Origin of the sequence: Paenirhizobium daejeonense, from assembly GCF_014280875.1 — a bacterium.
In the GTDB taxonomy this organism is placed as follows: Bacteria; Pseudomonadota; Alphaproteobacteria; order Rhizobiales; family Rhizobiaceae; genus Allorhizobium; species Allorhizobium daejeonense.
In genome coordinates, this window is sequence record NZ_JACLAL010000004.1 from 55792 (window position 1) to 278047 (window position 222256).

Here is a 222256-nt window from a genome sequence, read left to right on the forward strand (position 1 = left end):
GCCCGGATGGTCTCAGGCTCGATGGTCGGCAGGTCGCCCTGCACGTTGACCACGATCTCGATCTCCCTCCTCGGATCGACGGCGATGAGTGCCTCATGAATGCGGTCTGACCCCGACTGGTGGTCCTGGCGGGTCATCACGACTTCGAACCCGGCATCGGCGACCGCGTCGTAAACCCGCTGGTCGTCGACCGCCACCACGATACGGCCTACTTCGGCTTCCCGGGCGCGCTTTGCCACCTGTACGATCATCGGCAGGCCGCAAATGTCGGCCAGCGGCTTGCCGGGCAGTCGGGTGGAAGCCATGCGCGCAGGGATGAGGATTAGGACCTTCCCCAAATCTGAATTATTCATCGCCGGCCCCTTCAAAATCAGCCAAAACAGTGTCAAAAAGTCCCAGTCTGGGGATTCACAATCGTGTTGCAACTGTCAAGCAAAAGACATAGGTTCCGCGCGATTTCAAGATCATCCGGGCTGAACATCCGGCTGCATGGGGAGCGTTGCAGATGAACTCATATGTGAACATGGGCGTGGGGGCTCTTCTGGGAACCGTTTTCGTCCTTATGACGGTTTCGATCACATCGGAGGGCATTTTCCACTCCGAAAAGCCGGAAAAGGAAGGGTTCGCCATCGCAGCGGAAGGCGCAGGCGAAGCTGCGGGCGGTGCCGAGACTGCTACCGCTGCCGAAACCCCGATTGCCACGCTGCTTGCCAGCGCCGATGCGAAGGCCGGCGAGGCCGTCTTCAAGAAATGCACGAGCTGTCATGACGGGTCCAAGGGCGGACCCAACAAAGTTGGCCCCAATCTTTTCGGTGTGGTTGAGCGGCCGATCGCTTCGCATGAAGGTTTTGGTTACTCCGCTGCCATGAAGGACTTCTCGCAGGGCGGTTCGGTTACCTGGACCTTCGAGAACCTCAATCACTTCCTGACGGCGCCGAAGAAATTCATCGCTGGCACCGCCATGGGCTTTGCCGGGATCAAGAAGGAAGACGAGCGCGCAAACCTTCTCGCCTATCTTCGTTCGCTGTCCGATGCACCGGTTGCTCTTCCGGCCGCGACCAACTGATCGGCTGACTGATCCGATATTTTCAGAAATGCCCGGCTTTCCGCCGGGCATTTTGCATTTCTCGTTCCCGTTACTGCAGCATATAGGCCCAGAAGGTAACGCTCAGCACGCCAAGCGCCGTGGTCAGCGTGATCGAAGAGGCGGCGATCGCATGGCCAACCCCGAAACGATTGGCGATAAGCCAGGCGTTGATGCCCGTCGGAACCGAAGAGGTCAGCACCAGCGCGGCGGTCCAGGGAGGGCTAAGTCCCAGCAGATGACAGGTTGTCCACACCGTTGCCGGCATGACTAGAAGCTTGAGGGCGGAAATGATGCCGGCGATGCGCAGGTTTCCCGCAACGCCGTAACGATTGAGCGCCATGCCAAGCGAGATCAGGGCCGCGGGCGCCGCCATCGTCGAGATCTGGGCCGCGACGCCATCGAGGACCTCCGGAAGCTGCAGACCGCTCAGATGCAGCAGCAACCCCGCCATGAGGCCGATGACCAGCGGGTTGCGCACGAGGTTCATGCCGATCTGGCGAAATACGGCCAGCGCGCCGCGGGAAGCCTTACCGCTCGTCTTCTGCTCGGCGCGCTCCATCAACACCGTGCCGATCACCATCATCAGCGGCAGGTGTACGGCCAGCAGGATGGTCAGCGGCACGAGGCCTTCCGCACCGACCGTACGCTCCACCAGCGGCAGGCCGATGAAGATGTTGTTGGCAAACGCCGAGGAGACGCCCGCCAGCACGCCGACCCGCTGGTCGCGCTGAAAAACGCGGGTGGCCATGAGATGCCCGATCGTCCATGTGACGCCGACGCCGGTAAAGTAGGCGATCCAGAGCTTGAACGGCGAAGCGCCGTGGAAATCGGCTTGCGAGATCGTGCGGAACAAAAGCACCGGCACAGCGACCTTGAAGACGAATTCGCTGAGCCCCTCCCCAATCTCCGCGTTCAGGATCTTCGTCTTGACCAGACCCCACCCGATAAGAATCAGGATGAAGATCGGGAAGACGTCGTGGGCAATGGCATACATATGCTGGAAGCTTTCGGGGAGCTGCTACGGCGGGCAAGTTTATCACCTCTACCGCGCCATTTCCGCCCGGACCAGTATTTTTGATGAATGACAGGAATGCACCGGAGCATGGCCGTAGGGCGGCCGAAAAGAAAAAAGCGGGGAAATTCCCCGCTTCCGCCCGAAAAATCAGGCTCTGGACCGTGCCGCCAGTACATCCGTGGTCAGCAAGGAACTGTATGCCGGGCAGTCATGCCCGATGATGAACGGCCGACCTGAAACGCAGTCACATGCCGTCTTCACTTGAGGTTCCTTTTACAGGCTCCGCATGACATCAGGATGACGAAAGGCATATTTCTTCGGAAGCTGCTGTTTATGCTTCCATGCAGGAGAAAAACGGCTATGACCGGTTCAACCGTGCAATTGGAGATCCGCATTTTATGAGCAGGTTCGATGTTCTCACCGTCGGCAACGCCATCGTCGACATCATCTCGCGCTGTGAAGATCGGTTTCTGATCGACAACGAGATTACCAAGGGAGCGATGAACCTGATCGACGCCGAACGCGCCGAGAAGCTCTATTCGCTGATGGGGCCGGCGGTGGAAGCTTCCGGCGGCAGCGCCGGCAACACTGCGGCGGGCATCGCGAGCTTCGGTGGCAAGGCGGCCTATTTCGGCAAGGTTGCAGAAGACCAGCTCGGCCAGATCTTCAAGCACGACATCCGCGCCCAGGGCGTGCATTTCGAAACCGTGCCGGAAGGCACGAATCCGCCGACGGCGCGCAGCATGATCTTCGTCACGCCCGATGGCGAGCGATCGATGAATACTTATCTCGGCGCCTGCGTCGAACTCGGGCCGGAGCATATCGAACCCGAAGTCGTCGCCGACGCGAAGGTCACCTATTTCGAGGGCTATCTCTGGGACCCACCGCGCGCCAAGCAGGCTATCCTCGATTGCGCCCGTATCGCCCATGAAAACGGCCGCGAAGTATCGATGACGCTGTCCGACAGCTTCTGCGTTGGCCGTTACCGTGACGAATTCCTCGATCTCATGCGCTCCGGCACGGTCGACATCGTCTTCTCGAACCAGCAGGAAGCCCTGTCCCTCTACGAGACCGACGATTTCGAACTGGCGCTCGAAAAGATTGCCGCCGACTGCAAGCTTGCAGCCGTGACCATGAGCGAAGAAGGCGCCGTCATTCTCCGCGGCAAGGAGAGGGTGAAGGTCGATGCCAGCACAATCGGCGAACTCGTCGATACGACCGGTGCCGGCGATCTCTTCGCGGCCGGTTTCCTCTTCGGTTACACGCAGGGACGTTCGCTCGAGGATTGCGGCAAGCTCGGCTGCCTTGCAGCCGGCATCGTGATCCAGCAGATCGGTCCGCGTCCGCTCGTCTCGCTTGAAAAGGCGGCGCTCGAAGCCGGCCTTATTTGAAGGCTTCGCCGGGATAGGCACCCCAGATTTCACCCTGGTTAACCCATCCCTTCACGCCGCCCGCTTCTACCCGGCACCAGTTGCCGTTGCACTCATTGAGTCTAACGACGACGCCGGGCTCAAGCTTGGCGACGACCGAGGCATTGGGCAGCGAATCCTGACGCATGCTGACGAAGACACTGTCGCCATTGCCGCGCATCCACGGTGCGGCGACGGCAGTGCGCTCGCCGGAAAGCAGCGTCTGGCTGACCCAGCCCTCCGTTCCGTCGGCATCGCGGATGCGGCGCCAGTTTTCATACTCCTGGATGATTTCGACCGGAAGGCCGGACTTCAGATAGAGCCATGACACGGCATAGTCGGTGCTCGGCCCGATCCTGAGGTTGACGCGCTTGGCCTTGAGGCTGACGAAGCGCGGCAGCGGAAGGCCGCTCGATCCCTTGGCGACAGCCTGCGCTTCGGCGTGAGGGGTTACGAATGCCGAAAGGCCTATAGACAGGCAGGCAACAAGCAGGGCGCGGGACAGAATTTGAACCATGGCGTTTCCGATCAATCAACGAATCCAAGGGTTTCCGTGAAGATCAGGATGCAGTTGCACCGACCCCGGCACAAAACGGTCCCGGGCTTGAGAGTTTTGTTTGTCTTCGCCTGCGGGTTTGGTAGAAATTGCCCTGAACGGGGAAATTATGCCCCGGCTTGGTTAACGACCTCTAAACAAGGCATCGAACGTCCCCATGACCAACAGGAAAAGACCCAAGGTCTACATCACCCGGAAGCTGCCGGACGCCGTGGAAACGCGCATGCGCGAATTGTTCGATGCCGAACTCAACGTCGACGACAAGCCGCGCACCCAGCCGGAACTCGTCGCTGCGGTGAAAACTGCGGACGTTCTGGTGCCCACCGTGACCGACCGCATCGACGCAGCGCTGATCGAACAGGCCGGCCCGCAGCTGAAGCTGATCGCCAGCTTCTCCAACGGCTTCGACCATATCGACGTGGATGCCGCAGCCCGCAAGGGCATTACCGTGACCAACACGCCGAACGTTCTGACCGAAGATACCGCCGACATGACCATGGCGCTGATTCTCGCCGTGCCACGCCGGCTGGTCGAGGGCGCACGTATCCTGATCGAAAAGCCCGGTGAATGGCAGGGCTGGTCGCCCACCTGGATGCTTGGCCGGCGCATATGGGGCAAGCGCATCGGTATCATCGGCATGGGCCGCATCGGCACGGCGGTCGCGCGCCGCGCCAAGGCATTCGGCCTGTCGATCCATTACCACAACCGCAAGCGCGTCAATCCGGCGACCGAAGACGAACTGGAGGCGACCTATTGGGATAGCCTCGACCAGATGCTGGCCCGCGTCGATATCGTCTCGGTCAACTGCCCCTCGACGCCCGCGACCTTCCACCTTCTCTCGGCGCGACGGCTCGCGCTGATGCAGCCGACCAGCTACATCGTTAACACCGCGCGCGGTGACATCATCGATGAGGATGCGCTGGTCAACTGCCTGCGCCATGGCAAGATCGCCGGTGCCGGTCTCGACGTGTTCGAAAACGAACCGGCGGTCAATCCGAAGCTGGTCAAGCTCGCGAATGAAGGCAAGGTCGTGCTGCTTCCCCATACTGGTTCGGCGACGATCGAGGGCCGCATCGACATGGGCGACAAGGTCGTCATCAACATCCGGACCTATTTCGACGGCCACCGTCCGCCGAACCGCGTCCTGCCCAGCCGTACTTGATCAGGTCAAGCCGAGGAGTGCCTTGCGCATCTCGATCGACGTGATCCGCTGATAGTCGGCATGGCTGTTTTCCGCGGTCTTGCGGAAGCCCCATGTCGCGAAACGACGGTGGTTGCCGACAAGTTCGATACGGGTTTCCAGCCGGAGTTCTGGAAGCCGGAGGGTTGCGGCTATGGTTTCGGCTTCCATGAGTAACAGCCAGCCGATCCCCTTGCCCTGCGCCTCAGGCAACACCGCCAGCTTGCCGATATAGAGCGAGGCAGGTTCGGGGCGGAAAAAGGCGCAAGCCGATAGCTGGCCATTCTCAAATGCCGCAATGCCGATCTCTTCGCGTGCTTTCTCGCGCAGAAGGTGGGGCGTCAGACGATGGGCCGATGACGGCGGGTCGATTACGCCATCCATGTAGGCGAAGGCCCTGAGAATCAGGTCTAGAAGTTCGTCATATCGCCCGAAATCGTCGTCAAGGCGGCGGAGTTCGATTGTCATGTTCCTGAAGTCGCCTTGCGCCGGCGGTAGCGGATGGTGTCGAAACGGGCCGAGAGCCCGTCATAGAGCAGCAGACGACCCACAAGTGGTTCACCGGTGCCGGTGATGAGCTTGATCGCTTCCATGGCCATCAATGTGCCAATGACGCCGGTGAGCGCGCCGACGATACCCGCCTCCGCGCAGGACGGGACGAGACCGGCCGGCGGCGGCTCGGGAAAGAGATCGCGGTAGCCGGGATTGAGGCTGCCGTCCGCTGATGTCTCATAGGGTTTGAGCACAGTGACCGAACCATCGAAGCGCCCGACCGCTCCCGTGACGAGCGGGATCTTGCGGGCTTCTGCCGCGTCGGCCGCCGCATAGCGCGTCTCGAAATTGTCGGAACCATCAATCAGCAGGTTGAAGCGCCCGAGGTAGGAGCCGGCGAAATCGGGCCCGAAATGCTGCTCGAAACGTTCGACGCGGACATTCGGGTTGAGACGGAGGAGGGCGCGGGCAGCGCTCTCCGTTTTCTCGTCCCCGATCGTGCCGCTGTCATGGATCACCTGCCGCTGGAGGTTCGAGAGCGATACCCGGTCGTCATCGACGATACCGAGGGTGCCGACGCCGGCCGCGGCGAGATATTGCAGCACCGGTGCGCCGAGCCCGCCGGCGCCGATTACCATCACGCGCGCGGCTTTCAGCTTTTGCTGTCCCGCCCCGCCGATTTCCGGCAGCAGGATGTGGCGATGGTAGCGGGAGATTTCCTCGGGCGTCAGCTTTTCCATGCCCGCCTTATCGCATGGCGACAGGCTTGCGAAAAGGCATGTCCGTCAGGCCGACGCCGTTCCGTCGCGAATGGTGATGAACTGGGCGCGTTCTCCAAGCGCCGAGAACATGGACCGGTCGGTGCCGGTCATGAAGGCCTGGCCGCCGAGCGCGTCGATCCGGTCGAAAAGCGCGGCCCGCCGGTTTTCGTCCAGATGTGCGGCAATCTCGTCCAGAAGCAGAATGGGAGCGTGACCGGTCATCGTCGCGACAAGGCGTGCATGCGCGAGGATCAGACCGACCAGCAGAGCCTTCTGTTCGCCGGTGGAGCAACGCTCCGCATCCATGTTCTTCTCGATATGCCGAACCAGAAGGTCGGCTCGGTGGGGCCCGTCGAGTGTCCGCCCTGCGGCTGCATCACGGTATCGCCCGGCCGCCAGCATTTCGGCATAGCGGTCCTCCAGCTCGATGGCCGGGGATTGCATGTCCTCGCCGTCCATGAAGCCGCTGAGCGCAAGCTCCGCTGAAGGAAAGCTGCCGACACCGACGCCCGGATCGTGAAGGCCTCGCAGCAGCCCCATCATTTCGCGTCGGGCCATGGTCATGGCGACGCCGAGGCCCGCCATCTGCCGCTCGATACCGGAGAGCCAGCTTGGATCGAAACGCCCCTCGGCCAGAAGCTTGTTGCGGCTGCGCATGGCGCGTTCGAAATCGCTGGCGCGGCGGCCATGGGCTGGATCGAGCGAGAGCACCAGACGGTCGAGAAAGCGGCGACGGTCGGAGGAGGAACCGGTAAACAACCCGTCCATCGAAGGCGTAAGCCAGAGCACCCGCAGATGGTCGGTGAGTTCGTCGACCGATTTTACCGTGGTGCCGTTGATGCGCAGCCGGCGCACCATCGTTTCCTCGTCGCTTTCAGTGCCGGTGCCGATTTCGACATCGCCTTCCATGCCCTCTATCTCGGAGAAGATGGAAAAGCCTCCTGCAGCCTCCACGCGGGAGACATCCGCCAGCACGGCGCGTCTCAGCCCGCGCCCGGGAGACAGGAAGGACACGGCCTCCATCAGGTTCGTCTTGCCGGCTCCGTTCTCTCCGGTCAGCACGACATGACGCGCGTCGAGCGCCAGCGACAATCCCGCATAATTACGGAAGTCAGTGAGCTTCAGGCGGCGGATGAAAACTTTATGCGTCATGGGGTCCGTATCTGGTATTGCCCTGAGCTAGGATGAAAGGCGCGTGATGGCAAGGCGAGGAGATGGTTTTCGACAGATGGCGAGCCATCGGCTTCATCATTTTGATGCATGGACCGACACCTCGAGCGGATGTATCCTTGCCGCGCATGTTCCTGTGAAAGCAATGACCGATGACAACCGACCGAGATGAACTGACCCCGGAGGAAGCCCGGCGGGATCACTGGGAAATGCTGCGGTTCCTGGCGGTCAATGCGCTGTTCGGTGCAGGGCTCGGCATCATGGTGGCGATCGCATTGATATGGCTGGATATCGGCGGCCTCGGCACGCGTCTCGGCCATGCCAGCAACCCGGTCCTGCCGGTCTTCATGATAGCCATACCTCTCGGGCTGACCTTTGCCGCTGCTGTGACTGCGTCGGCCGTCATGCTGATGCCCTACAAGAAAAAGAAGCAGCGCTGATGTGGGCGGTGTCAAGCGTTCTGCATCCGGTCCATTGACCTCGCCTTCCCGCTCCGGCATGACCACTCTTCGCACCATGCCTTTCGAGCAAAGGATGCTCTGTCACGGTTTCATCGCAGGAGGGTTTCATTGACCGATCAGGAAGACCGTATCACGCGCCTTGAGGAAACAGTGGCGCACCAGTCCCGCGTAATCGAGGAACTGTCTGACCAACTGACGGAACAGTGGAAGGTCGTGGAACAGACCCGTGCCAAGCTCGATCGCCTGACGGAGCGCTTCCTTTCCTTGGAGGAACAGGCACTGGAAGCGCCCGCAATTACCAAACCGCCGCACTACTGAGTAACTTCAGCGGGCAGCGATCCCGCCGACCATGGCATCGACGGCGGCGTCGATCTCTGCATCGCTGCAATCGAGACGCCCGGTCAGCAGCCTGCTCCAGGCAAAGCCCGAGAGGATTTCGATCAGGAGTTCCGGATGAACGCCCGGCTTGATCTCGCCGCGTTCCTGTCCTCGCTTGATGATGTCGCCTGTCTGCTGCCAGCGATGCAACAGGTAGTTCCGTAGCGCTTCAAGTGTTGCCGGGTCGCTCTGGGCTTCGGCTATCACGGAGCGAAACACCGCGCCGCCGTTATCCTGCCAGAAGGACAGCAGCCCTTTGACGAAAAGCGCGAGATCCTTCCGCACATCGCCGCTATCGGCCACGCTCATGTCCTGCTTCTGCCGGTGGTAGACGTCGAGAAGCAGCGCGGCTTTCGAAGGCCACCAGCGATAGATCGTGGGCTTGCCGGCCTTGGCGCGCCGTGCAACCGCCTCGATCGAAAATGCCGAGAAGCCCTCTTCGATCAGGATGGACTCGGCCGCCGCAAGGATCGCCTCCTCGCTATCGGGGTTGCGCTGCGCGCCGATGGATGTGCGGCGAGCCGGAGCGGCCGAGATGGTTTCCATGAATGCCTCCCGAATTTTTTCCGACTGATATCATGAAAACATATTGAACGAAACGCATCGTTTCGATATTGAACGAAACGTGCCGTTCTTATGGAGAGCCCCAATGTCTGATCCAGTCATCATGCCGAAGCCCTCCAAGCTGAGGCTCGCCGTACTGATGCTTCTGGTAGTCTACCCGTTCGTGACCGGCATCCTCTACATCATCATGCCGCTGACGGAGGGCTGGGCGCTATGGAAGCGTACGGCATTGCTGGCGCCGATCATGGTCTTCTCGATCGTCTATGGCATCGCGCCGCTGATCCAGCGCCATTTTAGCTGGTTCATCATGCGGCTGCCACGCAGGAAAGCCGCCTAAAACGGGCGAAAGAAAAAGGCCGGCTCCATGGGGGCCGGCCTTTTCATAGGTAATGGAAGCTTCGCTTAATCGCTGAGCGTGTCGAAGAAATCCTTCATCCGCGCGAAGAAGCCCGTCGATTCCGGGTTATTCTCCTTGGACGACAACTGTTCGAATTCCTGCAGCAGCTCACGCTGGCGCTTCGAAAGCTTCTGCGGTGTCTCGATCTGGATCTGGATGTAGAGATCCCCGGTCTGCGACGAGCGCAGCACGGGCATGCCCTTGCCCTTCAGCCGGAACTGTTTGCCGGCTTGCGTGCCCTCCGGAACGCTGACGCGCGACTTGGAGCCGTCGAGCGTCACCACATCGAACGTGCCGCCGAGCGCTGCCGTCGTCATCGAGATCGGCACCGAACAGTAGAGGTCCGCACCGTCGCGCTGGAAGAACTCGTGCGGCTTCACCGACAGGAAGATATAGAGATCGCCCGCCGGACCGCCCCTGAGCCCAGCCTCGCCCTCGCCCTGCAGGCGAATGCGGGTGCCGTCCTCGATGCCGGCCGGAATGTTGACCGAAAGCGAGCGCTCCTCGGTCACGCGACCCTGGCCGTTGCATTTGGTGCAGGGATCCGAGATCGTCTGGCCGCGACCGTGACAGGTCGGGCAGGTACGTTCGATCGAGAAGAAGCCCTGTGCGGCGCGGATGCGGCCCGAGCCCTGACAGGTGGCGCAGGTGGTCGGCTTGGTGCCGGGCTTGGCGCCCGTTCCGGTGCATAGATCGCAGGTAATCGATGTCGGCACACGGATCTGGGCCGTCTTGCCGGTAAAGGATTCCTCGAGCGAGATCTCCATGTTGTAACGGAGGTCGGCGCCGCGCTCGCGTCCACCGCTGGAACGCGCGCGGCCACCGCCGCGCCCGCCGCCCATCATCTCGCCGAAAATATCTTCGAAGATATCGGAGAACCCGCCGCCGGAGAACCCGCCGCCCGGATTGAAGCCGCCGCCGCCCATGCCACCCTGCTCGAAGGCGGCGTGACCGAAGCGGTCATAGGCCGCACGCTTCTGCGGGTCCTTCAGGGTCTCGTAAGCCTCATTGATTTCCTTGAATTTCTTCTCGGATTCGCTGTCATCGGGATTCTTGTCCGGATGATATTTCATCGCCAGCTTGCGGAAGGCGCTCTTCAGCTCCTTCTCGTCCGCCGTCCGGCTAACCCCGAGGGTTTCGTAGAAATCTGCTTTTGCCATGGTCCTACAGAGCTCTCAAAGCCTTCTCCACACTCGTGTGGCTGCCAGTCTTCTTGCCCGCCTGCTTTTCGCAGGCTGCCATGTCCTTCTGGAAGTCGGACACGGCGGCTCGCGCATCCTCGATCAGCACCTTGCGGGCTTCGCCCTTGTTCGTCAGCCCATCGGCTGACGATACGGCGACATAGGCCAGCGAATGGGCGGCCATGTCACAAGCGGAAACAGCCTGGCCCTCTTCACGACGCTTCAGCGCCGCTTCGATAACCCGGCCAAGCTCGCTGCCGGTTCTGGATAGCTGTCGACTGTCGCCCGCACCGATCGCCTTTGCAATGGTTACCTCGGCGGCGCTCACCTTGCGATAGACCGCTTCGATCTGGCCGGCTTCCTGGGCGGAAGCGGATGCCACGCAAAGGGCCAATGTAAATGCGGCTGGCCCGAAGGCCAGCCCCATGACGGTGAAACGTCGCTTCGGCCGTTGCATCAGGCCGACTTCTTCGCGTCTTCGTCCTTGACTTCCTCGTAGTCGGCATCGACCACGTCGTCAGCCTTGCCGCCTTCCGCGTCGCCCGCGCCTTCCGCCTGCTGCGCTTCATAGATGGCCTGACCAAGCTTCATGGAAACTTCCATGAGGGTCTGGGTCTTGGCCTGGATGTCGTCGGCATCCGGCTCCGAAGCTTCGACCGCGGTCTTCAGCGATGCGATCGCGTCCTCAATGGCCTTGCGGTCGGTTTCCGAAACCTTGTCGCCATATTCCTTGAGCGACTTTTCCGTGGAATGGATCAGGCTCTCGGCATGGTTCTTGGCTTCGACGCCCGCACGGCGCTTCTTGTCCTCGGCAGCATGCGATTCAGCATCCTTGACCATCTTTTCGATATCGGCGTCGGAGAGACCGCCGGAAGCCTGGATGCGGATCTGCTGTTCCTTGCCGGTGCCCTTGTCCTTGGCCGAAACCTGCACAATGCCGTTGGCGTCGATGTCGAAGGTGACTTCGATCTGCGGCACGCCGCGCGGTGCCGGCGGCAGACCGACGAGGTCGAACTGGCCGAGCAGCTTGTTGTCTGCGGCCATTTCACGCTCGCCCTGCGAAACGCGGATGGTCACGGCATTCTGGTTGTCTTCGGCCGTCGAGAAGGTCTGGCTCTTCTTCGTCGGGATCGTCGTGTTGCGATCGATCAGACGGGTGAACACGCCACCCAGCGTTTCGATGCCGAGCGACAGCGGGGTCACGTCAAGCAGGAGAACGTCCTTGACGTCACCCTGCAGAACGCCGGCCTGGATGGCGGCGCCGAGAGCGACGACTTCATCCGGGTTCACGCCCTTGTGCGGTTCCTTGCCGAACAGCTGCTTTACGACTTCCTGGACCTTCGGCATGCGGCTCATACCGCCGACGAGGACCACTTCGTCGATTTCGGAAGCGGTGACGCCGGCATCCTTCAACGCAGCCTTGCAAGGCGCGATGGTGCGCTGAACGAGGTCGTCGACCAGGCTTTCCAGCTTGGCGCGGGTCAGCTTGAGCGTCAGGTGCTTCGGACCGGAAGCGTCGGCCGTGATGAACGGCAGGTTGATTTCGGTCTGCTGCGAGGACGACAGTTCGATCTTGGCCTTTTCGGCGGATTCCTTGAGGCGCTGCAGGGCAAGCTTGTCGTTCTTCAGGTCGATGCCGTTGTCCTTCTTGAACTCGGCGACGAGGTATTCGACGAGACGCATGTCGAAGTCTTCACCACCAAGGAAGGTATCGCCGTTGGTTGACTTCACTTCGAAGACGCCGTCGCCGATTTCCAGGATCGAGATATCAAAGGTACCGCCGCCGAGATCGTATACGGCGATCGTCTTGCCTTCCTTCTTGTCGAGACCGTAGGCGAGTGCGGCAGCCGTCGGTTCGTTGATGATGCGCAGCACTTCAAGACCTGCGATGCGGCCTGCATCCTTGGTGGCCTGACGCTGGGCGTCGTTGAAGTATGCCGGAACGGTGATGACGGCCTTCTCGACCTTTTCACCGAGATAGGATTCGGCGGTTTCCTTCATCTTCTGAAGGATCATCGCGGAGATCTGTGCCGGGGAATAACCCTTGCCCTGAGCTTCAACCCATGCGTCGCCATTGTCGCCCTTGACGATCTGGAACGGCACGAGGTGCTTGTCCTTCTCGACGGTCGGGTCTTCATAACGGCGACCGATGAGGCGCTTTACGGCGAACAGCGTGTTGGTGGGGTTGGTGACTGCCTGGCGCTTGGCCGGCTGGCCGACGAGGCGTTCGCCGTCGTCAGAAAATGCCACCATGGAAGGCGTGGTCCGTGCGCCTTCGGAATTTTCAATGACCTTTGCATCCTTGCCGTCCATGACGGCGACGCAGGAATTGGTCGTTCCAAGGTCGATACCGATTACTTTAGCCATGTCATTCTCTCCTTGAAGCAGACTGTCGGAACCCCGGAAAGGCATTCCATTGACAGTCCCTCGACGTGGATGGTCTGGGATATCGCAGTCCTCGCTGCGGTTATGTCGCGTATATAAGAAGCAGTTTTTCTGACTGCAAGGCTCGAAATCCGCTGTAATCCAGTAAAAAGAACAGATTGGCAGAACATGCAATCCGCCGTTTGCGGCCAACAGGAGGCCCGCCCCTTAAGGATTGCATAGCGTCCGAGCCTTGCGCCGGGCTGCTTTCCGGCAGATGGCGATGGCTGGCCGCGAATGCAAGATCCACTGCTGTCCCAGCGGTCCTCGCCTTACTGCCCCATGATGATGTCGAGAAGCGTGGTGTGTCGCCGGCCGGAGGGGACCGGTCCGCCAACCTCGCCGGGCGGCACTGGACCTTCCAGTACCCCACCATACGGTTCCTCGGGCTGCCCATTCATGGGGATATCCCCGGGCGGCATGGGCCCTGCCTGCGGGATGGCGCCCATGTCGCCTGTTGGCATTGGTTCAGCAAGGCCAGCATCGCCGCCCTGTTGCTGCGACTGCGCCGGATAACGCTCCTCGCCACCACCGGACAGGACGTCGGAAATGATCGTGCCGAGGGTCGATTGCGGCGGCTGATCGACCGAAGGTTCGACATAGGTGCCGCCGTTCAGCGGCGCGGGCGTGAGCCCGGTATGCGCGGTTGTCATGAAGTCGTGCCAGGCCTTGGCCGGCAGGCCACCGCCCGTTACCTTCTTCATGGAGCTGCCGTCGTCATTGCCGAACCAGACGCCGGTAGTGAGATTGCTGGTGTAGCCTACGAACAGCGCGTCACGGAAGGATTGAGTTGTGCCGCTCTTGCCCGCGGCTTCCCAGCCCTTGATCCTGGCCTTCTTGCCCGTGCCGTTCTCGATCACGCCCTTCATCATCATGTTCATTTCGGAGACGACGCCTTCGCTGAGCACGCGCGGAGGATCGGCGTAGTCGTTTTCGTAGACGGCTTTGCCGTCGGGCGTCGTGATGCGGCGAACGATATGCGGCGTGGCCTTGTAGCCGCCGTTCATGAACGGGGCATAGGCCGCAGTCAGCTCCAGTAGCGACACTTCCGACGTGCCGAGCGCGATGGAGGCATTCGACTGGAGATCCGATTCGATGCCGAGACGGTGAGCAAGCTTGATGACGTGGTCGGGCCCGACTTCCATGACCAGCTGGGCGGCGATGGTGTTGAGCGATTCCGCCATCGCACCGGCGAGCGTCACCGGCCCGCGGAATTTCTGGTCGTAGTTCTCCGGTGTCCAGTTGCCGATGCGGATCGGTGCGTCGTTACGCACCGAATCGGGCCTGAGGCCCATTTCCATCGCGGAGGCATAGACGAAGGGCTTGAAGGCCGAACCGGGCTGACGCTTGGCCTTGACCGCCCGGTTGAACTGGCTTTCCGCATAGTCCTTGCCGCCGACGAGCGCCCGGATCGCGCCGGTACCGTCGATCGAGACAAGTGCCGCCTGGGACACGTTCAGCTTCTTGCCTTCGGTGTCGATGCTCTCGGAAATCGCCGCTTCCGCTTTCTTTTCCAGCGTCATGTCGATTGTGGTCTCGACAACCAGGTCTTCCTTGACCTCACCGACCAGAGACTTGACCTCTTCGACCACCATGTCGGCGACATACTGGCCGGCGCCGCTCCAGTAGCGCTTCGCCTGGGTCGGCGATTGCGACATGGCGGTCTTCACCTCTTCGTCGGTGATGAAGCCCTCTTCGCGCATGGTGCCGAGCACCACCTGGGCGCGGGCTTCCGCAGCCTCCGGGTCGCGGGCGGGCGAAAGGCGGGAAGGGGCCTTGAGTAGGCCGGCGAGAAGGGCTGCCTCGCCAAGGTTCACGTCGCGCGCCGACTTGTTGAAATAACGCCGGGAGGCCGCTTCCACGCCATAGGCGTTGGAACCGAAATAGACCCGGTTCAGATACATCGTGAGGATCTGGTCCTTGGTGTATTCGTGCTCCAGCCAGAGGGACAGGAGAACTTCCTGAACCTTGCGTTCCAGCGTTCTTTCAGGCGAAAGGAACATGTTCTTGGCGAGCTGCTGGGTGAGCGTCGAGCCGCCCTGCACCATGCGTCCCGAAACGAGATTGGTGGCGATGGCACGTGCAAGCCCGAGCGGATCGATGCCGTAATGCGAATAGAAGCGCCGGTCCTCGATGGCGATGACCGCCTGCGGGATGAACGGCGACATGTCCTCGAGCGCCAGCGCCTCGCCGCCGGTCGCGCCGCGATTGGCGATCACCGTGCCTTCGACGGAGACGATCTTGATGTTGGGCGGGCGCTCGGGGATCGACCAGGAACTCGCGCTCGGCATGCGGGCGCCATAGTAGAACACGATGCCGGCGACCCCGATCGCGCCCCAGATGCCGAGCACGACGCACCAGTAGATCATCCGGCTGATGAACCCGGTCAGCCCGCCGCTGCTGGAGCGCTGTTTTTCCTTGCGCTTTTTGCCGTTGCCGCGTTCGCGTGGCGGTGCCGCGGCCTTGCCGGGGGAAGCCTTGCTGCGGGACTGGCCCCTTGCGCCGATCCTGTCACCTGCATCGATGCGAATCTCGCTGCCGTCCTCGTCGCTTCCTCCGAAGCTCGGTTCGACACGTTCGCGGGATTTGCCCTTGCTTGCCATTGCCGGCGATCTTGCTCCAGTAGTTTGCGTCTACGATGCCGGCCTTGCCGGAGCCCGTTGTGCGCGGTGGGTGATGGCCGCGTGACAAGCGGAAGAAGTGACCGAAGCACTGAACATTAATTGAGGCGATTTAAAGGGGGGTTAACATGCGGTAAACGCCTGTATCTACACCCGGAATGCAACTGCCGCGTCGTCTCTTTACTGGCAGAGGTCTGCCCACTCCGCATCCGTCAGTTCCGCAAGCCGTCCGGGCGCGATCCGTACCGCCGAATTGGTGGCGCCGGCAGCCGGAACCACCTCGTCGAAGGATTTCAGCGAGACGTCGCAATAGATCTTGAGATCGGAAGGCAGGCCGAACGGGCAGACGCCGCCGACGGGATGGCTGGTCGCCTCGACCACGTCCTCGGCGCCGAGCATGCGCGGCTTCACCCCGAAGCGATCCTTGAACTTGCGGTTGTCGAGACGTTTCGTGCCGGCAGCAACGACAAGCACGACCTCCTCGCCGATCCTCAGGCAGATCGTCTTGGCGATCTGGTCGGGCTCGACGCCATGGGCTTCCGCAGCAAGTGCGACCGTCGCGGAACTTGCGTCGGTTACGATGACGGAGATGTCGGGCGCTTTTTCGGAAAAGAAGGTTCGGACGGATTCTAGGCTCATGGCGTCATCTAAACGGATCGCCGGAAGCGGGGCAAGGGCGAATACTGTCGGGTATCGGCCGGCAGGGAGAATGCCTTTCCAAACCACGGTCAAAATTGTGAACCGATCACCGGGGGCTTGAAGCAGCGGAAGAGGCTACCCATATGGGGATCAACCAGTGCAGCGGCGCCTCACAAGGCTGTCGCAACATTTCAGGGCAAATGGATGTGCTGCGTTAATGTGTTGTTAAGCACTTCGCGCGATCCTGTTTGTCAGAGGGTGATGTGAATGGCCTCAACGCCGCGATCACACACCTGGAAATGAGCATTGCCCGTTTCCGCCCCTGACCACGGATGTACTGGCAGGGGCGTCGAAACGGGATACGAAAGGTCGGGCTTGCCCGGCCTTTTTGTTTTTCAGGGTAAGGACACGCGCCAATCCATGGGCGTGTCCTTTTCTCGTCCTTAGCGCGCGGCGAGAGCGTCGAGAATGCGGATCCACGAGCGGATGCCCTTGTGGAACGACTGCAGTTCGTACTTCTCGTTCGGCGAATGGATGCGGTCGTCGGTCAGTCCGAAGCCGACCAACAGGGAATCCATGCCGAGCATCTTCTGGAAATCGCCGACAATCGGGATCGAGCCGCCCATGCCGATGACGACGGCGGGCTTCGGCCATTCTTCGGAAAGCGCGTTCTTTGCCTTCGTCAGCACCGGCGAATCGTAGGAAAGCTGGATGGCCGGCGAGCCGCCATGCGGGTGGAACTCGACCGAGCAATCGGCCGGAAGCTTCGAGCGCACATAGGCGCGGAAACTCTCGCGGATCTTCGCCGGGTCCTGATCGCCGACGAGGCGGAAGGAAACCTTGGCGGAAGCCTGCGCCGCGATCACCGTCTTGAAGCCTTCGCCGGTATAGCCGCCGGTGATCCCGTTGACCTCGGCTGTCGGCCGCGCCCAGGTAAGTTCGAGGACCGAACGCCCCCTCTCGCCGGCGGGAACCGAAAGGCCGACCTCGCCGAGAAAGCTCTCCGCCGTCCGGCCGAGCGTTTCCCAGGAGGCCTTGATGTTGGCCGGGGTTTCTTCGACGCCTTCATAAAAGCCGGGAAGGGTGATGCGGCCCGTTTCGTCATGCAGGCCGGCGAGAATGTCGACCAGGATATGGATCGGGTTTGCGGCCGCGCCGCCGAAAAGGCCGGAATGCAGGTCGCGGTCGGCTGCGGTGATGACGATTTCCTCGCCGACCAGTCCGCGCAGGGCGGCGGCGATGGCCGGCGTTTCCCGGTCCCACATGCTCGTGTCGCAGACCAGCGCGAAATCGGCCTTCAGTTCCTTCTCGTTGGCGGTGAGGAAAGGCTTGAGCGACGGAGAGCCCGATTCTTCCTCGCCTTCGAACAGGATGGTGATGTTGATCGGCAGGCTGCCGTTCACCTCCTTGTAGGCGCGGCATGCCTCGACGAAGGTCATGAGCTGGCCCTTGTCGTCGGCGGTGCCGCGGCCGGTGATGATCTTGCGGCCGGGCTCGATCTCCTTGATCGCCGGTGCAAAGGGATCGTTTTCCCAGAGGTTCAGCGGGTCGACCGGCTGCACGTCGTAATGGCCGTAGAAAAGGGCATGCGGCGCGCCAGCGGATGCGGCGGCCTGATGGGCGACCACCATCGGATGGCCGGGCGTGTCGCGTACCGACGCCTCGAAACCGATCGAGACGAGATCCGCCACCAGCCATTCCGCAGCCTTGCGGCACTCGGCCTTGTAGGCTGGATCGGTGGAGATCGAACGGATTTTCACGAGGTCGAAGAGACGGTCCAGGCTCTGCGGAAGGGCCTTGTCGGCGCTGGCGAGAACGGCTGAAATATCGGTCATGGCAATTGTCCTGCACGGTTCAAATCGAGCGGGACGATAGATCAAAGGCGCGCCGGTTTCGACCCGCAGAACAGGATATTTTACGGATCGAGCCTGCGGGCGTTGTCGATGGCCCGGCGGATGTATTCCAGCATCAGTTCTTTTTCGAACCTGCGGAAGCCTTCAAACAGCGCCTCGTCCGCCTCGGTCGCAGCTTCCAGCGCCTCGCTTTTCAAGCCGCGCGCCTTGTCCGTCAGGAAGATCAGCTGCGCCCGCCTGTCCTGCGGATGTGGCCTGCGTTCGATCAAGCCGTCCCGCTCCATCCTCGCCAGCGTGTTCGCCATCGTCGCCTGTTCGACGTCGACTCGGTCGAGAAGCTGACGCTGGGTCAGGCCTTCCTCGTTCCAGAGTTCGATCAGGATGGGAAACTGTCCGGCGGAGAAGCCAAGCTTTGCCGCCCGGCTCTGGAGCGCGCGGGAGAAGCCGCGGGCAAGCTGGGCGGTGAGGTAGGTGGCGGAAGCCGAGCGATCAAAAGCCATGACAAATCGATAGGCGCGTTTTGCCGTCTCCTCAAGATAAATCGCAGGCGATGTATCGTTTCGATTGATGTTTTTTGGATGACGCGGTGGATGCTTCGATCGGGCGGAAACGACGAAGCCGCCGTGGCTGGAGGCGGATGCCACGGCGGCTTCTCGAAAAGAGGGACAAAGGCCCGGAGAGGGGGGATAAGGCCTTTGTCCAAGTCTGAAGCGGCGGGGGACGGGCCTCTTTCAGACTGCGGCGTGATCAGGCGCCGGTGACTATGAAATGATGGGCCGAATGTGGTTTTTCAAGGGAAGCCGGGATTACAAATTTGTAACGTTTCCGTGTTTAGGCTCCCGTTCGTTTTCGAACTTTATATGGACGCACTGGCCGCCCCGCGCTATCCATGCGCCATGAAAAAAGGCGATCATCTCTTCCTCATCGACGGCTCGGGTTTCATCTTCCGGGCGTTCCACGCTTTGCCGCCGCTGACCCGCAAGTCTGATGGTCTGCCGGTCGGTGCCGTCTCGGGTTTCTGCAACATGCTGTGGAAGCTCCTGACGGATGCGCGCGATACCAGCGTCGGTGTCACGCCGACCCATCTGGCGGTCATTTTCGACTATTCGTCGAAGACCTTCCGCAAGGAACTCTATCCGGAATACAAGGCGAACCGTTCGGCGCCGCCGGAAGAGCTGGTGCCTCAGTTCGGCCTCATCCGCCAGGCGACCCGCGCCTTCAACCTGCCCTGCATCGAGACCGAAGGTTTCGAGGCTGACGATATCATCGCCACTTACGCCCGCGCGGCGGAAGCGATCGGCGCCGACGTCACCATCGTTTCCTCCGACAAGGACCTGATGCAGCTGGTGACGACCAGCGTCCACATGTACGACAGCATGAAGGACAAGCAGATCGGCATTCCCGACGTCATCGAGAAATGGGGCGTGCCGCCGGAAAAGATGATCGACCTGCAGTCGCTGACCGGCGATTCGACCGACAACGTGCCCGGCATTCCGGGGATCGGGCCGAAGACGGCGGCGCAGTTGCTCGAAGAGTTCGGTGATCTCGACACGCTTCTTGCCCGCGCCGAGGAGATCAAGCAGGTAAAGCGTCGCGAAAACATCGTTGCCAATGCCGACCGCGCCCGCCTTTCACGTCAGTTGGTGACGTTGAAGACCGATGTGCCGCTAGACATGCCGCTCGACGCTCTGGTGCTGGAGAAGCAGGACGGGCCGAAGCTCATCGGCTTCCTCAAGGCGATGGAATTCACCACGCTCACCCGTCGTGTCGCCGAAGCCTGCGACTGCGATGCCGGCGCGATCGAAGCCGCCCCGGTGCAGGTCGAACGCGGCGATGCCGCCCACGGTCCCGACGTCGATACGCAGGAAACGCCGTTGTCGGGTGAAGCCGGTGCCGTCGCATCGTCTTCCGCCCCGAAGCCGACGACTGTTTCCGTCACCACGGGAGATCCGACCCCCGCCGATCTCGCTGCCGCCCGCGCCGCCGCCTTTGCCGGCCAGAAGATCGACCACTCCGCCTATGAGACGATCGGCGATCTCGCGGCGCTGGAGCGCTGGATTGCCGCCGCCCGCGAAACCGGCCTTGTCGCCTTCGATACGGAAACCACCTCGCTCGATCCGATGCAGGCGGAATTCGTCGGCTTCTCGCTGGCGATTGCCGACAACACGCGTGCTCCCGGTTCGACCGATATTCGCGCCGCCTATGTGCCGCTCGGTCACAGGACCGGTGGGGAAGACCTGTTTAGCGATGGGTTGAAGCTAGCCGAGGGCCAGATCCCGATGCAGGAGGCGCTGGCCGCCCTGAAGGAGCTGCTGGAAGATCCCTCCATTCTCAAGGTCGCGCAGAACCTCAAATACGATTACCTGCTGATGAGACGTTACGGCATCGTCATCCAGGGCTTCGACGACACCATGCTGATTTCCTACGTGCTCGATGCGGGCAAGTCGAACCACGGCATGGACGGCCTTTCCGAACGCTGGCTCGGCCATACACCGATTGCATACAAGGACGTGGCCGGCAGCGGCAAGTCGTCGGTGACCTTTGACCGTGTGGCCATCGACAAGGCGACGGCCTACGCGGCCGAGGACGCCGATGTCACGCTTCGGCTGTGGATGGTGCTGAAACCCCGTCTCGCCGCAGAACAGCTGACCCGTATCTATGAGCGGCTGGAACGGCCGCTGGTGCCGGTGCTTGCCGACATGGAAGAGCGCGGCATCACCATCGACCGGCAGATCCTGTCGCGGCTTTCGGGTGAGCTTGCCCAGAAGGCGGCTGCCTTCGAGGATGAGATCTACGAACTCGCCGGCGAACGTTTCAATATCGGCTCGCCAAAGCAACTCGGCGATATCCTGTTCGGCAGGATGGGTTTGTCCGGCGGCTCCAAGACCAAGACTGGCCAGTGGTCCACTTCGGCGCAGGTGCTGGAAGACCTGGCTGCCGAAGGCGCACCGCTGCCGCGCAAGATCGTCGATTGGCGCCAGCTCACCAAGCTTAAATCCACCTATACCGATGCGCTTCCGGGCTATGTGCATCCGGAAACGAAGCGTGTTCACACCAGTTATTCGCTGGCGGCGACGACAACGGGCCGTCTCTCCTCGTCCGAGCCCAACCTGCAGAACATTCCGGTTCGTACGGCAGAAGGTCGCAAGATCCGCACCGCCTTCATCGCCTCGCAGGGCCACAAGCTGCTTTCCGCCGACTACAGCCAGATCGAGCTTCGCGTGCTCGCCCATGTGGCGGATATCCCGCAACTGCGTCAGGCATTTGCGGATGGCATCGACATTCACGCGATGACGGCGTCCGAAATGTTCGGCGTTCCGGTCGAGGGCATGCCGTCGGAGGTCCGTCGCCGCGCCAAGGCGATCAACTTCGGTATCATCTACGGTATCTCCGCCTTCGGTCTCGCCAACCAGCTCGGCATCGAGCGTTCCGAGGCCGGGGATTACATCAAGAAGTATTTCGAGCGTTTCCCCGGCATCCGGGATTACATGGACAGCACCAAGGCGTTTGCCCGCGAGCATGGTTATGTCGAGACGATCTTTGGACGTCGCGCTCATTACCCCGAGATCAAGTCGTCCAACCCGTCCATGCGTGCCTTCAACGAACGCGCCGCGATCAACGCCCCGATCCAGGGCTCCGCCGCGGATATCATCCGCCGGGCGATGATCCAGATCGAACCGGTGCTGGCCAAGGCCGGATTGGGTGAAAAGGTTCGCATGCTGCTGCAGGTGCATGACGAACTGATCTTCGAGGTGGAGGATGAGGCGGTCGATGCCGCCATGCCGATCATCGTCGAAACCATGGAGCATGCCTCCATGCCGGCGGTTGCCATGCGCGTTCCGCTCAAGGTCGATGCCCGCGCCGCCTTGAACTGGGACGAGGCCCACTGATCGGCTCCCGCCTTCTGGCGGTTGCCGTCGTCAGAAGCGCCCGTTTCGCGCTTCCACGTGGTTGCGGATCGTCTGTTTCATCAGTGTGAGCGCGGCACTCGGCTCGACGCTTGCGGGCGTCGTGAGGCCGACGGCGCCGCGGGTTTCTCCCATGTCGATCTCAAGCTCCACCAGACGGCCGCTCGACAGGTCGTCGGCGACCACGCCGCGCGAGATGAACCACACCCCGTTATGCCGCGAGACGAAGGCGCGGCCGAAGGAGTCAGACACGGTTTCCACCGTGTTGGGCAGCTCGGGAATGCCGTTGGTCAGAAGTAGCCTGTCGACGAAGGGGCGGATGACCGATCCCGCCGTCGGCATCAGAACGGTATAGTTGGCGAGCGCGCCGAGCGTGAAATTGCGCCGGACCGCCAGCGGATGGTCGGGCGAAACGATGATGGCGACCTCCTCGCTGAAAAGCGGTTCGAAGATCAGCCCCGTCATTCGCTCGGGCGCCGCCAGTCGTCCGACCACGAGGTCGAGTTCTCCGAGCCTCAGCGAATCCAGCAGGAAGCGGTTTTCGCCCGAGACGATGGTGACGTGGGTCCCGGTGCCGATCGCCAGAAAATCCGCCAGCGCATCCGGCATGAAGGTGGCGGAGGTGGTTGGCAGCGTGCCGATCCTCAACGGCGGCCCGCCGGATGCGCGCGCCTGCGCAAGCGAGTCCATACCGCGCTGGACGGCGGCGAGGCTTTCGCCGGCGTGTTTCAGAAACACCTCGCCGAAATGCGAGATCCGGATGCCGCGGCCTTCCTTTTCGAAAAGCGCTACGCCGAGGACCTCTTCAAGCTCGCGTATGGTGCGCGTCACGGCGGGCTGCGTGATCGCCAATGCATCGGCGGCCTTGCCCACGCTTCGCTGGCGTGCCACCTCAAGAAAGGTTTGCAAATGCCGGAATTTGATCCGCTGGTCCATGAAACATGCCGAAATGGTTATGGTTTTTGCCTCAGATATCATTTTTCCTATCGAAAATCATCGTCTAATTTCCAGCCCAGGTGAGGAGAAACACCATGGCATTCGCCACTATCAACGGAATCACGGTCCACTACGAACTGCTCGGCGATGTCGATGCGAAGAACCTCGTCGTATTCTCGAATTCGCTTGGCACCGATTTCCGTATCTGGCTCCCCGTCTTCGACGAACTCGTCGATGATGTCTCGGTCCTGCTCTACGATTCCCGCGGTCATGGACTGACGGGCGGCGCCGACAAGCCGTTCGGCATGGATGATCTCGTCGATGATCTCATTGCCCTCGTCGACCATGTCGGTATCAAGCGCGCCGTCTTCTGTGGCCTTTCCGTGGGCGGCATCATTTGCCAGGGCCTCTGGAAGAAGCGCCCGGACCTCGTCAGGAAGCTTGTGCTGTGCGACACCGCGCCGAAGATCGGCACTGCGGAAGCCTGGAGCGCCCGCATCGAGGCCGTCAAGGCGAACGGGCTCGAAAGTATCGCCGACGCCGTCATGGAGCGCTGGTTCACGCCCGACTTCCATCAGGAACGGGTAGAGGATCTCGCAGGCTATCGGCTGATGATGATGCGCCAGCCGGCCGAAGGCTACAATTCCACCTGCGGTGCGATCCGCGATACCGATTTTTCCGACGTGCTGCCGACCATCACCGTCCCGACGCTCGTCGTCGTCGGCGATCAGGATGGCTCGACCCCGCCGGAACTCGTCAAGGCAGCGGCGGGCCGGATCCCCGGTGCACGTTTTGAAATCATCGAAGGCTGCGGCCACATCCCCTGCGTCGAGCAGCCGGAACAGCTGGCAGCCCTTTTGCAGCCCTTTGTCAGGAAGGCATGAAGCGAACATGAGTGAAGCCCCCGAAAAGTCGGCCCGTTATCATCAGGGTATGGCGACCCGCCGCAGCGTGCTCGGCAATGGCTATGTCGACCAGGCGCAGCAGTCGAAGACCGCCTTCGACGAGCCGTTCCAGGATCTGATCACGGAAGCCGCCTGGGGGCATGTCTGGTCACGGCCGCAATGGTCGAAGCGCGAGCGTTCCATGGTGACGATCGCGCTTCTGGCCGCGCTTGGACAGGATGATGAGGTTGCCATGCATGTCAGGGCAACCCGCAATACCGGCGCCTCAAGGGAGGATATTCTCGAGGCGCTGCTGCATGTGGCGATCTATGCCGGCGTGCCCGCCGCAAATCACGCAATCAAGATTGCCAAGGGCGTATTCAATGAAATGGATGCGGCAGAACATTCGGAGGAAGGGAAATGAGGAATACCATGCCAGAAACGGGGGCGTTTTTTCCCCGTGATCGTGAAATGCATCCCCCGGCCTATGCGCCGTGGTACAAGACCACCGTGCTGCGCTCGCCGCAGCGCGCGCTGATCTCGCTGGAAGGTACGAAAAGCGAAATCACCGGCCCCGTATTCGGCCACAACATCCTGAACGAGTTCGACAACGACCTGATCGTCAACTACGCCAAGCCCGGTGAGAGCCCGATCGGCCAGCGCATTCTCGTGCATGGTCGCGTGGTGGACGAGCGCGGCAAGGGTGTCGCCGGCGCGCTTGTCGAATTTTGGCAGGCCAATGCAGGGGGTCGCTATCGGCACAAGAAGGAAACCTATCTCGCGGCGCTCGACCCGAACTTCGGCGGTGTCGGCCGCACGATTGCCGACGAAGATGGCTACTACTGGTTCAAGACCATCAAGCCCGGCCCTTATCCCTGGCCGAACGGCGTCAACGACTGGCGTCCGGCCCATATTCATTTTTCCATTTTCGGCCACGGTTTTGCCCAGCGCCTGATTACGCAGATGTATTTCGAAGGCGACCCGCTCATCTGGATGTGCCCCATCGTCAAGACGATCCCGGACGAGGAAGCCATCAAACAACTGATCGCGCCGCTCGACATGAACGCCACCATTCCGATGGACATGCGCGCCTACAAGTTCGATATCGTGCTGCGTGGCCGCCGCTCGACGCTGTTCGAAAACCGCAAGGAGGGCAACTGACATGGTTCAGCCGCTCGGTTATCTCAGGGAATCCGCCTCCCAGACGGCAGGTCCTTACGTTCATATCGGCTGCACGCCGAACTTTACCGGCATCCACGGCGTCTTCGAGACGGATCTGGGTTCCGGTCCTCTCGTCAACGACAAGACCAAGGGCGAGCGCATCACTGTCCGTGGTCGCGTGATCGACGGTTCCGGCACGCCGCTCAGGGATGCGCTGATCGAGATCTGGCAGGCCGACGCCGATGGCTTCTACCAAAGCCCATCGGAAACCCGCGGCACGGCAGACCCGAACTTCCTCGGCTGGGCGCGTTGTCCTGGTGACATGGCGACCGGCGAATACGTCTTCGAGACCATCAAGCCGGGCCGCGTGCCCTTCCGCGATGGCCGCCTCATGGCGCCGCACATCACCTTCTGGATTGTCGCGCGTGGCATCAATATCGGTCTTCACACCCGCATGTATTTTGGTGACGAGGCCGAGGCGAATGCCGAGGATCCGGTTCTGGCGCGTATCGAGCACAAGGTCCGCGTGCCGACCCTGATCGCAGAGCGCGAAGGCAATACCTACACTTTCGACATCTACCTTCAGGGCGAGAACGAAACGGTGTTCTTCGACATGTAATGTCGAGGACATGTAATGTCGGGACGGAAAACGGAGCGGGATCGGGCAGGCAGCATTTGCTGCCCGGTTGGAACTCCGCTCCGGTCCTCAAATTCGGACGGCGCGCTTCCGGTGGGATCGCGCCGTCATCTGCATGTTTCGCCGGTCTTTCCTCCGGCCAGAGTATTCCCAGCAAAAGTGCGAAGCGGTTTTGCGTACGGAAATGCGTAAAAACAAGAAGGTAGAGGGTTTTCGCGATTCGGAGAAAAGCGGAAACTCTCTAAGAAATCGCCGAAACTATCATCAGCCATCGGAGCAAGCCTGATCATGCCGTTGACGAACCTGCCCTATCTGGATCGCCTGCTCGGTGACGAGGCCGTTTCCCGGCATCTGGGCCTTGAGGCCGATCTGGCGGCGATGCTGCGGTTCGAGGTGGCGCTGGCAAGGGCCGAAGCTTCAGCCGGCATGCTCGATGCCGGGACGGCAGAAGAGATTGCCCGCAAAGCCGAAGGCTTCATTCCTGATGCCGATCGCATGGCGGTGGCCACCCTGAAGGATGGCGTGCCGGCGCCGAATTACGTGCAGCAATTGCGTGAAAGGGTCGGAGGCGATGCCGCGGCCAAGGTGCATTTCGGTGCGACCACGCAGGATGTCGTCGATACGGCGCTCGCGCTGAAGCTCGAGCCGGTCTTCGCCCTTTTCGAGGAGCGCCTTGCCGCCATCGACAATGCCTTTGCAGATCTTCTCGCCCGCTTTGGCGATACGCCGCTGATGGCGCGTTCCCGCATGCAGGCGGCAATCGAGATCACCTCCGGCGCACGCATCACCGTCTGGCGCAAATCCGTCTCCCGCGTCGCCCTGGAGCTGGCGGAGCAGCGGCGTCAGATGATGATCCTGTCGCTCGCGGGTGCTGCCGGCACGGCCGAAAAATTCGGTGACCGGATCGACGCGGTGCGCGAAACCATGGCGGCAGAACTCGGCCTTGCCGTTCCGGACTACGTGCCCCATGCGGATCGCGGCCGGATCGCAGCTTTCGCCGGTTTCCTCTCGCGTCTCACCGGCGCGCTCGGCAAGTTCGGGCAGGACGTGGCGCTGATGGTGCAGAACGGTATCGACCAGATGGCGGTATCCGGTGGCGGCGGCTCCTCCGCCATGCCCCACAAGCACAATCCGGTTCGTGCCGAGATCCTCGTTACGCTTGCCCGCTACAACGCCACTCAGCTCTCGGCCATTCATCATGCGCTGGTGCACGAGCAGGAACGTTCAGGCACCGCCTGGACGCTGGAATGGCTAGTCCTGCCGCAGATGATCGAAGCGACTGGAACGGCCCTCAACCACGCGCTCTCGCTGCTGACGTCCGTCGAGCGCATAGGCGATCCGGCCTGATTTGCGTCGTGCCGTTCCGGATATTACTTAGCCGGATAATGGATAGAGCAATTCCAGCGAAAAGTGGGAACCGGTTTTGCGTCCGGAATTGCGGGAAAACAAGGAAATGGAGCATTGGAGGCGATCCTGTTATCGCCGGAAATGCTCTAGGACTTGGCGCAGCTTGCCAGGATACCTTCGAGAGTGCCCACGAGCGCCCTTCCGGAATCGGCCAGAAGGCCGCTATTGTCGATCGTCACGCAGTTGAACGTCTCGGGGATTTCGAGCGATCCACGGCTCAGTCGCGCGAGGATATCCTCGCGGGTCTCGCGACCGCGCTGTTCCAGCCTCTGCGCCAGCACTTCGGGCCTTGCCGTGATGTTGACGACGAGAAGCGGTGAAAAAGCCTCGGCGAACCGTCCGAGCACCGAGCGCGAGCCGTTGGCGACCACCAGATGCCCGAGTGCCAGCTTCTCGTGAACGGCTGCCGGAATGCCATAGCTCAGGCCATGCGCATCCCAGTCCACGGCGAAAGCGCCTTCTTCCCGCATGCTGCCGAATTCGGCGTCGGAAACATCCTTGTGCTCTTCGCCGCCGGCATCGGCCGGCCGGGTAATAACCCGCTGGACGAAATGCACGCTCGCCCGCCCGGCGAAATGATCCTTCGCGATCTGGATGAGGCTGTCCTTGCCGGCGCCGCTCGGGCCGACGACGACAACCATGGTGCCGGTAGCCGAATTCGGATGGAGCCTTGCCGCGTATCCGTTCATCAGGCGACCCTGTTGCCTTCGCGCCAGACCGAACGCACGACCGGGACGCCCTCCTGACGGCGAACCCGAACGAGATCGGCGCGCAGACCGGTCGCTATCCGGCCGCGGTCGTCAAGGCTGACGGTGCGCGCCGGCGTCGAGGTGACCATGGCGAGCGCCTGCGGCAGGGAGATGTCCTCGAAATCGTCGGCCAGCACGAAGGGCGCGTGCAGCAGGCTGAGCGGCACGTAATCGGAGGAAAGCACGTCGAGCACGCCGCGCGCGGCGAGGTCCCGTGCCGCGATGTTACCGGAATGCGATTTGCCGCGCACCACATTCGGAGCGCCCATCAGTACGCTCATGCCCGCCTTGTGGGAGGCTTCGGCGGCATCGAAGCTGGTCGGGAATTCTGCAAGCTTCACGCCGTGCCCCCTTGCTTCCTCGACATGCGCAAGCGTGGCATCGTCATGACTGGCAACCGTGATGCCGCGCTCGGCGCAAATCCGTGCCAGCGTGTCGCGATGCGGGCCGGAATACTGAGCCGAAAGCGCCAGCCGGCTATCGACGAAGCGGGCGAAGGCTTCATCGGAGAGCCCGCGCTTGGTCTTGTAGTACAGCGTGTACTGTTCCATCGTCTGGAACTGGCGCTGGCCCGGGGAATGGTCCATCAGCGAGACCAGCCGCACATGCGGATCGTTTTCGAAATCGGCGAAGTGGTCGAGTACGTTGCTGGATGCCACCTCGCAGCGCAGGTGGATGAGATGGGTGGCGCGCAGCCGGTCTTCCTTTTCGGCGGCCTGAATGGCATCCGCCATCTCGCGCATTTCGCCATGCTCGAAGCCGCCGTCCTCGTCCGAGCCCATGCGCAGGCAGTCGAAGACTGTCGTGATGCCGGAGGTAACGACCTGCGCATCATGCGCCTGAATTGCCGAGGTCTTGTTCCAGCGCACGCCTGGACGCGGCGAATAATGCGATTCCAGATGATCGGTATGAAGCTCTACGAGGCCGGCAATCAGATAGTCGCCGCCGAAATCCTCACCCACGCGGCTCGCACCATCCGAAATATCGGCGATACGTCCGTCGCGGATCTGGACGGAGCCGGAGACGATCTGGTCTTCCAGAACGATGAGGGCATTGCTGAAAACGGTTTCGGCAGACATCTTTTCAAGGCTTTCGAAAGGATCAGGCGGCTGCAAGGGGCTGCCAGTCGTGGACGATGAAGGGCGCGCCGCGTTCTGGTTCAATGAACAGGGCGAGCCCGGAAATGCGCAAGGGGCGACGGATGAAATCGGCAAAGCGCTGGTTCAGCACTTCGGCCATGGCGCTTGCCCGTTCTTCCGGAACGGGGCCGGTGAGCGTCATGTGAAAACGGAACTCTTCCATGACGTATGGATAGCCCCAGCGCATCAGGTGGGCGCGCTGGGCCTCGTTCAGCCGATCCGGCCGGCGGCGGGCGATATCGGCCTCGCCGAGCGGCGCGCGAAACGGCTCGAATGCTTCGACGATGGAAGCCGCAAATGCCTGCAGGGGCGGATGAAGCTCTGCGGGAACGAGTGCGAAGAAGGGGCCGATGCGGTTCACCACCGCCAATGGAATGTCGAAGGCGGCATTGGTCGCGCAGAAATCCCGGAAGCTCTCGATAAGCGCGGTCTCGCTGGAACCGTCCGCAAGCGTAAAGGGAGCCTTGAGCGTGGCGTGGAAACCGTAGCGGCGCGGGTCGGCGGTCAGTTCGGTGCGCTCTTCTTGGGAGAAGTCCGCGACAGGCTGAATGGCGCTGTCCATGCCGCTGAAGGCATCACGTCCCAGCCAGTCCGATGCCGCCAGAGTCAACGGATGATCGGCTTCCGGGGTGAAGTAGACGGCGTAGCGCAAGAGAGCATTCCTCGGATCGAAGGACGGGCCGCCACCATGGGCTGCTTCGTCGTCCAAAGGCAAGACCGGCTGGCTAGCCGATCTGCATGACAGATTGATGATACCGGTAGGTATCCGGCGAAATAAATCAGTGTTGCGCGCCGATTAGCCTGGAGCGCAGGGCATTCGAGATCGAGTCGAAGATGAAGACGACGAGCAGGATCAGCAGCACCATGTAGGCGACCTTGTCCCAGTCGGCATTCGTGCCCATGGCTTCGAGGAGCTTGAGACCGATGCCGCCCGCGCCGACAGCGCCGATAACGGTCGCCGAGCGCGTATTCGATTCCCAGAAATAGAGCGACTGGGAGATGAAAACCGGCAGGACCTGCGGCACCACGCCGAAGCGGTTGACGATCACAGGGTTCGCGCCGACGGATTTCACGCCCTCGCGCTGCTTGTCGTCGACATTCTCGACCGCTTCGGCATAGACCTTGCCGAGCGCGCCTGCGTCGGTGAAGAAGATCGCCGCAATACCGGGGATCGGTCCGGGACCGAAGGAGCGGGTGAAGAACAAAGCCCAGATCAGCATGTCGACGGAGCGGAGGAAATCGAAGAGCCGCTTCATGCCCCAGTTGGCGGCGCGGTTGCGGGTAATGTTACGCGCGGCGATGAAGGCGAGTGGGAACGCGAACAGCGTGCCGAGCAGCGTGCCGACAAAGGCCATCACCAGCGTCTGCAGAAGCTTCGACAGGATATCGCTGTGCTGCCAGACGCTGTTGCCGAGAAAATCGTCAATCATGTGCCCGATGTTGGAGCGGTTGGGATCGAGGCGTTCGCCGAAGGTGGCAAGTGCCGCAAGTTCGCCCCAACTCTTGCCCCAGAAGTCCGACTTTGGGTCGAACATGAAGTTTGCCCAGCCAAGGAAGCGACGCTGGACGTAGACCTGTCCCGAACGGATCTCGGCCTGCCCTTCGAAGCCGTAATTGACGACAACCTTGTTGCCATCCTGCACGATGGAAGAGGGAGCGTCAGCCACTACGGTTGCGGCATCGCCGCTGATGGTCACCGGATAGACGGTGCCGCCGACATAGACATCGACCCTGCCGGTCGTCACGTCGAGGCGGTCGCCCTCGCTGCCGTAAGTGACCGAATAGCCGCCGTTATCGATCGGCTGCAGCCAGAAGATATCGGCGCCCTGCGCATATTGGCCGCGGCTCGACCACTGGATCTTGACGGTGCCGTCGTCCTGGAAACGCAGGCGTGGCTGGGCGCGCCACGAATACCAGTCCTGGACATAGAGCGAGGCGCGGTCCCACTGGCCGTTCATGAAGGCAGGACCGACATTGAAGGCGAAGAAGCAGATGGCGAGATAGACGGCGACGATGCCGGAGCCGATCACGAGACCGTAGCGCTGCATGAACGAGCGATGGAAGACCTGCGGATACTGGCTGAGCAGGCGCTCGCGTTCGGATGCGTGGATGGTGGGTACCGAGGACATCAGGCTGCTCCCCTGCCGAATTCGAAGGACTGCTGGCCGATCAGCCGGCGGCGAAGCCAGGCGGAGAACTGGTCGATGATGATGATGCTCACGAGCAGCAGGATGATGATCGCATAGGTCTTGGCGGCATGATCGCGACCGATCGCCAGGCGGAAGACCTCGCCGATACCGCCGCCGCCGACCGCGCCGATGATGGTCGAGGCGCGAACGTTGATCTCGGCGCGCAGCAGCGTGTAGGAGACGAAATTCGGCAGCACCTGGGGAACGATGGCGAAGCGCACGCGCTCGACCCAGTTTGCGCCGGCGGCCCGCAGGCCTTCGTCCGGCTTCATGTCGGAATTCTCGACCACTTCGAAGAACAGCTTGCCGAGCGCGCCGACGGTATGGACCGTGATGGCGATGATTGCCGCAATCGGCCCAATCGAGAGAATCGCGGTCAGAAGGCCGGCGATGACGATCTCCGGAAAGGCGCGCATCACTTCCATGATGCGGCGGACCACGAAGCGGGTCGCGCCGGCGCCGACGAGATTGGTGGAAGCGAAGAAGCAGAGAAGGAAGGCGAGTGCAGCGCCGATGATCGTCGAGACCAGCGCGATATTGATCGTGATGACCAGCTGGTAGATGAAATTCGGAATATAGAGCGTGTCGGTGATGTAATGGCGGTCGGCGGTGTAATTGTACTTCAGCGAGCCGTCGGCATAGGGCGAGGGCAGGTCGAACATTGCCCTCACGATTTCCATCGGGCTGTCGGGTACGAAGCTGCGGATGAAGTCGAAGAAATAGGGCAGGCGTTCGAAGAATTTGCCGGCATTCGCGTCATTGGCGAATTTTAGCGAGGCGATGAGAACGGCGAGAAAGACGACGATCGCGATTGCGGTATAGACGCGGCGAGTCCTCAACTGCTGGCGGTAATGCTGCATCATCAGGGATGCGGCGGGGCCGAGCCCGCTTAGATGACCGCCCAACGGGCCGCCACTGTTGTGTTCGCTGATGGTCGCCATGATCCGCGCTCCCGGTTGCCGAACGGCGGCGTCTTTCAACGCCGCCGCCGGATGATGTTCTAGGAAAATCAGCCGCCGATAACCGACTTACGAGCGTCGATGATCGTCTGGTAGAAGGACGGATCGACCTTGATGTATTCCTTGTTGTCGCCCTGGGTGTAGGCCTTGAAGCAGTCGTGATCCTTCTTCGGCAGTTCCAGGAAGAAGGCTTCGACCTTCTCGCGCATGTCGGCAGGCAGCTTGTTGGAAACCATCAGCGGGCCGTTCGGGATCAGCGGCGACTTCCAGACTTCGACGATATCGTCCATGTCGAGGATGCCCTTGTTGACCATCTGGTGCAGGTTGCCACCGGTATAGCCTTCTTCCCACTTGCCAACGCCCGAACCGAAGGTCGTGCCGGCATCGAACTTCTTGTCGAGAACGGCGAGAACGAGGTTCTCATGGCCGCCGCCGAAGCCGGTTTCAGAGAAGTAGTCCTTGACCGAGGCGCCGATTTCCTTCGGCAGGGCGACGTTCGGGACGAGGTAGCCGGAGGTCGAGTCCGGGTCGGCAAAGCCGAGCTTCTTGCCCTTCAGGTCGGCGAGCGTCTTGATGCCGCTGTCCTTGCGGGCGACCATGATCGAGTAATAGCCGCTGGAGCCGTCCGACTGGGTGTAGGTCAGGATCGGGTCGACGGCGTTCGGGTCCTTGATCGCGATTGCCGCGTAGGAGGAGGCGCCCATCGAAGCGATGTCGATGGTGCCGCCGAGCAGGCCCTGGATGACGCCGTTATAGTCCGGCGACGGGAAGATCTGGACTTCCGGAACGCCGGTCGCAGCCTTCAGGCCATCGGCGACACACTGGGTGTTGCGGATCTGGTCGGCTTCGTTTTCCGAGCCGTCGAGGCCGATGCGCAGAACCTTGACGTCCTGAGCCATTGCGGAGCTTGCGATGACGCCGAGTGCGACGGCAGCAAGAAGAGCTTTCTTGAGCATGGTGATCTCCTGTTTCCGGACCATCCGGAGTTTCGTCATGAAAAGTGCCCTTTACGCGGGCAGACGATCGAAGGTGCGGGTCTCAGGCACTGGCGCTTGCCAGCGTGCCGATACCGCCCGATTGCTTTTCCCCGCTCGCCTCGGCGCCGGGGATGTTGATGCTGGTCGAGGTCATCGTCTCGTCGATGCCGGCGCCGTCCTTGTCGGAGCCGTAGATTTCCTGCACCGCATCGGCATTGAGCTCGGAAGGCGGGCCGTCGAAGACGACGCGGCCGCTCGCCATACCGATGATCCGCTCGCAATAGCTGCGCGCGGTATCCAGCGTATGCAGGTTGGTGATGACGGTGATACCCTCGCGCTCGTTGATATCGCGTAGCGCGTCCATCACGATCTTGGCGTTCAGCGGGTCGAGCGAGGCGATCGGCTCGTCGGCAAGCAGCATCTTCGGCGCCTGCATCAGGGCGCGGGCGATGGCGACGCGCTGCTGCTGGCCGCCGGAAAGCGTACCGGCGCGCTGCATGGCCGTCTGCTCGATGCCGAGGCGCTCCAGCGCCGAGATTGCGGCGAGGCGCTCGTCGTCGGAAAAGATACTGAGAAGGCTCATCATCGTCGAGCGGTGATTGAGCCGGCCGAGCATGACATTGGTCAGGACGTCGAGGCGCGGCACGAGGTTGAACTGCTGGAAGATCATCGCGCAATCACGCTGCCAGTTGCGCAGGCCCTTGCCGCGCAACGACGAAACTTCCGCGCCGCCGAAATGAATGGAGCCGGTGGAAGGATCGACCAGCCGGTTGATCATGCGCAGCAGCGTCGACTTGCCGGCACCCGAACGTCCGATGACGCCCACCATCTGGCCTGCCGGAATTTCCAGGCTGACATTGTCGACGGCAATATGCTGTCCGAATTGCCGGGTGACGTTTTTCAGCTGAAATCGCATGTCTTTTCTTTCGACGTCATGTCCACGTTGTGGGCAATGCTCTAGCGACCGTTGATGAAGCGCCAATGTCAGTTATGTGTAGGAAATATTATACCAATCAAGCATTTGTTTTTTATGGATTTTTAAGCGTATTTCGCGACGAAATCCTCGGCTGCGAGGTCGCGAAAATCGGAAAGTGCTGCAAATAGTCGGTCATGGGACCAGTCCCACCAGGCGAGCTTTTCCATGCCCTCGGCAGTCTGGGCATTGAAACGTTCACGGATGAGTTTGGCCGGCACACCGCCGACGATCGTGTAGGGAGCGATATCCTTGGAAACGACGGCACCGGCGCCGATCACCGCGCCGTTTCCAACCGTCACGCCGGTGAGGATGGTGGCCCCGTGTCCGATCCAGGTGTCATGCCCGATGGTTACGACCTTGCTGCGTCGGGCGGCAAAATACTCGGCCTCTTCCGGTTGCTGGTCGGCCCAATAGTCACCCGGCCTGTAGGTGAAGTGATGCAGCGTCGCGCGTTCGACGGGATGGTTGGTGGCATTGACGCGCACGAAAGCCGCGATGTTGGAGAACTTGCCGATCCTGGTGTTCCAGAGATGGCCATGCTCCATGATGTAGGAATAGTCGCCGATCTCGCATTCCCGGATGCGGCAGAATTCGGTCACCTTGGTGTAGCGGCCAAGCGTGGTCGTCTCCACCAGCGCCGTCTCGTGGATCATTGGCGTTTCGGACAAGAGACGGGTCATGCCGCGGCCTTTCGCGGCGAAAACTGGGAAACGTCGAGAATACGGTCGGCGACGAGTTCGCGCACTTCCTCGTCGTGGAAGATACCGAGAATGGCAATGCCCGCCTTCTTCTTGGCGCGGATCATCTCGACGACGACGGCGCGGTTGGTTGCATCGAGCGAGGCCGTCGGTTCGTCCAGCAGCAGCACGCGATGATCGGTGATGAAGCCGCGAGCGATGTTCACGCGCTGCTGTTCGCCGCCGGAAAAGGTGGCCGGCGGCAATTGCCAGTGTTCCCTCGGCAGGTTGAGCCTCGACAGCAGGTCCGCCGCCTTGTCGCGCGCTTCCTCCGCCGCGACGCCGCGGGCGACCAGCGGTTCGGCGACCACGTCTAGGGTGGAAACCCGCGGAACGGTCCTGAGGAACTGGCTGACATAGCCGAGCGTGGAACGGCGCACATCGAGCACTGCGCGCGGATCGGCGGTCGCGATGTCGATGATGCGGCCGAGATGATCGATGAGGATCTGCCCGGTATCGACGGCGTAATTGCCGTAGAGCATCTTCAGGATAGAACTCTTGCCGATACCCGACGGACCGCCGAGCACGACGCACTCGCCACCGGCAACCGAAAATGAAACATTGGAAACGACCGGCAGCGTGAGGCCGCTGCGCAGATGCATGATGAAGCTCTTCGAGACTTCGGAAACGACGAGAGGCGTGGCCATGGTTTTTCCTGTTCTCAGACCTGCAGGATCGAGGAGACGAGCAGTTGGGTATAGGGTTCGCGCGGGTCGTCCAGCACCCGGTCGGTGAGGCCGTGTTCGATGACATGGCCGTCCTTCATCACCATCATGCGATGGGAAAGGAGACGGGCGACGGCGAGATCATGGGTAACGACGATGGCCGCGAGACCGAGATCGTTGACGAGACCGCGCACGAGATCGAGCAGACGCGCCTGCACGGAAACGTCGAGGCCGCCGGTTGGCTCATCCATGAAAACCAACCTCGGGCCGGTGACGAGATTGCGGGCGATCTGCAGGCGTTGGCGCATGCCGCCGGAAAAGGCGCGCGGCTGATCGTCGATGCGGTCGGTGGAGATTTCGACGCGTTCCAGCCATTCCGATGCCGTCTGGCGGATGTGGCCGTAATGCCGGTCGCCGACCGCCATCAGGCGTTCGCCGACATTGGCGCCGGCCGAAACCGTCATGCGCAGGCCGTCGGCCGGGTTCTGGTGCACGAAGCCCCAGTCGGTGCGCATCAGGAAGCGGCGCTCCGCCTCGTTCATGTGGTAGAGGTCGCGATATTGGCCGTCGCGCATGTGGTATTCGACGCTGCCGGTCGTCGGCATCAGCCGGGTCGAGATGCAGTTGAGCAGGGTGGTCTTGCCCGAACCGGACTCGCCGACAATGGCGAGAACCTCTCCCGGCCAGAGCTCGAAGGCGACATTGCTGCAGCCGATGCGGCTGCCGTAGAATTTCGATAGGTCGCGAACCTTGAGAAGCGGTTGGTCGGTCATTCGGCAGCCTCCTTGTTCGGTGCGAGCAGGTGGCCGGCATGGCCGTGGTCCCGGCGTTCCTCGCAATGGTCGGTGTCGGAGCAGACGAACATGCGTCCGCCCTTGTCATCGAGGATGACCTCGTCGAGATAGACGTTCTCGGCACCGCAAAGCGCACAGGGCTTGTCGAAACGCTGGATCTCGAAGGGATGGTCCTCGAAATCGAGGCTGACGACTTCGGTGAAGGGCGGAATGGCGTAGATGCGCTTCTCGCGGCCGGCGCCGAAGAGCTGGAGCGCTTCCGACATGTGCATCTTCGGATTGTCAAACTTCGGCGTCGGCGAGGGGTCCATCACGTAGCGACCGGCGACCTTGACCGGATAGGCATAGGTCGTGGCGATCCGGCCGTTGCGGGCGATATCCTCGTAGAGCTTCACATGCATGAGGCCATATTCCTCGAGCGCATGCATCTTGCGGGTTTCCGTCTCGCGCGGTTCGAGGAAGCGCAGCGGTTCCGGGATCGGCACCTGATAGACGAGCACATGGTTCTCGTTCAGCGTCTCTTCCGGAATGCGGTGGCGGGTCTGGATGATCGTCGCCTCGCGGGTGTGGGTGGTGACCGCGACATTGGCGACCTTCTGGAAGAAGGCCCGGATAGAGACCGCATTGGTGGTGTCGTCCGCACCCTGGTCGATCACCTTCAGCACATCCTCGGGACCGAGGATCGAAGCTGTGACCTGCACGCCGCCCGTTCCCCAGCCATAGGGCATGGGCATTTCGCGGGAGGCGAAAGGCACCTGATAGCCGGGTATTGCGATGGCCTTGAGGATCGCGCGGCGGATCATTCGCTTGGTCTGTTCGTCCAGATAGGCGAAATTATAGCTCGCCAGGTCGCCATATTGCGAAACTTCTTGCGTCATCGGGCGTTGTCCTTGCTCAGAAGGAGGTGCTGGATATGGAAGTCAGTGTGATACTCACAATCATCATTGCGACAATGGTCGCCACGACCGTCATCAGTGCGTACTGGTTCCAGGAAGAAAGGGACTAGGTCGATGAAGGTCATTCCGCGGCCTCTGCGCGTGTGGCGTTGATATCGCCGCGCGCGGTTTCGAAGTCGCGGCGCATCCGGCGAACGAGATCGAGTTCGGCCTGAAAGTCGACATAGTGCGGCAGCTTCAGGTGTTCCACGAAGCCCGTTGCCTGCACGTTGTCGGAATGCGAGATGACGAATTCCTCGTCCTGCGCCGGTGCGACGATGTCCTCGCCGAGTTCGGTCGCGCGAAGCGCCCGGTCCACCAGTGACATCGCCATGGCCTTGCGCTCACTCTGACCGAATACGAGACCGTAACCGCGGGTAAACTGCGGCGGCGCCTTGGCCGAACCCTTGAACTGGTTCACCATCTGGCATTCGGTCACGCGGATCGGGCCGAGCGAAACGGCAAAGCCGAGTTCTGCCACCTCGATCTCTACCTCTACCTCGCCGATGCGGATTTCTCCGGCAAAGGGATGCGTGCGGCCATAGCCGCGCTGGGTGGAATAGGCGAGTGCCAGCAGAAAACCCTCGTCGCCGCGTGCCAGCGCCTGAAGACGCAGGTCCCGGGTCATGGGAAACTCGATCGGCTCGCGGGTGATGTCGCCTGCGACATGATCTTCCGGCATGTCGCCATCGGCCTCGACAAGGCCTTCCTGGGCGAGAATGTCCGAAACACGCATGACCATTTCATCGGTCGCTGGGCGAAGCGCGGGCTCCTCCACGTCAGCATCCTCAAGCATCGAGACATCGAGCAGGCGGTGGGTGTAGTCGAAGGTCGGTCCGAGCAGCTGGCCGCCCGGCAGATCCTTGTAGGTTGCAGAGATACGCCGCTCCACGCGCATGCGACCGGTATCGATCGGGACGGAATAGCCGAAGCGCGGCAGTGTCGTGCGATAGGCCCTGAGCAGGAAGATCGCTTCGATCATGTCACCCCGCGCCTGCTTGACGGAGAGGGCGGCAAGCGCCCGGTCATGCAGCGAAGCTTCGGCCATGACGCGGTCGACGGCGAGCCCGAGTTGTTCGACGATCTGCTCGATGGTTAGCGAAGGCAGCGAACGGTCGCCCCGGCGTCGGTCGGCAAGCAGGCGGTGGGCATTGGCGATGGCCGCCTCGCCACCTTTTACGGCAACATACATGGTCTCAAATCTCCCTTGCGGTGATCTTGCATGTCCGCGGCAAGCCGAGCATCTCGCCGCCTGCCGTCAGCACCACGTCGACGCCGCGCGGGAAAAGCGCCCGGTTGTCGGCCCACTGCCTGAGGAACATTTCCGGCAGACCCTTCGGCGCGATATGCGTCGTTTCCTTGATGCCTGGACCGGTGAGCGCGAGGCCCGGCCCGCCTTCCAGGCTTGCGACCTCGATGACAATGGTCGTCGAACGGTCCGGATATTCCTGGGTGCCGGAGGAGAAGAGGCCGAAGGAGGCGAGCGCGGTTCCGGCCTCTGCGAAAGCGAAGCGGGCCTCGACCTTTTCCCGGGTCAGCGGCGCGCTGGTATGGAAGGAGATCCAGTCTGCGACGGGCGACCTTGAAAGACCGGCGGAGAGCCAGACCGGCGTGTCGTGGTCGCAAAGCGTCAGCGCAATGGCGCCGGCAGCAGCACCCAGCGGCGCCGGCGGATCGACATGCGGCGTAACGGCGCGAATGCTGCCGGGGCGGGCCATGCAGTCCATCAGCGTGCGAAAGACGCTCTGGGCGTGAAAGACCGGCTCGGTGAAACCGCCGGTCAGGGCATCGGTCTTCGGATCCATCAGTCCTCTCCCCTTACCATGGTGAAGAAATCGACGCGGGTCGCTGCCGCCTCTTCAGCCTTGGCGCGTTCCTCGGCTGCGATGCGGGTGGCGACCGGCTTGAGCAATCGGGTTTCGACGAATGGCCGGTGTTCGGTCTCCTGCCACATCGCATCGAAGATCGCCGCAAGGCGGGCGCGGCTGCGGTCGGTGCCGAGCACATGGCCGTGGCCGACCGTGCCGGAGACAAGCCGGATGGTGGCGCGGCTGACGGTGGCCTCGCCGAGATTGAAGGCCGCGCCGCCGCCGCCAATGCGCCCGCGCACCATCACGAGGCCGGTTTCCGGTCCGCGCAGGGCCGCGAAATCGGGTTTTGGCTCAAGCGCCTCCCAGACGGATTTCAACTCGGTGGCGGTTGCCCTCGCAAGAAGGTCCGTCACCCGCTTTCTCTGCGGCGCGCTGGCCGCCTCGTGTTGTTCTGCCGTGTCCATTGCCAAATCCCGAAATGTCTATTAATATAGACAACCATACAAATTAGGTTATAGCTACCAATCGAGCGTGACAAGCGTGTGACATGGCGGACATGGGAACTGTTCAGAGACAGAAGGGCGTGGCGCTATGGCGCCAGATTTCAGACAAGATCAGGGCGAATATTTCGGCCGGAGAATACGATGCCACCGGCATGGTGCCGCCGGAAACGGTGCTGGCTGAGCAGTTCGGGGTAAACCGTCACACCATCCGCAGCGCGCTTGCCGCGCTTGGGCAGGAGGGTATCGTTCGCCCCGTGCAGGGCCGCGGAACGATGGTCGAGGTGAAGGACCGCTTCAATTTTCCGATCGGCCTGCGCACCCGCTTCACCCAGGGCATTGGCCGTCAGGCCCGCGATATCGAGGGATTTCTCCTGTCATCGGCGCGCGAACTTGCCACGGCGGAAGTTGCCCGCTGGCTGAAGCTTGGCGCAGGAACCGAGGTGATAAGGCTGGAAGCGGTGCGCAAGGCCGATGGCCGCGCCCTTTCGAGAGCAACGACATGGTTCCCCGCGGCCCGGTTCGAGGGCATTGCGGAAATTTTTGCTAAAACGGGGTCGGTGACGAAGGCGTTGTCGGAGTTCGGCGTTGGCGATTACCTGCGCGATACGACCGAAATCACCGCCCGTCATGCGGAACCGGATGACGTCGCCACGCTGGAACTGACGCCGGGCGCGATCGTTCTCGTTACCCGTGCGCTCAATAGCGATCTCGACGGTCAGCCGATCCAGTATTCGATCACGCGTTTTCCGGCAGATCGCGTTCAGTTCACCATCGGTGCCTGATCGGGGGAACTGAACGAGGAAAAAATCAGGGCGCACCGGTCTCCGGCGCGCCCTGATCCTGCTTAGTGGGCGCCGGACATGTCGCCGAGCACTTCCTTGGAAGCGACGGTGGAGTCGGCCTTGAGCTTGTAGACCATAGGCACGCCGGTCGCGAGGTTGAGCTTGAGGATCTCTTCCTTGGAGAGGCGGTCGAGCACCATTACGAGCGCGCGTAGTGAATTGCCGTGAGCGGCAACCAGCACGGTTTCGCCACGCAGAACGCGCGGCAGGATTTCCGTCATGTAATAGGGCCAGACGCGGGCGCCGGTGTCGCGCAGGCTCTCGCCGCCCGGAGGCGGAACGTCGTAGGAGCGGCGCCAGACATGTACCTGTTCCTCGCCCCACTTGGCGCGGGCGTCGTCCTTGTTGAGGCCGGAGAGATCGCCGTAGTCACGCTCGTTCAGCGCTTCGTCGCGAATGGTCTCGAGATCGGGCTGGCCGACATTGTCGAGCACGATCTGGCAGGTCCGCTGAGCGCGGCTCAGCGCGGACGTGTAGGCCACGTCGAACTTGATGCCGGTGTCGGCAAGTGCCTTGCCGCCGGCATTGGCTTCCTGCACGCCAAGTTCGGTCAGGCCCGGATCGCGCCAGCCGGTGAAAAGGTTCTTGAGGTTCCATTCGCTCTGGCCGTGACGAACGAGCACGAGAGTACCAGTCATTGCAAAAATCCTCCGAAGGAAAAATTATTGGGTGGGATTGAGCCCGAGCGCGTCGAGCATGGAATAGAGACCGGGCTTCTGGTCATAGGCCCAAAGGGCCGCCTTGACCGCGCCGCGCGCGAAGATCGTGCGGTCGCCGGCGCTGTGGGAGAGCGTCACCAGCTCGCCTTCGCCGGCGAGGATGACCGAATGTTCGCCGATGACGGAGCCGCCGCGCAGCGTGGCAAAGCCGATGGATCCGGCCTCGCGCGGACCTGTATGGCCGTCACGCACGCGCACCGAATGGCCGGCGAGGTCGATATCGCGGCCCTTCGCGGCGGCTTCGCCGAGCAGCAAAGCGGTTCCCGAGGGAGCGTCAACCTTGTGCTTGTGATGCATTTCAAGGACCTCGATGTCCCATCCGGCCGCGTCGAGCGCGCGGGCCGCCTGCTGCACGAGCACCGAGAGCAGGTTGACGCCGAGGCTCATATTGCCGGATTTGACGATCCGTGCATGACGGGCGGCGGCCTCGATCTTTGCCTCATGTTCGGGCTGGCAGCCGGTGGTGCCGATCACATGGACGATGCGGGCCTGCGCCGCCAGCGCGGCAAATTCCGTCGTGGTCTGGGGAGCGGTGAAGTCGATGACGCCATGGGCGTCGAGGAAAGCCGCAAGCGGATCGTCGGTCACCATAACGCCGATCGGGCCGAGGCCCGCGATATCGCCGGCGTCCTTGCCGACCAGCGGTGAACCGGGACGCACAACGGCCGCATGAAGGGTCGCGCCTTCGGTCGCGTGAATGATGCGGATGAGCGCCTGGCCCATGCGCCCACCGGCACCGACGACGACGAGCTTCATTGCATCCTTCATGATGGTACGCTGTCCCTAGCTGAGATCGTTTTGTGGGGCGGGCTGCAGGTTGTTGAGGCGAGCGTAGAGCCCGTCCGGACGCTGCGCAAGGCTCTCATGCGTGCCTTCCTCGGCGATCCGCCCCTCATGCATGACGATGATCTTGTTGGCCTTGATGACGGTCGAGAGACGGTGGGCAATCACGACCACGGTGCGGCCATGCATGGCCTGGTCGAGCGCCTTCTGCACGGCAGCCTCCGATTCGGTGTCAAGTGCAGACGTCGCCTCGTCGAGCAGCAGGATCGGTGCGTTGCGCACGAGGGCGCGGGCAATCGAAAGCCGCTGCCGCTGGCCGCCGGAAAGGGTCACGCCGTTTTCGCCGACCGGCGTATCGTAGCCGAGAGGCTGCGCGGTGATGAAGTCGTGGGCATAGGCAAGCCGGGCCGCATCCTCGATTTCCGCATCCGTCGCATCCGGGCGACCGTAGCGGATGTTGTCGCGGATCGTGCCTTCGAAGAGGTAGGGCTGCTGCGAAACATAGGCGATGTGCCTGCGTAGCGATGCCTTGGTCACGTCGGCGATGTTCTGACCATCGATCAGGATCTCTCCACTCGAGGGATCGTAGAAGCGCGGAATGAGCGTAACGACGGTCGATTTGCCGGCGCCGGAGGGGCCGACGAGAGCGGTTGTCTTGCCGCCTTCGGCAACGAAATCGATGCCCTTGAGCACCTTCTCGTTTTCGCCATAGGCGAACGTCACGCCGCGGAATTCGATCGATGCATCGGTGACGGCGAGATCGGCCGCACCCGGCTTTTCCCGCTGATGCGGCTGCATGTCGAGAATTTCGTAGATCATCCGCGCATTGACGACGGCGCGTTCCATCTGCACCTGCAGCTTGGCGAGCCGCTTGGCCGGCTCATAGGCCATCAGCAATGCGGTGACGAAGGAGAAGAAGGCGCCCGGCAGCATGCCACCATAAATCGAGCGGAAGGCCGCATAGGCAATAACGCTGGAAATCGCCACACCGGCAAAGGTTTCGGTGAGTGGCGACGTGCGCTCGCTAAGCCGCGCGATCCGGTTCGACCGCTTCTCGGCAGACTCGATTGTCACGCTGACCTTGCGTTCGAGCTGCTCTTCCATCGTGAAGGCCTTGACGATGGCGATGCCCTGCACCGTCTCCTGCATTGCCCCCAGCACATGGCTGTTGAAGATGATCGCCTCCTTCGTCGCCGCGCGCAGGCGCTTGGAAATGTAGCGCAGCGCATAGAGCAGCGGCGGCGCGACCACGAAGACGATCAGCGTCAGCATCGGGTCCTTGAAGATCATCACGCCGATCAGCGCGACGAGGCTCAGCAGGTCACGCGCCGTCGAGGTCACCGTCAGGTTGAGCACGTCGCGGATGCCGTTGATGTTCTGGCTGATCTGGGCGGCGAGATGGGCCGAGCGGGATTCGTTGAAGTAGCCGAGCGAAAGCGTCATCAGGTGGGCGAAGAGCCGGCGCTGGTAACGCGCCACGATGTTGTTGCCGATCTTCGAAAGAGTCACGGCCTGACCGTAGCTTGCAAACCCGCGCAGCACGAAGGCTGCGAGGATGGAGCCGCAGATCAGCCAGACGAGATCGGCGCGCTTGTTGGCGAAGGCCTCGTTGACCACGGATTCCATGATCCACGCGGTAAAGGCGGTCGTCAGGGCAACCGTCGCCAGACAGATGACGGCGAATATGTATCCGCGGATGTGGTCGCGGCCGTTTTCGGCGATGATGCGTTTGAGGACTGCCGTCACGCTGTTAGAGCTGATAGCGGTCGTCTGTGTTCTGGAGGCGTCCAAAATGAGGCCAATCCCCGTGAAACTGGGTCGTTGCGGGCGTCATGCCCTCTTTCTGCGCGCTCTATAGCCAGTGAAGGGCCATTTGGCCATAGCCAATTGCTGCGCGGGCGAAAGCGTGGCTCAGCCGCGCCAGCGCCGCCCGTCGGTCGCAAGCCCGAAACTGCCGGGTGTCCGCGCATAGGTCGCAAGTCCCGAAAGCGCCGCCTGCGGATGGGTGACGACGAAGGTCGGGATGGTCTTCATCAGGTGGCTGTGCGGTGCCTTATCCTCGAAGGCCTGACGGAATTCCGGCCGCTTCAGGGCCGGAATGATCTTCTGCGATATGCCGCCGGCAAGGAAGACGCCGCCGCGCGCCATGAAGATCAGCGCCATGTCGCCGGCAACACGACCGAGATAGGTAGAAAAGAGAGAGATCGTCTCGACGGCGACCGGATCGGCGCCGGAAAGCGCATTGGTCGTCACTTCGGCCGGATCCTTGTAGACCGGCTCGATACCGCTTGCGGCGCAAACAGCGCCGTAGATGTTGAGAATGCCACGACCGCACAGCAATTGCTCGGCCGAAATGCGTCCCTCGATCGGCGTCAGATGCGGGAAGATCTCATAGTCGCGCTCGCTGCGCGGGCCGACATCCACATGCCCGCCTTCGCCGGGAACCGGAAACCACATGTGCTGGGCATGCACGAGACCGGCGACGCCGAGCCCGGTGCCGGGACCCAGAACGACGCGCGAGGCAAGCGAGGTCTCGCCGTGTTCTCCGATCGGCTCACGATATTGTTCGGCAGGCGATGCAATTGCCAGCGCCTGCGCCTCGAAGTCGTTGACAACAAGCACGTCGGAAAATCCGAGGTCCGAGATCATCGCCTTGGGACGCACGACCCAGTCGCAATTGGTCAGCGGGATCTCGTCGTCGTTGATGGGGCCGGCAATCGCTAGGATTGCGGAGCGCGGCTGGATCGAGGTCTTGTCGAGAACCGTGACCTGTATCGCCTCGTCGATGGTGGTAAAATCCGCGGTATGCACGTTCGGAAACTGCTTCGGCTCGGCATAGGCGTCGACCAGAATGGAGAAGCGCGCGTTCGTGCCCCCGATGTCGCCGATCAGGATGGGAAACGTGAGCTGTTCGTTTTCGAGGGGCTTGGGCATGGCGGGTTCCGTATCGGGCCTTTGCGGGCTCAGGCGCCAAGGGCGCCGGGGGTCAGGAGTATCTCTGCGGTGGCGCGGTTCAGGGCCATTGGAATATCGTAGACCGTTGCGAGCCGCATCAGCGCTTTTACATCGACATCATGAGGCATGGATGTCAAAGGGTCGACGAAGAAGATCAACATGTCGACTTCACCGGTCGCGATCATGGCGCCGATCTGCTGGTCGCCGCCGAGCGGGCCGCTTTTCAGGCGCGTGACGTCAAGCGAGGGACAGGCTTCCTTGATGCGCCCTCCGGTCGTGCCGGTTGCAACGATGCGTCGCCTGGAAAGCTCCGCTTCGTGACGGCGGGCGAATTCCGCCATATCGTCCTTCTTCTGGTCATGGGCAATCAGGGCGATACATTTCAGAGCGGTCACGAAGCGCCTCGGTCCGGATTTTCAATCGATTTGAATGCCTTCTAGCGCAGCCGGAAGCGGTTGAAAAGCCCGGCCCCGAGGAAGGGTCGGGCAAGGCTGCAGCGTGAGCGCTCAGTTGCCCGTGGGGCGCGGGAGTGGAACCGGAACATCGGCGGGCGGAACATCCGGCATCTGGGCCGCGATGGCCGAGCCCGCTGCAGCCGGCTGCGGCGGCGAAGCAAGTGCTGAAACGGGAGCAGCGCCGTTGGGAGAATAGGTCGCCGCCCACTCGCTGTCCGCGGCAGGAGACTTGAGCACCACGGAGCAGGCCTTCGGCAGATCGGCAAGCTGCATCGGTTTCGGCTTCGGCGCGGGCTTTGCGTTCGGGTCCTTCTTCGGCTTTGCCCAGGGTTCGTCGGTAAACCACCAGGCCAGCGACTTGTCGCAACCGTCGCCGGGCGGAATATCCGCCTGATCCTTGCACCCGACGGCATCGGCCGGGCATTTGATACGGACATGGAAATGGTAGTCGTGGCCATAATAGGGCCGCACCTTGCCGAGGTTGGTGCGGTCGCCCTGCCATGTGTCACAAAGCTTCTTCTTGATCGCGGGATTGACGAAGATGCGCTCCACCTGCGGATAGCTGGCGGCGCGCATGATCACGCGCGCCTGCCCCGGTGTCCAAGCCTTCTCATTGATGGTGAGGAACTTCTTGGTGTCGAGCATCGAGGTGGCGGAGATGTTTTCCCGCTCCGCCGCCGACAGTGTGCGCGATGGCATCGGCGTCAGCCAGATGTCGGCGTCGAGGCCGATCTGGTGGGAGGCATGGCCGGTCAACATCGGTCCGCCGCGCGGCTGCGAGATGTCGCCGAGCAGGAGGCCCGGCCATCCGTCATATTTTGCGGCATCCTGAGACAACCGTTCCAGCAGCGAGATCATCTGCGGGTGACCCCAGCGTCGGTTGCGCGAAAGGCGCATCGCCTGCCAGGTCGGTCCATCGGTCGGGATCGCGACAGCGCCGGCGAGGCAGCCTTTCGAATAGAAGCCGTAGGAACTCGGCTCCGCCCGGGTCGGCAGTTTTACTCCGCCGAAGAGTTCCTTGGCGGGAGGGCCGTCGGCCGCCCATCCGTTGGCGATGGCGCCCGCCATGCTTGCCGCAAAAGCCAGCACCAGCGCCAGCCGCTTCGAAACAGTTCTCATCGTCATGCTCGTCCGCCGCATTTCGTTCACCCGTTTCGCCGGGTGATTTGCTTCAAGTTTAACCTGAATGCCGATTTTGTTGAATCCGTGATCTCAGGCGTGTCGCGATCTTTCAGATTCGCTCCTTCCGCCTTCGGTCCGTGTTCCACCTCATGTCGTTACCGCAAGACCGCTGCTTACTTTTGCGCGGCATGCTTTAATCGTGATCTCCCCCCGGTCTGTTTTTTGCCGAGGTTTGGCCTATGCTGATGCCAACGAAGACAGCTGGGGTGATTTGCATGAGATTGGCTTTCCTGAGGACGGGTATTCTCGCGCTGGCCGCGGCGACCTTTGTACCGCAGGCGCTGCAGGCGCAGGAGTCCGAATGGCGCCACGCACTCGCCGTCATCGAGGCGCCGAAATATCCGAAGGATTTCCCCCGGTTCAACTATGTCAATCCCGATGCACCCAAGGCCGGCGACCTGAGACTTTCCGCCGACGGCACCTTTGATACCTTCAATCCCGTGCTCGACAAGGGCGAGCTTGCGGCCGGCCTGACACCGCGTGCTTCTCTGGTCACCGAGACGCTGCTGAAGCCTTCCATGGACGAGGTCGATGCAGTCTACGGCTTGCTTGCCGAAGCTATTTCCTATCCGGATGATTATGCCTGGGCGAAGTTCCGCCTGCGGCCCGAAGCAAAATGGGCCGATGGTCAGCCGGTCACGCCCGAGGACGTCGTCTTCAGTTTCGACAGGTTCAAGGATCTCAATCCGAAATATGCCAGCTATTACCAGCATGTGCTGAAGGCGGAAAAGACCGGTGAACGCGAAGTTACCTTCACCTTCGACGAGAAGAATAATCGCGAACTGCCCGTCATCGTCGGTGAACTCGATATTGTCCCGATGCACTGGTGGACGGCCAACGGCCCGGACGGCAAGCCGCGCGACATATCGAAGACGACGCTGGAGCCGGTTCTCGGCTCGGGCCCCTATCGCATCGCGTCGTTTTCGCCAGGTTCAACGATCCGCTACGAGCTTCGCGACGACTATTGGGGCAAGGATCTCAACGTCAATATCGGCTACAACAACTTCCGCAGCCAGACCTATACCTATTTCGCCGACCTCGATGTCGAGTTCGAGGCCTTCCGGTCCGGCAATGTCGACTTCTGGTTGGAAAACTCTGCCATGCGCTGGGCGCGTTCCTATGATTTTCCGGCTGTTTCGGACGGTCGCGTCAAGCGCGAGGTGCTGGACAACGAATACAAGACCTCGGGTGTACTGGTCGGCTTCATTCCCAACATGCGCCGCGACAAGTTCAAGGATCCGCGTGTCCGCAAGGCTCTGAACTACGCTTTCGATTTCGAGGACCTGAACCGCACGATCTTCTTCGACCAGTATCAGCGTATCGACAGCTATTTCTATGGCTCCGAGCTCGCATCCAGGGGGCTGCCCGAGGGCAAGGAACTGGAGATCCTGAAGGGGCTTGGCGATGGCGTGCCGCCTGAAGTCTTCTCCACTGAGTACAAGAATCCAGTGTCGGGCGATCCCGCAAAGTTGCGAGACAATCTCCGTACTGCCGTCCAGCTCTTCCGAGAGGCCGGCTACGAGATCAAGGGCGGCCGGATGACCGATACCAAGACCGGAACGCCGCTTTCCTTCGAAATCCTGCTGAACGGCCCGACGATCGAGAGGGTGGCGCTGCCATTTGCCGATAACCTGAAGAAGATCGGCGTTACGGTGTCGGTCCGTACCGTCGATGCGTCGCAATACACCAACCGTGTCCGCAGCTTCGACTATGACATGATCTATCTCGGCTGGGCGCAGAGCCTCAATCCGGGCAACGAGCAGAAGAACTACTGGGGCTCCCAGTCGGTCGGGCAGGAAGGCTCGCAGAACTATGCCGGCATTTCGAGCCCGGCCATCGACACGCTCATCAACCAGATCATCTTCGCCAAGGATCGCGATACCCTGATCCCGACCGTGAAGGCGCTCGATCGCCTGTTGCTCGCAGGGAGCTATACCGTGCCCTCCTACACCATGCGCTCCTCGCGCATCGCTTATTGGGATAAGTTCGAGCGTCCCGCGGAACTGCCGGAATATGCGATCGGCTTTCCCTCCATCTGGTGGGCCAAGGGGGCCGCGAAGTAGGCCATGGGGCTTGCGCGCCACATTTGAGCGGCTACGAATGAACTCTACGAATCGCATATGGCCGGCAGCGCAGTCTGCCGGCGGGAAAGGACGAACGGATTGATAGCGGGACTTGAGGCGGACATCGTGCACCACGCGGGAGAGACAGCCTGATGGGTGCCTATATTCTCAGGCGTCTCCTGCTGATGATCCCGACCATCGTCGGCATCATGGGCATTTCCTTCCTCGTCATCCAGTTTGCGCCGGGCGGTCCGGTCGAGCAGGTGATCGCCCAGCTGACCGGGCAGGGCGATAGCGCCGACCAGCGCCTTTCCGGCGGCGGCGACATGCTCAACCAGCAGTTCGGCAACGAAGAGATGAACGCCAAGTATCGCGGCGCTCAGGGGCTCGATCCGGAACTCATCGCCAAGCTCGAAAAGCAGTTCGGCTTCGACAAGCCGCCGCTGACGCGCTTCCTCGACATGATGTGGAACTATATCCGCTTCGATTTCGGCGAGAGCTTCTTCCGCAACACCACCGTCATCGATCTGATCATCGAGAAGATGCCTGTGTCGATCTCGCTTGGCGTCTGGATCCTGATATTCTCCTACGCGATCTCCATCCCGCTCGGCATCAAGAAGGCGGTCGCGGACGGTTCTCCCTTCGATGTCTGGACCTCCGGCGTCATCGTAATCGGCTATGCCGTGCCGAGCTTCCTGTTCGGCATCCTGCTGATCGTGCTGTTCGCTGGTGGTTCCTTCTTCGACTGGTTCCCGCTGCGCGGCCTCGTCTCCGACAATTTCGCCCAGTTGTCCTGGTGGGAAAAGATCATCGACTACTTCTGGCACCTGACCCTGCCGCTGATCGCATTGTCGCTGTCGGCCTTCGCCACGACCACGCTGCTCACCAAGAATTCCTTTATCGACGAGATCAAGAAACAGTATGTCGTGACCGCCCGCGCCAAGGGCCTGAACGAGCGGCAGGTGCTTTACGGTCATGTTTTCCGCAACGCCATGCTGATCGTCATCGCCGGCATTCCCGGAGCCTTCATCTCAGCCTTCTTCACCGGCTCGCTCTTGATCGAAAACATCTTCTCGCTCGATGGTCTCGGCCGGCTTGGCTATCTCTCGGTGGTCAACCGGGACTATCCCGTCGTCTTTGCCACCCTCTACATCTTCTCGCTGATGGGCCTTGTCGTCGGTCTCGTCTCCGACCTGATCTACACCTGGATCGATCCGCGCATCGATTTCGACCGGAGGGATGTCTGACATGTCTTCCGTCGAAACCGCCCGCACCGATGTCGCTACTCCCATGAAGAAGTCGTGGCTGTCGCCGACCAACGTCCGACGCCTCGAAAACTTCAAGGCCAATCGCCGCGGCTACTGGTCCTTCTGGCTTTTCATGATCCTTTTCGTCCTGTCGTTGTTTGCCGAATTCATCGCCAACGACCGGCCGCTGATCGCCTCTTACAAGGGAGAGATCCTTTTACCGGTGGTGATCGACTATCCGGAGGAGAAGTTTGGCGGCTTCCTTGCGGTCACAGATTACCGGTCTCCCTTCATCAGCGACGAGATCAACGCCAATGGCTGGATGATCTGGCCGCCGATCCGCTACTCCTACCGCACGGTGAATTCGGACATTCCGCATTCCGCGCCGACGCCGCCCTTCTGGCTGATGGACAAAGCGGGGCGCTGCTCAGCCTATCCGCTCAAGGATCAGGACCCGAACTGCATTCTCGGCAATCTGAACTGGCTCGGCACCGACGACCAGGCGCGCGATGTTGCCGCCCGCATGATCTATGGCTTCCGCATCTCGGTCCTGTTCGGCCTCGTGCTGACCATCTGCTCGGCCTTCGTCGGCGTCACCGCCGGCGCGGTTCAGGGCTATTTCGGCGGCTGGACAGACCTTCTAATGCAGCGTTTCATCGAGATCTGGTCCTCGATGCCGGTACTCTACATCCTGCTCATCATTGCCGCGATCCTGCCGCCCGGTTTCTTCGTGCTGCTCGGGATCATGCTGCTGTTCTCATGGGTCAGTTTCGTCGGCATCGTGCGCGCAGAGTTCCTGCGCGCACGCAATTTTGAATATGTGAATGCCGCCCGCGCGCTCGGAGTCGGCAACTGGACCATCATGTTCCGGCATCTCCTGCCGAACGCCATGGTCGCCACCCTCACCTTCCTGCCCTTCATTCTCTCCGGCTCGATCACCACGCTGACCTCGCTCGATTTCTTAGGGTTCGGCATGCCGCCGGGATCGCCGTCTCTCGGTGAACTCATCGCCCAGGGCAAGCGCAATCTCCAGGCTCCGTGGCTCGGCCTCACCGCCTTCTTCACCATGTCGATCATGCTGTCGCTCCTGATCTTCGTCGGGGAAGCCGTGCGTGACGCCTTCGATCCGAGGAAGGCTTTCAGATGACCGCCCCGCTTCTTTCTGTTCGTGATCTCTCGGTCGCCTTCCATCAGGGCGGCAAGGAAACCCTCGCCGTCGACCGCGTCTCCTTCGATATCGGCCCGGGCGAGGTCGTGGCGCTGGTCGGCGAATCCGGTTCCGGCAAGTCCGTCTCTGCCAACTCCGTGCTGCGCCTCCTGCCTTATCCGGCGGCGAGCCATCCCTCGGGAGAAATCCTGTTCGAGGGACGCGATCTTCTGAAGTTGCCGGAGGCGGAACTTCGCCATGTCCGCGGCAACGACGTGACTATGATCTTTCAGGAGCCGATGACCTCGCTTAATCCGCTCCACTCCATTGAGAAGCAGATCGGCGAGATCCTCGAATTGCATCAGGCGATGAGCGGGCCGGCGGCACGCGAACGGACGCTGGAGCTTCTCCGGCAGGTCGGTATCCGTGACCCGGAAAAGCGCCTCTCCGCCTATCCGCACGAACTGTCCGGCGGCCAGCGCCAGCGCGTGATGATCGCCATGGCGCTCGCTAACAGGCCGAAGCTCTTGATCGCCGACGAGCCGACCACCGCGCTCGACGTGACCGTTCAGGCGCAGATCCTGGCGCTTCTGCGTGAGTTGAAGGCCGATCACGGCATGTCCATGCTGTTCATCACTCATGATCTCGGCATCGTGCGCAAGTTTGCCGATCGGGTCTGCGTCATGACCAAGGGCCGGATCGTCGAAAGCGGGCCGGTGGAGGAGATCTTCACCAATCCGCAGCACGACTATACGAAGAGGTTGCTCGCCTCCGAGCCGCGCGGCGAGCCGCCGGCGCTCGACGAGACAAAGCCGGTGGTGATGAAGGGCGACGACATCCGCGTCTGGTTCCCCATCAAGGCCGGCTTCCTGCGCAAGGTGGTGGATCATGTGAAGGCCGTCGATGGCGTCGACATGGTGCTGCGCGCCGGCCAGACGCTCGGCGTCGTCGGCGAATCCGGTTCCGGCAAGACGACGCTCGGTCTGGCGCTTGCCCGCCTCATCTCGTCGAAGGGACGCATCAGCTTCATCGGGCAGGAAATCGATGGCTTTTCCTATCGCGAGATGCGCCCGTTGCGCGACCGCCTGCAGATCGTCTTTCAGGACCCTTACGGCTCGCTCAGCCCCCGTATGTCGGTGGGCGAGATCATTGCGGAAGGCCTGAAGGTTCACGAAAGCGCGCTGTCGGCAGACGAGCGCGATGCCCGCGTTTGCTGGGCGCTGGACGAGGTTGGCCTCGATACGGCGACCCGCTGGCGTTACCCGCATGAGTTTTCAGGCGGCCAGCGGCAGCGCATCGCGATTGCCCGCGCTATGGTGCTGAAACCCCGGTTCGTCATGCTCGACGAACCGACCTCGGCGCTCGACATGACGGTGCAGGCGCAGGTGGTCGACCTGTTGCGCGATCTGCAGCAGAAGCATGATCTCGCCTATCTCTTCATCAGCCACGACCTGCGCGTGGTGAAGGCGCTTGCCAACGAGGTGATCGTCATGCGCGCCGGCAAGGTGGTGGAGCAGGGACCGTCGAGTGCGATCTTCTCCGCGCCCAAGGAAGACTATACCCGCGCCCTGATGGCCGCCGCCTTCAATCTCGAAGCCGTCGAGATCGGCGGCGTCAGCCAGTAGCATCCAGCTTGCCACCAGTAACATCCCGCTTACGAAAAGAGTGACCATGCCCGACAAGAGCCCCGTCGTCATCGACCTGAAGTTCGACCGCGAAAGCGTTGTCGCAGGCCTGAAGAACGCCTTTCCCGGCCGCGAGATCATCGACATGGCCTTGCCCGAGAATGCCGGCCGCGATCTTTCCGGCAGCGCCTATGCCGTTGTCTGGAAGCCGGACCCGGCGCTGTTCTCCCGCATGCCGGACCTCAAGGTCATCTTTTCCGGCGGCGCCGGCGTCGATCATATCCTGACCGCTTACGAATTGCCCGATGTGCCGATCGTCCGCTTCGTCGATCGCAGCCTGACCGACCGCATGAGCGAATGGGTCGTGCTGCAATGCCTCATGCATCTGCGCAGGTCGCTGGCCTATGCGCGCCAGCAGAAGAACCATGAATGGCGCGAACTCGATCCGCAGCCCGAGGCATGTGACGTGACCGTCGGCGTCATGGGCCTCGGCGTTCTCGGCCAGGATGCCGTCCGCAAGCTCAGGGTCATGGGCTTCGAGGTCGTTGGCTGGTCGCGCAGCATGAAGTCGATCGAGGGCGTCGAGACTTTTGACGAGGCGGGGCTCGATGCATTCCTCGCCAGGACCGATATTCTCGTTGGTCTTTTGCCATTGACCGAGGAGACTCGCGGCATCTACAACACCTCGCTATTTGCGAAGCTTCGCCAGGGCGGCGCTCTGGAAAAGCCCGTCTTCCTCAATGCCGGCCGCGGCGGCAGCCAGGTCGAGGCTGATATCGTCTCGGCACTTGCAAGCGGTATCCTGGGGGCCGTCTCGCTCGATGTGTTCGAGAAGGAGCCGCTCGCTTCTGAGAGCCCGCTATGGGCGTTCGAGAATGTTATTATCACTCCTCATGCGGCGGCTTCTTCCGATGTCAGGGCGCTTTTTCGCCATGCCGAAAGGCAGATGACGCGTCTTGAGGGCGGCGAGGCCCTGCAGCATGTCGTGGATCGCGTCGCCGGATACTGAGCAAGTCGGAACCATATACAACGCTCTTTCGTTTCCATGGTGTTGACTGGCCGCAATCAGTGGCCGTCAAGGTAGATACCCAGGGAGGCTTTAGCATGGTTCAACGACCAGATCTTCATCATCCCGAAGCGCGGCCGGCGTCTGCTGAGCCTGAGAAGGAATCGCTGTCCGCAACCAAGGCCCGGCAGGGCTTTCTTGGAAGGCCGGTGCTGATCATTCTGCTGGCCGGCCTCGTCCTCGCCCTGTTGGTATGGATACCCGCCGAATGGTGGGGCAATGCCATCGCACCGGAAAACCCATCCAATGAGCCGGCGCAACAGCAGCCGTCACCGCCTGCGCAGGCCAATCCGCCGCAACAGTAGTCCCGCAGGGATATGGACTTTGCGATCCGAATTTCTGATAAGAGACGCCTGAAGCGGCCGGACTGAACCCTGTCGCGAAGAGCGGTCAAGGCTGGCCGCGGTTTGCAGGACTGTCCGCCGATGACCAAGACCGATATCGCGACACGGGTTTTCAACCACACATGGAAGCTTGACCCGATCCTCCGCAGCCTGATCGACACGGATTTCTACAAGCTCTTGATGCTGCAGATGATCTGGAAGCTTTATCCGGATGTGAACGCAACCTTCAGCCTGATCAACCGCACCACGACGGTGCGCCTGGCGGAAGAAATCGACGAGACCGAACTGCGCGACCAGCTCGATTACGCCCGTTCGCTGCGACTTACCAAGAAGGAGGCGATCTGGCTCGCGGGTAACACCTTCTACGGCCGTGCCCAGATCTTCGAGCCGGAATTTCTGACTTGGCTCGCCAATTTCCAGCTGCCGGAATATGAACTGTCGAGGAAGGACGGCCAGTTCAACCTGCATTTCCATGGAAAGTGGATGGAAACCACGATGTGGGAGATCCCTGCACTGGCCATCATCAACGAGCTTCGTTCGCGCGCCGTGTCAAAGTCTCTCGGGCTTTTCACGCTGGACGTGCTCTATGCCCGCGCAAAGGCCAAGATGTGGTCCAAGGTCGAGCGTCTGCGCGAACTGCCCGGCCTTCGGATCTCGGATTTCGGCACGCGCCGCCGACACAGTTTTCTGTGGCAGCGCTGGTGCGTCGAAGCCCTGAAGGAAGGCATCGGCCCGGCCTTTACGGGCACCAGCAACGTGCTGCTTGCGATGGATTCCGATCTTGAAGCCGTCGGTACCAACGCGCACGAACTGCCTATGGTGACAGCAGCCCTGGCACGCAACGACGAGGAACTCGCGGCTGCGAACTACAAGGTCATGCAGGACTGGAACCGCCTCTATGGCGGCAACCTGCTAATCGTCCTGCCGGATACCTATGGCACCGCAGCCTTCCTGCGCAATGCGCCCGACTGGGTGGCGGACTGGACGGGTTTCCGCCCCGACAGCGCCCCGCCGATCGAGGGCGGCGAAAAGATCATCGCGTGGTGGAAGCAAAAGGGACGCGATCCCCGGCAGAAGCTTCTGATCTTCTCCGACGGACTCGATGTCGATGCGATCATCGATACCTACAGGCATTTCGAGGGGCGTGTGCGCATGAGCTTCGGCTGGGGTACCAACCTCACCAATGATTTCGCCGGCTGCGCGCCGCGCGAAATCGAGGGCCTGAAGCCGATTTCGCTGGTCTGCAAGGTGAGCGATGCGAATGGCCGCCCGGCGGTCAAGCTCTCCGACAATCCGCGCAAGGCGACAGGCGATCCGGCCGAGGTGGAGCGTTACCTGAAGTTCTTCGGCTCGGACGATCGCGTCGAACAGGCCGTGCTCGTCTGATATCGACAGCAAGGCCGATGCCCGGTTCTTGCGATCCGTCCGCTTGTCTGTAAGCTGTTGGTCAAATATTCCGCTGTGCCCGGGGAGGGGCGTGGCGGAAATCATGACCACATCGCTTGAGGGAGGAAGACATCATGGACATGAACGGCACCGAACGGATCGAAGCTCCAGTCGAAACGGTATGGCGTGCATTGAACGACGCCGACATTTTGCGCCAGGCGATACCCGGCTGCGAGGAGTTGGAAAAGACTTCCGACACGGACCTGATCGCAAAGGTCGTTCTGAAGATCGGGCCGATCAAGGCGAAGTTCGAGGGGGCCGTGGAGTTACAGAACCTCAATCCGCCGCGGTCCTACACCATTTCCGGCGAGGGTAAAGGCGGCATTGCCGGCTTCGCCAAGGGCGGTGCCGATGTCTCGCTCGAAGCTGACGGACCGGATGCGACTATCCTCAGTTATGCGGTCAAGGCCGAGGTCGGGGGCAAGATCGCGCAGCTCGGCTCCCGCCTGATCGATTCCACTGCCAAAAAGCTCGCCGGTCAATTCTTCTCGAAGTTTGCAGAGCTGGTGACCGCGGCTCCCGACGAGGCGGTCAGCGCCTCCGCATGAATGTGGCGGCGTCCCGCCTGAAAGCCTTGCGCAAGCCACTGCGTCGATAGTGGCTTGAGGCCGAAAATGTGATTCGGCGCGTATAGGATACCAATATGACGAACGACCCCGATCACTTCTTCGAGCAGCAGGATGTGGCGCTGCAAATGCTCATTGTTGAAAACAAGGGCGATGAATTGACCGATATCCTCGTCGACGCGTTGCGCGACGCCCTTGGCCTGCTGCAGGATGAACTCGAACCCACTGTCCACTGACGCATCCTGCACACTTCTGGCAAAGGCAGAAACGGCTCTCCGTCCGCAACTGCCTCAGAACCGGTCGGACACCTGGATGCCGGCCGGTCCGAGAATGACGGCGATCAGCACCGGCAGGAAGAACAGGATCATCGGTACGGTGAGTTTCGGCGGCAGTGCCGCCGCTTTCTTTTCCGCTTCGTTCATGCGTTCGTCGCGGCCTTCCTGCGCCAGTACGCGGAGAGCCGTTGCGACGGGCGTGCCGTAGCGTTCCGCTTGAATGAGCGCCTGGGTAACGCTCTTCACGCCGTCGAGCTGAGTGCGAAGCCCGAGGTTTTCAAGCGCAGTTCGGCGATCTGGCAGGAAGGAAAGTTCCGCCGTGGTCAGTACCATTTCTTCCGCCAGTTCCGGTGACTGGGTGGCGATTTCATCCGCCACGCGACGCATGGCGGCTTCTATGGAAATCCCGGATTCGACGCAGATGAGCATCAGGTCCAGCGCATCGGGCCATGCCCGGCGGATCGATTGCTGCCGCTTCGTCATGCGGTTCGAGACATAGATGTTCGGCAGGTAGAAACCGATATAGCCGCCGACGATGGTGGCAAGCAGGCGGATTGCAAGCGGCTTTTCCGCAAGATTGCCAAGCGCGAAGATCCAGATGGCGGTGATTGCGAGTGTCAGGAACGGCAGGAAAAAACGCGCGAAGAGAAAGATGTTCAGCGCGTTCTGCGAACGCAGACCCGCCGCGCGAAGCTTGTCCAGCGTAGCGTCGTCCACCAGAGCCTGACGCAGATTGAGGCGTTCGACGATCTGCCGGACCGATTGGTTGTTGTTTGCGCGAAGGCTCGCCTTGCCGCGGGCTGTCTCGGCATTCATTCGCGCTCGCTCCCGCGCGCGGATCTGTTCACGCTCGGTGGAGACTGCCTTCATGCGCTTGTCGAGATTGCCACGCTCGAAAAAGGGGATGGCGATGGTGTAGAGGGTCGCAAACACGGCGATCGCCACGAGGACCGCGATGATCAGCGAGGGATTTGTCAGGCTTGCCGCGAAGTCTTCATTCATCGCCTGGGTTCCCTAGATGTCGAAGTTGATCATGTTGCGCATTACCATGATGCCGATCGACATCCACACACCCGAAGCCGCGAGGATCAGGTGACCGCGGGAATCGGTGAACAGGATCATGATGTATTGCGGCGAAGTGAGGTAGACCAGCAGCGCGACGATGAAGGGCAGGGCGCCGATGATGACTGCCGAGGCCTTGGCTTCCATCGAAAGCGCGTTGACCTTCGCCTTCATCTTCTTGCGGTCGCGCAGCACACGCGAGAGGTTGGACAGTGCTTCGGAGAGGTTGCCCCCGGCCTGGCTCTGGATCGCGATCACGATCGAGAAGAAATTGATTTCCTGCAGCGGCATGGTGATCATCATGCGCTGGCAGGCTTCCGGGACACTCAGGCCCACCTGCTGGGATTCGACGACCCGGCGAAATTCGGTCTTCACCGGTTCCTGGCCTTCCGAAGCGATCAGCCTCAGTGCATCGTTCAGTGGCAGGCCGGACTTGATCGAGCGGACCATGACATCGAGCGAGTTGGGGAACTCGTTCAGGAACTTCTTCTGCCGGCGCTTGATCAGAAAGTTGACGAGCCAGCGCGGAAGCCCGAGACCGGCGGCAAAGGTCACGCCGATAAGTGCGAGCGGCGGCAGTCCGGCAACGAAAGCGAACACGGCGATCACGACGCCGAAGATGGCGCTGAAGGTGTAGAACTGGCTCGGAGTGGCCGAAAGGCCAGCCTGATTCAGCCTTGATTTCAGGCTGGTGGATGCAGCCTTCTTCTGCCGTTCATGCTGCTTGCGCTCCAGTTCCTTCAAAGAATCCTGAACGGACTTGCGCCGCTTGGAGATTTCCTGGACGCGGTCGCGCGCTGCCTTGACCTTGGCGTGATCGGTCTCTGCCGCCTTGACGCGGTTGATGCGGCTTGCGGTCTTTTTCTCGGCCTCGATCTGCGAGTACAGCAGGCCGTAGGCAATGCCACCGGTCGCTATTGCCGCAAGCGCGATGATGGCCAGTACCAGGGGATCGAAGCCGAACATCGTCTCAGACCCCCTTACCCTTCTGTTCCATCGCGTCGAGCGCTGCCGCCAGACGACGCTCTTCGTTGTAGTAGCGTGCCCGGTCCCAGAAATGAGGTTTGCCGATCCCGGTCGACATGTGCCGCCCGATGATCTTGCCGTTGAGGTCTTCGCCTTCGATCTCGTAGCGCAGGAGATCCTGGGTGATGATGACGTCGCCTTCCATGCCGATCACCTCGGTGACATGGGTGATGCGGCGTGAGCCGTCGCGCAGGCGGGCCGCCTGTATGATGATGTCGATGGAGCCGGAAATGATTTCGCGCACGGTCTTTGCCGGAAGGGTGAAGCCGCCCATGGCGATCATCGATTCCATACGTGACAGGCATTCGCGCGGCGTATTGGCGTGGATCGTGCCCATCGAGCCGTCATGGCCGGTGTTCATCGCCTGCAGGAGGTCGAACACCTCCGGTCCGCGCACTTCGCCGACGATGATGCGTTCGGGACGCATGCGCAGGCAGTTCTTGACGAGGTCACGCATGGTGATCTCACCCTCGCCCTCGATGTTCGGCGGCCGGGTTTCCAGACGGACAACATGCGGTTGCTGCAACTGCAGTTCGGCGGTGTCTTCGCAGGTGATGATGCGTTCGTCGGCATCGATGAAGCCGGTGAGGCAGTTAAGCAGCGTGGTCTTGCCTGAGCCGGTACCGCCGGAAATGACGACGTTACAGCGAACGCGGCCAATGATCTGCAGGATCTCCGCGCCTTCCGGCGTGATCGCGCCGAACTTGACCAGTTGTCCGAGGTTGAGCTTGTCCTTCTTGAATTTACGGATCGTCAGCGCCGGCCCGTCGATGGCGAGCGGCGGTGCGATGACGTTGACACGAGAGCCGTCGGGCAGGCGGGCGTCACAGATCGGGCTGGATTCATCGACGCGGCGGCCGACCTGGCTGACGATGCGCTGGCAGATGGAAAGAAGCTGGGCATTGTCGCGGAACCGGATTTCCGATTCAATCGTCTTGCCGCTCACTTCGATGAAGGTCTGGCCGGCACCGTTGACCATGATGTCGGCGATGTCGTCACGCGCCAGCAACGGTTCCAGCGGGCCGTAGCCGAGCACGTCGTTGCAGATGTCGTCGAGCAGTTCTTCCTGCTCGGAAATCGACATCGCGAAGTTCTTGATGGTGATGATGTCGTTGACGATATCGCGGATTTCTTCGCGCGCGCTTTCTCCGTCGAGTTTGGCAAGCTGCGACAGGTCGATGGTGTCGATCAGCGCCGAAAACACCTGTGACTTGGTGTCATAGTAATCCTGCGTGCGGGCGGGCCGCTTGCGGCCGCCAGACGGCTGCGCCTGCAGTGGCGGCGGGGTCACCTGCTGGCGCGGTTCCTCGCGCGCGGGTTCCGGGGCTGCCATGGCGCTGCGTTGCGGAGGCGCTGCAACAGCGGGCGCGGATGCGGGCGGCGCGGTGCCGACCCCCGATCCGCTTCTTCCAAAACTGTCGCCTCCGCGCTTTCCAAACATCAGCCTTAACCTGTTTCCGTCCTGCTGTTATTTCTTGCCGAGCAGCCCGAGCATCTTGCCCAGTCCACCCTTCTTGGGTTTCTTGATCGTCGCCCTGCCGGTCACGAGATGGACAATCTGCGAAAATGTCTCCGACGTCGGCGATTTCGCATCGATCTCCGAAATCATCCGTCCGCTGTTGGCCGCGTTCCCGAACAGCGCCGCATCGAAGGGGATGATGGCGGCCGGTTCGATCTCCAGCGGTTCGAAGAAATCCTGCGGAGCGATTTCAGGGCGCTTTGGCATGCCGACCTGATTGAGAATGAGGTGCGGCGCCTTGTCGTTCGGCCTGATCTTCTTCAGCGCATCGAGCATGTTCTTGGCGTTGCGCAGATTGGCGAGGTCCGGGGCGCAGGTGATGATGATTTCATCGACTTCGCCGAGCACGGTTCGCGTCCAGTCCGACCAGGTATGCGGCAGGTCGAGCACGGTCGCTGGCGCGCTGCGCTGCAACAATTCGAGCACCGGCTGGAAGGCATCGCGGTCATAGTCATAGGCCCGGTCGAGCAGCGAGGGTGCTGCCAGTAGTGACAGATGCTGTGAACATGTCGTCAGCAGTCGGTCGAGGAAGACCTCGTCCAGTCGCTCCGGAGAAAACACCGCTTCCGCCATGCCCTGCGCCGGATCCTGATCGAAGTCGATATTCGCCGTTCCGAAGGGAAGGTCGAGGTCGGCCAGAATGGTTTCCGTCGAGAACAGGCTGGAAATTCCGAAGGCGCAATTGTGGGCGATGGTCGAGGAGCCGACCCCGCCCTTGGCGCCGATGAAGGCGATGCTACGGCCAAGCGGTTCGGCCTCGGGGTCGACGAAGATGGCCGCGATGGCGGTCATGATGTCGGCCATAGCGAGCGGAGCCACGATGTATTCTGAAATGCCGTTACGGATCAACTCGCGATAGAGCGTAATGTCGTTTTGGCGGCCGATGATGATGACCCGCGTGGCGGGATCGCAGACCTCGGCCAAAGGCGCAAGCTCGGCCATCAGATTCCCGGCGCCTGCCTCGGTTTCCAGAATGATGAGATTCGGTGTTGGGGTGGAGGCAAACATGCTCGCCGCGGCGGCGATGTTGCCGCTGGTGATCCTGAGGCTCGCCCGCGCCATCCGTCGGTCCTGGGCGCACTGCTCCATCACCCGCCGCACCGCATCGGAGATGCAGAAAGCGTGCACCGAAATGCGCGGCAGTGGGCGCAGGCTGTCGAGATTGCCGGTCGCGGCGGGCTCATCCGCCATGCGGCCTCCGTCGGCACCCGTGTCAATATCGTAATCGATCGCGCTCATGCTTTAATCCTGCCTTCGGACGTTGCTGTCCTGCTAGTTCGTCGAGGTATCAGCGCCTTCGCGATAGAGACCGATGACAGTCGAGCGTCGCGTCGCGTCGATCGGCGCGGTTGCGCGCGGTGTCACGAGGTCCATCGGATTGGCGATCTGGGCCGCGAGGTTTGCTTGCGTCGCGCAGCCAAAATTATGCCAGTTCTTGTTGGCATAGGTATTGTTCTGCAGGTCTTCCGGCCACTGGCCGCACTGGTCCGTGACGGCGGTGACAGCGACATAGCTCAGCCTGACCGGTGCCGCGTCACCTGTCGCCCCCGCCTGGTAGCTGGTCTCGATGATACGGGGGGCCGGAACGCCATTGCCCGCCAGCACAGAGCGGATCTCCTTGCGCATGTGGGTGGCGGCAACCGAATTCGGCGAACCCTGAGGCAGAAGGATCTGCAGGTTCCCCTTTGACTTCGATGCGTAATCGCCGGCAAAGCCCGCGATCGCATCCCGTGTTCCGGTGGTCAAAGCGCGGTCGCCGGATGCGATCGGGATATCGAGGGTGTGCTCGACCTCGGTCAGGGTAATCGGATGGCGGGTGCGGTAGTCATCGGGAATGGCGCCCGTCGACATCTGATCCTTGTTCATGCTGCCGCAGCTGGCAAGCAGCGTGGTTGCGCCGATCACCAGCAAGGTTGCGGCAATGCGCCCGTAGCGGATACTGTGTTCGGCCATGGCAGTCCGGCTTTCCGTTCTTTCGAGCTCGGTCGTTGGCGTCTTCATGTCGGCATCCCCGCTCATTTGTAGATAAATCCGACCGCGCCATGGTACTGGCCAGTGGCATCGGCCTGACGCCGGCCATAGACCTTGTTCACCTTGTTCAGGAAGAAGGTGGCGCCATCGTTTTCGGGATTGAAGTTGTCGTCGGGACGGGCCAGCTGATTGCGCGCCACAGGCCGAACGAGATAGGGCGTGGCGATGATGACCAGTTCGGTCTCGTTGCGCTGGAAGTCCTTGCTGCGAAACAGCGTGCCGAGAATCGGGATCTTCGAAAGGCCTGGGAGGCCTGACATCGCCTGGCGGATATTGTCTTGCACGAGGCCGGCGATCACGATCGAGCCGCCCGACGGAAGTTCGACGGTCGTCGAGGCTTCGCGCTTGCGTATCGACAGATAGGTCTGGCCTGGCATGCCGGATTGCGTGTTGCCGCTGACGTCCGAACCTTCCCAGGTCGGCTCGGAAACATTTGTCTCGATGGCAAGGCTGATACGGCCGGGAGCGAGAACCACCGGCCGGAAATTCAGCTCGATGCCATAGTTCACCGTTTCCGTGGTGCGGGACAGCGTCGTCTTGCCGGTCTCCGGATCGGTATCGACTTCCTGTTCACTGGGCAGTCGATATTCTCCGCCGACGTAGAATTTCGCCTGCTCTCCGGAGATCGCTGTCAGGCTCGGCTCGGCAAGCGTACGCATGACGCCGGCCTGCTCCATCGCGTTGATATAGGTGCTGAGACCGAAGCCCGAGCTTCCAAGCGTTGCCGTGATCTTGCTGACGCCGGTCGGATCGATCGCGTTTCCAAGATTGGCGGGATTGGAATAGCCGATCCCGCTGGTACCATCGGAGATGCTGCCGCTGAAGCCGAGTTGCTTCAGGACCGAACGGCTGACTTCAGCAACAGTGACCTTGAGCGAAACCTGGTCCTCGCCCTCGATCGTCAGGAGGTTGACGATCTGCGAAACCTGACGGTCTTCCGCGAAGATCGCGACAGCTGCATCCCCACTTTCGCTGGAGGCTGTTGCCGTCTGGTTGCGGGTGGTCGCTTCGCCGCCTTTCAGGAACGCGTTGGCGAGGCTTTGCGCGCGGGCGGCATCCTGCGGCGTCCGCACCGCACCGGTCAGGACGATGTTGTCCGAGACGATCTCGACCTTGATGTCCGATTCGGGAATGAAGCGGCGCAGATTGTTTTCGAGCCCTGCGATGTCGCGTTCGATTTCGACATCAAGGCTTACCACCTCTTCGCCGTTCTCGCCGAAGATGAAGATGTTCGTTTGACCCACCGCCTTGCCGAACAGATAGATGCGACGCGAGGTGCGCGTCACGGCATCCGCCATGGAGGGATCCGCGACGAGGATATCGTGCGCATCCTGCGGCAGGTCGACGACGAGCGCCTTGTTGAGGCCGAGTTTCAAGGTCCGCCGGGCGCCGGGACCGGACTGGTTGATACGAACCACGCTCTGGGCCGCCGCTTCCGCAAGCGGCACGTCGAAAATATGGGGGGCGAAGTTGCCGGGTATGCCGGAAAAGGCCATGGAGAACGCCAATCCCCCGGCCAGCGAAGTGCGGATTTTCCGTCTCAAGTTCAGCACCGTGGCATCCCCGATCATTGTGTCTGTTTTTCCGAGCCGGAGGACTTGACCACCGTGCCGGATTTGATGACCTGAATTGAAGGCGCGCCCGAACCGCCGCTCAGAAGGTAATCCGCAACTGAGGTATCTTCCTCCTGGGCATCGGCGACCGAGCGCAGCGCCAGCGACAGCCTGTCCGCCATCTGCTGCGCAACGGTGATCACCTTCGCCTGGTCGGGCGTGAGTTCCAGTGTTGCCGTGGTGCCGACAACGGATTTGCTTCCGTCATCCTTCTCCTCGACTTGCTGGTCGATCGCCAGCACGCGAATGTTGGAGAGCACGGTTTCGGTCAGGTAATTGTTTTCGTCGCCTTTGCGAACCATGATGACGTCGACACGGTCGTTGGGCAGGATGAAGCCGCCGGCGCCCGTCGCGACGGAGATTTCGGTGGCCACCGCGCGCTTGCCGGAGGGCAGCAGCGAGGACATGATGCGTGTCGAGGAATCGACGATCTTTTCGCGTCGCAGAGGTTCTCCCTCGAACATCGGGAGGCGTACGACCGCTCCCGCAAGCTCCGTCATGGCGTCGGGGCGGTCCGTTCGGGTGATGAAGCCGGGAACTATGCTGCCTTCCGGCCAGGCCATCCAGCGGATGGACTTGTCATTCAGACGGGCGCCGACCGGGAGATTTTCCGAGGATACGAGTACATCGACGGTCGGCTCCTTTTTGACCTCGCCGCTCACCTGTTGCATCACGACCTGTTTTGTGCCGCCGAGCCGCATGGCAAGGAGGCCTGCCATGCCGGCCGCCACGACGGCGACTGCGAGGATAATGATGCGCGCGGGTTTCATGATCTTTCCTTGAGCGGCACAAAGCACTGTGCCTCGCAGAATGATCAGCAATTGGTGTAATTATGGTTAACGAGACACTTACGCTCTTGGTTAACGATAGCTTTCTGTGGTCGGGCGCGGGTGTTTAGCGGATCTGCTCTAGTGCGGCCAACACGAGCGGTGATTGGGGAAAGGCAGCGAGCCCACCGACGCAGATCGCGATCGCATAGGGGATCTTCTTGGCCGTCAGGATCGAGTGCGGCACCGGCAGGTTGAGCGCCATCACGGTATTGGAATTCGAACGCACCAAGAGGATCAGCAGGGTCAGGAGCCCGCCGCCATACGCAACATAGATCAGGAAATGCAAGAGGGAGGTCGTGAAACCGTACCACACCGCCGCTGCGGTCAGAAGCTTTGCATCGCCGCCGCCCATGACGTTGATGGCGAAGAGGCCAAAGACAACAGAGAACACCGTGACGCCCGCTAAGATGTGCCAGCCGAATTCGGGGAGGCTCAGACCGGAGAAAGGTGCGATCAATATGAAGGATGTAAGAAGGATCGCCGGAATGCGGTTCGGGACCGTCATCTCAAACAGGTCTGTGAAGGCCGCGACAACGAGGCAAAGCGGGAAAATCACGAAAACCGCAGCTTCATACATATCTTCTTTCCTCTAGACAGAGTTGTTAGAACATCTCGACAAATGCTTACGAAATCGCGAAGAAGATACTTGCCGAATACCGCTTGACCCGGAACAGGAAAAGCCGCTCCTAGAGAGCGGCTTTTCCGAGTGATTGGGCCGTAACCCCGTAAACACTAACGATCAGGGGGTACCGTTCGGGTTCGCCACAGTCGCGCCGAGGCTATCAAACCGGTTGTTCAGGGCGTTGCCGAGGGTCGTTGCGCCGGTGATCAGGGCAACAGAGATGAGGGCTGCGATCAGGCCGTATTCGATAGCGGTGGCGCCGGACTCATCCTTCAGGAAACGTGCGAAAATCTTGGTCATTCTACTCTCCTACTCCACAATGGTTGTTCAGCACTGCCGGCAACTGTTTGCCGTTGCTCGGATGACTGGAACCTACACATCAGCCCATTGCCATCGGCTTAAGAAAGACGGTTACCAACTCCTGAAAGGCCAAATGACGGGGATTTGGTAAACGGTTGGAAGCGACGGAATTCCGCATTTTATCGATCGAGGCGCACGCGCCGGAAAATCGATGATAAAACAGCCATTTGCATCGCTTTCATGTAGGGCATTCACGGCTGTATGGCGCGGCTGCGGCCGTCACCGTCTTGTTCTTCACAGGACAAGTTGGGGATGTGTGACCAATTTTGGTACGAGCTTGGGTCGATGCCCGGCCGCCGATACGGTTTTCGAGAAGGGCAGGAGAGCGGCGAGATTGCGTTCAAGCGTGTGCTGTGCGCATCCGGGACCGTTGCCGGCTCGCTCAGCTGGTGCGGTTCACACAGAAATGCCCCGGCTTAACCGTCCGTTCACCAATCCGCTCCATCCTGCGTCAGGATCCACGTATTGAAAGCTTCGGAAGGCTGGCACGCATGTTGTCTTGCAGCGGTCTCAAACTTCTTGCTGTCGCCGGTGTGCTCGCATTGAGCGCGGCGCTGCCGTTTTCCGCTTCGGCTGAAGACGATAGCGGCTATCTGCGCGTCTATATGAACAATGCGCGCGTGCTCAAACTCGACCGTCCCGTCAGCAAGGTGATCGTTGGCAATTCCGATGTTGCCGACGCAACCGTCGCCGACGCAAAGACCATCGTACTGACTGGACGTGCCTTCGGCTCGACAAATCTTGTCCTTCTCGATGCCGCCGGCAACGCAATCGTTGACGAACGTATTCTGGTATCGATCGACGAGGGCAATACGGTGCGCGTATTCAAGGCCACCAGCCGCACCGTGCTGTCCTGCACACCGAATTGCGAGGAGCATGCCGCAACCGGTGTCAGTTCGAAATAATCGGACGAAGTGAGACTCTTTGTCGCCCCAGATCGGGAAAAACGTAAAGAAACCGGAAACGGAATCTCAATACTTCGCCTCTAGTGTGCCGTCAAAACCGCATTTCGGTCACAGGCGATGAATCCACTTACTCATCCGGACGAAGCAAAAAGCCGCGGGAAGCGGTTCCGCCTTTCTTTATGGCGCAGGCTGGCACGTTCCCGCGATGGCGCCGCCGCGATCGAATTTGCGATCCTCGCCATTCCCTACTTTCTCATCATTTTCGCGACGCTGGAGACGTTTGTCGCCTATACGGCCGAACAGATCGTGGCGAACGCCGTCAACGTCATGGCGAGGGAAGTGCGCACGGGGAACATCACCTACAAGCTTGGGCGTTCGACGGACATGACGAAGGAACAGTTCCGAGTCGCGTTCTGCGACCAGATTTCGGTGGTTATCGCCTGTTCCGCCACCGAGGCTGCCAACCCGCAGAAGCTTTACCTGGATCTTGAGACGCTGCCGACTTTCGCAGCTGTCGCCGACAAGGTTGGGGTTCCACGAACCAATGGTGGATTTTCGGACCTCAATACGTCAGCCTTTCATTTTGCTCCCGGTGGCCCTGATACGATCAACCTGCTGCGTGCTTACTACCGATGGGACGTGACCATGGATCTGCTTCGGTCTATCAGCAATCTCCGCCCGGATAGCCAGACCAATCAGGTTCTGCTTATTGCCACCACGGCGTTTCGCAACGAGAAGTACCCGTGAAGCACTCCGGTCCAGAATTGAACGGTAAAGATATCCTCGTCGGAAAAGAGGGCGTCCTCACGCGTACCTGCGCGTTGTTGCGGCGTTTTCTGTCCGACCGACAGGGCATTGGCGGGGTCGAATTCGCGCTTCTGGCGCCGATGCTGATCGTCATCTACCTCTGCGCCTTCGAGTTGATGATGGGTTTCAGCGTAGCGAAAAAGGCCACGGCGGCGTCGAGCACGATTGCGGATCTCGTGAGCCGTGCGGAGAAATCGGTATCCAAGAACGATCTTGCAGGCATGGTGGATGTCGCAGATGCCATCTTCGTTCCCTATTCCGTCAACAATCTCTCCCTGAAGATCACCGGGGTGAAGGTCGACGCCAACAAGCAGGCCACCGTGGCCTGGTCCTGGTCGAACACGGGCGCGGCACCCTATGTCGTGGGCGCCACCGTCAAGGTTCCCGACGATATGCTGATCGCGAGCACTTTCCTCGTCCATTCGGAACTCAGCGTTGGGCATGAGCTCTTGCTCTATCTGCCCGCCCTCTCGGGCCAGAACATCAAGAACATCACCATCCCTCGCGAATTTTTCTTTCGCCAGCGCGTCGGCAACAACATAACCTGCAACGATTGCTGATATCATTTCCGCCTGCCCGATTGCGGCTTAAGAGCGAACACGGCGCGGGATTTCCCGCCCGTTTGCCAAGTCTTCAACATGGCGCTAAACATCGGCACGAATAGACGCGGGAATGAAATGGCCATGACGGCCAGCGGACTTGCGCTTCAGGTGGACCATGGCACGTGCGTTTCTTTTTGTTCTCGATTCCTTCGGCATCGGCGGTGCACCGGATGCCCATCGTTATGGCGACGAGGGATCCGATACGCTCGGCCACATCGCCGAATTTTGCGCCGCCGGTATCGGCGATCGCAAGGGCCTGCGCTCCGGGCCACTCTCTCTGCCCAACATGTCCGCGCTTGGTCTGGTCGAGATCGTGCGGCTGGCTTCCGGGCATGTGCCGGCGGGCATGCCGGTTCCCGAACGTGTTTTCGGGCTCTATGGTGCCGCGAGCGAAGTATCGCACGGCAAGGATACACCATCGGGACATTGGGAAATCGCCGGGACGCCGGTCATGTTCGACTGGGGTTATTTCCCGGCCGAAGGTGATGCCTTTTCTCCCGAGCTGGTCGAAGCGATTTGTCGTGAGGCTGATCTGCCGGGCATTCTCGGCAATTGCCATGCCTCCGGCACGGAGATCATTGCAAGGCTCGGCGAGGAACATATCCGCACCGGCAAGCCGATCTGCTACACCTCCTCGGATTCCGTTTTCCAGATTGCCGCCCACGAAACCCATTTCGGTCTGGAGCATCTGCTCTCGCTTTGCCAGATCGTCCGCAAGCTCGTCGATCCCCTGAATATCGGCCGTGTCATCGCGCGGCCTTTCGTCGGGGAAACGCCGTCCGACTTCCAGCGCACCGGAAACCGCCGCGACTATTCGGTCCTGCCGCCGGAGCCGACGCTGCTCGACCGGCTGGTCGAAGCGGGGCGGCATGTTCACGCTGTCGGCAAGATCGGTGACATTTTCGCCCATCAGGGTGTCTCGCGCGTCATCAAGGCCAATGGCAACATGGCGTTGATGGATGTGACGCTGCAGGCGATGGACGAGGCGGAGGACGGCGATCTCGTCTTCACCAACTTCGTCGATTTCGACATGCTTTATGGCCATCGCCGCGATGTGCCGGGCTATGCCGCTGCTCTCGAAGCCTTCGATTTGCGCCTTCCCGAAGTTCATCGCAAGCTTCGCCCCGGCGACATGGTGCTTCTGACGGCGGATCACGGTTGCGACCCGACCTGGCGCGGCACCGATCACACCCGCGAGCGCGTGCCGATCATGGCGTTCGGTCCCGGCATCAAGTCGCGCGCGCTTGGCATCCGCAATACCTATGCCGATATCGGCGAAACGATCGCGGCCCATCTTGGCATCCCCGCCGGGCCGCATGGACGGAGTTTTCTTTGACATCTCATCTCAGGAAGGCCGAACTGCACTGCCACGTTGAAGGTGCAGCCCCGCCGGCGTTGACGCTTGCCCAGGCCGAGAAATACGGCATCGATTCCACCAGATTCGTTCGCGACGGTGCCTATCTCTGGCAGGACTTTACCAGTTTCATCGATTGCTATGATTTCGTCGCCTCCGTCTTCCGAACCGCGGAGGACTATGCGGCCCTTGCCGAGGCCTATCTCACCGAACTGGCCGCCGCCAACACGATCTATAGCGAGCTGTTCATTTCGCCCGATCACGGCGAGGCCGTCGGCCTCTCCCCCGATGACTATGTCGGCGGTCTTGCGGCGGGCATCATGGCCGCGCGGGAAAAGACCGGCATAGAATGCCGCATGATCATCATCGGTGAACGCCATCTCGGGCCGGAAAGCGTACTGCGCCGCGCCGAATGGGCGGCGAAGTTCGAGCATCCCCTGGTCACCGGCTTCAACATGGCTGGCGAAGAGCGCATGCACCGGGTGGCCGATTATGCGCGTGCCTTCGATATCGTGCGCGAGGCAGGCCTCGGCATCACCATTCACGCCGGCGAGCTGTGCGGCGCTTTCTCCGTCGCTGATGCGCTCGACCTCGTGCGACCGAGGCGGATCGGCCATGGCGTGCGTGCGATCGAGGACCCCGATCTGGTCAAGCGGCTGGCCGATCTCGGAACCGTGCTGGAGGTCTGCCCCGGTTCCAACATCTCGCTGAAGGTCTTCCCGGACTACGAAAGCCATCCGCTGCGCCGCTTCGTCGAAGCCGGTGTGCGGGTAACGTTGAACTCCGACGACCCGCCCTTCTTCCATACGTCGCTTGCGCGGGAATACGAGACGGCGTCGAAGGTGTTCGGCTTCTCGGATGCCGAGATCGACACCATGACGCGCACCGCGATAGAGGCGGCCTTCGTCGACGAGGTGACGCGAAAGTCGCTGCTGGCGAAGTTACAGGCCGTCGATTGGGGATGATCACACAAATTTGCGCCCTGCTCTTGCGGGCCGGCGCGCGAATGTGGAAGAACAATTTCACCCACAAAGAATAGAAGAAGGTTATCCCCATGCACGGCGTCACAGTCATCGGTCATCCGCTCGTACAGCACAAGCTCACGATCATGCGCCGCAAGGAGACCTCGACGTCGAGCTTCCGCCGGCTGCTCCGGGAAATCTCGACGCTTCTCTGCTACGAGGTCACTCGCGATCTCGAGCTCACCATGGAGACGATCGAAACGCCGATGACGGAGATGCAGTCGCCAGTGCTGGAAGGCAAGAAGTTGGTCTTCGCGTCCATCCTGCGCGCCGGAAACGGCCTTCTCGAAGGCATGCTGGAACTGGTGCCGGCCGCCCGCGTCTCCCATATCGGCGTCTACCGTGACCACGATACGCTGCAGCCGGTCGAATATTACTTCAAGGCGCCAGATGCGCTGGACGAACGTCTCATCATCGTCGTCGACCCGATGCTCGCCACCGGCAACTCCTCGATTGCCGCCATCGACAAGCTGAAGGAGCGCGGCGCGAAGAATATCCGCTTCGTCTGCCTTCTCGCAGCTCCGGAAGGCATCAAGCACTTCTGCGAAGCCCATCCGGATGTCCCGGTCTTCACGGCTGCCATCGACAGCCACCTGAACGAGCACGGCTATATCGTGCCCGGTCTCGGCGATGCCGGCGACCGCATGTACGGCACGAAATGAAATCTTAACCACCGGAACAGGAAAGCGGCCCGCAAACAGCCTTTGCGGGCCGCTTTGCGTTTGCGGTTAGCAGCTCTTCAGCTTCCGCGTGCTAGTGAGGCTACTCTTCGTCCTGTCGGGGATTACCCATGCTGGTGCGCACGCTTGTCTTTGTTTCCGTGGCTGCCGTTCTTGCAACGCAAGTGCCGCGCTTTCTTGAGAAGGATGCTGAAACGGTGCCGGCAACGGTGTCTGCTGCCGATGTTGCTGCTGCGACCCCGGCCAGCCTTCCGAGCGGCGTCGCCCTGCTGAAGGCCGACGGACGCGGTCACTACATCGGCAGTTTCAAGATGAACGGCAAGCCGGTTGACGGCCTCGTCGACACAGGCGCTTCGCTTGTTGCGATCAATGAAACCACGGCTCGGCGGCTCGGTATCAGCATTGCCGGACTCGATTTCAAATATCCGATTTCCACCGCCAATGGTCGCACGGATGCGGCACTCATCACCCTTCAGCGTGTCGAGATCGGGACTGTCAGGGTGGAGAAGGTCGAGGCCTTCGTGCTGCGCGACAAGGCGCTTTCCAACACGCTGATCGGCATGAGCTTCCTGAAGCGCCTTGACGCCTATGCCGCCGAAGGCGATACCATGCGGCTTACCCGCTAGAGCAATTCCAGCAAAAGTGCGCAGCGGGTAAGCGTCCGGAATTGCGGGAAAGCAATGAGATAGAGCATTGGAGGCGATGCTGCTATCACCGGAAATGCTCTCTCTCACACTCGCAGAACGAAATCAGGCGATCCGTTTGCCCACGGCCGGTTCGATGACCGGTGCCACCGCGCCGACCGTGTAGCTTGCCGCCACCATTTCAGCAGCCTGGCGTCCTTTGTCATCGTCATTGGCATGTACAACGGCGATGACGTCACCCTTCGAGACAGCCGTTCCGAGCGGCAGGAAGCCGGTGAGGCCTACCTTGTGGTCGATCGCATCGCTCGGACGCTGCCGTCCGCCACCGAGCGCCACGACACAGAGACCGAGGCCGCGTGTGTCGCAGGCCGAAAGCCAGCCGTCTGAGGTCGCGAGAACCGGGATCTGCACCGGAGCCTTGGGCAGGTGCTTTTCCGCATGCGCCATGAAGTCTGAGGGACCGCCCAGCGCATGAACCATCCGCCCGAAATAGTCCGCCGCTTTTCCGGACGAAAGCGCGTCGCGGCAACGGGTGAGGGCGGTGTCGATGTCCGCCGCAATGCCCGCATTGACCAGCATCTCGGCGGAAAGCGCCAGCGTCACCTCTTCCAACCGCGTGCCGCCCTTCTCGCCCTTGAGGAAATCGACGGCATTCTGCACCTCGACGGCATTGCCGGCGCAGTCGGCCAGCGGCTGGTTCATGTCCGTGAGCAGCGCCGTGGTCTTGACGCCCGCCCCGTTCGCCACCGTCACCAGCGACCGCGCCAGTGCTTCGGCGTCCTCTGGGTTGCTCATGAAGGCGCCGTTGCCGGTCTTGACGTCGAGCACCAGACTTTCGAGACCGGCTGCGAGCTTCTTGGAAAGGATCGAGGCGGTAATCAGCGGGATGGATTCCACTGTCGCGGTCACGTCGCGGATCGCATAGAGCCGCTTGTCGGCGGGGGCGAGATCGCCCGTCTGGCCGATGATCGCGCATCCCGCTGTGTCCACCGTTCGGCGGAACGTCTCCGGCGAAGGCATGACGTCATAGCCCGGAATGGATTGCAGCTTGTCCAGCGTGCCGCCCGTGTGACCAAGCCCCCGGCCGGAGATCATCGGCACCGCCAGCCCGCAGGCGGCAACGATGGGGGCCAGCATCAGCGATACGTTGTCGCCCACGCCGCCGGTCGAATGCTTGTCGGCAATTGGCTTGCCCACGCCCTGCCAGGAAAGAACCTCGCCGGAATCGCGCATGGCAAGCGTCAGCGCCACGATCTCTTCCGGCGTCATGCCGCGGAAGAAGACGGCCATGGCGAAGGCTGCGACCTGACCTTCGGAGATCGTCTCCTTGCTCAGTCCTTCGATGAAGCCGGCGATTTCCTCAGGCGTCAGTGTGCCGCCGTCGCGTTTCTTACGGATGATTTCCTGTGGCAGCATGTCTGATGTTCCGGGCTTCAGTAATCGGAAGCGCCGGCGCTCGCGCGCACGCCGCCAAGAACGGAGAGAATGTCATCGAGCAAACCCGAGGCCCCGAAGCGGAAGGTCGACGGCATCACCCAGTCCTCGCCCATGATGGTATCGGCGAGCCGCAGATAAAGGGCAGCATCCGCGACGGTCGAGATGCCGCCGGCCGGCTTGAAGCCCACCTTCTTGCGGCTGTCGCGGATCGCCTGCAGCATGGTGTCGGCTGCCTCAAGCGTCGCATTGACGGCAACCTTGCCGGTGGAGGTCTTGATGAAATCCGCACCGGCTTCGATTGCGAGTTCTGAGGCGCGGCGAACCAGCGCCATGTCCTTGATTTCGCCTGTCTCGAGGATGGTCTTCAGCGTGATGGTCGGGCCGCAGGCAGCCTTGACGCTGGCCACCAGATCGCTGACGGCCTGTTCGTCGCCGGAAATAAATACGCGGTAGGGAATGACCACGTCGATTTCGTCGGCCCCGTCGGCAATCGCGTCGCGGGTTTCGGCAACCACGTCTTCGGTCTTCATCTCACCGGAAGGAAAGTTGACGACGGTTGCGATCCGAACGGGGGTGTCACCGTTCAGCAACGCGCGGGCTTGCGGCACGAAACGTGGCCAGATGCAGATCGCGGCCGTATGGCCGTAAGGGGTCACCGCCCGTTCGCACAGCGCCTCGATGGCGGCTGGCGTGCAATCGTCCTTGAGGTTGGTCAGGTCAAGCAGCGACAAGGCCCGGGCGGCAGTCGCCCGCAGTTCATGGGTGTCCATTGGTTGTCCCTCCGCCGGCAATCATCCTCTTCAGGATGGCGGCAAGTCGTTTTCCGCCGATCGGAGCCATGTCCTTGGTCTCTTCGTGACTGAGTTCACCACCCGTCATGCCGGCTCCGTAATTGGTAATAACCGATGCCGCGGCGACGCGCAGCCCAAAAAAGCGTGCGAGGATCACTTCCGGCACGGTGGACATGCCGACGGCATCGGCGCCGAGAATGCGGGCCATGCGGATTTCTGCCGGCGTTTCGAAGCTCGGGCCGGAGAACCACATATAGACACCGGAGGAAAGCGGAATGCCTTCTTCTTCCGCCGCGCGACGCATCCCGGCCGAGAGTTCCGCGTCATAGGCCGACGTCATGCCGACGAAGCGCTTGTCGCTGTCCTGGCCGATCAGCGGGTTGTGACCGGAAAAATTGATGTGATCCGAAATCAGCATCACCGAGCCGGGCGGCATGTCCTCGCGCAGGGATCCGGCTGAATTGGTGAGGATCAGCGACTGTACGCCAAGCCCCATCAGCACCTGGATCGGCAGTCGCATGGCGTTGGGGTCGCCGTGCTCGTAATAGTGGATGCGGCCGGCCAGCATGATGACAGGCACATTGCCGAGCAGGCCCGCCACCACGGCCCCGGCATGACCGGATACGCCACTCACCGGAAAACCCGGAAGTTCGGTATAGGGAATGCGGACAGGGTTGCGGATTTCATCGACGAGGGAGCCGAGACCGGAGCCGAGCACGATACCGAAGCGCGGCACCAGACCGTTCAGCCTGTCCACCAGAAGGTCGATGACGTCCTTCATCCGAGGATGTCCGTCTTGAAGCTGAAGGGTAGAAGTTCCGCAATGGTCACGGTCTTCTGCACACCCACTTCGTCGCACAGATAGATCTTCGTGCCGGCATCGGCGAATTCGGAAATCTTCTGCCGGCACCCGCCGCAAGGCGGGCAGAGCGCCAGCTTTTCCGCGATGACGGCCATTTCGACGATCTTTCTACCGCCGCCCATGATCATGCAGCCGATCGCCGTAGGTTCGGCGCACCAGCCCTGTGGGAAGGAGAGGTTCTCGATGTTGGCGCCGGTATAGACCTTGCCGTCATCGGCGCGGATGGCTGCACCGACGGGGAACTTGGAGTAGGGCGCATGGGCGAATTTCATCGCATCGCGTGCGGCTTCGAAGAGGTCGTGCGACATGGTTCAGCGCTCCTTTACATAGGGTACGCCGCCGGCTTTCGGCGGGTTTGCCGCGCCGATGAAGCCGGCGAGCAGGATGCAGGTCAGGATGTAGGGCAGCGCCTGGAAGATCTGAACCGGCACTTCGCCGATCAGTGGCACGGACTTGCCCTGCATGAAATTGGCGAGCGCATCGAGGAAACCGAAAAGCAGGCAGGCGAGCAATACAGGCACCGGCTTCCACTTGGCGAAGATCAGCGCGGCGAGCGCGATATAGCCCTTGCCGGCCGACATGTCCTTGATGAAGGCCGCCGACTGGGCAATCGCCAGATAGGTGCCGGAGAAGCCGCAGAGGAAACCCGCGACCAGCACGGCCCGGTAACGCAGCCATGTCACCGAGATACCGGCGGTATCGACAGCGCCAGGGTTTTCGCCGACGGCGCGAAGTCTGAGGCCAAAGCGCGTGCGATAAAGTACCCACCACGAAAGCGGCACCGCCAGGAAGGCGAGATAGGTCAGGAGATTGTTGCCGGAAATCACATTGGCATAAAGCGGGCCGATCACCGGCACGTCACGCACCGCGTCCACACCCGGCAGCGTGATCGGCGAGAAGCGGGCGGTGCCGGCGAGCTGCGGCGTGCGGCCGCCCTGACCGAACCAGGCCTGCCCGAGAACGACGGTCAGGCCCGCCGCAACGAAGTTGATCGCGACGCCCGAGACGATCTGGTTGCCGCGATTGGTGATCGAGGCAAAGCCGTGCACCAGCGAGAAGGCGAGCGAAACACCGATACCAGACGCAAGGCCGATCCATGGCGATCCCGTCACATAGGCCGCCGATGCCGCGGCAAAGGCTGCCGCCAGCATCTTGCCTTCGAGCCCGATGTCGAAGATGCCCGCGCGTTCGGAAAAGAGGCCCGCAAGGGCGGTGAAGATCAGCGGGATCGACAGGCGGATGGTCGATCCCATGATGCTGATGAGGATATCGAAGAAATCCATCGTCTTGCCTCAACCTCTCACGAATTGCTGGTAGATGCGCACGATCGCCGGGCGGAACATGTATTCCAGCGCACCGGCAAACAGGATGACGAGACCCTGGATCACGACGATCATGTCACGGGTGATGTTCGGCATGTCGAAGGAAAGCTCGGCGCCACCCTGATAGAGCACGCCGAAGAGGATAGCCGCGAGGACGATGCCGAGAGGGTGGCTGCGGCCCATCAGCGAGACCGCGATGCCGACGAAACCCGCGCCGCCAACAAACTCGACCTGCAGGCGTGCGGAAGCGCCGAGCACCGGATTGAGAGCCATCATGCCGGCAAGACCGCCCGAGATCAGCATGGTGATCATGACGATCTTCACATAGGGAATACCGGCGTAAGCCGCAGCCGAACGGGAAAGCCCGAGTGTGCGCATCTCGTAGCCGAGCTTGGTCCGCCAGATCAGAACCCAGACGGCGACACACATGAAGAGCGCGATCAGGAACGACACGTTGAAGGGGGCCGGGCCGAGCTTCAGCCCGAACAGCGCCATCAGCCAGTCGAGCTTTGGCAACTGGCCGCCGGGCAGGAAGGTGCGGGTTTCGGGAGCCATTTTGCCCGGCACGATCAGCACGTTGACGAGCAGGTAGACCATCAGCGCCGCGCCGATGAAGTTGAACATGATCGTGGTGATGACGATGTGGCTGCCGCGCTTGGCTTGCAGCCACGCAGGGATCAGCGCCCATGCGGCGCCGAAGGCTGCGGCCCCCAGCACGGCGAAGGGCATCGTCACATACCACGGAACGTAATGGTCGAAGGCGAGCGCCACGAGTGCCGCGCCGAGACCGCCGACATAGGCCTGACCTTCGGAGCCGATGTTAAACAGGCCTGCATGGAAGGCGACGGCGACCGAAAGGCCGGTGAAGATGAAGTTGGTGGCGTAGTAGAGCGTGAAGCCGATGCCTTCGCCGCGGCCAAGCGCGCCCTGCAACATCAGCTTGAGTGCTTCATAGGGATTTTCGCCGATGATCCAGACGACGAGGCCGGACACCAGGAATGCCAGGATGAGGTTGATCAACGGCAGAAGCGCATAGTTGATCCAGTTGGGAAGGGGTACGGAAGCGGTACTCATCAAAACCTCATGCGGCAATGCCGGCCATCATCAGGCCGAGTGTCTGTTCGCCGGTTTCCGGGCTCTTCTCGCCGACGATCTTGCCGGCGAACATCACCAGGATACGGTCGGAGAGCGAACGGATCTCGTCGAGTTCGACGGACACCAGAAGCACGGCCTTTCCGGCGTCGCGGGTTTCTACGATCCGGCGATGGATGAATTCGATGGCGCCGATGTCGACGCCGCGGGTCGGCTGGCCGACGATCAGGAGCTTAGGGTCGCGCTCGATTTCACGGGCGACGACGATCTTCTGCTGGTTGCCGCCGGAGAAATTGGCGGTCTTGAGCCGCGGGTTCGGCGGACGGATGTCGTATTTCTCGATTTCTTCCACCGCCGCCTTGCGGATGAGTTCGGGATCGAGGAAGGGACCTTTGCCATAGCGGGGATCGCGGTGATAGCCGAGAATGGCGTTCTGGCTTTCCTCGAACGGCAGGATAAGGCCCATGTGATGCCGGTCTTCCGGGATATGGGCTAGACCGATGGAGCGCAGCTTCGCCGGATCATAGCCAGCGACCGGTTCGCCGCAGATGAAGATCTCGCCGGAGGTCGGCTTGCGGATGCCGGTGATGGCCTCCAGCAGTTCGCTCTGGCCGTTGCCCGCCACACCGGCGATGCCGACGATCTCGCCGGCTCGGACGTCAAAGGAAACGTTGTCGACCATGGTGACGCCGCGGCTGTCCTTGACGGTCAGGTTGCGCACCGAGAGAAAGACATCGCCCGGCTTGGCGCTGCCCTTCTCGACATGCAGCAGAACCCGGCGGCCGACCATCAGCTCGGCCAGTTCTTCCACCGTGGTCTCCGCCGTCTTGCGGGTCGCGACGATTTCGCCGCGGCGCATGACCGACACCGTATCGGTGATCGCCATGATCTCGCGCAGCTTGTGGGTGATCAGGATCACCGTCTTGCCCTGGTCGCGCAGCACGCGCAGGATCTTGAACAGGTGGTCGGCCTCGGCCGGCGTCAGAACCCCGGTGGGCTCGTCGAGAATGAGGATCTCGGCGCCGCGATACATGGCTTTCAGGATTTCGACGCGCTGCTGCAGGCCGACCGGCAGTTCCTCGATGACTGCGTCCGGATCGACCTCGAGCTCATAGTCTTCTTCGAGTTTCTTCAGTGCGGCGCGTGCCGAATCCGTGCCCTTGGCGAGCAGGGCGCCGCCTTCGGCGCCGAGCATCAGGTTTTCAAGCACGGTGAAATTTTCGACGAGCATGAAGTGCTGGTGCACCATGCCGATGCCGGCGGCGATGGCCGACTGGCTGTCGCGGATGGCGACGGATTTGCCATCGATGTGAATGCTGCCGCTGTCGGCGTGATAGAAGCCGTAGAGGATCGACATCAGCGTCGATTTGCCGGCCCCGTTTTCGCCGATGATCCCGTGGATCGAACCCTTGGCCACGGTCAGGTTAATGTTCTTGTTGGCATGCACCGCACCGAACTTCTTGTCGATGCCGATCAGTTCGATCGCCGGTGCCCGGTTCGTTTCGCTCATTCCAATCCCCCGGAGCGCTGCCCGCATATTTGCGGTGAACACCCTCTTTTATGGATTTTTGCAGCAGCCCGCCCGTTTTATCGGTCCCGCCTCTGGAGCGGACAGATGCTCAAGACATGGAAAGGGCGCAAGACGGCCGATTATGCCGTCTTGCGCCCGTATCAGATCACTTCGGGCAGGAATTGTCCGACATGTAATCGTGCACCTTGATCGTGCCGGCGATGATGTCGGCCTTGGCCTTCTCGACCGCTGCCTTCATGTCGTCGGTGATCAGCTTGGCGTTGTTGTCGTCGAGTGCGTAGGCGACGCCGTCTTCCTTGACGCCGAGAGCCTGGACGCCGGGGGTGAACTTGTCGGCTTTGGCATCGCTATAGGCGTTGTAGACGGCGAGGTCGACACGCTTGACCATCGAAGTCAGAACCGAACCCGGATGCAGGTGGTTCTGGTTCGAATCGACGCCGATCGACATCTTGCCGTTGTCGGCTGCTGTCTGCAGCACGCCGAGGCCGGTCGCGCCAGCTGCCGCGTAGATGACGTCCGCGCCCTGGTCGATCTGGTTCTTCGTGAGTTCACCGCCGCGAACCGGATCGTTCCATGCAGCACCGGTGGTGCCGGTCATGTTCTGGAAGACCTGAATGTCGGCCTTGGCAGCGCGGGCACCCTGCTCGTAGCCGCATTCGAACTTGCGGATCAACGGGATGTCCATGCCGCCGACGAAGCCGACCTTGCCTGTCTTCGAGGCGAGACCAGCCAGAATGCCGACGAGGTAGGAGCCTTCTTCTTCCTTGTAGACGACCGAGCGAACGTTCGGGAGGTCTACGACGCTGTCGACGAGAACGAACTTGGTGTCGGGGAATTCGGCAGCGACCTTTTCGATTGCCGAGGTCCAGGCAAAGGAAACAGCAACGACAGGATTGTAGCCCTTGGATGCGAAGTTACGGATGGCCTGTTCGCCCTGGGTGTCGCCGGTCGGCTCGAAATCGCGATAGTCGATGCCGGTTTCGGCCTTGAACTTCTCTGCGCCGGCATAGGCCGCTTCGTTGAAGGACTTATCGAACTTGCCGCCGGTGCCGTAGACGAGTGCCGGCTTGACGTCCGCGGCAAGCGCGGTCGCCGACATGGCAGTCAAGGCAAAGAGGCTCAAAAGGGTTTTTTTCATTGTGCAGCCCTGTTGTTGCTATTGATCTTGTTGGGTCCTCCCGCAAGCCCTTTGGAAGGCATGTCTGCGGAACCACCGACCCCCTCATCAAGGGCCTGGCTGGGCGCATCCTTGCATGGCTCATGGAAAAATTCACCAGATTTTTTTCATCCGGTAAAGGAATAGTGGAGGCGCAGGATTTTCGGCATCGATTGCCGAAAATCCTGTCAGATCAATGGTCTTTTTGCCGCCGTCTTGGGCATCGGGCCTATGCTGCGGGCGTGATCGGGCAGGAAACGCCGGTGCCGCGAAGGCCGCAGTAGCCATCAGGATTTTTCGCCAGATACTGCTGGTGATAATCCTCGGCATAGTAGAAGGGGCCGGCTGCTGCAATCTCGGTCGTGACCGTCGTCTTGCGACCGGATGCGATCAATGCCTCCTGGAAGGCGTCGCGCATGCGGATCGCGGTGTCGATGTCGTCCGGAGTGTCGGCATAGATCGCCGAACGATAGGTGGTGCCTATATCGTTGCCCTGGCGCATCCCTTGCGTCGGGTCGTGCGCCTCGAAAAAAATCTTCAACAGGGCTTCGAGCGTCACCTGCTTCGGATCGTAGACGATCTTCACCACTTCAGTGTGGCCTGTGAGCCCCGTGCAGGTCTCCTGATAGGTCGGGTTAGGGGTAATGCCGCCCTGATAGCCGACAGCCGTCACCCAGACGCCGGGCGTATTCCACAACAGCCGCTCGGCGCCCCAGAAGCAACCCATCCCGAGATAGATCGTCTTCAGGCCGTCGGGGTAAGGGCCCTTGAGCGGCCGGCCGGAGGTGAAGTGGATCTCCGCCGTGGGAATCGGCTGGTCGCGTCCGGGCAGTGCCGTTTCCGGCGTGGGCATGGTGGTCTTCTTGTTGAACATGTCGATCAGGAACATTCTGGTCTCCTGTCTGGGGCCGGCCCTGCCGGCCTCTGGCTAGTTGTGTCGTATATATAGGAAGAGCGTCGCTCTGCCGTAAGATCAGGCTGCGAAGCGGCCGGCGGGCGATGGCTTCTTGTAGCCGATCATCCACAGAAGTAGCGCCAGAAGCAGTAGCACGGCGAAAGCCGGCTGGGGCAATAGCCAGGCGGAAACGATCTGCCAGACCGGCTTGCCGGCATAGACCTCCACGAGTGACTGCGCCTCAATGAGACTTGTGGGGCTTGCTTCGGCCCATGTCGTTGAAAGCGGCGAGACCGTGACCTGCGAGATGGAAACTGATTCGATCGAATCAACCGTTGCCACGATCACCGCAAGGCAGAGGCAGAGGAAACTCAAGGCACGAAATACAAAGCGCAGCATTTCCGTCTCCAGCATTTGCCGAGAGGGACGGCCGAACGCAACACCTGCGGATCAGGCCCCCTTCCTGGCCGCTAAGAGCTAATAGATAGGTATTTGCGCGGACAAGTCAAAATTCTGTCAGATTTCGGTTGATCCGTGGAAATTCATCGGTATATATCGCGCCCGACCGGCTGAGCTGCCCGATGGGTGCATGAAGCTGTTACGGACAGGTGGCCGAGTGGTTTAAGGCGCACGCCTGGAACGCGTGTGTGCGTGAAAGCGTACCGAGGGTTCGAATCCCTCCCTGTCCGCCACTTTACCCCAGTTGTTTATTGTTTCGCTTACCGGTTGTGAGCCCTAACGGCATTTGTTTTCGTCTGGAAGACCTGTCCGGAGAGACAGGAGGGGTCCTGATCTCTGATGTGCTCCCGCTTTCGGCAAACAGGTCGGAAGTGTCGGGAAAAGGGCTGTTTTAACGATTTATTAACCATAAGGGATGTCTACTAAAGGCGTTAACTCGTTGTTCATTCCCTGATTGGCGAGGCCTGTATTTCAACCGTGTTAGGAAAACGTCTTGCTTGGGGACTTCCGCTCTTTGTTGAGGATTGTCTCGGCCCTGTCGGCTGTCGCGGCTCTGGCCGCGTGCACCAGCAGCGGCAGCGTAAAGCAGGGCAGTGGACCGGAACTGGTTGATAATGAAGAGGCGTTGGTTATGCCGCCACCCGGCGGACCGGCGATCGTCGGCGTGATCGGGCGCACGCGCGGAAACGGTGCGGAGCAGACGATCTCGCTTGCCACTTCCTCCACCGTCCAGGGCCAGAACTATCTCAAGATTGCGTTTTTCGGCGGCTCCGGCTCGCAGGATGGTCCTTCCATGACCTATCGTAGTCTGAGTGAGGGCGATCTGCGCCGGGAAATCGCGAGAGCTGCGCCCGGCGTGCCGCTCGTTCGCTCCACTGCATTCCTGCAGAACGCCTACGGCCCCTTCGGCTATGCCTTCGGTCGCAGTCGAAGCGGAGATGCCTGCCTTTACGGGTGGCAGCAGATACGCTCGCGCAACGGAAGCGGCATTGGCCGCGATTTCGGAATGATCCAGATTCGCGTTCGCCTATGCGATATCCAGGCAACCGAACGTCAACTTTTGGCTGTCATGTATGGTTACACGGTCACGGGCGGTTTCCAGGGAGAAATCTGGAACCCCTACGGCCATCCCGGTGGGGTGGACAGCCGTATCGGACAGACAGGACAGCCAATATATCCTGCAGCCGAAGCCGTTCCGCAGACTATATCTTTTGGCTATTCGTCGCCTGTCGCGACCACTCGCCCAGCCACACCGGTGCGTGCAAAGGTGCGCGAGGCAAGCCCTTCGGTGCCTGCCGAGCGCATTGACGGGCCGCGCGTGCCGCTTCCTGAAATCGGAGCGGCGCCAGCGGCGCCGGTTCAGTCATCGTCTGCGGTGGCTGTCCCAGGCAAGGCTTCGGGTGGAGAAACGGTCACCGTTCCTTCGCCGGATTGCATCGGCGCGACGGTCATGACGGCCGCGTGCTCCACAAAAGGCAATTAACCGGCGCAATGGTGCTGCCGGCCTTTCTGCCGAAGGGATGTCGATATTCATGGCCCGCAATATCATTCTATGGGCAGTCATTTCGGTCCTGATGATCGTCGTGATCACCCTGCCGGTCAGCCTGCAGGCCCAGCTTATCTGCAGCCTGAGCGTCGTGGCGTTCATGGCGCTGATCAAGGTCCTGAAAGCAGGCGGGAAATGGCGTCTGATCGCGCTGGCCTTCGGCACCTCGATCGTGCTCAGATACGTCTACTGGCGCACCACCGAGACGCTCCCGCCGATCAACCAGCCCGAGAACTTCATTCCCGGCCTTCTGCTCTATCTGGCGGAAATGTATAGCGTGATGATGCTGGCGCTCAGCCTGTTCATCGTCGCCATGCCGCTGCCATCCCGCTCGTCGCATGCGCGCGATCGCAAGCGCTTTCCGACGGTCGATGTCTTCGTTCCATCCTATAATGAAGATCCGGCGCTGCTTGCCAATACGCTTGCTGCGGCGAAGGCGATGGATTATCCGCAGGACAAGGTCCAGATCTGGCTGCTCGACGACGGCGGCACCCTGCAGAAGCAGCGCTCCAGCAATATCCGCGATGCCGAGACAGCCGTCACGCGCAATCGTGAACTCAGCCAGCTCTGTGAGGAACTTGGCGTCAACTACCTGACCCGCGAGCGTAACGAACACGCCAAGGCCGGTAATCTCAATAACGGGCTCAAGCATTCGCAGGGCGAACTCGTGGCGGTTTTCGATGCCGACCACGCGCCGGCGCATGACTTCCTGATGGAGACGGTGGGTTATTTCGAGGACGATCCGAAGCTGTTCCTCGTCCAGACCCCCCATTTTTTCATCAATCCGGATCCGCTGGAACGAAACCTGCAGACGTTTGAATCGATGCCGAGCGAGAACGAGATGTTCTACGGCATCATCCAGCGCGGACTGGACAAGTGGAATGCTGCCTTCTTCTGTGGTTCGGCCGCTGTGCTGAACCGCAAGGCGCTGGAAACCACCGATGGTTTCAGCGGCATCAGTATCACGGAGGACTGCGAGACGGCGCTCGCCCTGCATAGTCAAGGCTGGAACAGTATTTATATCGACAAGCCGCTGATTGCGGGTCTGCAGCCGGCGACGTTTGCAAGCTTCATCGGCCAGCGCAGCCGCTGGGCTCAGGGCATGATGCAGATCTTGAGGTTCCGCTTCCCCCTGTTCAAGCGCGGCCTCTCCCTGCCGCAGCGTCTCTGCTACATGTCCTCGACGCTCTTCTGGCTCTTTCCCTTTCCGCGGACGATCTTCCTCTTCGCCCCGCTGTTCTACCTGCTGTTCGACCTCGAGATCTTCACCGCCTCCGGCGGCGAGTTCCTGGGCTATACGTTCGCTTATATGATCGTGAACCTGATGATGCAGAACTACCTCTACGGTTCGTTCCGCTGGCCCTGGATTTCCGAGCTTTATGAATATATCCAGACGGTCCACCTTCTGCCGGCGGTGATATCGGTCATGCTCAATCCCCGGAAGCCGACCTTCAAGGTCACGGCGAAGGACGAGTCTGTTTCCGTCAGCCGTCTCTCCGAAATCGGGCGTCCTTTCTTCGTTATCTTCGCCGCCCTGTTCGTGGCGCTTCTCGTCGCCGCCTACAGGGTTTACACGGAACCCTACAATGCAGACGTCACTCTCGTGGTCGGCGGCTGGAACCTCTTCAATCTCATCATGGCCGGCTGTGCCTTGGGCGTGGTTTCGGAACGCAAGGACCGGGCATCCTCCCGACGCTTCAAGATTAACCGGCGTTGCGAGTTCGGCATCGACGATACCTGGTATCCGGCGTCCGTGGAGGATGTGTCGGCGGGTGGCGCGCGGCTGCAGGTCTTCGGCCGGGATATTCCGTCGTTGAGGGAAGGCAATACCGTCCAGATCCGCTTCACGCCGCACAATGGTGAGGGCACGGCTCTCCTGCCGCTTGCCGTGCGCAATTTCCAGATATCCGGCGACATCACGGCTGTCGGCTGCGAATATGCGCCAGCAAGCGCCCTTGATCATCGCTGGATCGCAGACCTGATCTTCGCAAACTCGTCGCAGTGGGAGGAGTTCCAGCGCGCCAGAAGACGCAATCCTGGCCTTTTCCGGGGCACCATCTGGTTCCTGGGGCTCTCGATGTACCAGACGAGTCGAGGGCTGGTCTATTTGTTCCGGGGTTTGAACAGGAAAGCGGCATGAAGCGCACCGTCATGAACCTTGCGACCGCGACCGCAGTTCTCCTGTCCCTGACATCCGTGGCGATGGCTCAGGTGGCACCCTTCGACATGTCGATCGAACGACCTGCAACGCCGGAGCCGACACCGCAGATAACGCTGCCATCGACCGTCCCCGGCGCCAGCCAAAGCGCGTCGCCGACGCCTTTATCCCCTGCCCAGCCACCAGCCCAGACACCGGCTCAGACGCAGGCTCGAACCTCGGTTCCGACCGCACAGACGCGTGGGGTAGCGCAACCCCCTGGCACCCGCCGCCGATACATCATTCCCGGCCGCGAGTTCACCCTGTCAGGGGAGTATGACCGCAGCACCTGGTCGATCTACCTGACGGAAGGCGAGGCGAGTAGCCCCGCGAGGTTGCAGTTCGCCTATCAGAACGCTGTCGTCGTCGCTCCGGAGGCTTCCGAAGTCACCATCACGATCAACGGGCACCGTCTGACGGCCACGCCCATCTCCTCGGCCGATTCGGTTCGCGCAACTGTTCTCGATGTGCCGTCCGGAATGCTGCAGCCGGGCTCAAATCAGATCGATATCAGGGCGTCCCAGCGGCACCGCACCGATTGCGACGTGCGCTCGACCTATGATCTCTGGACGAGTTTCGATACCAGGCAGACATATCTGGAGTTTTCCCGCAACCCCGAAAGCCCGATGTCGACCGCCGAAGCCATACGTTCCGTGGGCGTGGACGAGACCGGTGGCACCAGCTTCCGGATCCTCATGCCGGCACTCGGGCAGCCGGGATCGACCTCTTCCGTGATGCGTCTCGCGCAGGGACTATCCCTGATCGCGGGCATGCCGAACCAGACCTTCTCGTTCTCCGCCTCGGAGATGCCGTCCGCCGGGCCGGGTCGTTTCGGCGTGGTGATCGGCACGGCTGCGGAACTGCAGGGCATTTTTCCCCATCTTCCCCAGGCCGCCAGCCTGACCGCCGTTGCGGCGATCGTTCCGGCCCCGCAGGGTGACGGCAACATACTGCTTATCTCCGGGCCATCGTGGGAAGCGATCATGGCCGCGGTCGACACCGTTGTTGCAGTGGCGGATCAACCCACGGATATTCGACGTGACGTGATTGCGACCCAGCGCTGGGCATCGCCGGACGCTCCCCTTTTCTTTGGTGGAGAAAAGCTGTCGCTTTCGCAGATGGGCATCGAAACCGTCGAATTCCCCGGGCGCCGCGTTAAGGCCAAATTCAACATCGCCGTTCCAGCGGATTTCTATGCGAATGCCTACGGGGAAGCCGTACTGCTGCTCGACGCGGCCTTTGCCGACAGCGTCAGGCCGGGCAGCCATATCGATATTTACATCAACAACAACATCGCCTCCACGGCGCCAATCACAGCGGCGCATGGCGGCATATTGAGACACCTTCCGATCAAGGTTCCGCTGCGCCACATCCGCCCCGGGGTCAATGCGATCTCCATCGAAGCCGTGCTCCTGGCCGATGAGGATGCTACCTGCATACCCGGCGCGACCGCGTCGAAAGATCCGCGATTCGCGCTGTTCGACACTTCGGAGTGGCAAATGCCGCGCTTCGCCCGTGTCGGCCAGAGCCCCAGCCTGTCGGCTCTTGCCGGAACGGGATTTCCTTATAGCCGGGATACGGATCCGCTGGTCCTTTCCATAGATCGGCTTGATTCCGATACCTTGAGCGCCGCCGCGACCGTCGTTGCAAGACTGGCCCTCGTTGCCGGCCGTCTGCTTCCTGTGGAGTCCGCGCCGTCGCCGGGTGCCGTGGGGGAGCGCAATGCCCTGTTCATAGGTTCGATCTCCCAGATGCCGCCGAAGCTGCTGAGCCAGCTCAATATTTCCCCGGGCACCATAACGTCCTGGCGGCCGGTGGGACCGCTTGTGACACAGGAGGGCGCCAGCACCGACACTTTCGATCAATGGCGTTCCCGCGTTAGCGGCGGGGCATGGCGTGGCCAGATCAGTTCGTTGCAGGAATGGATGCACCGAAACTTCGATATATCCCTGGCGTCACTGCAGTTCCTGCCGCAGTCCGATGTGGTCTTCGAACCGTCGGCGCAGCAAAGCCTGTTGGTTGCCCAGGGGCGAAGCCCGCAGGGCGAGGCGACCTGGACAATGGTCGCAGCTCCGACGCCGGCTGATCTGCGCCTAGGCACCGACGCCCTGGCGCAGGAGGCGATGTGGCGGAAGATCTCCGGCCGTCTTACTGCTTATGCGGCCAAGACTGCCGAGTTGGTTTCGATGCCGGCCAACCGCTTCGATCTGGTCGAAACGCAGCCGCGCTCGCTCAACAATTATCGCCTGATCGCCGCGAACTGGCTGTCGACCAACATTCTTTCCTACGCCGTCGTGTTCATCACACTGTCTTTGCTGCTCGGCATTGTGACGGCCTCTCTCCTCTCAACTCTCGGGAGGCGACCGTGAGGCGCTGTGTGCTGTTCGCGGTGGTTGCCATGATATTCACGGATCCGGCGCGTGCCGTCGAGCCGTCGATCCAGCCAGTAGAATGGACGCTCTACAAGTCCCGTTTTCTCGACGTCAGCGGCCGGATTGTGGACAATGCCAATGGCAACATCAGCCATAGCGAGGGGCAGGGTTACGGCCTGCTTCTTGCCTATCTGGCGAATAGCCCCGCCGATTTCGAGCAGATCTGGTATTTTACCCAGACTGAACTTCTGCTCCGCGACGACGGGCTTGCCGTGTGGAAATGGGATCCCGAAAAGACGCCCCACGTGGCCGATACGAACAATGCCACGGATGGCGACATTCTGATCGCCTATGCGCTGGCGCTTGCGGGGGCGGCCTGGAGGCAGCCGGAATACATCAAGGCCGCATCCCTTATAGCCAGGGGCATCCTGGACAAGACAGTCGTGGTTTCGAATGGCAAGACTTTGCTGCTGCCGGGAGCGTCAGGTTTTTCGGCAAAGGATCGTGATGATGGGCCTGTCGTCAATCCGTCCTACTGGATCTTCGAGGCGTTTCCCGTGCTAGATTTGCTAGCGCCCTCCGAGTCCTGGAAAAAAGCTTCTCAGGGAGGCCTGGATATCATCCGTTCCCTGGAGTTCGGACCGGCCCGCCTGCCGGCGGAATGGGTCAGCCTGAAGCGCAGGCCCGAACCGGCGAGCGGTTTCGACAGGGAATTTTCCTACAATTCTATCCGTATTCCGCTCTACCTTGCGAGGGCGGGAGTAGACGACGTTCAACTCCTCAAGCGGCTGCAGAAGGGAATGACGACGGATCAGGATCTGCCGGCCATTGTGGATCTCGATAGCGGGCAGCCGAAGGAGGTCCTGGCGGATGCCGGTTATCAGATCGTTAACCATATTGTGGCGTGTGTAGTGGATGGGACGAAACTGCCGTCGTCGGCGTTTCGTTTCGAGCCGGAGTTCTATTATCCGTCCACCCTGCAACTGCTGGGTCTGGCGTTTGTCAGGGAGAAACACCCGGAGTGTCTCTGAAACTGTCATTGATGTTGCTGACCGCGGCGGCGGTAGCCGGCAGCCTTGTCACGGTTGTGACGGGGGACGATAGGGAACGACATGTCGTTCCCGCGGATATCGTCGGCCAGCGACAGTCTCGCATACCGGTTCTGACCGCTCAGGTCGATGCGGAGGCCATCGCGGAGCAGATCCGCACCAGCAGGCTTGTGCAGACTGTGTCAGATGGCCCCGTCGGAATGCCTCCGGAAAGTACTGCGGACGTGGCTCAGGCGCAGACATTAGGTCCGGAGACGCCTCCTGTTTCCACTTCCTCGCCGCCCAAGACCGTCACGACGGCGGATACGTCGTCCCCGGCCGCCGGTAAGGCGGGCCAGCCCGATCTCAGCGCCCTGCGCTATTTTGCGGCTCAGGGGGATACGGCGCGGCTGCAGGCGGAGATTGCCAGACTGAAATCGCTTTATCCGAACTGGACACCGCCGGCCGATCCGCTTGCTGTTCCGGTGAACGGCGATCAGAAGCTCGAGGCGATGTGGGAGCTTTATTCCCAGGGTCGGTATGCTGAAGTCCGTCGTGCCATATCCGATCGCCAGACGGCGGAGGCTGGCTGGCAGCCGCCGGCCGATCTTCTGGAGCGCCTTGATGTTGCCGAGGCCCGAACGCGGCTGGTGAATGCATCGAACCTCAAGCAATATGCCACGGTAATCGGTATCGGTGCGGCTACGCCGAGCCTGCTCAATTGCTCCGACGTTGATGTGCTCTGGCGCGTGGCTGAAGCCTTCATCGAAACCGAAAGGGTCCAGCGCGGTATCGATGCTTACACATATATCCTGAAGAGCTGCACTGACACCGCCCAGCGCATCGCGACCATCCAGAAAGCGGAAACACTTCTTTCCTATGGCGACCTGCAATCGCTCCTGGCCTTGGAAAAGAGCGGCCCTGATGGCGCCCGCGAATTCGATCCGTTGCGGGATGATCTGGCTCGTCGTTTCGTGGCCGATGCCAATGAAAAGCCCGAATTGACCATCGCTCCGGAATACATCGAGCGGCTGCGTCGCCTGGCGGAACAGGGCCAGCAGGCCGCCGACAGCCTGCTGCTCGGATGGTATTACGTTCGCCAGAAGGATATGACTGAAGCGGAGAAGTGGTTCCGAATTTCTCGACAGAAAGAAGACACGGCTTCGGCCTCGCAAGGTCTGGCGTTGGCTTTGATAGCCCGAAATGCTTCCGCCGAGGCCGAAGATGTCATGTATCGCTGGCGCGACGATTCCGAAGAGGCTGGCGCGACCTATCTCGCATCTACCGCGAACCTCCTGGCCGGCGACCCGCCGCCGACCGTCCCGGAACCGGTGCTCCAGCGTGTCGCAACCACCGTGCTCGAGAAGCATTACGTGCCCACTGCGCAGCAGCTTGGCTGGTACGCCCGCGCCTTCGGGCAATGGCAGACGGCCGCCCGCTGGTTTGAGACGGCGCTGCAATGGAAGCCGGATGACGAGCCGTCGGCCTATGGCCTCGTCATCACCCGGCAGCAGTTGAACGATCAGGCAGGCGTTGCCGAAATCCAGAGGGCATGGGCGGGTCGTTCGGAACGTATCGCCCGACTGGGCATGCTGACAAATCGGACTGTGGTTTCCGCCCAGGGGCAACAGGCAGTTGCCGCACAGCCTTATAGGCCCGTAATGCCGCAGGACCGGCCCGTTGAGCGGCAGGCCTATGTCGAGCAAACTGCACCTGCCCCGATAGCAAGGGCTGCCGCACCCGCTAAATCGACAAGACGTAGTGGCTGCTCGGTGACGGACACCGTTTCCAGCCTCTCTCCGGATCAGGCGAACATGCGCGGTTGGTGCCTGATGGACTTGAACCGCCCCATGGAAGCGGTCGATGCTTTCGAGATTGCCTTGAAGAGCCCTTCGCGCAATGTGCGGGAAGATGCCGCCTATGGGCAGAGCCTCGCCTATCTTCGGCTGGGGCTGACGAAGAGTGCTGCCGTGGCGGCAACGAAGTCGCCCCAGCGGCCGGAGCGTTCCTCGGAGCTCCAGCTGGCCATCCTCGCCAATCGTGCTCTTTCCGCCTTTGATTCGAAGCGTTACCGCGAAGCCATCGTCTATCTCGACCAGCGCGCCATGCTACAGCCGGAGCCGACTGATCTCATGGTGCTGAGGGGTTACGCTCTCATGAAGCTTGGAGTGCTGGGCGATGCCCGCCGCCTGTTCGAAGCGGTTGCCGCTACCGGCAACAGTGACGGATCGAAAGGGCTCGCTGATATTTACGAACTGCAGAATCCTCGGCATTGAGCCGTCCTGTGAAGCGTTCTGCAAGCTTCGCCCGAGTGCGTCCCGGACCATCGGAATGACCCCTGAAATACAAAACCCGCCGAGACGTCGGCGGGTTTGTCAGCAGTCCGAAGACCTGGGTGAGGCGAGGTCCTGAATTCCGCTTTTTCTGACGTCGACGCCGTCATGGCAATCGACTAAGGCGTAACCCCCGAAAGGGCGAGATAGGCAAAGATCATCACTGCCAATCCCGTAACGCCAATCAGTCCGTAGTCTGGCGCAGCCTTCATGCTGTCCTCCTTGTTTGAATGGCACGACTACGTTTAAGTCTGTAAAAGTCGAAGTAAATACCTGTGCCGGAAATAGAAAAGAGCTTGGTTATCACCGGGTTAAGCATCGGTCTCCAGGGGGATGAATTTACCTGAAATTAATAATTGGCGGCCGTTTGGACGGATGTCTGGCTTATCGGCCAGCTTCTGGCCGCCGTTAAAAAACGAACGCGGTGTCGGGGTTGGACCGGCCTGCCGCGTTTGATCTTTGTCAGCTTGTGGTTGTCGCACTCTCATGCGTCACAAGGAAGGATATCCCGGCCGGTTTACACCACCTGATCGTGGGAGGGCTTCTCCCAGAGGTTTACGCCGCCCTCGACGGCGTAACGGTCGATCTCGGCGAGTTCTTCCGCCGTGAAGGAGAGATTGCCAAGGGCTGCGACATTCTCCTCGACCTGGCGGGCCGAGCTTGCGCCGATCAGCGCCGAGGTCACACGCGGGTCGCGCAGCACCCAGGCCAGCGCCAGTTGCGCCAGCGACTGGCCACGCCGTTCGGCGATCTTGGCGAGCGCCCGGGCACGCTCGATGTTTTCTTCCTTCAGGTGTTCAGGCCTCAGGAAGTCACCGCCCGGGCGGTTGACGCGCGCATCCTGCGGAATGCCGTTCAGATACTTGTTGGTCAGCAGGCCCTGTGCGAGTGGCGTGAAGGCGATGATGCCCGAGCCGACTTCGTCGCATGCCGCCAGCAGGTCCTTCTCGATCCAGCGGTTGAACAGGTTGTAGGACGGCTGGTTGATCAGCAGCGGAACGTTTCGCTCGCGAAGCAGGGCCGCGATTTCGCGAGTCTTGTTGCCGGAATAGGAGGAGATGCCGACGTAGAGCGCCTTGCCCTGGCGCACTGCGGAAGCGAGCGCATCCGCGGTTTCCTCGAGCGGGGTCTCGGCGTCGAAGCGGTGCGAATAGAAGATGTCGACATAGTCGACATCGAGGCGCTTCAGGCTCTGGTCGAGGCTCGAAAGCAGCGCCTTGCGCGAACCGCCGCCAACGCCGTAGGGGCCGGGCCACATGTCCCATCCGGCCTTGGTGGAGATGATCAGCTCGTCGCGATAGCCGGCGAGGTCCTGCTTGAGGATACGGCCGAAATTGATCTCGGCGCTGCCGGCCGGCGGGCCGTAATTGTTAGCGAGGTCGAAATGGGTGATGCCGAGGTCGAAGGCCTTGAACAGGATCGAGCGCTGGGTTTCGAGCGTCGTGGTGTCACCGAAATTGTGCCAGAGGCCGAGCGAGATGGCCGGCAGCTTCAGGCCGCTGCGCCCGGTCTTGCGATAGATGGCGCCGTCATAGCGGGCGGGGTTTGCTGTGTAGGTCATTCAAGGGTTCCATTGCACGTGAAAAGGCCGAATGCGGGAGAGCCGCATCCGGCGAGGTCGGGTTACCATGATTTAAAGCATAATCCGACCGGAGTGAAACGAGGACCAGTAGGATTATGCTTCAAGAAAGAAAGTCTTAGAGCGCACCGTGCCGTGGCGGCAGGAGACCGTTGAGATAGTAGTTGCCGATATGGTGATATTTCCACCGGACCGGATCGTGTAGCGAGTGGGTTCTCGCGTTGCGCCAGTAGCGATCGAGCCCGTAGCTTTCGAGCGTCGAACGGGCGCCCCCGAGTTCGATCAGCTTGGTCGAGGCAAGCTGGGCCGCCTCGGTGCCGAGCGCCTTGACCTCTGCGACCGCGATGGAAGCTTCCGCCACCGTCTTCTCGTTCGGATCGGCCGTCGCAATGTCCAGCAGGCGACCGGCCCTCGCCAGCAGCGCATCCGCCGCATGAACTCGGATCGAGACGTCGCCGACCGCGTGGATCGTATGCGGGTCCTCGTATCCATGCTCAATGGTCAGTTCGAAGAATGGCCGCGAATAGGCCCGGACATAGGAGACCGTTTCGGCGAGCGCCCCGCGAGCGATCCCGACCTGCACCGCCGAATGGATAATCTGGGCGAAGGGACCCATCCCCGTCGGCTTTTCGAAGACGATGTCATGATCGACCACCTGGAAAGGTGTGATCTCCACGTCGTCAAAGGTCACCGTGCCGCTGCCCGTCGAACGCTGGCCGAAGGAAGTCCAGTCGTCGATGAAATCGACGCCCGGCGTCGAGCGGTCGATGAAGACGATATGCACCCGGCCGTCCCAGTTCTTGGCGACGGCCACGATGATATGGGCGAAGAGAGAGCCAGTTGAATAGAATTTCTGGCCGTTGAGCAGCAGCTTGCCGCCTTCGGCGCGGAAATTCGTCTTGTAGTCGACCGGTGTCTTCGTGCCGATTTCGGTGAAAGCGTTGCCGAGACGGTCGCCGTCGAGAATGCGCTGGAAGTAGTGCTTCTTCTGCTCCTCGCTGCCGGCAAGGCGAAGCGCCTCGACCATGTAGAAATGGTTCTGCGGGATCTGCCCGATAGAGGAATCGGCAGCGGAAATGATCGCCGTCACCTCGGCAAGCGTGACCGCCGAGACCCCCGCGCCGCCATATTCCTTCGGCACGGTGATGGCCCAGAGGCCGGCTTGCGAAAAGCGCTCGATCTCGGCGATCGGCAGCCGCCGCTCCCGGTCGCGGGCCGCGGCACCCGCGGCGAAATCCCGCGCCAGTTCCTTCGCCACGGCGATAGCCTCGGCATCGTCCTTGATGACGTTGGCCTTCGTGCGGCGCGGCGGGATATGCGGTGCCGGACGGCCGGCTGTGAGCGCGGCCTCCCGGTGCAGTTTGCGGTCGTTCTGGCTCATCGCTTCGACCTCAGTTCCAGGCGTGACGCGGCGGGTTGACGCCGTTAAGGTAGTAGTTGCCGACGTGGTAGAACTTCCAGCGCACCGGATCGTGCAGCGTGTGCACGCGTGCATTGCGCCAGTGCCGGTCGAGGCCGTGCTCGGCAAGCGTCGAGCGGGTGCCGGCCAGTTCGAACAGCTTGTTGGTCGCGAGGATCGCCACCTCCGTCGTCAGCACCTTGGATTCGGCGGTCTTGATCGTCGCTTCCGAGACCGTCTGCTCGTTGGCGTCGGCATCCGCGACGTCGATGCTGCGGCCGGCGATTTCGAGAAGCGCTTCCGCCGCATGCAGCTTGATCTGCAGGTCGCCGATGGCCGCGATGGTGAAGAGGTCTTCGCCCGCCGTTTCCTTGCCGCTGTCGATCCACGGACGGCTCTGGGTCTTGACGAAGGCGATGGTGTCCTCAATCGCGCCACGGGCGATGCCCAGATCGATGGCCGACTGGATGATCTGGGAGACCGGGCCGGCAACGGTCGGGTGTTCGAAGGAGGTGACGTGAAGCGCGCGTGCCTTCGCGACCTTGACGTTTTCGATGCGCACTGCGCCCGAAGCGGTGGTGCGCTGGCCGAAGCTCGACCAGTTGTTGGTCACGGTCAGGCCCTGCGCCTCGCGGTCGGCGAAGACGAGATAGGCCTGTCCGTCCTCGGTCACGGCGACGATCGGCACGACATGGGCGAGCAGCGCGCCGGTGGTGTAGAATTTCTCGCCGTTAACGATGGCCTCGTCACCTTCGAAGCGCACCCGCGTCTCGAAAGCCGCGACGTTCTTGCTCTTCAGTTCGGAGAAGGCATTGCCGAAGCGGATGCCGGAAAGCGCCAGTGCAAACAGGTCGCGCTTCTGCTCCTCGGTGCCGTCGAGGTCGATGGTGCCGACGATTGCCAGATGGTTCTGGGTGATCTGGGCAATCGCCGGATCGGCGGCCGCGATGATCGAGATGACCTTGGCAAGCGTGGCGTAGGAGACGCCCGGGCCGCCATAGGCCTTCGGCACGTTGATGCTCCACAGACCGCTCTGGGAATATTCGTCGAGTTCGGCAATCGGCAGCAGGCCTTCGCGGTCGCGCAGCGCTGCACCCACCTTGAACTTCTCGGCGAGCTTTTCAGCGATCTCGATGGCCTCGGCATCGCTCTTCACGATGTGCGCTGGCTGTGCCGGCCGTGGACGCGGCGGCACCGGATCGGCAGAGTTGACACGGGGATGGACGGAATAATCGATCTTGGTTTCGGGAACGGTACCCATGGTGATGTCCTCGGCAAAATGGAAAGTTGAATGAAAAATCAGCTACCGGTGGGAAGCAGGGCTTCGCTGCGCTTGATCGCCTCGATGTCGCGGTAGCGGGCGCCCGGATGGGGAGCCTCGAGCCGCGCGCCGCGGCCGAACAGCTTTTCGCGCAGCGTGCCGGGCCGGTATTCGGTGGGATAGACGCCGCGCTTTTGCAGTTCGGGAACCAGATAACCGACGATGTTTTCGAAGGTCTCGGGCGTTACCGCATAGGCGAGGTTGAAGCCGTCGACGCCGGTCTCCTCGACCCATTGCTGCAATTCGTCGGCCACGGTCGCCGGAGAGCCGACCACGACCGGACCCATGCCGCCGACGCCGCCCCATTCGGCAAGCTCGCGAATGGTCCACCGCTTGTTCGGATCGCCTTCCGAGAGGCTCTCCACCGCTGAATGGATCGCATTGGTCTCGACCTTGCGAACGAGGTCGTCGGGCCGGTAGCGGGAGAAGTCGATCCCGGTCCAGCCAGACATGAACACCAGCGAGCCGTCATAGGAAACGTAGTCGAGATATTCGCGGAACTTCGCCTTGGCCTTTTCGTCGGTTTCGTCGACGATAACAGTGAGCAGGTTGTAGATCTTCAGGCTGTCGCGCGCGCGGCCGGCGACTGCGGCCCGGGCGGTGACGTCGGCCACATAGTTGCGCAGGATCGTCTTGGTCTGCGCGGCCACGAACACGCATTCGGCATGTTCGGCGGCAAATTTCTTGCCCGCGCCGGATGCCCCTGCCTGATAGAGAACCGGCGTGCGCTGCGGCGATGGCTCGGTCAGCGCGTAGCCGGGCACGTCGAAATACTTGCCCTTGTGGCCGATCTCGTGAACCTTTTCCGGTAGCGTGAATACCCGGTTTTCCCGGTCGCGCACCACGGCGCCATCTTCCCACGATCCCTCGAGCAGCTTGTAGATCACCTCGAGATATTCGTTGGCGATCTCATAGCGATTGTCATGCCGTTGCAGGCCCGCCTGGCCGATATTCTTCGCACCGCTTTCCAGGTAAGAGGTGACGATGTTCCAGCCGACACGCCCCTTCGTGTGGTGGTCGGCGGTCGCCAGCCGCCGGGCGAAGGTGTAGGGGTGCTCGAAGGATGTCGAGGCCGTGATCCCGATGCCGAGATGCTCGGTCGCGAGCGCAATCGGTGCCGCAAGCTGCAGCGGATCGTTCACCGGGATCTGCGCCGCCTGATGAATGGCGTGGTAGTTGTCGCCCTTGTAGACGTCGTAATATCCGATGACATCGGCAATGAAGATGCCGTCGAAAATGCCGCTTTCCAGTGTGCGTGCGAGATCCTGCCAGTAGTCCAGATCCTTGTATTTCCAGGATCGGTCGCGGGGATGCGCCCACAGGCCGGGCGACTGATGGCCAACGCAGTTCATGTCGAACGCGTTGAAGTGAATGGTCTTGGTCATGAAATGGCTCCGTTCGATTTCGCCAACCGCCTGTCGGTCAGCATCGCAGACCGGTTCCGTAAGAACAGTCATTCTATGTTTTTTATAGATTACTTGGAGAAAGGTTTTTTCTCGACATCGCGGTTTTGCAGAAAAGTGGCCGGAGATGACATCCGTCAAGTCCGATGCCCGCGACGGATCGGGAGCATTCGACCCATGCGTATGGCGGAGATTTCAGCAAAACCATTCCGCATCGACGCGGAAGCGTAATAAAACATACTTTGTCTATTTTATTTATAGACTTTAGCGTTTGTATCAGATGTCGCAAGGGCATTGCAGGGGCAAATGCAAATGGTCAATCCGATCTTCGGGAAATCCGGAACCTCAATCTTCGAATACATGTCGCGCCTGGCGTCGGAAACGGGGTCCATCAATCTCGGGCAGGGCTTTCCGGAAGGTTTCGAGCCGCGCGAGCTGATCGATGCGGCAGTGGAGGCTTTGCAGAGCGGACCACACCAGTATCCGCCGATGATGGGCCTGCCAGCGCTTCGCAAGGCGGTTGCCGACAATGCCAAGCGGTTCCTCGGCCTCGATATTGACTGGCAGAGCGAAGTGCTCGTGACCTCGGGCGCCACCGAAGCGCTGACCGACACCTTCCTTGCGCTTCTCGACCGGGACGACGAGGTGATCGTCTTCGAACCGGTCTATGATGCGTATGCGACGCTGATCCGGCGTGCTGGCGGCAAGGTCGTGCCGGTGCGGCTCGCACCGCCCCATTGGGAATTGCCCCGGGAAGCGCTGACGAAGGCCATTACCGCGAAAACCCGGCTGATCGTCATCAACACACCGATGAACCCGATCGGCAAGATCTTCGATCCCGAGGAACTGCGTTTCCTGGCGGATCTCGCCATCGAGCACGATCTGGTCATTGTGGCAGACGAAGTCTACGAGCATCTGGTCTTCGATGCGCGCCCCTTCCATTCCCTGTTTGCCGTCGAAGGCATTCGTGACCGGGTCGTGCGCATCGGTTCCGCCGGCAAGAGCTTTTCGGTCACTGGCTGGAAGGTCGGTTACATCACCGCAAGTGCCGACCTACTGCAGCCGATTGCCCGGGCGCATCAGTACGTGACCTTCACCACGCCGCCCGCCCTGCAGGCTGCCGTGGCCGTTGGCCTCAACCTGCCGGACGAGTATTTCCTCGGTCTGCGCAAGACGCTTGCCGCCCGCCGCGACCTGCTGGTCAAGGGCCTGCGGGATGCGGGCTTCGAGGTGGCCGATGTTCCCGCGACCTATTTCGCCGTGGCCAATGTCGCGCCGCTCGATCCCGAAGGCGACGATCTCGTTTTCTCCCGCCGGTTGACGCTGGAGACAGGCGTCACGCCCGTGCCTGTCTCGTCCTTTTATGGCGACCGCGACGTGAAGAGCCATGTCCGTTTCTGCTTCGCAAAGAAGGAGGAGACGATCATTTCCGCCGTTTCCCGACTGCGCCGCTGGCGCGAAGGGCAGGGTTGGAGGGCGGCCTCGTGAACCGTCATGTGACCCCGCAGAACATAGGGGCCGCGATTGCGGCGCTGGAGGCGCGCTTTCCCTCGTCGGTCTCCACGGGCAAATCGGCTCGCCGGCTGCATGCCGGCGACGAAAGCCATCACGAGCCGAGCGAACCGGATATCGTCGTGCATCCGAAGTCGACGGCCGAAGTGGTGGATGTCGTTAAGATCGCCGCGCGCAACCGCGTGCCGGTCACGCCATTCGGCGCGGGCTCGGGGCTGGAGGGCGGCGCCATTCCGCACAGGGGCGGCATTTCGCTCGATACCTCGGAACTCTCGGAGATCTTCGAGATCCGCCCCGATGACATGATTGCCCGCGTCGGTGCCGGCGTCCGTCGTCTGGATCTCAATCAGGCGCTGCGCGACACCGGCCTGTTCTTTCCGGTCGATCCCGGCGCCAATGCCTCGATCGGCGGCATGGTCTCCACGGGTGCGAGCGGCACCAATGCGGTGCGCTTCGGCGTGATGCGGGAAAACGTGCTGGGCCTGACCGTCGTCACCGCCGAGGGCAAGGTGGTCAAAACCGGCTCGCTCGCCCGCAAGTCATCGTCGGGATATGACCTGACGCGGCTCTTCGTCGGATCCGAAGGAACGCTCGGCGTCGTCACCGAAGTCACGCTCCGCCTGCATCCCATTCCTGATGCCGTCTCCGCCCATGCCGGTTTTGAGACGCTGGCCGGCGCGGTCAATGCCGTCACCGATATCAAGCGCGCAGGCCTGCAGATCGGCCGTGTCGAACTTCTCGATGCGCCGCTGGTCGATGTCATCAACCGCCGCGGCGACATGCGGCTCGAACACCTGCCGACGCTGTTCTTCGAATTCCACGGCGCGCCCGCCGAGATCGCGTCGCTGTCCGGTACGATTGCTGACATCGTCAGCGAAAATGGTGGTCGCAGCCTCGAATGGCCGGCGAATGCGGAAGAAAGCCGGGTGCTCTGGGAGACCCGCCGCGATTGCCTCGCCTGGGCCAAGGCCGAGCGCGAGGGAGCGCATTCCTGGCCGACCGATGTCTGCGTGCCGATTTCGAGGCTCGCCGAGGTTGTCCTCGAAACCAGGGAAGACGTCGCCCGCTCTGGCATCCCCGCCTACATCGTCGGCCATGTCGGCGACGGCAATTTCCACTGCGTCTTCATGCTCCGGCCGGAAGAGGAGGCCGAGGTCGCCCGCCTTTCCGACCGCATCGTCGAGCGCGCGCTGGCGGCCGGCGGCACGGCAAGCGGCGAGCACGGCGTCGGCCTCGGCAAGCGCAAGTTCCAGCAACAGGAACACGGCGCGGAGGCGATCGCCTTGATGCGCAGCCTCAAGGCCGCGCTCGATCCGCACGGCATTCTCAATCCCGGCAAGGTCCTGCCGGACACCTGATCACGAAGACACCTGATCAACGAAAAAGACCGAACAGGTCTCTCAAAAAGGAAAAGACTGCATGCGTTATTCCTCCCTGATCGCCGGTACCGTCTCGGCCGTCGCCCTATTCATCGCGGCGCATGGCGCGGCACTTGCCGAAACCATCAAGTTTGGCGTCACCGCCGGCCCGCACGCCCAGATCGCCGAAGCGCTGGTGCCGGTCGCCAAGGCCAAGGGCCTCGACATCCAGGTCGTCGAATTTTCCGACGGCGCGCTGATCGACCCCGCCACCAATGATGGCGATCTCGATGCCAACGGCTTCCAGCACACGCCCTATCTCGACCGTCAGAACAAGGATCGCGGTCTGAACCTCGTCGCCGTCGGCGGCAAGACTGTTCTCCTGCCAATGGCGGGCTATTCCCACAAGTTCAAGTTGCTGGCCGACCTGCCGGAAGGCGCCCAGGTGTCGATCCCCAACGATCCGAGCAATGCCGGCCGCGCCCTGAAGCTGCTCGAAGCCGGCGGCGTCATCAAGCTCACCCCCGGCTCCACCTATAACGCCAGCGAACTCGACATCGTCGAGAACCCGAAGAACATCAAGATCATCCCGATGGAAACCGCCCAGCTGCCGCGCTCGCTTGAAGACGTGGACTTCTCGGTCATCACCTCGCACTTCGCCCTTTCGGCCGGTCTCAACCCGAAGAAGGACGGCCTGCTCGTCGAAGACCAGCTTTCCGAATATTTCTGCCTGATCGCGGTTGCGGAAAAGAACAAGGACGCTCCGTGGGTAAAGACCCTGGTCGAATCCTACAAGTCGCCAGAAGTGAAGGCCGCCATCGAGAAGACGTTCGAAGGCAACGTCATCGCCGGCTGGTGATGTCATGAACGTTCTTTCCCGCTCCCCGTATCTTGCTTTGTCCGATGACCTGGTCCCGGCCCGTTCAGTCGAGACGACCGGCGTACCTGTCATCCGGGCCGATGAACTGACGAAGATCTACGATCCGAAGACCGGTCCCGTCCTCGATCGCGTTTCGCTCGCGGTTGCGGAGGGCGAGATCCATGGCATCATCGGCCGTTCCGGCGCGGGAAAGAGCACTCTGGTCCGTTGTCTGAACGGGCTGGTGAAGCCGACCTCCGGCAAGGTCTCGGTCGCCGGTCGAGAGATCAGCGGCCTATCCGGCTCGGCGTTGCGTTCCGCTAGGCGCGACATCGCCATGATCTTCCAGCATTTCAGCCTGTTGTCGTCGCGCACCGCCGCCGCCAACGTGGCGCTGCCGCTGGAGATCGCCGGCGTCGACCGCGAGACCATCCGAACCCGAGTGCCGAAGCTTCTTGATCTCGTCGGTCTGTCCGCCAAGGCGGACGCCTATCCGTCCGAGCTTTCCGGCGGCCAGAAGCAGCGCATCGGCATTGCCCGCGCGCTGGCGCTGGAGCCGCGCGTGCTGCTGTCGGACGAGGCGACTTCGGCGCTCGATCCCGAAACCACGGAGCAGATCCTCGACCTCCTGAAGGACATCAACCACCGCCTCGGCCTGACCATCGTGCTCATCACCCACGAGATGGACGTGGTGCGCCAGATCGCCAGCCACGTCACCGTGCTGGAGCATGGCAAGGTGGTCGAGAGCGGCGCAACCTTCGACGTCTTCGCCTTCCCGCAATCGCCCGTCGCTCGCTCCTTCCTCGCCAGTATCGTGGCCCATGACCTGCCGCGGGAGGTGTCCGAACGGCTTCTTCCCGCCCCGGCCGCCAATACCGATCCCGTCCTTCGCATCGTCTTCACCGGCGACGCGGCGCACGATCCGGTGGTCGCCACGCTGGTCGAGCAATTCGGCGTGCGCCCGAACATCCTGCATGGACGCATCGACTACATCGACGGACGCCCGCTCGGGGTCATCACCCTCGTCGCCGAAGGTGCTGAACCGAAACTGTCCGGCATCCTTGCCTATCTTTCATCCCTTGGACTTCACGGAGAACTCGTCGGCCATGCTGTTCGATCTGTTTCCGCCGGCGCTGGTCGGCCTCGTTCTTGAATCGCTGAAGCAGACAGTGACGATGGTGGCTGCGGCCGCCTTGCTCTCAACTGCCATCGGCCTGCCGCTCGGCATCCTGCTTGTCGTCACCGCTCCCGGCCAGTTCATGGAGCGGCCGATCTTCAACCGCATTGCCGGAACGGTGGTCAATCTCGTCCGCTCCACGCCGTTCATCATCCTCATGGTCGCGATCATCCCGTTCACCCGGCTCGTCGCCGGAACCACGGTCGGCACGCTTGCGGCCATCGTGCCGCTCACCGTCGCGATCACGCCGCTTTATGCGCGCCTTGCCGAGGCGGCCATGCGCGAGGTCGACCAGAACCTGATCGAGGCCGCCGAAAGCATGGGCGCAAGCCCGCTGCAGATCATCTGGAAGGTGCTGCTGCCGGAAGCCCTGCCGGGCATCCTTGCCGGCCAGACGGTCACGCTGGTGAGCCTCGTCGGTTATTCCGCCATGGCCGGCACTGTCGGCGGCGGCGGTCTCGGCGACCTCGGCATTCGTTTCGGCTACCAGCGCTTCATGCCGGAAGTGATGATCGCCGTCGTCGTCATCCTCGTGGTGATCGTCCAGTCGATCCAGATGATCGGCGACTGGACAGCCCGCATGGTCAACCATCGGGTTGCCCGCCGCCGGGCCGCGGCATGAGCCTAGCGCATCGGCCCGAAAATCGGAAACGATTTTCGGAAAGCTCGATGAGTAAATTCAATGAGTTAGAACCCCCTTTGTGCGGCCGAATGGACGCACGGCGCTCTAGCGAAAACAGGCTCTGTCCGACCGAATTCGTCGCCGGCGTTCCGGTGTTTGCAAGAAAAGGAGAAATGTCATGACCATTCATACTCTGCCAGTTCATTTGCCGCTGATCGACATCTCGCGCTTCCATGGTTCGCCCGAGGAGCGCGAAAGCTTCATCGCCGACCTGCGACGCACCCTTCACGACCACGGCTTCTTCTATCTCACCGGCCATGGCGTCGATCCCAAGCTGATCGCCGACGTGATCGCCACCTCCAAGCAGTTCTTCGCGTTGCCGCTGGAGCAGAAGCTGGAAATCGAGATGGTTAAGTCGCCCCATTTCCGCGGCTATAACCGCGCCGGCTACGAGCGCACCCGCGGCGAGCAGGACTGGCGCGAACAGCTCGACATCAACACCGAGGGCGAAGCCGTCAAGCTCGGTCCTGATACCCCGGCATGGAAGCGCCTGTTCGGTCCCAACCAGTGGCCGTCAGCCCTGCCGGAGCTGAAGCCCTTGCTGCTCGCCTATCAGGCCGAAGTAACCCGTATCGGCATCGACATCCTCAAGGCCATCGCCGTGGCGCTCGGCCAGCCGGAGAACGCCTTTGCCGAAATCTACGAGCCGCAGCCTTCGCAGCTCCTGAAGATCATCCGCTATCCCGGCCGCGAGGTCGCCAAGTCCGATCAGGGCGTCGGCGCACACAAGGATGGCGGCTTCGTCACCGTGCTGCTTCAGGATACCGTTCCGGGCCTGCGCGTGCAGACGGAAGACGGCGTATGGCTCGAGGCTCCGCCGATCCCGGGAACCTTTGTCATCAACACCGGCGAGCTCCTGGAACTCGCGACCAACGGTTTCGTCCGCGCCGACGTGCATGACGTCGTGGCCCCGCCGGCCGGTGTCGAGCGCTTCTCGGTCGCCTTCTTCCTCGGCTCGCGCTACGACGCGACGATCCCGGTCATCGACCTGCCGGACGAACTGAAGCGCGACGAACGCGGCGTGACCGTCGATCCGCTGAACCCGATCTTCCGTGAAGTGGGCCAGAACCACCTGAAGAGCCGCCTCCGTTCGCATCCGGATGTCGCGCGTGCCCATCACGCCGACCTCCTGACGCCGGAACAGCTCGCCGGTCCGGCCGTCGCCCAGGCCTATTGAGGGCAGGGCTCGATGCAGACAGCCTCTCGCCGGATCTGCCGGCGGGAGGCTGGTACAGGCAACCTTTCGGGGTCGTCGAAAGAGTAGAAAATTTCCATTCGGCAATTTTCATTAGTCTATAAAATCTATCAATTAACATTGCTTTTATTATCCTGTCCCCGGATCTCATTGAAGGGGACGAACAATGACCAGCAATTCCTCACCTGAGACGCAGCCGGCAAGCGGCGCTCTCTCCCGCCGCACCCTCATCAAGACGGCAGGCCTCGCCGGAGCGGTCGCAACCGTCGGCGTCTTCGGCGCCCGCACGACGAGCTACGCGGTTGCCGGCAATCTCATTCCGATCAAGCTCGAATGGACGGAAGTGGCAGCCTGTCACTCGCCCGTCGGCTTCGGTCTTGCCAAGGGCACTTACGCAAAGCACGGCCTCGACGTCGAGCTTTTCTATCAGGGTGCCAGCGGCCAGACGCTCATTCAGGCGCTCGCCACCCGCAAGGCGGAAGCAGGCCCGGGTCTCCTCTATGACTGGCTGAAGCCGATCGAGCAGGGCTTCGACGTCAAGCTCTTCGCCGGCTCCCATGGCGGCTGCCAGCGCGTTCTGGTCAAGCCGGATTCCGGCATCAAGACGCTGACCGACCTCAAGGGCAAGACGATCGGCACCTTCGACGTCATGTCGCCCTCCCGCGTCGCCTTCTCGGTTGCGCTCGCCAAGGCGGGCCTCAATCCGGAAACCGACGTCACCTGGAAGGTCTTCCCCTTCGATCTCGTCGCCGAAGGCGTGCTGAAGGGCGAGGCCGATGCCGTCGCGCACATGGACCCCTGGGCCTATTCCTATGAAAAGCAGCATGGTTTCGTGAAGATCGCCGATACCCAGACCGGTTCCTTCCAGGATCGCGTCTGCTGCGTTCTCGGCGTCAACGGCGATTACTACGAAGCCAACAAGGACGCCATCAAGCGGGTCGCCGCGGCCAACCTCGAAATCCACCAGTACACCGCGCAGCATCCGGACGAAGTGGCGAAGTGGTATTTCGACACGCTGAAGCCCGGCCTGCCGCTCGAGGATCTGACCGAGGTTCTCGCGTCCTTCACCTATCACGACCACTGGTTCGGCAAGGAACTCGTGAAGGAGGTAAGGACCGGCTACGAGGACCTGAAGCTCACCGGCGTTGCCGATGCCTCCACCGATCCGGAGGAAATCGCAAACCGCATCACCATCGACATCTTTGCGTGAGCCGGCCATGAGCGACGTCATCCGAAGCGAATTCGGCGCGGTTTCCGGGGCGGTGCCGCTCCGGGGCCGGGCGCGCTGGCGGGACGGCCTTCTGGCCGCCGCCACCTGGGGTGCCGCCGCCGCGGTCACCTGGTTTCTTCCCGATGTGATCAAATGGGGCGCAACTGGCCTCTTCGCGCTCGCGGTGGCGATCGGCGCGGCCATTTTCCTCGCGCTCTCCTTCGCCGTGCCGCGGCTCGGCGAAGGAGCAAAAACACTGGTGCATTACGGCCCGTGGTTCATCGCCATTGGCGTGTGGTTCACGGCGTGGGAACTGCTGACGGCCAAGCTCGGCTGGCTTCCCAAGCCCTTCTTCTCGCCGCCACAGGGCCTGTTGCATGTCTATGTCACGGATTGGGAGCGGCTGCTTGTCTGCGTCGCCTATACCGCGCGTCTCTGGGGCCTCGGCTTCTTCTCCGGCATCGTCGTCGGCTTTGCCGCCGGCGTGGCGCTGGGCTGGTCCAAGCGTTTCGCCTATTGGGGCATGCCGATCCTGAAGCTGATCGGGCCGGTCCCGGCCAGCGCCTGGATCCCCTGCACCTTCTTTATCTTCCCGTCGACCTTCCACGCCTCGATCTTCCTCGTGGCGCTCGCCTCGGGCATACCGGTCGCCATCCTGACGGCCGCCGGCGTCGAACAGGTGAACCGCTCCTATTACGACGTTGCCCGCACGCTCGGCGCTTCCAATCGCTACCTGATCTTCAAGGTGGCGATCCCGGCCTCGCTGCCCAACGTCTTCGTCGGCCTGTTCATGGGCCTCTACTATTCCTTCGCGGTACTGGTCGTTGCCGAAATGCTCGGCGCCAAGTTTGGCCTTGGCTGGTACCTGCAGTTCAACACCGCCTATTCGGCCTACGCCAATGTCTATGCTGCCCTGATCGTCATGGCGCTGATCTGCGCAGGCCTGGTCAGGCTGCAGTTCATCCTGCGCGACCGGCTGCTCGGCTGGCAGAAGGGGATCCTCTGATGGCGCTCGCATTCGACAGGCAAACTGACGCCGGCCGCGGCCTCGCGCTCGATATCGATCATGTCTCCCACGGATTCGATCTCGGCACGCGTCAGCTTCAGGTGCTGGACGACGTCTCGATCAACGTGAAGCCCGGCGAGTTCGTTGCCCTGCTCGGCCCCTCGGGCTGCGGCAAGTCGACCCTGCTCAGGCTCGCCGCCGGGCTGGAACAACCGCTGCGGGGCGAGCTTCGCGAGGACGGCGAGTTGATCCGCAAGCCGAACCCGGATCGCATCCTCGTCTTTCAGGAAGCGACGCTTTTCCCATGGCTGACCGTTCGGCGGAACATCGCCACGGGCCTCGATGCTCGCGGCGTTCTGAACGAACAGGAACATCGCATCGACGAGGTGCTGAAGCTCGTCCGCCTCGAAGGCTTCGGCGATGCTTTCCCGCACCAGCTTTCCGGTGGCATGGCCCAGCGTGTGGCGATTGCCCGCGCTCTGGTCAACGATCCGAAGCTGCTCCTGCTCGATGAGCCCTTCGGCAAGCTCGACTCCCTGACACGGCTGTCGATGCAGAACGAACTCTTGCAATTGTGGAAGGATGTGGGCTTCACCGCGCTTCTGGTGACCCATGACGTCGAGGAAGCTCTGCTGCTGGCCGATCGCGTCATCGTTTTCTCCAACCGTCCGGCGCGGATCGTGTCGGAACTCGTCGTCGAGAAGCCCCATCCGCGCCGCCGCGACGATGCCGACCTCGTGCATCTGCGCCAGACGCTGCTCGAACAGCTGGGAGTGGCCCATGCCGTCTGAGGCGAGGCTTCCCCTGCTGCTGGCATTTCTCGGCAGCGTCGTTACCGCTCTGGCGCTCGGCTGGTGGTGGCTGATCTTCGGCAAGGTCGTCGAGAGCGGTTACATCACCTATGCGCAGGCGGCACCCTGCTTGGCCGGCACGTCCGATCTCTGCCGGCTCGCCGAGGCGCTCTGCACCAACGACCACTTCTTCGGCATCCGCTGGTATGCGCCCGAAGCGCTCTGGGTCGGGGCGGCCCTGCTGGCAGCAGCACTTCTCAACCTGACCATCCGGACCGGTGTCCGGTCCATCGATCAATCCCGATAGCGCCCGATAACGCCTGATAACGGAGGAAGAACCCATGACCATTCAGCAGTCGAGTGAGACCATCGTGCAATCGGCAACACTGCAAGCGCCCGCAGGCACTGCAACCTTCAAGAGCCGCCACCCCGAGACGCAGGCGCTGCATGGCGGCAGCTTCCGCTTCGATCCGACGACCGGCGCGGTCGCCGTGCCGATCTACCAGACGACCTCCTACCAGCTTCCTGGCACCGAAGGCGCCGACAAGCTTTTTGCGCTGGAAGCGCCCGGCCATCTTTATAGCCGCGTCTCCAACCCGACGCAGGATGCGCTCGAACAGCGTCTTGCTGAGCTTGAGGGCGGTGCTGCCGCACTTGCGGTTTCCTCGGGTCAGGCGGCCTCGGCCTTCGCGCTCCTCAACCTTGCCCGCGCCGGCGACAACATCGTCAGCGCCGCCGGCCTCTATGGCGGCACCTGGGCGCTGTTTGCCGCGACACTGAAGAGCTTCGGCATCGAAACCCGTTTCGTCGATGCGGCCGATCCGGAAGCCTTTGCCCGCGCCACCGACGACCGCACCCGGGCCTATTATGCCGAATCCCTGCCCAATCCGAAGCTCGAGGTCTTCCCGATTGCCGAGGTCTCGGAAATCGGCCGCCGCTTCGGTATTCCGCTGATCGTCGATAACACCGCTGCCCCGCTGACCATCCGTCCGCTGGAACATGGTGCTGCCGTCGTGGTCTATTCCGCGACGAAATATATCGGCGGTCATGGCACTTCCATCGGCGGGGCCATCATCGACGGCGGCAATTTCCCCTGGGCCGAGCTCAAGGATCGCCAGCCCAATCTCAACGAGCCGGATTCGAGCTATCAGGGCAAGACCTGGATCGAGAAGGCAGATGCCATCAGCTTCCATCCCTATATCCTGCGCGCCCGCGCCGTCCTGCTGCGCGATATCGGCGCCGCCATCAGCCCGCAGAATGCCTTCCAGCTCATTCAGGGCGTCGAGACACTGCCGCTCCGTCTTCGTCAGCACAATGACAACGCCATCAAGGTGGCGGAATTCCTGAAGAACCATCCGAAGGTCGCCAACGTCATCTTCCCGAAGTTCCAGACGGGCGTGGCCGCGGAGCGGGCGGCGAAATATCTGAAATCAGGTGCTTTCGGCGCCCTCGTCGGCTTCGAACTCAAGGGCGGTCGCGAGGCCGGCCGGCGCTTCATCGATGCGCTCCAGCTCTTCTATCATCTGGCCAATATCGGCGATGCCCGCTCGCTCGCCATCCATCCCTCGACCACGACCCATTCGCAACTCTCGGCCGATGACCAGCTCGCGACCGGCGTCACCCCCGGATACGTCCGCCTGTCGATCGGCATCGAGCACCCGGACGACATCATCGCCGATCTCGCTCAGGCCATCGACGCGGCCTGAGGCTCGTGCCCAAGGCTTATGACTGAAAAGAAGAAGGCCGGGTGAAGCATATCCATCCGGCCACAGACTGGTGATAAATTCGTGCTGATCAGACCCTGTGATCCGGCATTTTTGCATCCACCGTCGTCATCCCGGCCTTGAGCCGGGATCCAGCGTGATCAAGTCCTTGATGGCAAGAAGTGCTCTTCGCGCGATCGGCCTCGCGCCGCTGGATGCCGGACCGAGTCCGGCATGACGAAGAAGGATGCCTTGCTTTTGAATACGGCCAGTTTAGCAATGGGAGGCCGGCTGGAAACAACCCCACTGTCTTTTTTCGCCGACACGAATGGCACGCCGCCGGCCTCCTTGCTCTCAGCCCGCGACGCCGCGTCTTGCCTGCCTGTCGGTCGCCTGCCTTTCAAGAGCCTTGGCCAACTCCCCCGCAACGGCTGCCGCATGTTCGGCCACCTGTGGCAGGCCCATCAGCTCGCCGAATGTGCCGCGCGCCAGAGGGCCGGCGATGAAGAGGTCGGAGGCAACCTCGCCGTTCGCCCCCAGTGCCCGGGACTGGCGGTCGCAGGAAAGCCCGAGCCCCGTCGCGCAGAACGACAGGTAGCCCTGTTCCTCCAGTTGGGAAAAGAAAGGCTGCGAATGAAGTATGCCGTCATGGGCCGGCCCGGTTGTCACCACCACGGCATCGGCCTCGATCTCACGCTCGACACCGCCATCTCGCAACCTGACGCCGACACGGATATCTTCGTCGGAGCGTGTCGTATAAGCGAGCGCCGCCGCCAGGATTTCGAGGCGTCCGGCGGCGATGGCATCGTCCAGTACCTTTTCCACCTGTGGCGCGATGCGGAAGCGATGGACGTCCCAATAGACGCGGGCATGGCGGGCAAGCCTCTGCCGTTCGATGAGGGGCAGGGCCTTCCAGATCTCCTGTCCCTGACCGCGCACCGCATCGAGCACGGGATGCCAGGTCAGGCCAAGTGCTGCGGCCTCGCGCAGCGTCCGGCGGATGCGCGCCAGAAGATGCGACGCCGTGTGGGACGGTTCGGAGACGAAATCCCCGAAAGCTTCCTGGGCGATTGCCGGATGACCGCGCGAGCGTAGGCCCCTTCGTGATATCGAGACGATCCGGCCGGTATGTCCCCGGTTGGCCAATGCTGCCACCACATCGGCCGAGGTCAACCCGTTGCCGACGATCAGTACCCGGTCGCCAGGCCGGATGCCATCGACGGCACCAGCCACGGTCGCGTCGGGAATGAAGCGCGGGTGGCTGGCAAGGGCGGAGAGAACGCGGGGTGCCGCGGGTGCCGGGTGGCTGACGGCGAGCACCACATGATCGGCCTCCAGATCGGCACCGTCTGCACCGCTCACCCGCCATCTGCCGTTAGACCGGCGAAGCCCGGTGACTTCGGCCCGGCGATGTTCTATCCGGCCGGTGGAAAGGTGCGGTGCCGCCTGCGCGTAAGCGTAGTCGCCGAAGACGTGCCGGCGCGGAAAGGGCAACCCGTCGTCGGCGAACGCGTCCGAATCGTCCTTGAGCGCGTCGTTTTCCTCGATCCAGCGGATGAAGCTTTCCGGGTCGTCGGGATAAAGGCTCATGCGTCCGGCGGGCACGTTGATGCGGTTCGTCGCCTCGTTGGTGTCGTAGGCCAGGCCGGCGCCCAGCTTTTCGCGTGGTTCGAACACCACGATGCGCGCCGCAACGCCGGCTTGCCCGCGTTCGGCCAGATGCACGGCGACCGCCGCGCCGGTAAAACCCCCGCCGATGATCGCGACGACGGGCAGGGGAGCATAGGATGACATGTCGAAATCTCCGCAGCATGAGGCCGCGGCCCCACTTGTCTTCATCTCTCGACCGAAACTAGCCAACCACAGGCTACAAACGAACACATCCAATTCTATAGAATAAATGCGTAATAGATTTTCTTGCTACCGGTTCGAACACTCTACTCCCTCGTTGCAGCCATCGCCCCTGTTCGAGACGGGGATCGAACGCCTCGCAAACCCGTTTGACGCGAAAATTCGTGACAGCAATCGCCGGAAAATGAGGCGGAATTATCTCTACTAATTCTATGTATTGAACCATCATGAATGCAATCGAGAGGCCGGGGGCGGTCTCCGACAGCAATCAGGAGAGGAAACGACATGACCTTCAAACGCAGACAACTGGCGGGCCTCGTGGCAGCCGCCACCCTGTTCGCCACCCTCGGTGCCAACGCCGCTGCGGCGGCCGATGTGACCGTCAACATCGGTTATCAGCCCATCGTCGAGCCGTCCCGCGTGCCGCAGGCCGATGGCACTTACGAGAAAGCAACCGGCGCCAAGATCAACTGGCAGAAGTTCGACGGCGGCGCCGACGTGATCGCGGCCATCGCATCGGGGTCGCTCGACATCGGCTATGTCGGCTCCTCGCCGCTGGCCGCCGCCGCAAGCCGCCAACTGCCGATCGAGACGATCGCGCTCGTCGGCCTGATCAGCGAAGCCGAGGCGCTTGCCGTTCGCAACATTTCCAGGCCGGAAGAACTCGCCGGCAAGAAGATCGCCACTCCTTTCGTCTCGACCGCGCATTACAGCCTGCTCACGGCGCTGAAGCACTGGAACATCGATCCGAAGTCGGTCGAGATCCTCAATCTACGTCCGCCGGAAATCGCCGCGGCCTGGACCCGTGGCGATATCGACGGCGCCTATGTCTGGGATCCGGTCCTTGCCGAGATCAAGAAGTCCGGCACCGTGCTCGCCACTTCCGCCGACGTTGCCGATTGGGGCGGCCCGACCTTCGACGCATGGATCGTCAGCAAGAAGTTCGCCGATGCCAATCCGGATATTGTCGCAGCCTTCGTTCGCGTGACCGGCAATGCGACGGCCGCCTATCGCGCCAATCCGGATGCGTGGAGCGCGACCTCGCCCGAGGCCGAAAAGATTGCCCGCCTGACGGGCGCCAGGCAGGAAGAGGTTCCGGCCCTTCTCAAGGGTTACATCTTCCCGACGCTCGAAGAGCAGGCCAAGGCCGATCTCCTCGGCGGCGGCACGGTCAAGGCGGTAGCCGCAACCTCGGCCTTCCTCAAGGAGCAGGGCAAGATCCCCACGACGCTCGATGACTACTCGGCCTACGTCTCGCCGCGCTGGGTTGTCGAGGCCTCGAAACTGTCCTTCTGATCCCTCCCACGATCCTTGTGAGTGGCCCACCAACCGGTCGGGCCGCTCCATCCCCCGCATTCACCGGAGCCCTGACCATGAGCACCCTGTCCTTTCGCGACGTCTCGTTGCGCTATCCGCCGAGGAGCGGCGATGCGGGGCGTACGCTTCCTGTGCTGGAGCGCATCAACCTGACGCTGAAGGCCGGCGAGTTCATCGTCGTGATCGGCCGCTCGGGTTCCGGCAAGACCAGCCTGCTCAACCTTGCCGCCGGCTTCCTGACGCCGTCCGAAGGCAGTATTGAAGTGGATGGCAAGCCGATCACCGGGCCGGGTGCGGATCGCGCCGTGGTCTTTCAGGACGATGCGCTCTATCCGTGGCTCGATGCCCGCGACAACGTGGCGTTTCCGCTCAGGCTGCGCGGCATCGACCTGAAGCAGCGCCGCGCCCGCGCCGATGAACTGCTGGATCTGGTCGGCCTTTCCGGTGCCGGCAACTGCCGCATCAAGGAGCTTTCCGGCGGCATGCGCCAGCGGGTGGGCATTGCCCGGGCGCTGGCCTCCGATCCCCGTTTCCTGCTGCTCGACGAACCGCTCGGCGCACTCGATGCGCTGACCCGCAGCAAGATGCAGGGTTTCCTGCTGGAGGTCTGGGCAAGGAGCCGGTCCGGAGCGCTGCTGATTACCCATTCCATCGAAGAGGCGCTCCTGCTCGCAACGCGCGTCGTGGTGCTGTCGCCCAATCCCGGCAGGCTCGCTGCCGATATCGAGACCGGCTTTGCCACCGATCTCCTGGGCGGAGCCTCGATTGGCCAGATCAAGGCCTCGCCGCTCTACAAGCGCATGCATGACGGGCTGACCGGACTGATCCATTCCACAGCGGACGAAAACGAGGAGGCCGCATGACGATCCTGAGCGAAATCCGGGCCGAATATGCGGAGGTTGAGATCCCCGCCCGCCCGCCACGGCGAAAACCGGTCGTGCCGCTTTATGTCTATTCCGGCCTGACGGTGCTCGCCATCATCGCTATCTGGTGGGTAGCGGCTTCGCTGGAACTCGTGTCGCCGGTCTTCCTGCCGTCGCCCGCGGTCGTCGCGGTTTCGGCGTGGAATCTCGTCACCGTCGGCTTCGTCGACAGCACCCTGCTGGAACACGTGACCGCAAGCCTTGGCCGCATCCTGGGGGCTCTTCTGGTCTCGATCCTGATCGGCGTTCCGGCCGGCATCGCCATCGGCACCAGCCGCCTCGGCCGCGGCATTCTCGATCCCATCGTCGAATTCCTGCGACCGCTGCCGCCGCTCGCCTATCTGCCGCTGATCATCATCTGGGTCGGCATCGGCGAGGCCTCCAAGATCACCGTCATCGCGCTCTCTATGCTGCCGGCGATCATCCTGTCCACCGCGGCAGGGGTGAAGTCGGCCTCGTCGGATCATGTGAATGCCGCCCGCTCCTTCGGCGCGACCCGCAGCCAGCTTCTGCGCCATGTCATACTGCCATCGGCACTGCCGTCGATCCTCACCGGTATCCGCATTGCGCTCGGCACCGGCTGGTCGACATTGGTCGCGGCCGAACTCGTGGCCGCCACCCGCGGCCTCGGCTTCATGATCCAGTCGGCGGCACAGTTTCTGGTCACCGACGTGGTGATCGCCGGTATCGGCGTCATCGCCCTGATCGCGATCCTGCTGGAACTCGTCGCCCGCGCGCTGGAGCGATGGCTCGTTCCCTGGGCGGGGGAAAAATAGGTCTCCCCCCGCACTGGCCGTACGATCTTCCCGGCGCTATGAGGGTGGCCGGAGAAAGAGATGTTCACCCTCAAGCAGCACGAAACCTTCACGCAGGATATCAAGAAGAGCCGTTTCATCGCCCATGCCGCGCCGGTCGCGAGCGAGGACGAGGCGAAGGCCTTCATCGCTGCCGTGGCGGATCCTTCCGCCAACCACAATTGCTGGGCATGGCGCATCGGCCAGGCCTATCGTTTCAGTGATGATGGCGAGCCGAGCGGCACGGCCGGAAAGCCTATCCTTCAGGCCATTGACGGTCAGGCTCTGGATGGTGCCGTTGCGGTGGTGACGCGCTTTTTCGGCGGCATCCTGCTTGGCAGCGGGGGGCTTATCCGGGCCTATGGCGGCACGGCTGCCACCTGTCTCAGGGCGGCGGAAAAGACCGAGATCATTCCTCGCACACTGGTCCGCTTTGGCTGCGGCTTTTCCGATCTCGCGCTCGTCAAGTCACGCCTGCTCGGCGTTTCCGACCTGAAGGTCGAGAAGGAGGAGTTCGGCGTGGAGGGTGCTTGGCTCGATGTCGCCGTTCCGGTGGCGGAGGCAGAAACCGTCATCCGCATGGTCAAGGACCTGACGAGCGGCCGCGCAATGATCGACACCGGCGACTGACCGAAAATGCGGCACTCGCCGGTATCAGTACCTCAATTGGTGCCGTTGTCAGGGCTTGCCTTGTCCTTTGAAGCAAGCTGCTTCCAGGAATTCTGCTGAGACATCATCGAGCGCAGATAGGCGACGTTGGCATCGGCCTGCTGCGGGTTGAGTTCCTGCCGGGCAACCTGCTCCGCTTCCTGGAAGCGGCCCTGCAGGCCGATCACCAGCGCGAGGTTCTGTCGCACGCGACTGTCTGCGCCCGGCTGCTGCGAGGCGGATTTCAGATAGGTCTCGGCGGTGCGAAGATCGCCACCCAGCACGTAGGACATGCCGAGATTGGAGAGAATGGTCGGTTCGTTCGGCTTGATGTCCAGCGCCATGCGGTAGCGCGTGCGTGCTTCGTTCGAACGGCCCAGCTGATCGAGAACGGCACCTTCGGCGGAATAGAGCCGCCAGTCGGGGCGGTCGGGCGTCTGCGCGCGGCCGATCGTGTCGAGTGCCTTTTCAAGCTGGCCAGCGGCGGCCTGCGCCTTGCCGAGGGCGGCCAGTACTTCGCGGTCCGCCGGATTGGCGATTGCCACCTGCTGCATCACGGCGAGCGCCTGCGCGTTGCGGCCGGTCATCATCAGCACGTTGGCATAGGTCATGCCGACATTGCGGTCCTTCGGATTACGCTCATAGGACTTCCCGATGCTGTCGGCGGCGCTGGCGAGTTCCGGCGCCGTCATGCTTTCGACCGGCTTGGAAAGCCGTGGGATCGAGCCGGTGGTTACCGAGCGGTCGGGGCGGGAGGTGGAAGAGCAGCCGGCCAGCACGCTTGCCGCCATCAGCAGACAGATGCCGCCGAGAACTCTCATCCGGTGGCCCGCGTCCAATCGATGATTCGAAGAAGTGTGCCGAATAACCATGTTCCTGTTCCTGCTGCAGTGACGTTTGCGCGCCCTGCCATGGTGAAAAGCGGCGCAACCTCCACTCCAGCAATAATCTGTTAACCCTAACGGAGTGTTAATCGGGTCCACGGCCGCAGTGATTCCGTCCGCACCCGCCCGACCCGTTCCCGCCCGCACCTTCTCTGAAAGACAGCCAATGGCACCCTATCAGTATATCGAGAGACACAATCCCTTCAGCTCCAAGGGTGGGCATACGCTGCCTGTCTTTGCAGTTACCCCGGCGCATGTGGAGACCGGCACAATCGATCCGATCGCGCTCGACTGGGCTCGCAAGGCCGGCTTCAAGGCGGAGGCAGGCTCGGTCCTGCTGATCCCGACCGCCGATGGTCATCTCGGCGGCGCGCTGTTCGGCCTTGGCTCGAACCCCTCGGAAAACCCGTTCCTCACCGGCAAGCTCGCCCGCAGCCTGCCGGCTGGCGACTGGCACATCGAGACGGCGCCGTTGACCGCCAACCGGCTGTTGCTCGGCTACGGTCTCGGTTCCTACAGCTTCGACCGTTACCGTTCGGAGCGCCCGGCCGAGCCCAAGCTGCTGATCCCGCAGGATGCCGATGCCGCCGACATCAAGCGCCAGCTAGCCGGCGTCTTCCTTGCCCGCGATCTGATCAACACCCCGACCAATGACATGGGTCCCGCCGATCTCGAAAACGCCTTCCGGGCATTGGCGGAACATTACAAGGCCGAATTCACATCCATCGTCGGCGATGAATTGCTGGAGAAGAACTTCCCGCTGGTCCACACGGTCGGCCGCGCCAGCACCGTCGCACCGCGCCTTCTGGAAATGCGCTGGGGCAAGAAGGGCCATCCGCGCGTAACCCTCGTCGGCAAGGGTGTCTGTTTCGATACCGGCGGCCTCGACATCAAGCCTGCATCGTCGATGCTCTTGATGAAGAAGGATATGGGCGGTGCCGCCAATGTTCTCGGCCTGGCGCTGATGATCATGGACGCCAAGCTCAAGATCGACCTGCGCGTCATCGTTCCCGCCGTCGAAAATTCCATAGCCGGCAATGCGTTCCGTCCGGGCGATGTCTACAAGAGCCGAAAGGGCCTGACGGTCCAGATCGACAACACGGATGCCGAAGGACGCCTGATCCTGGCCGATGCGCTTGCCTATGCAGACGAGGATGCGCCGGATTTGCTGATCGACATGGCGACGCTGACCGGTGCCGCCCGCGTGGCGCTGGGCCCCGATCTCCCGCCCTTCTTCACCGATGACGAGGATCTCGCCCACGACATCGTCGATGCAAGTCTCGAGACCGACGACCCGCTGTGGCGGATGCCGCTCTACAAGGGTTACGAGAAGAACCTGCGTACCCCGATTGCCGACCTCACCAATGCGCCGGCCGGCGGCATGGCCGGCGCGATCACCGCTGCGCTCTTCCTGAAGCGGTTCGTCGGCAAGTCGAAGAGCTGGGTGCATTTCGATATTTTCGGCTGGGCCCAGTCCGAACGGCCGCATTCGCCGATGGGTGGCGAAGCGCAAGGCATCCGCGCGCTCTACCGTTTCCTGCGCACTGGCCTGAAGTAATGGACACCAAGAGCGGCGGCCTGTGGTCGCCGCTCTTGCAATGGCGCGGCGATTGCCGGAAAAGAAATGCGCAAACGACGTCGCGGATCCGCCCATGACTGTTGAACCATGACTGTTGAACTGACCGCCACGGAGGCGCTCGGCCTCTGGCATAAGGTGACGCTGCAGCAGGTGCAGCAGGACGAACGCGACCTGACGTTGCGTCAGATGGCGATCCTTCTCGAGATTTACCTCGTGCCGCCGCCGCATACCGTGCGTGGGCTTGCCGCGACATTGAACGTCACCAAGCCGGTCATCACCCGGGCGCTCGATACCATGGGCGAGATGGGCCTGGTGGACCGCGTTCGTGACGAGCGCGACCGCCGCAGCGTCATCGTCAAGCGCACCGTGGGTGGCGCGCTGTTCCTCGAAAAATTCGGCGACCTGATCATCGAGCAAGGCCGCAAGCTGGGCTATTGAGACATCCATGAGCAACACCGAAACCACTCTCGATCGCAGGCTCAACGCCTACCGCGCCGATCTCGCGGATGCGACGCTCAAAGGGCAGGTGGAAGCGGCCCGTTTCGTCGAGGGCACGCCGGCAAGGCTTGCCGTTCCCGTCGCGGCCCTGCGGCCAAGGCCGGATCTCGCCGCCGGTATCGACACCGAACTGCTCCTCGGCGAAGACGTCATTGTGTTCGAGAGGGCGGACGGCTTCGCGTGGGTGAAGGCGAAGGCGGATGGTTATGTCGGTTACCTGCCGGAGACGGCGCTTTCCGGCGCTGAAACCGCCCTCACCCATCAGGTCGTTGTGCCGCGCACCTTCGTCTATCCGGGGCCGGACCTGCGTTTCCCCGTGTCGTCGGCTCTTTCCATGGGCAGCCGCTTCACCGTCGTCGGCGAGGCCGAAACGCGGGGCACGCGCTATCATCTCCTGGCGGACGGCCGCGCCATCGTCGCGAGCCATTGTCTGCCTGTCGGTTCGTGGCCTGATGATGATTACGTCGCCATCGCCGCCCGCTTCCTCGAGACGCCCTATCTCTGGGGAGGACGTTCGGGTTTCGGCATCGATTGCTCGGGCCTCGTGCAGCTTTCCCTGCAAATGACCGGAAGAGGGGCGCCGCGCGATTCCGACATGCAGGCCGCAAGCCTCGGCGAGGTCATCTCGCGCGACGAGCTTCGCCGCGGTGATCTGGTCTTCTGGAAGGGGCATGCCGGCATCATGGAGGACGAAAGAACGCTCCTTCATGCCAACGGCCACACCATGACCGTGGCTCGCGAGGATTTTGAAGCCGCCGTAAAACGCATCGGCTGGCTCTATGACATGCCGACCGGTTATCGCCGCCCGGTTGCCTGAAAGCCACGCACCGATCACAAATGCGTATGCCCCTTTTCGTGAGGATAGCGCTGTCATTATATCTGATAACGAAACGGTCGACCGCCGGAACTCGGCAGGTCGTGTCGATTGCGAAATGGGGTTGGGATGTCGGACAGTCAGCGAATGAGACAGGGACGGGATCGAGGAGGCGTTGAACGCGCCCTGTCAGCGGGGCTGGCTCTTATCGTTTCTCTTTCCTTCCTTGTCGAGACGGCGTCGGCCGCCGACGGGCTGCGCTTGCCGAAGACCCTGGAAAAGTCCAGTGGCAATTCCTACGCGGACCTGCCAGGGGTCCGTCCCATGCCGCCCGGCGGATTTTCCTCCGACTCCGGCTATGATTGCCACACCACGACGCGCTTCGTCGACAGGGGTCGCGACAGCCCCTTTGGTAGCAGTTCCGGCGTGCCTGTCGTGATCTATCGTTGCACCAGGGACGGTGTGGTCTTCGAAGGCCGCAATCCTCCTTCCAGGGGTTGGTATCCGGGAGTCAATCCGCGTAACATCGACTGAGCCGTACGGGATCGCTTGCCTCATTTTGCAAGCCTCGGCACCATGGCCGCGATTCGTCACCAGCATTCGAGGCCATCACCATGCCGCATCGTCCCGCCCATCAATATGTCCAGGAAACATGTGGTGTCTGCAAACGCCTGAAATCAACGCGGGACATGATGGCCTGCGATGTCGTGCGTCCCTCGCTTGCGGAAGAACTTGACCAGACCATGCCGGAATGGCGCTCCACCGGCTGGATCTGCCACGACGACCTGCAGGAATGCCGGCGACGCTCCGTGGAGGACATGATCCGCAGGGAGCGTGGGCAGTTGAGCGAACTCGACCGGGAGGTCATCGAAAGCATCGCCTCGCATGAGACGGTGACAGAAAACACCGAGGAAAGTTACGAGGAGACCGTCAGCCTCGGCGACCGCATTGCGGATCGGATCGCCTCCTTCGCAGGCTCCTGGACCTTCATCCTGTCTTTCCTCTTTCTCCTCGTCGCCTGGATGTTCGTCAATGCCATCCCGGCGATCTTCACGAGCTTCGATCCCTATCCCTTCATCCTGCTCAATCTCTTTCTGTCGATGACCGCTGCCTTCCAGGCTCCGCTCATCATGATGAGCCAGCGGCGGCAGGAGGAGAAGGACCGACTTCGCTCCCAGAACGACTATCAGATCAACCTCAAGGCCGAACTCGAGATCCGGCATCTGCATGAGAAGCTCGACCATATTCTCGTGGGCCAGTGGGAAAGACTGTCAAAGATCCAGGCGATGCAACTGGAGCTTTTCGAGGAGCTTTCCGCTGCGCGAAAACCCCCGCGCTGACCATCGGCCAGCCGCGGAAAGCAATGCCGCTCGGGCCGGAGCCGGTTGCTGCATTTCGATCGTCTGCAAAGCCAGGTACCTGATCCGGCAGTGATTGAGTTCAGCTGTGCTTGCCTCGGCCCCTGGGTCCTGACCCTGGATAAGCTATTGATATGGTTCCGCGCGCCGGCACTGGCCGCCAATAATAAGGTAAATAAACGTCACAAGCCCCACACTAGATTGCGTGCCTACGAATATAGAGACTCGCGTATTTCTTATTGGGGTGAGAAGATGAATGAAATTGTGAACACCGGTCTGCTGAGGCAGATCGATGGGTTATACCAGATGTTGTCGCATCCTCTGCAGGAGCAGGCTTCAAGCAAGGGCATCAAGATCAAGGTTACGGCGCACTATCTCGATTTCATCCGGGAAAGCGAAATCGTACGGATCGCGCTCAAGCATCTCGTTTATGCCGGCGATATCATCAAGTATTTCGACTACTATTTCACGTCCGTCGTGCCTGTTCGGTTCAATGGTCACAAGCTCGTTGATTATTCGATCCCGAAATATCACGAAATTCACGGTTACGACTTCGGCCCGATCTACTTCCCGTCGTTTTCAGAGCCAATGGTGACCACCGAGCAATATCTGGACTTCGCAAAGCTGAGCCCGGGCTGCGTGGTCCTCGATCTCGGCGCCTATGCGGGCCTCACCTCCATCATGTTCAAGGACATCGTCGGGCCAACGGGAACCGTGATTGCGGTCGATGCCGACGCCCAGAATGTTGCCGCGATCGAAAAGAATTTCCGACACTACAAGCAGCGGACCGCAAACGACATCGAGCTCATCCATGCTGCAGTCTGGAGCCATTGTGACGGATTGGAGTTCTCCTCCGAGGGCAATATGGGGTCCAGCGCCTCGCAAATCGTCGGTGGGCGACGCGGTGATGTCGTGTTCGTCAAATCCCTGACCCTTGATGCCATCGCCGCGATGAAGAGCCTGGAACGGCTCGATTTCATCAAATGCGACGTTGAAGGCGCAGAGGCGGTGATCTTCGAAAACGCCGAAATGCTGCATCGACTGAAGCCGCGAATTATCATCGAACCCCATTTTGTCGGCGGTGTATTGACGATTCAGAAATGTGCGCAGGATCTGGCGAAGTACGGTTACGTTTGCAAGCCCTTGACCCAGATCGGCATCGACATCCCGTTGCTGGAAGCTCATCCGCCGATTGGCTGACGCAAGGCATCCTGGCGAGCTGGTGTCTGGTTCCGGCCTCTGATGGTGCATCTTCAGCCAGGAATGGAGGGATGCACCATGGATCGGATTCTGCACGACGGAAGAGTAAGCATTGCCGGAAATCCGGATGCGCACATCGGCCTCAACAATTTCCCGAGCGTAACTGCCATTGATCCTGGTGAAGGCTTTCGGGTCATCTTTTCGCATGGCCGAGGAGCCGCTTGAGCCCCATCATGACGGCCGCTGCCGCAGTACCTTTCGCTATGTACAGGTGATAGCGAAGATGTCCATCTTTTCGAATTATCTCCAATAAAGTCAGGCACCCTCGCGGATTGCGGCATCGATCCGGCCGAATTCCTTGCCTTCGACCATAACGAAGATGCAAGAGCCGCCGGAACGGTCCGCCCACAACTCGCCGACAAGTCGCTTTTCCTTCGCGTCGTCGGCGCTGGCGATGTACGAACCTTTATATTCCACCACCAGAATACGCCCGTCGGAAAGCAGCGCGACGAAATCGGGATAGAACTTGTCCGTTGCCGTCTGAAGCCAGAACGAATTCGGCTGTTGAGACGTATTGCGCACCCATGCCTTCACGTCCGGAATGCGCTCCAGATAGACCGCGCATTCGTGTTCCTCGCCGGTCGGCTCCAGATCGCCGATCACGCGGAAAAGGTGCTTCTTGAAATCCGTGCGTCCCTTGTAGGGCTCGCGATAGGCATAGCGGCTTTCCTCGAAGACAAGTTCCAGCTCGGCGCTCGTTTTGAAGTCCAGCCCGCCTTGCGGAATGAGCGCCTGTTGAAATGCCTGAGTTTCGCGACCGTCGCGGTGCTTGGCGATCACCTTCACCAGCGCTTCGACAAGCCGGAACTTCGCTCGCGCCAAGGCTTCGAGAGACATGCCTGTTTGTACGGAAATCAGGTCCAGAGCCTTGGCAATGAAGAGCGTCGAGGAAATGCGGGTAATGTCCCGCCGGGCCGTGAACGGAAGCCGCCGGTCAAGCCAGTTCACCAGCGCGTTCTTCGTCCAGCCGCGTTCCTGAAGGTTGAGCATCAACTGTTCGTGTAGGTCGGTGACAAACTCGACATTCACATGGCCGGCCTGATCGACGTCGACATGCGCTTCGTCGCGCGCTTGTCTTGGCGGAACGAAGAAATCCATGATTTGCGCCGGGTCGTCGTTTTCGAGCTTCCAGGGAATGTCGAGGAAGTGACCGCGATCGAACAATTGCAGCCCGTGGGCGGTCTTGACCGCAAGGCGTGGCACGGCAAAGCGGATCGGCCCTTTGTCCTCGCCGGTCGAGTTCAGCCGCGCGCCGCGTGACTTGTGCACCAGCGCGTCGATCATGCCGGCGGCGGCATCGGGCAGGGCCAGAAGCAGCGCCGTCCTGTCGTAGTCGGTGAGTGCGCCGCGTGCCCGGATGACCTGTTTTTCCGGATCGAGTTCGACACGCCCACCCGTCAGCGTGTGAATGTTCTTCTCGAAGGCTTGGAAGTCCAGTTCGAACGGAACCGCCTCTTCATGGACATAGGCCGCGCCGCCCGGCTCCAGCCCGTGCAGCGGCTCGGCAACGGCCCGCACCAGCGCTTGCGCTTCGACGCGCTCGAAGCCGTTGTTGACAAGTCCGTCGCGAAGTGTGCTGGCGGCGTTCTGAAAGCTCGTCGTCGTGGCGAAGGCGAAGGCCCGGTTCAGGTCTTCATGATGCTTGCGCTTGGCATGGGGAAGGCGAAGGACGCGGCCCAGAAGCTGTTCCACTGCCCGCGCCGATTTCTGCTCGGCAACCGAGCACAGCACATAGGCGAAGGAGCAATCCCAGCCCTCTTTCAGCGCCTGTTGGGTGATGATGAAGCGTACCTTGCAATCGCGGTCGAACAGATCGACGCCATCGAGCCCTTTGCTGTCGCCGGTGGCAATGACAATATGCTCTTCCGGCACGCGGAAATCTTCTATCAGCAGCTTCTTCAACTCGTCGGCATGCAGCGTCGGCTTGTCCTTCGAGCGCGGTTCGGCCTGAAGCAGCATCACCGGTCGGACGAATTCGCCGGTGATATTCTCTTCGGCCCGCGCCGTGGCGGAAAGCTCGTCCAGCCAGGCCATGGCATCGCTGATCGTGTCGCGCGGATCGGCCCGCCCGCGCAGGATGACCGGCAGCTTGATCATCTCTTCGGCCTTCAGCTCCGCCGCCGAGACATGGTGCAGCACATTCGAGGCGTAGATGCCCTTTTCCGGCTTGTGCTCGTCCGGCGTCACCGGCGTTGCCGTCAGTTCGACGATCAGCGACGGGGAAAGCCGTGCCAGCGTGTCGAAGGAAAGGTCGGTGCGGGCATTGTGGGCCTCGTCCACGATCACCATGGGCCGGCGCATGCGCAGCACATTGGCGAGCGACGGCAAGGGATCGCCTGATGGTCCGGCTTCGAGAATGGCGCGTTGCTCGTTGGCGATGCCGCTGAAATGGTCCATCAGCTCGCCATTGGCCTCATAGACCTTGCGTCCTTCGGTCTTTTCCACACGGAAGGCCTGGATGGTCGCGACGATCACCACGGCGCCGCCGTCATAGTCGGCGCGCTTGGCATAGAGCGCATCCTGAATGGTCATGACGCGGACATTCTCGCCGAAGCGGTCGGCGAGCGCCCGCCGGTTCGGATGCGCCCGGTTGGAAAGCGTCGCCAGTGTCTGTTCGCGGATCGTGTCGGAAGGCACCAGCCAAAGCACGGTCGGGTTGTCGCAGCGCAGAAAAGCATCGGCCGCAAGCGCGATGCTGTGCGCGGCAAGAATCGTCTTGCCGCCGCCGGTCGGCACGCGAAGGCATAAATACGGCAGGCCCGGCAGGCCAGGTGGCTGAACGAAGGGCCGTTTGGTCAGGGAATAGAAGGCCGTGTCGGCATCGTTCAGCTCCACCGTCTTTTCGAGAAAGCGGCGAAGGCTGGCAAGCGTCTGAAGCTGATAGTTCTTGAGCGAAAATACGGGTAACGCCATTTTCAAATCCCCTCGATCTGATAGGGGATCTGCTTGAAGGTGACGCCAAGGGCGGACAAGCGGTCGTCCGGCACCGTGCAGCCCTCGGCATAGACGATCCGCGCGCCGGCAAAATCAGCTTCCGGCAGCGGTAGCGCTTCGAGCACGGTGCCGGTTAGAACGTTGCCCGCCTGTTCGCGCGCCACGCCCACGGCCTCTGCCGAATGCAAGAGGTAGATCGCCCGGTTCTGGAACGTACCGATCAGCGGCGAGGCGCCATCGGCGCGTTTGGGGATCGGCGATCCGGTTTCGCAGAAGAACACGTGTGCGGCGAGGTCGGGAAAGGTGACGGAAGGCGAGACATTGCCGTCGGCATCGAACAGCGGTTCGCCCAGGGTGCAGAATCGGAAGCCACCGCCGCCGGTCCAATTGACCGCTTTTGAGATACCGCCTTGTTCGCCGTCAACGACTTTGGAGTAGCGCGGCACAACATGGGTTACAGCGTGTTCGCCCATTTCCACGCCGATGTGCTTTCGTCCCAGCTTGTGCGCAACCGCGCCCGTTGTTCCCGAGCCTGCAAACGAATCCAGGATCAAGTCACCCTCCGTCGATGCTAGTTCAATAATACGTTGAACTAATTTTTCCGGCTTAGGTGTGGGGAATGGATCGTCGGGCAATAGCGAAAGCTGTTCCTTGCGCCCATCCTGCGTGTGGCTGACTTCGTCCCAAAGCCAAATTGTTTGAGCGTTGGTACCTTCGGACCGAAGAGTGTCACGGAAACGCTTTAGAGCGGGCACTTTGTTGTTGCCGTTCTTTCCCCACCAAATAAGCCCTTCGGCGATGTGTCGGGCATTCTCTTCTTTTCCATAACCCCAGACACGGGATCTCGAAGGCCAAATCTCTTCGAGGGTATTTGGATTAGTGATGGGATAATAGAGATTTGGTCGCTCATCAGCGGTCTTCGCGCAAGTGTAGTTGTCCGGTCGCCAAGGACCTCGCGGGTCACTGTCTGGATTTTTATAGGCGGCGTTGGCCTGTTCTGTTCGCGCTAGTTTGTTGGGACGCCAAACGTTCTTGCTTCTTGCATATACCACGATGTGGTCGTGGCTTTCAGAAAGCCAGAGCGCATCATTCGCGGGCGCATATTTCTTCTGCCAAATGACGTTTGAAATGAAGTTTCGTCGCCCGAATATCTCATCCAAGATTAGCTTTAGGCCGTGGACTTCGTTGTCATCGATCGAAATCCAGATTGATCCATCCTCGCTCAAAAACTCCTTCAGCAGCCGAAGCCGCGGATACATCATGCACAGCCACTTGTCGTGGCGGGACAGGTCTTCTGCTTCCTTGCCCACGACGCTGCCGAGCCAGGCGCGGATTTCCGGCGAGTTCACATTGTCGTTGTAGACCCAGCTTTCATTGCCGGTATTGTAGGGCGGGTCGATGTAGATGCATTTCACCTTGCCGGCGTAGTAGGGCAGGAGCGCCTTCAGCGCTTCGAGATTGTCGCCCTGCACCAGAAGATTGCCGGCATCCGGATCGCCATGGCTCTTGTCCTTGTCGCAATGGATCAACCGGTAGGGAACCTCGCGATGATGGTTCACGACGGCTTTCTTGCCGATCCAGTCGAGTGTGGGCATGTCCGGTCCTGCAATCTGTCATTGGTTCGCTGACAGCTTTGTAAAGTCCGGATTCTCCCCTGTCACGCTTTCTTCCGCATCCGGTCCACAAGTGCGGTGCGTTGTTCGAAGTCGTTGCCGGAACGACCGGTGGCAGTCGTTTCCTCTTTCGTCCAGCAGCGCCTTGGCGTAACCCCGCTGCCGGCCCGCGCCGCCAGGCGTGACCGCCGGATATGAGCCCGGCGCCATCGTCTGTTGATACCGGGTCGAGCCCGGTTGGCATTTTGAGCCAGGTACCAGCGAAGCCGCCAAAAGACTTTCTGGATGCAACGGAACGTCATTGGACGCCAGACAACAAAAAAGCCCGGAAAACCGGGCTTTTTGCTTTGTTTCTGTACCGTACGGGACGGTCTGAAACGGGAATTTGGTGCCCAGAAGAGGACTCGAACCTCCACACCCTTTCGAGTACCAGCACCTGAAGCTGGCGCGTCTACCAATTCCGCCATCTGGGCGACGAAGAGCCGTTTAAAGGGGCCGACTCTGACTGTCAACCGGCTTTTTGAAGTTTTCGTGTCAAAGATTTCGAACGGTATGGAAGAGGCCCGGAATACCGGGCCGGACAGTCTTGGAAAAGCCATGATGTCGCGGAGGATTGAACATGTTCGGGGATGATGATGCCAGGCGTCGTTTTCCGGGCGGCAGGCAGAAAAACGGCTGGAGATAAAACCGTGACTGCTGCGATTGCCGATGCGGGGAAGGGCGCTCCCGATGTCCGCCGATGGCGGACAAGTCTTCTGGCTGGAGGTAACATGATCAGATTGTTTGGAAAAATCCTTCTGGGTGCCCAACTGGGCCTCGTCGGATTGTCGTCTGTGGCAGCGCAGGCGGCAATGCCGATGACCGAGGTCGCGCCGGCTGCCGCAGAGCGGTCCGGCGTCGTCAAGGTGCAGACCTATTGCGACGCGTACGGCTGCTATGAGACCCGCCGTCCGCCGGGCTACCGCCCACCGCCGCCGCCTCCGGGCTGGGACGATGGCTATCGTCGCCCGCCACCGCCCCGTTGGGATGACGACTATCGTCGGCCACGCCCTCCGGGCTGGGACGACGGTTATTATCGCCGTCCGCCGCCGCCACCACCACCGCCGGTCTACCGTCGTCCTCCTCCGCCACCGCCGGGCTACGGCATGCCGCAGGGGCGCAACTGGGGCAACCATGTGCGCTGGTGCCTCGACCGCTACCAGTCCTACAATCCGCAGACGAACAGGTTCCTGTCCTCGAGCGGTTACTTCAAGGTCTGCCGGTCTCCCTATTACTGACCGGCCCGACTGCAATCGGGAAAGGGGCGGGCGAAAGCTCGCCCCTTTTTCAGTTCCCGTCCGGGGTGCCGTTCTCGCCGGTTGCCGCCTTCAACCGGTCGGTGTGGCCGAGATCGCGCTCGGGCTCGACGATATCGCGCAGCCGCTGCTTGAGTTCCTTCGGGCCGGGAAAGCCGCCATCGCGCTTGCGCTCCCAGATCAGCTCGCCATTGACCCGGATCTCGAAATTGCCGCCGGTGCCGGGAATGAGCGCCACCTCGCCAAGGCTTTCCGGAAAGGTCTGCAGCAGCTCCTGCGCCATCCAGCCGGCGCGCAGCAGCCAGTTGCACTGGGTGCAGTAAAGTATCGTGACCCGCGGCTTCTCACTCATCGTTTTTCCGTTCCTCATCACTCGTCTTCACGACAAAGTTAACTTGAATAATCATGTTTTTTACCGCGGGCCGCTTGAGCAAGCCTGCCGCCCCGGCCATTAGCATAATCACAGGAAGCCGAGACCGGGAAAACGGAACAAGGAGTGCCGATATGTCCAACCCCGCCGATCGCGATCGGCTGATCGTGCCCCAGCTTCAGCCCGTCTACGCCGGAGGTTACGAGACGGTGGAAACCGTGCTGCGTGTGCTCGCAGGCGTTCTTCTGGTTACCCATGGTTACGGCAAGATCATAAACCCCTTCGGCGCCGTGGGAATGGTCGAGAGCCTCGGATTTTACCCCGGTATCTTCTGGTCTCCGCTTCTTTCGGCTACCGAATTCTTCGGCGGCATTCTGGTCGCCATCGGGCTCTTCACCCGCCCCGCCTCCTTCGCGGCGATGATCGTGCTGCTGGTCACGGTCTATTTCCATGGGATCGTGAAGGCCGAAGGGCTGGGCGGCGCGGAAAAATCGATCCTCTGGGCGGCGATCTTCCTGTTCTTCTCCTTCCGGGGCGGCAATCGCCATTCTGTCGATGCGCGTCTCGGGAAAGTCTTCTGAAGTCCGGCCGCTGACTGGCCGTTCACAGGCTTGAAGAGCGCCGTCCGCCGTGGTCATCTCCTCGCCGAACGAATCGGCGGGAGACGGACCATGCGCGTGGCGATTATCGAGAACACCGGATATTCGGATCCGGGCCAGGTGGGCGTGGCGCTGGCCGAGGCGGGAGCGACCATCGAGGTTATCCGCGCCTATGCCGGAGAACCGTTGCCGGCGAGCGTTGACGCGCATGACGGTCTCGTCGTGCTCGGCGGCGAGCAGAATGCCCGTGACGACGAAAAGCACCCTTACCTGCCGGTGCTTGCGGCGCTGATGCGCGAATATGCCGATGCCGGCAAGGCCGTGCTGGGCATCTGCCTCGGCAGCCAGATTCTTGCCCGGGCCTATGGCGGCGAAAACCTGATCGGTGCCGCCCCCGAATTCGGCTGGCGCAGCATTTCCCCGACGAGCGAGGGCAAGGACGACCCGGTGATCTCCGCCGCCGAACAGTCGGGTGGGGACTTCCTGTCCTTCCAGTGGCACGACGACACATTCACGCTCCCGCCCGGTGCCGTGCATCTTGCAGGCAACGGCGTTGCCGCCAATCAGGCCTTCCGCGTGGGACGCGCCGCCTATGGCATGCAGTTCCACTTCGAGGCCAACCGTTCGGTGGTGGCGGAATGGAACCGCCTGTTCCCGGAACTGGTCGAGCGCAAGGAGCCCGGCTGGCTTGCCCGTCATCCGCAATATGCCGAAACGCAGGGGGCGGCCGCAGAGGCGGCTGGACTTGCGATTGCCCGCGCCTGGGTATCCCGCATCTGACGACAGGCCGAACGGCTCTGTATGGCGATCTGAGGGCGGGAGAGGGCGATGACGGCAAGCGAACGGGACAAGATGGCCGCCGGCCTCTGGTACAACTGCATCGATCCGGAACTCGACCTTCTGCGCGACAGGGCGCGAGAGGCGGTCCATCGCCACAACACCCTGTCGCCGGCGGAGCGCGGGTCCGCAGCGCCGGAACTCGTATCGCTCTTTGCCGGTTTCGGCGAAGGCGCGTTCATCGAAGCGCCGTTTCATTGCGGATACGGGTTCAACATCACGCTCGGCAAGCGCGTCTATCTCAACGCCGGTTGCGTCATCCTCGACAGTGCCGCGGTTTCGATCGGCGATGGCTCCATGCTGGGGCCGGCGGTGCAGATCTATTGCGCCGAACACCACAAGGAGAGGGCTCAGCGTGCCGCGGGCATCGAGATCGCCAAACCGGTCATTATCGGCCGTGACGTATGGATCGGCGGATCGGCGGTGATCCTTGCCGGCATCACCATTGGCGACGGTGCGATCGTGGGAGCGGGCGCCGTGGTGACCCGCGACGTTCCGGCAGGTGCAACCGTGGTCGGCAATCCGGCCCGACTCCTGCCGCGCGCGTGAGAGAGTGGAAGGCCGGGAAACGTTGACCCGTGTCAATTCGCGGCGCATCGTTTGCGCTATGGTGCCCCCCGTTCTGTTCACCGGAAAACGTCCATGAGCCTTCTCGCCTTTGCCGCCGCCGTGCTCCTCCTGCTGCTGACACCGGGGCCGACCAATACCCTGCTGGCGCTTTCGGGTGCTGTAAAGGGCGTGCGGCGCTCCCTGCCGCTGATGGGAGGCGAGCTTGCCGGCTATATGACGACAGTCATTCCGCTGGTGACGTTTGCCGGCCCGTGGCTGGAAAGCCAGCCGCTGGCCGCCAGTGCCGTGCGGCTCTGCGCCGCCGCCTGGGTGCTGACGCTTGCTGTCAAGCTCTGGGTCATGCCGGCGCAGTCCGCCGATGGCAGCCATATCGACGCGCGTGCCGTCTACTGGACGACGGTGATGAACCCCAAGGGGCTGATCATTGGCCTCGTGCTGGTGCCGCCGGTCGGCTTCCCCGCAACCTTCGCCTATCTTGGCGTTTTTGCCGGGCTGATTCTCGTGGTCGCGAGCCTTTGGCTGGGCTTCGGTTCCGCGATCCTGGGTCTGATCAGCAGTCGTCATCCGGCTCTGATCGGACGTGTTGCCGCCGGCTTTCTGGTCTTTTTCGCCGTTGCCCTGACCAGTCAGGTCGTCGGCTGGGTTTGATCGCCTTTCATGATGCATAGCAGGCTCTCTATCCCTGTCTTGCAGGTCTTAAGCTCGGTTCCTGCTTGTTATGTGTACCGCGTTCACCGCTAACCCCACATGCCGAAACCTTCACGCGCGGTTTCCCGCCGTGGCTTGCTTCATTTCGGTTCCCCCTTCCGGCCATTCGACCAAGGGATCGGTCGGGGCGCTGGAAGCTGCCTCGTAAAGTAAAAATAAGTGACACCTTCCGGCGCCCCGTTCGGTGTGTTTTTCCGGACGAACTCGGTCTCTCTGCGCGGATGACGGCACCTTTCCAGGGTTGCGCTCGCGAACATTTTCGTTCGTGACGCCACGAAAGGCCGTTTTGGCGGCCAGTCGCCGGTCCAGTCATGTGTGCCCTGCAGGCACGCCCCGCCCTGTTTCAGACGAGAGGGAGACCATTCTCATCCAGCCTCCGGAGCCTGTTCCGCGTTTCGAACAGACACCCGGATCACCGGTCCCGCCTCGCCGGCAACGCAAGCCGGTGTAACCGCGACGGGACGGGGCCATTCTAGGCCAGGCACGGAGCGCGGGGATTTTGCGGGAAAACGGGGAAGGGCGGACAGAGCTATCGCCCTCCTTCCGGCCTTTCGGACGATGGAGCGGACGATGGACTTTTCTCCGGCGCATCATGGCCTTGCCAGCAACGGGAGCGGGTCGAGGCGCGTGGGGCAAGGTTGATGACAGTGTGTACCATCCCGGTTGACCGCAAAATCGATCCGCCCCCTTTCCGATCCGGCAAGCTGCGGTTACTTCTTCGCAAGACACTGCCCGGCACTGCAATTGCGAAAGGACATCCGATGGACCGAGCCCATGATCCAAGCCAGCTGGAAATGGTGGTGCTGATGACGCCGGACATGGCGAATTTTTCCGGCAAGGTGCATGGCGGCGCGCTGCTGAACCTGCTGGACCGGGTGGCCTATTCCTGCGCCTCGCGTTTTTCCCAGCAATATGCCGTGACGCTCTCGGTCGATCAGGTGGTGTTTCGCCAGCCGATCCATGTGGGCGAACTGGTGACCTTCTCGGCTTCGGTCAATTTCGCTGGCCGCACCTCAATGGAAATCGGCATCCGCGTCGAGGCCGAGGATCTGCGCACCGGCGAGCGGCGACACACCAATTCCTGTTATTTCACCATGGTGGCGGTCGATGCCGAGGGCAAGCCGACACCGGTTCCCGAACTTGCGCTTGAGACAGACGTAAAACGCCGGCGTGCGCGCCAGGCCGATGTGCGTCGCACGCTGCGCCGCGAATTCGAGGCCCGCTTCCGCGAACTCAAGGAAGGCAATGACTGAGTTGGGATATATCCGCACCTGTCAGGCGGCCGGTCTCATGACCGGCCCGCAGCCTCATGCAGCGATCCGTTGAATAGGCTCAGGCGGTGGCGGTCTCGTCTTCGACGGGAGCCTCGGGAGCATTCTTCTTGATGGATTCAGCGCAGTTCTTTGCACTGGATTTCGACGAGTAGGTCTCGGACCGGACCATGATCTCGCCGTTCGCTGCCCGGAAGCGGACGAAGGTTTCGCCGTTCTTGGCTTCATCGATTTCGAAGCGATAACCGTTGCCGGTTTCTTGCTTCGTCAAGTCGACGATGGCCGCGTCGGGGGCGTTCTTCTTGATCGAGTCGATGCAATTCTTGGCGCTTGCCTTGGAAGCGTAGTTTTCAGACCAGACCATGACTTCGGCATTGTAGACGAACTGGATGCGGAAGGCGCCCTTTTCATTCTTCAAGATCTTGAACTTGTGCATGTTTCCTCCGGACATCGAAGTCGGCGCTGCTTTCGTCCGACAACTGCCAAGAATACTTAGAATGCAATTGGAGGAAGCACAAGATGCATGGCCACGCGTCGATCGGTCGAATGCGATCCGGACGATTAAGGGGCTGGAAAGCCTGTAACCAGGCTTCCCCGCTTCGTTAAGGCCTCGCTCAGTTTTGCCGGCCAGTGTCGCACCGGAAACTGAAGAGGAAGACCATGCTGGCAATGATGAAGCAGGACGCGGCGAACACGAAATCCATCTCGGGGGTGCTGACGACAATGGCAGGCGCGCTGGCGCTTCTTGCTGCCACGCCCGCCTTTGCCTGGACCCAGGCCGAGATTGATGCCGCGATCGCCACGCTCGATACGCCGGAAGCCCGGCTTTGCCCCGAATCGAACGGCTCGAAGCTCGAGCTTCCCTATGAGATCAAGGACATCAACGGCGATGCCATCGACGAGATCATCGTCCATCAGCAGGCGAGCGGCGCTGCCGGCTGTTTCGGCCATGCCGGCTCTGAAATCAGCCTGCTGATCTCCGACGGCAAGGGCGGCTGGACGGATGCCTTCGGCTTTCCGGGTTCCGATCTCGCCTTTCATCCGCGCACAGACAGCGACTGGCCGGATGTCGAGATCCTCGGCCCCGGTTTCTGCTTCCCCGTCTGGCGCCACCATCAGGGCAGCTACGGCATCTGGCGCACCTGCGAGGACGGAAAGCTCGTCTATGCCGAGGGCCTGCGCGACAACGCCGTACCGAGCGGTGTGGCGGGTGGTGGGGCGAAGGCGAAGCCGGCCAGCCATTCGGGCAGCAACGGCATCGGCACGCTCTCCGCGGTCGAGGTGATCGACGTCGCCTCCCTCGATGGCATTCCCTATGACCACAACGGCTCCATCATGGTCGTCGACGGCGCGAAGGGCGTTATCGTCTATGACCATCCCAAAAGTTCGATTGCCGGCACGGTAAAGCGCGGCACCGTGCTCTTCCGCGGCAAGCCCTGGGACATGAACAATCCCGACGGCGCCCTGATCGACGGCGTTGCCCACACCTTCAAGAAGGGATGCGACGCGACCGAATATCCCGTGCGCGGCCGCTACCACGTCATGTACGGCATGTCTCAGTTCACACTGGAAGGCGCGGCCCCGATCCGCTCCAAGACCAATTGCGACATCACCGGCCACTCCATGACCAGCGGCAACGCCAAGCTGAAGTTCGATATCGCCTGGGATTGAGGGGTGGGGCACGCGACCGGCGGGCGTTGAACGACGCTGGTCAGAAACCCTGAAAGAGGAAATCGGTGGCGGCGGTGATGTCGTCGGCCTTGTCGGAGAGATCGGCGACCTGTTCGCCGATTTCGCTTGCGGGCAGAGTTGCGATGAACTCAGTCAGCATAACGCAGATGACGCCCTCAATTTCGAACCGGGGATTGAGCCGAGCAACATATTTGCTGATCAGATGCAAGCGTACGACCGGTGCGACCACGCGGGTTTCAAGATTGTCGAGCAGATTCCTCTGGAGATCGATGACCAGCGATCTGTCGTTCTTCAGTCGATAGACCTTGAAACGGGCCATCAGAACTGCCGATATTTCGCCAGCGGCAGACCGTGTTTTTCCACATATTCGTTTGCGGCCCGGATCGCGTCCGCATTCTCGATCCGCCAGCGCCGTTCCTTTTCGGCCTTTATCGCCTGTGCGATACCTTCTTCGGCGGCATGCGACACGTCGATCAAAAGATCGCGGGCTTCCGCGATCAGCGACTGATCCAAGGGAACTGCGGCAGTCTTTCTCGGCTGGGAAGCCATGGCCATCTCCGGTGCAACAGAGCCAAGGATAAGCCTTGCTGGCCCGGACGGAAAGCCCTCAGTCGTCCTTCATCTTCAGGGCGGCGATGAAGGCTTCCTGCGGGATGTCGACCTTGCCGAACTGACGCATGCGCTTCTTGCCTTCCTTCTGCTTGTCCAGAAGTTTGCGTTTGCGGGTGGCGTCGCCGCCGTAGCACTTGGCGGTCACGTCCTTGCGCATGGCGGAGATCGTTTCGCGGGCAATCACGTTGCCGCCGATGGCCGCCTGGATCGGGATCTTGAACATGTGCCGCGGGATCAGGTCCTTCAGCTTTTCGCACATGTCGCGGCCGCGCTTTTCGGCAGCCGAACGGTGGACCAGCATCGACAGCGCGTCGACCGGCTCGCCATTGACCATGATCGACATCTTCACGAGGTTGCCTTCGCGATAGCCGTGCAGGTGGTAGTCGAACGAGGCATAGCCCTTCGAGATCGACTTCAGGCGGTCGTAGAAGTCGAACACCACTTCGTTGAGCGGCAGCTCGTAGGAGAGCATGGCGCGCTTGCCGACATAGGTGAGTTCCGTCTGGATGCCGCGGCGATCCTGGCAGAGCTTGAGAATGCCGCCGAGATAATCGTCCGGCGTCAGGATCGTTGCCTTGATCCACGGTTCGCGGATTTCAGCGATCTTCACGACATCCGGCATGTCGGCCGGGTTGTGCAGCTCGCGCTCCGTGCCGTCGGTCATCGTCAGCTGGTAGACGACCGAGGGTGCGGTGGCGATCAGGTCGAGGTCGAACTCGCGCTCGAGACGCTCCTGGATGATTTCGAGGTGCAGCAGGCCGAGGAAGCCGCAGCGGAAACCGAAGCCGAGTGCTGCCGAGCTTTCCATTTCGAAAGAGAACGAGGCGTCGTTGAGGCGAAGCTTGCCCATGGCGGCGCGCAGGTCCTCGAAGTCCGCGGCATCGACGGGGAAGAGACCGCAGAACACCACCGGCTGGGCCGGCTTGAAGCCCGGCAGGGCGTGCGCCGTCGGACGCTTGTCCTCGGTGATGGTATCGCCGACGCGGGTGTCGGCCACTTCCTTGATCGAGGCGGTGATGAAGCCGATCTCGCCGGGGCCAAGGCTGTCGACATTGACCATCTTCGGCGTCAGCACGCCGACGCGTTCGATGGTGTACTTGGCGTCCGTGCCCATCATGCGGATCGTCTGGCCCTTGGTCAGGACGCCATCGAGGATGCGGACCAGAACCATGACGCCGAGATAGGTGTCGTACCAGCTGTCGACGAGCAGAGCCTTCAGGGGACCCTTTTCGCCAAGCTCGCTCTTCGGCGGCGGCAGCTTGTGCACGATCGCTTCCAGAACATCAGGAATGCCGAGGCCGGTCTTGGCCGAGATCAGCACCGCTTCCGAAGCATCGATGCCGATCACTTCCTCGATCTGTTCCTTGATACGCTCGGGTTCCGCGGCCGGCAGGTCGACCTTGTTGAGGACGGTGACGATCTCGTGGTTGTTGTCGATCGCCTGATAGACGTTGGCGAGCGTCTGGGCTTCTACGCCCTGCGAAGCGTCGACGACGAGCAGCGAGCCTTCGCAGGCCGACAGAGAACGCGACACTTCATAGGCGAAGTCGACGTGGCCGGGCGTGTCGATGAGGTTCAGGATATAGGTGTCGCCGTCATTGGCCTTGTAATGCAGACGCACCGTCTGGGCCTTGATGGTGATGCCGCGCTCGCGCTCGATATCCATCGAATCCAGAACCTGTTCCGACATCTCGCGTTCGGCAAGGCCGCCGGTCAACTGGATCAACCGGTCGGCAAGTGTCGACTTTCCATGGTCGATATGCGCGACGATCGAGAAATTGCGGATATGGTCGAGGGGCGTGCGGTTCTGTGTGCTCATGGCTTGCGCATATAGCAGCGGCAGCGAAACCCGCAAAGGGGAAAGAATGGACCCGCCGGACTATCTTTCGCCTTGCCGGCCGGGGGCTGCAGCCGTTTTGCCGCCATCTTCCGCCGTCTCGATCAGCGCGCCGGCACGGGGAACCTGCGCGCTCATCAGTTCGAAGCTTTCCGCGTCGCTGGCCGGAACGGGCGCACGGACCCGGACGCGGGCCATCACGAAGAGGCCGTAGGCCGCCGCAACGAGGACCGCGCCGTAAATGAAGGTCTGTTCGCCGATCACCGGCGTTAGAGCCGTAACCAGAAGCGGTACGAACACGGCGGATGCCGACCATGCAAGCAGCATGGTGGACGAGAGCGATACGAAATCCTCCGGCGCTGTCCGGTCGTTGGCGTGCGCATTGGCGATCGAATAGACGGTTTCGACGGAGCCCGCAAAGATCGAGAAGATCAGCATCAGAAGTACAAACTGCGAGAAGGGTACGACGAGCGCCGCAAACCCGACCACGACGATGAGCGCAGCCGTCGCGAGCAGCACGAGCCGCCGGTCGATCCGGTCGGACATGATGCCCATGGGATACTGGATGAAGACGATGCCGAACTGCATCACGAACATCAGCAGCGCCACATCCTGCTGTCCGACCCCGTTGCCGGCGGCATAGATCGGCGCAAAACCCTGCACCAGCATCGAAAGCCCGCCGGCGGCAAGGACACCGATGAGGCCGACAGGCGATGCGCGCCACGCCATCTTCACGTCGACGCTGACATGCGCCGGCGGTGGCGGATTGGGAAGACGCGTCAGGCCGATGGGCAGGATGGCGATGGCCGTGAAGGCGACGGCGATCAGCGGCACGACATTGCCGGTGACCGGCATCTGCCCGAAAACCCAGGCGCCGAGCCCGAGGCCGAAGATATAGATCATGTAGAAGGCCGACATCGCCTTGCCGCGCCACGAATTGGCGGCGGCGTGATTGAGCCAGCTCTGCGAGATGATGAAGTTGACGTTGCCGGCCACGCCGTAGAGCCCGCGGGCGAAGATCCAGGCCAGCGGATCGAGGCCGAAGCCGACGGTGACCCAACTCAGCACCACCAGACCCATGGAGCAGGCGAAAACGCGGGCGTGACCGACCCGGCGGATCAGCGGTCCCGTGATGAAGCAGCCGATCAGTCCGCCCACCGCCGACGCCGTCACCGCCGCTCCGGCCGACCACGACGGCGCATCCGTCGTCGACAGCATGAAAGGAATATAGGCGAACATCATGCCATTGCCGATCGAGACCAGGCTCATCGAGGCGATGATGCTGAAGATGGAAATGAGGGAGGCGTTCTGGACCGGGTGCTCGGACATGAAAACTGCGCTGGATGGGCTGGAAAGGATCGAATCGTCGAAGCCGGGATAGCCAGCGCGATACACTACTGATTAGGGGCAGGATTGCGGCGAGGCAAGCGCGGGCTGCGGCGCGGGGGCGACAGGAAACGTCATGACAGGAAGAGGCTCCGCTCTCGCACCGTCGTCACGGCCGGCAAGGGTTCAGCGGATGTCGCGGACCCAGAAGGAGAGAGGTTTCGGGCTTTCCTGCGCTTCGTCGAGATCGCGCCATATGAAGGTGGTGCGAAGTTCGGGGTGGTGGGTATAGCCGCGCTTTGCCCAGAAACCGTTGAGGGGCACGTAATCCGCTGGCCGGCGCGGATGGTCGACCGGCCGCTCGACCGCGCAGAAGGTGCAGAAGGAAAGGGCAAGTTTTCTGGCCTGCGCCTCGCGTCCCTCGAAGAATTTCACCCCGATGCCGCGCCCTCTGTAGCTGGAGAGAAGCACACTTTCACCGAAATAGAAGAAGTCCTGCGGGTCATGCCCGGCGGCGATGAACGGCGCCTTCACCTCGTCGGTTTCAGCCGTCATCGGCATGCCGGTTGCCGCGCCGACGACCTTGCCGTCATCGAAGGCCAGCACGAAAACCGAGCCTTCGGACTTCGCGTATGTCGCCAGATATTTGCGCTCATAGGCGGGGGCGCCGTCGTAGAGATAGGGGAAATCGCGGAAGACGGTGATCCTGAGCCGGGCCAGGTCGTCAAAGAAAGGGCTGGCGTCGCTGCCTGAAAAGGATTTGATTTCCAGAGTCATAGATTGTCTTCTAACGGTTTGGAGGCGTTTATAGCGTCTCGAATCATTCGATCCAAGTTTGCATATGCCAGGGAGTTCTGCATGACCGCCGCCGACACCATCCGCGCCTATTACGATGCCTTCAACGCCCAGGACATGGAGCGCTTCCTGTCGCTCCTGACCGACGATGTTGCCCACGACATCAACCAGGGCGACCGGCAGATCGGCAAGGAAACCTTCGCAAAGTTCATGGACCACATGAACCGTTGCTACAAGGAAACGCTGACCGACATGGTCATCATGACAAGCGAGGACGGCACCCGGGGCGCTGCCGAATTCATCGTCAACGGCGAATATCTCGCGACCGATGAAGGCCTGCCGGAAGCCAACGGCCAGACCTACAAGCTGCCGGCCGGCGCCTTCTTCGAACTGAAGGACGGCAAGGTCGCCCGCATCTCCAACTACTACAGCCTCCCGGACTGGATCCGTCAGGTTCAGGGCTGAACCGCAAGCACTTCGCCATATCGGCGTCTATCACGAGGCGGGTGTCATTGAGGCGCCCGCCTTTTGTTTGTCACTTGACTCCAATATGTGAGAAATGCATTCTCTGATAATGGAATCAATGGATGCATATTTCGAGAAGAGGGTCGGGGAGCAAGTGAAGCGCCTTCGTGGCGAGCGCAACCTGACGCTTGACCAGCTGGCTGAGCTTTCCGGCGTCAGCCGGGCGATGATCTCGCGTATCGAACGGGCCGAGGCAAGTCCGACAGCAGCTCTGCTGGCACGGCTTTGCTCGGCGCTCGGCGTTTCTCTTTCGGTGTTCTTTGCAAATGCCGGGCAGGAGGTTTCGCCCATTGTCCGGCGAGAGGACCAGCCGGTCTGGCGCGATCCGGAGAGCGGTTACCTCCGTCGCGCCGTCTCGCCCGGCGGCACGGGTTCGCGAGTGGATGTGGTCGAGGTGGAGTTTCCACCCGGTGCCGAGGTGCGTTTCGAGGGGCAACAGGCCAGCCGTGTCCAGTGGCAGCATGTCTGGCTGTTCGAGGGCGAGATGGAACTGACGGTCGGCGAGACGGTCTATACGCTTCGGCCGGGAGACTGCGTCTTCATGAATATCGGCGATGTCCACGGCTTCCGCAACGCCACCTCGAAACCGGCCCGCTATGCCGTCGTCATCGACCTCGGCCATCGATAATTTCTGCCTCCCGGAGACGATCCCATGGTAACGATCCGCATGCTCGACGAACAACAGGTGCTTGCCGCCCTGCCGGACCTTTGCGAGGTGCTGGCGGATTGCGTGGAAGGCGGTGCTTCCGTGGGCTTCATGTCGCCATTTACACCCGGGGATGGCGAGCCTTACTGGCGGGGCGTGGCCGCAGCCGTCGGCAGGCGCGAGGTTCTGCTCTTCGTCGCCGAGGTGGACGGTCGTGTCAGTGGCACGGTGCAGATCGGTTTCGCCTTGAAGCCGAACCAGCCGCACCGCGCCGACCTGATGAAGCTGCTCGTGCACCGCCGTGCGCGCGGCCTTGGCCTGTCGAAGCTCTTGATGCAGGCGGCCGAGGCCGAGACTGCAAAGCACGGCCGCAGCCTGCTGGTGCTCGACACCGCGACCGGGGAACTGGCCGAGCAGATCTACGAAAAGCTCGGCTGGACCAGAAGCGGCGTCATTCCCGACTACGCGCTCTTCCCCGATGGCCGCTACTGCGACACCACCTTCTTCTGGAAGCGCGTCGGCTGACGGTTCATTGTCCCGCTTGCAATGTGCGTTCGAAGGCGGAGACGATCAGGCCCGTCAGCTCCTCGTGGATGCTGACGCGCGATCTCTTCGGGTTCTCATTGCAGATCGGGTCGGGTTCGCCGATGGACGCCAGGAAGCCGGCAGCACCCGGCTTGCAGACGGGCAAAAAGCTGAAATGATCGGAATTGTCCACCTGCGCATAGCTGGCTTTCGGCGCCTGTTTCGCCAGCTTGTCCGATAGCACCGCGACCGGGATTTCGCCTGCGCTGCCGAGATTGATGAAGGTCAGCGGAATGTCGATGGTCTCCACGCTTTCCGGTTTGAAGACCGTGGCAAGGCCCGGATCGACCAGTACGGCCGAGACGATGCGCGGATCGCGGTTCGATTGCTCGAAGCGGGTCCGGTCGATCCTGCGCAGGTCGAGCTGTTCCACCGTGACCTCCTCATTGTCGGCAAAGCCGCGACCGCCGCGGAACCATCGGCAATCCATCATCTCGGGATAGGTGTCGCAATACCGGGCAAAGGCGGAGAGATCGGCCTGGCCGCCGGCAAGTTCCATCGCCGTGCTGCCGCCAAGAGAAAAGCCGAGAACGCCGATGCGACCCGGGTCGATGGCGTTTTCGAAGCGGCTGTCGCTGGTCAATGCGGTGATGATCTCCGAAAGATCCCGGGTGCGCTCCTAGATTTTCGGCGTGGCGGCAGGTGTGGAATCGCCGCTCGTGGTGCCGGGATGGTTGGGGCCGGCGACGATGAAGCCGGCTGCCGCAAGTTGCGTGGCGATCCACGCCATGCCCTCGACGCGGGACCCGGAGCCATGGGACAGGAGCACGAGCGGAAAGCGGCCCTGCCTGATGGAGCCGTTTCTCAAGGCGGGCGATCCCTCGAAGATGCGGTTTTCGCCGGCGATCATGTCTTCGCCGCCGCCCGTGGAGGGATACCAGACGGTTACCGCTAGCGAGCGGTCTCGCTCCGGTGAAACCACGCTGATCTTTTGGATGCCGACCGTCTCGCCGGAGAAGGCCGGGGTGACGGTTAGAAGGAAGGCAAGGAGGGAAAGTTTCAGTCGCATGGGAGCCTCGTCCTGTTTTGCTGGAGATGGCTCTTTCTTCATGCCGCCGCAGTGTTTCGCGACCTTGATCGCGTTCAAGGGCGTCCTCGAACGCGATCCTGTCCGGCTGCGGTCAAATCCCGTCAGGCGGTTACGCGCTTTTCCGTCAGGAAATAGAGGAAGGCGATAACCGGAAGGGCAAGGCCGATCATCGAGGCAAGCGGCCAGCCGCCTTCCGCATAGGCCCATGCGCCGACGGCCGACCCGATGGCGCCGCCGGTGAAGAACATTGCCATGAACAGGCCGTTCAGGCGGCTGCGCAGCTCCGCGCCGAGTTCGTAGATGGCGCGCTGGCCGGTCACCAGCGTCATGCTGACACCGAAATCGACGAGGATGGCGGCGATCGTCAGGAGGGCGAGTGCGAGCGTGCTGCCTTCGGGCGCGATATGGGTGACGAGGTAGCCTGCCGCGACGCTGGCGATGCCGAGTGCGGTTGCGGGCTTGCCGAGACCCCTGTCGGCCAGCCTTCCGGCCATCGGCGAGGCGATGGCACCGGCAACGCCGGCCAGCGCGAAGAGGGCGATGCCCGCCTGGCTGAGATTGAAGGCGGGACCGGCGAGATAGAGCGGCGTAACCGTCCAGAACAGGCTGAAGGCGGCGAACTGGCAGGCCTGATAGGCGGCGCGGCGCTGCAGCACCTTCTGTGTGGCAAGCTGGCGGCCCATCGAGCGAAGCAGGCCGAGATAGCCGAGCTGGGTCGTCGGACGGCGCTCCGGCAGACGCGTGGCGAGCACGGCGGCAAGCGCCAACATGACAGCGGCCGAGAGGAAGAACACGGCGTGCCAGGAGGTGAAGCGAGCGAGGAAGCTCGCGACCGGCCGCGCCATCATGATGCCGATCATCAGGCCGCTCATGACATTGCCCACCACCCGGCCTCGGGCATAATCCGGTGCCAGATTGGCGGCGAAAGGCACGATCATCTGAACCGCGACCGAGCCGAGGCCGATGGCAAGCGATGCCGCGAGGAAGGGGCCGGGCGTGGAGGAAAGACCGGCCGCGATCAGCGAAAGTGTGACGACGCCGATCATGGTGAGGATCAGCCGGCGGTTTTCGACAAGGTCACCAAGCGGCACGAGGAAGAGCAGGCCGAGCCCGTAACCGATCTGCGTCAGCGTCACAATCAGGCCGGTCGCATGCACCGGCAGACCGATGGCATCGGCAATCGGACCGGCGAGCGGCTGCGCATAATAGAGGTTGGCGGCGATCAGGCCGCAGGCGGCAGCCATGACGAAGGTCATTCCGGCAGAGATACCGGCGGCTTTGGTTGGGCTGGCGGATATGCTGGTCATCGGGAAATCCTTGGAGGAGGAGAGAGTCAATCGAGAATTCTGAGGAGCGCATCGGCGGCGGCGTGGGTGGCCGCCGGCTTCGGGCTGGTCTTGCCGACGATGCGGATGCCCTGGAGGAAGGCCATGACGGCGAGTGCTGCGGTATCGACATCGACATCGGACGAGATCGAGCCGTCCGCCTGTCCGTCGCGAATGAAGCCGCGGATCTGCTCCAGCGTACGGGTCTGCGTAGCGGCGACACGCCCATCGACATCAGCGTCGAAAAGCGTCAGTTCCACGGCTGCACCAATAGCAAGGCAACCGCGGCGTCCGGTCTCGCCGCAGGCGGCCGCGGCATAGAAACGCAGCATGCCGCGCACCTTGTCGCGGCCGGTCGTGAGCGGTGCGAGCTCGGCTTCGAGCAGGGCATTGCGCACCTGCTTGTAGCGATCGAAAGCCGCAAGGAAGATCGACTTCTTGTCCTGGAAAGCCTTGTAGATGCTGCCGGCCGTCAGGCCCATGGCGGCTTTCAGATCGGCAATCGAGGTGCCGTGATAGCCGCGTTCGGTGAAGACCACGATGGCTTCATCGAGCGCTGTGTCGATGTCGAACTCCCGGGGGCGGCCGGCGGTGCGGTGGCTGGTGGCGGACATGATCGAACCGTATCTTTGGTCTATTTGGAAATGATCGTTTCCAAATAGAGGTGAAGTTGCCGGTCGTCAAGTCCGGTGCGCGTGGATGCGGTTGCGCGCCTCTCTTCGCTTGCCTGCCGCGACAGGCAGCGCTAGCTTCCGCCGACCGTGTGAACAGAGGGAACGAAATGCGGGTTTTCTATTCCGAAAAACATAAGCTTAGGGATGCCAAGACGGAACTGCACGGCGGCCTGCTGGTAAAGCCTTTCGAGGGGCCGTTCAGGGCCGAATGGATATTGGCGGCAGTGAAGGAAGCGGGTTTTGCCGACGTGGTCGCCCCGGCCGAATATGGTCTCGACACCGCGAAAAAGGTGCATGACGAGAACTTCCTCGAATTCCTGCGCACCTGCTGGGACCGCTGGACCGAGGCCGGCTATCCCGGCGAGGCGATCCCCACGGCTTATGCCTACCGCCGCAGCCGTAACCTTGCGCCGCGCAATATCGATGGCGCCGTCGGCTATTACGCCAATTCCGTCGAAACCTCGATCTCGGGCGGCACCTATGAGGCGGCGCTGTCGTCGATGAACGTCGCGCTCTCCGGCGCCGACTGGCTGAAGGAGGGCAACCGCTTCGCCTTCTCGCTCTGCCGCCCGCCGGGCCATCATGCCGGTATCGATCTCTTCGGCGGCTACTGCTTCATCAACAACGCCGCCGTCGCCGCCCAGCGCCTGCTGGACCATGGCGCGAAGAAGGTGGCCATCCTCGATGTCGACTTCCACCACGGCAACGGCACGCAGGACATCACCTACAATCGCGGCGACATCTTCTTCGCCTCCCTGCATGGCGATCCGGCCGATGCCTTCCCCTATTTTCTCGGCTATGCCGACGAAACCGGCGAAGGCGCGGGCGAGGGCCTGAACGCCAACTACCCGATGCCGGCCGGCACGCCCTTCGACGTGTGGTCGGCAGCCCTTGCCGATGCGCTGAAGCGGATCGAGGCCTATGGTGCCGAGGCCATCGTACTGTCGCTCGGGGTCGATACCTTCGAGAAGGACCCGATCAGCTTCTTCAAGCTGACCACGCCGGATTATATCCGCATGGGCCAGATGGTGGCCGCGACCGGCCTGCCGGTGCTGACTGTCATGGAAGGCGGCTACGGCGTGCCGGAAATCGGCCTCAACGTCGCCAACGTGCTGAAAGGCCTGGAGGACTGATCCTCTCGTAATTCCGGCAAGACCGCGTAGCGGTCATGCCGGAGTTGAGCAGGGAGCAGTACGGCGTCACTGCACCTCGATGAAGTGACGCTTCAGCCGCTCCACCGTGGCGGGCTCGATATCGAGGCCCGTCACCGCGATCCAGGGGTCGATATAATGCTGCGGTGCATAAACATGGCCGTGGCCCATCGGGCTCGTGGTCGCGATCATCATGTCGAACAGCAGTTGCAGCATGGTGAGCGCCGGATACCAGCGTAGCGCGGGCGAAACATCCGGTCCGCGCTCTCCCTGAAGCCACGGGGGAGAACGGTAGAACGACCAAGGGTCGAAGAAAGTCACGGCATCGGTCGCATATTGCAGGTAAACGATCCTGAGTGGACCCCAATGCGCGCCGGGAATGTCGAGATGCTGGTCCTGGTTGGTGAAGCGGATGATGGAGCTGTCACGGAAGGCGGGCAGCCATGCCGGTGAGCCGGGATTTCGCGACGCTGTCACGTCGTTCCACATCTTGCTCTGGAACGGCGGTCCGGCCCATAGCGCACCCTGGAACGGATCGGCGATCACTTCCATGAGGTCGGCGGATTGCTGCGAATTCAGCGCGCCGAGGCTCAGGCCGTAAAGAATGAGTTTCGGACGCGTCTCTTTCGGCAATGCGCCCCAGTATCGATAGACCGTGCGAAACAGGACCCTGGCCGACTCCGAGCCGTATTCAGGCTCGACCAGCAAGGAGAGCCAGCTCGTCAGGTAGGAGTATTGCAGCGCGATACTCGCGACATCGCCGCGATGGAGGTAGTCGAGCGTGTCCACGGCCTCCGGGTCGATCCAGCCGGTGCCCGTCGGTGTGATCACCACCAGCGTCGAGCGTTCGAAGCCGCCTTGCCGGATCAGTTCATCGAGAGCGAGTTTGGCCCGCTCCTCGATCGTCTCGGCACTGTTGAGGCCGGCATAGACCCGGATCGGTTCCATGGCCGCTGTGCCCCAGAATGTCTCGAGTTCAGCGCGACCGGGACCGGATGCGATGAAATGGCGCCCCTGCCGGCCGAGACCGTGCCAGTCGAGCAGAGATGCGCTGCTGCCGGTTTTCGACGGATCGGAAGGTGCAGCGATCTCGTCTTCCAGCAGGGCATCCATCTGGCGGAAGGAGGAGTCGGCAAGGCGAAGCGCACCGCGCAGCAAAAGCCCCTCGCCGACGGACCAGAAGATCAGCAGCGCGGCGGCAAGGCCGATCAGGATTGAGATACGGCGCGGCAGGATACGGGCGGCGCGAGACGCAAAGATGCGAAAGAGCGCCAGGAACAGGCGGCCGAGCAGAAACAGAACGACGAAGACGGCAAGAGCGATCGCCACCAGACGCAGCGGGTCCACGCTTTCGAGCGCCGGCATCGTCCAGAGTTCCCGGATGGAATTCTGCCACGCCGCCGCATGCCAGAGCGAGGCGATGGCCGCGACAAGACCGACGGCGGTGACAATTGCCACGAATCGACGGCGTATCGCCGGGCGCGTCGGCAGTTCCAGATAGAGCCAGAGGCTTTCGAGGATGACGCCGATCAGATAGCCGACACCCGCCGCAAGGCCGGAAAGCGCGCCCTGCACGAGCGCGGAACGCGGCATCAGGCTGGGGGTCAGCGAAGCGCAGAAAAAGACGAAGGCGAGAACGACGCCGGCGACGGAAAGACTGCCGAATAAAATATTGATCAGTCTGGCCAGGGCGCCAACTCCCATATCTGCGCTGTGAATGACTGGCCATCCGGGCCAAGGCCCTAGTGTAGCCGGCTGGGACGTCCGTTCAAGAGGCTTGGCCGCAACGGAGCCCACCCCGCATGCCGTGGCCGGATATGTCCGCCATTCGTCCAGTCCGGTGCTTTTTCCCTATGTTGCAAGGGATATTCTCGGCTATCCTTGAACACATGGAGAACGAGAAATGTCCGATATCAACACTGCATTGATTGTCATCGACGCGCAGGAATCCTTCCGTCAGCGACCGTACTGGGATCAGGCGCAGGCCGCGTCCTACTTTGAGCGCCAGCAGGCGTTGATCGATGGCGCCCGTGCCGCCGGCATTCCGATCGTGCGTATCTTCCATGTCGACGCCGATGAACCCTTTACGCTCGAAAGCGGCTTCGTGCGCACACTTGCCGAGCTGCGGCTCGAACCCGACGTCACCTTCCACAAGCACAGGCATTCGGCGCTGGTCGGTTCCGGCCTCGATGTCTGGCTGGTAGAAAACGGCATTCGCCGGCTGATCGTATCCGGCATCCGCACCGAGCAATGCTGCGAGACGACCACGCGGCATGCCTCCGATCTCGGCTGGGACGTCGATTTCGTTTCCGAGGCGACGCTGACCTTCCCCATGACCCATGCCTCGGGCGAGACCTTCGATGCCGACGCAATCCGCAAGCGCACCGAACTGGTGCTTTCAGGTCGCTTCGCCCGCATCGCAACCGTCGAGGAAGCGCTTGGGAAAAAGGCGTTCGCCGCATGACCAAAAACGGCCCGGCAGGAGAGAGGCAGACCGTTCCGGTGTTCACGCTTGTGCCGCCGGAGGCGCTGCTGATCGATATCGCCGGGCCGCTAGAAGTGCTGCGTTATGCCAATCTCGAGCAGAACGACCTGCATTTCGATTGTCACTACATTTCCGACAAGCCCAGCCAGACGACCTCGATCGGTCTGAAGATCGATGGTCTCGAGCCCTTGCCGGAGCGATTGCCGGAAGGAGCGATGCTCGTCATCTCCGGCAGCCTGTCGGTCGGGCTTGCGGAATTGCGCAGTGATCCGGAGCTTCAGCGCCTGAGAGACTGGCTGCGCGCGGCCGTCACGGACGATACGCGGCTGGTGACGGTGTGTTCCGGCGCATTGCTCGCAGGTGCTGCCGGTCTGATGGATAGCCGGCAATGCACCACCCATTCGGATTGCATCGAGGAGCTTCAGGCGCTTGCGCCGACCGCGACCGTGCTGGAGAACCGCCTCTATGTCGAGGATGGCAGCCGTTTTTCCAGTGCCGGCATTTCCACCGGCATCGACCTCATGCTGCATGTGGTGGCGCGGCTCACTTCGGCGCGAGTTGCACTCGCGGCCGCCCGCCGCATGGTGATCTATCTGAGGCGGAGCGGATCGGATCCGCAATTGTCGCCCTGGCTCTCCGGCCGAAACCATATCCATCCGGCCATCCATCGCATTCAGGATGCGGTGATGCAGGAGCCGGCGCGGGACTGGAGCCTGGGCGATCTGGCGCGTCTCGGCGCGCTCAGCGAACGCCATCTGACACGGCTTTTTCGCGAGCATACCGGCCTGTCGGTGACGGAATACGTCAACACCATGCGGGTGGCGCTCGCCCGCGATCTCCTTTCCCAGACCCGTCTCGATATGGAAAGCGTTGCGGAACGAGCCGGTTTTTCCTCGACCCGTCATCTGCGCCGCGTCTGGTCCGAGCATCAGCCCTTGCCGCCAAGCCGGTATCGCCGGGAAAGATACGGGGAAGGGTGAAGACACCCTCGGATGCGGAGAGGACCTAGCCGGCCGACGCCAATGTCGGATCACAGAAATTGAATGGTGGATCGGCTCCCGGGTTGCTAACCTGCGATGATCCCTGCCTGACCTTTATGGTCCTTTTCAATATTCCGGAGTTATTTCATGCAGATGCGCGCACTCGGCCGTACCGGCCTTTCGATCTCCCCGGTCGTTTTCGGCGGCAACGTGTTCGGCTGGACGGCAGACGAGAAGACCTCCTTCGACCTGCTCGACGCCTTTTTCGACGCCGGCTACAACGCCATCGACACGGCCGATGTCTATTCCGCCTGGGTGGATGGCCATAAGGGCGGCGAGAGCGAAATCGTGATCGGCAACTGGCTGAAGCGCGGCCATGTCGCCCGCGACAAGGCGGTGATCGTCACCAAGGTTGGCTTTGATAACAATGGCCGCAAGACGGGCCTGAGCGCCAAGTGGATCGCGGAAGCCGTGGAGGCTTCGCTCCGCCGGCTGCAGACCGATTACATCGACCTCTACCTCTCCCACGCCCCGGATACGGACGTACCTCATGAGGAAACGCTCGGTGCCTTCGCCAGGCTGAAGGAACAGGGTAAGGTGCGCGCCATCGGCTGTTCCAACTTCGATGCCGATCAGCTCGCCGCATCTTTCGCAGTGTCCAAGGCGAACAACCTGCCGCGCTATGACGTGATCCAGCCGGAATACAATCTTTACACTCGTAACAAGTTCGACGGTGCTCTCGGCGATCTCTGCATCGCGGAGGATATTGGCGTCATCAGCTATTATGCGCTGGCGGCCGGTTTTTTGACCGGCAAGTATCGCGAAGCCAGGGACACCGAGGGTGCGGCCCGCGGTTACCGCGTCAACGATTACCTGAACGACAAGGGCTTCCGTATTCTCGCGGCGCTCGATCAGGTGTCAAAGGAAACGGGGGCGACGCCTGCCGCGATCGCGATCGCATGGGTTGCTGCTCGCCCGGGCATTACCGCACCGATCGCCAGCGCCACCAGCCTGCGCCAGCTTGAAAGCTTGATCGCCGCCGGCAAGTTGCAGCTTTCCGATGCACAGATGGCGCTTCTGAATGCGGCGGGGGCCTGAAGGCATGTCGCTGGAGATCCGTGATGCGCGGCCGGAAGACGAGGCGGCGTGGCGCCACCTCTGGGCCGGCTACCTCGCCTTCTACAAGGTAGCGCTTGCCGATGACGTGACAGCCATGACCTGGGCCCGCATTCTGGATCCGCAGTCGCGTGTCGCGATGCGGGTGGCGGTTGTGGATGGGGACCTGGCCGGCTTCGCCATCCATCACTACCACGACTCAACCTGGGTGAGGACACCGGACTGCTATCTGGAAGACCTTTATCTTGACGAGCGGTTTCGTGGTCACGGCATCGGCCGGGCGCTGATCGACGACCTGATCGGGATCGCGCGGGAGAAGGGCTGGTCCCGTCTTTACTGGCATACCGACCGCGACAACGAACAGGCGCGAAAGCTCTACGACACCTACGCCCGCGAAGACGGGCATGTGCGCTACCGGATGACCCTCGGTTGACAGTTTTCTTCATTCCGTATGCCGGAAGAAGTCGATGAAGGCTCTGAGCGCCGGCCGCATCTGCCGGCGCGAGGGGTAATAGATGTAAAAACCTTCGAAGGGCGGGCACCAGTCTTCCAGCACCCGGACGAGTTGCCCCGCCTCCAGAGCTTCCAGCACGCGGGCATCGAACAGATAGGCAAGCCCCGCGCCGTCGAGGCAGGCCGACAGGATCAGCTTGTCATCCGGCAGGATCAGTGGTCCATCGACGGAAACCGTGAGCGTCCGGGCGTCCTTCTCAAATTCCCAGCGATAGATGCGACCGCTGGAGAAGCGCCGGCGGATGCAGCGATGATCGGCCAGGTCGCGCGGATGGATGGGTTTCGGATGATTGGCGAAGTAGCCCGGCGTCGCCACCACCGCGCCGCGCAAGGGACCGCAGGCGCGCACCGCAATCATGTCGGCCTCGAGGCTTTCGCCGAGCCGGATCCCGGCATCGTATCCCTGTTCGACAATGTCCTCGAACGTGTCGGCGGTTACCAGCTCGACGGTGATATCGGGAAAGCGCGCGAGGAAATCGCCAAGACGCGGCGCGATCAGGTGTTCGGCTGCCGGGCGCGGCATGGTGATCTTCAGGAGGCCGGCCGGTGCGGCGCGGCTGTCGGCGAGGGCCGCCACCGCGCCGTCGATGTCGTGAAGCGCTGGAGCTAGACTGTCGAGCAGCCGCCGGCCCTCCTCGGTCGGCGCGACGCTGCGGGTGGTGCGGGCCAGAAGCCGGATGCCGAGGCTTGTTTCGAGCGAGGCCACGGCGTGGCTGACGGCCGAGGGCGCAATCGCCAGCTCGTCGGCCGCCTTGCGGAAGCTGCGATGCTCGGCGACGGCGGCGAAAACTGCAAGCTGCGAAAGCTGGATCCTGTTCATTGTTCTATCTGATAGAATAAACTGAGCGTCTTTGCAGCAATTATCAGAGCGGCAGTCAGGGCTTACCTTGCCATTGTCCGCTTGAGGCCGCCTCCCGGCCGCAACTCGCGGATATCAAGAGAAGCAAAGCTCGATCAAAGGAGCCTCCCATGGAAACCCGCAAGCTCGGTAGTCTTTCCGTTTCCGCCCTCGGCCTTGGCTGCATGGGCATGAGCTACGCCTATGGCGCAACCGACGAGAAGCAGGCCGTCGCCACCCTGCACCGCGCCGTCGAACTCGGCGTCACCTTCTTCGACACCGCCGAAATGTATGGCCCCTATGACAATGAAATTCTCGTGGGCCGCGAACTCAAGGCCGTGCGTGACAGGGTGGTGATCGCCACCAAGTTCGGCTTCAGGATCGATGACAGCAAGCCGCATGGCCAGAATATCGTCGGCGTCGACAGCCGCCCCGAACACGTGAAGGCGGTAGCCGAGGCTTCGCTGAAGCGGCTCGGCACCGATGTCATCGATCTCTATTACCAGCACCGCGTCGACCCCTCCGTGCCGATCGAGGATACGGTGGGCGCGATGGCCGAACTGGTGGCCGAGGGCAAGGTCCGCGCCCTTGGACTTTCCGAGGCGGGTGCCGCCACCATCCGCCGCGCCCACGCCGTTCACCCGATCGCCGCCGTCCAGAGCGAATACTCGCTGTTCAGCCGCGATCCGGAAGAAAACGGTGTGCTCGCCACTTGCCGCGAACTCGGCATCGGTTTCGTGCCCTACAGCCCGCTCGGGCGCGGCATGCTGACGGGTGCGATCCGCAAGCCGGAGGACATCGGAGCCGATGATTTCCGCTCGCAGCTCCCCCGGTTTCAGGCGGAAAACCTCTCCGCCAACGAGGCGTTGATCGATCTCCTGACCGCGATGGCCGGAGAGAAGGGCGTGACGGCCGCACAATTGGCGCTAGCCTGGGTGCTGCATCAGGGCAAGCACATCGTGCCGATCCCAGGCGCTCGCAAGATCCCGCATCTTGAACAGAATGCGGCCGCTGCCGACATCGCGCTCTCGGCCGAGGAACTCGCCCGCCTGTCAACGGCGCTCTCGCCCGACAAGGTGGCCGGCAAGCGCTATAGCGACGCTTCGCTGGCGATGACGAATCTCTAATACCTTGAATTGAAACAGTGGTGATCCTGGGTACCCCCCTCTGCCTTGCCGGGCATCTCCCCCTCAAGGGGGGAGATTGGCAGAACGGCTACCCTTTCGATCTTTCCGATTTTCCCCCACATGTCTGAAAGTGTTTTCTATAGAGAGGGAGTGAACGGCTTCGGCTATTCGATCTCCCCCCTTGAGGGGAAGATGCCCGGCAGGGCAGAGGGGGGGAACCACGAGCCAATACCTTCCGAATCCAAGACGGCTACGCGTCCTTGCCGGGATTGCTCCCTGAAGACGGGTGGCGCTAGCCGAGTTCCAGCGTGGTAACGCCGTAGACGCCAGACTGGTTCACTGCCGGCGCCAGTCCGCGATACATGCGGCGCGTGGCGAAGCCGCGGGTGAAGCCGAGGCGGGCGAGGCGGTTGGAAAACTCCGCCTGCGCTTCCGGCACGTCGATCTGCAATTCGTCCGCGCCGATGCGCTGCAGGCAGGCATCGAGCAGAGCATCAGCCGCATCGCTGTCGATGGCGAAAAGCGGGCCGAGTTTGTGGCCGACAAGGCAGCGCCGCAAAACTGCATAGCCGGCTATTCCGGCGGCGGTGGTGGCGAGAAAGGTTTCACGCGGAACGGAAAGCCACTCGGTGAGGAAGCTGCTGCGCTCGGCTGGAAAGAACCGACGGTCGAAGGCGCCGATGGCCGGCAGCAGGTCGGGCGTTGCTGTCCGAACCTTGATGGTTGATGCGGAAGGTGCCGTTGGAGATGGCGATGGCATTGTGACGCGGCCGCTCCAGCGGAAGGTCTGGTAGGTCGGTTTAAAGCCCATGCTGGCATAATTGGCCTGCTGCTCGGGAACGCCGTCCAGACCGATGGTCCGCCCTTCGAGATGGGCCATTGCGGCATCCCACACCTGCCGGCCGTAGCCCTTGCCACGGTAGTGTGGATGACAGATGTAGAGACCGATGAAGCCGAAATCCTCACCATAGGCGACGGCCGAAATACCGGCAGCAAGCACGCCATTCACGAAACAGCCGAGAAAACCTTCCGGGTCGGCGGCGTGGAAAGCACTCGCATCGGCAAGTCCCGGATTCCAGCCTTCGTCCCCGGCCCAGCCGACCAGCGTTTCGATCTCCGCCGGCGAGAGCGGTCGGATTTCGGTGGCCGGCACGCTCATAGTCTGACCATGGCCGCCGGGGCAAAAGCTTCGAGTGCGCCGGTATAGGTCTTGTTGATCGGCGACGCATAGGCGCCGCGCTTGGCAGTCGAAAGACCCAGCGCCACCAGTGCTTCGGCCTGCTTCACGGCAGCGGCGACGCCGTCGATCACCGGCACGCCGAATTCGCGGCGGAGTTCGGCCGTGAGGTCCGCCATGCCGGCGCAGCCGAGCACGATGGCTTCCGCCTTGTCCTCGCGCAGCGCCACAGCGATCTCGTTGCGCAGCCGGTCGCGCGCATTCGATTGCGGGTCTTCAAGTGAAAGCACGGGAATATCGGCGGCGCGCACCTTGGCGCGGCCGCTCATGCCGTAGCGATGGACCAGATGTTCGAGCGGCAGGCGTGAGCGCTCCATGGTCGTTACGATGGAGAAACGCTGGGCGATGAAGGAGGTGGCGGCAAGTGCCGCCTCGCAGATGCCGATGACGGGCATATGGGCAAGCGCGCGGGCGGCATCGAGGCCGGTATCGTCGAAGCAGGCGATGATCGCGGCGGAAGCCCCGGCCTTTTCCGCCCGAGCGATTTCGACCAGCAGGCCGGGAACCGCAAAGGCCTCGTCATAATAGCCCTCTATGGAGACCGGCCCCATCGAGGAAGTGACGGCGACGATCTCCGTGCCAGGGTTTGCCACGCGATGGGCGGCATCGGCGATCGTCGCCGTCATGCTGCGGGTTGTATTGGGATTGACGACCAGAATGCGCATCAGCCACGCGCCCTGCGACGGTTCATGGCGATGATCAGGCCGAGCGTGCCGGCAATCACCAGGAAGGAGAAGAAGGTGGTCACGGTGCCGAGCGCATAGAGCACCGGCGTCGTGACGTTGGTGGTCATGCCGTAGATCTCCAGCGGCAGGGTGTTGTAGGTGCCGGATGTCATCAGCGTGCGGGCGAACTCGTCGTAGGACAGCGTAAAACCGAACAGGCCGACGCCGATCAGGCTCGGCGCGATCATCGGCAGGACCACATGGCGGAAGGTCTGCCAGGCGTTGGCGCCGAGGTCGCGGGCAGCCTCCTCGTAGGACGGCGAAAAGCGGTTGAAGATGGCGAACATGATCAGCACGCCGAACGGCAGCGTCCAGGTGAGGTGCGCGCCGAAGGCCGACGAATACCATGCGGGCTGCAACCCGGCCTGACTGAAGACCACGCCGATGCCGAGCGAGATGATGATGGAAGGCACGACGAGGCTTGCGACCGACAGATAGAACAGGGCGGTGGCGCCGATGAACTTGCGGCGGAAGGCAAGGCCCGCCAGCAGCGAGACGACGACGGTGACCACCATGACCATCAGGCCGAGCGCCAGCGAGCGACGGAAGGAGCCGCCGAAATCGCCGACCGCCTGCTGTTCGAACAGGTTGCCGAACCAGTGCACTGATACCCCGTTTAGCGGGAAGGTGAGGCCGCCGTTTTCACCCTGGAACGAGAGGATGACGATGGCCGAGAGCGGTCCGTAGAGAAACACCACGAAGAGTGCGAAGAAGGCGGCGAGAACGTAGAATTCGCGGGAGCGTTTTTCGGAATTCATCTCAGAGTTCCTTGCGGATATCGACGACGCGCAGGATGGCGGCGACCATCAGGAGAACCAGCACCAGCAGGATTACCGCATTGGCGGCGGCCGCCGGATATTGCAGCAGCGACATCTGGTTCTTCATCATCAGCGCCACCGAGGCGCTCTGACCGCCGGACATGACCTGTACGGTCGAGAAATCGGCCATGACCAGCGTCACCACGAAGATCGTGCCGATCGCCATGCCGGGCTTGGACAGGGGAATGATGACATTGGTGAGGATCTGCCGGCCGGAAGCGCCGGCGTCGCGCGCGGCCTCCACCAGAGCGCGGTCGATGCGCATCATGGTGTTGAAGATCGGCGTGACCATGAACAGCGTGTAGAGATGCACCATGGCGAGCACCACCGCGAAATCGGAATAGAGCAGCCATTCGATCGGTTGCGAGATGATGCCGGTGCCGATCAGGCCGCTGTTGACGAGACCATTGCGGCCGAGCACCGGGATCCACGAGATCATGCGGATGATGTTGGACGTCAGGAACGGCACGGTGCAGACGAGGAACAGCACCATCTGCATGGTGGTGGTGCGGATGTGGAAGGCGAGGAAATAGGCGACCCAGAAGCCGATGAAAACGGTGATCGCCCAGACGATGAGGGCGAATTTCAGCGTGTTCAGATAGGTCTTCCACGTCACCCACGAGCCGAGCGTTTCGGCATAATTGAAGGTGACGAAATCGGGATACATCTGGGCGAAGTCGTAATCCCAGAAGCTGACGATGCCGATCATCAGGATCGGCAGGAGCAGGAAGCCGCCAAGGATCAGCGCCAGCGGCGCCGCCTGCAGATAAGCGGGGAGCCAGGCAGGCAGGCGGATCTCGCGTTTCGGCTTTTCCTCGCCGACGCCGATAAATCGCACTGTGTTCATCGTCTGTCTCTCCATGTTGGCTCGATTGTCTGCATGTCCCAACGAAGGTCTCGCTTTGGCCCCCCTCTGGCCTGCCGGCCATCTCCCCCACAAGGGGGGAGACACCGTGTTGTGACCTTGCATCCACCACCCCGGTGACGGGATGTTCTGGAAGCCCCTCCCCCTTGTGGGGAGGGGTTGGGGAGGGGATTATCCCTTATGCCGCGATGAACTCGTTCCAGCGGCGGACCATGTAGCGGTCTTCGTCCATGACCGAGTTCCAGCATGCGACCTTGCCCATGCGTTCCTCGAAGGAGCCGCCGTCGCGGATGGCGCCGGCCTTTTCCATGACCTTGCCTTCCGGCGAGAGGATGTCGCCAGCGGCGGCCTTGCCCTCGATCCAGTAGCCCCACTCGTCGGCGGTCATGAAGCCCTTTGCGGTTTCCATGCAGGCCGAATAGTAGCCCTGACGGTTGAGGTAACCGCCGACCCAGCCGGACGTGTACCAGTTGATGTATTCATAGGCTGCATCGAGCTGCGCGCCGCTGAGGTGCGAGGCAAGACCGAGACCGCCGCCCCACGAGCGGTAGCCTTCCTTGAGCGGCTGGTACTTGCAGGCGATGCCCTTGGAGCGGACGGCGGCGACGGCCGGCGACCACATGGACTGGATCACGACTTCGCCCGAGGCCATCAGGTTGACCGACTCGTCGAAGGACTTCCAGAAGGCGCGGAACTGGCCGTCCTGCTTGGCCTTGATGAGGAAGTCGATCGTCTTGTCGATCTCTTCCTTGGTCATGTTGCCCTTGTCGGCATACGTGATGTTGCCCATCGCTTCCATGATCATGGCGGCGTCCATGATGCCGATGGAGGGGATGTTGAGGATCGCGGTCTTGCCCTTGAAGGCCGGGTCCATGATGTCAGCCCACGTGGTGATCTCGCGGCCGACGAGGTCGGGGCGGATGCCCAGCGTATCGGCATTGTAGATCGTCGGCATCATGGTGAAGTATTCGGTTTCGGCCTTGGCGAAGGTCTTGTCGCCGGGCTTTTCGACATAGCCGACCGTGTGCGGCGCCGTACCCTGGGCGATGACGCTGTCGGGCAGCAGCTTGCCGTTCTTGAACAGCGGAACGACCTTGTCGTAATACTTCAGCTTCTTGGTTTCCATCGGCTGGATCACGCCGGTCGGATAGACCTTCTTCAGGATCCAGTATTCGATATCGGCGATGTCGTAGGAGTTCGGCTGGGTCACGGCGCGCTGGGCGGCGGCGTCCGAATCCGTTGCCGTCATTTCGAGCGTGATGCCGAGGTCCTTCTTGCACTGTTCTGCGATGGCGTTGATGTTCGAAACGCCGGTGCCGAACTGGCGCAGCGTGATGTTCGACTGTGCCCAGATGGTCGGGAAGCCGGTGATGACGCCGGAGCCGGCGGCGAGGCCGGCGGCGGCCGCGCCGGTCTTCAAGAGATTGCGGCGGGTCATTCCGCCGGTTTCAGTCTTGGTCTTCTCAGTCATGGCCCAGTTCTCCTCTGAGGTTTTGGTTGGTTGTGCTTGGCTTATCCGGTCAGTGCTGCAGGCGGCCGAGCACGATGGCATCCTCCGCCGGCCAGGAAAGCGGCACCGCATCTCCCACCTTGACGGGGTTTGCGAAGAAATCCGCATCGCTGACGATGGCCGTGAAGTCCTCGATGCCCGCGCCGGAAAGCGAAAGCTTCACGGACGAGCCGCGATATTCGATATTCGAGACGATGCCGGTGAAGCCGAGGCCGTCGGCGAATTCCTGCCCGATGCGCACCCGGTCGGTGCGGACGGCGATATCGGCGGGCGCGCCGGTTTCATGGGACGGTCCCCTTGCAGCGAAACGTCCGCCGCCGATGACTTCGATCATCGGGCCAGCCTCGCCGGATGTGGCGATCCTGCCCGAAATCACGTTGTGGTCGCCCATAAAACGGGCAACGAAGGCTGTCGCGGGGCGTTCGAACACAGTGCGCGGATGGGCGGCCTGTTCGATGCGGCCCTCGTTCATCACCACGATCAGGTCGGCAAGCGCCATGGCTTCCTCCTGGCTGTGGGTGACATGGATGAAGCTGATGCCGAGTGTCGTCTGCAGCTTCTTCAGCTCAGCGCGCATGCGGATCTTGAGGAAGGGATCGAGCGCCGAAAGCGGTTCGTCGAGAAGCAGCGCTTCCGGCTTGGTGATCAGCGCGCGGGCAAGCGCCACGCGCTGCTGCTGGCCGCCCGAGAGCTGCGCCGGCCGGCGAGTGGCATAGGGCTCGAGCTGCATCAGCTTCAGCATTTCCAGCGCTTCGCGCTGGCGGGCCTCTTTCTCGACACCTTTCATCTTCAGGCTGAAGGCGACGTTGTCGACGAGGTCGAGATGCGGGAACAGCGCATAGGACTGGAACATCATCGCCGTGCCGCGCTTTGCCGGCGGAAGATCGGTGACATTGGCGTTGCCGAGCAGGATGTCTCCGCTCGAAACGCTTTCATGACCGGCGATCATTCGGAGCGTGGACGTCTTTCCGCAGCCCGAAGGACCGAGCAGGCAGCAATAGGTGCCAGCCGGAATTTTCAGGCTGATCGCATGCACTGCGGTGGTCGTTCCGTATACCTTGGAGACTGCGGCAATATCGATCTCTGCGGCTTTCGTCATGATTTACCCCTCTGCATGCGAATTACAGATGCATGAGCCGTGCCAGTTTGCAGTTTGCCGTCTAAGTGTCTGGAATCGCGTGCGTGTCCTTGGGTTGTGCCGGAAGGTTATGCGCCTTCGATCAGTGTATGCATAAAAAAGATGCGATTGTGTTCTATCTATAGATGAAATTGTCGACAATCATTTTGCTTAATCAGCGCCAGCTTTCTGTTCCCATTGCATCGCATTGACGATAAAAAGGCCGCATGCGCAAAGAAGACATGTCGCCCGCTCCCGGAACCCAGAGCCTGATCGATCCCAATCAGGAGGATCGCGCACGCGCCATTCGCGATCAGTTGCGCGATGCCATCGTCGACCGGCGCCTGGCGCCCGGCACGAAGCTTTCAGAGGCGGAAGTCGGCACGCTGTTCGATGTCAGCCGCACCGTGGTTCGCTATGCGCTGCAGATGCTCGCCTTCGAGGGACTGGTGCGCACCGAACGCAATCGCGGCGCCTTCGTCTCCAATCCTTCGCCGGAAGAGGCCATGCAGGTCTTCGCCTCGCGCCGGCTGATCGAACCCGGCATTGTCGCCGCCGCCGCCGAGCGGATCACCGCTGCCGATATCGCCGGTTTTCGTGAGCAGCTGAAGGAAGAGGAACGCTTTCGCAGCGAACGGGGCGCGAGCGCCCGTCGCGCCGAGATCAAGGCCTCTGGCGATTTCCACCTGATGCTCGCCAGGGTCGCCGGCAACGCCATTCTCGAAAAGTTCATGGACGAACTCGTCGCCCGCTCCTCGCTGGTGATCGCGCTTTATGGCCGCACCGGTGTTTCGAGCTGTGGCCATGACGAGCATGGCGAAATCCTCGATGCGCTGGAGAACAAGGATGTGGCCCGCGCCACCGAATGCATGCTCCACCACATCGCCCATATCGAGGCCGACCTCGACCTTCGCATCGGCGAGGCGCTGACGCTGAAGGACGCGCTCAATCTGTGAGGCGGAATCCGGGTCCGCTTTTAAGGTTCGAAACGAGAAAAGCCCGCCGGGATCTCCCGGCGGGCTTTTATGTCTGGATCCTGTGAGCCTTATGCCCGAAGGCTGCCGCCGGTGGTCTTTTCGACGTTGCCGACGATCTTCTTCGTCAGGGCGTCGAAATCCTCGTCGGTGAGCGTCTTGTCGACCGGCTGGATCAGAACCTCGATGGCGACGGATTTCCGTCCCTCGCCGACGGAAGCGCCCTCGAAGATATCGAAGACGTTGACGCCGGTGATCAGCTTGCGGTCGGCGCTGCCGGCGGCCTTGATGATCGCGCCGGCCTCGACGGCCTTGTCGACCACGAAGGCGAAGTCGCGCCTGACCATCTGGAACGGCGAGAGATCGAGCGCCGGCTTGGTGCGGGTCGCCTTCTTCTTCGGTTCCGGAAGGGCATCGACGAAGACCTCGAAGCCGCAGAGCGCGCCGGAGACATCGAGCGCTTCGAGCGTCTTCGGGTGGAACTCGCCGAAGTAGCCGAGGATCACCTTCGGGCCGGCCTTGATCGTGCCGGAACGGCCCGGATGGTACCATGCCGGAGCGCCGGCCTCGATCTGCACATTGCCCATCGGCAGGCCGCAGGCTTCAAGCACGGCGAGCGCGTCGGCCTTGGCGTCGAAGACGTCGACCGGCTTGCCGCCACCCTTGGAGGCGTTCGACCACATGCGGCCGGCACCGGCGAGCGAGGCCGTGCCGCGGCGGATACCACCAGCGACGCGGCGCTGGCCTTCCGGTGTATCGGCTTCATAGGTGCCGGACACCTCGAAGATCGCCACATCGCCAAAGCCGCGGTCGGCATTGCGCTGGGCGGCCGAGAGCAGCCCGGGCAGCAGCGAAGGCCGCATGTCCGACATGTCGGCGGCGATCGGGTTGGCGAGCTTGAGCGCGGGGCTGCCGCCGCCGAAGAGCTTTGCCTGATCCTCGGAAATGAACGACCAGGTAACGGCTTCCATCATGCCGCGCGCGGCAAGCGTGCGCTTGGCGGTGCGGGTGCGGATCTGCAGTGTCGTCAGGATGCGGCCGTTGACGGAGCCGGTCGGCGCCAGCGGTTCCGGCTTGATTTTGTCGACGCCATGCACGCGCATGACTTCTTCCACCAGATCGGCCTTGCCGTCGACATCCGGACGCCAGGACGGAACCGAAACCTTGACCTGCTCGCCTTCGCCGATCACCTCAAAGCCGAGACCGGTGAGGATGGTGCGAGCCTCCTGGTTGGAGACGGTGAGGCCGGTTAGGCGCTTTACTTCCGAGAACGGGAAGTCGACGATCTTGCGGACATGGCCCTGGTAGCCGGTGACCTTGGAGGCTGCCGCGGTACCGCCGCACATCGACAGCACCAGTTCGGTGGTGCGTTCGAGGCCGGGCACCATGTATTCCGGATCGACGCCACGCTCGAAACGGTATCGCGCATCGGTGATGATGCCCTGCGAGCGGCCGGTCTTGGCGATGTTGATCGGATCCCAGAGCGCCGACTCGATCAGCACGTTGACGGTGTTCTCGTCGCAGCCGGAATGCTCGCCGCCCATGATGCCGCCGATCGATTCCGGACCGTTGTCGTCGGAGATGATGACGTTCGAGGGATTGAGCTTGTAGGTGCGGGTGTCGAGAGCGAGGATTTCCTCGCCTTCGCGCGCGCGGCGCACGACGAGCGTACCCTTGACCTTGTCGGCGTCGAAGACGTGCATCGGACGGCCCTGGTCGAAGGTCATGTAGTTGGTGACATCGACCAGCGCCGAGATCGGGCGCAGGCCGATGGCGAGCAGCCGCTGCTGCATCCACTTCGGGCTCGGGCCGTTCTTCACGCCGCGCACCAGCCGGTAGGCGAAGCCGGGGCACAGACGCTCGTCGTCCAGCACGATCTTCACGTCATGCGGCGTTTCGCCATCGACCTTGAAGTCGGGCGCCTTCGGCTGCTTCAGCGTGCCGAGGCCGGAAGCGGCGAGGTCGCGTGCAATCCCGAAGACCGAGGTGCAATCCGGACGGTTCGGCGTCAGGTTGATCTCGATGACGGGATCGTCGAGGCCGGCATAGGACGCGAACGAGGTGCCGACCGGGGCATCCTCGGGCAGGTCGATGATGCCGTCATGATTGTCGGAAATGTTGAGCTCCTTTTCGGAGCACATCATGCCGTGGCTTTCGACGCCGCGGATCTTGCCGACCGAAAGCGTGACGTCGATGCCGGGAACATAGGTTCCGGGACGTGCCAGCGCACCGACGAGGCCGGCGCGGGCATTCGGCGCACCGCAGACGATCTGCACCGGCTTGCCGTCCCCGGCATCGACGACCAGAACCTTCAGCCGGTCTGCTTCCGGATGCTTCTCGGCGGAGAGCACTTTGGCGATGACGAAGGGCTTGTAGGCGGCCTTGTCATCGACATCCTCGACTTCGAGGCCGATTGCGGTCAGTCGCTCGCAGATTTCGTCGAGCGTGGCATCGGTTTCCAGATGGTCCTTCAGCCAGGAGAGTGTGAATTTCATGATTTTCTTTCCTTAAACAGAAGGCTTGTTGCGAGCAGTCGGCTGTCTGCCTCATTCAACCCGTCGATGAGATCAACTGCCACACGGGCCTGATCCATTAGATCTTTAACTTCGTTCTCCGGAAACAGATTGCTGTCCGGGGGCAGGTAATCGGCGCGATGCCGTTCCTGCTGCAGTTTTATAATAAGCGAAGCGATATCCTTGAATCGCTCATGTTCCTTCAACGGTTGTTGCAGGAATGCATTTCGAAGCTGACCATGATCCAGAGCCCGGTACACCCGCAGGACTTCGTCGTCACTCCGTGGCTTTGGAAGCAGGGATTTTACGCACAGAGCGGCCAAGGCATGAAAGGCTGCATAATAAGCCGCGCTAACGGCTCTTCTTCGGTAGGCAGCACTATTGGGCTTCTGCCTGATCAGATCGTCTGCGGACTGCAGCAGGCGTTGTACCATGGAGGCGCCGGGCATGGTTAGAACGTGTCCTCGTCTTCATCTCCAGCCGTTGCGACCACCGCAGGGCCGGGCGCACTCAGGAATACGATCCGCTCATCATTTCCAGCGCGTAGTGCGTCATGAATGCGGCCCAGTATCTTGACCAGTTCCCTTGCGGGCACCGCTTCTTTAACGTCCGCGCGGACACGGATGATCGGCTCGCCGTCAAAAGTCTCGTCCTCTTTGATCGAGGCCCTGTTGAAGCCATAGTCCTTGAAGGCGTCGCTCAACAAAGGCGTTACGATCTTGTCGATCTGTTCAGGCGCCAAGTACACGGCACGAAGACTTGCCATCACACCCACCTTCCCATGTGGAATCCATCAGGAACGATACTCCATAACCCTCACGCGCTCAAACCGCCGAACAGGGTCGGCACGTCGAGCGGGCGGAAGCCGTAATGGCTCATCCAGCGCACGTCGGCGTTGAAGAAGTCTCTGAGGTCCGGCATGCCGTATTTCAGCATGGCGATGCGGTCGAGGCCCATGCCCCAGGCAAAGCCCTGGTACTCGTCCGGATCGAGACCGCCGGCGCGCAGCACGTTCGGATGAACCATGCCGCAGCCGAGGATTTCCATCCAGTCGGTGCCTTCGCCGAACTTGACGATCGGGCCGGAGGAGCGGTCGCACTGGATGTCGACCTCGAAGCTCGGCTCCGTGAAGGGGAAGAAGGACGGGCGGAAGCGCATCACCACCTTGTCGACCTCGAAGAAGGCCTTGCAGAACTCCTCGAGAACCCAGCGCAGGTGGCCGACATTGGCGGTCTTGTCGATGACGAGGCCCTCGACCTGATGGAACATCGGCGAATGGGTGGCGTCACTGTCCTGACGATAGGTCTTGCCGGGAATGACGATGCGGATCGGCGGCTTCTGCGCTTCCATGGTGCGCACCTGCACCGGCGAGGTATGGGTGCGCAGAACCTTGCGCTCGCCGTTCTCGTCGGGCGACAGGAAGAAGGTGTCGTGCATCTCGCGGGCCGGATGACCCTCGGGGAAATTCAGTGCCGTGAAGTTGTAGTAGTCGGTCTCGATATCCGGACCTTCGGCGATGGAGAAGCCCATGTCGGCGAAGATGGCGGTGATCTCGTCGACGATCTGGCTGATCGGATGGATGCGGCCGCGTTCGGCGGGAGAGGACCGCACCGGCAGGCTGACATCGACGGTCTCCGCCTTCAGGCGGGCATTGATCGCGGCGTCGCGCAGCTCGCTCTTGCGGGCGGTGATCTTCTCGGTCAGCTCGTTCTTCAGCGCGTTGATTGCGGCACCGCGCGTCTGGCGTTCTTCCGGCGTCATGCTACCCAGCGTCTTCAGCAGTTCGGAAACCGAACCCTTCTTGCCGAGCGCGGCAACGCGCACTGCCTCGATCGCGGCTTCGTCTTCGGCGGCCGTAACATCCGAAAGAAGCGCTATTTTCAGACTGTCGAGATCGGACATCTTGTCTTTCCTGCCCTGGTTCCTCTGCCGAGCCTGACGTCCCGGCGTGACGATGATATGAAAAAACCCGCGCCAGCCCTGCCAGCGCGGGTTTCCCAATCGGATTGTGCAATGAGCTTGGGAAGCGCTGGCTTACTTGACCGCGCTTTCAAACTCGTTGGCCGTACCCTTTTCCTTGAGGTAGGCAAGTGCCTTCTTGGAAGCTTCGACGAGGGCGCCGAAAGCTGCAGGCTCATGGATGGCCATGTCGGACAGAACCTTGCGGTCGACTTCGATGCCGGCCTTGTTGAGGCCGTCGATGAAGCGGCCATAGGTCAGGCCGAATTCGCGGACGGCAGCGTTGATACGCTGGATCCACAGGGCGCGGAAGTTACGCTTGTTGACCTTGCGGTCGCGGTAGGCGAACTGCTTGGAACGATCGACGGCAGCCTTTGCTGCGCGGATCGTGTTCTTGCGGCGGCCGTAGAAGCCCTTGGCTGCCTTCAATACCTTCTTGTGCTTGGCGTGGGCGGTAACGCCGCGTTTTACGCGTGCCATGTCATGATCTCCTTAAAACTTGGTCCAGTTGGGCGGAAGGTCTCAGAGACCGTTCGGCAGGTAGTTCTTGATAACCTTCTTGCCGTCAGCTTCGGCGAGGATCATCGTACCGCGAGCATCGCGGATGAACTTGTTGGACCGCTTGATCATGCCGTGGCGCTTACCGGCAGCCGCAGCGACAACCTTGCCAGTTGCGGTGATCTTGAACCGCTTCTTGGCCGAGGACTTCGTCTTCATCTTGGGCATTTTGCTACTCCATTGTTTTTGTGAAAGACCAGCCGACGAAAGCCGGTTTTCAAGCATTAGAAACGGCCACGGCATGCCCTGCCGGACCGTTCGGACGGGCGCTTATAACCGCGAAGGGAAAAAAGCGCAACGGGGGTCGATACAATCTCTGAAAATGCGAATGCCGCCCCCGTGGAGCGGCATTGGTGAAATCACCCGAACGCGCGATGGAGCTCACTTCGGAGCGAGCACCATCATCATCTGGCGTCCTTCGAGCTTGGGCTCGGCTTCGACCTTGGCAATCGTCACGGTGTCTTCCTTGACCTGCATCAGGAGCTTCATGCCGAGTTCCTGGTGAGCCATCTCGCGGCCACGAAACTTCAGGGTCACCTTAACCTTGTCGCCCTCTTCGAAGAAACGCGCCATCGACTTCATCTTCACCTCATAGTCATGGGTGTCGATGTTCGGGCGCATCTTGATTTCTTTGACTTCGACGATCTTCTGCTTCTTGCGCGCTTCCGCCGCCTTCTTCTGGTTGGCGTATTTCAGCTTGCCAAGGTCGAGGATCTTGCAGACCGGCGGCTCGGCATTGGGCGAGATCTCGACGAGGTCGAGACCCGCTTCTTCCGCCATCTTCAGCGCCTGATCCGTCGGCACAACACCGAGATTCACGCCTTCTTCATTGATCAACTGAACTTTGGGAATCCTGATTTCCCGGTTGGAGCGCGGCCCATCCTTGACGGGGGCGTCGGCTTTGAAAGGTCTGCGAATGGTCGTATTCTCCTCGAACTGTTCCGGATAGCCGCAACGTCCTCGCTGCGCTGGAATCTGGTGCGCAGGCAAAATGGCGATTGCGGATTTTATGTCAATAGCATGCCTGTCATAGAAAATCACCTGTTGTCCGTTCATTCGCGAGTGTGTTTTACAGGCCGCAGCGTCGCACCACGTGGGCGGGGACGCGGGCAACAAGGAGAACGGGCATGGCCGAGGGTGAAAACGGGATCGTCGCGACGCATCTGACGGTGGGTGAGGGGGATGATTCCCGGCTGATCGCCATGCTGTTGCGCCCTGCCGCCGGAAATGCTTCCCCTTCAATGCCGGCGCTTGTCTGGCTCGGCGGCTACCGCTCCGACATGACCGGTACCAAGGCGATCGAACTCGACGCGCTCGCAGCCGAAAACGGCCTTGCAGCGATCCGCTTCGATTATTCCGGCCACGGGGCTTCGGGCGGCGAATTCCGCAAGGGTACGATAAGCCGCTGGACGCAGGAAGCTCTGGCCGTGCTGGAGCATGTCGCGCCCGAAAGTGTGGTTCTTGTCGGCTCCTCCATGGGTGGCTGGATCGCGATCCGGGTGATTCAGGAACTGAAGAGGCTCGGTCGGGGACCTAAGATCAAGGGGCTCGTGCTGATCGCGCCGGCACCGGATTTCACCATCGATCTCATCGAGCCGAATCTCTCGGAAGCCGAGCGCACGTCTCTTTCCGAGCGCGGCTATTTTGAGGAGCCTTCCGAATACAGCCCGGAACCGAACATCTTTACCCGTGCCCTGATCGAGGACGGTCGGAAAAATCAGGTGCTGAAAGGCATCATCGAGACCGGGTGCCCGGTGCATATCCTCCAGGGCATGGCCGATCCCGACGTGCCCTACAAGCACGCGCTGAAGCTGATGGAATTCCTGCCGGCTGACGACGTGGTGCTGACGCTGGTGCAGGGCGGCGACCACAGGCTTTCACGGCCCGAGGACATCGCCCGAATGAAGGCGGCGGTCGTCGCCATGTTGCCGGCGTGATGACGTCCGGGCCCTCTGTCCCGGATCTGTCGCATTTTAACCATAGTTGACAAATCCCTAACGCGCATGGCGTCGCGGTAATTGACTCGTAACCCTTCTGAACCTTAACGTTTTGTTAACGAATGAAGGGACGAGTTCATGATGAACGGTTCGAACGCGCTTGCCGCGCTGGTGGTTTCGCTGGCGGTCATGGCGCCAGCCAGCACGGCCTTGACGGCGCCGAAGACCCAGTTGTCCATGCAGACGGGCAATGTCACGTCCCAGCCGATCGGCCATTATGAATTCTGCCGCGATCACCGCGACGAATGCAGCATTCGCACCAGGTCGGGCTCGTCTGCACGCGTGACCGCCCACGGCTGGGAGGTCGTGCGCGACATCAATCTGTCCGTGAACACGACGATCGCGCCGATGACCGATATGGAGATCTACGGTCGCGAGGAAGTCTGGGCCTATCCCGTCGACGCCGGCGATTGCGAGGATTTCGTTCTCCTCAAGCGCCGCAAGCTCATGGACGCCGGCTTCTCTCCCGCCGACCTGCTGATCACCGTCGTGCGCAAGCCCGACGGCGAGGGGCATGCCGTCCTGACGCTGCGCACGGCCCAGGGCGACTTCATTCTCGACAACCTCGTCGATGAAGTGAAGCTCTGGACCGACACGCCCTATACCTACCTGAAGCGTCAGGCGAGCTTCGATACGGGCCGCTGGGTCACCATCGAGAACGGCACCACCGACGTCATGGTTGGCGCTCTGAAGTAAGTGCGCTCATAGAGCATGATCCGACAGGAGCGAAGCGAGGATCGACAAGATTATGCTTCAAAAGGAATTTGTTGGAGCGCCGATCTGACGCAGTCGGATCGAGACGCGCTCCCGGCGGGAGCAATGCTCCCGCTATCCCCTGGCAAATGAAAGCGGCAGGCCTTCGAACGGCTTGATCTCCTTCAGCACGAAAGTCGTCTGCATTTCCTTGATGCGCGGCAGGCGGCGCACCACTGTCATGGCGAAATCCGCATAGGTGTCGAGGTCGGGCGAGACGACCTGCAGCAGGAAATCCGCGTCGCCCGCAATGCTGTAGCAGGCCACGACCTCCTTGAGCTTCGAGACGCTGGCCGAAAATTCTTCCGCTTCCTGTTCGCTGTGGCTGTCGATCTTGACGCGGATGAAGGCGAGTACGCCGAGGCCGATCTTCTTGCGGTCCAGTTCGGCGCGATAGCCCTTGATAACGCCGGTCTCTTCCAGTTGCCGCACACGCCGCCAGCATGGTGAGGTGGAGAGGCCGACCTCCTCCGATAACGTCTGGTTGGTCATCCGTCCGTCGGTTTGTAACGCCTCCAATATCCTGACATCGACTGCTTCAAGGGGATCGTTCGGCATGATCTACCTCCGTGTATCCACGTATCGGTAAATTCTACCCAGATACAGATAAAGTCTGCAATAAAAGGCAGGAAATTTCCGGCGGGCGGCACTAGTTTTGCCCGAGAATCCAATGCCGGAGCAGAAATGACCGAAGATCTTCGTCTCGCCATCGTCGTCAACCCCGAACTGCCTCAGGGCTTTCTCGCCAACACTGTCGGAGCAATCGCGATAGGGATTGGTGCGAAGCTGCCTGAGCTGGCGGCGCGCCAGCTTGTGGACGGACAAGGGCGCCGGATCGACGTCAGTTCGACATTACCCGTGCTGATCCTTCAGGCGGATGATGAGGCCCTGCGGCGGCTGATGCTGAAGGCGCTGGATGGGGCCGGTCCGGCAGGTGCTGTTGTTCCCTTCCCGGCTTTCGCCCGTGCCCTGCACGTCTATGCCGACTACGAGGCATCCATGCCGGAGAGGGATCTTGGCGAGGAAAAGATCGACGGCCTCGGTATTGTCGGGCCGTCGAAATGGGTGAAGTCGCTGACGGGGGCGTTGAAGTTGCTGCGGTGAGGGGGCGTGTCTGACGGGTGGTCGGGATCAGGATACGCCCGGCCACTCGCTTTGGGCTCGTGGCGTTCGTCGTTGAAATCGATTCACTGGATCGATTTCTCCGGCTGCGCCGGATCACTCCTCACCCATTCCCGATCAGGATGCCGGCGGCGAGCACCAGCGACCCGCCGAACACCACCTGTAGCACCGCGCGCAGGAACGGCGTTTCCATGTAGCGGTTCTGGATGAAGGCGATGGCCCAGAGCTCGAAGAACACCACCACTGCCGCAGTCAGCGTCGCCGTCCAGAAATGCGGGATGAGATAAGGCAGCGCGTGGCCGAGGCCGCCAAGTGCGGTCATGATGCCGGAAGCAAAGCCGCGCTTGATCGGCGAGCCGCGACCGGAGATCTTGCCGTCGTCATGGGCCGCTTCGGTAAAGCCCATGGAAATGCCGGCGCCGACGGAAGCCGAGAGGCCGACCAGGAAGGTCTGCCAGGTATCGCCGGTGGCAAAGGCCGCTGCGAAGATCGGTGCGAGCGTCGAGACCGAGCCATCCATCAGGCCGGCAAGGCCCGGCTGGACATAGGTCAGGATGAATTGGCGTCGCGCCGTTTCGTTCTCTTCTGCCTTGACCTCGCCGGGCACATGTTTTTCGCCAAGCTTGGCCGCAATTTCCTCGTGACCCTGTTCGGCCAGTGCAAGATCGCCAAGCAGCTTGCGTGTCGACGCATCGCTCGTCCGCTTTTCCGCCTCGACATAGAAGCGATAGGCGCCTTCCTCCATCTTGCCGGCTTCCGCACGGATCTGCTCCAGCGACTGGTTGGCGCGCAGCCAGTCCGGCTTGCGCTCGTAGAAGCCAGTCACATGCTCTCGCCGGATCAGCGGAATGCGCTCGCCGAAGCGCTGGCGATGCATGTCGATCAGCATGTTGCGATGGGTCTGCTCCACCTCAGCCATGTCCTCGAAGACCTTAGCCGACTGCGGATATTGCGCCCGAAGTTGATCGGCATAGGCAAGATAGATGCGCGCGTCATCCTCCTCCGACGATATCGCCAGCGCCAGGATTTCCTGCTCGCTGAGACTGTCGAAGGAACGCTTGGCCATCGAAAACAGGCTGCGGAACATGAATGGAAAACTCCAATATTTAGAATTATTCTAAAATAAACATTCGCCCCATCGCTGGTCAAGGGCTGGCTGGTGGGCCAATCGACGCAGACCCGGCGAGGCGGCGCCAGTGTGGGCAGCGCATATGCGACGATCGGCCTCGTGTTCCTATGTTTGACGAAAGTCAGCCCAAGGCGCATTAGAAGGCTGGACACGTGAAGGAGAAGTCCGTGGAAAACGATCTGGCCGGCAGGGCCGCCAACCGGGCGGACATACTGGAACGGGCAGCTGCCGAGATGGCGGCGATGGGCGTCGATACTGCCTTCATCGACCGTTTGGTCGAAACCTTTTACGGCCGCGTGCAGGCGCATGAAACGCTCGGACCCGTTTTCGACGCGCGGCTCGCCGGCCGCTGGCCCGCGCATCTTCAGCGCATGAAGGCTTTCTGGACTTCAGTGGCTTTCAAGAATGGCGCCTATGGCGGCAAACCGGTTCAGGCCCATCACGGGGTCGAAGGCATCGCGGAAGGACTGTTTATCGAATGGCTCGCGCTGTTTCGCGCGACGCTTGCCGATCTTGAGGCGAGCGATGCGGCGCAGGCCTGGTTCATGGCGACGGCCGAGCGCATTGCCCGCAGCCTGGTGCTCTCGCTTTTCTATAACCCGGCCTTCGACGATCCTCGACGCAAGACGTCTGCCGGATAGTCTTGCGCGCAGTTTTATTGATCCCGTGCGGCTATCTGGCGCAATTTCACGAATAGTATGAGGCCTGTTCGCGCAATCCCGGTCGCTATCGGTCTTGCAACCTGATGATGGGCATGCTTAACAGCGCGCGGCCGCAGGAGGCCGGCAGGAAACAGGATGACAGGGAGCGACCAGAGCCGATGACCATGAACCGCCGTAAATTCTTCAAGCAGGCCGGCTCCGTCGGGTTGGGTGCAGCAGCCTCCGCAGCACTTGCCGCGCCGGCCATTGCGCAGGAAAATCCGAAGATCACCTGGCGCCTGACTTCGTCCTTCCCGAAGAGCCTGGACATCATCTTCGATGCCGCAACCGATATCGCCAAGAGCGTGTCGGAAGCTTCCGACGGCAATTTCAGCATCCAGGCCTTCGCCGCCGGTGAAGTTGTGCCGCCGTTGCAGGCTGCCGACGCTGTCGCTGCCGGCACCGTCGAGATGGCACATACCTGCTGCTATTACTATATCGGCAAGGATCCGGCTTTTGCGCTCGGTACGGCCATTCCCTTCGGTCTCAATGCCCGCATGACCAATTCCTGGTTCACTGCCGGTGGCGGCAATGAACTGCTGAACGAGTTTCTCGCGGGCTACAAGCTTTACGCCTTGCCGGCCGGCAATACCGGCGCCCAGATGGGTGGCTGGTACCGCAAGGAAATCAAGACTATCGACGACCTCAAGGGCCTGAAGATGCGTATCGCCGGCCTCGCGGGCGAGATCATGAGCAAGGTCGGCGTGACGCCGCAGCAGATCGCCGGTTCTGACGTCTATCCGGCGCTGGAAAAGGGCACGATCGATGCCACCGAATTCGTCGGTCCTTATGACGATTACAAGCTCGGCTTCTACAAGGTCGCCAAGTATTATTACTATCCCGCATGGTGGGAAGGTGGCCCGACCGTGCACGCCATGTTCAACCTCGACAAGTTCAACGAGCTTCCGGAGAACTACAAGCGCATGCTGACTGATGCCTGCGCTGCCGCAAACGCCCGCATGCTTGCCCGCTATGACGCGTCCAACGCTACGGCCCTGCGCCAGCTCGTTGCCGAAGGCACTCAGCTTCGCGCCTTTTCTTCTGATATCCTCGATGCCTGCCACAAGGCTGCGCTCGAAACCTATGCCGATCTCAGCGCCAAGAACGAGAACTTCAAGAAGCTCTACGACAGCCAACAGGCCTTCAAGAAGGATGCCTACCTTTGGGCACAGGTCGCCGAATACGGCTTCGACACCTACATGATGCTGCAGCAGCGCGCCGGCACGCTCTGAGCTGCAACCTCGCACTAGACGAATTCAAAAGCCCTGGATCGAAAGATCCGGGGCTTTTTGCTGCGATGTGGAAGTCCGATACCGCACCGTGATTGCAGGGCCGCAGCATCGCGTTCAGCGTCAGGATGCCCGCGTCTTCAAATATGTGCTGGGCGAGCGGCCGAGCATGCGCCGGAACATGGTGGAGAAGGCCGCGATGTTTTCGTAACCAGCGTCGAGCGCCACATTGGTGATCGCCTCACCATCCGCCAGTCGCGGCAGGGACGCGAAAAGGCATGCCTGTTGTCGCCAGGTTACGAAACTGATGCCGGTCTGTGCACGGAACAGCCGGGTGAACGAGCGGCGGCCGATTCCCATATTCAGAGCCCAGTCATCGATGCTGACGGTCGCCGACGGCGCTTTCAGGAATTGCCGGCAGAGCCGCGCCAGCCTCTGGTCATTGGGAAAGGGCAGGCCGAGCGGCCGTTCCGGCAGTTGACGGAATTCGTCCAGCAGCAGGTCGGTGACCATAGTCAGCCGGTTGTGCCTCAAGGCTTTCTCTTCCACCTGGACCAGTTCCTCTATCAGATTTTGTGCAAGCGGAGTGACTTCCACTACGCGCGGCCGCCTGCCTTCGTCGCTTGCGACATTCACATAGATGGAACGCATCTCCACGGCGCTGATCATCTCGGCGGAATGTTCCACGCCGGCGGGAATGATGAGGGCATGGCCGGGCGGGATCATCCATCGCCTGTCATCTGTGCTGACGAGCACGATGCCTCGCCGCGCGAACCAGAGCTGTGCGCGCCTGTGCGAATGAAGGGCAACCCTGAAACCGGCGGGATAGACGCGGCCAAGAGCTAGAACAGGTTCGTTTGCCTGCTCGATCCAGATCAGACTCTGATTGTGATAGTCCTGGCCGACATTTTGAGCCGCCCCGGTGAGGTCAATAACGCGCATTTGGCCCACTCACGAAAGAACCAGACCAGAACACAAAAGCGGGCCAGCGACAAGCCGGATATGACGGCTATCAATCCGCGCAGGAGGATGAGCGGATCGCATTTATCAATTCAGACAGGGGACAAGAGGGATGGCCAGCATCGCCGCCACCGGAAGCCAGGTCGAAAGGACCGCCTTCTCCATCATTTTCGCTGCAAGCTTCTGCCACATGCTCAACGACATCATGCAGTCGCTTCTGACATCGCTCTACCCGCTTCTGAAGGATAACTACGCCCTTGATTTCGTGCAGATCGGCCTTCTGACCTTTGCCTTTCAGGTCACGGCATCCCTGCTGCAGCCGGCCGTGGGTATCATCACGGACCGTTGGCCTATGCCCTTCTCCTTGCCTGCAGCCATGCTGTCCACTTGCGCCGGTCTGATCACCCTTGCCTATGCCGGACATTTCTCGGTGCTGGTGCTCGGGGCCTGCCTGATCGGCATCGGTTCGGCGATCTTCCATCCGGAAGCGTCGCGCGTTGCACGGCTTGCATCCGGCGGACGCCATGGTCTGGCGCAGTCTTTCTTCCAGGTCGGCGGCAATACCGGCACGGCCATCGGCCCCCTGCTTGCGGCCTTCATCGTCATTCCGCGCGGACAGGGCGTCCTGAGCTGGTTCTCGCTGATCGCGCTTCTCGGTTTCTGCGTGCTCTCGGGCGTCAGCGTCTGGTACATGCGTCACCGCCGCAGCAATGCCGGCCGCCCGTCTCCGAACCGCACGCTGCCGCTGCCGCGCAACCAGGTGGCCTGGACGCTCGCCATCCTGATCGTGCTGACCGCGACCAAGAATGCCTATCTGGCAAGCCTTTCGAGCTATTTCACCTTCTTCGCCATCCACAAGTTCGGTGTCGGCGTGCAGGACGCCCAGCTCATGCTGTTCCTCTTCCTCGGCGCATCGGCGGCCGGCGTCTTCTTCGGCGGGCCGATCGGCGACCGCTTCGGTTCGCGGGCGGTGATCTGGTTCTCGATCCTCGGCGTCATCCCCTTCGCGCTGCTGCTTCCCTATGCCGACCTGTTCTGGACCTCGGTGCTGGTGGTGGTGATCGGCTTCGTCTTCTCCTCCGCCTTCTCGGCCATCGTCGTCTTCGCGCAGGAACTGGTTCCGGGCCGTGTCGGGCTGATCGCTGGCCTGTTCTTCGGCTTTGCCTTCGGCTTCGGCGGCATCGGCGCAGCCGTTCTCGGCGTCTTTGCCGACAGGCAGGGCATCGAGTTCGTCTACAGCGTCTGCTCCTACATGCCGCTTCTCGGCCTGCTGACCATTCTCCTGCCGCGCCTGCCGAGCCAGCGGCGCGCGTAAACAGCCGGATACGCATCCGGAACCCTGGGGCCGTTGTATCGGAACGGCTTGAGGAAACGACGGGAGGCTGGCCATCTGTCGGGCTCCCGTTTCCATTGGTGGGCTACCGTCTCTATGAAGACCCGGTATCGCTGGCGGATGGCTCGTGCTAGAGCGGCGCTTCTTTTGATCGAAACGACCGCGAGGCTCCATGACCATTGCACTCTATGCTGACTATGTCGCGGATCTGAGAAGCCTGTTCACCGAACTCGACCGCTCGCCGGAGCAGTTCCAGACATTCGACGTACGGCTGGAACTGGCGGCTGCAGGCGGTCTCATCGTTTATGAGACGAAGCGCCGGAAGGGTCAGACGGACAGCCTTTATTACGGCCGCTCCGCCAGCACCGGCGCCAACCAGCAGATCTCGCAGGCCACGGCCTTTGCCGCGATCGATCGTTTCCTGGCGCTCGGCCAGTTCATCGCTCTTGCGGAGGATGCCTCGCAGAATCACGCGATGGATGCCGGGTACCCGCATTGCGCCGTCAATTTCTCCTATCGGAAGAAGGGACACCCCAAGGCGCTTTCCATGCTCATGGTCTTCATCGGTTTCAACGATGATGCGGATGCGCGCGCCTTTGCCGAAAAGGCCGCTGACGCCTCGGTCTTCGTGACTGCGCGGCCCTGCAAGGGAGACCGCACCCACGAGTGGAAGTGAGACCTTGGCGCCTTATCGACTGCCGGCCTCTTCATAGAGCCGCTGGGCCTCGATCAATGCGTCGTCCAGCCTCCTTCCGGCTCCGAAAAGCGAGAGCGTTTCCGGCTTCGACACGCCTGCCGGAAGATGTGGCGAAGCTTCCGTCTCGCCGATCACCGTGCGGACGGGAATGACGCCGGCCCAGACCGGCAGGTCGTAATCCTCCTCATCATCGCCGACGCCCTTTGCGCGAACCTTGGCCGAGGCATCCTCGATCCGCATACCGATGACGGCCGTCGCCTTGATCTCCTGCCCGGTCGTTGGTCGAAGCAGTGTGCTGCGGTCCGGATAGAAGCGGTCGACGACGGCGTGCAGCGCCTTTTCCTTCTCGGCCGGGTCCTCGACCAGTCGGGCGGTGCCGAAGCACATGGCCGAGCGGTAATTGGCCGAATGATTGAAGCCGGAGCGGGCGAGCACCAGCCCGTCCAGATGCGAAACCGTAAGGCAGGCCGGCGTTCCGGCCTTGAGATGACGCAGCATGCGGCTGGCCGACGAACCGTGCCAGTAGAGCATGTCGCCTTCGCGCCAGTGGATCGTCGGCGTGCAGAAGGGCTGGCCGTCGATCACATAGGCCACATGACAGAGCATGCCGGCATCGAGGATTGCATGCACGGCGGCGTGATCATAGCTGCCGCGTTCGTGCAGACGCTTGACCCGGTTGCGGTCGGTAACGGGGTAGGAGCCGGTTTCGGCTTCGATGGTGCTGGTGGACATGAACTTGCCTTCCTCAATGCTGCCGGTCTATCTATGCAGGAACATTGGTTCGAAATAGCTCCAATTACATGTCAAAAATGAAGACCAATCCGGCCGACTGGTCGGCCCTGATCCCGGTCCTGCCGGATGACGGACCGCATACGGCCGCGCTCTACCGAACCATCCGCCGGCTGATCGAGACGGGCACGATTGCGCCGGGAACCAAGCTTCCGCCGACGCGGGATCTGGCGGCCCGCCTGAAGGTCTCTCGCGGGTCGGTGGTCGCGGCCTTCGAAATGTTGATCGCCGATGGCTTTGCCGAGGCGCGAACCGGTGCCGGAACGTTCGTGGCGGGGCAGGTTCCCGTCCTCCGCGCACCGGATATGGTCGTGGAGGCGGCGGGCGACATCGCGCCGCCCCTGCCGGGCACGCTGGGGATCGCCACTGCCGATGCCCGTACGTTGAAGACATTCCGGACGCTGTTGTCCTGGCATCTGGCGCGGCCGGGCTTCGAACATTTCCATTATGGCGATCCGCGCGGTTCGGCGGATCTGCGCGAAGCCGTCGCCAGCTATCTGCGGACGGCACGCGGAGTGCGCTGCGATGGCGCCTCCGTCGTCATCACCCATGGCACTCAGCAGGCGCTCGATCTCTTCATCCGCAGCGCCTTGCAGCCGGGAGACGGCGTGTGGATCGAGGATCCCTGCTATCCCATGGCGCGGACCGCCTTCGCGGAAGCCGGAATGCGGCTTTCAGGCATTCCGGTCGATGGCGAGGGACTGGATCCGCTTGCGGGAGAAAGCCTGATGCCCTCGGCGCGTGCCGTCTATGTCACGCCGTCGCACCAGTTTCCTCTGGGCGTCACCATGACCATGCCGCGCAGGCTGGCGCTGATCGACTGGGCGAGGCGCAACGACGCCTGGATCGTCGAGGATGATTACGATGGCGAGTTCCGCTATGCCGGACCGCCGCTCACCTCGCTGCAGGGCATGGATGACACGGGACACGTCATCTATGTGGGCACCTTTTCCAAGGCGCTCTTTCCCGGCCTCCGCATGGGTTACATGGTCGTGCCGCCACCCTTGCGGGAAAAGGTCGTGGCGCTGAAAAGCCGCACGGACCGATATCCGCCGACGCTGGCGGAAGCGGCCCTTACCGATCTCCTGCGCGAAGGGCATTTCGCCGCCCATCTGCGCCGCGCCCGTCGCCGCACCGAGGCCGCGAGGAACGAACTGGTCGTGGGACTGTTGTCCAATCCACGGGCGGGCATCGAGGTCGAGACGCCCGATCAGGGGCTTCATCTTATCGCCCGGTTGCCGGCGGGTGTCGAGGATACGGCGCTGGTGGAAAAGGCGAGGGCGGCGGGACTGGGCGTGCGGGCCTTGTCCTCCATGAGCGTTTCGGGAGCGCCCCGGCAGGGGCTCGTCATCGGCTTCTCCGGCTTTAGCGGCGAGGATCTCAGGACGGCGGCAAGCCGCTTCGTTGCGAGCTTGTGAGGGGTGTCCATGGCTGTGCGTCTTGCGGACGAAGGCTCCGCACTGCTACTAGGTGAGCACGCGAACAGCAGGAAGCCATGGCAGGGAGGCCGGGCTGGAGAAGGAGACGGCGTGAAATTTCTCGACCCACAGCATCCGTTTTTCAAGCCGCTCTGGCGCCGTATCCTGACGGTCGTCGCCCCGGCGGCCTGGGGTCTGGTCGAGCTTTCGAACGGTGCCTCCGGCTGGGCCATCCTGTTTTTCGGCGCATCCGCCTATGCGGCTTACGAACTGCTGTTCATGTTCGAGCGCAGCAATCGGGAAGCGGCCTCCACGGTCGACAAGGACAGATCGCCGGCGGACGACAATGGCGCGGATGGCGGTGACGGCGGCGATTGACCCGCTTGCCGGGAACGCTGTTACTTGCCCGCAGGGCAATGGGTTATCCGGCTGGCTTGGCTTCCCTCCGATGACCTTGCAAAGGGCTTCGGCCACCAATAGGTTGCCTCTCTGAAACGATTGAAATGAGGAGGAACAGCCATGTTGCGCTTTGGAATTCTGTCGACGGCGAAGATCGGACGCGATCTGGTGGTTCCGGCGATACAGGATGCGGAAACCTGCGTCGTCACGGCCGTGGCGAGCCGCGATCTGGCCAAGGCCCGCGCCATGGCAGACCGCTTTTCCGTGCCGCATGCTTTCGGTTCCTATGAGGAAATGCTGGCGTCCGATTTGATCGACGCTGTCTACATTCCCGTGCCGACGGCGCAGCATGTCGAATGGGCGATCAAGGCGGCCGATGCCGGCAAGCATGTGCTCTGCGAAAAGCCGCTGGCGCTCAAGGCCGCGGAGATCGACGACGTTATCGCCGCTCGCGACCGCAATGGCGTTCTCGTCACCGAAGCGTTCATGGTGACTTACGCTCCCGTATGGCGCAAGGTGCGCTCGCTGCTTGCGGAAGGTGCAATCGGCAAGCTGCGGCATGTGCAGGGCGCCTTCACCTATTTCAATCGCGACCCTTCCAACATGCGCAACAAGCCCGAACTCGGCGGTGGCGGCCTGCCGGATATCGGCGTCTACCCGGCGATCTCGACCCGGTTTGCGACGGGTGCGGAGCCGCAGCGTGTGCAGGCCGTGGTCGAGCGCGATCCGGAATTCGGCACCGACATCTATGCCAGCGTCAAGGCCGATTTCGGCGGTTTCGAGTTGAGCTTCTATGTCTCCACCCAGATGGCCAATCGCCAGACCATGGTGTTTCACGGCACGGAAGGCTTCATCGAGGTCCGCTCACCCTTCAACGCCGACCGCTGGGGCGCGGAAGAGGTGGAGCTGACCAACCGGGCGCATACCGAGTCCCAGATCTTCCGCTTCCAGGACAGCCGTCAGTATCGCCGTGAGGCCGAGGCCTTTGCGCATGCGGTGGAAACCGGCGATTACAGCGATGTCGTGAGCCTCGAGAATTCCCGCGCCAACCAGCTCTTCATCGACGCGATCTACCGCGCCGGCGAGAAGGACGGCTGGGAGACAGTGTAGACCGCCCTCAGCGACGGAAGACGAAGCGGGAATAGCCGAAGAAGCTGAAGGCCATGGCGGCGATCGAGGCGAGCACGAGCGCCGCGAATGGCGTGAGCATCGGCGCAGAGATGAGCAGCGCCGAATAGAGCAGGTAGTTCACCACGGCAGACGTGATGCCCACGGAGCCGTAGCGGAACCCTTCAACCGCAATCGAATGGCGCGACGCCCCGAACGTGAAGCTCCGGTTGAGAAACCAGGTGCAGCCGAGGGCGACGGCGATTGCGACGAGACGCGCGAGAAACGGTCCGAGCGGCGTCGTCGCAAGCAGCAGCATCAGCACCGCCGCGTCGATCAGGAAGCCGGCCGTGCCGACGATGCCGAAGCGCAGAAGCTTCTTCATGCGGCATCCGCTTTGCTGCGACGGGTGGCGTTGTTTTCGTGGCTGCCGCTGGCTGCCTTTTCGGAAAACGCGGGGCGCAGGGCCGGCAGGTTCATGTAGTGGATCCTCAGCTGTTCGGCGCGCGAGCGGGCCAGCGAATCCAGGATCAGCGCGGCCGTCAGCGACAGGAACGACATCATCAACAGGACTGTGGCGAGAATCCAGCTCGGGACACGGCTGACATAACCGGTGGCGAAGAATTCGAAGAGAACCGGCACCATGAAGCCGACGCTCAAAGCCAGAAGGGCGGCGCTGATGCTGCCGAAGAAGGCGAAGGGCCGGATTTCCTTCATCAGCATGGCGAACATCCAGAGGATCTTCGCGCCATCGCGGAAGGTCGAAAGCTTGGAGTGCGAACCTTCCGGACGTCGGCCGTAATCGAGTTCCAGTTCGCAGACCGGCAGTTTCAGCCGGGTCGCATGCACCGACATTTCCGTCTCGATCTCGAAACCGCCGGAAACGGCGGGGAAGCTCTTCACGAAACGGCGCGAAAACGCCCGGTAGCCGGACAGTATATCGGTGAAATCATTGCCGAACAGGAAGCGGTAGAGCGCATTGAACATGCGGTTGCCGAAGGCGTGGCCCTGGCGGCCGGCATCGGCATGTACGCCGCGCCGCGTGCCGACAACCATGTCGGCTCTTTCGGTGATCAGGGTGCGGATCAGTTCCTCGGCATCCTCGGGCGCATAAGTGCCGTCGCCATCGGCCATGACATAGATGTCGGCGTCGATGTCGCAGAACATGCGGCGCACGACATGACCCTTACCCTGGCGTCGCTCGCGCACCACGGTTGCGCCTGCCAGCGTGGCGGTCAGCGCGGTGCTGTCGGTCGAGTTGTTGTCGTAGACGTAGACGCGGGCTTCCGGCAGCGCCTCGCGGAAGCTGCGCACGACATCGCCGATGGTCGCGGCCTCGTTGTAGCAGGGCAGGAGAACAGCCACCTCAAGATTGTCAGGCCATGTTCCGCGCATGTGGAATTCTCGTTTGAAAAGGTTCTGCCGCAACAGTGAACGGCGCGCTTTACTATTTCTTGAGAACGTTAAAGCTAGGTTTCCCGCATCGACACTATCTGTGATCTTGCCGGCCATTTCTCCTGAGCGAGGCCGGTTCGCGGGGAATGAATGCCCATGGCCGATCATGCCATTTCCGTCGGAACGACAGAACCGTTCTGGACACGCCTCCGGCTGGTTCTGCCGATCTATTATATGGTTCTGGTCGCTGCCCTCATTCTCATCCATCTGCCGGGCGCCAGCGACTATGTCGGCGCGGACAATGACGACTGGATGCGCCTGATTGAGGTGCGCGACCTCATCGGCGGGCAAGGCTGGTTCGACATGACCCAGTACCGGCTCGGTCTGGCGGGCGGCACGCCGATGCACTGGTCGCGCTTCATCGATCTGCCCATCGCCTTGCTGATCCAGCTGTTTGGGCAGTTTCTCTCGCCCGAGCAGGCCGAAGCTGCTGCGCTGTTCGTTTGGCCGGTCTTCCTGATCCTGCCGCTGCTGGCCGCGATCGGCCTTGGCGCGAGGCGTCTCGGTGGCGCGCCGGCCATGCACATCGCTCTGGGGCTCGCCTGCATCTACGTGGTGACGTCCAACCGCTTCCTCCCCGGCGCGATCGATCATCACAACGTCCAGCTCGTTCTTGTCGCGACCATCGCGGCGATGCTGGTCGATCCGCTGCATCGGTCAGCGAGCTTTGCGCTTGCCGGATTGTGCTGCGCGCTCGCTATTGCGATCGGGGCCGAAACAACCCCTCTGATCGCGGTCGTCTGCCTTGTCGTCGCAGTAAACTGGGCTTGGCATGGGGCGGCCTATGCCGCCGCTGCCCGGGCCTTCGGGCTGACCCTGGCGCTCGCCGTTTCCGCCTTCTTCTTCCTGACGGTGCCGCCCCGTCTTTACGCCAATGTCACCTGTGACAGCCTTTCTCTCGGATATTTCGGCATTGCGACCATCGGCGGCGCGACGCTTTTCCTGTCCACCTTCTTCCTTGCCGACGGATCGCGCGGCAAGCGTTTCGCCATTCTCGCACTCGATGGTGTGGTGGTGCTGGCGGCCGTATTGCTGCTTGCGCCGCAATGCCTGCAGAACCCGCTGAACGATCTCGATCCGCTGCTGGTGACGATGTGGCTCAACGAGGTGACCGAGGCGCAGTCGGCGCTGGCGCAGTTGTATCGCGAGCCGGGAAGCTTCGGCGGATACTATTTAGTCGGCTTCTTTGCTGTCATCGTTTGCGCTTCCCGCATCGTCCTCAGAGACCGCGTCGAAGCGCATGCGGTTCTCCTGCCGCTCATCCTTGCGAGCTGGGCCATTGCGCTCATTCAGGTTAGGGGCGCGGCCTTTGCCAATCTCCTGTCGATCCTGCCGCTCTCCGTGCTGATTGCGGAATTGCGGCGCAATGCCAATCGCAATCCCGAGCATATGGGGGCAGGGCTCACCTTCGCCGTTGCCACGCTGTTTGCCGTGCCGAGCGTATGGATGTTGGGCGGCACCTTCTTCACGGAGGGTTCCGACGGGGTGATCAATCGCCTGCGCGGGCAGATTTCGAAGAATGCCGTCCCCGGCGAGGATTGCGCCAGCGCCCGCGCCCTGATGCAACTTGGCGGACTGGAGCCGACAACGGTCGTTGCGGGATCCGAGGCGGGTGTGAAGATCCTGCGCTATACGCCGCATCGCGTGTTGACGGCGCCCTATCATCGCGATCAGGGGGGCATGCTGGCGGAACTGCGCATCGGCATGGCGACGCCAGAGGCCGCGTTGTCTCTACTGCACGGTTCGGGCGCAACTGTGATTGCCTATTGCAGGACGGATCCGCAGGTGAAGATGATCTCGGAGATGGAACCCGGCGGGTTATACGCGGCCCTCGCCAAGGGCGAGGTTCCTGCCTATCTCCAGGCCCTGCCGAAGGACCCGGCATCCGGCTTCGTTCTCTACCGGATAGCCCCCGGCCTGTAAGCGAATATCGACGGCGGCTCCAAAGCGTGTTGCGATGTTTCGGTTTCGCTTCACACGCTTTCAATTTCTATTTTACCGTATGTCGTTGCCGTAAAAATCGCGGCACACTTTTGCGCGGTTAATGCGCAGGCCGCCTGCGACAGGCGAACAACACGAGCAGCAGATCGACGAGCCCGATGTTGAAGCCTATGACCGCGATGGCGAGCGGCAGCAGCGATGCCGGCTCGGGCGGCAAGACGAGCGCCAGCACGAAGATGAGCGGGATTAGAAGCGCAACCAACGCTATTGCAAAGGCCGAACGCGTCATTCCCGCGGCGATACCGATCGCCATGGTTGAGAAGAATATCACAGTTGTCCCTACCCCTTGGTCATAACAATTCCCTACCATGACCGGCGGGGAATCATCCTGATCCACATCAAGAAGGAATAGCGGAATTGCAGCCGGAAGCGCCACATTTTTCGGTGTTCTGCGGCGGTTCTTGTGTTTTCCGGCCTGACGAAAGCCAAGAACCGGCTTCCTGGGCCAGATTCGGCCGAATGGGGGCGGGCTGGAAGTCGCCCGCCCACGGACCCGGGGAACGGCAGGCGTCAGACCAGTCCGACGATACCGCCCGCGGTGGTACCAGTGGCAAGCACCCGGTTCACCCGCAACGGCAGAATCGAACCGCCGGGAACGTTCGTAAGCGCGATGCTTGCACCGGATGCCATGACGACGGTGATATCTCCGCCCGAACCGAGATAGAGGCCACGGGTGGTCTCAAGAATATTCGCGTCGTCGTCGGGAAGAATGGTGAAACCGGTCGAGGCCGGACCGGAGAGCGAGGGGTGAACGTCAGAGAAACGATCGGTCATGTCAGGTTTCCTTTCGGGGCTGGTTGACGCCCCATTGTCCGGCGAAATGGCCGGGCGGGGATGGCCGGGCGTAATTTTCGCGAAGAAATGTTCGGTCTGCCCACGATGCCGGCGACCAAGATCATGAAAACAGGAGAGGTTTTGCGGAAGCGGCGAGCCGGGGATTGGAAAACCCCGTTGCTGAACTTCCCCGAAATTTGCGCTAGGGAAGAAGCATGAACAGTTTCTTCAACGACGATTCGCGCAGCAATCTCGCCGAGTTCACGGTCTCGGAACTGTCGGGCTCGATCAAGCGCACGATCGAAACCGCCTTCGACCATGTGCGGGTGCGCGGCGAAATCTCCGGTTATCGTGGCCCCCATTCGTCAGGCCATGCTTATTTCAGCCTGAAGGACGACAAGTCGCGCATCGACGCGGTTGTCTGGAAGGGTTCCTTCTCCAAGCTGAAATATCGGCCGGAAGAGGGCATGGAAGTCATCGCCACCGGGCGCATCACCACCTTCCCCGGCTCATCCAAATACCAGATCGTCATCGAGCAGATGGAGCCGGCCGGCGCCGGCGCGTTGATGGCCCTGATCGAGGAGCGCAAGCGCAAGCTCGGCGCCGAAGGTCTGTTCGATGCAGCGCGCAAGAAGCCGCTGCCCTTCATGCCCAGGGTAATCGGTGTCGTGACGTCTCCGACCGGCGCGGTCATCCGGGATATCCTTCACCGCATCTCCGACCGCTTTCCGGTGCATGTCGTCGTCTGGCCGGTCAAGGTGCAGGGCGAGGGCTCCGGCGAGGAGGTGGCCAACGCCATCAACGGCTTCAATGCGCTGCGTCCCGGCAATGATATCCCGCGGCCGGATGTGCTGATCGTTGCGCGTGGCGGTGGCAGCCTGGAAGACCTCTGGAGCTTCAACGACGAGATTGTGGTCAGAGCCGCGGCCGCAAGCGAAATTCCGCTGATTTCCGCTGTCGGTCACGAAACCGACTGGACGTTGATCGACTACGCCGCCGACGTGCGCGCGCCGACCCCGACGGGTGCCGCCGAAATGGCGGTGCCGGTCAAGGCGGAACTGGTGGCGCAGGTGGCCAATCTCGCGGCCCGCCATTCCGTCGCATTTGCAAGGCAGATGGACCAGCGGCGGCAGAACCTGCGTGCGCTCGCCCGCGCGCTTCCCTCGCTCGATCAGTTGCTGGCCCTGCCGCGACGTCGCTTCGACGAGGCCGCGACCGCCCTTGGCAGAAGCCTAGAGCTGAACACCATGGCCAAGCGCCGAAGCTTCGAGCGCGTGGCAGGCGCGCTTCGGCCCGATATGCTGGCGCGCCGCATCCAGGAGCGGCGGCAGACCGTTGCAGAGCGGTCGGCGCTTGCCGAACGCATCATCGAGCGGACGATCGACCGCCTAAGAACCCGGATCGGCCGCGTCGATGCTGCCCTGACGGCGGTTCCCGCACGCTTGAAGGGGCATACGGACCGGGGCCGCGACCGGCTGTCGAGCCTCATGCTGAGAGCCGACAGCGCCATTGGTAATGAACTGAGGGCACAGCGCGCGGCGCTGACCGGCCACGAACGTATGCTGCAGTCGCTTTCCTACAAGAACGTGCTGATGCGTGGTTACGCAGTCATCCGCGATGGCGATGACCGGCCTGTTTCCCGCGCGGCTGGGCTGGCGGCAGGGGATGCCGTATCAATCGAGTTCGCAGACGGACGTGTCGCCGCGGTGACGGGTGAGTATGACGGAACACCGCCTGCTTCCGCGCCGACTGGCCCTGTGCAGCCAAAGCCGGCGCCGGCGGCCCGGGCGGTAAGGAAAACCGAACCGCCGAGCGGGCAGGGGAGCCTGTTTTGATGAGCGAACGGCGCTTCCTAGTGGTGCTCGCCCATCCCTTGCCGGAGAGCTTTGCCGCCGCGATGGCGAGGGAGATCAGGCAGACGCTGGAGGGGAAGGGGCACAGCGTCGACCTGCTCGACCTCTATGCCGAGGACTTCGATCCACGGCTTACCGCCGCCGAGCGGGCGAGCTACATGCAGCCGCCCTATGATTTTTCCGACGTTCAGACGCTGGTCGACCGGCTTCGCGCGGCTGACGGGCTCATTCTCGTCTTTCCGCAATGGTGGTTCAACCTGCCGGCAATCCTCAAGGGCTTCATCGACCGCGTCTTCGTGCCGGGCGTGGCTTTCGATCACGATCCGGACGGCGGCCGGCTGGTGCCGAAGCTCGGCAATATCCGCACATTCTGGGTCGTCACTACCACGGGCTCCCCCTGGTGGGTCGTGCATTTCTACATGGGCAATCCGGTCCGGCGCATCCTGAAGCGCGGCGTGGCCGCCTTCTGTTCCCGCGGTCTCGATTTCCACATGTTCTCGCTGCATGACATGGACCGTGTCACGGGAGAAAGATGCGGGCGATTCATGGGGAAGGTCAGGCAGGCGCTCGCCCGTCTCTGAACTGCAGCTTGGCAAAGGATCGTTGCGCGGGCTTCATCGCGCACGATTATTTGCAACGACGTCTGACGGCTGATGTTTAATTCCATCGTTTCGTCCACTATTTCTGATACCGATAGATCTAGTGATCTAATAATGTGGCGCGGGATGTCCCGGATTCTCCGTCATGCGCCAAGGAGAAACATGTCATGAAGAAAACCTCTGCCATCATTACCGCCCTTGCGCTGCTGATCTTGGGCGCAATGCCAGCCTTGGCCGGCGATGGCCTGTCGGCCATCCTGTTCGGCAGGAACTACAATGACGGTGTTGCTGCGGTTCAGATCGTGCATAGGCCCAACGATGCTGGCGATGGTTTGCCGCAGGCTGCCCTGTATTCGACGCCTGCCCGCAAGCGTCAGGTCCAGGCGATGATCATGAACGATCCCAACCTTCTTGCTGCCCTGGACCGGCGCAATATCAGCCCCTACAATGTGGCCTGGGTGCAGACTGCCCTGAACGGCGGCAAGATCGTGTATTATTACTGAACCAGTTCGGCTCGATGGTCACCTCGTGTTTTATCGCGACCGCGATGGTGGGGCGAGCACTGTGGTGGCCAGGCCGATCGGAGGGCTAGATGGAGCCGATGACGCATTCGAAAAACCAATGGTTGACAATCGATGCAACTGTCTCTATTTATGGTTTATCGATATTTGCTTGCTGAGCTTTGGTTACCGCGCATTTCACATATGCGCCCTGAACGAACCTTCCTTTCAAAAATCGCTATCTTAAATCGCAGCGCATCCGTGTTGCGGTAACGCAATATGCTATGAAAGGGTTCATCATGACCACTGGCACAGTTAAATGGTTTAATTCCACCAAGGGCTTCGGCTTCATTCAGCCTGACAACGGCGGCCCGGACGCATTCGTCCATATCTCTGCCGTCGAACGCTCTGGTATGCGCGAAATCGTTGAGGGCCAGAAGATCGGCTACGACATGGAGCGCGACAGCAAGTCGGGCAAGATGTCGGCCTGCAATCTCCAGGCTGCTTAAATCGGTATCTGCTTTCCTTTGACCACGGATGTACTGGCACTGTTGAAAGCATGATCCCAACGAAGGTCAGGCCAATAGCCTGGCCTTTTTTATTGCCGCTCGCTGAGCCGAGTCGCGGAGAGTGAGAATGAGCATGACAGGAACACAGAGCAAATCCCGCCAGCAGGCAGAAATTGCCTTTGGCAAGGAGCAATCGCAATTCTTCGCGCGTGAACGCGCTTTTGAAGAACTGGACACGATCGTGCTTGCGCGCGAGGAAAAGACCCTGCGGTTGCGGGAAGCTCGTCTTGCCAAGGAATTGCAGGACAGCATGAAGCCGAAGACCGGCCCCGTTTCGAAACGTGTCAGAAAGGCTTGACCTTGGGTCGGCTCGACACTCCAACTGGAATAGAGATTTGAGAAATATGAGAAATAACGATCTTTCCGATCGTCGCAGCAGCGCTGCCGACGCGAAAGCAGCCCTTCTTCAGGCCTATCGTGCTGCCAAGGCGGCGGCTGAGCCGACCCACCTTGCCCGCCAGGCTGAGCGCGTAGCCATCGCGGCAGCCCGCGAGGAACGACGCGCCGAGCGTGAACGTGTAAAGATCGAGGAACGGGAGCGTATCCGCGCGGAGGCGGAAGAGCGTGAAGCCGCGATTGCGGCAGCTGCGCGCGCCGAGATAGATGCGCGCGAAGCAGCGGAAAAGAACCGCATTTCCCGGGTGCTGGAAGACGAGGCGGCGCGCAAGGCCGAACGCGACCGTCGCTATGCCAATCGGAAGGCGCGACAGGCTTGATGGCTTTCCCGGCCTCGACCGATATCGAGGCCGGCCCTCATCCCCAGATGCTCATGCCCACTCGCCCTTGCGCATGACGGGCACGCGAGCACCGTCGGCACTGATACCGTCGATATCCACCTTGTCGGAACCGATCATCCAGTCGATATGGATCAGGCTGGAATTTCCGCCCTGCGCCTTGATCTGTTCGGGGCTGAGCGAAGCGCCGTCCAGGAAGCACTTCGAATAGCACTGGCCGAGCGCAATGTGGCACGAGGCGTTCTCGTCGAACAGGGTGTTGTAGAACAGGATGCCGGAGGCCGAGATCGGCGACGAATGCGGCACCAGCGCCACCTCGCCGAGACGGCGTGCACCCTCGTCGGTGTCGAGAACCTTGTTCAGCACTTCCGCGCCTCTGGAAGCCTTCGCCTCGACGATCCGGCCGCCTTCGAAGCGGACCTGGATATTGTCGATCAGCGTGCCCTGATGCGAGAGTGGCTTGGTGCTGGACACCGTTCCCTCGACCTTCAGCGCGTGCGGCGTGGTGAACACCTCTTCGGTCGGGATGTTCGGATTGCAGGTCACGCCGTTCTTGGCGGTCGATGCGCCGCCATGCCATTCATGGCCGTCCGCGAGGCCGACGATCAGGTCCGTGCCGGGGCCGGTGAAATGCAGCGCGGCAAACCGCTCGCCGTTCAGCCAGCCGGAACGCTTGCGAAGGTTTGCGTTGTGGGCTGCCCAGGCGGCGATGGGATCGGCTTCGTTGACGCGCGAGGCGGCGAAGATCGCGTCCGCAAGGCGGGCGACGGCCTCCGCAATCGGCAGGTCGGGGAAGACGAGCTTTGCCCAGGAAGGGTTCGGATAGGAGCAGATGTTCCAGTTGATGTCGAAATTGGAGATGTGCTCCAGCGCCGGCTTGTAGGCGATAGAATTGGCCTTGTTGGCGCGGGCGACCTTGGCCGGGTCCTGAGCCGACAGCAGCATCGGGTTGTCGCCGGCGACCGCAAGGCGGGCAGCGCCCTTCTCATAGGCCTTCGCCATGCCTTCGTAGAGCCAGTCGGATGCCCGGTCGAAGCTGCCATCCGGTGCGTTTTCGTAGCGCGCAAGCGTCGCCACTTCGTCGGCATAGAAGGTGGAGACGAGGCCGGCGCCGGCCTTGTAGGCATGCTTGGTGATGAGGCGCACGAGAGGCAGGGCGGCGAGAGGCGCGGTGATCACCAGATCCTGATCCCGTTGCAACTGCAGGCCGACCTTGATCGCGACTTCGGCGAGTTTATCGAGGCGGACAGGATCGACGGCAGTTTCGAATTCGGGCAGGAATGTCATGGAATTAGGCCTGATGATTGTTTGCATGGAATATTTCAACGTAGATTGCTTTGAGGCGAAATTGAAGCGCGGGGGCGGAAAAATGGCGGAAGGCAAGAAGAGCGTTATGGAAACGGTTTCGGCGGTCCGGTATCTGGCCGGGGCAACCTTTTCACTGCTGTTGGCGACTGCCCCCGTCTTATCGAAGCCGGCATCCGCAAGCGAGTTCAACATGAAGTTGTTCGGCCATGAAGTGACGATCGATCGCAACGACGATGGCGAGACGCTCAAGGTCGATGGCAAGGCGCTTCACACCAACATCTATGTCTCGGTCACCCAGGTTGCGCTCGTTGCCGGCATGCCGGTGGTGATCGGAGATTCCTCCGCTGGCGGTAATGCCTGTGCCGGCTCGCCCTTCGTGCTGATGTTGCCGAAGGGGCGTGCGCCGAGTTTTGAAGAGCCGCTCGATACCTGCATGCCGGTCACGGCGAATGAGGAGTCGGACAGACTGGTTTTTGAAGCACCACCCTTGCCGGGTCGGGATGGCGAGCGCTGGAGTTGGGATCCGACCGGTGGTTTCAAGACACTGGATGCGGTGGCCTTCGTGCCGGATGCGGCCAAGGGGTGGCGGGAACTTGCGGCAGCTGCTCCTGGCCATCCCGGTGATCTCTTCGGATACGCCGAGATCGCCACGCAGATGGAAGGCATGCTCGGCAGGGAAGCGGAGGACTACAAGCAGATCATTACCGGCGTCGGCAGCGGTGAGATGAAGAACGGTTTCTATATCGGCACTGCCTGCCAGCCGCACAATTGCGGTGGCGTCGAGGCGCTGGTGGCCGCCGATCCCGCTACGAAGCGGGTCTATCTCGCGTGGAAGCCGCAGGACCGGAAGATCATCGTCCGGCCGGAGGTCAAGGAATGGCCTGCAACTGCCAGGGACGCTCTGAGGGACTGGGCCGCGACCTGGAAGTAAGGTGCGGCTTACGGCAGCTCAGGCGACGACGGGGGCGGCAATCGCTCCCAGCGTTCGCTGAACATCCTTCGGATCGAGCTTCACCTGCAGCCCGCGCTGGCCGCCGTTGATGAACACATGCGGTTCGTCGAGCGCCGTGATCTCGATTGCGGTCGGCACCTTCTTCTTCTGGCCGAAGGGACTGATACCGCCGACGACATAGCCGGTGAGTTTCTCCGCCATGGCTGGCTTCATCATCGCCGCCGACTTGCCGCCAAGGGCGGAGGCAAGCTTCTTCATGCTGACCTCCTTGTCGGAGGGAACGACGACGCAGACCGGCTTGCCATCGAGTTCGGCCATCAGCGTCTTCAGCACGCGGCGAGGCTCTTCGCCAATCGCTTCCGCTGCCTGCATCCCGATCCGCTCGGCATCCGGATCGTACTCATAGGTGTGAACGGTGAAGGCGATGCCTTCCTTGGCGATTGCCTGCGTGGCGCGAGTGGTCTTCGACATGGCAGTTATCACTCCGCAAGGAAGCGTTCATAGATTTCCGGCTTGAAGCCGATCAGCAGCCGGCTGTCCCTTTCCAGAACGGGCCGCTTGATCATCGACGGCTGCTCCAGCATCAGTTCGATGGCGCGGGCTTCGTCCAGATTCTCGCGCGCCGCATCCGGCAGCTTGCGGAAGGTTGTGCCAGCGCGATTGAGAACCGTCTCCCACCCGGCTTCGCGGCACCAGCGCTCAAGATGCGGCCGGTCGATGCCGGAAGCCTTGTAGTCGTGGAAGGCATATTCCACCCCGTGCTCGTCCAGAAATACACGGGCCTTCTTCATGGTGTCGCAATTCTTGATGCCGTAGATCGTGGTGGGCATGGTTCGGCTTTATCCCTGACTTGTAATCGGTTGCTGATAGCATGGTGGAGGGTGAAGGAAAATGAGGCCGGCTCAAACCTTTCCATCGCTCATAGCTGTCATTCGCGAGCAATATATGCAATATACATATAGAGGTGCTGCGTGATCGACGAGAAAGAAAAATTCAGGTTTGAAAACATCTTCGGAGCGATGAGTCTTGCTCTCGTCGACAAGATGGAGCGGGCTTTTTCTACCGAGACGGGGCTTGGTCCCAGCGCGGTTGCCGCGATCATCCAGATAGGTCTTGGCTCCGGGCATACGGTCGAGGCGCTCCGCCGGATTATCGGTCTTTCCCATTCCGCCACTGTCCGGCTGATAGACCAGTTGGAAGGCGACGATCTGGTTCGTCGGGGAGAGCCGATGGAGGGCGACCGTCGCGCCAAGACGTTGACCCTAACGGAGAAGGGCCGGTCACTCTATGAGCGGAGCGTTCAGGCGCGCCGAAGCGTGACGGACCGCGCCTTTGCAGCGTTGAGTGAGGAGGAAATCCATCTGCTCGGCCATCTGGCCGAAAAGGTGCTGCCCGCCCTCGTCGATCTCGGTGACGACCAGAACGTCGTCTGCCGCGTCTGCGACGAAAAAGTCTGCGTTCGCAATCGCTGCCCGATCAGCTTCATGAGCTGAGGCCGGGCATCACCCGATCTTTTATACGTATGGCCGGTTAGGGTTTGTTGTCTGAAAATCAGGCGAGGGCTGCGAGAGTCTGCCTCGGCCCGGCCAGCGTCACGCGGTTCCGGCCGCCTTCCTTGGCAGCGTAGAGTGCGTGATCGGAGCGACGGATCATGTTATCGAGCGTCTCATCCGCTTCAGTGGAGCAAATGACACCGGCGCTTACCGTTATGCGCAGGTTTAGGCCGTTGGGTTGGCCGAATTCCAGCACCTGAACGTTGCGCCTGACCATCTCCGCAATCGCCCCCGATCGCACCAGATTGGCTTCCGGCATCAGCAGTATGAACTCCTCTCCTCCCCAGCGGGCCAGCAGGTCGCCGGCCTGCGTTGCCGACTTCAGAAGATTGGCGAATTCACAGATCACCGTGTCGCCGATATCGTGGCCGTATCGGTCGTTGATCGACTTGAAGTGATCCACGTCGAAGAGAGTGAGGGAAACGGGCGCATGAATTTCGCGACAACGGGCGATGTGGCGTGACGCGAGATTGGTGAAAGCCCGGCGATTGTTAAGGCCCGATAGCGGGTCGGTGTTCGCCAACTGCTCCAATTGATACTGATAACCGTGCCGCTCGGTAAGATCCCGCAAGACAGCGACGAAGATCAAGCCGTCTTCCGTAAGCATGCGCAGGATCGTTGCCCCCAGATTGACCTCTGTCCCGTCGGCCCGATAGCCGACGATGAAGGAATTGCGGCTCCCCATGTAACGCGCATCGGCCGGACCATTGGCGAAGCCAGAGAGATGCTGATGATGGTTCTTCCGGCTACGCGGAGGCAGGACGACTTCCAGTGGCTGCCCGACAAGGCTCTCGGGAGCATGCAGGAAAAGGTCTTCCACCGACGCATTGCAGAAAAGGATAACGCCGCGTTCATCGAGGACGATAATCCCGTCTTCCATCTCCGTCACGATCTTGCGGAACAGGTCGTCGCTTAAGGAAGGCGGGGAGGTGCCGATGGATGCGATAGTCACCGTGACTGGTCCTTGCCTGTGTCGCCAGCATCAACCGGGTTGTCCTGTCGGGGACGCAACCGGATTTCTCAAGTCTATCCTTCGGCAACGTCCTTAGGCAGCATCAATACGCACGGATCTATGCGACCGAACGCCGCTCCCGGCGCCTTTCACAACCACAATACGCATTGCGGCCGGAAACAGGGTTCCCGGCCGCAATGCTCTTAAAAATGATGATCGGTTGGGATCACTCCCACTCGATGGTGCCCGGCGGCTTCGAGGTCACGTCGTAGACGACGCGGTTGATGCCGCGCACTTCGTTGATGATGCGGGTTGCAGCGCGGCCAAGGAATTCCATGTCGTAGTGATAGAAATCCGCGGTCATGCCGTCGACGGAGGTCACGGCGCGCAGTGCGCAGACGAATTCGTAGGTACGACCGTCACCCATGACACCAACGGTCTGGACCGGCAGCAAGACTGCGAAAGCCTGCCAGATCGCGTCGTAGAGGCCCGCCTTGCGGATTTCATCGAGATAGATGGCATCGGCTTCGCGCAGGATGTCGAGCTTTTCGCGGGTAACGCCGCCCGGGCAGCGGATGGCGAGGCCCGGTCCCGGGAAGGGGTGACGGCCGATGAAGCTGTCCGGCAGGCCGAGCTCGCGACCGAGCACGCGAACCTCGTCCTTGAACAGTTCACGCAGCGGCTCGACGAGCTTCATGTTCATCCGCTCGGGCAGGCCGCCGACATTGTGGTGCGACTTGATGGTGACCGAGGGACCGCCGGTGAAGGAGACGCTCTCGATCACGTCGGGATAAAGCGTGCCCTGGCCGAGGAATTCCGCGCCGCCGAGTTTTTTGGCCTCTTCCTCGAAAGTTTCGATGAACAGGCGGCCGATGATCTTGCGCTTGGTTTCCGGGTCGCTGACACCTTCCAGTTCGCCGACAAAGCGGTCGACGGCGTCGACGTGGATGAGGTGCAGGTTGTAGTGTTCCTTGAACATGGCGACGACGTTGGCCGCCTCGTCCTTGCGCATCAGGCCGTGGTCGACGAGGATGCAGGTGAGATTGTCGCCGACGGCCTCGTGGATCAGCAGCGCGGCAACGGAAGAGTCAACGCCGCCGGAAAGCGCGCAGATGACCTTCTTGTCGCCGACCTGATCGCGGATCTGCTGGACGGCCTTGGCGCGGTAGGCCGACATCGTCCAGTCGCCCTTGATGCCGGCGATGTTGTGCACGAAATTGCCGATCAGCTTGGCGCCATCGGGCGTGTGAACCACTTCCGGGTGGAACTGCACGGCATAATACTTGCGCTTCTCGTCGGCGATGAAGGCGAAAGGCGCGTTGGCGGACGTTGCAACAACCTTGAAGCCCGGCGGGATCGCGGTGACGCGGTCACCATGGGACATCCACACCTGATGGCGTGAGCCGGAGGACCAGAGCCCCTCGAACAAGGCGCATTCCTCGTCGATTTCGAGAAAGGCGCGGCCGAATTCGCGATGATGTCCATCCTCGACCTTGCCGCCGAGCTGCATGCACATCGTCTGCTGGCCGTAGCAGATGCCGAAGATCGGCAGGCCGCTGTCGAAGATCACCTGCGGCGCGCGCGGGCTTCCCTCGTCGAGGGTCGATGCCGGGCTGCCGGAGAGGATGACTGCCTTGGGCTTCAGCCGGGCGAAGCCTTCCTCGGCGGACTGGAAGGGAACGATCTCGCAATAGACGCCCGCTTCGCGGACGCGCCTGGCGATGAGCTGCGTCACCTGGCTGCCGAAATCGATGATGAGAACGCTGTCGGGATGTGCTGTCTGGGTCATGGCGAGCCTTTAAAGAAAAGCGGCGGTTCTTTCAATCGAAGAATTGTGCCGATTGTCCGTAATTCGGGCGAGTCAGAGCGTTTCCGGCGATAACAAAATCGCCTCCAATGCTCTATCTCGCAATTTTTTCGCAATTCCGGACGCAAAACCGGTTCCCACTTTTGCTGGAATTGCTTTAGCGCTCTTTTCCGTGGGTCAGAACCAGAAGACGCCATCTTCCAGTGCGTCGAACAGCCCGTCGACGGCCAGCGACAGCTTCCTGTCGACCACATGCAGGTATTGTTTCCAGTCGTCGACATGGGCGAGGTCCTCGCGGCCATCGGAAATGCCCCTGAGCCCGATCAGGGGCAGGTTGAAGGCATGACAGGCGCGAAGCACGGCAAAGGTCTCCATGTCGACCATATCGGCCGAGATCGTCTGGTAGGCCGGACCGGAGACGATGTTGGCGCCGGTGGAAAGGCTTGCCGCCGGAATGCCGGGAATGCGCAGCGGCAGTTCGACCGCCGCAGGAAGGTCGAGAAAGGGTGTGCGACCCTTCTCGAAACCGAGCGGCGAAGCATCCATGTCTCGGTAGGCGACCGACGAAACCTGATAGACCTCGGTCTGTTCCAGCTTGTTCGACCCGGCGGAGCCGAGCGAAACGATGAGATCTGGGCGTTCGTCCTCTTCCTCCAGCTTTGCCAGTGTCCGGGTCAACACGATCGCCGCTTCCACCGGACCGACGCCGGTCATCAGCGGATCGATGCGCGAACGCAGGAAAGGCCCATATTCCGCATCCACCGCCATGACGAAGAGGACGGACTTACCTGAAACCGACTTGAGTTCGAATGTCATCCGGAAATACCTTCTCGACCCCGAACGACCATCATCGTGCTGGTCATCGAGGCTATCAGCTTGGCGGGACCGTCGCTGAGCGCGTAGCCGCGCCCGTCCGCGACGATGATGGTCGAGCCGGGCTTGGTGATCTCACCGCGGAACAGGAAGCGCTCGCCGCGTCCCGGTGACATCAGGTTCACCTTGAATTCGATCGTCAGCATGGCGGCCTCGGCGTCGATCACCGTATAGGCCGCGTAGTTGCAGGCGGTATCGAGCGCAGCGGAAATCACGCCTGCGTGCAGGATGCCGTGCTGCTGCGTCAGCTTCTCATCGAAAGGCAGTTCGATCTCGACCACGCCCTGGTTGATGCGGGTGAGTTCCGCACCGAGCGTGCGCATGGCGCCCTGGCGGCCAAAGCTCTGCCGGATCCGCTCACTCACCCCGTCGCTGTTGATTTCACTCATAGGAAGGCCCCTCTCGCAGGTGCGAAATTGGCACGCCCCATGCGCTTCGGCAAGCCGGACAATGGGGCTAAATCCAAAATCAGTTCATCAGGAAGATCGATGCGTTGAGCAACGTCGCGAAGGCGACCCAGAGCGCGTAAGGGGCAAAGAGGAAGCTTGCCGGTCGGTCTATCGGCCTCGCCTGCTGGATGAAGCCGAGAATTGCAAGCAACATGACGACGATGACGATCAGCGCCAGTCCCGGGGCCTGCAGACCGAAGAAGATTGGGGACCAGACGAAATTGAGGACCATCTGCGCAAACCAGATCTGCATGGCGGCGGATGCCGGCGCCTTTTCCCAGATGCGCGCGCCGGCAATCGCGATCAGCACGTACAGCATGGTCCAGACCGGTGCGAAGATCCAAGGAGGCGGATTGAAGGCGGGTTTTGCGAGTGACTGGTACCAGTCACCCGGTGTGTTGGACACGCCGGAAAGCGCGCCGAAACCAATCACGACGACGATGAAAACGAGATGGATGATGAATCTGCGCATGCCATGAGAGATAGCGCGCCCGTCGCTTCCGGCCAAGGGGCGGATCGTCAAACATTCGGATCAGATGTTCAACCGGCGGCGATGCGGACGATATGCTGGTCCCAGGCAACCGGGCTGCGGTTTTGTTCGAAACTGCCGTCATAGGAAGATACGGCGAAGCCGTCTCCGCCGGCGGCAATGCCTGCGGCGTCGGGTACTCTCGCCTGCGAGATCACCTTGCCAGTCTTCGCATCGAGCGTCACCGCGAAGCCGCCCTGAGGCGATGTCAGCCCGACCAGCCCCTTGCCTCGGTTGACGGCGATGGCCCCGACATAATTTCCCAGCCCCGTCGTCGTCTCCTCGGGAAGATCGATGAAGCTGACATCCTCCCCCCGTGCGAAATGGCCGACGAGCGGCGGCAGGTCGTTGCGCGGGCCTTCATACTGGCAGGCGAACCAGACGCGCCCGTCGGCGGATATGTCGAGATGGCGGGTGGAAAGCTGGCGCAGCTTGTCCGGCATCGCATGCTTGTCGATGAGTTCGCCGGTTTTTGCGTCGGCGATGACCAGCGACGGCTCCATGTGATCGAGATTGAGCTTGGTGCGGCCGAAATCGGGATGGGTCTCGATGCCGCCATTGGCGATGAGGAGAAACCGGCCATCATCGCTGACCGTCATGTCATGGGTGCCGATGCCATGTGCGGGAAATTCTCCAACGCGGCGGAAATCATCGCGGGCGTCATAGACGCCGATCATGCCGCGATTGGCGTCGAAATCGTTTTCGCTGGCGTAAAGCAGGCGGCCATCCGGCGAAAAGCTGCCATGCCCGAAGAAATGGCGGTTCTCCGGCGCGGAGATGATGACGGGTTGCGAGCGTTTCAGGCTGTCGAAGATGACGGCGAAGGTGCCGGGACGGCGGGCAAAGGCGACGGTCAGCCCCGTTGCGGCACTATGGCCGAGGCCGTGGATGCGGTCCGGCAACCGGATCTCGTCGATGAAGGTTCCGTCCTCGCTGACGAGGCCGATACCGTAATGGCCGTCCGGAGCGCGAAAGCCGGAGGCGAAAACGGCGTCCGTCCGCTCCAGCGCAAAGGCTGCGCGCGGCGTCAGCGATTGCACGAAGGCAAGGCCGGCGGCCTTGACGAAGAGACGCCGGTCGATCAGCGCGCCCCGGGCCATCTCAGTCCCCGTCGGAGAATGAAAAGCCGGCGCCCAACCCTATTGCGCCGCCATAGTCATTGTTGAGGCGAAGGATCAGATCCCTGCTGTTCAGGAGCAAGAAGTCGAGCTTTGCTCGCTGGGCAGGATCGGTGACCGCAACCTCGACGTCGGGATTGATGTCCATCGCCACGCGTTCCAGCGATTTGGCGACGAAATTGATCGACGAAACGGTGGAGCGGACGTCCTCGTTCAGCAACTCGACCATATCGGAGCTGTCGAGCAGCGTGCGGATGCCGTCGATATTGTCGGCGACCGATTTGAAGGTGTTCTGCGAACGCCAGTAAATCGCCTGTTTCGGGAAGGTGTTGTTGGCCTCGCCCTTGTAGAAGGTCTCGAGACGCTGGTCGCGCACGGCCTCGGCGCCATGCACCAGAATGCCGAGCAGGGCGGTGATCGCTTCCCGACCATCGCGGAAGACCGGATTGTCGGGACCCGGATGCTTCCACGCGTCCTGAATGCCGTCCGGCTTGTCCCAGATGTCGACCAGTTCGCCACCGAGCCGTTCGAGATTGCCGGCAATCGCGGTGCCGTAACGGCAGCGGAAGCCGTCCTTTTCGCTCGCAAGAACCTCCGAGCCGGTGCCGTAGAGCACGAATTCCAGCGCGCCCAGCCCCTGCATGGCGACGCTCTTGTCCTTCAGCGTGTCGACGCTCGTTGCCGTTTCGTCAGGCTTGGCGAGAACCGCCTGCACCTGCTTCAGGCCGGTGCTCTTGCGGTCGGGATAAAACAGGATGCGCTCGAAGCGGTTATCCTCGATCACCGGACCGACGCGGACGATCTCGATATGGGACCATGAGGTGACGGTCTCGCCGAAGGCGACCTTTGCGGCATCGAGGTTCTGCTGCGAGGGTGCGGAGCAGAGCGTCTGCATGGCGGCGCCCATTGCATCGGCATGGTCGCGGAAATTGCGGTAGCCGGGGCGGATGAAGCCATCGACGGCCTTTTCCAGCACCGTGGAAATGGCTTCCTCATGAAGTCTCGGCGCGGCGAGCGTCGCGTCCTGCGCCGCGGCGGGTGTGGCAAGCATTGCGGCGAGGAGGAGAAGGGCATTCCGCTTCATAGGGACTCCAGAAAGGTGACGAGCGCCTTGCGTTCTTCGGGTGTTAGGCTGGCAAAACGATCACGGGCAGGCTGGGCCTCTCCTCCATGCCAGAGGATCGCTTCCGTGAGGTTGCGGGCCCGCCCGTCATGCAGGAAGAAGGTATGGCCGTTCACCACGTCGGTCAGGCCGATACCCCAGAGAGGAGGCGTCCGCCATTCCCGGCCGGAGGCGTCGCCGACCTGCTGGCCATCCGCCAGTCCATCGCCCATATCATGAAGCAGAAAGTCCGAATAGGGCCATATGAGTTGGAACGACTGCGCCTTGTTCGCAGCATCCCGGCGGGTCACGTATTTCGGCGTGTGGCAGGAGGTGCAGCCGGCGCCGTAAAACAGCGACTTGCCCTTGAGCACCGTGGCATCGCCGACATCGCGGCGGGCCGGTACGGCGAGATTTTCCGAGTAGAAGGTAACAAGATCGAGCACGGGGTCCGGCGCTTCCGTATCGCCGAGACGCGCTTGCACGCCGTTCGGCATGGAACGGCATTTCTCCTGCGCTTCGGTGCAGTCGCCATAGTGGCGGGGCGCATCGGGCGTCGAAATGCCGATATCGCCGGCAAAGGCGCTTGAACTCTGATCGCGAACCGAGGCGTTCTGCGCCTTCCAGCCGAAGCGACCGAGCTTCATCTCGCCGGTGCGATGATCGCGGGCGCGGGCGGCGCGGCCGGAAATACCGTCGCCGTCGCGGTCATCGGGATCGGCCTTCGCCAGGATGTCGGCATCGGCAATGGCCTCGATCAGGCCGAGACCCGGCATCTGGTTCGCGACGCGTGGGGAAAGGGTCGTATCCGCTTCGAGCGGCCCGTAATTCAGGTCCGCAACGCTATAGGCGGGTTTGCGCAGCATCGTGGTCTCGCCGCCCGCAAGCGTCACCGGCTCTTCCATATAAGTGATGACCATCCGGCCCTCTGCCGGGATGCCGGGCACGGCCATGTCCTGCAGCTGGGCGCCATAGGTGGTATCGGGAAAATTGACCGCCTTGAGATCGGCGACCGCCTGGCGCTCCTCGTCGGTACGGGCCGGGCGGGCAAGCCGCAGGAACATCGAAGTCGCGTCTGCATTGCCTTCCGGCGGCCGACCGCGTCCATCCTTCAGATGGCAGTTCTGGCAGGCGCGCGCATTGAACAGTGGACCGAGGCCGTCGGAAGCCTGCGTGGACGAGGGGGAGGAAACCCAGAACTTGCGGAACAGCGCGTTGCCGAGCTTGAAGGTCTCTTCCTCGGCGAAGGTGATGTTGGCGGAGAAATGCGAGAAGGCATCGCCGTTGATCGGTTGGGTCGAGGTGCCGGCCCCGCCCTGCATCGGCTCGAACTGTTCCGGCTTGGAGAAATCGGTGGTCGGCTCGGTGACCTTGAGGACCCGTTTCAGGTCCTTGGCCGAGAGGTCGGTCCGTTGCGGGGGCGCTTCCTCGCCGGCCACAGGGGCCGTTAGGGCAATCGTGCAAAAGCCTGCGAGAAGGGCGCGCGTCATGGCGCGAAGCAAGGAACCGGGCATCGTCAATGTGACCGGGCCACCGGATGCTGTCCGGTGGCCCGCCTTTGTCTTATTGGAACACGGCGTTAGGATTATCGAGGCTGTCGGAACCTTCAAGCTCAACCGTGCCGAGATCCAGCGACGTAATGACGCGCTCGATGGTCTTGGTCTGGTCGATCAGGCCATCGATGGCGGCCTGTACGGTGGCGTTGCCTTCCGCATTGCCTTCGCCGATCATCTGGTCATAGGCTTCGACGGTCTCGGCGCGCTTGGCCATGGCGTGCATCGCGTCGAGCGTCTTGGTGAGCTTCGCCTTCATTTCCGCATCGAGCGCCGGATCCTTGGCTGCGACGAGTTCCGAAAGCGACGGACCGGTCATCTTGGTGCCGTCGGCGCGGGTGTATTCGCCGGTATAGGCGGATGCGATGCCGATCGCATCGTTGAGATGCGAGTTGTGCGTGTTGTCCGAGAAGCAATCATGCTCTTCTTCCGGATCGTGCAGGAGCACGCCGAGCTTCATGCGCTCGCCGGCAAGCTCGCCGTAGGAGAGGGAGCCCATGCCGGTCAGGATGGCGGTGATGCCGGCCTTCGGATCGGCTTCGACATGCTTGGTGGCTTCGCCGTCGGCAGCCCAGGCGGTGACCATGTCCTGCAGGTCGGAGACGAGCAGGGTAGAGGCGGCCTTGAGATAGGCGGCGCGGCGATCGCAATTGCCGCCGGTGCAATTCTTGGTGTCGTAGTCGGTGAACGGACGATTGCCGGCGCCGGGACCGGTGCCGTTCAGATCCTGGCCCCACAGCAGGAACTCGATGGCATGATAGCCGGTCGCCACGTTGGCTTCGATCTCACCCGCTTCATGCAGCGTCTCGGAGAGGAATTCGGGCGTGATGTTGGTCGCATCCACGTCCTTGCCGCCGATCTTGATGTGCTTGTTGGCAATCACGTTGGCGACGTAAAGCGAGTTCTCATCGCTTTCGGTGCCATAGGCAGCGTCGACATAGTCGATCAGGCCTTCATCCAGCGGCCAGGCGTTGACCTTGCCTTCCCAGTCGTCAACGATCGGGTTGCCGAAGCGGTAGACTTCCGACTGCTGGTAGGGAACGCGTGCCTTGATCCAGGCGGCGCGCGCAGCCTTCAAGGTGTCTTCGCTCGGCGCGGCGATGAGGGCGTCGATTGCCGTATCCAGAGCCTTCGCGGTGTTGAGCGAATCCTCGTATTTCGCATGCGCCAGTTCGGCATAATGCTTGAGTACGGCGGCTTCGTCGGTCGCGGCGGCTGCCGGGCCGGCGACGAAGGCTGCCGAGGCAACCAGCAGCGCCAGCGAAGCGCCAATCACAGTTTTCCGGGTCATGGTCTCTCCTTTGACGCTTTGGCGCCAATCCCTTGAAACGAACGCGCCTGTCTTGGCGGAAAAATAAACTGGTGTCAAATAGTCTAGAAACAGCGCGTGGCGCTGTTTCTGACGTTTGTCAACCATGGGCCCGGGAGTGGCTGTTTTCTCAGGTCTTGCGTGTCATCCGGCAGAAGAAGAAACCATCGGTATCTGTCGAGGCGGGACTGAGCATGATGGTGCGACCGTTCAACGACAGGGGGCGCGGCGCGGCGGCGCCAAACAGCTTGTCCCACGTTTCGAGCGCCGGCGCGATCTCGAATTCCGGATTGTTTTCGCAGAACGCCGCGACCTGTGCGTCGTTTTCCTCCGGCAGCAGTGAACAGGTGACATAGATGAGCTGGCCGCCGGGACGAACATAGTCCGCCGCCTCGGTCAGCGCCTCCTGCTGCTGGCTGACGCGCTCCTGCAGATTGCGCGCCGTCAGCCGCCATTTGGTGTCGGGCCGTCTGCGCCATGTGCCGGTGCCGGTGCAGGGCGCATCGACGAGAACGCGGTCGAACCGGCCCGTGAGGCCACCGAGCGCCTTCAGGCTGTCATGGACCTGGACGTTATGTGTGCCGGCGCGCTTCAGCCGTTCGATGATCGGCGCGAGACGCTTGCGGTCGGCATCATAGGCGTGGACCTGACCCTTGTTGTGCATGGCCGCCGCCATGGCGAGCGTCTTGCCGCCGCCACCGGCGCAGAAATCGAGCACCTGATCGCCCTCGCGGGGATCGACGAGATCGGCAACGATCTGCGAGCCCTCGTCCTGCACTTCGAACCAGCCCTTCTGAAAGCTGAGTTCGGCCGTGACGTTGGGAAGCCGCGACGGGCCTTCACCGGCCGCGACCCGCATGCCGAAGCGCGCGATTGCCGCGGCGTGGGCGCCAGTGCGATCCAGCGCCTTCAATGTCTTCTCGCGGTTCGATTTCAGGGTGTTGACGCGCAGATCGAGGGTCGGTCGCTCGGCAAGTGCTTTGGCTTCCATAAGCCAGCCTTCGCCGAAGGCCTTCTCGAAGGAGGGTTCGACCCAATCCGGAATGTCGCCCTGTATATGGAGTGGCGCGTCTTCCAGCTTGCGAGTGGAAAAGGCGGACAGATGGTCCGCCGTCAAAGGCTGGGGAGCGAAGTTGTCGCCTTCGAATTCGGCGGCCAAGGCTTCTGCGGTATAGCCCCACTGGCGCAGCAGCACCGACCATCCGAGTGCTGCGGCACTGTCGTCGTCCATAAGCCAGGCATGGGAGAGTTTCATGCGCAGGGCGTCATAGACGATGTTGCCGATGGCGGCGCGGTCGCCGGAACCGGCAAAGCGGTGAGAAAGGCCCCAGTCTTTCAACGCGTCGGCAACCGGCCGGCGGCGCGTTTCAATATCGTTCAGAACCTCGATCGCACCGGCAAGTCGGCCGCCCAGACGCATATTCATTCTCCTGCATTCGAAGAGAGCGTGGTAGCGGCGAATGCGGGTAAGAGCAAGCGTCCCGCCTCAGAAGCGGCGCGTCGGCGCCACTTTGCGGATGTCGGCCGATCAGCCGATGACCTCGTAACAGACCTTGCCGTGGCCGGAGCTGATCATGCCGATGTTCTGGGCCGCGGCCTTGGAGAGGTCGAGCACCCGGCCGCGGATGAACGGGCCGCGATCGTTGATGCGCACGACGACACTCTTGCCGTTCCTGGCGTTGGTGACCTTCAGCTTGGTGCCGAAGCGCAGCGACTTGTGGGCCGCAGTCAGATTCGACGGGTTCATACGTTCACCGGAGGCTGTCTTGGATCTGAGTGCATACCAGGATGCGCCACCGCATGAAGAGGCTGCATGAGCCGAGAGCGGGGCGAAAGCCGTGAGCGCGACAATCATTGCCGAGGTGAAGGTAGAGCGCCGGATCTTCGTCAATTTGCATTTCCCTAGTTATTGAACTCCGCAAAGTTTTTGCGTGGCGGGGCTTAAGCATGGGGAAAAATGGCAAAAACGTGCCTCATAGTGATCACGTAGAATTACAGACTGTAACATTCGTGATTAGGTGACGCGAATCGTCGGATTAACGATTTATAAATAATCCAGAAAAAATCGTTTATTTACAGGCGATAAATGGAATGGAATTTCAGGTGAATCCCAAAACGGAACGATCACGAAGAAAATCGCGCAAAAAAAATCCGCCCAGCCATATTTGCTGCCCTAATTATGGTGATTCAGGGGCGAGCACCTCTATCGATACTCTCTCAGCGTGTGCTCAACTGCAGTAAACGAGGCTTGCGGGCTATTTGTTCCAGCGGTTTTCGGACCACATTTCGGCGAGTGAAACATGGTAATCCGGGTAGCGGAACCGGTAGCCGAGCGAGAGGATACGGGCGTTGGAAACCCGTTTGTTCTCACCGTAGAACGACCGCGCCATCGACGTCAGTTCCGCCGTCTCGAAGGGCTGCTCGGCCGGCGGCTCCACGCCCATCAACCTTGCGGCCTCGGTCACGACATCCTGCGGGGGGCAGGGTTCGCTGTCCGTGACATTATAGATGCCGCCAATACGTCGCTCGCCGAGGAATGCCGTAGCTGCCGCGATGTCTTCTACCCGGATGCGGTTGAACACCTGGTCCTTCTTGATAAGACGGCGTGCGGTGCCATTGGCGAGATTGACGAAGGCGTTGCGGCCCGGGCCATAGATACCGGAAAGCCGGAGAATGGCGAGCGGCAGGCCGGACGCCTCGGCAAGAGATTGCCAGGCCTGTTCCGCCGCTACCCGCTCCACCGAACGCTGCGACACGGGTTTGGCTTGCGTATCCTCGTCCACCCACGCGCCACCATGATCACCATAGACGCCGACGGTGGAAAGATATGAGATCCATTCCAGCGACGGCATGGCCTCGGAAAGCGACGTGTTGCCCAGCAGGCGGAGAAGCGTATCGCCTTCACGGCCGGGCGCAATCGACTGAACCAGATGGGTGACCTTGGCGAATTCGCTTTTCAGTTCTCCAGTCAGCGTCGTGCCGTCGAAGAGAAGGGGGCGGATGCCGGATGCGGAAAGTGCCTCGGCCTTTTCGGTGCTGCGGGTCGTACCGGAGACATCATGGCCTTGGGACGCCGCGAGTGCGCCGATTGCCTTGCCGGAATAGCCTCCGCCGAAGATCATCATGTGCATCGTTATGTTCCTCAGTTCCATTCCTGCCGCACGTCTGCGTCTTCTTCTATATTGAGCCGCGTTTCCCGCAGCATCCTGAAAGTCTCTGTCGGCAGCAGGCGTGAAAGCGCCCAGACCGCCATGCCGCGCACCTCCGCCGCCTCGTCGTCCATGAGGGCAAAGCAGATGTCGGCGAATTCCGTGCTGCCGGAGTTGCCGGCAGCGATCAGGCAGTTGCGGATGAAGCGATTGCGGCCGATGCGTTTCACCGGCGAGCCGCTGAAGAAGGTGCGGAACGTGGCATCGTCCAGAGAGAGAAGGAAGCGCAGTTCCGGCTCCCGGAGATCTTCGCGCGACTTCAGCTTCATCTCGCTGGCCTCTTGGGCGAACTTGTTCCACGGACAGGCGGCAAGGCAGTCGTCGCAGCCATAGATCCGGTTGCCGAAGGCCGGTCGCAATTCCTTCGCTATGACGCCCTTGTGCTCGATGGTGAGATAGGAAATACAAAGCCGTGCATCGATCTGGTAGGGCGCTGGAAAGGCATCGGTCGGGCAGGCTTCGAGGCAGGCGCGGCAGGAGCCGCAATGATCGATCTCCGGCGTGTCGATATCGAGTTCGGCGGTGGTGAACAGGCTGCCAAGAAAAAGCCAGGAGCCGAATTCACGGCTGACCAGGTTGGTGTGCTTGCCCTGCCAGCCGAGGCCGGCTGCCGCTGCAAGCGGCTTTTCCATCACGGGTGCTGTATCGACGAAGACCTTCACATCCGCGCCGGCGCGCGCGGCGAACCGTGTCGCGACCTCCTTTAGCCGGCCTTTCATCACGTCGTGATAATCGCGATTGCGCGCATAGACGGAGATGGCGCCCCTGTCCGGTCTGACCTGCAGGTGGCGGGGATCTTCATCCGGCCCGTAGTTCAGGCCGAACATCACCACAGAACGAACCTCGTCCCACAGCACGCGGGGATCGGCACGACGCGCCAGCGTTTCCTCCATCCAGGCCATGGTGCCATGCCGGCCCGCCGCGATGAAGGTGGCCAGCCGTTCCGGCGCTTCCGGTATGGAATCAGGCAGGGCGATGCGACAGACGGAAAACCCTTGTGCTGCCGCCTCACTCTTCATGAATGCCGTCAGCCCGGCGCGTCGCCTGTCGTTCCGATTGTCGGGTGCAGGCCCAGGCATTGCCGGCCCCGTCAGAAATCGAGGTCCGCGTAATGCGAGACCGGGGTAAGACCGCGGATGCGCTCGGCCAGCATCGGCCGGAAGGAGGGGCGCGATTTCATGCGCTGATACCATTCCTTGGCGATGGGGAATTCCGACCATTCGATCTCGCCGAGATAGTCGAGCACCGAGATGGCCGATGCCGCGGCAAGGTCGGCATAGCTCAGTCGGTCACCAGCGAGCCATGTGCGGGATCCCGCGAGCCAGCTCAGATACTTCATATGCTGGCGGATATTGGTACGCGCGGTCCGCAGGATCTTGGAGTCGGGCGCACCGCCGCCGAGCCCGTTCGGGATCAGCAGTTTGTGGACCCGCTCGCGCACCAGCGGCTTGGTGACGTCGTGCTCCATCTTCTGCAGGAACCACTCCGTCAACCGGCGGATTTCCGCCCTCTGGAACGGGTCCTCGGCCAGCAGCCGGCGATCGCGCTTCAAGACGCCATGGGTCTCGTCGAGAAACTCGCTGATGACCGTCGGCCCACAGAGCGTGCGCATGTTGTCATCGACATAGACCGGCAGGGTGCCGGCCGGATTGAGCGAGAGAAACTCCCGCCGCTTTTCCCAGGTCTGTTCTTCCACCAGGTCCACCTGAAAGCCGTATTCGGCAAGTACCAGCCGGATGAACCGGGACGCGGTGGACATGGAATGGTGATACAACGTCGGCATTGTTACTCGAATTCTATGGGCTGTTGGTTCCGGCATGATGCGTATAGCGGCTGGTCATGACCACGGCTTCCAAGCTATATGAGCTTGGTTCGCGCAATACAAGCAAATCGCTTTCTTGTCCCTCCCCCTCAAGGAATCCCCATGGAAGATCAATCCATTCTCAGCGCGCTTTTCCTCGGCCTGATCGAGGGCCTCACGGAGTTCATTCCCGTGTCGTCGACAGCGCATGTGTTGCTCGCAGGGCACTTTCTCGGCTTCAAATCGCCGGGCAATACCTTTGCGGTGCTGATCCAGCTCGGAGCCATCCTCGCTATCCTGAGTGTCTATTTCCGCAAGCTGTTCCTCATTGCCATTGGCTTGCCGTCGGACCCCGCCAGCCGTCGTTTCGTTCTGTCGATCCTTGTTGCCTTCCTCCCGGCAGCGGTGATCGGCGCCCTTGCGCATGACTTCATCAAGACAGTGCTGTTCGAGACCCCGGCGCTGATGTGCGTCACTCTGATCCTTGGCGGCTTCGTGTTGCTGTGGGTCGACCGCCTGCATCTGACCCCCCGCTACAAGAACGCGCTAACCTATCCAATGCCGCTCGCCTTCAAGATCGGCCTCTGCCAGTGTGTGGCGATGATCCCCGGCGTCTCCCGCTCGGGCGCAACCATCGTCGGTTCGCTGTTGCTGGGTGCTGACAAGCGTTCGGCCGCGGAGTTCTCTTTCTTCCTGGCCATGCCCACCATGGTTGGCGCCTTCGCGCTCGATCTCTACAAGAACAGGGATGCGCTGAGCTTCGATGATACCGCGATCATCGCGATCGGCTTCATCGCGGCATTCGTCTCGGCTCTCGTGGTCGTGCGCGCGCTGCTGGATTTCGTTTCAAAGCGTGGCTATGCACCCTTCGCCTGGTGGCGTATCGCCATCGGGTCCATCGGCCTGGTGGCTCTGGCGCTCGGTTACTGACCGGGCGCGACATGCCGAAACGACAAAAGGCCGGGCGAATGTCCGGCCTTTTTCATATGCATGCTGGGAAGAAGCTTACTGGGTGACGGCGATGGCGCCGGTGCTGCAGGGATCGACGCCATAGGCGGGAGCGCAGTTGCCCTTACGGGCTGCGACAGTCGAAGGTGCCACGAAAGATCCGGCGAGGATCACCAGTGCCGCACACGCAAAAAACAGTGCGATAGACTTACCCATGAAGAGGCCTCTTGAGAATGATGCTGTGAATCGTCGCCGGCAGCAGCGCGAGGCGCGAACGGGTCGAGTGTTTACGCATTGCCGACACTCTCAGCAATAGAATATCTTGCTGAATTCCCCGTTAACGCAGCTATTTCTCAGCTGCGTCTTTTGTGCAACGCTGGGACGACCGAAAATGCCTTCGGCTGCCCTCAGGCAGCCTTTCCGGCACCGTTGAACTGGCCATGGGGACGGTAGCGCACGAGGTAGGTTGGCAGGATCGAGGCGAGCGCCACGGGATTGATTCCCATGCCCTCGAGAGTGCGTCCCTCGGCCTTGGCGGCGTCGGAAACCACATTGTCCACCTTCAGGAGCTTGACCTGGTCGCTGGTGAGCGCCGGTTTGACGAATGGGATCGAGGACGAGATGGAGCCGATCAGCGAGGCGATGGCAAAGGGCATCGGGACGAACGGACGCTTGCGGTTGATGACCTCGAGGATCGTCTCGAGACACTGGCGGAAGGTCAGTACCTCCTTGCCGCCGAGCTCATAGATCTTGCCACGGGCAAGCTTGCCATCCACCGACCGGGCGATTGCCTCGGCGACGTCCTCGACATGAACAGGCTGGAACCGGGTCTTGCCGCCGCCGATGAGAGGCAGGAAGGGCAGGTTCTGGGCCATGCCGGCAAACTTGTTGAAGAAGCCGTCTTCCTGTCCGAAGATGATCGACGGACGCATGATGACGGCATCCGGCATGATTGAAAAGATCGCAGCTTCGGCCTTGCCCTTGGTGGACGCGTAAGTCGAGGACGACTTGGCATCGGCACCGATGGCTGAAACATGGGTAAGCTTGGCTCCGGCGGCGCGTGCGGCCTCGGCAACGGCGCGGGCTCCGAAATCCTGTACAGCGTCGAAACTGTTGCGGCCACTTTCAAACAGGATGCCGACGCAGTTCACGACATGATCTGCGCCCTGCACGGCGGCATCGATGGATGCGCGGTAACGCAGGTTCGCCTGGCTGAACGAAATCTGTCCGACATTGCCGAGCGGCTGCAGATGAAAGGCGAGGTCCGGCCGGCGCACAGCGACCCGGATGCGGTAGCCGCGACGAGCCAGCGCCCTCACGACATGCCTCCCCACGAAGCCCGATCCCCCAAACACGGTGACGAGCGGCGGCAGGTTGGACAGGGTCATGATGGGCTCCATGAAAAGGCTGGTGCGGAATGCGCTTTGGTCTTTTCGTCTCTTAGCCGAATCCCTTTGTCAGCGAAAGAGCCATCCTCCGCCATTGCATGCTTCCGATGGTCTCATGCGCCTTCGACGACGACCATCTCCGCATCGGCCACTTCCTGCCGGATCTTGGCGGCGATCTGGTATTCAGGCGAGTTGTAGCAATCGACCGCAGCCTGATGGGACGGAAACTCGATGACGACGTTGCGACCGCGCGCCTTGCCCTCGAGTTCCGTAAATGCACCGCCTCGCGCGAGGAACTTCGCGCCGTATTTCTCGAAGGCGGGTTTTGCGGCTGCCACATAATCCTTGTAGCGCTCGGGATCTCGGACATCGACACGGGCGATCCAGTAACCTTTGGGCATGTTCTCTCTCCCTGCTTGCGCTTTCAGCGCGGATGACTTTGTGGACCTTCCCGGCTTTTGATTCCGCCAACTGCGCCCTCAGGCGAGCGCTGCGTCCATTTCGGCAAGGATTGCGCGGGCGGCTCCCTTCGGATCGGCAGCCTTCACGATTGGCCGGGCGACGACGAGGTGGCTGGAGCCCGCCTTCAGCGCATCGGCGGGCGTCATCACCCGCTTCTGGTCGCCCTTGTCGGCGCCGGCCGGCCGGATGCCGGGGGTTACAAGTGCCATGTCGGGACCGATGATCTTGCGTACGGCGGAGGCTTCTTCTGCAGAGCAGACGATACCGCCCATGCCAGCCATGCGCGCCTGTTCGGCACGTTTGAGGACCAGCGTATGAGGGTCGTATTCGTAGCCGGCGTCGATCAGGTCCTGCTCGTCCATGGAGGTGAGCACGGTTACGCCGAGCAGGCAAAGGCCGGAGCCCCTGGCCGCTTCGACCGCCGCCCGCATCGCTTTCGGATAGGCGTGCAGCGTCAGCATGGACATGCCCATCTTCGCGATGTTCTCGACACCGGAGGCAACCGTGTTGTCGATATCGAGCAGCTTCATGTCGAGGAAGATCTTCTTGCCGCTGGCAGCAAGATCGCGGGCGAATTCGAGACCACCGGCGAAGGCGAGCTGATAGCCGATCTTGTAGAAGAGAATGTCGTCCGCCAGCTTGTCGACGATGGTTTCGGCTTCGCGCAGTGTCGGCACGTCCAGTCCGACGATCAGGCGTTCACGTGCGGTCAACGGTCCACTCCTCCTGCCAGGTTTCCATGGGCGTCCAGTCGCATGTGATGCGCCGATCCGCAAGGGAGAACGCGAAAAGATTGCCGCCGCCACCAGGCTGGTCTTTGCCGCGCGCGATAGGAAGGCCGGCAAGATGGCATTTCAACAGTGTTCCGACGCCGCCATGGCCGACAAAGGCAATCGGAGCGGCAGGATCATGACCGGCAAGCGCTGTCTCCACGGCATCGACGATCCGCCGTTGCGCATCCGCCGCCTTTTCCCAGCCGTGGAAGCTTTCGGTCGGATGGGCGAAGAACCAGTCGGCCGCCTTCTCGAATTCCGGCGGTGGCAGGAAACCGGTGGCGGACCGGTCGTTTTCATGCATGACATCGATGGTTTCGTAGCCGATGCCGGCGGCTTTCGCGAGGATCGCCGCCGTCTCCATGGCCTTGACCTCGGCGCTGGAGACGATGCGTTTCAATCGACTGACCCAGGAACGGGCAGCGGCAGTACGCGCTCTCTCGGTACCTATTTCCGACAATCCCCATTGGGGAACAGGCACCCCGGGATCGATCTTCACCTGCGGGTGCGTGATATAAAGTGCGAACATTGTCGACTATGCCCGGCGATAGACCCAGAGCTGCGCCGGTGGAATGTTGCGGACGATGAAGTCGTAGTGCTGGATATGGTAGCTGTGTGGACGGGCGATGATCGGTGAGACCGGGCCATAGGAGATCTGCATGACGGGCCGCCCCGCCGGGATCCGGTCGAGCAGGTCTTCGAGCATGCTGATGCGCGCTTCCATCGGGAAATTGAGAAGCGGAACCGCCGAGACGACGGAATCGAACTTCTGTTCCGACAACGCGCCGAGCGTCTTGCCGAGATTGAAGGCATCGCCATGAACGAAGCGGACCTTGGGGTAGGTCCGCGTCAGATGGTGATAGAAGTCTTCAGAATACTCGACGGAAACGATGTCCTCGGGCTTTACGCCCCGAGCGAGGATCGCCTTGGTGATGACGCCCGTACCCGGCCCGAGTTCCAGCACCGGCAAGCCGGAATGGGCGGTATCGACGACGCTGGCCATGCGGCGTGCGGTGATCGACGAGGTGGGTGCGATGGCTCCGACCGTCTTCGGCCCCTGCATCATACCCTTGAAGAAACGGATTTCATCGTCGAATTTCTTTTCGAACCGCTCTTTCAAGCGCAATGCCATTGCCACGCCTCCATGCCATCCTCGTTGCGGCTCATCCGCATTGGCGAATGTCGGAGCAATATGTCGCAAAAACAAGGCGTATTGGCGCGGACGGAAAAAAATCCAAAGAAATAGTTACCGTCACACACGCATAGGCATCAGCACATAGAGCGCATCATCACCTGCGGTGTCGCGAATGAGCGTGGGCGAGCCTGCATCGGCGAGCAGGAATATCGCATCGTCGCCGGAAAGCTGGGCGGTGATGTCCAGCAGGTACTTGGCGTTGAAACCGATTTCCATTGCATCATTCTCGTATCCTACGGCGACTTCTTCCGTAGCGCTGCCGGAATCGGGGTTATTGACTGTCAGCAGCAGCTGGCCATCGGAAAGGGCGAGCTTGACGGCGCGGCCGCGCTCCGAGGAAATCGTTGAGACGCGGTCGACGGCTTGGGCGAAGGTCTGGCAATCGACGCGCATTTCCTTGTCGTTTGCCGTCGGGATGACGCGCTGGTAGTCAGGAAAGGTGCCGTCGATCAGCTTCGAAGTCATGACGATCGATCCGATCGTCAGACGGATCTTGGCGTCTGACACTTCGAGCGTGACGATAAGTTCCGGGTTGTCGACCAGCTTCTGCAGCTCGCCGACGGTCTTGCGCGGAATGATGATGCCCGGCATGCCTTCCGAACCCGAGGGAGCCTCGACGTCGGCGCGGGCCAGCCGGTGGCCATCGGTTGCAACCGCGCGCAGCTTCAGCGCACCGCCGGCCTCTATGGTGTGGAGAAAAATGCCGTTCAGATAGTACCGCGTCTCTTCCGTCGAAATCGCGAACTGTGTCCGGTCGATCAGCATCTTCAGGTCGGTCGCCTTGAGCTTGAAGGCGTGGGTGAAGTTGCCGGCCGTGAGATCGGGGAAATCGGCTTCCGAAAGGCACTGGAGCGAGAACTTGGAGCGACCCGAAGCAACCGTCATCGACGCACCGTCCGGAGTGGTGGCAAGCAGAACTTCTGCGCCATCCGGCAGCTTGCGGACGATTTCATAGAGTAGATGCGCCGGAACCGTCGTCGCGCCGGCCTGTTCGACCATGGCCGGAGTTGCTTCGGTGATTTCCAGATCGAGGTCGGTCGCCTTCATGGCAAGGCTTGCACCTTCGGCGCGCAGCAGCACGTTCGACAGGATCGGGATCGTGTTGCGACGTTCGACCACGCGATGCACATGGTTCAGCGATTTGAGAAGGTTGGACCGTTCAAGAGTAATACGCATGACGCTACCGCTTTCGACCTGTCGCGGCCTTGGGCGGGCCGCAATGCTCTTCCCGGCAGCAGGTTGCGGCCGGATGATGTGGACGGGCAAAATGGCAGCAATTGCGCATGGATTGCAAGAGGGACGGTGTCCACCTTGCGTCGATTCGATACGATCAACGTTAATCCACAGAGCAAAGGATTGCCTTGCCCCCTGGCGGAGGTGGAGTGATAAAGGGAGATCGATGTGCAGGCGTGAATGGAAAGCAAAGTGACGGGCGACAGGAACGACGAAAACGGCGGCGAACGGACCTATCGGGTTAACGATACCCGTGTCGCGGCCCGGCCACTTCAGCCGGCGCTTTATCTGGTCGCGACCCCGATCGGCAATCTCGGCGATATCACGCTGAGGGCGCTGGAAACGCTGGCCGGTGCCGACGTTCTCGCCTGCGAGGATACCCGCGTCACCCGTGTGCTTCTCGACCGCTATGGCGTCCAGAACCGTCCCTTCGCCTATCACGAACACAATGCCACGGAGGCCGGGCCCCGGCTGATTGCGGCACTCGAAGCGGGCAAGTCTGTCGCGCTGGTTTCGGATGCGGGCACTCCGCTTGTCTCCGATCCTGGTTACCGCCTCGGGCAACTGGCGATCGAGGCCGGCCACCGCGTGGTGCCGATCCCCGGCGCTTCCGCCCCGCTCGCGGCGCTGGTCGGCTCCGGCCTGCCGAACGACGCCTTCCTGTTTGCGGGTTTCCTGCCCACCAAGGACAAGGCGCGGCGCGACAGACTGGCGGAACTGGCCGACGTGCCGGCGACCTTGATCTTCTTCGAGAGCCCGCATCGCATCGGCGATACGCTTGCCGCGGCTGCTGATGTGTTCGGTTCGGAGCGCCCGGCCTCCGTCTGCCGGGAGCTGACAAAGACCTTCGAGGAGTTCCGGCGTGGAACGCTCGGCGAGCTTGCCACTGCCTATGCCGACCAGACGGTAAAGGGCGAGGTGGTTCTGGTCGTCGGCCCGCCGCTGGAAAAGGCCGCACCGGATGCGAGTGAGGTGGACGGCCTCCTTCTCGAACTCGCGAGCAATCTGCCGACCGCAAAGGCTGCGACCGAGGCATCGAAGATCACCGGCCTTCCCCGCAAGGAACTCTATCAGCGCCTGCTCGATCTCAAGGGCGCTGCATGAACGATATGAGGCCGGAGGAGAGGCGGAAAGTGCGCCCCGCTCCGGATCGCGGACGGGTGAAGGCCGAACGACGCGGCCGGTTCTCCGAATATGTCGCGGCCCTCTATCTCCTGCTGAAGGGATACCGCATCGTCGCCATGCGTTACCGTAGCCGGGGCGGAGAGGTCGATATCATCGCACGCAGGGGAGCGGTGATTGCGCTGGTGGAGGTCAAGGCCCGAGGCTCCGCCGGAACGGCCGTCGATGCGGTCGGCTTTTCCTCGCAACAACGCATCCGGTCCGCGGGCGATCACTGGCTATCGCGCCAGCGAGATGCGGCTGCCCTCTCGGTGCGATGTGACATCGTCGCCATCGTTCCCGGTCGCTGGCCGAAGCATTTCATGGACGCTTTCTGACTACCTGATGCATCCGCGACAAGAGAATGGGGATTGTCATTTCTCTGTCACGTAACTTTCAAGGGCGCGTCACAGAAGCCGAATAATGCAGTCCTCACCCCAACACTGGCGGAGAGGATTTATCCATGTTCAAAAAGCTTTCACTGGCAGCGCTGGCCCTGTCCATGACCGCAAGCACCTCGCTTGCCGCGACCAACATCACCTGGTGGCATGGCATGGGCGGCCGCAACGGCGAAGTCATCAATGAAGTTGCCCAGAAGTTCAACGAAGCCCAGAGCGAATGCGCGCTGACGCCGGTTTCCAAGGGCTCCTATGAGGAAGCCTTGTCTGCCGGCATCGCGGCCTTCCGTTCCGGCGAACAGCCGAACATCCTGCAGGTCTTTGACGCAGGCGCCGCCACCATCATCAACGCCAAGGGCGCCGTCATTCCGGCTGAAGACCTGATCAAACAGGCCGGCTACGACTTCAACCGCGAAGACTTCATCGAAGGCGTTCGCTACTTCTACGCCGATTCCGATGGCAAGTTCGTCGGCATGCCGTTCAACTCTTCGGCTCCGATCATGTACATGAACACCGACGCCCTGAAGAAGGCCGGTGTCGAAGCTCCGAAGACCTGGGAAGAGTTCGAAGCCATCGCTCCGAAGCTCAAGGAAGCCGGTTACATCCCGCTCGTCCAGACCCAGCTCACCTGGGAATTCACCGAGAACTTCTTCTCGCGCCATAACCTGCAGTTCGCTTCGAACAACAATGGTTACGACAGCGTCGTCGACACGACAATCAACGTAACCGACCCGAACCACGTGATGATGTATGAAAAGCTGAAGGCCTGGTACGACCAGGGCCTGTTCGGCTACTACGGCGCTGGCTGGAACGACAACCAGAAGCCCTTCGAAGAAGGCAAGGTTGCCCTCTGGATTGGTTCCTCCGGTTCGTTCGGCGGCCTGCAGAAAACCGCGACCATGCCCTTCTCGGCAACTTTCCTGCCCTACTGGAAGTCGATCATTCCGGAAGGCGTTCACACCTTCATCGGCGGCGCTTCGCTGTTCGCCATGGCCGGCAAGCCGGAAGCCGAAAACAAATGCGTAGCCTCCTTTTTCCACTTCCTGACCTCGCCTGAGATCCAGAAGTTCTACCACCAGTCGACCGGCTACGTCGCCATCACCAAGGCAGCTTACGAGCTGGCCAAGAAGGAAGGCTACTACAACGAGAAGCCGGCCGCCGAAGTCGGTATCCAGCAGCTCTCGCTGCCGGGCGCCGAGTGGGACAAGGGCTATCGCCTGGGCTTCTACCCGCAGATCCGCACCGTGATGGAACGCGAATACAACCGCATCTTCTCCGGCGAAACCACGCCGAAGGACGCGATGAAAACCATCAAGAAGGAAGCCGACGAACTGCTCGCCCGCTTCGCCAAGACGGCCGGCTGATTTCCGGAACCTGATGTGATGAGCTCCCGGGGGCCTTCGCCCCCGGGGTTTGCTTTGAAAGGCACCCGATGAAGCGCGTCCAGTTTTCCTCGCGATTTCTTCCCTATCTGTTCCTGCTGCCGCAGTTTGCGATCATTGTGATCTTTTTCTACTGGCCGTCGGCGCAGGCAATCCATTCCTCGTTCTTCATCGAGGACCCGTTCGGCTTCGGCGCAAGCTTCGTCGGGTTCAGCAATTACACCGACGCGCTCAACTCGTCGGAATATCTGAAGGTTGCCCGTTTCACGATCGCCTACAGCCTGATCGTCACCTTCCTCACGCTGTCGCTTGGCCTGTTGCTGGCGCTGAAGGCCGATGCCGTCATCCGCGGCCAATCGGCTTATCGGACGCTGTTGATCGTCGTCTATGCCATCGCCCCGCCGGTGGCCGGCCTGATCGGCATGATGTTCTTCGACCAGCACATCGGCCCCTTCGTGAAATTCGTCTCGCTTTTCGGCTGGCATATGAAAGTCGGGATCAACTACTTCGACACCGCTTTCGCCATGGTGGCCGTCGCGGTTTGGAACCAGATCCCCTATAACTTCATCTTTTTCCTCTCGGGCCTGCAGGGCATTCCGGCGTCCATCCGGGAAGCCGCGGCGATCGATTGCAAGTCGGGAACGCGGCGCTTCTGGACGGTCATCCTGCCGCTCCTGACCCCGACGGCCTTCTTCCTGCTGATCATCAACATGACCTATTCGCTGTTCGACACTTTCGGCGTCATCGACGTCATCGTGAAAGACAAGGCGGCCAACAACCCGATCACCCTCGTCTACAAGGTCTATCTCGATGGCTTCCGTGGCAACGACCTCGGTGCGTCCTCGGCCCAGTCGGTGATCCTGATGGTGGTGGTTCTTGTGCTGACGCTGATCCAGTTCCGCTTCATCGAACGCCGCGTTCACTACGGTTGAGGAGAGGCGCATGTACAGAACCAAGTTCTTCGACCACCTGATCCTGATCGCCGGCGTCGTCCTGATGCTCGGGCCGCTGGTGGTCGCCTTCACCACCTCCACGCACAGCGCTGCGGAAATCCATTCCAAGGGTCTGATGCTGTCGATAGGCGACCAGTTCGACGAGACCTATAGCAGGGTCCTGTTCCATGGCGGCGGCTTCACCGGTAAGGTGACTGGCCTGACGATGGCCTGGAATTCTCTGATCCTTGGCGTCGGCTTTGCCGTCGGCAAGATCGTGCTGTCGATGATGGCGGCCTATGCCATCGTCTATTTCCGCTTCCGGTTCGCGACACTTGCCTTCTGGCTGATCTTCACCACGCTCCTGCTGCCGCTCGAGGTGCGCATCATGCCGTCCTATCAGGTGATGAGCCAGCTCGGGCTCCTCAATACCCATACCGGCCTGATCCTACCGCTTCTGGCGTCGGCAACCGGCACTTTCTTCTTCCGGCAGTTCTTCAAGTCGGTGCCGGACGAGTTGTTGGAGGCCGCGCGCATCGACGGCGCGGGGCCGATCAAGTTCTTCTTCGACGTGCTGGTGCCGTTGTCGCGCACCATGATCGCGGCGGTCTTCATCATCATGTTCGTCTATGGCTGGAACCAGTATCTCTGGCCTCTGCTGATGACGACGGATGAAAGCTTCTACACCCTGATGCGCGGCATCAAGCAGATCCTTCAGGTCTGGGTCGGCTCGCAGATCCCCGATTACAACGAGGCTTTCGCCATGGCCGTGCTCGCCATGCTGCCGCCCGTCATCGTCGTGGTGATCTTCCAGAGCTGGTTCATCAAGGGCCTGACGGAAACCGACAAGTAGGAAAGGTTGAGCCCATGGCTTCCATTCAAATCGACCAGGTCTCGAAGATCTATGACGGCGGCGTCCGGGCCGTCAAAAGCATCGATATCGACATCGCCGACGGTGAGTTCATCGTGCTCGTCGGCCCCTCAGGCTGCGGCAAGTCAACGCTGCTGCGCATGGTTGCCGGGCTGGAAACCATCTCGGAGGGCACCGTCAGCATCGACGACCGTATCGTCAACCAGATCGAACCCGCCGACCGCGATATTGCGATGGTGTTCCAGAACTATGCCCTCTATCCGCACATGACGGTCTACGACAACCTCGCCTACGGCCTGAAGAACCGCAAGACGCCGAAGGCGGAGATCGAGACGCGTGTGGCGGAAGCCGCCCGCATGCTGGAGATCGAACCTTATCTGAAGCGCAAGCCGCGCGCGCTTTCAGGCGGCCAGCGCCAGCGCGTCGCCATGGGCCGCGCCATCGTGCGAAAGCCCGCGGTCTTCCTGTTCGACGAACCGCTTTCCAACCTCGACGCCAAGCTGCGTGTCACCATGCGCGGCGAGATCCGCAAGCTGCAGCGCCGCCTCGGCACCACCGCGATCTACGTGACGCATGACCAGCTCGAGGCCATGACGCTTGCCGACCGGCTGGTGGTGTTGAACGGCGGCGCCATCGAGCAGATCGGCACGCCGCTCGAAGTCTATCATCGCCCGGCCTCCACCTTCGTCGCGAGCTTCATCGGTTCTCCCGCCATGAACCTCGTTCAGGCGGTGGTGGAAGGCGGCAGGCTGTCCATCGGTGACGCGATGGTCGATTTCGGAAACGATCTTCCTGTCAGTGGCGGCGTCACCGTGGGCGTCCGGGCGGAGGACCTGCTGCCTGCGATCGGAGCCGAACCATCGCTGCCGTTCAAGGTCGATTACGTCGAGGAACTCGGCGCCCATCGTCTCGTCCATGGTCATGTCGGAGGTCAGGTGGTGACGGCCGTGATTGCGTTGGGCACGGAAATCCCGACGGATATGCGCCTGACGGTCTCGCCGCAGCGCCTGCATTTCTTCGATCGGGAAAGCGGTCGGCGGATCGCCACATCTTCAGCCGCAGGGTTGCTTACAGGTGTCGCAAATCCGCTGATCGAGGTTTCGCCCGCCTGAACTTCCTGCCTGATTGCTCGTGCCGTGCCGGCCCTGCAAATCAACGCCGTTTAGCGGGATCGTTACAATTCTAGCGATCCCGCAAACGGTAATATAACCGCTTTCTGGTAGCGTTCCCCCAATCGCACAATCGATATGGGAACATAAATGCCTTTGAAGCTTCTGATTGCCAGTATGGCCGGCGTGCTGATGACAATGCCCCGGCCGGTCCGCGCCAGCGAAATGCCGCCGGTGGTTTCGGCCCATAGCGGCCATCTCGCGCTGAAGCCCGCACCGATCAATCCCGAATGGATCATTCGTGGAACGCCGGTCGCTCGCGTCGGCGACCATTCCACAAGCACCGATGAAGCAAGCTCGACGGCCGTATGGGATTGCACGGCGGGCGAATTCCGCTGGTATTTCGGCTGGGACGAGACCGTGGTGATCCAGGAAGGCGAAGTGCATGTGACTGCCGCGGACGGAACGGAGCGCACCCTGCGCGCCGGCGATATCGCCTATTTCCGCGGTGGCACTTGGGCGACCTGGCGCGTCGACGACTATGTCCGAAAGGTTGCCTTCCTGCGCAAGCCGTTCCCCGAGCCGCTGGCGACGCTCTATCGCATCCGCAACGCCTTGCGTTCTCCGACGGCCACGAGCGTGCTCGGCTGATCCGCCGATCAGCAAAATTGAAGTCGGCAGGACGTTGCCTTTAGTCCCGAGGCGGCCTAAATCTCCAAGGCTTTCAACAGGGGCAGGGTCATGGCGAAGATTACCAATGTCGCGGTCCAGATGGACCACGTCTCCACCATCAATATCGCGGGCGATTCCACCTTCGCGATGAGCCTGGAGGCACAGGCCCGCGGCTACCGGCTGTTTCACTACACGCCGAACCAGCTCAGCATGCGCGACGGTCGCATCCTCGCGACCGTCCAGCCCATGCAGCTGCGCGATGTAAAGGGCGATCATTTCAGCCTCGGCGATGCCGAGCAGGTCGATCTCTCGACCATGGATGTGGTGCTGCTCCGTCAGGACCCGCCCTTCGACATGGCCTACATCACCTCGACCCATCTGCTCGAGCGCATTCATCCGAAGACGCTGGTCGTGAACGATCCGGCCTGGGTGCGCAATTCGCCGGAGAAGATCTTCGTCACCGAATTTGCCGACCTGATGCCGAAGACCCTGATTACCCGCGATGCGGCGGAGATCGCCCGTTTCCGCGAAGAGATAGGCGACATCATCCTGAAGCCTCTCTACGGCAATGGCGGCGCCGGCGTCTTCCATTCCTCCCGCGACGACCGCAATTTCTCGTCGCTGATCGAGATGTTCCACCAGATGTTCCGCGAGCCCTTCATCGCCCAGGCCTATCTGCCGGCGGTGCGCAAGGGCGACAAGCGCATCATCCTGATCGACGGCGAGCCCGTCGGCGCCATCAACAGGGTGCCGGCCGAGCATGACAGCCGCTCGAACATGCATGTCGGCGGTCGCGCCGAGGCGACGGAACTCACTGCGCGCGAAAGGGAAATCTGCGCCCGCATCGGCCCCGCGCTGAGGGAGCGTGGCTTTCTGCTGGTCGGCATCGACGTCATCGGCGATTACATGACCGAGATCAATGTCACCTCTCCGACCGGTATTCGCGAAGTGAAGAAATTCGGCGGCGCGGACATCGCAGCGCTCCTCTGGGACGCCATCGAAAAGAAGCGCGCCTGACCGCCCTCCGGATCGCAGCTGTCTGCGGTCCGGTTTTGTTCACTAAATACAACCTGCAACAACCTGCCTCCGACTTTGACGGGAATTTGTTCCGTTAATGTTCTTGTTTTCGTGTTGCGATCGTGCAAGATTGCAATCGGCAACCCGCGCAAGATGTAGTTGCGTGCGGATGACCGGCTTAGGGGGCGAGCAGGGGAACGGGCAATGGTGGCGCGTGTCAGTACGGTTGCATTTCAGGGCATAGAGGGCGTTCCGGTCGATGTTCAGGTGATGGTCGCGCCGGGCAAGATCGGCATGCAGATCGTCGGCCTGCCGGACAAGGCTGTGGCCGAAAGCCGGGAACGGGTGCAGGCGGCGCTTCATGCCTCGGGGCTGGCACTGCCACCCAAGCGCGTAACGGTCAATCTCGCCCCCGCCGATCTTCCGAAGGAAGGCTCGCATTTCGACCTGCCGATCGCACTTGGCTTGATGGCCGCACTCGGCGCCATACCCGCCGAAGCACTTTCGGGTTTCGTTGTGATTGGTGAACTCAATCTCGATGGCACGATCGCGGCCGTTGCTGGCGCTCTTCCGGCGGCAATCGGCGCGAATGCCATGGGCAAGGGCCTCATCTGCCCGGCCGAAAGCGGCGCGGAAGCGGCGTGGGCTGGCTCGGAGATCGATATTCTTGCGCCCCGTAGCCTGATTGCGCTTGCCAATCATTTTCGTGGCACGCAGGTCCTGTCGAGGCCTGAGCCGGCGATCCGAGCGCCTGCCGCCAATCTGCCTGACCTCGCCGACATAAAGGGACAGGAGAGCGCCAAGCGGGCGCTGGAGGTCGCTGCCGCCGGCGGCCATAATCTGTTGATGGTCGGGCCTCCCGGTTCCGGCAAATCGATGCTGGCGGCCCGCCTGCCATCCATTCTGCCGCCGCTTTCCGCGGCCGAGCTGCTGGATGTTTCCATGGTGCATTCGGTTGCCGGCCAGCTCTCGGGCGGTAAGCTTTCGGACCGGCGGCCGTTCCGCACGCCGCACCATTCCGCCACCATGGCAGCCCTTGTCGGTGGCGGTCTGCGCGCACGGCCGGGCGAAGCCTCGCTTGCCCATCACGGGGTGCTTTTCCTCGACGAGTTCCCGGAGTTTTCACCGCAGGTGCTGGATGCGCTGCGCCAGCCTTTGGAAACCGGCGAATGCATCATCGCCCGGGCTAATCACCGGGTCGCCTATCCCGCCGACTTCCAGCTCGTGGCGGCGATGAACCCCTGCCGCTGCGGCATGGCTGGTGAACCCGGGCATACCTGTGCCCGCGGTCCGCGTTGCCTCACCGATTATCAGGGCAGGATTTCCGGGCCGCTGATGGACCGCATCGATATCCGCATCGATGTGCCGGCAGTCTCCGCCACCGATCTCATCAAGCCGATGGCTGCCGAGCGAAGCGAGGATGTTGCCCGTCGTGTTTTCGCGGCTCGCGAGCGCCAGCGGGAACGCTTTGCCGAGGCAGGTACACCGGGAGTGTCGACCAATGCCCGTTGTTCCACGGCGATGATCGAAAAACTCGCGGAATTGGATGCTGGAGGTACGCAGCTCCTGAGGGATGCCGCGGAGAAGTTCCGGTTCTCCGCCCGGGCCTATCATCGCGTGCTGAAGGTGGCGCGGACGCTCGCCGATCTCGATGGCTCGGCGGTGCTCGGGCGCATTCACCTTGCCGAGGCCATATCCTACCGTATCCCGTCGGAACGGTTGTCTGCCGCCGCGTGAATGCGTGGACGGAATGAAGGTCTAGCGGAAAGCGAAAGGGGCGCCGTCAAGCGCCCCTGATGCCGCTCAAGCCGGACGGGCTGTTATTCGCCGAGGCCGGCAAAGAGCGCCGTCGAAAGGTAGCGTTCGGCAAAGGACGGGATGATGACGACGATGGTTTTTCCGGCGTTTTCCTCGCGGCTGCCGACCTTGATCGCGGCGGAGAGTGCGGCCCCTGAGGAAATGCCGACCGGCACGCCCTCCAGGCGAGCTACGAGACGGGCGGTCTCGAAGGCTTCGTCGTTTGTGGAGGGCACGATCTCGTCATAGATTGTGGTATCGAGAACCTTCGGTGCGAAGCCCGCGCCGATGCCCTGGATCTTGTGCGGGCCGGGATTGCCGCCGGAGAGGACCGGGCTGTCGGCAGGTTCGACGGCGATGACCTTGACGGAAGGCTTCTTGGCCTTCAGCACCTGGCCGACGCCGGTAATCGTGCCGCCCGTGCCGATGCCGGCGACGAAGATGTCGACCTTGCCATCGGTGTCGTTCCAGATTTCCTCGGCAGTGGTCTTGCGGTGGATTTCCGGGTTGGCCGGGTTTTCGAACTGTTGCGGAATGATCGCGTCCGGCAACGTCGCGGCCAGCTCCTCGGCCTTGGCGATCGCGCCCTTCATGCCCTTCGGTCCCTCGGTCAGGACCAGTTCCGCGCCGAGCAGCGCCAGCATCTTGCGGCGCTCGATCGACATGGTTTCCGGCATGGTCAGGATCAGCTTGTAGCCCTTGGCGGCGGCGGCGAAGGCGAGCGCGATGCCGGTATTGCCGGACGTCGGCTCGATGAGGGTGGTCTTTCCGGGTGCGATCTTGCCCTGGGCCTCCAGGCTTTCGATCATGGCGACGCCGATACGGTCTTTCACCGAGGCGATCGGGTTGAAGAATTCGAGCTTGGCAAGAAGATTGGCCTTCACGCCCTTCTCCTTCGCGAGCTTGTCCAGACGCACGAGCGGCGTGTCGCCGATGGTCTCGGTGATCGAGTTGTAGACGCGGCCGCGGCCCGGCTTCTTGGCTTCAGACATGATATTGCTCCTTGGAAAAGCCTCTGATTGGAAATCACAATAGGAGCAAATAGTGCCCCCTGCCAGAAGCCTTAATCCGCTGGCGGGCAATAGTCTGGAAAAACGTTGCGACCTGGTGCCCTGGTAGCGAAGATCATTCCAGCCAGAGCAATTCCAGCAAAGGTGTGCGGCGGCGGCTTTGTGTCCGGAATTGCCAAGAACAACGAAGATAGGGCGTTACAGGCGATTCCGTCATCGCTCGAAATATTCTATGTACGGGCAGCGATATAGGCGGCGGTGCCGGCCAGAACGCTGGCCGCCGACCGATTCAGGGTCTTGAGGGCCGCAGGCTTCTTCAGCAGCGCCCGCGCCTGCGAGGCAAGCAGGATGTATGGCAGCAGCACCCCCATCAGTACGGCAAATGTCGTGCCGGCAAGAACGGTGTAATCCTGCCATCCGATCTGCTGGAGGGGAATGAGCGTGGGGACCAGCGCGACATAAAACAGCATGGTCTTCGGATTGCCGAGCGTCAGCAGGAAACCGGAGAGGAAGGACATGCCCGCATGCGTAGCGCACTGCACGTCGATCTTCTGCGGCAGGAGCCCGGCGGTCCAGAGCTTCCAAGCTATGTAGCAGAGATAGAGCGCGCCCAGATATTTGATGACGAGAAACGGCGTGGCGAAGGTTTGCGCCACCAGCGCGAGGCCGAGGACGACTGCGGTCAGGTAGCAGAGATCGCCGAGAATGAGACCGAGCCCCATGAAGAATGTCGGCCGGAAACCGGAACCTAGGGCGCGCGCGACGATTGCCGTCATGCCGGGGCCGGGAATGGCGGCCGCAATGAACAGCGCGCCGCCATAGGCGAGCAGGGTGGCAGGGGTCATGGTTTCCTCCTCGTACGATCCGAAGCGTGATGCAAGATCTTGAGCGGTTCGAAAGAGACCGCGACTTCGGCTGCCGGTATTGGCTCCGGGCATAGGTGAGGAGGTACCTCCATGCGCCCAAACTTGCAATGGTGACAGGATTGCGCTTGCGGCGGACATCGCGCCCTGCATAGGGTCACCGTACCCGCCTTTGCCTGACATCTCCGATTGGTTTTCCGATGCCCTCCCTGCCTGCAATCCTCGCCTTTGCCTTGATCTGCCTCGGCATGGTCCTGACGCCGGGGCCGAACATGATCTATCTGGTGTCACGATCCATCTGTCAGGGACCGGCCGCCGGCCTCGTTTCTCTCGGTGGCGTGGCGCTCGGCTTCGTCTTCTACATGCTGATGTCGGCGCTTGGCATTACGGTTCTCATCATGGCCGTGCCTTTCGCCTATGATGTCCTGAAGTTTGCAGGTGCGGCCTATCTGTTGTGGATGGCATGGCAGGCGTTGAAGCCGGGCGGACGTTCGCCCTTTCAGGTTCGCGACTTGCCGAAGGATAGCCCAGCCAAGCTCTTCGTCATGGGTCTTGTGACCAATCTTCTCAATCCGAAGGCGGCCGTTCTCTATCTCTCGCTGCTGCCGCAATTCGTGGATCCCGCCAAGGGCAGTGTTCTCCTGCAGTCGGTGGTGCTGGGAAGCACGCAGATCGCCATCAGCGTCACGGTCAATGCCATGATTGCGCTGATGGCGGGCTCGATTGCCATTTTCCTTGCCGGCCGTCCCTTCTGGATGGTCGTGCAACGCTGGCTGATGGGAACGGTGCTTGCTGCGCTCGCCCTGCGGATGGCGACCGAAGCGCAGCGCTGAGCAATCAGAGAACCGGGCGCATGAAGCTGCGGTCGTAGCTCAGGATGCAGCGTGTCTCCTCGGCATAGGCAAAGGCGGCCTTGCACTCTTCATCTTCGGCCATGCGGGTTCTGTAGACTTCGTATTCGGCAAGCGAAGGGAAGGTGAACAGCGCAAGCGCGATGTTGTTTGCCCCCTCGGATGGCAGGAAATAGCCGTGATGGGTGCCGCCAAGCCGGTTGACGAGAGGGATCCAGAGCTTCGCATAGTGCTCGAACTCGGCAAGCTTGTAGGGATCGATGACATAGCGAAGGCTGCAGGTGATCATGCACGGTTTTCCTTTGTGCGGGGTGTGTTGAGAAACGGCGGCGCCCAGTTGAGCGTGGCGGCGATGGCGGCAAGCAGGATGCCGGCAGCTCCCGCCGCCTGCGTTGCGGTTAGCACGTGGCCGAAGGCGAAGATATCCACGAGCACGGCGACGACCGGATAGAGAAATGACAGCGTGCCGGTCAGCGCGACCGGAAGCCGCTGGATGGCGCTGTAGAGCAGGGCATACATCAGGCCGGTATGCACGAAGCCGAGCGTCGCGAGCATCGACCATGTGGCCGGTGTGGAAGGCAGCGATGTCCAGTCCGCAAGCGGAGCCAGCATGACGGCCCCGGTCGCCACCTGAACCAGTGCGATCAGCTGCGGCGGCGTACCCTTGAGCTGGCGGGCGGCGAGTGCGGCAAGCGCATAGCAGAAGGCGGCCGTCAGCGAGAGCAGGATGCCGAGAAGATATCCGGACGGCCCGGCCACTGTCCCGACCTGAGCGCCGCCCATCGTCATCGCCACCGTTCCGGCAAAAGCGACGACCAGCCAGAAGACCTTGCTACGCGAGATCTTCTCCCCGAGAAACACCACGCCCAGGCTGACCAGCAGGAAGGGCTGTACGTTGTAGACGATCGTGGCAACGGAAATGGAGGCAAGAGGATAGGCGGAAAAGAGTGCCAGCCAGTTCAGGACCAGCGCCACGCCGCCCGCAATCGCCAGCATCAGGCGCCGTCGGTTGAATGCATCAAGGCGCAAATGGCCGCCAAGCCGGCAGATCAGAAGCAGTGCCGGAAGACCGAACAGGCAGCGCCAGAAGACGACGTTGACGGGCGGCTCGCCCGACATCACCACGAACCAGCCGATGGTTCCCGACATCGCCATGGCGGCGGTCATTTCCCAAATTCCCCGTCGTGATGCGTCGGCCATCGTTTTCTCCTTTGCGATGGCTGCATACTATTACGGTCTTTCGCGATATTGCTGCGCTGCGATTAGGCTGATAGTCTCATCTGGATAATTTCCTTAGGAGAATGAAACGTGGAGGCTTATCTTTCTCTGGATGCTGCGGACCGTAGGATCGTCGAGGCGCTGGCCGAGGATGCACGCATTTCGCTGAAGGAACTTGCGGTGAAAGCGGGTCTTTCATCACCCAGTTGTTCGGAACGGCTTCGCCGGCTCGAGGAAAGGGGCGTGCTCACCGGCTATAGCGCGGATGTGGAGCTTGAAGCGCTCGGTTATCCCCTGCAGGCGATTGTCCGGGTTCGCCCGCTGCCGGGCATGCTGCATATCGTCGAGCGGATCATTCAGGAGACGCCCGAGATCACCGAATGCGACAAGGTGACGGGCGACGATTGCTTCATCTGCCGCATGGCCGTGCGCAGCATGACCGATCTGGACCGCATCCTCGACCGCGTCGTGGAGCGGGCGCAGACGAATACGTCGATGATCAAGTCGACCCCGGTGAAGCGACGCCTGCCGCCGCCGGTCGGTTGAGCACTTCTCAGAATTCCGCCATAGGGGAAATACAGGTCGGCCCGCTTGGAAACAGTTCGTCCCGCGCGCGCATCATGAAGGCTTCCGATCCGCTGCCCTCGATCACCGTCGGTTCCCATGAAAGCCGATCCGGCGGAACGAGCGTCTCGACGGACGCAGGTGCGATGCCGAGGGCCGCGATAATTTCAGCGAGTGACGGAATGCGAGAGCCGGCGATGTCGAGAAGCTGGAACGCTCCATTATCCGTCATCCGCCACACGACGACGGCTTCGCCATCGGCGAGCAGGGAAAGCGAGATATCTTCGATCAGATGGCAGTTCAGTAGGAACATCAGCCGCTGGTCGGCAACGGCAAAGCGGCTGGAAACCGGCATGCGGTCGGCCAGAAGCTTTCGCAGCAGATCGAGATCCCTGTTGATGTCGAGCAGGCGGGCCGGCCGTGGCGTTCCGGATATTGCCGGCGTAGGCCCCTTGAAGCTGTATTGCGGCAGGATGCGGAAGCCGTGAGGCGTATAGAGACCGGGCTTGTCCGTGTAGAGCACGATGGCCTCCAGGCCCCGCTCCTCGCAACGATCGAG

The 222256-nt window shown here is 61.7% G+C and carries 227 protein-coding genes, 2 tRNA genes and 1 pseudogene (2 of these 230 running past the window's edge); 105 read left to right on the forward strand and 125 right to left on the reverse strand.

The genetic code is table 11. The features are described 5' to 3' along the window. On the reverse strand, window positions 1-353 hold the 5' portion of the coding sequence (locus H4I99_RS10040) for a 3-deoxy-manno-octulosonate cytidylyltransferase (protein ID WP_163902658.1). The gene continues 403 nt to the left of window position 1, outside the view; 353 of the gene's 756 nt are visible here — the first part of the coding sequence; its start codon is at window positions 351-353; the stop codon falls past the left edge of the window. A 152-nt stretch (window positions 354-505) separates the two neighbouring features. Here H4I99_RS10040 and H4I99_RS10045 point away from each other — a divergent pair, with 152 nt between their 5' ends. Continuing rightward, entirely contained in the window at window positions 506-1066 is a 561-nt protein-coding gene (locus H4I99_RS10045; protein ID WP_163902659.1) for a c-type cytochrome, read from the forward strand. Between the two features lie 70 nt (window positions 1067-1136). On the opposite strand, the gene H4I99_RS10050 is transcribed toward H4I99_RS10045, so the two are convergent. After that, entirely contained in the window at window positions 1137-2081 is a 945-nt protein-coding gene (locus tag H4I99_RS10050) for an AEC family transporter (protein ID WP_163902661.1), read from the reverse strand. 419 nt (window positions 2082-2500) lie between these two features. On the opposite strand from H4I99_RS10050, the gene H4I99_RS10055 reads away from it, so the two are divergent. Further along, window positions 2501-3493: an adenosine kinase gene (locus tag H4I99_RS10055; RefSeq protein ID WP_163902663.1), complete on the forward strand. Its 993-nt coding sequence runs from the start codon at window positions 2501-2503 to the stop codon at window positions 3491-3493. Here H4I99_RS10055 and H4I99_RS10060 read toward each other — a convergent pair. Continuing rightward, window positions 3486-4016, reverse strand: coding sequence for an SH3 domain-containing protein (locus H4I99_RS10060; RefSeq protein ID WP_425314377.1), 531 nt, complete (start codon window positions 4014-4016; stop codon window positions 3486-3488). The genes H4I99_RS10055 and H4I99_RS10060 overlap by 8 nt on opposite strands. A 208-nt stretch (window positions 4017-4224) precedes the next feature. Between H4I99_RS10060 and H4I99_RS10065 the strand changes: the two genes are divergently transcribed. Then, entirely contained in the window at window positions 4225-5229 is a 1005-nt protein-coding gene (locus H4I99_RS10065; RefSeq protein WP_163902667.1) for a 2-hydroxyacid dehydrogenase, read from the forward strand. Here H4I99_RS10065 and H4I99_RS10070 read toward each other — a convergent pair whose 3' ends face one another. From H4I99_RS10070 to recF, 3 genes are read right to left on the reverse strand one after another with little or no spacing between them, the layout of a single operon-like run. Beyond that, complete coding sequence (locus H4I99_RS10070) at window positions 5230-5715, reverse strand: GNAT family N-acetyltransferase (RefSeq protein ID WP_163902669.1); 486 nt, start codon at window positions 5713-5715, stop codon at window positions 5230-5232. Next, the gene (locus tag H4I99_RS10075; RefSeq protein WP_163902671.1) at window positions 5712-6479 is read right to left on the reverse strand and encodes a molybdopterin-synthase adenylyltransferase MoeB; all 768 of its coding nucleotides are present in this window, start codon (window positions 6477-6479) and stop codon (window positions 5712-5714) included. The genes H4I99_RS10070 and H4I99_RS10075 overlap by 4 nt, the downstream gene beginning before the upstream one ends. Window positions 6480-6524: 45 nt before the next feature. Then, window positions 6525-7652 carry a DNA replication/repair protein RecF gene (recF, locus tag H4I99_RS10080; protein WP_163902673.1) on the reverse strand — a complete coding sequence of 376 codons (1128 nt, stop codon included), beginning with the start codon at window positions 7650-7652 and terminating at the stop codon, window positions 6525-6527. A gap of 170 nt (window positions 7653-7822) precedes the next feature. On the opposite strand from recF, the gene H4I99_RS10085 reads away from it, so the two are divergent. Both H4I99_RS10085 and H4I99_RS10090 read left to right on the forward strand, forming a co-directional pair. Further along, on the forward strand, window positions 7823-8110 hold the full coding sequence (locus H4I99_RS10085) for a hypothetical protein (protein WP_163902675.1): 288 nt from the start codon (window positions 7823-7825) through the stop codon (window positions 8108-8110). Window positions 8111-8239: 129 nt separating this feature from the next. Continuing rightward, window positions 8240-8449, forward strand: a complete 210-nt coding sequence (locus H4I99_RS10090) for a SlyX family protein (RefSeq protein WP_163902677.1) — start codon at window positions 8240-8242, stop codon at window positions 8447-8449. 6 nt (window positions 8450-8455) lie between these two features. Here H4I99_RS10090 and H4I99_RS10095 read toward each other — a convergent pair whose 3' ends face one another. Continuing rightward, window positions 8456-9055, reverse strand: a complete 600-nt coding sequence (locus tag H4I99_RS10095) for a TetR/AcrR family transcriptional regulator (RefSeq protein ID WP_163902678.1) — start codon at window positions 9053-9055, stop codon at window positions 8456-8458. A 103-nt stretch (window positions 9056-9158) separates the two neighbouring features. Here H4I99_RS10095 and H4I99_RS10100 point away from each other — a divergent pair, with 103 nt between their 5' ends. Beyond that, entirely contained in the window at window positions 9159-9410 is a 252-nt protein-coding gene (locus H4I99_RS10100) for a putative antibiotic biosynthesis monooxygenase (protein WP_163902680.1), read from the forward strand. 65 nt (window positions 9411-9475) lie between these two features. Here the strand turns inward: H4I99_RS10100 and dnaJ are convergent, their stop codons facing one another. The 7 genes from dnaJ to H4I99_RS10135 all read right to left on the reverse strand — a co-directional run bounded on the left by dnaJ (window position 9476) and on the right by H4I99_RS10135 (window position 18688). Then, window positions 9476-10630 (reverse strand): molecular chaperone DnaJ, encoded by a 1155-nt coding sequence (gene dnaJ / locus H4I99_RS10105; RefSeq protein WP_163902682.1) that lies wholly within the window; start codon window positions 10628-10630, stop codon window positions 9476-9478. A gap of 4 nt (window positions 10631-10634) precedes the next feature. Beyond that, on the reverse strand, window positions 10635-11108 hold the full coding sequence (locus H4I99_RS10110; RefSeq protein ID WP_163902683.1) for a hypothetical protein: 474 nt from the start codon (window positions 11106-11108) through the stop codon (window positions 10635-10637). Then, window positions 11108-13018: a molecular chaperone DnaK gene (gene dnaK, locus H4I99_RS10115; RefSeq protein WP_163902685.1), complete on the reverse strand. Its 1911-nt coding sequence runs from the start codon at window positions 13016-13018 to the stop codon at window positions 11108-11110. The genes H4I99_RS10110 and dnaK overlap by 1 nt, the downstream gene beginning before the upstream one ends. A 329-nt stretch (window positions 13019-13347) precedes the next feature. Continuing rightward, window positions 13348-15678 (reverse strand): transglycosylase domain-containing protein, encoded by a 2331-nt coding sequence (locus tag H4I99_RS10120; protein ID WP_163902687.1) that lies wholly within the window; start codon window positions 15676-15678, stop codon window positions 13348-13350. Window positions 15679-15876: 198 nt separating this feature from the next. After that, window positions 15877-16335 carry a YbaK/EbsC family protein gene (locus H4I99_RS10125; RefSeq protein WP_163902689.1) on the reverse strand — a complete coding sequence of 153 codons (459 nt, stop codon included), beginning with the start codon at window positions 16333-16335 and terminating at the stop codon, window positions 15877-15879. Window positions 16336-16778: 443 nt separating this feature from the next. Beyond that, window positions 16779-18170 carry a dipeptidase gene (locus H4I99_RS10130; protein ID WP_163902691.1) on the reverse strand — a complete coding sequence of 464 codons (1392 nt, stop codon included), beginning with the start codon at window positions 18168-18170 and terminating at the stop codon, window positions 16779-16781. An 80-nt stretch (window positions 18171-18250) separates the two neighbouring features. After that, a complete protein-coding gene (locus H4I99_RS10135) occupies window positions 18251-18688 on the reverse strand; it encodes a MarR family winged helix-turn-helix transcriptional regulator (protein WP_163902693.1) in 438 nt (145 codons plus the stop codon). Between the two features lie 396 nt (window positions 18689-19084). Between H4I99_RS10135 and polA the strand changes: the two genes are divergently transcribed. After that, entirely contained in the window at window positions 19085-22078 is a 2994-nt protein-coding gene (gene polA / locus H4I99_RS10140) for a DNA polymerase I (protein ID WP_163905997.1), read from the forward strand. A 30-nt stretch (window positions 22079-22108) separates the two neighbouring features. Here the strand turns inward: polA and pcaQ are convergent, their stop codons facing one another. Further along, window positions 22109-23032, reverse strand: a complete 924-nt coding sequence (gene pcaQ, locus H4I99_RS10145; RefSeq protein WP_163902695.1) for a pca operon transcription factor PcaQ — start codon at window positions 23030-23032, stop codon at window positions 22109-22111. Window positions 23033-23127: 95 nt separating this feature from the next. On the opposite strand from pcaQ, the gene pcaD reads away from it, so the two are divergent. From pcaD to H4I99_RS10170, 5 genes are all read left to right on the forward strand, one after another. After that, on the forward strand, window positions 23128-23916 hold the full coding sequence (gene pcaD / locus H4I99_RS10150; RefSeq protein ID WP_163902697.1) for a 3-oxoadipate enol-lactonase: 789 nt from the start codon (window positions 23128-23130) through the stop codon (window positions 23914-23916). Window positions 23917-23923: 7 nt separating this feature from the next. Further along, a complete protein-coding gene (pcaC, locus tag H4I99_RS10155; RefSeq protein WP_099056109.1) occupies window positions 23924-24340 on the forward strand; it encodes a 4-carboxymuconolactone decarboxylase in 417 nt (138 codons plus the stop codon). Continuing rightward, window positions 24337-25077 (forward strand): protocatechuate 3,4-dioxygenase subunit beta, encoded by a 741-nt coding sequence (gene pcaH / locus H4I99_RS10160; protein WP_163902699.1) that lies wholly within the window; start codon window positions 24337-24339, stop codon window positions 25075-25077. Before pcaC ends, pcaH begins: the two co-directional genes overlap by 4 nt. 1 nt (window position 25078) lies before the next feature. Then, window positions 25079-25696 (forward strand): protocatechuate 3,4-dioxygenase subunit alpha, encoded by a 618-nt coding sequence (pcaG, locus tag H4I99_RS10165; RefSeq protein ID WP_163902701.1) that lies wholly within the window; start codon window positions 25079-25081, stop codon window positions 25694-25696. A gap of 306 nt (window positions 25697-26002) precedes the next feature. Continuing rightward, window positions 26003-27061: a 3-carboxy-cis,cis-muconate cycloisomerase gene (locus H4I99_RS10170; protein WP_163902703.1), complete on the forward strand. Its 1059-nt coding sequence runs from the start codon at window positions 26003-26005 to the stop codon at window positions 27059-27061. Between the two features lie 146 nt (window positions 27062-27207). Here the strand turns inward: H4I99_RS10170 and phnN are convergent, their stop codons facing one another. The 14 genes from phnN to phnG form a co-directional block, all read right to left on the reverse strand. Further along, a complete protein-coding gene (gene phnN / locus H4I99_RS10175; protein WP_244625021.1) occupies window positions 27208-27810 on the reverse strand; it encodes a phosphonate metabolism protein/1,5-bisphosphokinase (PRPP-forming) PhnN in 603 nt (200 codons plus the stop codon). Beyond that, a complete protein-coding gene (locus tag H4I99_RS10180; RefSeq protein WP_163902705.1) occupies window positions 27810-28949 on the reverse strand; it encodes an alpha-D-ribose 1-methylphosphonate 5-triphosphate diphosphatase in 1140 nt (379 codons plus the stop codon). Before H4I99_RS10180 ends, phnN begins: the two co-directional genes overlap by 1 nt. Window positions 28950-28971: 22 nt before the next feature. Beyond that, window positions 28972-29661, reverse strand: coding sequence for a DUF1045 domain-containing protein (locus H4I99_RS10185; protein WP_163906001.1), 690 nt, complete (start codon window positions 29659-29661; stop codon window positions 28972-28974). 127 nt (window positions 29662-29788) lie between these two features. Next, a complete protein-coding gene (gene phnE, locus H4I99_RS10190; protein ID WP_163902707.1) occupies window positions 29789-31138 on the reverse strand; it encodes a phosphonate ABC transporter, permease protein PhnE in 1350 nt (449 codons plus the stop codon). Further along, complete coding sequence (phnE, locus tag H4I99_RS10195; protein WP_163906003.1) at window positions 31138-32058, reverse strand: phosphonate ABC transporter, permease protein PhnE; 921 nt, start codon at window positions 32056-32058, stop codon at window positions 31138-31140. The genes phnE (H4I99_RS10190) and phnE (H4I99_RS10195) overlap by 1 nt, the downstream gene beginning before the upstream one ends. A 149-nt stretch (window positions 32059-32207) precedes the next feature. Next, window positions 32208-33113, reverse strand: coding sequence for a phosphonate ABC transporter substrate-binding protein (gene phnD, locus H4I99_RS10200; protein WP_099059810.1), 906 nt, complete (start codon window positions 33111-33113; stop codon window positions 32208-32210). 82 nt (window positions 33114-33195) lie between these two features. Beyond that, window positions 33196-34050, reverse strand: a complete 855-nt coding sequence (phnC, locus tag H4I99_RS10205) for a phosphonate ABC transporter ATP-binding protein (RefSeq protein WP_163902709.1) — start codon at window positions 34048-34050, stop codon at window positions 33196-33198. A gap of 122 nt (window positions 34051-34172) precedes the next feature. Beyond that, a complete protein-coding gene (locus H4I99_RS10210) occupies window positions 34173-34790 on the reverse strand; it encodes a DapH/DapD/GlmU-related protein (RefSeq protein ID WP_163902711.1) in 618 nt (205 codons plus the stop codon). Next, window positions 34787-35494, reverse strand: coding sequence for a phosphonate C-P lyase system protein PhnL (gene phnL, locus H4I99_RS10215; protein WP_163902713.1), 708 nt, complete (start codon window positions 35492-35494; stop codon window positions 34787-34789). Before phnL ends, H4I99_RS10210 begins: the two co-directional genes overlap by 4 nt. A gap of 14 nt (window positions 35495-35508) precedes the next feature. After that, entirely contained in the window at window positions 35509-36285 is a 777-nt protein-coding gene (phnK, locus tag H4I99_RS10220) for a phosphonate C-P lyase system protein PhnK (RefSeq protein ID WP_099056118.1), read from the reverse strand. Then, on the reverse strand, window positions 36282-37184 hold the full coding sequence (locus H4I99_RS10225) for an alpha-D-ribose 1-methylphosphonate 5-phosphate C-P-lyase PhnJ (RefSeq protein WP_163902715.1): 903 nt from the start codon (window positions 37182-37184) through the stop codon (window positions 36282-36284). The genes phnK and H4I99_RS10225 overlap by 4 nt, the downstream gene beginning before the upstream one ends. Before the next feature lie 139 nt (window positions 37185-37323). Further along, window positions 37324-38433 (reverse strand): carbon-phosphorus lyase complex subunit, encoded by a 1110-nt coding sequence (locus H4I99_RS10230; protein ID WP_163902717.1) that lies wholly within the window; start codon window positions 38431-38433, stop codon window positions 37324-37326. Window positions 38434-38437: 4 nt separating this feature from the next. Continuing rightward, a complete protein-coding gene (phnH, locus tag H4I99_RS10235; protein ID WP_163902719.1) occupies window positions 38438-39046 on the reverse strand; it encodes a phosphonate C-P lyase system protein PhnH in 609 nt (202 codons plus the stop codon). Beyond that, complete coding sequence (gene phnG / locus H4I99_RS10240) at window positions 39046-39516, reverse strand: phosphonate C-P lyase system protein PhnG (RefSeq protein ID WP_163902721.1); 471 nt, start codon at window positions 39514-39516, stop codon at window positions 39046-39048. The genes phnH and phnG overlap by 1 nt, the downstream gene beginning before the upstream one ends. A gap of 83 nt (window positions 39517-39599) precedes the next feature. On the opposite strand from phnG, the gene phnF reads away from it, so the two are divergent. Continuing rightward, window positions 39600-40337 carry a phosphonate metabolism transcriptional regulator PhnF gene (gene phnF, locus H4I99_RS10245; protein WP_163902723.1) on the forward strand — a complete coding sequence of 246 codons (738 nt, stop codon included), beginning with the start codon at window positions 39600-39602 and terminating at the stop codon, window positions 40335-40337. 62 nt (window positions 40338-40399) lie between these two features. Here phnF and H4I99_RS10250 read toward each other — a convergent pair whose 3' ends face one another. From H4I99_RS10250 to mepA, 6 genes are all read right to left on the reverse strand, one after another. Beyond that, window positions 40400-41035 (reverse strand): 2,3-bisphosphoglycerate-dependent phosphoglycerate mutase, encoded by a 636-nt coding sequence (locus H4I99_RS10250; RefSeq protein ID WP_099056125.1) that lies wholly within the window; start codon window positions 41033-41035, stop codon window positions 40400-40402. Window positions 41036-41059: 24 nt separating this feature from the next. Beyond that, window positions 41060-41872 (reverse strand): 4-hydroxy-tetrahydrodipicolinate reductase, encoded by an 813-nt coding sequence (gene dapB / locus H4I99_RS10255; RefSeq protein ID WP_425314378.1) that lies wholly within the window; start codon window positions 41870-41872, stop codon window positions 41060-41062. 27 nt (window positions 41873-41899) lie between these two features. After that, a complete protein-coding gene (locus H4I99_RS10260) occupies window positions 41900-43690 on the reverse strand; it encodes an ABC transporter ATP-binding protein (protein ID WP_163902726.1) in 1791 nt (596 codons plus the stop codon). 120 nt (window positions 43691-43810) lie between these two features. Then, window positions 43811-44833, reverse strand: a complete 1023-nt coding sequence (locus H4I99_RS10265) for a glucokinase (protein ID WP_163902728.1) — start codon at window positions 44831-44833, stop codon at window positions 43811-43813. A 29-nt stretch (window positions 44834-44862) separates the two neighbouring features. Continuing rightward, on the reverse strand, window positions 44863-45249 hold the full coding sequence (locus H4I99_RS10270) for a methylglyoxal synthase (protein WP_163902730.1): 387 nt from the start codon (window positions 45247-45249) through the stop codon (window positions 44863-44865). Window positions 45250-45360: 111 nt separating this feature from the next. Next, window positions 45361-46428, reverse strand: coding sequence for a penicillin-insensitive murein endopeptidase (gene mepA, locus H4I99_RS10275; RefSeq protein WP_163906005.1), 1068 nt, complete (start codon window positions 46426-46428; stop codon window positions 45361-45363). 278 nt (window positions 46429-46706) lie between these two features. Between mepA and H4I99_RS10280 the strand changes: the two genes are divergently transcribed. The 9 genes from H4I99_RS10280 (at window position 46707) to H4I99_RS10320 (ending at window position 56231) form a co-directional block, all read left to right on the forward strand. Beyond that, a complete protein-coding gene (locus H4I99_RS10280; protein WP_163902732.1) occupies window positions 46707-48554 on the forward strand; it encodes an extracellular solute-binding protein in 1848 nt (615 codons plus the stop codon). A 152-nt stretch (window positions 48555-48706) separates the two neighbouring features. Beyond that, window positions 48707-49801: a microcin C ABC transporter permease YejB gene (locus H4I99_RS10285; RefSeq protein ID WP_163902734.1), complete on the forward strand. Its 1095-nt coding sequence runs from the start codon at window positions 48707-48709 to the stop codon at window positions 49799-49801. Window position 49802: 1 nt separating this feature from the next. Continuing rightward, on the forward strand, window positions 49803-50948 hold the full coding sequence (locus H4I99_RS10290; RefSeq protein WP_163902736.1) for an ABC transporter permease: 1146 nt from the start codon (window positions 49803-49805) through the stop codon (window positions 50946-50948). Then, a complete protein-coding gene (locus tag H4I99_RS10295; protein WP_163902738.1) occupies window positions 50945-52573 on the forward strand; it encodes an ABC transporter ATP-binding protein in 1629 nt (542 codons plus the stop codon). The genes H4I99_RS10290 and H4I99_RS10295 overlap by 4 nt, the downstream gene beginning before the upstream one ends. A 46-nt stretch (window positions 52574-52619) precedes the next feature. Beyond that, the gene (locus H4I99_RS10300; RefSeq protein WP_163902740.1) at window positions 52620-53582 is read left to right on the forward strand and encodes a 2-hydroxyacid dehydrogenase; all 963 of its coding nucleotides are present in this window, start codon (window positions 52620-52622) and stop codon (window positions 53580-53582) included. 95 nt (window positions 53583-53677) lie between these two features. After that, window positions 53678-53944 (forward strand): hypothetical protein, encoded by a 267-nt coding sequence (locus H4I99_RS10305; protein ID WP_163902742.1) that lies wholly within the window; start codon window positions 53678-53680, stop codon window positions 53942-53944. A gap of 120 nt (window positions 53945-54064) precedes the next feature. After that, window positions 54065-55369: a nicotinate phosphoribosyltransferase gene (gene pncB / locus H4I99_RS10310; protein WP_163902744.1), complete on the forward strand. Its 1305-nt coding sequence runs from the start codon at window positions 54065-54067 to the stop codon at window positions 55367-55369. A 134-nt stretch (window positions 55370-55503) separates the two neighbouring features. After that, window positions 55504-55977 carry an SRPBCC family protein gene (locus H4I99_RS10315; RefSeq protein WP_163902746.1) on the forward strand — a complete coding sequence of 158 codons (474 nt, stop codon included), beginning with the start codon at window positions 55504-55506 and terminating at the stop codon, window positions 55975-55977. A 95-nt stretch (window positions 55978-56072) separates the two neighbouring features. Continuing rightward, complete coding sequence (locus H4I99_RS10320) at window positions 56073-56231, forward strand: hypothetical protein (RefSeq protein ID WP_164490814.1); 159 nt, start codon at window positions 56073-56075, stop codon at window positions 56229-56231. Between the two features lie 54 nt (window positions 56232-56285). Here H4I99_RS10320 and H4I99_RS10325 read toward each other — a convergent pair whose 3' ends face one another. From H4I99_RS10325 to H4I99_RS10365, 9 genes are all read right to left on the reverse strand, one after another. Continuing rightward, entirely contained in the window at window positions 56286-57272 is a 987-nt protein-coding gene (locus H4I99_RS10325) for a type II secretion system F family protein (RefSeq protein WP_163902748.1), read from the reverse strand. A gap of 12 nt (window positions 57273-57284) precedes the next feature. After that, entirely contained in the window at window positions 57285-58298 is a 1014-nt protein-coding gene (locus H4I99_RS10330; protein ID WP_163902750.1) for a type II secretion system F family protein, read from the reverse strand. 4 nt (window positions 58299-58302) lie between these two features. Beyond that, window positions 58303-59799: a TadA family conjugal transfer-associated ATPase gene (locus H4I99_RS10335; protein WP_163902751.1), complete on the reverse strand. Its 1497-nt coding sequence runs from the start codon at window positions 59797-59799 to the stop codon at window positions 58303-58305. A 27-nt stretch (window positions 59800-59826) separates the two neighbouring features. Next, window positions 59827-61116, reverse strand: a complete 1290-nt coding sequence (locus tag H4I99_RS10340; protein ID WP_163902753.1) for a CpaE/TadZ family protein — start codon at window positions 61114-61116, stop codon at window positions 59827-59829. 33 nt (window positions 61117-61149) lie between these two features. Next, window positions 61150-61878, reverse strand: a complete 729-nt coding sequence (locus H4I99_RS10345) for a CpaD family pilus assembly protein (RefSeq protein ID WP_244625022.1) — start codon at window positions 61876-61878, stop codon at window positions 61150-61152. Window positions 61879-61892: 14 nt separating this feature from the next. Further along, window positions 61893-63479 carry a type II and III secretion system protein family protein gene (locus H4I99_RS10350; RefSeq protein WP_163902755.1) on the reverse strand — a complete coding sequence of 529 codons (1587 nt, stop codon included), beginning with the start codon at window positions 63477-63479 and terminating at the stop codon, window positions 61893-61895. Beyond that, complete coding sequence (cpaB, locus tag H4I99_RS10355; protein ID WP_163902756.1) at window positions 63476-64291, reverse strand: Flp pilus assembly protein CpaB; 816 nt, start codon at window positions 64289-64291, stop codon at window positions 63476-63478. Before cpaB ends, H4I99_RS10350 begins: the two co-directional genes overlap by 4 nt. Window positions 64292-64415: 124 nt before the next feature. Beyond that, window positions 64416-64928 (reverse strand): A24 family peptidase, encoded by a 513-nt coding sequence (locus H4I99_RS10360; RefSeq protein ID WP_163902758.1) that lies wholly within the window; start codon window positions 64926-64928, stop codon window positions 64416-64418. Between the two features lie 162 nt (window positions 64929-65090). After that, entirely contained in the window at window positions 65091-65273 is a 183-nt protein-coding gene (locus H4I99_RS10365; RefSeq protein ID WP_163902760.1) for a Flp family type IVb pilin, read from the reverse strand. Between the two features lie 554 nt (window positions 65274-65827). Here H4I99_RS10365 and H4I99_RS10370 point away from each other — a divergent pair. The 7 genes from H4I99_RS10370 (at window position 65828) to H4I99_RS10400 (ending at window position 71329) form a co-directional block, all read left to right on the forward strand. Next, on the forward strand, window positions 65828-66238 hold the full coding sequence (locus H4I99_RS10370; protein WP_163906009.1) for a pilus assembly protein N-terminal domain-containing protein: 411 nt from the start codon (window positions 65828-65830) through the stop codon (window positions 66236-66238). A gap of 117 nt (window positions 66239-66355) precedes the next feature. Beyond that, entirely contained in the window at window positions 66356-66985 is a 630-nt protein-coding gene (locus tag H4I99_RS10375; RefSeq protein WP_163902762.1) for a TadE/TadG family type IV pilus assembly protein, read from the forward strand. After that, window positions 66982-67605 (forward strand): TadE/TadG family type IV pilus assembly protein, encoded by a 624-nt coding sequence (locus tag H4I99_RS10380; protein WP_342345161.1) that lies wholly within the window; start codon window positions 66982-66984, stop codon window positions 67603-67605. Before H4I99_RS10375 ends, H4I99_RS10380 begins: the two co-directional genes overlap by 4 nt. A gap of 157 nt (window positions 67606-67762) precedes the next feature. Next, on the forward strand, window positions 67763-68983 hold the full coding sequence (locus H4I99_RS10385) for a phosphopentomutase (protein ID WP_163902764.1): 1221 nt from the start codon (window positions 67763-67765) through the stop codon (window positions 68981-68983). After that, window positions 68980-69966, forward strand: a complete 987-nt coding sequence (locus H4I99_RS10390) for an adenosine deaminase (RefSeq protein ID WP_163902766.1) — start codon at window positions 68980-68982, stop codon at window positions 69964-69966. The genes H4I99_RS10385 and H4I99_RS10390 overlap by 4 nt, the downstream gene beginning before the upstream one ends. Before the next feature lie 89 nt (window positions 69967-70055). After that, a complete protein-coding gene (gene upp, locus H4I99_RS10395) occupies window positions 70056-70685 on the forward strand; it encodes a uracil phosphoribosyltransferase (protein ID WP_163902768.1) in 630 nt (209 codons plus the stop codon). 128 nt (window positions 70686-70813) lie between these two features. Beyond that, window positions 70814-71329: a TIGR02281 family clan AA aspartic protease gene (locus tag H4I99_RS10400; RefSeq protein ID WP_163902770.1), complete on the forward strand. Its 516-nt coding sequence runs from the start codon at window positions 70814-70816 to the stop codon at window positions 71327-71329. 123 nt (window positions 71330-71452) lie between these two features. Here the strand turns inward: H4I99_RS10400 and deoA are convergent, their stop codons facing one another. The 10 genes from deoA to H4I99_RS10450 all read right to left on the reverse strand — a co-directional run bounded on the left by deoA (window position 71453) and on the right by H4I99_RS10450 (window position 80829). Next, entirely contained in the window at window positions 71453-72763 is a 1311-nt protein-coding gene (gene deoA, locus H4I99_RS10405; RefSeq protein ID WP_163902772.1) for a thymidine phosphorylase, read from the reverse strand. Between the two features lie 17 nt (window positions 72764-72780). Beyond that, window positions 72781-73554: a deoxyribose-phosphate aldolase gene (deoC, locus tag H4I99_RS10410; RefSeq protein WP_163902774.1), complete on the reverse strand. Its 774-nt coding sequence runs from the start codon at window positions 73552-73554 to the stop codon at window positions 72781-72783. Then, window positions 73541-74356: a purine-nucleoside phosphorylase gene (locus H4I99_RS10415; protein ID WP_163902776.1), complete on the reverse strand. Its 816-nt coding sequence runs from the start codon at window positions 74354-74356 to the stop codon at window positions 73541-73543. Before H4I99_RS10415 ends, deoC begins: the two co-directional genes overlap by 14 nt. Then, on the reverse strand, window positions 74353-74745 hold the full coding sequence (locus H4I99_RS10420; RefSeq protein ID WP_163902778.1) for a cytidine deaminase: 393 nt from the start codon (window positions 74743-74745) through the stop codon (window positions 74353-74355). Before H4I99_RS10420 ends, H4I99_RS10415 begins: the two co-directional genes overlap by 4 nt. A gap of 3 nt (window positions 74746-74748) precedes the next feature. After that, window positions 74749-75720 (reverse strand): ABC transporter permease, encoded by a 972-nt coding sequence (locus H4I99_RS10425; RefSeq protein WP_163902780.1) that lies wholly within the window; start codon window positions 75718-75720, stop codon window positions 74749-74751. A 9-nt stretch (window positions 75721-75729) separates the two neighbouring features. Next, window positions 75730-76833 (reverse strand): ABC transporter permease, encoded by a 1104-nt coding sequence (locus H4I99_RS10430; RefSeq protein WP_163902782.1) that lies wholly within the window; start codon window positions 76831-76833, stop codon window positions 75730-75732. Between the two features lie 7 nt (window positions 76834-76840). Beyond that, the gene (locus H4I99_RS10435) at window positions 76841-78361 is read right to left on the reverse strand and encodes an ABC transporter ATP-binding protein (protein WP_163902784.1); all 1521 of its coding nucleotides are present in this window, start codon (window positions 78359-78361) and stop codon (window positions 76841-76843) included. 166 nt (window positions 78362-78527) lie between these two features. Next, window positions 78528-79520, reverse strand: a complete 993-nt coding sequence (locus H4I99_RS10440; RefSeq protein ID WP_163902786.1) for a BMP family lipoprotein — start codon at window positions 79518-79520, stop codon at window positions 78528-78530. 247 nt (window positions 79521-79767) lie between these two features. Next, window positions 79768-80427 (reverse strand): peptide-methionine (S)-S-oxide reductase MsrA, encoded by a 660-nt coding sequence (gene msrA, locus H4I99_RS10445; protein ID WP_163902787.1) that lies wholly within the window; start codon window positions 80425-80427, stop codon window positions 79768-79770. Window positions 80428-80511: 84 nt separating this feature from the next. Then, on the reverse strand, window positions 80512-80829 hold the full coding sequence (locus tag H4I99_RS10450; protein WP_163906013.1) for a hypothetical protein: 318 nt from the start codon (window positions 80827-80829) through the stop codon (window positions 80512-80514). A 206-nt stretch (window positions 80830-81035) separates the two neighbouring features. Here H4I99_RS10450 and H4I99_RS10455 point away from each other — a divergent pair. The 6 genes from H4I99_RS10455 (at window position 81036) to H4I99_RS10480 (ending at window position 90311) form a co-directional block, all read left to right on the forward strand. Further along, window positions 81036-81125, forward strand: a tRNA-Ser gene (locus H4I99_RS10455). 260 nt (window positions 81126-81385) lie between these two features. After that, the gene (gene bcsN / locus H4I99_RS10460; protein ID WP_244625025.1) at window positions 81386-82375 is read left to right on the forward strand and encodes a cellulose biosynthesis protein BcsN; all 990 of its coding nucleotides are present in this window, start codon (window positions 81386-81388) and stop codon (window positions 82373-82375) included. Between the two features lie 49 nt (window positions 82376-82424). Next, window positions 82425-84578 (forward strand): UDP-forming cellulose synthase catalytic subunit, encoded by a 2154-nt coding sequence (bcsA, locus tag H4I99_RS10465; RefSeq protein WP_425314373.1) that lies wholly within the window; start codon window positions 82425-82427, stop codon window positions 84576-84578. Further along, window positions 84575-87004 (forward strand): cellulose biosynthesis cyclic di-GMP-binding regulatory protein BcsB, encoded by a 2430-nt coding sequence (locus tag H4I99_RS10470; RefSeq protein WP_244625026.1) that lies wholly within the window; start codon window positions 84575-84577, stop codon window positions 87002-87004. The genes bcsA and H4I99_RS10470 overlap by 4 nt, the downstream gene beginning before the upstream one ends. A 29-nt stretch (window positions 87005-87033) precedes the next feature. Next, window positions 87034-88038 carry a family 8 glycosyl hydrolase gene (locus H4I99_RS10475; RefSeq protein WP_163902789.1) on the forward strand — a complete coding sequence of 335 codons (1005 nt, stop codon included), beginning with the start codon at window positions 87034-87036 and terminating at the stop codon, window positions 88036-88038. After that, window positions 88035-90311 (forward strand): tetratricopeptide repeat protein, encoded by a 2277-nt coding sequence (locus tag H4I99_RS10480; RefSeq protein WP_425314379.1) that lies wholly within the window; start codon window positions 88035-88037, stop codon window positions 90309-90311. The genes H4I99_RS10475 and H4I99_RS10480 overlap by 4 nt, the downstream gene beginning before the upstream one ends. 574 nt (window positions 90312-90885) lie before the next feature. Here the strand turns inward: H4I99_RS10480 and mgrA are convergent. The 4 genes from mgrA to H4I99_RS10500 all read right to left on the reverse strand — a co-directional run bounded on the left by mgrA (window position 90886) and on the right by H4I99_RS10500 (window position 96052). Further along, a complete protein-coding gene (gene mgrA, locus H4I99_RS10485) occupies window positions 90886-91929 on the reverse strand; it encodes an L-glyceraldehyde 3-phosphate reductase (RefSeq protein WP_163902790.1) in 1044 nt (347 codons plus the stop codon). A 136-nt stretch (window positions 91930-92065) separates the two neighbouring features. After that, window positions 92066-93328: an SfnB family sulfur acquisition oxidoreductase gene (locus tag H4I99_RS10490; RefSeq protein WP_163902792.1), complete on the reverse strand. Its 1263-nt coding sequence runs from the start codon at window positions 93326-93328 to the stop codon at window positions 92066-92068. A 10-nt stretch (window positions 93329-93338) separates the two neighbouring features. Next, on the reverse strand, window positions 93339-94607 hold the full coding sequence (locus tag H4I99_RS10495) for an SfnB family sulfur acquisition oxidoreductase (RefSeq protein WP_163902794.1): 1269 nt from the start codon (window positions 94605-94607) through the stop codon (window positions 93339-93341). Between the two features lie 38 nt (window positions 94608-94645). After that, a complete protein-coding gene (locus tag H4I99_RS10500) occupies window positions 94646-96052 on the reverse strand; it encodes an LLM class flavin-dependent oxidoreductase (RefSeq protein ID WP_163906022.1) in 1407 nt (468 codons plus the stop codon). 330 nt (window positions 96053-96382) lie between these two features. On the opposite strand from H4I99_RS10500, the gene H4I99_RS10505 reads away from it, so the two are divergent. The 11 genes from H4I99_RS10505 (at window position 96383) to H4I99_RS10555 (ending at window position 107566) form a co-directional block, all read left to right on the forward strand. Beyond that, window positions 96383-97558 (forward strand): aminotransferase, encoded by a 1176-nt coding sequence (locus H4I99_RS10505; RefSeq protein ID WP_163902796.1) that lies wholly within the window; start codon window positions 96383-96385, stop codon window positions 97556-97558. After that, window positions 97555-98940 (forward strand): FAD-binding oxidoreductase, encoded by a 1386-nt coding sequence (locus H4I99_RS10510; protein ID WP_163902798.1) that lies wholly within the window; start codon window positions 97555-97557, stop codon window positions 98938-98940. The genes H4I99_RS10505 and H4I99_RS10510 overlap by 4 nt, the downstream gene beginning before the upstream one ends. A 61-nt stretch (window positions 98941-99001) precedes the next feature. After that, window positions 99002-99799, forward strand: coding sequence for a MetQ/NlpA family ABC transporter substrate-binding protein (locus tag H4I99_RS10515; RefSeq protein ID WP_163902800.1), 798 nt, complete (start codon window positions 99002-99004; stop codon window positions 99797-99799). A 4-nt stretch (window positions 99800-99803) separates the two neighbouring features. Next, entirely contained in the window at window positions 99804-100952 is a 1149-nt protein-coding gene (locus H4I99_RS10520) for a methionine ABC transporter ATP-binding protein (protein ID WP_163902802.1), read from the forward strand. Beyond that, entirely contained in the window at window positions 100906-101598 is a 693-nt protein-coding gene (locus tag H4I99_RS10525; protein WP_163902804.1) for a methionine ABC transporter permease, read from the forward strand. Before H4I99_RS10520 ends, H4I99_RS10525 begins: the two co-directional genes overlap by 47 nt. A gap of 178 nt (window positions 101599-101776) precedes the next feature. Continuing rightward, window positions 101777-102835 (forward strand): isopenicillin N synthase family dioxygenase, encoded by a 1059-nt coding sequence (locus H4I99_RS10530; protein ID WP_163902806.1) that lies wholly within the window; start codon window positions 101777-101779, stop codon window positions 102833-102835. A 184-nt stretch (window positions 102836-103019) separates the two neighbouring features. After that, window positions 103020-104063 carry an ABC transporter substrate-binding protein gene (locus H4I99_RS10535; RefSeq protein ID WP_163902808.1) on the forward strand — a complete coding sequence of 348 codons (1044 nt, stop codon included), beginning with the start codon at window positions 103020-103022 and terminating at the stop codon, window positions 104061-104063. 7 nt (window positions 104064-104070) lie between these two features. After that, complete coding sequence (locus H4I99_RS10540; protein ID WP_163902810.1) at window positions 104071-105069, forward strand: ABC transporter permease; 999 nt, start codon at window positions 104071-104073, stop codon at window positions 105067-105069. Next, the gene (locus tag H4I99_RS10545) at window positions 105069-105860 is read left to right on the forward strand and encodes an ABC transporter ATP-binding protein (RefSeq protein ID WP_163902812.1); all 792 of its coding nucleotides are present in this window, start codon (window positions 105069-105071) and stop codon (window positions 105858-105860) included. The genes H4I99_RS10540 and H4I99_RS10545 overlap by 1 nt, the downstream gene beginning before the upstream one ends. Continuing rightward, the gene (locus tag H4I99_RS10550) at window positions 105850-106167 is read left to right on the forward strand and encodes a hypothetical protein (RefSeq protein ID WP_163902814.1); all 318 of its coding nucleotides are present in this window, start codon (window positions 105850-105852) and stop codon (window positions 106165-106167) included. The genes H4I99_RS10545 and H4I99_RS10550 overlap by 11 nt, the downstream gene beginning before the upstream one ends. Window positions 106168-106201: 34 nt before the next feature. Continuing rightward, complete coding sequence (locus H4I99_RS10555) at window positions 106202-107566, forward strand: O-acetylhomoserine aminocarboxypropyltransferase/cysteine synthase family protein (RefSeq protein WP_163902816.1); 1365 nt, start codon at window positions 106202-106204, stop codon at window positions 107564-107566. Between the two features lie 351 nt (window positions 107567-107917). Here the strand turns inward: H4I99_RS10555 and H4I99_RS10560 are convergent, their stop codons facing one another. Beyond that, entirely contained in the window at window positions 107918-109357 is a 1440-nt protein-coding gene (locus tag H4I99_RS10560; RefSeq protein WP_163902818.1) for an FAD/NAD(P)-binding protein, read from the reverse strand. Between the two features lie 342 nt (window positions 109358-109699). Between H4I99_RS10560 and tauA the strand changes: the two genes are divergently transcribed. The 4 genes from tauA (at window position 109700) to H4I99_RS10580 (ending at window position 113078) form a co-directional block, all read left to right on the forward strand. Next, window positions 109700-110710, forward strand: a complete 1011-nt coding sequence (gene tauA, locus H4I99_RS10565; protein ID WP_163902819.1) for a taurine ABC transporter substrate-binding protein — start codon at window positions 109700-109702, stop codon at window positions 110708-110710. A gap of 77 nt (window positions 110711-110787) precedes the next feature. Further along, window positions 110788-111594, forward strand: coding sequence for a taurine ABC transporter ATP-binding protein (locus H4I99_RS10570; protein WP_163902821.1), 807 nt, complete (start codon window positions 110788-110790; stop codon window positions 111592-111594). After that, the gene (locus tag H4I99_RS10575) at window positions 111591-112430 is read left to right on the forward strand and encodes an ABC transporter permease subunit (protein WP_163902823.1); all 840 of its coding nucleotides are present in this window, start codon (window positions 111591-111593) and stop codon (window positions 112428-112430) included. Before H4I99_RS10570 ends, H4I99_RS10575 begins: the two co-directional genes overlap by 4 nt. 60 nt (window positions 112431-112490) lie before the next feature. Next, window positions 112491-113078 carry an IMPACT family protein gene (locus tag H4I99_RS10580; protein WP_163902825.1) on the forward strand — a complete coding sequence of 196 codons (588 nt, stop codon included), beginning with the start codon at window positions 112491-112493 and terminating at the stop codon, window positions 113076-113078. Between the two features lie 32 nt (window positions 113079-113110). On the opposite strand, the gene H4I99_RS10585 is transcribed toward H4I99_RS10580, so the two are convergent. Beyond that, complete coding sequence (locus H4I99_RS10585) at window positions 113111-113917, reverse strand: tetratricopeptide repeat protein (RefSeq protein ID WP_244625027.1); 807 nt, start codon at window positions 113915-113917, stop codon at window positions 113111-113113. 229 nt (window positions 113918-114146) lie between these two features. On the opposite strand from H4I99_RS10585, the gene H4I99_RS10590 reads away from it, so the two are divergent. From H4I99_RS10590 to H4I99_RS24345, 7 genes are all read left to right on the forward strand, one after another. Next, a complete protein-coding gene (locus tag H4I99_RS10590; RefSeq protein WP_163902829.1) occupies window positions 114147-115538 on the forward strand; it encodes a leucyl aminopeptidase family protein in 1392 nt (463 codons plus the stop codon). 108 nt (window positions 115539-115646) lie between these two features. Next, on the forward strand, window positions 115647-115997 hold the full coding sequence (locus H4I99_RS10595) for a MarR family transcriptional regulator (RefSeq protein ID WP_163902831.1): 351 nt from the start codon (window positions 115647-115649) through the stop codon (window positions 115995-115997). A gap of 7 nt (window positions 115998-116004) precedes the next feature. Further along, a complete protein-coding gene (locus H4I99_RS10600; RefSeq protein WP_163902833.1) occupies window positions 116005-116874 on the forward strand; it encodes a C40 family peptidase in 870 nt (289 codons plus the stop codon). Between the two features lie 144 nt (window positions 116875-117018). Then, a complete protein-coding gene (locus H4I99_RS10605) occupies window positions 117019-117405 on the forward strand; it encodes a hypothetical protein (protein WP_163902835.1) in 387 nt (128 codons plus the stop codon). A 155-nt stretch (window positions 117406-117560) separates the two neighbouring features. Beyond that, a complete protein-coding gene (locus tag H4I99_RS10610) occupies window positions 117561-118211 on the forward strand; it encodes a DUF1003 domain-containing protein (RefSeq protein WP_244625028.1) in 651 nt (216 codons plus the stop codon). A gap of 45 nt (window positions 118212-118256) precedes the next feature. Then, window positions 118257-119429, forward strand: coding sequence for an FkbM family methyltransferase (locus tag H4I99_RS10615; protein ID WP_163902838.1), 1173 nt, complete (start codon window positions 118257-118259; stop codon window positions 119427-119429). Window positions 119430-119507: 78 nt separating this feature from the next. Beyond that, window positions 119508-119654 (forward strand): hypothetical protein, encoded by a 147-nt coding sequence (locus H4I99_RS24345; RefSeq protein WP_206683978.1) that lies wholly within the window; start codon window positions 119508-119510, stop codon window positions 119652-119654. A gap of 90 nt (window positions 119655-119744) precedes the next feature. Here the strand turns inward: H4I99_RS24345 and H4I99_RS10620 are convergent, their stop codons facing one another. The 3 genes from H4I99_RS10620 to H4I99_RS10630 all read right to left on the reverse strand — a co-directional run bounded on the left by H4I99_RS10620 (window position 119745) and on the right by H4I99_RS10630 (window position 124509). After that, window positions 119745-122402 (reverse strand): DEAD/DEAH box helicase, encoded by a 2658-nt coding sequence (locus H4I99_RS10620; RefSeq protein WP_163902840.1) that lies wholly within the window; start codon window positions 122400-122402, stop codon window positions 119745-119747. Between the two features lie 2 nt (window positions 122403-122404). Then, window positions 122405-124018, reverse strand: a complete 1614-nt coding sequence (locus H4I99_RS10625; RefSeq protein WP_163902842.1) for a site-specific DNA-methyltransferase — start codon at window positions 124016-124018, stop codon at window positions 122405-122407. Between the two features lie 404 nt (window positions 124019-124422). Beyond that, window positions 124423-124509 (reverse strand) — tRNA-Leu (locus H4I99_RS10630). A gap of 297 nt (window positions 124510-124806) precedes the next feature. Between H4I99_RS10630 and H4I99_RS10635 the strand changes: the two genes are divergently transcribed. After that, complete coding sequence (locus tag H4I99_RS10635; protein WP_163902844.1) at window positions 124807-125313, forward strand: BA14K family protein; 507 nt, start codon at window positions 124807-124809, stop codon at window positions 125311-125313. Between the two features lie 49 nt (window positions 125314-125362). Here the strand turns inward: H4I99_RS10635 and H4I99_RS10640 are convergent, their stop codons facing one another. Continuing rightward, window positions 125363-125683 carry an Rdx family protein gene (locus H4I99_RS10640; protein WP_163902846.1) on the reverse strand — a complete coding sequence of 107 codons (321 nt, stop codon included), beginning with the start codon at window positions 125681-125683 and terminating at the stop codon, window positions 125363-125365. Window positions 125684-125835: 152 nt separating this feature from the next. Here H4I99_RS10640 and H4I99_RS10645 point away from each other — a divergent pair, with 152 nt between their 5' ends. From H4I99_RS10645 to H4I99_RS10665, 5 genes are all read left to right on the forward strand, one after another. Further along, window positions 125836-126282: a DoxX family protein gene (locus tag H4I99_RS10645; RefSeq protein ID WP_163902848.1), complete on the forward strand. Its 447-nt coding sequence runs from the start codon at window positions 125836-125838 to the stop codon at window positions 126280-126282. A 90-nt stretch (window positions 126283-126372) separates the two neighbouring features. After that, the gene (locus tag H4I99_RS10650) at window positions 126373-127080 is read left to right on the forward strand and encodes a type 1 glutamine amidotransferase (RefSeq protein ID WP_163902850.1); all 708 of its coding nucleotides are present in this window, start codon (window positions 126373-126375) and stop codon (window positions 127078-127080) included. A gap of 48 nt (window positions 127081-127128) precedes the next feature. Continuing rightward, complete coding sequence (locus H4I99_RS10655; RefSeq protein ID WP_163902852.1) at window positions 127129-127686, forward strand: sugar O-acetyltransferase; 558 nt, start codon at window positions 127129-127131, stop codon at window positions 127684-127686. A gap of 93 nt (window positions 127687-127779) precedes the next feature. Continuing rightward, window positions 127780-128355, forward strand: coding sequence for a LysE family translocator (locus tag H4I99_RS10660; RefSeq protein ID WP_163902854.1), 576 nt, complete (start codon window positions 127780-127782; stop codon window positions 128353-128355). Between the two features lie 821 nt (window positions 128356-129176). Continuing rightward, window positions 129177-129668, forward strand: a complete 492-nt coding sequence (locus H4I99_RS10665) for an acyl-CoA thioesterase (protein ID WP_163902856.1) — start codon at window positions 129177-129179, stop codon at window positions 129666-129668. Between the two features lie 79 nt (window positions 129669-129747). On the opposite strand, the gene H4I99_RS24810 is transcribed toward H4I99_RS10665, so the two are convergent. Then, window positions 129748-130122 carry a YegP family protein gene (locus tag H4I99_RS24810; protein ID WP_163902858.1) on the reverse strand — a complete coding sequence of 125 codons (375 nt, stop codon included), beginning with the start codon at window positions 130120-130122 and terminating at the stop codon, window positions 129748-129750. A gap of 224 nt (window positions 130123-130346) precedes the next feature. Here H4I99_RS24810 and H4I99_RS10675 point away from each other — a divergent pair, with 224 nt between their 5' ends. Further along, entirely contained in the window at window positions 130347-131357 is a 1011-nt protein-coding gene (locus tag H4I99_RS10675) for a hypothetical protein (protein ID WP_163902859.1), read from the forward strand. A gap of 40 nt (window positions 131358-131397) precedes the next feature. On the opposite strand, the gene H4I99_RS10680 is transcribed toward H4I99_RS10675, so the two are convergent. The 5 genes from H4I99_RS10680 to H4I99_RS10700 all read right to left on the reverse strand — a co-directional run bounded on the left by H4I99_RS10680 (window position 131398) and on the right by H4I99_RS10700 (window position 135930). Next, a complete protein-coding gene (locus H4I99_RS10680; RefSeq protein WP_163902861.1) occupies window positions 131398-131697 on the reverse strand; it encodes a CcdB family protein in 300 nt (99 codons plus the stop codon). Further along, a complete protein-coding gene (locus H4I99_RS10685; RefSeq protein ID WP_163902863.1) occupies window positions 131697-131927 on the reverse strand; it encodes a type II toxin-antitoxin system CcdA family antitoxin in 231 nt (76 codons plus the stop codon). Before H4I99_RS10685 ends, H4I99_RS10680 begins: the two co-directional genes overlap by 1 nt. Window positions 131928-131985: 58 nt before the next feature. Next, window positions 131986-133809, reverse strand: a complete 1824-nt coding sequence (gene lepA / locus H4I99_RS10690) for a translation elongation factor 4 (RefSeq protein WP_163902865.1) — start codon at window positions 133807-133809, stop codon at window positions 131986-131988. 60 nt (window positions 133810-133869) lie between these two features. Next, window positions 133870-135156 carry an MFS transporter gene (locus H4I99_RS10695; RefSeq protein ID WP_163902866.1) on the reverse strand — a complete coding sequence of 429 codons (1287 nt, stop codon included), beginning with the start codon at window positions 135154-135156 and terminating at the stop codon, window positions 133870-133872. A 183-nt stretch (window positions 135157-135339) separates the two neighbouring features. Then, window positions 135340-135930: a GNAT family N-acetyltransferase gene (locus tag H4I99_RS10700; protein ID WP_163902868.1), complete on the reverse strand. Its 591-nt coding sequence runs from the start codon at window positions 135928-135930 to the stop codon at window positions 135340-135342. Between the two features lie 81 nt (window positions 135931-136011). Here H4I99_RS10700 and H4I99_RS10705 point away from each other — a divergent pair, with 81 nt between their 5' ends. From H4I99_RS10705 to H4I99_RS10715, 3 genes are all read left to right on the forward strand, one after another. Then, entirely contained in the window at window positions 136012-136413 is a 402-nt protein-coding gene (locus H4I99_RS10705) for a ketosteroid isomerase-related protein (protein ID WP_163902870.1), read from the forward strand. A 118-nt stretch (window positions 136414-136531) separates the two neighbouring features. Further along, the gene (gene relB, locus H4I99_RS10710; RefSeq protein ID WP_163902872.1) at window positions 136532-137101 is read left to right on the forward strand and encodes a type II toxin-antitoxin system RelB family anti-toxin; all 570 of its coding nucleotides are present in this window, start codon (window positions 136532-136534) and stop codon (window positions 137099-137101) included. Between the two features lie 24 nt (window positions 137102-137125). Further along, window positions 137126-137644 (forward strand): GNAT family N-acetyltransferase, encoded by a 519-nt coding sequence (locus tag H4I99_RS10715; RefSeq protein ID WP_163902874.1) that lies wholly within the window; start codon window positions 137126-137128, stop codon window positions 137642-137644. 4 nt (window positions 137645-137648) lie between these two features. Here H4I99_RS10715 and H4I99_RS10720 read toward each other — a convergent pair. The 3 genes and pseudogenes from H4I99_RS10720 to H4I99_RS10730 all read right to left on the reverse strand — a co-directional run bounded on the left by H4I99_RS10720 (window position 137649) and on the right by H4I99_RS10730 (window position 140673). Then, window positions 137649-138713, reverse strand: a pseudogene (locus H4I99_RS10720) (alpha/beta hydrolase family protein). A gap of 122 nt (window positions 138714-138835) precedes the next feature. Then, window positions 138836-140041: an MFS transporter gene (locus H4I99_RS10725; protein ID WP_163902876.1), complete on the reverse strand. Its 1206-nt coding sequence runs from the start codon at window positions 140039-140041 to the stop codon at window positions 138836-138838. A 26-nt stretch (window positions 140042-140067) separates the two neighbouring features. Then, a complete protein-coding gene (locus H4I99_RS10730; protein WP_163902877.1) occupies window positions 140068-140673 on the reverse strand; it encodes a TetR/AcrR family transcriptional regulator in 606 nt (201 codons plus the stop codon). Between the two features lie 167 nt (window positions 140674-140840). Between H4I99_RS10730 and H4I99_RS10735 the strand changes: the two genes are divergently transcribed. Further along, window positions 140841-141866 carry a histone deacetylase family protein gene (locus tag H4I99_RS10735; RefSeq protein ID WP_163902879.1) on the forward strand — a complete coding sequence of 342 codons (1026 nt, stop codon included), beginning with the start codon at window positions 140841-140843 and terminating at the stop codon, window positions 141864-141866. Window positions 141867-141932: 66 nt separating this feature from the next. Here H4I99_RS10735 and H4I99_RS10740 read toward each other — a convergent pair whose 3' ends face one another. Beyond that, window positions 141933-143588, reverse strand: a complete 1656-nt coding sequence (locus tag H4I99_RS10740; protein WP_244625029.1) for an alpha/beta hydrolase — start codon at window positions 143586-143588, stop codon at window positions 141933-141935. Between the two features lie 199 nt (window positions 143589-143787). On the opposite strand from H4I99_RS10740, the gene H4I99_RS10745 reads away from it, so the two are divergent. The 4 genes from H4I99_RS10745 (at window position 143788) to H4I99_RS10760 (ending at window position 146898) form a co-directional block, all read left to right on the forward strand. Then, the gene (locus H4I99_RS10745) at window positions 143788-144348 is read left to right on the forward strand and encodes an isochorismatase family protein (protein ID WP_163902881.1); all 561 of its coding nucleotides are present in this window, start codon (window positions 143788-143790) and stop codon (window positions 144346-144348) included. Further along, window positions 144345-145349: a GlxA family transcriptional regulator gene (locus tag H4I99_RS10750; RefSeq protein WP_163902883.1), complete on the forward strand. Its 1005-nt coding sequence runs from the start codon at window positions 144345-144347 to the stop codon at window positions 145347-145349. Before H4I99_RS10745 ends, H4I99_RS10750 begins: the two co-directional genes overlap by 4 nt. A gap of 147 nt (window positions 145350-145496) precedes the next feature. After that, a complete protein-coding gene (locus H4I99_RS10755; RefSeq protein ID WP_163902885.1) occupies window positions 145497-146447 on the forward strand; it encodes an aldo/keto reductase in 951 nt (316 codons plus the stop codon). A gap of 4 nt (window positions 146448-146451) precedes the next feature. After that, window positions 146452-146898, forward strand: a complete 447-nt coding sequence (locus tag H4I99_RS10760) for a GNAT family N-acetyltransferase (RefSeq protein WP_163902887.1) — start codon at window positions 146452-146454, stop codon at window positions 146896-146898. A 9-nt stretch (window positions 146899-146907) separates the two neighbouring features. On the opposite strand, the gene H4I99_RS10765 is transcribed toward H4I99_RS10760, so the two are convergent. Beyond that, the gene (locus H4I99_RS10765) at window positions 146908-147798 is read right to left on the reverse strand and encodes a LysR family transcriptional regulator (RefSeq protein WP_163902889.1); all 891 of its coding nucleotides are present in this window, start codon (window positions 147796-147798) and stop codon (window positions 146908-146910) included. A 149-nt stretch (window positions 147799-147947) separates the two neighbouring features. On the opposite strand from H4I99_RS10765, the gene H4I99_RS10770 reads away from it, so the two are divergent. Further along, the gene (locus tag H4I99_RS10770) at window positions 147948-148943 is read left to right on the forward strand and encodes an aldo/keto reductase (RefSeq protein WP_163902891.1); all 996 of its coding nucleotides are present in this window, start codon (window positions 147948-147950) and stop codon (window positions 148941-148943) included. A 292-nt stretch (window positions 148944-149235) separates the two neighbouring features. On the opposite strand, the gene H4I99_RS10775 is transcribed toward H4I99_RS10770, so the two are convergent. From H4I99_RS10775 to H4I99_RS10800, 6 genes are all read right to left on the reverse strand, one after another. Beyond that, complete coding sequence (locus H4I99_RS10775; protein ID WP_194362089.1) at window positions 149236-150102, reverse strand: GNAT family N-acetyltransferase; 867 nt, start codon at window positions 150100-150102, stop codon at window positions 149236-149238. Next, on the reverse strand, window positions 150099-150845 hold the full coding sequence (locus H4I99_RS10780; protein ID WP_163902893.1) for an aspartate/glutamate racemase family protein: 747 nt from the start codon (window positions 150843-150845) through the stop codon (window positions 150099-150101). Before H4I99_RS10780 ends, H4I99_RS10775 begins: the two co-directional genes overlap by 4 nt. After that, window positions 150845-151663 (reverse strand): ABC transporter permease, encoded by an 819-nt coding sequence (locus tag H4I99_RS10785; protein WP_163902895.1) that lies wholly within the window; start codon window positions 151661-151663, stop codon window positions 150845-150847. Before H4I99_RS10785 ends, H4I99_RS10780 begins: the two co-directional genes overlap by 1 nt. Window position 151664: 1 nt before the next feature. Continuing rightward, on the reverse strand, window positions 151665-152570 hold the full coding sequence (locus H4I99_RS10790; RefSeq protein ID WP_163902897.1) for an ABC transporter permease: 906 nt from the start codon (window positions 152568-152570) through the stop codon (window positions 151665-151667). Between the two features lie 196 nt (window positions 152571-152766). Continuing rightward, window positions 152767-154059 carry an ABC transporter substrate-binding protein gene (locus H4I99_RS10795; RefSeq protein WP_163902899.1) on the reverse strand — a complete coding sequence of 431 codons (1293 nt, stop codon included), beginning with the start codon at window positions 154057-154059 and terminating at the stop codon, window positions 152767-152769. Window positions 154060-154108: 49 nt separating this feature from the next. Further along, window positions 154109-155197 carry an ABC transporter ATP-binding protein gene (locus tag H4I99_RS10800; RefSeq protein WP_163902901.1) on the reverse strand — a complete coding sequence of 363 codons (1089 nt, stop codon included), beginning with the start codon at window positions 155195-155197 and terminating at the stop codon, window positions 154109-154111. A gap of 245 nt (window positions 155198-155442) precedes the next feature. On the opposite strand from H4I99_RS10800, the gene H4I99_RS10805 reads away from it, so the two are divergent. Next, on the forward strand, window positions 155443-156171 hold the full coding sequence (locus tag H4I99_RS10805) for a GntR family transcriptional regulator (protein ID WP_244625030.1): 729 nt from the start codon (window positions 155443-155445) through the stop codon (window positions 156169-156171). A gap of 89 nt (window positions 156172-156260) precedes the next feature. Here H4I99_RS10805 and pheT read toward each other — a convergent pair whose 3' ends face one another. The 7 genes from pheT to infC all read right to left on the reverse strand — a co-directional run bounded on the left by pheT (window position 156261) and on the right by infC (window position 162137). Then, the gene (gene pheT / locus H4I99_RS10810) at window positions 156261-158684 is read right to left on the reverse strand and encodes a phenylalanine--tRNA ligase subunit beta (protein ID WP_163902903.1); all 2424 of its coding nucleotides are present in this window, start codon (window positions 158682-158684) and stop codon (window positions 156261-156263) included. Beyond that, complete coding sequence (locus H4I99_RS10815; protein ID WP_163902905.1) at window positions 158681-159151, reverse strand: HEPN domain-containing protein; 471 nt, start codon at window positions 159149-159151, stop codon at window positions 158681-158683. The genes pheT and H4I99_RS10815 overlap by 4 nt, the downstream gene beginning before the upstream one ends. A gap of 2 nt (window positions 159152-159153) precedes the next feature. Beyond that, window positions 159154-159468 (reverse strand): hypothetical protein, encoded by a 315-nt coding sequence (locus tag H4I99_RS10820; RefSeq protein WP_163902907.1) that lies wholly within the window; start codon window positions 159466-159468, stop codon window positions 159154-159156. Between the two features lie 50 nt (window positions 159469-159518). Continuing rightward, on the reverse strand, window positions 159519-160604 hold the full coding sequence (gene pheS, locus H4I99_RS10825) for a phenylalanine--tRNA ligase subunit alpha (RefSeq protein ID WP_112827575.1): 1086 nt from the start codon (window positions 160602-160604) through the stop codon (window positions 159519-159521). A 132-nt stretch (window positions 160605-160736) separates the two neighbouring features. Beyond that, entirely contained in the window at window positions 160737-161141 is a 405-nt protein-coding gene (rplT, locus tag H4I99_RS10830; RefSeq protein WP_099056272.1) for a 50S ribosomal protein L20, read from the reverse strand. 42 nt (window positions 161142-161183) lie between these two features. Next, on the reverse strand, window positions 161184-161387 hold the full coding sequence (rpmI, locus tag H4I99_RS10835) for a 50S ribosomal protein L35 (protein ID WP_099056273.1): 204 nt from the start codon (window positions 161385-161387) through the stop codon (window positions 161184-161186). A 213-nt stretch (window positions 161388-161600) separates the two neighbouring features. Next, entirely contained in the window at window positions 161601-162137 is a 537-nt protein-coding gene (gene infC, locus H4I99_RS10840; protein WP_163906029.1) for a translation initiation factor IF-3, read from the reverse strand. Between the two features lie 209 nt (window positions 162138-162346). On the opposite strand from infC, the gene H4I99_RS10845 reads away from it, so the two are divergent. Both H4I99_RS10845 and H4I99_RS10850 read left to right on the forward strand, forming a co-directional pair. Continuing rightward, window positions 162347-163156, forward strand: coding sequence for an alpha/beta hydrolase (locus tag H4I99_RS10845; RefSeq protein ID WP_163902909.1), 810 nt, complete (start codon window positions 162347-162349; stop codon window positions 163154-163156). A 138-nt stretch (window positions 163157-163294) separates the two neighbouring features. Next, window positions 163295-163912: a transglutaminase-like cysteine peptidase gene (locus H4I99_RS10850; protein ID WP_163902911.1), complete on the forward strand. Its 618-nt coding sequence runs from the start codon at window positions 163295-163297 to the stop codon at window positions 163910-163912. 132 nt (window positions 163913-164044) lie between these two features. On the opposite strand, the gene H4I99_RS10855 is transcribed toward H4I99_RS10850, so the two are convergent. Further along, entirely contained in the window at window positions 164045-164527 is a 483-nt protein-coding gene (locus H4I99_RS10855) for an Lrp/AsnC family transcriptional regulator (protein WP_163902913.1), read from the reverse strand. Window positions 164528-164653: 126 nt separating this feature from the next. Here H4I99_RS10855 and H4I99_RS10860 point away from each other — a divergent pair, with 126 nt between their 5' ends. After that, window positions 164654-165073 carry a PTH2-like family protein gene (locus H4I99_RS10860; protein WP_163902915.1) on the forward strand — a complete coding sequence of 140 codons (420 nt, stop codon included), beginning with the start codon at window positions 164654-164656 and terminating at the stop codon, window positions 165071-165073. Between the two features lie 121 nt (window positions 165074-165194). Here the strand turns inward: H4I99_RS10860 and mbfA are convergent, their stop codons facing one another. Further along, complete coding sequence (mbfA, locus tag H4I99_RS10865; RefSeq protein WP_163902917.1) at window positions 165195-166178, reverse strand: iron exporter MbfA; 984 nt, start codon at window positions 166176-166178, stop codon at window positions 165195-165197. Window positions 166179-166387: 209 nt separating this feature from the next. Between mbfA and H4I99_RS10870 the strand changes: the two genes are divergently transcribed. Together H4I99_RS10870 and H4I99_RS10875 are read left to right on the forward strand one after the other, a co-directional pair. Beyond that, window positions 166388-166861, forward strand: coding sequence for a group III truncated hemoglobin (locus H4I99_RS10870; protein ID WP_163902919.1), 474 nt, complete (start codon window positions 166388-166390; stop codon window positions 166859-166861). A gap of 185 nt (window positions 166862-167046) precedes the next feature. Beyond that, entirely contained in the window at window positions 167047-168153 is a 1107-nt protein-coding gene (locus H4I99_RS10875) for a TRAP transporter substrate-binding protein (RefSeq protein WP_163906031.1), read from the forward strand. Between the two features lie 120 nt (window positions 168154-168273). On the opposite strand, the gene H4I99_RS10880 is transcribed toward H4I99_RS10875, so the two are convergent. Then, window positions 168274-169092, reverse strand: coding sequence for an AraC family transcriptional regulator (locus H4I99_RS10880; RefSeq protein ID WP_163902921.1), 819 nt, complete (start codon window positions 169090-169092; stop codon window positions 168274-168276). Between the two features lie 130 nt (window positions 169093-169222). Between H4I99_RS10880 and H4I99_RS10885 the strand changes: the two genes are divergently transcribed. Further along, window positions 169223-170425 (forward strand): MFS transporter, encoded by a 1203-nt coding sequence (locus H4I99_RS10885; protein ID WP_163902923.1) that lies wholly within the window; start codon window positions 169223-169225, stop codon window positions 170423-170425. A gap of 190 nt (window positions 170426-170615) precedes the next feature. Continuing rightward, window positions 170616-171119, forward strand: coding sequence for a hypothetical protein (locus H4I99_RS10890; protein ID WP_163902925.1), 504 nt, complete (start codon window positions 170616-170618; stop codon window positions 171117-171119). 12 nt (window positions 171120-171131) lie between these two features. On the opposite strand, the gene H4I99_RS10895 is transcribed toward H4I99_RS10890, so the two are convergent. Further along, complete coding sequence (locus tag H4I99_RS10895) at window positions 171132-171872, reverse strand: pyridoxamine 5'-phosphate oxidase family protein (protein WP_163902927.1); 741 nt, start codon at window positions 171870-171872, stop codon at window positions 171132-171134. 68 nt (window positions 171873-171940) lie between these two features. Here H4I99_RS10895 and pdxR point away from each other — a divergent pair, with 68 nt between their 5' ends. From pdxR to H4I99_RS10910, 3 genes are all read left to right on the forward strand, one after another. Beyond that, window positions 171941-173347, forward strand: a complete 1407-nt coding sequence (gene pdxR, locus H4I99_RS10900) for a MocR-like pyridoxine biosynthesis transcription factor PdxR (RefSeq protein WP_163902929.1) — start codon at window positions 171941-171943, stop codon at window positions 173345-173347. A gap of 111 nt (window positions 173348-173458) precedes the next feature. Next, window positions 173459-173725: a hypothetical protein gene (locus H4I99_RS10905; RefSeq protein ID WP_163902931.1), complete on the forward strand. Its 267-nt coding sequence runs from the start codon at window positions 173459-173461 to the stop codon at window positions 173723-173725. A gap of 141 nt (window positions 173726-173866) precedes the next feature. Further along, window positions 173867-174856 carry a Gfo/Idh/MocA family protein gene (locus tag H4I99_RS10910; RefSeq protein ID WP_163902932.1) on the forward strand — a complete coding sequence of 330 codons (990 nt, stop codon included), beginning with the start codon at window positions 173867-173869 and terminating at the stop codon, window positions 174854-174856. A gap of 7 nt (window positions 174857-174863) precedes the next feature. On the opposite strand, the gene H4I99_RS10915 is transcribed toward H4I99_RS10910, so the two are convergent. Both H4I99_RS10915 and H4I99_RS10920 read right to left on the reverse strand, forming a co-directional pair. Beyond that, the gene (locus H4I99_RS10915) at window positions 174864-175238 is read right to left on the reverse strand and encodes a GtrA family protein (protein ID WP_163902934.1); all 375 of its coding nucleotides are present in this window, start codon (window positions 175236-175238) and stop codon (window positions 174864-174866) included. After that, window positions 175235-176248: a glycosyltransferase gene (locus H4I99_RS10920; RefSeq protein ID WP_163902936.1), complete on the reverse strand. Its 1014-nt coding sequence runs from the start codon at window positions 176246-176248 to the stop codon at window positions 175235-175237. Before H4I99_RS10920 ends, H4I99_RS10915 begins: the two co-directional genes overlap by 4 nt. Before the next feature lie 156 nt (window positions 176249-176404). On the opposite strand from H4I99_RS10920, the gene H4I99_RS10925 reads away from it, so the two are divergent. Next, entirely contained in the window at window positions 176405-178231 is a 1827-nt protein-coding gene (locus tag H4I99_RS10925) for a hypothetical protein (protein WP_163902938.1), read from the forward strand. A 118-nt stretch (window positions 178232-178349) separates the two neighbouring features. On the opposite strand, the gene H4I99_RS10930 is transcribed toward H4I99_RS10925, so the two are convergent. Further along, window positions 178350-178580 carry a hypothetical protein gene (locus H4I99_RS10930; protein ID WP_246225555.1) on the reverse strand — a complete coding sequence of 77 codons (231 nt, stop codon included), beginning with the start codon at window positions 178578-178580 and terminating at the stop codon, window positions 178350-178352. Window positions 178581-178819: 239 nt separating this feature from the next. Further along, on the reverse strand, window positions 178820-179083 hold the full coding sequence (locus H4I99_RS10935; RefSeq protein ID WP_163902940.1) for a spike base protein, RCAP_Rcc01079 family: 264 nt from the start codon (window positions 179081-179083) through the stop codon (window positions 178820-178822). A 215-nt stretch (window positions 179084-179298) separates the two neighbouring features. Between H4I99_RS10935 and xseA the strand changes: the two genes are divergently transcribed. The 6 genes from xseA to H4I99_RS10965 all read left to right on the forward strand — a co-directional run bounded on the left by xseA (window position 179299) and on the right by H4I99_RS10965 (window position 183320). Continuing rightward, a complete protein-coding gene (gene xseA, locus H4I99_RS10940) occupies window positions 179299-180918 on the forward strand; it encodes an exodeoxyribonuclease VII large subunit (protein WP_163902942.1) in 1620 nt (539 codons plus the stop codon). Beyond that, window positions 180918-181517 (forward strand): NAD(P)H-dependent oxidoreductase, encoded by a 600-nt coding sequence (locus H4I99_RS10945; protein WP_163902944.1) that lies wholly within the window; start codon window positions 180918-180920, stop codon window positions 181515-181517. Before xseA ends, H4I99_RS10945 begins: the two co-directional genes overlap by 1 nt. 185 nt (window positions 181518-181702) lie before the next feature. Continuing rightward, on the forward strand, window positions 181703-182038 hold the full coding sequence (locus H4I99_RS10950; RefSeq protein WP_163902946.1) for a hypothetical protein: 336 nt from the start codon (window positions 181703-181705) through the stop codon (window positions 182036-182038). A gap of 296 nt (window positions 182039-182334) precedes the next feature. After that, window positions 182335-182544 (forward strand): cold-shock protein, encoded by a 210-nt coding sequence (locus tag H4I99_RS10955; protein ID WP_163902948.1) that lies wholly within the window; start codon window positions 182335-182337, stop codon window positions 182542-182544. 133 nt (window positions 182545-182677) lie between these two features. Next, window positions 182678-182902 carry a hypothetical protein gene (locus tag H4I99_RS10960; protein ID WP_163906035.1) on the forward strand — a complete coding sequence of 75 codons (225 nt, stop codon included), beginning with the start codon at window positions 182678-182680 and terminating at the stop codon, window positions 182900-182902. A 37-nt stretch (window positions 182903-182939) separates the two neighbouring features. Beyond that, window positions 182940-183320 carry a DUF6481 family protein gene (locus H4I99_RS10965; RefSeq protein ID WP_163902950.1) on the forward strand — a complete coding sequence of 127 codons (381 nt, stop codon included), beginning with the start codon at window positions 182940-182942 and terminating at the stop codon, window positions 183318-183320. A gap of 51 nt (window positions 183321-183371) precedes the next feature. Here H4I99_RS10965 and H4I99_RS10970 read toward each other — a convergent pair whose 3' ends face one another. Further along, window positions 183372-184625 (reverse strand): aminopeptidase, encoded by a 1254-nt coding sequence (locus H4I99_RS10970; protein ID WP_163902951.1) that lies wholly within the window; start codon window positions 184623-184625, stop codon window positions 183372-183374. A gap of 82 nt (window positions 184626-184707) precedes the next feature. On the opposite strand from H4I99_RS10970, the gene H4I99_RS10975 reads away from it, so the two are divergent. Continuing rightward, window positions 184708-185577 carry an Ivy family c-type lysozyme inhibitor gene (locus tag H4I99_RS10975; RefSeq protein ID WP_163902953.1) on the forward strand — a complete coding sequence of 290 codons (870 nt, stop codon included), beginning with the start codon at window positions 184708-184710 and terminating at the stop codon, window positions 185575-185577. A gap of 18 nt (window positions 185578-185595) precedes the next feature. On the opposite strand, the gene ybaK is transcribed toward H4I99_RS10975, so the two are convergent. Both ybaK and H4I99_RS10985 read right to left on the reverse strand, forming a co-directional pair. Next, window positions 185596-186069, reverse strand: a complete 474-nt coding sequence (ybaK, locus tag H4I99_RS10980) for a Cys-tRNA(Pro) deacylase (protein WP_163902955.1) — start codon at window positions 186067-186069, stop codon at window positions 185596-185598. An 8-nt stretch (window positions 186070-186077) separates the two neighbouring features. Then, window positions 186078-186428 (reverse strand): ArsC family reductase, encoded by a 351-nt coding sequence (locus H4I99_RS10985; RefSeq protein ID WP_163902957.1) that lies wholly within the window; start codon window positions 186426-186428, stop codon window positions 186078-186080. A 189-nt stretch (window positions 186429-186617) separates the two neighbouring features. Here H4I99_RS10985 and H4I99_RS10990 point away from each other — a divergent pair, with 189 nt between their 5' ends. Next, the gene (locus H4I99_RS10990; RefSeq protein WP_186663290.1) at window positions 186618-187091 is read left to right on the forward strand and encodes a MarR family winged helix-turn-helix transcriptional regulator; all 474 of its coding nucleotides are present in this window, start codon (window positions 186618-186620) and stop codon (window positions 187089-187091) included. A 58-nt stretch (window positions 187092-187149) separates the two neighbouring features. Here the strand turns inward: H4I99_RS10990 and H4I99_RS10995 are convergent, their stop codons facing one another. The 14 genes from H4I99_RS10995 to H4I99_RS11060 all read right to left on the reverse strand — a co-directional run bounded on the left by H4I99_RS10995 (window position 187150) and on the right by H4I99_RS11060 (window position 201835). Beyond that, a complete protein-coding gene (locus H4I99_RS10995) occupies window positions 187150-188103 on the reverse strand; it encodes a GGDEF domain-containing protein (protein WP_163902961.1) in 954 nt (317 codons plus the stop codon). A 226-nt stretch (window positions 188104-188329) separates the two neighbouring features. Continuing rightward, on the reverse strand, window positions 188330-189892 hold the full coding sequence (guaA, locus tag H4I99_RS11000) for a glutamine-hydrolyzing GMP synthase (RefSeq protein ID WP_163902963.1): 1563 nt from the start codon (window positions 189890-189892) through the stop codon (window positions 188330-188332). Window positions 189893-190087: 195 nt separating this feature from the next. Further along, window positions 190088-190726, reverse strand: coding sequence for a 5'-methylthioadenosine/S-adenosylhomocysteine nucleosidase (locus tag H4I99_RS11005; RefSeq protein ID WP_163902965.1), 639 nt, complete (start codon window positions 190724-190726; stop codon window positions 190088-190090). Next, window positions 190723-191172 (reverse strand): PaaI family thioesterase, encoded by a 450-nt coding sequence (locus H4I99_RS11010; protein ID WP_099056305.1) that lies wholly within the window; start codon window positions 191170-191172, stop codon window positions 190723-190725. The genes H4I99_RS11005 and H4I99_RS11010 overlap by 4 nt, the downstream gene beginning before the upstream one ends. 79 nt (window positions 191173-191251) lie before the next feature. Beyond that, complete coding sequence (locus H4I99_RS11015) at window positions 191252-191704, reverse strand: TspO/MBR family protein (RefSeq protein WP_163902967.1); 453 nt, start codon at window positions 191702-191704, stop codon at window positions 191252-191254. A gap of 68 nt (window positions 191705-191772) precedes the next feature. Next, window positions 191773-192861, reverse strand: a complete 1089-nt coding sequence (locus tag H4I99_RS11020; protein ID WP_163902968.1) for a DUF1513 domain-containing protein — start codon at window positions 192859-192861, stop codon at window positions 191773-191775. 1 nt (window position 192862) lies between these two features. Beyond that, entirely contained in the window at window positions 192863-193963 is a 1101-nt protein-coding gene (locus H4I99_RS11025) for an imelysin family protein (RefSeq protein WP_163902970.1), read from the reverse strand. After that, entirely contained in the window at window positions 193960-195495 is a 1536-nt protein-coding gene (locus H4I99_RS11030) for a di-heme oxidoreductase family protein (protein WP_425314374.1), read from the reverse strand. Before H4I99_RS11030 ends, H4I99_RS11025 begins: the two co-directional genes overlap by 4 nt. Before the next feature lie 49 nt (window positions 195496-195544). Next, entirely contained in the window at window positions 195545-196825 is a 1281-nt protein-coding gene (locus H4I99_RS11035) for an imelysin family protein (protein WP_163902972.1), read from the reverse strand. Window positions 196826-196973: 148 nt separating this feature from the next. Then, window positions 196974-198263 carry an RsmB/NOP family class I SAM-dependent RNA methyltransferase gene (locus H4I99_RS11040; RefSeq protein WP_163902974.1) on the reverse strand — a complete coding sequence of 430 codons (1290 nt, stop codon included), beginning with the start codon at window positions 198261-198263 and terminating at the stop codon, window positions 196974-196976. A gap of 108 nt (window positions 198264-198371) precedes the next feature. Next, window positions 198372-198734, reverse strand: a complete 363-nt coding sequence (locus H4I99_RS11045; RefSeq protein ID WP_113446997.1) for a septal ring lytic transglycosylase RlpA family protein — start codon at window positions 198732-198734, stop codon at window positions 198372-198374. 364 nt (window positions 198735-199098) lie between these two features. Further along, window positions 199099-199974, reverse strand: coding sequence for an SDR family oxidoreductase (locus H4I99_RS11050; RefSeq protein WP_163902975.1), 876 nt, complete (start codon window positions 199972-199974; stop codon window positions 199099-199101). A gap of 11 nt (window positions 199975-199985) precedes the next feature. Continuing rightward, complete coding sequence (gene queG, locus H4I99_RS11055) at window positions 199986-201131, reverse strand: tRNA epoxyqueuosine(34) reductase QueG (protein WP_163902977.1); 1146 nt, start codon at window positions 201129-201131, stop codon at window positions 199986-199988. Window positions 201132-201142: 11 nt separating this feature from the next. Continuing rightward, a complete protein-coding gene (locus H4I99_RS11060) occupies window positions 201143-201835 on the reverse strand; it encodes a glutathione S-transferase family protein (protein ID WP_099056314.1) in 693 nt (230 codons plus the stop codon). 141 nt (window positions 201836-201976) lie between these two features. Here H4I99_RS11060 and H4I99_RS11065 point away from each other — a divergent pair, with 141 nt between their 5' ends. Then, window positions 201977-202783 (forward strand): undecaprenyl-diphosphate phosphatase, encoded by an 807-nt coding sequence (locus H4I99_RS11065; protein WP_163902979.1) that lies wholly within the window; start codon window positions 201977-201979, stop codon window positions 202781-202783. A gap of 75 nt (window positions 202784-202858) precedes the next feature. Here the strand turns inward: H4I99_RS11065 and H4I99_RS11070 are convergent, their stop codons facing one another. The 7 genes from H4I99_RS11070 to dnaN all read right to left on the reverse strand — a co-directional run bounded on the left by H4I99_RS11070 (window position 202859) and on the right by dnaN (window position 207795). Beyond that, window positions 202859-203017, reverse strand: a complete 159-nt coding sequence (locus H4I99_RS11070) for a hypothetical protein (RefSeq protein ID WP_099056316.1) — start codon at window positions 203015-203017, stop codon at window positions 202859-202861. 191 nt (window positions 203018-203208) lie between these two features. Next, the gene (locus tag H4I99_RS11075; RefSeq protein WP_163902981.1) at window positions 203209-204189 is read right to left on the reverse strand and encodes a complex I NDUFA9 subunit family protein; all 981 of its coding nucleotides are present in this window, start codon (window positions 204187-204189) and stop codon (window positions 203209-203211) included. Window positions 204190-204302: 113 nt separating this feature from the next. Further along, the gene (locus tag H4I99_RS11080; RefSeq protein ID WP_163902983.1) at window positions 204303-204590 is read right to left on the reverse strand and encodes a DUF1330 domain-containing protein; all 288 of its coding nucleotides are present in this window, start codon (window positions 204588-204590) and stop codon (window positions 204303-204305) included. Between the two features lie 78 nt (window positions 204591-204668). Beyond that, on the reverse strand, window positions 204669-205364 hold the full coding sequence (pyrF, locus tag H4I99_RS11085; RefSeq protein ID WP_163902985.1) for an orotidine-5'-phosphate decarboxylase: 696 nt from the start codon (window positions 205362-205364) through the stop codon (window positions 204669-204671). Further along, window positions 205351-205953 carry a histidine phosphatase family protein gene (locus H4I99_RS11090; protein WP_163902987.1) on the reverse strand — a complete coding sequence of 201 codons (603 nt, stop codon included), beginning with the start codon at window positions 205951-205953 and terminating at the stop codon, window positions 205351-205353. Before H4I99_RS11090 ends, pyrF begins: the two co-directional genes overlap by 14 nt. 6 nt (window positions 205954-205959) lie before the next feature. Next, window positions 205960-206556: a phospholipid N-methyltransferase PmtA gene (pmtA, locus tag H4I99_RS11095; RefSeq protein ID WP_163902989.1), complete on the reverse strand. Its 597-nt coding sequence runs from the start codon at window positions 206554-206556 to the stop codon at window positions 205960-205962. Window positions 206557-206676: 120 nt separating this feature from the next. Beyond that, complete coding sequence (gene dnaN / locus H4I99_RS11100) at window positions 206677-207795, reverse strand: DNA polymerase III subunit beta (RefSeq protein ID WP_163902991.1); 1119 nt, start codon at window positions 207793-207795, stop codon at window positions 206677-206679. 237 nt (window positions 207796-208032) lie between these two features. Here dnaN and rsmI point away from each other — a divergent pair, with 237 nt between their 5' ends. The 9 genes from rsmI (at window position 208033) to H4I99_RS11145 (ending at window position 217131) form a co-directional block, all read left to right on the forward strand. Then, complete coding sequence (gene rsmI / locus H4I99_RS11105) at window positions 208033-208956, forward strand: 16S rRNA (cytidine(1402)-2'-O)-methyltransferase (RefSeq protein ID WP_163902993.1); 924 nt, start codon at window positions 208033-208035, stop codon at window positions 208954-208956. A 5-nt stretch (window positions 208957-208961) separates the two neighbouring features. Continuing rightward, on the forward strand, window positions 208962-209351 hold the full coding sequence (locus tag H4I99_RS11110) for a YraN family protein (protein WP_163906039.1): 390 nt from the start codon (window positions 208962-208964) through the stop codon (window positions 209349-209351). Between the two features lie 125 nt (window positions 209352-209476). Then, entirely contained in the window at window positions 209477-210775 is a 1299-nt protein-coding gene (locus H4I99_RS11115; protein WP_163902995.1) for an extracellular solute-binding protein, read from the forward strand. Between the two features lie 68 nt (window positions 210776-210843). Next, window positions 210844-211725, forward strand: coding sequence for an ABC transporter permease subunit (locus tag H4I99_RS11120; RefSeq protein WP_163902997.1), 882 nt, complete (start codon window positions 210844-210846; stop codon window positions 211723-211725). Between the two features lie 10 nt (window positions 211726-211735). Beyond that, the gene (ugpE, locus tag H4I99_RS11125; protein ID WP_163902999.1) at window positions 211736-212578 is read left to right on the forward strand and encodes a sn-glycerol-3-phosphate ABC transporter permease UgpE; all 843 of its coding nucleotides are present in this window, start codon (window positions 211736-211738) and stop codon (window positions 212576-212578) included. Window positions 212579-212592: 14 nt separating this feature from the next. After that, window positions 212593-213708, forward strand: coding sequence for a sn-glycerol-3-phosphate import ATP-binding protein UgpC (locus tag H4I99_RS11130; protein ID WP_163903001.1), 1116 nt, complete (start codon window positions 212593-212595; stop codon window positions 213706-213708). Window positions 213709-213903: 195 nt separating this feature from the next. Continuing rightward, complete coding sequence (locus tag H4I99_RS11135; protein ID WP_425314380.1) at window positions 213904-214356, forward strand: cupin domain-containing protein; 453 nt, start codon at window positions 213904-213906, stop codon at window positions 214354-214356. A 90-nt stretch (window positions 214357-214446) separates the two neighbouring features. Further along, window positions 214447-215394 carry a glutathione synthase gene (gshB, locus tag H4I99_RS11140; RefSeq protein WP_163903005.1) on the forward strand — a complete coding sequence of 316 codons (948 nt, stop codon included), beginning with the start codon at window positions 214447-214449 and terminating at the stop codon, window positions 215392-215394. A 204-nt stretch (window positions 215395-215598) separates the two neighbouring features. Next, on the forward strand, window positions 215599-217131 hold the full coding sequence (locus H4I99_RS11145) for a YifB family Mg chelatase-like AAA ATPase (protein ID WP_163903008.1): 1533 nt from the start codon (window positions 215599-215601) through the stop codon (window positions 217129-217131). Between the two features lie 83 nt (window positions 217132-217214). Here H4I99_RS11145 and cysK read toward each other — a convergent pair whose 3' ends face one another. Together cysK and H4I99_RS11155 are read right to left on the reverse strand one after the other, a co-directional pair. Continuing rightward, entirely contained in the window at window positions 217215-218183 is a 969-nt protein-coding gene (gene cysK / locus H4I99_RS11150; protein ID WP_163903010.1) for a cysteine synthase A, read from the reverse strand. 248 nt (window positions 218184-218431) lie between these two features. Beyond that, window positions 218432-219046: a LysE family translocator gene (locus tag H4I99_RS11155; RefSeq protein WP_163903012.1), complete on the reverse strand. Its 615-nt coding sequence runs from the start codon at window positions 219044-219046 to the stop codon at window positions 218432-218434. A gap of 218 nt (window positions 219047-219264) precedes the next feature. Between H4I99_RS11155 and H4I99_RS11160 the strand changes: the two genes are divergently transcribed. Further along, window positions 219265-219897 carry a LysE family translocator gene (locus H4I99_RS11160; protein ID WP_099056333.1) on the forward strand — a complete coding sequence of 211 codons (633 nt, stop codon included), beginning with the start codon at window positions 219265-219267 and terminating at the stop codon, window positions 219895-219897. Window positions 219898-219901: 4 nt separating this feature from the next. Here H4I99_RS11160 and H4I99_RS11165 read toward each other — a convergent pair whose 3' ends face one another. Next, window positions 219902-220204: an NIPSNAP family protein gene (locus H4I99_RS11165; RefSeq protein WP_163903013.1), complete on the reverse strand. Its 303-nt coding sequence runs from the start codon at window positions 220202-220204 to the stop codon at window positions 219902-219904. After that, window positions 220201-221115 carry a DMT family transporter gene (locus H4I99_RS11170; RefSeq protein ID WP_163903015.1) on the reverse strand — a complete coding sequence of 305 codons (915 nt, stop codon included), beginning with the start codon at window positions 221113-221115 and terminating at the stop codon, window positions 220201-220203. Before H4I99_RS11170 ends, H4I99_RS11165 begins: the two co-directional genes overlap by 4 nt. A 108-nt stretch (window positions 221116-221223) precedes the next feature. Here H4I99_RS11170 and H4I99_RS11175 point away from each other — a divergent pair, with 108 nt between their 5' ends. Beyond that, on the forward strand, window positions 221224-221679 hold the full coding sequence (locus tag H4I99_RS11175) for an Lrp/AsnC family transcriptional regulator (RefSeq protein ID WP_163903017.1): 456 nt from the start codon (window positions 221224-221226) through the stop codon (window positions 221677-221679). Between the two features lie 7 nt (window positions 221680-221686). Here H4I99_RS11175 and H4I99_RS11180 read toward each other — a convergent pair whose 3' ends face one another. Further along, window positions 221687-222256: the 3' portion of a GNAT family N-acetyltransferase gene (locus tag H4I99_RS11180; protein WP_244625033.1), read on the reverse strand. The gene runs 315 nt beyond the window's last position; only the last 570 of its 885 coding nucleotides appear in the window; its start codon lies beyond the right edge, outside the window; it ends in the stop codon at window positions 221687-221689.

Excerpts from the sequence above, each read along its gene's own strand:
- H4I99_RS11030 (WP_425314374.1), bottom strand. The coding sequence starts at position 195,495 with ATGCCCGGTTCCTTGCTTCGCGCCATGACGCGCGCCCTTCTCGCAGGC.
- H4I99_RS11135 (WP_425314380.1), top strand. The coding sequence starts at position 213,904 with ATGCCCCGGCCGGTCCGCGCCAGCGAAATGCCGCCGGTGGTTTCGGCC.
- msrA (WP_163902787.1), bottom strand. The coding sequence starts at position 80,427 with ATGTTCCTGATCGACATGTTCAACAAGAAGACCACCATGCCCACGCCG.
- H4I99_RS10795 (WP_163902899.1), bottom strand. The coding sequence starts at position 154,059 with ATGACTGAGAAGACCAAGACTGAAACCGGCGGAATGACCCGCCGCAAT.
- H4I99_RS10730 (WP_163902877.1), bottom strand. The coding sequence starts at position 140,673 with ATGTCCGCCACCAGCCACCGCACCGCCGGCCGCCCCCGGGAGTTCGAC.
- H4I99_RS10435 (WP_163902784.1), bottom strand. The coding sequence starts at position 78,361 with ATGAGCGAAACGAACCGGGCACCGGCGATCGAACTGATCGGCATCGAC.
- H4I99_RS10520 (WP_163902802.1), top strand. The coding sequence starts at position 99,804 with ATGAACGTTCTTTCCCGCTCCCCGTATCTTGCTTTGTCCGATGACCTG.
- dnaN (WP_163902991.1), bottom strand. The coding sequence starts at position 207,795 with ATGCGTATTACTCTTGAACGGTCCAACCTTCTCAAATCGCTGAACCAT.
- relB (WP_163902872.1), top strand. The coding sequence starts at position 136,532 with ATGGATGCATATTTCGAGAAGAGGGTCGGGGAGCAAGTGAAGCGCCTT.
- H4I99_RS10540 (WP_163902810.1), top strand. The coding sequence starts at position 104,071 with ATGAGCGACGTCATCCGAAGCGAATTCGGCGCGGTTTCCGGGGCGGTG.
- H4I99_RS10335 (WP_163902751.1), bottom strand. The coding sequence starts at position 59,799 with ATGTTTGGAAAGCGCGGAGGCGACAGTTTTGGAAGAAGCGGATCGGGG.
- H4I99_RS10800 (WP_163902901.1), bottom strand. The coding sequence starts at position 155,197 with ATGACGAAAGCCGCAGAGATCGATATTGCCGCAGTCTCCAAGGTATAC.
- H4I99_RS10605 (WP_163902835.1), top strand. The coding sequence starts at position 117,019 with ATGAGACAGGGACGGGATCGAGGAGGCGTTGAACGCGCCCTGTCAGCG.
- H4I99_RS10815 (WP_163902905.1), bottom strand. The coding sequence starts at position 159,151 with ATGCCCGGCGCCTCCATGGTACAACGCCTGCTGCAGTCCGCAGACGAT.
- bcsA (WP_425314373.1), top strand. The coding sequence starts at position 82,425 with ATGGCCCGCAATATCATTCTATGGGCAGTCATTTCGGTCCTGATGATC.
- H4I99_RS10580 (WP_163902825.1), top strand. The coding sequence starts at position 112,491 with ATGTTCACCCTCAAGCAGCACGAAACCTTCACGCAGGATATCAAGAAG.
- H4I99_RS10430 (WP_163902782.1), bottom strand. The coding sequence starts at position 76,833 with ATGAGTACCGCTTCCGTACCCCTTCCCAACTGGATCAACTATGCGCTT.
- mepA (WP_163906005.1), bottom strand. The coding sequence starts at position 46,428 with ATGAGAACTGTTTCGAAGCGGCTGGCGCTGGTGCTGGCTTTTGCGGCA.
- H4I99_RS10440 (WP_163902786.1), bottom strand. The coding sequence starts at position 79,520 with ATGAAAAAAACCCTTTTGAGCCTCTTTGCCTTGACTGCCATGTCGGCG.
- H4I99_RS11120 (WP_163902997.1), top strand. The coding sequence starts at position 210,844 with ATGAAGCGCGTCCAGTTTTCCTCGCGATTTCTTCCCTATCTGTTCCTG.
- H4I99_RS10925 (WP_163902938.1), top strand. The coding sequence starts at position 176,405 with ATGGCCGATCATGCCATTTCCGTCGGAACGACAGAACCGTTCTGGACA.
- H4I99_RS24810 (WP_163902858.1), bottom strand. The coding sequence starts at position 130,122 with ATGCACAAGTTCAAGATCTTGAAGAATGAAAAGGGCGCCTTCCGCATC.
- H4I99_RS10620 (WP_163902840.1), bottom strand. The coding sequence starts at position 122,402 with ATGGCGTTACCCGTATTTTCGCTCAAGAACTATCAGCTTCAGACGCTT.
- phnD (WP_099059810.1), bottom strand. The coding sequence starts at position 33,113 with ATGCTCAAGAAAGCTCTTCTTGCTGCCGTCGCACTCGGCGTCATCGCA.
- pdxR (WP_163902929.1), top strand. The coding sequence starts at position 171,941 with ATGTCAAAAATGAAGACCAATCCGGCCGACTGGTCGGCCCTGATCCCG.
- H4I99_RS10805 (WP_244625030.1), top strand. The coding sequence starts at position 155,443 with ATGCGCAAAGAAGACATGTCGCCCGCTCCCGGAACCCAGAGCCTGATC.
- H4I99_RS10910 (WP_163902932.1), top strand. The coding sequence starts at position 173,867 with ATGTTGCGCTTTGGAATTCTGTCGACGGCGAAGATCGGACGCGATCTG.
- lepA (WP_163902865.1), bottom strand. The coding sequence starts at position 133,809 with ATGAGCACACAGAACCGCACGCCCCTCGACCATATCCGCAATTTCTCG.
- H4I99_RS10180 (WP_163902705.1), bottom strand. The coding sequence starts at position 28,949 with ATGTCTGCCGAAACCGTTTTCAGCAATGCCCTCATCGTTCTGGAAGAC.
- H4I99_RS10625 (WP_163902842.1), bottom strand. The coding sequence starts at position 124,018 with ATGCCCACACTCGACTGGATCGGCAAGAAAGCCGTCGTGAACCATCAT.
- H4I99_RS10075 (WP_163902671.1), bottom strand. The coding sequence starts at position 6,479 with ATGGAAAAGCTGACGCCCGAGGAAATCTCCCGCTACCATCGCCACATC.
- H4I99_RS10985 (WP_163902957.1), bottom strand. The coding sequence starts at position 186,428 with ATGCCCACCACGATCTACGGCATCAAGAATTGCGACACCATGAAGAAG.
- H4I99_RS10415 (WP_163902776.1), bottom strand. The coding sequence starts at position 74,356 with ATGAAGGACGTCATCGACCTTCTGGTGGACAGGCTGAACGGTCTGGTG.
- H4I99_RS10515 (WP_163902800.1), top strand. The coding sequence starts at position 99,002 with ATGCGTTATTCCTCCCTGATCGCCGGTACCGTCTCGGCCGTCGCCCTA.
- phnE (WP_163902707.1), bottom strand. The coding sequence starts at position 31,138 with ATGTCCTCGGTACCCACCATCCACGCATCCGAACGCGAGCGCCTGCTC.
- H4I99_RS10850 (WP_163902911.1), top strand. The coding sequence starts at position 163,295 with ATGATGAACGGTTCGAACGCGCTTGCCGCGCTGGTGGTTTCGCTGGCG.
- H4I99_RS10295 (WP_163902738.1), top strand. The coding sequence starts at position 50,945 with ATGACCGCCCCGCTTCTTTCTGTTCGTGATCTCTCGGTCGCCTTCCAT.
- pheT (WP_163902903.1), bottom strand. The coding sequence starts at position 158,684 with ATGAAATTCACACTCTCCTGGCTGAAGGACCATCTGGAAACCGATGCC.
- H4I99_RS10735 (WP_163902879.1), top strand. The coding sequence starts at position 140,841 with ATGCGGGTTTTCTATTCCGAAAAACATAAGCTTAGGGATGCCAAGACG.
- deoA (WP_163902772.1), bottom strand. The coding sequence starts at position 72,763 with ATGCTGCCACAGGAAATCATCCGTAAGAAACGCGACGGCGGCACACTG.
- upp (WP_163902768.1), top strand. The coding sequence starts at position 70,056 with ATGCACGGCGTCACAGTCATCGGTCATCCGCTCGTACAGCACAAGCTC.
- H4I99_RS11115 (WP_163902995.1), top strand. The coding sequence starts at position 209,477 with ATGTTCAAAAAGCTTTCACTGGCAGCGCTGGCCCTGTCCATGACCGCA.
- rpmI (WP_099056273.1), bottom strand. The coding sequence starts at position 161,387 with ATGCCCAAGATGAAGACGAAGTCCTCGGCCAAGAAGCGGTTCAAGATC.
- polA (WP_163905997.1), top strand. The coding sequence starts at position 19,085 with ATGAAAAAAGGCGATCATCTCTTCCTCATCGACGGCTCGGGTTTCATC.
- H4I99_RS10130 (WP_163902691.1), bottom strand. The coding sequence starts at position 18,170 with ATGACCGATATTTCAGCCGTTCTCGCCAGCGCCGACAAGGCCCTTCCG.
- queG (WP_163902977.1), bottom strand. The coding sequence starts at position 201,131 with ATGCCTGGGCCTGCACCCGACAATCGGAACGACAGGCGACGCGCCGGG.
- H4I99_RS11070 (WP_099056316.1), bottom strand. The coding sequence starts at position 203,017 with ATGGGTAAGTCTATCGCACTGTTTTTTGCGTGTGCGGCACTGGTGATC.
- H4I99_RS11010 (WP_099056305.1), bottom strand. The coding sequence starts at position 191,172 with ATGAGTGAAATCAACAGCGACGGGGTGAGTGAGCGGATCCGGCAGAGC.
- H4I99_RS10210 (WP_163902711.1), bottom strand. The coding sequence starts at position 34,790 with ATGACCCGTCTCTTGTCCGAAACGCCAATGATCCACGAGACGGCGCTG.
- cpaB (WP_163902756.1), bottom strand. The coding sequence starts at position 64,291 with ATGAAACCCGCGCGCATCATTATCCTCGCAGTCGCCGTCGTGGCGGCC.
- dapB (WP_425314378.1), bottom strand. The coding sequence starts at position 41,872 with ATGAAGCTCGTCGTCGTCGGTGCCGGTGGGCGCATGGGCCAGGCGCTC.
- H4I99_RS10575 (WP_163902823.1), top strand. The coding sequence starts at position 111,591 with ATGACGATCCTGAGCGAAATCCGGGCCGAATATGCGGAGGTTGAGATC.
- mbfA (WP_163902917.1), bottom strand. The coding sequence starts at position 166,178 with ATGTTCCGCAGCCTGTTTTCGATGGCCAAGCGTTCCTTCGACAGTCTC.
- H4I99_RS10555 (WP_163902816.1), top strand. The coding sequence starts at position 106,202 with ATGACCATTCAGCAGTCGAGTGAGACCATCGTGCAATCGGCAACACTG.
- H4I99_RS10855 (WP_163902913.1), bottom strand. The coding sequence starts at position 164,527 with ATGCCGAACGATCCCCTTGAAGCAGTCGATGTCAGGATATTGGAGGCG.
- H4I99_RS10285 (WP_163902734.1), top strand. The coding sequence starts at position 48,707 with ATGGGTGCCTATATTCTCAGGCGTCTCCTGCTGATGATCCCGACCATC.
- H4I99_RS10425 (WP_163902780.1), bottom strand. The coding sequence starts at position 75,720 with ATGGATTTCTTCGATATCCTCATCAGCATCATGGGATCGACCATCCGC.
- rplT (WP_099056272.1), bottom strand. The coding sequence starts at position 161,141 with ATGGCACGCGTAAAACGCGGCGTTACCGCCCACGCCAAGCACAAGAAG.
- tauA (WP_163902819.1), top strand. The coding sequence starts at position 109,700 with ATGACCTTCAAACGCAGACAACTGGCGGGCCTCGTGGCAGCCGCCACC.
- H4I99_RS10950 (WP_163902946.1), top strand. The coding sequence starts at position 181,703 with ATGAAGAAAACCTCTGCCATCATTACCGCCCTTGCGCTGCTGATCTTG.
- H4I99_RS10890 (WP_163902925.1), top strand. The coding sequence starts at position 170,616 with ATGACCATTGCACTCTATGCTGACTATGTCGCGGATCTGAGAAGCCTG.
- H4I99_RS10305 (WP_163902742.1), top strand. The coding sequence starts at position 53,678 with ATGGTTCAACGACCAGATCTTCATCATCCCGAAGCGCGGCCGGCGTCT.
- gshB (WP_163903005.1), top strand. The coding sequence starts at position 214,447 with ATGGCGAAGATTACCAATGTCGCGGTCCAGATGGACCACGTCTCCACC.
- H4I99_RS10280 (WP_163902732.1), top strand. The coding sequence starts at position 46,707 with ATGAGATTGGCTTTCCTGAGGACGGGTATTCTCGCGCTGGCCGCGGCG.
- H4I99_RS10780 (WP_163902893.1), bottom strand. The coding sequence starts at position 150,845 with ATGCGCATTCTGGTCGTCAATCCCAATACAACCCGCAGCATGACGGCG.
- ybaK (WP_163902955.1), bottom strand. The coding sequence starts at position 186,069 with ATGTCGAAGACCACTCGCGCCACGCAGGCAATCGCCAAGGAAGGCATC.
- H4I99_RS10095 (WP_163902678.1), bottom strand. The coding sequence starts at position 9,055 with ATGGAAACCATCTCGGCCGCTCCGGCTCGCCGCACATCCATCGGCGCG.
- phnF (WP_163902723.1), top strand. The coding sequence starts at position 39,600 with ATGGCGGACATGGGAACTGTTCAGAGACAGAAGGGCGTGGCGCTATGG.
- H4I99_RS10065 (WP_163902667.1), top strand. The coding sequence starts at position 4,225 with ATGACCAACAGGAAAAGACCCAAGGTCTACATCACCCGGAAGCTGCCG.
- H4I99_RS11155 (WP_163903012.1), bottom strand. The coding sequence starts at position 219,046 with ATGACCCCTGCCACCCTGCTCGCCTATGGCGGCGCGCTGTTCATTGCG.
- guaA (WP_163902963.1), bottom strand. The coding sequence starts at position 189,892 with ATGACCCAGACAGCACATCCCGACAGCGTTCTCATCATCGATTTCGGC.
- H4I99_RS10470 (WP_244625026.1), top strand. The coding sequence starts at position 84,575 with ATGAAGCGCACCGTCATGAACCTTGCGACCGCGACCGCAGTTCTCCTG.
- H4I99_RS10740 (WP_244625029.1), bottom strand. The coding sequence starts at position 143,588 with ATGGGAGTTGGCGCCCTGGCCAGACTGATCAATATTTTATTCGGCAGT.
- H4I99_RS10595 (WP_163902831.1), top strand. The coding sequence starts at position 115,647 with ATGACTGTTGAACTGACCGCCACGGAGGCGCTCGGCCTCTGGCATAAG.
- H4I99_RS10535 (WP_163902808.1), top strand. The coding sequence starts at position 103,020 with ATGACCAGCAATTCCTCACCTGAGACGCAGCCGGCAAGCGGCGCTCTC.
- H4I99_RS10495 (WP_163902794.1), bottom strand. The coding sequence starts at position 94,607 with ATGGGTACCGTTCCCGAAACCAAGATCGATTATTCCGTCCATCCCCGT.
- H4I99_RS10300 (WP_163902740.1), top strand. The coding sequence starts at position 52,620 with ATGCCCGACAAGAGCCCCGTCGTCATCGACCTGAAGTTCGACCGCGAA.
- H4I99_RS10640 (WP_163902846.1), bottom strand. The coding sequence starts at position 125,683 with ATGAGTGAGAAGCCGCGGGTCACGATACTTTACTGCACCCAGTGCAAC.
- H4I99_RS10100 (WP_163902680.1), top strand. The coding sequence starts at position 9,159 with ATGTCTGATCCAGTCATCATGCCGAAGCCCTCCAAGCTGAGGCTCGCC.
- H4I99_RS10915 (WP_163902934.1), bottom strand. The coding sequence starts at position 175,238 with ATGAAGAAGCTTCTGCGCTTCGGCATCGTCGGCACGGCCGGCTTCCTG.
- H4I99_RS10505 (WP_163902796.1), top strand. The coding sequence starts at position 96,383 with ATGGTCAATCCGATCTTCGGGAAATCCGGAACCTCAATCTTCGAATAC.
- H4I99_RS10590 (WP_163902829.1), top strand. The coding sequence starts at position 114,147 with ATGGCACCCTATCAGTATATCGAGAGACACAATCCCTTCAGCTCCAAG.
- H4I99_RS11075 (WP_163902981.1), bottom strand. The coding sequence starts at position 204,189 with ATGACCCTGTCCAACCTGCCGCCGCTCGTCACCGTGTTTGGGGGATCG.
- H4I99_RS10315 (WP_163902746.1), top strand. The coding sequence starts at position 55,504 with ATGGACATGAACGGCACCGAACGGATCGAAGCTCCAGTCGAAACGGTA.
- H4I99_RS10290 (WP_163902736.1), top strand. The coding sequence starts at position 49,803 with ATGTCTTCCGTCGAAACCGCCCGCACCGATGTCGCTACTCCCATGAAG.
- phnE (WP_163906003.1), bottom strand. The coding sequence starts at position 32,058 with ATGCAGCATTACCGCCAGCAGTTGAGGACTCGCCGCGTCTATACCGCA.
- H4I99_RS11035 (WP_163902972.1), bottom strand. The coding sequence starts at position 196,825 with ATGACCCGGAAAACTGTGATTGGCGCTTCGCTGGCGCTGCTGGTTGCC.
- H4I99_RS10665 (WP_163902856.1), top strand. The coding sequence starts at position 129,177 with ATGGACCGAGCCCATGATCCAAGCCAGCTGGAAATGGTGGTGCTGATG.
- H4I99_RS10705 (WP_163902870.1), top strand. The coding sequence starts at position 136,012 with ATGACCGCCGCCGACACCATCCGCGCCTATTACGATGCCTTCAACGCC.
- H4I99_RS10635 (WP_163902844.1), top strand. The coding sequence starts at position 124,807 with ATGATCAGATTGTTTGGAAAAATCCTTCTGGGTGCCCAACTGGGCCTC.
- H4I99_RS10585 (WP_244625027.1), bottom strand. The coding sequence starts at position 113,917 with ATGAGAGTTCTCGGCGGCATCTGTCTGCTGATGGCGGCAAGCGTGCTG.
- H4I99_RS10045 (WP_163902659.1), top strand. The coding sequence starts at position 506 with ATGAACTCATATGTGAACATGGGCGTGGGGGCTCTTCTGGGAACCGTT.
- H4I99_RS10650 (WP_163902850.1), top strand. The coding sequence starts at position 126,373 with ATGCGCGTGGCGATTATCGAGAACACCGGATATTCGGATCCGGGCCAG.
- H4I99_RS10755 (WP_163902885.1), top strand. The coding sequence starts at position 145,497 with ATGCAGATGCGCGCACTCGGCCGTACCGGCCTTTCGATCTCCCCGGTC.
- H4I99_RS10055 (WP_163902663.1), top strand. The coding sequence starts at position 2,501 with ATGAGCAGGTTCGATGTTCTCACCGTCGGCAACGCCATCGTCGACATC.
- H4I99_RS10125 (WP_163902689.1), bottom strand. The coding sequence starts at position 16,335 with ATGAGCCTAGAATCCGTCCGAACCTTCTTTTCCGAAAAAGCGCCCGAC.
- phnG (WP_163902721.1), bottom strand. The coding sequence starts at position 39,516 with ATGGACACGGCAGAACAACACGAGGCGGCCAGCGCGCCGCAGAGAAAG.
- H4I99_RS11020 (WP_163902968.1), bottom strand. The coding sequence starts at position 192,861 with ATGGCCCGGGGCGCGCTGATCGACCGGCGTCTCTTCGTCAAGGCCGCC.
- H4I99_RS10880 (WP_163902921.1), bottom strand. The coding sequence starts at position 169,092 with ATGCGCGTTATTGACCTCACCGGGGCGGCTCAAAATGTCGGCCAGGAC.
- H4I99_RS10365 (WP_163902760.1), bottom strand. The coding sequence starts at position 65,273 with ATGACCAAGATTTTCGCACGTTTCCTGAAGGATGAGTCCGGCGCCACC.
- phnL (WP_163902713.1), bottom strand. The coding sequence starts at position 35,494 with ATGGCCACGCCTCTCGTCGTTTCCGAAGTCTCGAAGAGCTTCATCATG.
- deoC (WP_163902774.1), bottom strand. The coding sequence starts at position 73,554 with ATGGACACCCATGAACTGCGGGCGACTGCCGCCCGGGCCTTGTCGCTG.
- H4I99_RS11130 (WP_163903001.1), top strand. The coding sequence starts at position 212,593 with ATGGCTTCCATTCAAATCGACCAGGTCTCGAAGATCTATGACGGCGGC.
- pcaD (WP_163902697.1), top strand. The coding sequence starts at position 23,128 with ATGGCATTCGCCACTATCAACGGAATCACGGTCCACTACGAACTGCTC.
- cysK (WP_163903010.1), bottom strand. The coding sequence starts at position 218,183 with ATGTCTGAAGCCAAGAAGCCGGGCCGCGGCCGCGTCTACAACTCGATC.
- H4I99_RS10750 (WP_163902883.1), top strand. The coding sequence starts at position 144,345 with ATGACCAAAAACGGCCCGGCAGGAGAGAGGCAGACCGTTCCGGTGTTC.
- H4I99_RS11160 (WP_099056333.1), top strand. The coding sequence starts at position 219,265 with ATGCCCTCCCTGCCTGCAATCCTCGCCTTTGCCTTGATCTGCCTCGGC.
- H4I99_RS10070 (WP_163902669.1), bottom strand. The coding sequence starts at position 5,715 with ATGACAATCGAACTCCGCCGCCTTGACGACGATTTCGGGCGATATGAC.
- H4I99_RS10885 (WP_163902923.1), top strand. The coding sequence starts at position 169,223 with ATGGCCAGCATCGCCGCCACCGGAAGCCAGGTCGAAAGGACCGCCTTC.
- H4I99_RS11165 (WP_163903013.1), bottom strand. The coding sequence starts at position 220,204 with ATGATCACCTGCAGCCTTCGCTATGTCATCGATCCCTACAAGCTTGCC.
- H4I99_RS10955 (WP_163902948.1), top strand. The coding sequence starts at position 182,335 with ATGACCACTGGCACAGTTAAATGGTTTAATTCCACCAAGGGCTTCGGC.
- H4I99_RS11060 (WP_099056314.1), bottom strand. The coding sequence starts at position 201,835 with ATGCCGACGTTGTATCACCATTCCATGTCCACCGCGTCCCGGTTCATC.
- xseA (WP_163902942.1), top strand. The coding sequence starts at position 179,299 with ATGAACAGTTTCTTCAACGACGATTCGCGCAGCAATCTCGCCGAGTTC.
- H4I99_RS10765 (WP_163902889.1), bottom strand. The coding sequence starts at position 147,798 with ATGAACAGGATCCAGCTTTCGCAGCTTGCAGTTTTCGCCGCCGTCGCC.
- H4I99_RS10250 (WP_099056125.1), bottom strand. The coding sequence starts at position 41,035 with ATGACTGGTACTCTCGTGCTCGTTCGTCACGGCCAGAGCGAATGGAAC.
- H4I99_RS10475 (WP_163902789.1), top strand. The coding sequence starts at position 87,034 with ATGATATTCACGGATCCGGCGCGTGCCGTCGAGCCGTCGATCCAGCCA.
- H4I99_RS10550 (WP_163902814.1), top strand. The coding sequence starts at position 105,850 with ATGCCGTCTGAGGCGAGGCTTCCCCTGCTGCTGGCATTTCTCGGCAGC.
- H4I99_RS10340 (WP_163902753.1), bottom strand. The coding sequence starts at position 61,116 with ATGAGCGCGATCGATTACGATATTGACACGGGTGCCGACGGAGGCCGC.
- H4I99_RS10525 (WP_163902804.1), top strand. The coding sequence starts at position 100,906 with ATGCTGTTCGATCTGTTTCCGCCGGCGCTGGTCGGCCTCGTTCTTGAA.
- pcaG (WP_163902701.1), top strand. The coding sequence starts at position 25,079 with ATGGTTCAGCCGCTCGGTTATCTCAGGGAATCCGCCTCCCAGACGGCA.
- dnaJ (WP_163902682.1), bottom strand. The coding sequence starts at position 10,630 with ATGGCAAAAGCAGATTTCTACGAAACCCTCGGGGTTAGCCGGACGGCG.
- H4I99_RS11040 (WP_163902974.1), bottom strand. The coding sequence starts at position 198,263 with ATGCGTCTGGGCGGCCGACTTGCCGGTGCGATCGAGGTTCTGAACGAT.
- H4I99_RS10895 (WP_163902927.1), bottom strand. The coding sequence starts at position 171,872 with ATGTCCACCAGCACCATCGAAGCCGAAACCGGCTCCTACCCCGTTACC.
- H4I99_RS10560 (WP_163902818.1), bottom strand. The coding sequence starts at position 109,357 with ATGTCATCCTATGCTCCCCTGCCCGTCGTCGCGATCATCGGCGGGGGT.
- H4I99_RS10680 (WP_163902861.1), bottom strand. The coding sequence starts at position 131,697 with ATGGCCCGTTTCAAGGTCTATCGACTGAAGAACGACAGATCGCTGGTC.
- H4I99_RS10945 (WP_163902944.1), top strand. The coding sequence starts at position 180,918 with ATGAGCGAACGGCGCTTCCTAGTGGTGCTCGCCCATCCCTTGCCGGAG.
- H4I99_RS11015 (WP_163902967.1), bottom strand. The coding sequence starts at position 191,704 with ATGCGCAGATTCATCATCCATCTCGTTTTCATCGTCGTCGTGATTGGT.
- phnC (WP_163902709.1), bottom strand. The coding sequence starts at position 34,050 with ATGCGATTTCAGCTGAAAAACGTCACCCGGCAATTCGGACAGCATATT.
- mgrA (WP_163902790.1), bottom strand. The coding sequence starts at position 91,929 with ATGACCTACACAGCAAACCCCGCCCGCTATGACGGCGCCATCTATCGC.
- H4I99_RS10350 (WP_163902755.1), bottom strand. The coding sequence starts at position 63,479 with ATGATCGGGGATGCCACGGTGCTGAACTTGAGACGGAAAATCCGCACT.
- H4I99_RS10660 (WP_163902854.1), top strand. The coding sequence starts at position 127,780 with ATGAGCCTTCTCGCCTTTGCCGCCGCCGTGCTCCTCCTGCTGCTGACA.
- H4I99_RS10320 (WP_164490814.1), top strand. The coding sequence starts at position 56,073 with ATGACGAACGACCCCGATCACTTCTTCGAGCAGCAGGATGTGGCGCTG.
- H4I99_RS10500 (WP_163906022.1), bottom strand. The coding sequence starts at position 96,052 with ATGACCAAGACCATTCACTTCAACGCGTTCGACATGAACTGCGTTGGC.
- H4I99_RS10775 (WP_194362089.1), bottom strand. The coding sequence starts at position 150,102 with ATGAGCGTGCCGGCCACCGAAATCCGACCGCTCTCGCCGGCGGAGATC.
- pmtA (WP_163902989.1), bottom strand. The coding sequence starts at position 206,556 with ATGGCATTGCGCTTGAAAGAGCGGTTCGAAAAGAAATTCGACGATGAA.
- pcaH (WP_163902699.1), top strand. The coding sequence starts at position 24,337 with ATGAGGAATACCATGCCAGAAACGGGGGCGTTTTTTCCCCGTGATCGT.
- H4I99_RS10610 (WP_244625028.1), top strand. The coding sequence starts at position 117,561 with ATGATGGCCTGCGATGTCGTGCGTCCCTCGCTTGCGGAAGAACTTGAC.
- H4I99_RS11025 (WP_163902970.1), bottom strand. The coding sequence starts at position 193,963 with ATGAAGCGGAATGCCCTTCTCCTCCTCGCCGCAATGCTTGCCACACCC.
- H4I99_RS10875 (WP_163906031.1), top strand. The coding sequence starts at position 167,047 with ATGAACCGCCGTAAATTCTTCAAGCAGGCCGGCTCCGTCGGGTTGGGT.
- H4I99_RS10770 (WP_163902891.1), top strand. The coding sequence starts at position 147,948 with ATGGAAACCCGCAAGCTCGGTAGTCTTTCCGTTTCCGCCCTCGGCCTT.
- H4I99_RS10050 (WP_163902661.1), bottom strand. The coding sequence starts at position 2,081 with ATGTATGCCATTGCCCACGACGTCTTCCCGATCTTCATCCTGATTCTT.
- H4I99_RS10530 (WP_163902806.1), top strand. The coding sequence starts at position 101,777 with ATGACCATTCATACTCTGCCAGTTCATTTGCCGCTGATCGACATCTCG.
- H4I99_RS10330 (WP_163902750.1), bottom strand. The coding sequence starts at position 58,298 with ATGTTCGGCTTCGATCCCCTGGTACTGGCCATCATCGCGCTTGCGGCA.
- H4I99_RS10490 (WP_163902792.1), bottom strand. The coding sequence starts at position 93,328 with ATGAGCCAGAACGACCGCAAACTGCACCGGGAGGCCGCGCTCACAGCC.
- H4I99_RS10375 (WP_163902762.1), top strand. The coding sequence starts at position 66,356 with ATGAATCCACTTACTCATCCGGACGAAGCAAAAAGCCGCGGGAAGCGG.
- H4I99_RS10545 (WP_163902812.1), top strand. The coding sequence starts at position 105,069 with ATGGCGCTCGCATTCGACAGGCAAACTGACGCCGGCCGCGGCCTCGCG.
- H4I99_RS10225 (WP_163902715.1), bottom strand. The coding sequence starts at position 37,184 with ATGACGCAAGAAGTTTCGCAATATGGCGACCTGGCGAGCTATAATTTC.
- H4I99_RS10760 (WP_163902887.1), top strand. The coding sequence starts at position 146,452 with ATGTCGCTGGAGATCCGTGATGCGCGGCCGGAAGACGAGGCGGCGTGG.
- H4I99_RS10990 (WP_186663290.1), top strand. The coding sequence starts at position 186,618 with ATGAGTCTTGCTCTCGTCGACAAGATGGAGCGGGCTTTTTCTACCGAG.
- H4I99_RS10325 (WP_163902748.1), bottom strand. The coding sequence starts at position 57,272 with ATGAATGAAGACTTCGCGGCAAGCCTGACAAATCCCTCGCTGATCATC.
- H4I99_RS10725 (WP_163902876.1), bottom strand. The coding sequence starts at position 140,041 with ATGACCAGCATATCCGCCAGCCCAACCAAAGCCGCCGGTATCTCTGCC.
- H4I99_RS10230 (WP_163902717.1), bottom strand. The coding sequence starts at position 38,433 with ATGTATGTTGCCGTAAAAGGTGGCGAGGCGGCCATCGCCAATGCCCAC.
- H4I99_RS10675 (WP_163902859.1), top strand. The coding sequence starts at position 130,347 with ATGCTGGCAATGATGAAGCAGGACGCGGCGAACACGAAATCCATCTCG.
- H4I99_RS10135 (WP_163902693.1), bottom strand. The coding sequence starts at position 18,688 with ATGGCTTTTGATCGCTCGGCTTCCGCCACCTACCTCACCGCCCAGCTT.
- ugpE (WP_163902999.1), top strand. The coding sequence starts at position 211,736 with ATGTACAGAACCAAGTTCTTCGACCACCTGATCCTGATCGCCGGCGTC.
- H4I99_RS10420 (WP_163902778.1), bottom strand. The coding sequence starts at position 74,745 with ATGTCGCACGACCTCTTCGAAGCCGCACGCGATGCGATGAAATTCGCC.
- H4I99_RS11110 (WP_163906039.1), top strand. The coding sequence starts at position 208,962 with ATGAGGCCGGAGGAGAGGCGGAAAGTGCGCCCCGCTCCGGATCGCGGA.
- H4I99_RS11170 (WP_163903015.1), bottom strand. The coding sequence starts at position 221,115 with ATGGCCGACGCATCACGACGGGGAATTTGGGAAATGACCGCCGCCATG.
- H4I99_RS10360 (WP_163902758.1), bottom strand. The coding sequence starts at position 64,928 with ATGTATGAAGCTGCGGTTTTCGTGATTTTCCCGCTTTGCCTCGTTGTC.
- H4I99_RS10920 (WP_163902936.1), bottom strand. The coding sequence starts at position 176,248 with ATGCGCGGAACATGGCCTGACAATCTTGAGGTGGCTGTTCTCCTGCCC.
- phnH (WP_163902719.1), bottom strand. The coding sequence starts at position 39,046 with ATGGATCCGAAGACCGATGCCCTGACCGGCGGTTTCACCGAGCCGGTC.
- H4I99_RS10685 (WP_163902863.1), bottom strand. The coding sequence starts at position 131,927 with ATGGCTTCCCAGCCGAGAAAGACTGCCGCAGTTCCCTTGGATCAGTCG.
- phnK (WP_099056118.1), bottom strand. The coding sequence starts at position 36,285 with ATGACCGACCAACCGCTTCTCAAGGTTCGCGACCTATCGAAATTCTAC.
- H4I99_RS11090 (WP_163902987.1), bottom strand. The coding sequence starts at position 205,953 with ATGTTCGCACTTTATATCACGCACCCGCAGGTGAAGATCGATCCCGGG.
- H4I99_RS10265 (WP_163902728.1), bottom strand. The coding sequence starts at position 44,833 with ATGCCCAAGCCCCTCGAAAACGAACAGCTCACGTTTCCCATCCTGATC.
- H4I99_RS10170 (WP_163902703.1), top strand. The coding sequence starts at position 26,003 with ATGCCGTTGACGAACCTGCCCTATCTGGATCGCCTGCTCGGTGACGAG.
- H4I99_RS10790 (WP_163902897.1), bottom strand. The coding sequence starts at position 152,570 with ATGAACACAGTGCGATTTATCGGCGTCGGCGAGGAAAAGCCGAAACGC.
- H4I99_RS10645 (WP_163902848.1), top strand. The coding sequence starts at position 125,836 with ATGTCCAACCCCGCCGATCGCGATCGGCTGATCGTGCCCCAGCTTCAG.
- pcaQ (WP_163902695.1), bottom strand. The coding sequence starts at position 23,032 with ATGGACCAGCGGATCAAATTCCGGCATTTGCAAACCTTTCTTGAGGTG.
- H4I99_RS11065 (WP_163902979.1), top strand. The coding sequence starts at position 201,977 with ATGGAAGATCAATCCATTCTCAGCGCGCTTTTCCTCGGCCTGATCGAG.
- pcaC (WP_099056109.1), top strand. The coding sequence starts at position 23,924 with ATGAGTGAAGCCCCCGAAAAGTCGGCCCGTTATCATCAGGGTATGGCG.
- H4I99_RS10085 (WP_163902675.1), top strand. The coding sequence starts at position 7,823 with ATGACAACCGACCGAGATGAACTGACCCCGGAGGAAGCCCGGCGGGAT.
- H4I99_RS10845 (WP_163902909.1), top strand. The coding sequence starts at position 162,347 with ATGGCCGAGGGTGAAAACGGGATCGTCGCGACGCATCTGACGGTGGGT.
- rsmI (WP_163902993.1), top strand. The coding sequence starts at position 208,033 with ATGGAAAGCAAAGTGACGGGCGACAGGAACGACGAAAACGGCGGCGAA.
- H4I99_RS10655 (WP_163902852.1), top strand. The coding sequence starts at position 127,129 with ATGACGGCAAGCGAACGGGACAAGATGGCCGCCGGCCTCTGGTACAAC.
- H4I99_RS10120 (WP_163902687.1), bottom strand. The coding sequence starts at position 15,678 with ATGGCAAGCAAGGGCAAATCCCGCGAACGTGTCGAACCGAGCTTCGGA.
- H4I99_RS10935 (WP_163902940.1), bottom strand. The coding sequence starts at position 179,083 with ATGACCGATCGTTTCTCTGACGTTCACCCCTCGCTCTCCGGTCCGGCC.
- pheS (WP_112827575.1), bottom strand. The coding sequence starts at position 160,604 with ATGTCCGATCTCGACAGTCTGAAAATAGCGCTTCTTTCGGATGTTACG.
- pncB (WP_163902744.1), top strand. The coding sequence starts at position 54,065 with ATGACCAAGACCGATATCGCGACACGGGTTTTCAACCACACATGGAAG.
- H4I99_RS10695 (WP_163902866.1), bottom strand. The coding sequence starts at position 135,156 with ATGTCCGAGCACCCGGTCCAGAACGCCTCCCTCATTTCCATCTTCAGC.
- H4I99_RS10345 (WP_244625022.1), bottom strand. The coding sequence starts at position 61,878 with ATGAAGACGCCAACGACCGAGCTCGAAAGAACGGAAAGCCGGACTGCC.
- recF (WP_163902673.1), bottom strand. The coding sequence starts at position 7,652 with ATGACGCATAAAGTTTTCATCCGCCGCCTGAAGCTCACTGACTTCCGT.
- H4I99_RS10860 (WP_163902915.1), top strand. The coding sequence starts at position 164,654 with ATGACCGAAGATCTTCGTCTCGCCATCGTCGTCAACCCCGAACTGCCT.
- H4I99_RS10745 (WP_163902881.1), top strand. The coding sequence starts at position 143,788 with ATGTCCGATATCAACACTGCATTGATTGTCATCGACGCGCAGGAATCC.
- H4I99_RS10385 (WP_163902764.1), top strand. The coding sequence starts at position 67,763 with ATGGCACGTGCGTTTCTTTTTGTTCTCGATTCCTTCGGCATCGGCGGT.
- H4I99_RS10700 (WP_163902868.1), bottom strand. The coding sequence starts at position 135,930 with ATGACTCTGGAAATCAAATCCTTTTCAGGCAGCGACGCCAGCCCTTTC.
- H4I99_RS10785 (WP_163902895.1), bottom strand. The coding sequence starts at position 151,663 with ATGAATTCCGAAAAACGCTCCCGCGAATTCTACGTTCTCGCCGCCTTC.
- dnaK (WP_163902685.1), bottom strand. The coding sequence starts at position 13,018 with ATGGCTAAAGTAATCGGTATCGACCTTGGAACGACCAATTCCTGCGTC.
- H4I99_RS10975 (WP_163902953.1), top strand. The coding sequence starts at position 184,708 with ATGGCGGAAGGCAAGAAGAGCGTTATGGAAACGGTTTCGGCGGTCCGG.
- H4I99_RS10960 (WP_163906035.1), top strand. The coding sequence starts at position 182,678 with ATGACAGGAACACAGAGCAAATCCCGCCAGCAGGCAGAAATTGCCTTT.
- H4I99_RS10600 (WP_163902833.1), top strand. The coding sequence starts at position 116,005 with ATGAGCAACACCGAAACCACTCTCGATCGCAGGCTCAACGCCTACCGC.
- H4I99_RS10820 (WP_163902907.1), bottom strand. The coding sequence starts at position 159,468 with ATGGCAAGTCTTCGTGCCGTGTACTTGGCGCCTGAACAGATCGACAAG.
- H4I99_RS11080 (WP_163902983.1), bottom strand. The coding sequence starts at position 204,590 with ATGCCCAAAGGTTACTGGATCGCCCGTGTCGATGTCCGAGATCCCGAG.
- phnN (WP_244625021.1), bottom strand. The coding sequence starts at position 27,810 with ATGAACGGATACGCGGCAAGGCTCCATCCGAATTCGGCTACCGGCACC.
- H4I99_RS10570 (WP_163902821.1), top strand. The coding sequence starts at position 110,788 with ATGAGCACCCTGTCCTTTCGCGACGTCTCGTTGCGCTATCCGCCGAGG.
- H4I99_RS10970 (WP_163902951.1), bottom strand. The coding sequence starts at position 184,625 with ATGACATTCCTGCCCGAATTCGAAACTGCCGTCGATCCTGTCCGCCTC.
- H4I99_RS10400 (WP_163902770.1), top strand. The coding sequence starts at position 70,814 with ATGCTGGTGCGCACGCTTGTCTTTGTTTCCGTGGCTGCCGTTCTTGCA.
- H4I99_RS24345 (WP_206683978.1), top strand. The coding sequence starts at position 119,508 with ATGGATCGGATTCTGCACGACGGAAGAGTAAGCATTGCCGGAAATCCG.
- H4I99_RS11005 (WP_163902965.1), bottom strand. The coding sequence starts at position 190,726 with ATGACATTCGAACTCAAGTCGGTTTCAGGTAAGTCCGTCCTCTTCGTC.
- H4I99_RS11145 (WP_163903008.1), top strand. The coding sequence starts at position 215,599 with ATGGTGGCGCGTGTCAGTACGGTTGCATTTCAGGGCATAGAGGGCGTT.
- H4I99_RS10110 (WP_163902683.1), bottom strand. The coding sequence starts at position 11,108 with ATGCAACGGCCGAAGCGACGTTTCACCGTCATGGGGCTGGCCTTCGGG.
- H4I99_RS11050 (WP_163902975.1), bottom strand. The coding sequence starts at position 199,974 with ATGCACATGATGATCTTCGGCGGAGGCTATTCCGGCAAGGCAATCGGC.
- H4I99_RS10715 (WP_163902874.1), top strand. The coding sequence starts at position 137,126 with ATGGTAACGATCCGCATGCTCGACGAACAACAGGTGCTTGCCGCCCTG.